General features: G+C 52.5%; 204 protein-coding genes, 3 tRNA genes, 1 other RNA gene, 1 riboswitch and 2 other annotated features (2 of these 211 cut by a window edge). Of the genes, 186 read left to right on the forward strand and 22 right to left on the reverse strand.

From position 1 onward, the window contains the following. From ACE41H_RS04975 to ACE41H_RS05020, 10 genes are all read left to right on the forward strand, one after another. Window positions 1-1,127, forward strand: partial view of a PA14 domain-containing protein gene (locus ACE41H_RS04975; RefSeq protein WP_375353709.1) — the 3' portion only. The gene continues 3,136 nt to the left of window position 1, outside the view; only the last 1,127 of its 4,263 coding nucleotides appear in the window; the start codon falls outside the window, past its left edge; the stop codon is at window positions 1,125-1,127. Then, window positions 1,127-2,920, forward strand: coding sequence for an S-layer homology domain-containing protein (locus ACE41H_RS04980; RefSeq protein ID WP_375353710.1), 1,794 nt, complete (start codon window positions 1,127-1,129; stop codon window positions 2,918-2,920). The genes ACE41H_RS04975 and ACE41H_RS04980 overlap by 1 nt, the downstream gene beginning before the upstream one ends. After that, on the forward strand, window positions 2,917-8,340 hold the full coding sequence (locus ACE41H_RS04985; RefSeq protein ID WP_375353712.1) for a GH92 family glycosyl hydrolase: 5,424 nt from the start codon (window positions 2,917-2,919) through the stop codon (window positions 8,338-8,340). The genes ACE41H_RS04980 and ACE41H_RS04985 overlap by 4 nt, the downstream gene beginning before the upstream one ends. Before the next feature lie 547 nt (window positions 8,341-8,887). Next, on the forward strand, window positions 8,888-9,259 hold the full coding sequence (locus ACE41H_RS04990) for a hypothetical protein (protein ID WP_375353713.1): 372 nt from the start codon (window positions 8,888-8,890) through the stop codon (window positions 9,257-9,259). Window positions 9,260-9,301: 42 nt separating this feature from the next. Further along, window positions 9,302-9,508 (forward strand): YfhD family protein, encoded by a 207-nt coding sequence (locus ACE41H_RS04995; RefSeq protein WP_375353714.1) that lies wholly within the window; start codon window positions 9,302-9,304, stop codon window positions 9,506-9,508. 380 nt (window positions 9,509-9,888) lie between these two features. Beyond that, on the forward strand, window positions 9,889-10,854 hold the full coding sequence (gene prmA, locus ACE41H_RS05000; protein WP_375353715.1) for a 50S ribosomal protein L11 methyltransferase: 966 nt from the start codon (window positions 9,889-9,891) through the stop codon (window positions 10,852-10,854). 2 nt (window positions 10,855-10,856) lie between these two features. Continuing rightward, window positions 10,857-11,537, forward strand: coding sequence for a site-2 protease family protein (locus ACE41H_RS05005; RefSeq protein ID WP_375353716.1), 681 nt, complete (start codon window positions 10,857-10,859; stop codon window positions 11,535-11,537). Between the two features lie 158 nt (window positions 11,538-11,695). Then, window positions 11,696-12,463, forward strand: coding sequence for a 16S rRNA (uracil(1498)-N(3))-methyltransferase (locus ACE41H_RS05010; protein ID WP_375353718.1), 768 nt, complete (start codon window positions 11,696-11,698; stop codon window positions 12,461-12,463). A gap of 1 nt (window position 12,464) precedes the next feature. Continuing rightward, complete coding sequence (gene mtaB / locus ACE41H_RS05015; RefSeq protein WP_375353719.1) at window positions 12,465-13,808, forward strand: tRNA (N(6)-L-threonylcarbamoyladenosine(37)-C(2))-methylthiotransferase MtaB; 1,344 nt, start codon at window positions 12,465-12,467, stop codon at window positions 13,806-13,808. Window positions 13,809-13,916: 108 nt separating this feature from the next. Continuing rightward, window positions 13,917-14,357, forward strand: coding sequence for an NUDIX hydrolase (locus ACE41H_RS05020; protein WP_375354026.1), 441 nt, complete (start codon window positions 13,917-13,919; stop codon window positions 14,355-14,357). Here ACE41H_RS05020 and ACE41H_RS05025 read toward each other — a convergent pair. Then, the gene (locus tag ACE41H_RS05025; protein WP_375353720.1) at window positions 14,344-15,339 is read right to left on the reverse strand and encodes a Na/Pi cotransporter family protein; all 996 of its coding nucleotides are present in this window, start codon (window positions 15,337-15,339) and stop codon (window positions 14,344-14,346) included. The two genes, ACE41H_RS05020 and ACE41H_RS05025, sit on opposite strands and share 14 nt — an antisense overlap. A gap of 158 nt (window positions 15,340-15,497) precedes the next feature. Here ACE41H_RS05025 and ACE41H_RS05030 point away from each other — a divergent pair, with 158 nt between their 5' ends. From ACE41H_RS05030 to rnpB, 30 genes are all read left to right on the forward strand, one after another. Further along, a complete protein-coding gene (locus tag ACE41H_RS05030; RefSeq protein WP_375353721.1) occupies window positions 15,498-16,871 on the forward strand; it encodes a class I SAM-dependent rRNA methyltransferase in 1,374 nt (457 codons plus the stop codon). Between the two features lie 200 nt (window positions 16,872-17,071). Further along, complete coding sequence (addB, locus tag ACE41H_RS05035; protein WP_375353722.1) at window positions 17,072-20,578, forward strand: helicase-exonuclease AddAB subunit AddB; 3,507 nt, start codon at window positions 17,072-17,074, stop codon at window positions 20,576-20,578. Window positions 20,579-20,580: 2 nt separating this feature from the next. Beyond that, entirely contained in the window at window positions 20,581-24,585 is a 4,005-nt protein-coding gene (gene addA, locus ACE41H_RS05040) for a helicase-exonuclease AddAB subunit AddA (protein WP_375353723.1), read from the forward strand. Window positions 24,586-24,703: 118 nt separating this feature from the next. Next, window positions 24,704-25,888: an exonuclease SbcCD subunit D gene (locus tag ACE41H_RS05045; RefSeq protein WP_375353724.1), complete on the forward strand. Its 1,185-nt coding sequence runs from the start codon at window positions 24,704-24,706 to the stop codon at window positions 25,886-25,888. Further along, window positions 25,885-29,307, forward strand: a complete 3,423-nt coding sequence (locus tag ACE41H_RS05050; RefSeq protein ID WP_375353725.1) for an AAA family ATPase — start codon at window positions 25,885-25,887, stop codon at window positions 29,305-29,307. The genes ACE41H_RS05045 and ACE41H_RS05050 overlap by 4 nt, the downstream gene beginning before the upstream one ends. 291 nt (window positions 29,308-29,598) lie before the next feature. Beyond that, window positions 29,599-30,216 carry a hypothetical protein gene (locus ACE41H_RS25280; RefSeq protein ID WP_445974741.1) on the forward strand — a complete coding sequence of 206 codons (618 nt, stop codon included), beginning with the start codon at window positions 29,599-29,601 and terminating at the stop codon, window positions 30,214-30,216. A gap of 116 nt (window positions 30,217-30,332) precedes the next feature. Next, entirely contained in the window at window positions 30,333-30,698 is a 366-nt protein-coding gene (locus ACE41H_RS05060; RefSeq protein WP_375353726.1) for a histidine triad nucleotide-binding protein, read from the forward strand. 109 nt (window positions 30,699-30,807) lie between these two features. Beyond that, complete coding sequence (gene rpsU / locus ACE41H_RS05065) at window positions 30,808-30,981, forward strand: 30S ribosomal protein S21 (protein WP_005547957.1); 174 nt, start codon at window positions 30,808-30,810, stop codon at window positions 30,979-30,981. 16 nt (window positions 30,982-30,997) lie between these two features. Then, the gene (locus ACE41H_RS05070) at window positions 30,998-31,441 is read left to right on the forward strand and encodes a GatB/YqeY domain-containing protein (RefSeq protein WP_375353727.1); all 444 of its coding nucleotides are present in this window, start codon (window positions 30,998-31,000) and stop codon (window positions 31,439-31,441) included. Window positions 31,442-31,605: 164 nt separating this feature from the next. Then, a complete protein-coding gene (locus ACE41H_RS05075) occupies window positions 31,606-32,967 on the forward strand; it encodes an NfeD family protein (RefSeq protein WP_375353729.1) in 1,362 nt (453 codons plus the stop codon). A 181-nt stretch (window positions 32,968-33,148) separates the two neighbouring features. After that, complete coding sequence (floA, locus tag ACE41H_RS05080; protein WP_375353730.1) at window positions 33,149-34,150, forward strand: flotillin-like protein FloA; 1,002 nt, start codon at window positions 33,149-33,151, stop codon at window positions 34,148-34,150. A gap of 35 nt (window positions 34,151-34,185) precedes the next feature. Then, window positions 34,186-34,731: a hypothetical protein gene (locus ACE41H_RS05085; protein ID WP_375353731.1), complete on the forward strand. Its 546-nt coding sequence runs from the start codon at window positions 34,186-34,188 to the stop codon at window positions 34,729-34,731. Between the two features lie 199 nt (window positions 34,732-34,930). Continuing rightward, the gene (gene yqfC, locus ACE41H_RS05090) at window positions 34,931-35,224 is read left to right on the forward strand and encodes a sporulation protein YqfC (protein ID WP_375353732.1); all 294 of its coding nucleotides are present in this window, start codon (window positions 34,931-34,933) and stop codon (window positions 35,222-35,224) included. Next, the gene (gene yqfD, locus ACE41H_RS05095; RefSeq protein WP_375353734.1) at window positions 35,221-36,414 is read left to right on the forward strand and encodes a sporulation protein YqfD; all 1,194 of its coding nucleotides are present in this window, start codon (window positions 35,221-35,223) and stop codon (window positions 36,412-36,414) included. The genes yqfC and yqfD overlap by 4 nt, the downstream gene beginning before the upstream one ends. A 6-nt stretch (window positions 36,415-36,420) precedes the next feature. After that, the gene (locus ACE41H_RS05100) at window positions 36,421-37,392 is read left to right on the forward strand and encodes a PhoH family protein (protein ID WP_375353735.1); all 972 of its coding nucleotides are present in this window, start codon (window positions 36,421-36,423) and stop codon (window positions 37,390-37,392) included. Window positions 37,393-37,407: 15 nt separating this feature from the next. Beyond that, window positions 37,408-39,657 (forward strand): HD family phosphohydrolase, encoded by a 2,250-nt coding sequence (locus ACE41H_RS05105; protein ID WP_375353736.1) that lies wholly within the window; start codon window positions 37,408-37,410, stop codon window positions 39,655-39,657. 36 nt (window positions 39,658-39,693) lie between these two features. Then, window positions 39,694-40,191, forward strand: coding sequence for an rRNA maturation RNase YbeY (gene ybeY / locus ACE41H_RS05110; protein WP_375353737.1), 498 nt, complete (start codon window positions 39,694-39,696; stop codon window positions 40,189-40,191). Continuing rightward, a complete protein-coding gene (locus tag ACE41H_RS05115) occupies window positions 40,191-40,568 on the forward strand; it encodes a diacylglycerol kinase family protein (protein WP_375353739.1) in 378 nt (125 codons plus the stop codon). Before ybeY ends, ACE41H_RS05115 begins: the two co-directional genes overlap by 1 nt. A 50-nt stretch (window positions 40,569-40,618) precedes the next feature. Continuing rightward, window positions 40,619-41,032 carry a cytidine deaminase gene (locus ACE41H_RS05120; RefSeq protein ID WP_375353740.1) on the forward strand — a complete coding sequence of 138 codons (414 nt, stop codon included), beginning with the start codon at window positions 40,619-40,621 and terminating at the stop codon, window positions 41,030-41,032. A gap of 60 nt (window positions 41,033-41,092) precedes the next feature. Then, a complete protein-coding gene (gene era / locus ACE41H_RS05125) occupies window positions 41,093-41,995 on the forward strand; it encodes a GTPase Era (protein WP_375353741.1) in 903 nt (300 codons plus the stop codon). A gap of 94 nt (window positions 41,996-42,089) precedes the next feature. After that, window positions 42,090-42,227, forward strand: a complete 138-nt coding sequence (locus ACE41H_RS05130; protein ID WP_375353742.1) for a YqzL family protein — start codon at window positions 42,090-42,092, stop codon at window positions 42,225-42,227. Between the two features lie 53 nt (window positions 42,228-42,280). Beyond that, on the forward strand, window positions 42,281-43,042 hold the full coding sequence (recO, locus tag ACE41H_RS05135) for a DNA repair protein RecO (RefSeq protein WP_375353743.1): 762 nt from the start codon (window positions 42,281-42,283) through the stop codon (window positions 43,040-43,042). A 476-nt stretch (window positions 43,043-43,518) separates the two neighbouring features. After that, window positions 43,519-44,406 carry a glycine--tRNA ligase subunit alpha gene (gene glyQ, locus ACE41H_RS05140; RefSeq protein ID WP_375353745.1) on the forward strand — a complete coding sequence of 296 codons (888 nt, stop codon included), beginning with the start codon at window positions 43,519-43,521 and terminating at the stop codon, window positions 44,404-44,406. Beyond that, complete coding sequence (glyS, locus tag ACE41H_RS05145; protein WP_375353746.1) at window positions 44,399-46,474, forward strand: glycine--tRNA ligase subunit beta; 2,076 nt, start codon at window positions 44,399-44,401, stop codon at window positions 46,472-46,474. The genes glyQ and glyS overlap by 8 nt, the downstream gene beginning before the upstream one ends. Window positions 46,475-46,651: 177 nt before the next feature. Further along, on the forward strand, window positions 46,652-47,122 hold the full coding sequence (locus tag ACE41H_RS05150) for a YaiI/YqxD family protein (protein WP_375353748.1): 471 nt from the start codon (window positions 46,652-46,654) through the stop codon (window positions 47,120-47,122). Window positions 47,123-47,162: 40 nt separating this feature from the next. Next, entirely contained in the window at window positions 47,163-48,983 is a 1,821-nt protein-coding gene (gene dnaG, locus ACE41H_RS05155) for a DNA primase (protein WP_375354028.1), read from the forward strand. 40 nt (window positions 48,984-49,023) lie between these two features. Beyond that, the gene (rpoD, locus tag ACE41H_RS05160) at window positions 49,024-50,160 is read left to right on the forward strand and encodes an RNA polymerase sigma factor RpoD (RefSeq protein WP_375353749.1); all 1,137 of its coding nucleotides are present in this window, start codon (window positions 49,024-49,026) and stop codon (window positions 50,158-50,160) included. A gap of 232 nt (window positions 50,161-50,392) precedes the next feature. After that, window positions 50,393-51,151: a tRNA (adenine(22)-N(1))-methyltransferase gene (locus tag ACE41H_RS05165; RefSeq protein WP_375353750.1), complete on the forward strand. Its 759-nt coding sequence runs from the start codon at window positions 50,393-50,395 to the stop codon at window positions 51,149-51,151. Then, the gene (locus ACE41H_RS05170) at window positions 51,127-52,242 is read left to right on the forward strand and encodes a Nif3-like dinuclear metal center hexameric protein (protein WP_375353751.1); all 1,116 of its coding nucleotides are present in this window, start codon (window positions 51,127-51,129) and stop codon (window positions 52,240-52,242) included. Before ACE41H_RS05165 ends, ACE41H_RS05170 begins: the two co-directional genes overlap by 25 nt. 88 nt (window positions 52,243-52,330) lie before the next feature. Further along, window positions 52,331-52,730, forward strand: an RNA gene (gene rnpB, locus ACE41H_RS05175) — RNase P RNA component class A. Window positions 52,731-52,834: 104 nt separating this feature from the next. Here the strand turns inward: rnpB and ACE41H_RS05180 are convergent. Continuing rightward, entirely contained in the window at window positions 52,835-54,043 is a 1,209-nt protein-coding gene (locus ACE41H_RS05180) for an aminotransferase-like domain-containing protein (protein WP_375353752.1), read from the reverse strand. A 222-nt stretch (window positions 54,044-54,265) separates the two neighbouring features. Next, complete coding sequence (locus ACE41H_RS05185; RefSeq protein WP_375353753.1) at window positions 54,266-56,170, reverse strand: S8 family peptidase; 1,905 nt, start codon at window positions 56,168-56,170, stop codon at window positions 54,266-54,268. 181 nt (window positions 56,171-56,351) lie between these two features. Between ACE41H_RS05185 and ACE41H_RS05190 the strand changes: the two genes are divergently transcribed. The 6 genes from ACE41H_RS05190 to thiI all read left to right on the forward strand — a co-directional run bounded on the left by ACE41H_RS05190 (window position 56,352) and on the right by thiI (window position 61,199). Next, window positions 56,352-56,858, forward strand: a complete 507-nt coding sequence (locus ACE41H_RS05190) for a YpuI family protein (protein ID WP_375353754.1) — start codon at window positions 56,352-56,354, stop codon at window positions 56,856-56,858. Between the two features lie 149 nt (window positions 56,859-57,007). After that, window positions 57,008-57,232: a DUF1540 domain-containing protein gene (locus ACE41H_RS05195; RefSeq protein ID WP_375354030.1), complete on the forward strand. Its 225-nt coding sequence runs from the start codon at window positions 57,008-57,010 to the stop codon at window positions 57,230-57,232. Between the two features lie 56 nt (window positions 57,233-57,288). After that, window positions 57,289-57,660, forward strand: coding sequence for a hypothetical protein (locus ACE41H_RS05200; protein WP_375353756.1), 372 nt, complete (start codon window positions 57,289-57,291; stop codon window positions 57,658-57,660). A 167-nt stretch (window positions 57,661-57,827) separates the two neighbouring features. Then, window positions 57,828-58,508 (forward strand): lytic transglycosylase domain-containing protein, encoded by a 681-nt coding sequence (locus tag ACE41H_RS05205; RefSeq protein WP_375353759.1) that lies wholly within the window; start codon window positions 57,828-57,830, stop codon window positions 58,506-58,508. A gap of 130 nt (window positions 58,509-58,638) precedes the next feature. Next, window positions 58,639-59,832, forward strand: a complete 1,194-nt coding sequence (locus tag ACE41H_RS05210; RefSeq protein ID WP_375354032.1) for a cysteine desulfurase family protein — start codon at window positions 58,639-58,641, stop codon at window positions 59,830-59,832. A 140-nt stretch (window positions 59,833-59,972) separates the two neighbouring features. Next, window positions 59,973-61,199 carry a tRNA uracil 4-sulfurtransferase ThiI gene (gene thiI / locus ACE41H_RS05215; RefSeq protein WP_375353760.1) on the forward strand — a complete coding sequence of 409 codons (1,227 nt, stop codon included), beginning with the start codon at window positions 59,973-59,975 and terminating at the stop codon, window positions 61,197-61,199. Between the two features lie 266 nt (window positions 61,200-61,465). Here thiI and ACE41H_RS05220 read toward each other — a convergent pair whose 3' ends face one another. Continuing rightward, a complete protein-coding gene (locus ACE41H_RS05220) occupies window positions 61,466-62,167 on the reverse strand; it encodes a TerC family protein (RefSeq protein ID WP_375353761.1) in 702 nt (233 codons plus the stop codon). Between the two features lie 168 nt (window positions 62,168-62,335). Here ACE41H_RS05220 and ACE41H_RS05225 point away from each other — a divergent pair, with 168 nt between their 5' ends. The 3 genes from ACE41H_RS05225 (at window position 62,336) to ACE41H_RS05235 (ending at window position 66,271) form a co-directional block, all read left to right on the forward strand. Beyond that, window positions 62,336-63,004, forward strand: coding sequence for a TerC family protein (locus ACE41H_RS05225; protein ID WP_375353762.1), 669 nt, complete (start codon window positions 62,336-62,338; stop codon window positions 63,002-63,004). A 145-nt stretch (window positions 63,005-63,149) separates the two neighbouring features. Beyond that, on the forward strand, window positions 63,150-64,991 hold the full coding sequence (typA, locus tag ACE41H_RS05230) for a translational GTPase TypA (protein WP_375353764.1): 1,842 nt from the start codon (window positions 63,150-63,152) through the stop codon (window positions 64,989-64,991). Window positions 64,992-65,188: 197 nt separating this feature from the next. Beyond that, window positions 65,189-66,271 carry an LCP family protein gene (locus tag ACE41H_RS05235; RefSeq protein WP_375353766.1) on the forward strand — a complete coding sequence of 361 codons (1,083 nt, stop codon included), beginning with the start codon at window positions 65,189-65,191 and terminating at the stop codon, window positions 66,269-66,271. Between the two features lie 215 nt (window positions 66,272-66,486). Here ACE41H_RS05235 and ACE41H_RS05240 read toward each other — a convergent pair whose 3' ends face one another. Then, window positions 66,487-67,062, reverse strand: coding sequence for a YhcN/YlaJ family sporulation lipoprotein (locus tag ACE41H_RS05240; protein WP_375353768.1), 576 nt, complete (start codon window positions 67,060-67,062; stop codon window positions 66,487-66,489). Between the two features lie 222 nt (window positions 67,063-67,284). Here ACE41H_RS05240 and ACE41H_RS05245 point away from each other — a divergent pair, with 222 nt between their 5' ends. Continuing rightward, window positions 67,285-68,616, forward strand: a complete 1,332-nt coding sequence (locus ACE41H_RS05245) for a PhoH family protein (protein WP_375353770.1) — start codon at window positions 67,285-67,287, stop codon at window positions 68,614-68,616. Between the two features lie 152 nt (window positions 68,617-68,768). Here ACE41H_RS05245 and ACE41H_RS05250 read toward each other — a convergent pair whose 3' ends face one another. Further along, window positions 68,769-69,848 (reverse strand): coiled-coil domain-containing protein, encoded by a 1,080-nt coding sequence (locus tag ACE41H_RS05250; protein ID WP_375353771.1) that lies wholly within the window; start codon window positions 69,846-69,848, stop codon window positions 68,769-68,771. A gap of 312 nt (window positions 69,849-70,160) precedes the next feature. Here ACE41H_RS05250 and ACE41H_RS05255 point away from each other — a divergent pair, with 312 nt between their 5' ends. The 36 genes from ACE41H_RS05255 to ACE41H_RS05430 all read left to right on the forward strand — a co-directional run bounded on the left by ACE41H_RS05255 (window position 70,161) and on the right by ACE41H_RS05430 (window position 110,473). Then, entirely contained in the window at window positions 70,161-70,811 is a 651-nt protein-coding gene (locus tag ACE41H_RS05255) for an RsfA family transcriptional regulator (RefSeq protein ID WP_375353772.1), read from the forward strand. A gap of 106 nt (window positions 70,812-70,917) precedes the next feature. Beyond that, entirely contained in the window at window positions 70,918-71,883 is a 966-nt protein-coding gene (locus tag ACE41H_RS05260; RefSeq protein WP_375353773.1) for a ketopantoate reductase family protein, read from the forward strand. Then, window positions 71,880-72,269, forward strand: a complete 390-nt coding sequence (locus ACE41H_RS05265; protein WP_375353774.1) for a DUF3397 domain-containing protein — start codon at window positions 71,880-71,882, stop codon at window positions 72,267-72,269. Before ACE41H_RS05260 ends, ACE41H_RS05265 begins: the two co-directional genes overlap by 4 nt. A 151-nt stretch (window positions 72,270-72,420) precedes the next feature. Next, window positions 72,421-74,118 (forward strand): peptide ABC transporter substrate-binding protein, encoded by a 1,698-nt coding sequence (locus tag ACE41H_RS05270; RefSeq protein WP_375353775.1) that lies wholly within the window; start codon window positions 72,421-72,423, stop codon window positions 74,116-74,118. 197 nt (window positions 74,119-74,315) lie between these two features. Further along, on the forward strand, window positions 74,316-75,248 hold the full coding sequence (locus tag ACE41H_RS05275) for an ABC transporter permease (RefSeq protein WP_375353776.1): 933 nt from the start codon (window positions 74,316-74,318) through the stop codon (window positions 75,246-75,248). Window positions 75,249-75,251: 3 nt separating this feature from the next. Continuing rightward, a complete protein-coding gene (locus tag ACE41H_RS05280) occupies window positions 75,252-76,193 on the forward strand; it encodes an ABC transporter permease (protein WP_375353777.1) in 942 nt (313 codons plus the stop codon). A 14-nt stretch (window positions 76,194-76,207) separates the two neighbouring features. Then, window positions 76,208-77,143 (forward strand): ABC transporter ATP-binding protein, encoded by a 936-nt coding sequence (locus ACE41H_RS05285; protein WP_375353778.1) that lies wholly within the window; start codon window positions 76,208-76,210, stop codon window positions 77,141-77,143. Between the two features lie 165 nt (window positions 77,144-77,308). Continuing rightward, a complete protein-coding gene (gene bshC, locus ACE41H_RS05290; RefSeq protein ID WP_375353779.1) occupies window positions 77,309-78,940 on the forward strand; it encodes a bacillithiol biosynthesis cysteine-adding enzyme BshC in 1,632 nt (543 codons plus the stop codon). Window positions 78,941-78,965: 25 nt separating this feature from the next. Then, on the forward strand, window positions 78,966-80,231 hold the full coding sequence (locus tag ACE41H_RS05295; RefSeq protein WP_375353780.1) for an adenosylhomocysteinase: 1,266 nt from the start codon (window positions 78,966-78,968) through the stop codon (window positions 80,229-80,231). A gap of 204 nt (window positions 80,232-80,435) precedes the next feature. Continuing rightward, the gene (mraZ, locus tag ACE41H_RS05300) at window positions 80,436-80,873 is read left to right on the forward strand and encodes a division/cell wall cluster transcriptional repressor MraZ (protein WP_375354033.1); all 438 of its coding nucleotides are present in this window, start codon (window positions 80,436-80,438) and stop codon (window positions 80,871-80,873) included. Window positions 80,874-80,890: 17 nt separating this feature from the next. After that, window positions 80,891-81,841: a 16S rRNA (cytosine(1402)-N(4))-methyltransferase RsmH gene (gene rsmH, locus ACE41H_RS05305; RefSeq protein ID WP_375353782.1), complete on the forward strand. Its 951-nt coding sequence runs from the start codon at window positions 80,891-80,893 to the stop codon at window positions 81,839-81,841. Between the two features lie 243 nt (window positions 81,842-82,084). Further along, window positions 82,085-82,492: a hypothetical protein gene (locus tag ACE41H_RS05310; protein ID WP_375353784.1), complete on the forward strand. Its 408-nt coding sequence runs from the start codon at window positions 82,085-82,087 to the stop codon at window positions 82,490-82,492. 51 nt (window positions 82,493-82,543) lie between these two features. Then, window positions 82,544-84,844 carry a penicillin-binding protein gene (locus ACE41H_RS05315; RefSeq protein WP_375353786.1) on the forward strand — a complete coding sequence of 767 codons (2,301 nt, stop codon included), beginning with the start codon at window positions 82,544-82,546 and terminating at the stop codon, window positions 84,842-84,844. 86 nt (window positions 84,845-84,930) lie between these two features. Then, complete coding sequence (locus tag ACE41H_RS05320; protein WP_375353789.1) at window positions 84,931-86,880, forward strand: stage V sporulation protein D; 1,950 nt, start codon at window positions 84,931-84,933, stop codon at window positions 86,878-86,880. A 69-nt stretch (window positions 86,881-86,949) separates the two neighbouring features. Then, window positions 86,950-88,437, forward strand: a complete 1,488-nt coding sequence (locus tag ACE41H_RS05325; RefSeq protein WP_375353791.1) for a UDP-N-acetylmuramoyl-L-alanyl-D-glutamate--2,6-diaminopimelate ligase — start codon at window positions 86,950-86,952, stop codon at window positions 88,435-88,437. Further along, window positions 88,437-89,840, forward strand: a complete 1,404-nt coding sequence (locus ACE41H_RS05330; protein WP_375354035.1) for a UDP-N-acetylmuramoyl-tripeptide--D-alanyl-D-alanine ligase — start codon at window positions 88,437-88,439, stop codon at window positions 89,838-89,840. The genes ACE41H_RS05325 and ACE41H_RS05330 overlap by 1 nt, the downstream gene beginning before the upstream one ends. Window positions 89,841-89,859: 19 nt before the next feature. Further along, window positions 89,860-90,825 (forward strand): phospho-N-acetylmuramoyl-pentapeptide-transferase, encoded by a 966-nt coding sequence (gene mraY / locus ACE41H_RS05335; protein WP_375353793.1) that lies wholly within the window; start codon window positions 89,860-89,862, stop codon window positions 90,823-90,825. Between the two features lie 3 nt (window positions 90,826-90,828). Next, complete coding sequence (murD, locus tag ACE41H_RS05340; protein ID WP_375353795.1) at window positions 90,829-92,253, forward strand: UDP-N-acetylmuramoyl-L-alanine--D-glutamate ligase; 1,425 nt, start codon at window positions 90,829-90,831, stop codon at window positions 92,251-92,253. A gap of 45 nt (window positions 92,254-92,298) precedes the next feature. After that, window positions 92,299-93,399 carry a stage V sporulation protein E gene (gene spoVE / locus ACE41H_RS05345; protein ID WP_375353797.1) on the forward strand — a complete coding sequence of 367 codons (1,101 nt, stop codon included), beginning with the start codon at window positions 92,299-92,301 and terminating at the stop codon, window positions 93,397-93,399. Window positions 93,400-93,404: 5 nt separating this feature from the next. Then, window positions 93,405-94,514, forward strand: a complete 1,110-nt coding sequence (murG, locus tag ACE41H_RS05350; protein WP_375353799.1) for an undecaprenyldiphospho-muramoylpentapeptide beta-N-acetylglucosaminyltransferase — start codon at window positions 93,405-93,407, stop codon at window positions 94,512-94,514. Window positions 94,515-94,647: 133 nt separating this feature from the next. Then, window positions 94,648-95,931, forward strand: coding sequence for a UDP-N-acetylglucosamine 1-carboxyvinyltransferase (murA, locus tag ACE41H_RS05355; protein ID WP_375353801.1), 1,284 nt, complete (start codon window positions 94,648-94,650; stop codon window positions 95,929-95,931). Between the two features lie 58 nt (window positions 95,932-95,989). Then, window positions 95,990-96,754, forward strand: a complete 765-nt coding sequence (locus ACE41H_RS05360; RefSeq protein ID WP_375353803.1) for a cell division protein FtsQ/DivIB — start codon at window positions 95,990-95,992, stop codon at window positions 96,752-96,754. 197 nt (window positions 96,755-96,951) lie between these two features. Then, entirely contained in the window at window positions 96,952-98,217 is a 1,266-nt protein-coding gene (ftsA, locus tag ACE41H_RS05365) for a cell division protein FtsA (RefSeq protein ID WP_375353805.1), read from the forward strand. Between the two features lie 68 nt (window positions 98,218-98,285). After that, window positions 98,286-99,398 carry a cell division protein FtsZ gene (gene ftsZ, locus ACE41H_RS05370; RefSeq protein WP_375353807.1) on the forward strand — a complete coding sequence of 371 codons (1,113 nt, stop codon included), beginning with the start codon at window positions 98,286-98,288 and terminating at the stop codon, window positions 99,396-99,398. A 171-nt stretch (window positions 99,399-99,569) separates the two neighbouring features. After that, window positions 99,570-100,505, forward strand: a complete 936-nt coding sequence (spoIIGA, locus tag ACE41H_RS05375; protein ID WP_375353808.1) for a sigma-E processing peptidase SpoIIGA — start codon at window positions 99,570-99,572, stop codon at window positions 100,503-100,505. A gap of 64 nt (window positions 100,506-100,569) precedes the next feature. Further along, window positions 100,570-101,292: an RNA polymerase sporulation sigma factor SigE gene (gene sigE, locus ACE41H_RS05380; RefSeq protein ID WP_375353809.1), complete on the forward strand. Its 723-nt coding sequence runs from the start codon at window positions 100,570-100,572 to the stop codon at window positions 101,290-101,292. A 99-nt stretch (window positions 101,293-101,391) separates the two neighbouring features. Beyond that, window positions 101,392-102,174 (forward strand): RNA polymerase sporulation sigma factor SigG, encoded by a 783-nt coding sequence (gene sigG / locus ACE41H_RS05385; RefSeq protein ID WP_375353810.1) that lies wholly within the window; start codon window positions 101,392-101,394, stop codon window positions 102,172-102,174. A gap of 127 nt (window positions 102,175-102,301) precedes the next feature. Continuing rightward, window positions 102,302-102,649: a YlmC/YmxH family sporulation protein gene (locus ACE41H_RS05390; protein ID WP_375353812.1), complete on the forward strand. Its 348-nt coding sequence runs from the start codon at window positions 102,302-102,304 to the stop codon at window positions 102,647-102,649. Window positions 102,650-102,680: 31 nt separating this feature from the next. After that, a complete protein-coding gene (pgeF, locus tag ACE41H_RS05395; RefSeq protein WP_375353813.1) occupies window positions 102,681-103,562 on the forward strand; it encodes a peptidoglycan editing factor PgeF in 882 nt (293 codons plus the stop codon). Between the two features lie 8 nt (window positions 103,563-103,570). Then, window positions 103,571-104,272, forward strand: a complete 702-nt coding sequence (locus tag ACE41H_RS05400; RefSeq protein WP_375353815.1) for a YggS family pyridoxal phosphate-dependent enzyme — start codon at window positions 103,571-103,573, stop codon at window positions 104,270-104,272. Beyond that, window positions 104,263-104,724, forward strand: coding sequence for a cell division protein SepF (locus ACE41H_RS05405; protein ID WP_375353816.1), 462 nt, complete (start codon window positions 104,263-104,265; stop codon window positions 104,722-104,724). The genes ACE41H_RS05400 and ACE41H_RS05405 overlap by 10 nt, the downstream gene beginning before the upstream one ends. Before the next feature lie 5 nt (window positions 104,725-104,729). Continuing rightward, entirely contained in the window at window positions 104,730-104,993 is a 264-nt protein-coding gene (locus ACE41H_RS05410; protein WP_375353818.1) for a YggT family protein, read from the forward strand. A 9-nt stretch (window positions 104,994-105,002) separates the two neighbouring features. After that, window positions 105,003-105,785, forward strand: coding sequence for a YlmH family RNA-binding protein (locus ACE41H_RS05415; RefSeq protein ID WP_375353819.1), 783 nt, complete (start codon window positions 105,003-105,005; stop codon window positions 105,783-105,785). Between the two features lie 122 nt (window positions 105,786-105,907). Then, the gene (locus tag ACE41H_RS05420) at window positions 105,908-106,423 is read left to right on the forward strand and encodes a DivIVA domain-containing protein (protein ID WP_375353820.1); all 516 of its coding nucleotides are present in this window, start codon (window positions 105,908-105,910) and stop codon (window positions 106,421-106,423) included. A gap of 84 nt (window positions 106,424-106,507) precedes the next feature. Then, window positions 106,508-106,783: a binding site (T-box leader), on the forward strand. 69 nt (window positions 106,784-106,852) lie between these two features. Next, complete coding sequence (ileS, locus tag ACE41H_RS05425; RefSeq protein ID WP_375353821.1) at window positions 106,853-109,942, forward strand: isoleucine--tRNA ligase; 3,090 nt, start codon at window positions 106,853-106,855, stop codon at window positions 109,940-109,942. A 234-nt stretch (window positions 109,943-110,176) separates the two neighbouring features. Further along, window positions 110,177-110,473, forward strand: a complete 297-nt coding sequence (locus tag ACE41H_RS05430; RefSeq protein ID WP_375354037.1) for a DUF5665 domain-containing protein — start codon at window positions 110,177-110,179, stop codon at window positions 110,471-110,473. A gap of 13 nt (window positions 110,474-110,486) precedes the next feature. Here ACE41H_RS05430 and ACE41H_RS05435 read toward each other — a convergent pair whose 3' ends face one another. After that, window positions 110,487-111,215 carry a TraR/DksA C4-type zinc finger protein gene (locus ACE41H_RS05435; protein ID WP_375353822.1) on the reverse strand — a complete coding sequence of 243 codons (729 nt, stop codon included), beginning with the start codon at window positions 111,213-111,215 and terminating at the stop codon, window positions 110,487-110,489. A gap of 195 nt (window positions 111,216-111,410) precedes the next feature. Here ACE41H_RS05435 and lspA point away from each other — a divergent pair, with 195 nt between their 5' ends. The 17 genes from lspA to ACE41H_RS05520 all read left to right on the forward strand — a co-directional run bounded on the left by lspA (window position 111,411) and on the right by ACE41H_RS05520 (window position 128,781). Continuing rightward, window positions 111,411-111,905 carry a signal peptidase II gene (gene lspA, locus ACE41H_RS05440; protein WP_375353823.1) on the forward strand — a complete coding sequence of 165 codons (495 nt, stop codon included), beginning with the start codon at window positions 111,411-111,413 and terminating at the stop codon, window positions 111,903-111,905. Continuing rightward, window positions 111,898-112,863, forward strand: coding sequence for an RluA family pseudouridine synthase (locus ACE41H_RS05445; protein WP_375353824.1), 966 nt, complete (start codon window positions 111,898-111,900; stop codon window positions 112,861-112,863). Before lspA ends, ACE41H_RS05445 begins: the two co-directional genes overlap by 8 nt. 469 nt (window positions 112,864-113,332) lie before the next feature. Beyond that, window positions 113,333-113,899 carry a bifunctional pyr operon transcriptional regulator/uracil phosphoribosyltransferase PyrR gene (gene pyrR, locus ACE41H_RS05450; RefSeq protein ID WP_375353825.1) on the forward strand — a complete coding sequence of 189 codons (567 nt, stop codon included), beginning with the start codon at window positions 113,333-113,335 and terminating at the stop codon, window positions 113,897-113,899. After that, a complete protein-coding gene (locus ACE41H_RS05455; protein WP_375353826.1) occupies window positions 113,896-114,813 on the forward strand; it encodes an aspartate carbamoyltransferase catalytic subunit in 918 nt (305 codons plus the stop codon). Before pyrR ends, ACE41H_RS05455 begins: the two co-directional genes overlap by 4 nt. Window positions 114,814-114,864: 51 nt before the next feature. After that, window positions 114,865-116,184 carry a dihydroorotase gene (gene pyrC / locus ACE41H_RS05460; protein WP_375353828.1) on the forward strand — a complete coding sequence of 440 codons (1,320 nt, stop codon included), beginning with the start codon at window positions 114,865-114,867 and terminating at the stop codon, window positions 116,182-116,184. Between the two features lie 39 nt (window positions 116,185-116,223). Next, the gene (gene carA, locus ACE41H_RS05465; RefSeq protein ID WP_375353829.1) at window positions 116,224-117,360 is read left to right on the forward strand and encodes a glutamine-hydrolyzing carbamoyl-phosphate synthase small subunit; all 1,137 of its coding nucleotides are present in this window, start codon (window positions 116,224-116,226) and stop codon (window positions 117,358-117,360) included. A 1-nt stretch (window position 117,361) separates the two neighbouring features. After that, window positions 117,362-120,580 (forward strand): carbamoyl-phosphate synthase large subunit, encoded by a 3,219-nt coding sequence (carB, locus tag ACE41H_RS05470; RefSeq protein ID WP_375353830.1) that lies wholly within the window; start codon window positions 117,362-117,364, stop codon window positions 120,578-120,580. A gap of 94 nt (window positions 120,581-120,674) precedes the next feature. Further along, window positions 120,675-121,409 (forward strand): orotidine-5'-phosphate decarboxylase, encoded by a 735-nt coding sequence (pyrF, locus tag ACE41H_RS05475; RefSeq protein WP_375354038.1) that lies wholly within the window; start codon window positions 120,675-120,677, stop codon window positions 121,407-121,409. After that, window positions 121,406-122,050: an orotate phosphoribosyltransferase gene (pyrE, locus tag ACE41H_RS05480; protein WP_375353832.1), complete on the forward strand. Its 645-nt coding sequence runs from the start codon at window positions 121,406-121,408 to the stop codon at window positions 122,048-122,050. The genes pyrF and pyrE overlap by 4 nt, the downstream gene beginning before the upstream one ends. A gap of 134 nt (window positions 122,051-122,184) precedes the next feature. Continuing rightward, window positions 122,185-122,349 carry a hypothetical protein gene (locus ACE41H_RS05485; protein ID WP_375353833.1) on the forward strand — a complete coding sequence of 55 codons (165 nt, stop codon included), beginning with the start codon at window positions 122,185-122,187 and terminating at the stop codon, window positions 122,347-122,349. Between the two features lie 223 nt (window positions 122,350-122,572). Further along, entirely contained in the window at window positions 122,573-123,361 is a 789-nt protein-coding gene (locus ACE41H_RS05490; RefSeq protein ID WP_375353834.1) for a class I SAM-dependent methyltransferase, read from the forward strand. 40 nt (window positions 123,362-123,401) lie between these two features. Continuing rightward, window positions 123,402-123,944, forward strand: a complete 543-nt coding sequence (locus tag ACE41H_RS05495; protein WP_375354040.1) for a dCTP deaminase — start codon at window positions 123,402-123,404, stop codon at window positions 123,942-123,944. 21 nt (window positions 123,945-123,965) lie between these two features. Continuing rightward, entirely contained in the window at window positions 123,966-124,487 is a 522-nt protein-coding gene (gene dcd, locus ACE41H_RS05500; protein WP_375353835.1) for a dCTP deaminase, read from the forward strand. Next, entirely contained in the window at window positions 124,484-125,497 is a 1,014-nt protein-coding gene (locus ACE41H_RS05505; RefSeq protein WP_375353837.1) for a hypothetical protein, read from the forward strand. The genes dcd and ACE41H_RS05505 overlap by 4 nt, the downstream gene beginning before the upstream one ends. Further along, window positions 125,494-126,285 (forward strand): metallophosphoesterase family protein, encoded by a 792-nt coding sequence (locus tag ACE41H_RS05510; protein ID WP_375353838.1) that lies wholly within the window; start codon window positions 125,494-125,496, stop codon window positions 126,283-126,285. The genes ACE41H_RS05505 and ACE41H_RS05510 overlap by 4 nt, the downstream gene beginning before the upstream one ends. Further along, window positions 126,282-127,490 (forward strand): ATP-grasp domain-containing protein, encoded by a 1,209-nt coding sequence (locus tag ACE41H_RS05515; protein ID WP_375353839.1) that lies wholly within the window; start codon window positions 126,282-126,284, stop codon window positions 127,488-127,490. The genes ACE41H_RS05510 and ACE41H_RS05515 overlap by 4 nt, the downstream gene beginning before the upstream one ends. Window positions 127,491-127,572: 82 nt before the next feature. After that, window positions 127,573-128,781, forward strand: coding sequence for an ATP-grasp domain-containing protein (locus tag ACE41H_RS05520; RefSeq protein WP_375353840.1), 1,209 nt, complete (start codon window positions 127,573-127,575; stop codon window positions 128,779-128,781). A gap of 55 nt (window positions 128,782-128,836) precedes the next feature. On the opposite strand, the gene ACE41H_RS05525 is transcribed toward ACE41H_RS05520, so the two are convergent. Continuing rightward, window positions 128,837-128,910, reverse strand: a tRNA-Ile gene (locus ACE41H_RS05525). Between the two features lie 186 nt (window positions 128,911-129,096). Here ACE41H_RS05525 and ACE41H_RS05530 point away from each other — a divergent pair. The 6 genes from ACE41H_RS05530 to ACE41H_RS05555 all read left to right on the forward strand — a co-directional run bounded on the left by ACE41H_RS05530 (window position 129,097) and on the right by ACE41H_RS05555 (window position 133,070). Then, window positions 129,097-129,420 carry a YnfA family protein gene (locus ACE41H_RS05530; RefSeq protein WP_375353842.1) on the forward strand — a complete coding sequence of 108 codons (324 nt, stop codon included), beginning with the start codon at window positions 129,097-129,099 and terminating at the stop codon, window positions 129,418-129,420. Between the two features lie 72 nt (window positions 129,421-129,492). Then, window positions 129,493-129,648 carry a hypothetical protein gene (locus ACE41H_RS05535; RefSeq protein WP_375353843.1) on the forward strand — a complete coding sequence of 52 codons (156 nt, stop codon included), beginning with the start codon at window positions 129,493-129,495 and terminating at the stop codon, window positions 129,646-129,648. A gap of 115 nt (window positions 129,649-129,763) precedes the next feature. Next, window positions 129,764-129,849, forward strand: a tRNA-Leu gene (locus ACE41H_RS05540). Between the two features lie 102 nt (window positions 129,850-129,951). Beyond that, on the forward strand, window positions 129,952-130,620 hold the full coding sequence (locus tag ACE41H_RS05545) for a uracil-DNA glycosylase (RefSeq protein WP_375353845.1): 669 nt from the start codon (window positions 129,952-129,954) through the stop codon (window positions 130,618-130,620). 17 nt (window positions 130,621-130,637) lie between these two features. Then, complete coding sequence (locus ACE41H_RS05550) at window positions 130,638-131,048, forward strand: hypothetical protein (RefSeq protein WP_375353846.1); 411 nt, start codon at window positions 130,638-130,640, stop codon at window positions 131,046-131,048. 138 nt (window positions 131,049-131,186) lie between these two features. Then, window positions 131,187-133,070, forward strand: coding sequence for an Ig-like domain-containing protein (locus tag ACE41H_RS05555; RefSeq protein WP_375353848.1), 1,884 nt, complete (start codon window positions 131,187-131,189; stop codon window positions 133,068-133,070). A gap of 318 nt (window positions 133,071-133,388) precedes the next feature. Here the strand turns inward: ACE41H_RS05555 and ACE41H_RS05560 are convergent, their stop codons facing one another. Beyond that, window positions 133,389-133,577, reverse strand: coding sequence for a hypothetical protein (locus ACE41H_RS05560; RefSeq protein WP_375353849.1), 189 nt, complete (start codon window positions 133,575-133,577; stop codon window positions 133,389-133,391). 208 nt (window positions 133,578-133,785) lie between these two features. On the opposite strand from ACE41H_RS05560, the gene ACE41H_RS05565 reads away from it, so the two are divergent. The 19 genes from ACE41H_RS05565 to ACE41H_RS05655 all read left to right on the forward strand — a co-directional run bounded on the left by ACE41H_RS05565 (window position 133,786) and on the right by ACE41H_RS05655 (window position 152,767). Continuing rightward, window positions 133,786-134,790, forward strand: a complete 1,005-nt coding sequence (locus tag ACE41H_RS05565; RefSeq protein ID WP_375353851.1) for a FecCD family ABC transporter permease — start codon at window positions 133,786-133,788, stop codon at window positions 134,788-134,790. Then, window positions 134,791-135,810, forward strand: coding sequence for a FecCD family ABC transporter permease (locus tag ACE41H_RS05570; protein WP_375353853.1), 1,020 nt, complete (start codon window positions 134,791-134,793; stop codon window positions 135,808-135,810). 21 nt (window positions 135,811-135,831) lie between these two features. Continuing rightward, the gene (locus ACE41H_RS05575; protein WP_375353854.1) at window positions 135,832-136,776 is read left to right on the forward strand and encodes an ABC transporter substrate-binding protein; all 945 of its coding nucleotides are present in this window, start codon (window positions 135,832-135,834) and stop codon (window positions 136,774-136,776) included. A 186-nt stretch (window positions 136,777-136,962) separates the two neighbouring features. After that, window positions 136,963-139,032: a bifunctional aldolase/short-chain dehydrogenase gene (locus ACE41H_RS05580; RefSeq protein ID WP_375353856.1), complete on the forward strand. Its 2,070-nt coding sequence runs from the start codon at window positions 136,963-136,965 to the stop codon at window positions 139,030-139,032. 111 nt (window positions 139,033-139,143) lie between these two features. Further along, entirely contained in the window at window positions 139,144-140,364 is a 1,221-nt protein-coding gene (rhaI, locus tag ACE41H_RS05585; protein ID WP_375353857.1) for an L-rhamnose isomerase, read from the forward strand. After that, window positions 140,361-141,833 (forward strand): rhamnulokinase, encoded by a 1,473-nt coding sequence (locus ACE41H_RS05590; RefSeq protein WP_375353858.1) that lies wholly within the window; start codon window positions 140,361-140,363, stop codon window positions 141,831-141,833. Before rhaI ends, ACE41H_RS05590 begins: the two co-directional genes overlap by 4 nt. Before the next feature lie 21 nt (window positions 141,834-141,854). Continuing rightward, a complete protein-coding gene (locus ACE41H_RS05595; RefSeq protein ID WP_375353859.1) occupies window positions 141,855-142,613 on the forward strand; it encodes a DeoR/GlpR family DNA-binding transcription regulator in 759 nt (252 codons plus the stop codon). Between the two features lie 85 nt (window positions 142,614-142,698). Continuing rightward, window positions 142,699-143,436, forward strand: coding sequence for a (Fe-S)-binding protein (locus tag ACE41H_RS05600; protein ID WP_375353861.1), 738 nt, complete (start codon window positions 142,699-142,701; stop codon window positions 143,434-143,436). Continuing rightward, complete coding sequence (locus tag ACE41H_RS05605; RefSeq protein ID WP_375353862.1) at window positions 143,423-144,937, forward strand: LutB/LldF family L-lactate oxidation iron-sulfur protein; 1,515 nt, start codon at window positions 143,423-143,425, stop codon at window positions 144,935-144,937. The genes ACE41H_RS05600 and ACE41H_RS05605 overlap by 14 nt, the downstream gene beginning before the upstream one ends. Beyond that, window positions 144,930-145,661 (forward strand): LutC/YkgG family protein, encoded by a 732-nt coding sequence (locus ACE41H_RS05610; protein ID WP_375353863.1) that lies wholly within the window; start codon window positions 144,930-144,932, stop codon window positions 145,659-145,661. Before ACE41H_RS05605 ends, ACE41H_RS05610 begins: the two co-directional genes overlap by 8 nt. Before the next feature lie 814 nt (window positions 145,662-146,475). Then, the gene (locus ACE41H_RS05615; protein WP_375353864.1) at window positions 146,476-146,898 is read left to right on the forward strand and encodes a hypothetical protein; all 423 of its coding nucleotides are present in this window, start codon (window positions 146,476-146,478) and stop codon (window positions 146,896-146,898) included. 29 nt (window positions 146,899-146,927) lie between these two features. Beyond that, window positions 146,928-147,114: riboswitch (cobalamin riboswitch) on the forward strand. 178 nt (window positions 147,115-147,292) lie between these two features. After that, entirely contained in the window at window positions 147,293-147,652 is a 360-nt protein-coding gene (locus tag ACE41H_RS05620; RefSeq protein ID WP_375353866.1) for a (2Fe-2S) ferredoxin domain-containing protein, read from the forward strand. A gap of 220 nt (window positions 147,653-147,872) precedes the next feature. Beyond that, the gene (locus ACE41H_RS05625; protein WP_375353867.1) at window positions 147,873-149,111 is read left to right on the forward strand and encodes an MFS transporter; all 1,239 of its coding nucleotides are present in this window, start codon (window positions 147,873-147,875) and stop codon (window positions 149,109-149,111) included. A gap of 228 nt (window positions 149,112-149,339) precedes the next feature. Further along, window positions 149,340-150,116, forward strand: a complete 777-nt coding sequence (locus tag ACE41H_RS05630) for a MeeY/MeeF family manganese export membrane protein (RefSeq protein WP_375353869.1) — start codon at window positions 149,340-149,342, stop codon at window positions 150,114-150,116. Between the two features lie 190 nt (window positions 150,117-150,306). Continuing rightward, entirely contained in the window at window positions 150,307-150,483 is a 177-nt protein-coding gene (locus tag ACE41H_RS05635; protein ID WP_375353871.1) for a pentapeptide repeat-containing protein, read from the forward strand. Between the two features lie 291 nt (window positions 150,484-150,774). After that, window positions 150,775-151,416, forward strand: a complete 642-nt coding sequence (locus ACE41H_RS05640; protein WP_375353872.1) for a cell wall hydrolase — start codon at window positions 150,775-150,777, stop codon at window positions 151,414-151,416. 168 nt (window positions 151,417-151,584) lie between these two features. Beyond that, a complete protein-coding gene (locus ACE41H_RS05645; protein WP_375354042.1) occupies window positions 151,585-152,133 on the forward strand; it encodes a GNAT family N-acetyltransferase in 549 nt (182 codons plus the stop codon). 109 nt (window positions 152,134-152,242) lie between these two features. Next, window positions 152,243-152,470: a hypothetical protein gene (locus ACE41H_RS05650; RefSeq protein ID WP_375353873.1), complete on the forward strand. Its 228-nt coding sequence runs from the start codon at window positions 152,243-152,245 to the stop codon at window positions 152,468-152,470. A 90-nt stretch (window positions 152,471-152,560) separates the two neighbouring features. After that, entirely contained in the window at window positions 152,561-152,767 is a 207-nt protein-coding gene (locus tag ACE41H_RS05655) for a hypothetical protein (protein WP_375353874.1), read from the forward strand. 82 nt (window positions 152,768-152,849) lie between these two features. Here ACE41H_RS05655 and ACE41H_RS05660 read toward each other — a convergent pair whose 3' ends face one another. Continuing rightward, window positions 152,850-153,278: a MarR family winged helix-turn-helix transcriptional regulator gene (locus tag ACE41H_RS05660; RefSeq protein WP_375353875.1), complete on the reverse strand. Its 429-nt coding sequence runs from the start codon at window positions 153,276-153,278 to the stop codon at window positions 152,850-152,852. Window positions 153,279-153,379: 101 nt separating this feature from the next. Then, complete coding sequence (locus ACE41H_RS05665; RefSeq protein WP_375353876.1) at window positions 153,380-154,972, reverse strand: PucR family transcriptional regulator; 1,593 nt, start codon at window positions 154,970-154,972, stop codon at window positions 153,380-153,382. Between the two features lie 288 nt (window positions 154,973-155,260). Between ACE41H_RS05665 and ACE41H_RS05670 the strand changes: the two genes are divergently transcribed. From ACE41H_RS05670 to ACE41H_RS05720, 11 genes are all read left to right on the forward strand, one after another. Further along, the gene (locus ACE41H_RS05670) at window positions 155,261-156,058 is read left to right on the forward strand and encodes an ABC transporter ATP-binding protein (protein ID WP_375353878.1); all 798 of its coding nucleotides are present in this window, start codon (window positions 155,261-155,263) and stop codon (window positions 156,056-156,058) included. Window positions 156,059-156,088: 30 nt separating this feature from the next. Beyond that, window positions 156,089-156,964: an ABC transporter permease gene (locus ACE41H_RS05675; RefSeq protein ID WP_375353879.1), complete on the forward strand. Its 876-nt coding sequence runs from the start codon at window positions 156,089-156,091 to the stop codon at window positions 156,962-156,964. Window positions 156,965-157,027: 63 nt separating this feature from the next. Further along, window positions 157,028-157,843 carry a cysteine hydrolase family protein gene (locus tag ACE41H_RS05680; RefSeq protein ID WP_375353880.1) on the forward strand — a complete coding sequence of 272 codons (816 nt, stop codon included), beginning with the start codon at window positions 157,028-157,030 and terminating at the stop codon, window positions 157,841-157,843. Window positions 157,844-157,952: 109 nt separating this feature from the next. Continuing rightward, a complete protein-coding gene (locus ACE41H_RS05685; protein ID WP_375353881.1) occupies window positions 157,953-158,795 on the forward strand; it encodes a creatininase family protein in 843 nt (280 codons plus the stop codon). Next, window positions 158,792-159,658, forward strand: a complete 867-nt coding sequence (locus tag ACE41H_RS05690; RefSeq protein ID WP_375353882.1) for a fumarylacetoacetate hydrolase family protein — start codon at window positions 158,792-158,794, stop codon at window positions 159,656-159,658. Before ACE41H_RS05685 ends, ACE41H_RS05690 begins: the two co-directional genes overlap by 4 nt. A 38-nt stretch (window positions 159,659-159,696) precedes the next feature. Continuing rightward, window positions 159,697-160,728, forward strand: coding sequence for an ABC transporter substrate-binding protein (locus ACE41H_RS05695; protein ID WP_375353884.1), 1,032 nt, complete (start codon window positions 159,697-159,699; stop codon window positions 160,726-160,728). Window positions 160,729-160,778: 50 nt separating this feature from the next. Continuing rightward, window positions 160,779-162,113: an FAD-binding oxidoreductase gene (locus ACE41H_RS05700; protein WP_375353885.1), complete on the forward strand. Its 1,335-nt coding sequence runs from the start codon at window positions 160,779-160,781 to the stop codon at window positions 162,111-162,113. Window positions 162,114-162,207: 94 nt separating this feature from the next. Next, window positions 162,208-163,908, forward strand: a complete 1,701-nt coding sequence (locus tag ACE41H_RS05705) for a CocE/NonD family hydrolase (RefSeq protein ID WP_375353886.1) — start codon at window positions 162,208-162,210, stop codon at window positions 163,906-163,908. Between the two features lie 113 nt (window positions 163,909-164,021). Beyond that, window positions 164,022-164,462: a cupin domain-containing protein gene (locus ACE41H_RS05710; RefSeq protein WP_375353887.1), complete on the forward strand. Its 441-nt coding sequence runs from the start codon at window positions 164,022-164,024 to the stop codon at window positions 164,460-164,462. Further along, window positions 164,459-165,793 carry an amidohydrolase family protein gene (locus tag ACE41H_RS05715; RefSeq protein WP_375353888.1) on the forward strand — a complete coding sequence of 445 codons (1,335 nt, stop codon included), beginning with the start codon at window positions 164,459-164,461 and terminating at the stop codon, window positions 165,791-165,793. Before ACE41H_RS05710 ends, ACE41H_RS05715 begins: the two co-directional genes overlap by 4 nt. A gap of 428 nt (window positions 165,794-166,221) precedes the next feature. Then, window positions 166,222-166,434: a hypothetical protein gene (locus tag ACE41H_RS05720; protein WP_375353889.1), complete on the forward strand. Its 213-nt coding sequence runs from the start codon at window positions 166,222-166,224 to the stop codon at window positions 166,432-166,434. A 547-nt stretch (window positions 166,435-166,981) separates the two neighbouring features. Here the strand turns inward: ACE41H_RS05720 and ACE41H_RS05725 are convergent. Beyond that, window positions 166,982-167,054: transfer RNA gene (locus tag ACE41H_RS05725), tRNA-Val, on the reverse strand. Window positions 167,055-167,316: 262 nt separating this feature from the next. On the opposite strand from ACE41H_RS05725, the gene ACE41H_RS05730 reads away from it, so the two are divergent. Further along, window positions 167,317-167,760 (forward strand): GNAT family N-acetyltransferase, encoded by a 444-nt coding sequence (locus ACE41H_RS05730; RefSeq protein WP_375353891.1) that lies wholly within the window; start codon window positions 167,317-167,319, stop codon window positions 167,758-167,760. 137 nt (window positions 167,761-167,897) lie between these two features. On the opposite strand, the gene ACE41H_RS05735 is transcribed toward ACE41H_RS05730, so the two are convergent. Further along, complete coding sequence (locus ACE41H_RS05735; RefSeq protein ID WP_375353892.1) at window positions 167,898-168,653, reverse strand: MBL fold metallo-hydrolase; 756 nt, start codon at window positions 168,651-168,653, stop codon at window positions 167,898-167,900. Between the two features lie 202 nt (window positions 168,654-168,855). Between ACE41H_RS05735 and ACE41H_RS05740 the strand changes: the two genes are divergently transcribed. Next, the gene (locus tag ACE41H_RS05740) at window positions 168,856-169,416 is read left to right on the forward strand and encodes a copper amine oxidase (RefSeq protein WP_375353893.1); all 561 of its coding nucleotides are present in this window, start codon (window positions 168,856-168,858) and stop codon (window positions 169,414-169,416) included. A gap of 93 nt (window positions 169,417-169,509) precedes the next feature. After that, a complete protein-coding gene (locus tag ACE41H_RS05745) occupies window positions 169,510-169,827 on the forward strand; it encodes a DUF1292 domain-containing protein (RefSeq protein WP_375353895.1) in 318 nt (105 codons plus the stop codon). A gap of 136 nt (window positions 169,828-169,963) precedes the next feature. On the opposite strand, the gene ACE41H_RS05750 is transcribed toward ACE41H_RS05745, so the two are convergent. Continuing rightward, window positions 169,964-171,439, reverse strand: a complete 1,476-nt coding sequence (locus tag ACE41H_RS05750; protein WP_375353896.1) for an aminotransferase class I/II-fold pyridoxal phosphate-dependent enzyme — start codon at window positions 171,437-171,439, stop codon at window positions 169,964-169,966. A gap of 196 nt (window positions 171,440-171,635) precedes the next feature. Between ACE41H_RS05750 and ACE41H_RS05755 the strand changes: the two genes are divergently transcribed. Beyond that, on the forward strand, window positions 171,636-172,925 hold the full coding sequence (locus ACE41H_RS05755) for an MFS transporter (protein ID WP_375353897.1): 1,290 nt from the start codon (window positions 171,636-171,638) through the stop codon (window positions 172,923-172,925). A 71-nt stretch (window positions 172,926-172,996) separates the two neighbouring features. On the opposite strand, the gene ACE41H_RS05760 is transcribed toward ACE41H_RS05755, so the two are convergent. Continuing rightward, window positions 172,997-173,629 carry a YktB family protein gene (locus ACE41H_RS05760; RefSeq protein ID WP_375353899.1) on the reverse strand — a complete coding sequence of 211 codons (633 nt, stop codon included), beginning with the start codon at window positions 173,627-173,629 and terminating at the stop codon, window positions 172,997-172,999. Window positions 173,630-173,872: 243 nt separating this feature from the next. Here ACE41H_RS05760 and ACE41H_RS05765 point away from each other — a divergent pair, with 243 nt between their 5' ends. From ACE41H_RS05765 to ACE41H_RS05775, 3 genes are all read left to right on the forward strand, one after another. Further along, window positions 173,873-174,472 carry a YkzI domain-containing protein gene (locus ACE41H_RS05765; RefSeq protein ID WP_375353900.1) on the forward strand — a complete coding sequence of 200 codons (600 nt, stop codon included), beginning with the start codon at window positions 173,873-173,875 and terminating at the stop codon, window positions 174,470-174,472. A 137-nt stretch (window positions 174,473-174,609) separates the two neighbouring features. Next, window positions 174,610-176,016, forward strand: a complete 1,407-nt coding sequence (gene gnd, locus ACE41H_RS05770; protein ID WP_375353902.1) for an NADP-dependent phosphogluconate dehydrogenase — start codon at window positions 174,610-174,612, stop codon at window positions 176,014-176,016. Between the two features lie 164 nt (window positions 176,017-176,180). Beyond that, window positions 176,181-176,699 (forward strand): shikimate kinase, encoded by a 519-nt coding sequence (locus ACE41H_RS05775; protein ID WP_375353904.1) that lies wholly within the window; start codon window positions 176,181-176,183, stop codon window positions 176,697-176,699. A 202-nt stretch (window positions 176,700-176,901) separates the two neighbouring features. Here ACE41H_RS05775 and ACE41H_RS05780 read toward each other — a convergent pair whose 3' ends face one another. Beyond that, complete coding sequence (locus tag ACE41H_RS05780; protein WP_375353905.1) at window positions 176,902-177,210, reverse strand: rhodanese-like domain-containing protein; 309 nt, start codon at window positions 177,208-177,210, stop codon at window positions 176,902-176,904. Window positions 177,211-177,373: 163 nt separating this feature from the next. Between ACE41H_RS05780 and aroA the strand changes: the two genes are divergently transcribed. The 9 genes from aroA to ACE41H_RS05825 all read left to right on the forward strand — a co-directional run bounded on the left by aroA (window position 177,374) and on the right by ACE41H_RS05825 (window position 186,351). Further along, window positions 177,374-178,666: a 3-phosphoshikimate 1-carboxyvinyltransferase gene (aroA, locus tag ACE41H_RS05785; protein ID WP_375353906.1), complete on the forward strand. Its 1,293-nt coding sequence runs from the start codon at window positions 177,374-177,376 to the stop codon at window positions 178,664-178,666. Between the two features lie 36 nt (window positions 178,667-178,702). Further along, window positions 178,703-179,134 carry a CoA-binding protein gene (locus ACE41H_RS05790; RefSeq protein WP_375353907.1) on the forward strand — a complete coding sequence of 144 codons (432 nt, stop codon included), beginning with the start codon at window positions 178,703-178,705 and terminating at the stop codon, window positions 179,132-179,134. 187 nt (window positions 179,135-179,321) lie between these two features. Continuing rightward, window positions 179,322-179,477, forward strand: coding sequence for a response regulator (locus tag ACE41H_RS05795; protein ID WP_375353909.1), 156 nt, complete (start codon window positions 179,322-179,324; stop codon window positions 179,475-179,477). Window positions 179,478-179,527: 50 nt separating this feature from the next. Next, a complete protein-coding gene (locus tag ACE41H_RS05800; protein WP_375353910.1) occupies window positions 179,528-181,411 on the forward strand; it encodes a glucose PTS transporter subunit IIA in 1,884 nt (627 codons plus the stop codon). Beyond that, window positions 181,408-183,141: a phosphoenolpyruvate--protein phosphotransferase gene (gene ptsP, locus ACE41H_RS05805; protein WP_375353911.1), complete on the forward strand. Its 1,734-nt coding sequence runs from the start codon at window positions 181,408-181,410 to the stop codon at window positions 183,139-183,141. Before ACE41H_RS05800 ends, ptsP begins: the two co-directional genes overlap by 4 nt. A 343-nt stretch (window positions 183,142-183,484) precedes the next feature. Further along, complete coding sequence (locus tag ACE41H_RS05810; RefSeq protein WP_375353913.1) at window positions 183,485-183,901, forward strand: hypothetical protein; 417 nt, start codon at window positions 183,485-183,487, stop codon at window positions 183,899-183,901. A gap of 200 nt (window positions 183,902-184,101) precedes the next feature. Continuing rightward, entirely contained in the window at window positions 184,102-184,449 is a 348-nt protein-coding gene (gene ytxJ, locus ACE41H_RS05815; RefSeq protein WP_375353914.1) for a bacillithiol system redox-active protein YtxJ, read from the forward strand. 98 nt (window positions 184,450-184,547) lie between these two features. Further along, window positions 184,548-185,555: a catabolite control protein A gene (gene ccpA / locus ACE41H_RS05820; protein WP_375353915.1), complete on the forward strand. Its 1,008-nt coding sequence runs from the start codon at window positions 184,548-184,550 to the stop codon at window positions 185,553-185,555. 94 nt (window positions 185,556-185,649) lie between these two features. Next, on the forward strand, window positions 185,650-186,351 hold the full coding sequence (locus ACE41H_RS05825; protein WP_375353916.1) for a 5'-methylthioadenosine/adenosylhomocysteine nucleosidase: 702 nt from the start codon (window positions 185,650-185,652) through the stop codon (window positions 186,349-186,351). Between the two features lies 1 nt (window position 186,352). On the opposite strand, the gene ACE41H_RS05830 is transcribed toward ACE41H_RS05825, so the two are convergent. Further along, window positions 186,353-186,985 carry a GNAT family N-acetyltransferase gene (locus tag ACE41H_RS05830; protein ID WP_375353917.1) on the reverse strand — a complete coding sequence of 211 codons (633 nt, stop codon included), beginning with the start codon at window positions 186,983-186,985 and terminating at the stop codon, window positions 186,353-186,355. A 217-nt stretch (window positions 186,986-187,202) separates the two neighbouring features. Between ACE41H_RS05830 and acsA the strand changes: the two genes are divergently transcribed. Next, window positions 187,203-188,918 carry an acetate--CoA ligase gene (acsA, locus tag ACE41H_RS05835; protein ID WP_375353918.1) on the forward strand — a complete coding sequence of 572 codons (1,716 nt, stop codon included), beginning with the start codon at window positions 187,203-187,205 and terminating at the stop codon, window positions 188,916-188,918. 348 nt (window positions 188,919-189,266) lie between these two features. Here the strand turns inward: acsA and ACE41H_RS05840 are convergent, their stop codons facing one another. Continuing rightward, window positions 189,267-192,305, reverse strand: coding sequence for a transglycosylase domain-containing protein (locus ACE41H_RS05840; protein WP_375353919.1), 3,039 nt, complete (start codon window positions 192,303-192,305; stop codon window positions 189,267-189,269). Window positions 192,306-192,448: 143 nt separating this feature from the next. Next, window positions 192,449-192,707 (forward strand) — a binding site (T-box leader). Between the two features lie 53 nt (window positions 192,708-192,760). Here ACE41H_RS05840 and tyrS point away from each other — a divergent pair. Beyond that, window positions 192,761-194,014: a tyrosine--tRNA ligase gene (gene tyrS, locus ACE41H_RS05845; protein WP_375353920.1), complete on the forward strand. Its 1,254-nt coding sequence runs from the start codon at window positions 192,761-192,763 to the stop codon at window positions 194,012-194,014. Between the two features lie 62 nt (window positions 194,015-194,076). Here the strand turns inward: tyrS and rpsD are convergent, their stop codons facing one another. After that, on the reverse strand, window positions 194,077-194,676 hold the full coding sequence (rpsD, locus tag ACE41H_RS05850; RefSeq protein ID WP_375353922.1) for a 30S ribosomal protein S4: 600 nt from the start codon (window positions 194,674-194,676) through the stop codon (window positions 194,077-194,079). 492 nt (window positions 194,677-195,168) lie between these two features. On the opposite strand from rpsD, the gene ACE41H_RS05855 reads away from it, so the two are divergent. The 5 genes from ACE41H_RS05855 to ACE41H_RS05875 all read left to right on the forward strand — a co-directional run bounded on the left by ACE41H_RS05855 (window position 195,169) and on the right by ACE41H_RS05875 (window position 200,079). Continuing rightward, window positions 195,169-197,136, forward strand: coding sequence for a sensor domain-containing diguanylate cyclase (locus ACE41H_RS05855; protein ID WP_375353923.1), 1,968 nt, complete (start codon window positions 195,169-195,171; stop codon window positions 197,134-197,136). A 145-nt stretch (window positions 197,137-197,281) separates the two neighbouring features. Continuing rightward, complete coding sequence (locus tag ACE41H_RS05860; RefSeq protein WP_375353925.1) at window positions 197,282-198,103, forward strand: hypothetical protein; 822 nt, start codon at window positions 197,282-197,284, stop codon at window positions 198,101-198,103. A gap of 74 nt (window positions 198,104-198,177) precedes the next feature. Continuing rightward, on the forward strand, window positions 198,178-199,293 hold the full coding sequence (locus ACE41H_RS05865) for an aminopeptidase (RefSeq protein ID WP_375353927.1): 1,116 nt from the start codon (window positions 198,178-198,180) through the stop codon (window positions 199,291-199,293). Between the two features lie 113 nt (window positions 199,294-199,406). Beyond that, the gene (locus tag ACE41H_RS05870; RefSeq protein ID WP_375353928.1) at window positions 199,407-199,649 is read left to right on the forward strand and encodes an HPr family phosphocarrier protein; all 243 of its coding nucleotides are present in this window, start codon (window positions 199,407-199,409) and stop codon (window positions 199,647-199,649) included. A gap of 139 nt (window positions 199,650-199,788) precedes the next feature. After that, window positions 199,789-200,079: an Fpa/YlaN family protein gene (locus ACE41H_RS05875; protein ID WP_375353929.1), complete on the forward strand. Its 291-nt coding sequence runs from the start codon at window positions 199,789-199,791 to the stop codon at window positions 200,077-200,079. Between the two features lie 144 nt (window positions 200,080-200,223). On the opposite strand, the gene cax is transcribed toward ACE41H_RS05875, so the two are convergent. Then, on the reverse strand, window positions 200,224-201,294 hold the full coding sequence (cax, locus tag ACE41H_RS05880) for a calcium/proton exchanger (protein WP_375353930.1): 1,071 nt from the start codon (window positions 201,292-201,294) through the stop codon (window positions 200,224-200,226). Between the two features lie 198 nt (window positions 201,295-201,492). Here cax and ACE41H_RS05885 point away from each other — a divergent pair, with 198 nt between their 5' ends. Then, a complete protein-coding gene (locus ACE41H_RS05885) occupies window positions 201,493-201,855 on the forward strand; it encodes an Asp23/Gls24 family envelope stress response protein (protein WP_375353932.1) in 363 nt (120 codons plus the stop codon). 63 nt (window positions 201,856-201,918) lie between these two features. Here ACE41H_RS05885 and ftsW read toward each other — a convergent pair whose 3' ends face one another. Then, on the reverse strand, window positions 201,919-203,178 hold the full coding sequence (gene ftsW / locus ACE41H_RS05890; protein WP_375353934.1) for a putative lipid II flippase FtsW: 1,260 nt from the start codon (window positions 203,176-203,178) through the stop codon (window positions 201,919-201,921). Window positions 203,179-203,488: 310 nt separating this feature from the next. Here ftsW and ACE41H_RS05895 point away from each other — a divergent pair, with 310 nt between their 5' ends. The 9 genes from ACE41H_RS05895 to ACE41H_RS05935 all read left to right on the forward strand — a co-directional run bounded on the left by ACE41H_RS05895 (window position 203,489) and on the right by ACE41H_RS05935 (window position 212,422). Next, window positions 203,489-204,676 carry an amidohydrolase gene (locus ACE41H_RS05895; RefSeq protein ID WP_375353935.1) on the forward strand — a complete coding sequence of 396 codons (1,188 nt, stop codon included), beginning with the start codon at window positions 203,489-203,491 and terminating at the stop codon, window positions 204,674-204,676. Between the two features lie 94 nt (window positions 204,677-204,770). After that, window positions 204,771-205,196 carry a CBS domain-containing protein gene (locus ACE41H_RS05900; protein WP_375353936.1) on the forward strand — a complete coding sequence of 142 codons (426 nt, stop codon included), beginning with the start codon at window positions 204,771-204,773 and terminating at the stop codon, window positions 205,194-205,196. 131 nt (window positions 205,197-205,327) lie between these two features. Beyond that, window positions 205,328-207,031, forward strand: a complete 1,704-nt coding sequence (locus ACE41H_RS05905; protein ID WP_375353937.1) for a DNA repair helicase XPB — start codon at window positions 205,328-205,330, stop codon at window positions 207,029-207,031. Beyond that, entirely contained in the window at window positions 207,028-208,920 is a 1,893-nt protein-coding gene (locus ACE41H_RS05910) for a helicase-associated domain-containing protein (RefSeq protein WP_375353938.1), read from the forward strand. Before ACE41H_RS05905 ends, ACE41H_RS05910 begins: the two co-directional genes overlap by 4 nt. 104 nt (window positions 208,921-209,024) lie before the next feature. Further along, window positions 209,025-209,462, forward strand: coding sequence for a YlbF/YmcA family competence regulator (locus ACE41H_RS05915; protein ID WP_375353939.1), 438 nt, complete (start codon window positions 209,025-209,027; stop codon window positions 209,460-209,462). 40 nt (window positions 209,463-209,502) lie between these two features. Continuing rightward, entirely contained in the window at window positions 209,503-209,763 is a 261-nt protein-coding gene (locus ACE41H_RS05920) for a YlbG family protein (RefSeq protein WP_375354044.1), read from the forward strand. 240 nt (window positions 209,764-210,003) lie between these two features. Beyond that, window positions 210,004-210,441, forward strand: coding sequence for a hypothetical protein (locus ACE41H_RS05925; RefSeq protein ID WP_375353940.1), 438 nt, complete (start codon window positions 210,004-210,006; stop codon window positions 210,439-210,441). A 172-nt stretch (window positions 210,442-210,613) separates the two neighbouring features. Continuing rightward, window positions 210,614-211,558, forward strand: coding sequence for a selenium metabolism-associated LysR family transcriptional regulator (locus tag ACE41H_RS05930; protein ID WP_375353942.1), 945 nt, complete (start codon window positions 210,614-210,616; stop codon window positions 211,556-211,558). 3 nt (window positions 211,559-211,561) lie between these two features. Continuing rightward, window positions 211,562-212,422, forward strand: coding sequence for a PHP domain-containing protein (locus tag ACE41H_RS05935; RefSeq protein WP_375353944.1), 861 nt, complete (start codon window positions 211,562-211,564; stop codon window positions 212,420-212,422). 91 nt (window positions 212,423-212,513) lie between these two features. Here ACE41H_RS05935 and ACE41H_RS05940 read toward each other — a convergent pair whose 3' ends face one another. After that, complete coding sequence (locus tag ACE41H_RS05940) at window positions 212,514-214,268, reverse strand: Rqc2 family fibronectin-binding protein (RefSeq protein ID WP_375353946.1); 1,755 nt, start codon at window positions 214,266-214,268, stop codon at window positions 212,514-212,516. 269 nt (window positions 214,269-214,537) lie between these two features. On the opposite strand from ACE41H_RS05940, the gene ACE41H_RS05945 reads away from it, so the two are divergent. The 14 genes from ACE41H_RS05945 to rlmN all read left to right on the forward strand — a co-directional run. After that, window positions 214,538-217,330 (forward strand): calcium-translocating P-type ATPase, SERCA-type, encoded by a 2,793-nt coding sequence (locus ACE41H_RS05945; protein WP_375353948.1) that lies wholly within the window; start codon window positions 214,538-214,540, stop codon window positions 217,328-217,330. Between the two features lie 138 nt (window positions 217,331-217,468). Further along, window positions 217,469-218,305 (forward strand): diaminopimelate epimerase, encoded by an 837-nt coding sequence (dapF, locus tag ACE41H_RS05950; RefSeq protein WP_375354046.1) that lies wholly within the window; start codon window positions 217,469-217,471, stop codon window positions 218,303-218,305. A gap of 234 nt (window positions 218,306-218,539) precedes the next feature. Then, a complete protein-coding gene (locus ACE41H_RS05955; protein ID WP_375353950.1) occupies window positions 218,540-219,553 on the forward strand; it encodes a hypothetical protein in 1,014 nt (337 codons plus the stop codon). A 94-nt stretch (window positions 219,554-219,647) separates the two neighbouring features. Further along, window positions 219,648-221,537, forward strand: a complete 1,890-nt coding sequence (locus ACE41H_RS05960; protein WP_375353952.1) for a bifunctional homocysteine S-methyltransferase/methylenetetrahydrofolate reductase — start codon at window positions 219,648-219,650, stop codon at window positions 221,535-221,537. Window positions 221,538-221,569: 32 nt separating this feature from the next. Then, the gene (locus ACE41H_RS05965) at window positions 221,570-222,457 is read left to right on the forward strand and encodes a YicC/YloC family endoribonuclease (RefSeq protein ID WP_375353954.1); all 888 of its coding nucleotides are present in this window, start codon (window positions 221,570-221,572) and stop codon (window positions 222,455-222,457) included. 53 nt (window positions 222,458-222,510) lie between these two features. After that, window positions 222,511-222,771 carry an extracellular matrix/biofilm regulator RemA gene (remA, locus tag ACE41H_RS05970; protein WP_020615370.1) on the forward strand — a complete coding sequence of 87 codons (261 nt, stop codon included), beginning with the start codon at window positions 222,511-222,513 and terminating at the stop codon, window positions 222,769-222,771. 14 nt (window positions 222,772-222,785) lie between these two features. Continuing rightward, window positions 222,786-223,355 (forward strand): guanylate kinase, encoded by a 570-nt coding sequence (gene gmk / locus ACE41H_RS05975; protein WP_375353957.1) that lies wholly within the window; start codon window positions 222,786-222,788, stop codon window positions 223,353-223,355. A 40-nt stretch (window positions 223,356-223,395) separates the two neighbouring features. Continuing rightward, window positions 223,396-223,596: a DNA-directed RNA polymerase subunit omega gene (gene rpoZ, locus ACE41H_RS05980; protein ID WP_375353959.1), complete on the forward strand. Its 201-nt coding sequence runs from the start codon at window positions 223,396-223,398 to the stop codon at window positions 223,594-223,596. Between the two features lie 102 nt (window positions 223,597-223,698). Then, window positions 223,699-224,916 (forward strand): bifunctional phosphopantothenoylcysteine decarboxylase/phosphopantothenate--cysteine ligase CoaBC, encoded by a 1,218-nt coding sequence (coaBC, locus tag ACE41H_RS05985; RefSeq protein ID WP_375353961.1) that lies wholly within the window; start codon window positions 223,699-223,701, stop codon window positions 224,914-224,916. A 22-nt stretch (window positions 224,917-224,938) separates the two neighbouring features. Beyond that, window positions 224,939-227,476, forward strand: coding sequence for a primosomal protein N' (gene priA, locus ACE41H_RS05990; RefSeq protein WP_375353963.1), 2,538 nt, complete (start codon window positions 224,939-224,941; stop codon window positions 227,474-227,476). Window positions 227,477-227,563: 87 nt separating this feature from the next. Further along, the gene (gene def / locus ACE41H_RS05995; RefSeq protein ID WP_375353965.1) at window positions 227,564-228,052 is read left to right on the forward strand and encodes a peptide deformylase; all 489 of its coding nucleotides are present in this window, start codon (window positions 227,564-227,566) and stop codon (window positions 228,050-228,052) included. A 15-nt stretch (window positions 228,053-228,067) separates the two neighbouring features. Then, complete coding sequence (fmt, locus tag ACE41H_RS06000; protein WP_375353967.1) at window positions 228,068-229,021, forward strand: methionyl-tRNA formyltransferase; 954 nt, start codon at window positions 228,068-228,070, stop codon at window positions 229,019-229,021. Beyond that, on the forward strand, window positions 229,018-230,400 hold the full coding sequence (gene rsmB / locus ACE41H_RS06005; protein WP_375353969.1) for a 16S rRNA (cytosine(967)-C(5))-methyltransferase RsmB: 1,383 nt from the start codon (window positions 229,018-229,020) through the stop codon (window positions 230,398-230,400). The genes fmt and rsmB overlap by 4 nt, the downstream gene beginning before the upstream one ends. 209 nt (window positions 230,401-230,609) lie before the next feature. Then, a protein-coding gene (gene rlmN / locus ACE41H_RS06010; protein WP_375353971.1) for a dual-specificity RNA methyltransferase RlmN crosses the window boundary here: on the forward strand, window positions 230,610-230,686 show its 5' portion. The gene runs 964 nt beyond the window's last position; the window shows 77 of its 1,041 coding nt (coding positions 1-77); its start codon is at window positions 230,610-230,612; its stop codon lies off the right edge, out of view.

Genomic DNA, 230,686 nt, shown 5'->3' on the forward strand with positions numbered 1-230,686 from the left:
ACAAGGCGATTACAGAGATCAAGAAGGATGCGAGCGGCAATCCGGTCAACCCGGACGGAACGATGTATATCGTCAATAACTCTGCAGGCACGAAGTACTATGATGTGAATCAAGGCTTGAACAAGTATTATGCGGCTGCATTCGAGCAACCGCGCAAGCCGGTATATACGGGCATCAAGATGACGGAGAACAGCTTCAAGCTTGAATCCTACCGGTCTGGAGAAGAGCAGCCGTTCGATACCTACACGATCGTGAGAAATGACAGCAAGCCCGAGACTGTTCAGGAATTAACGGCAAGTAAAACGGGCGATGGAAAAACGATTCTTACGTGGAAAAAGCCGAAGAACGGCAGCGCGGAGGATGCGGTCAGAGGTTTTAGAATTTACGAAGCGGGCGGCAAATTAGGCCGCAACTGGAGCATCTATGTGCCTGCGGTTGAGGGGCAGAACAGCTATCAATATGCTGTAGAAACCAAAGATTCAGGGCAGGACTATGTATTTGCGGTTACGGCGGTGGATAAGCGGGATAATTCCCTGGCCAGCACAGTAAGTACAGCCGGAAACGTACCGGCAGCCCCTACTCTTCCTGTCGTGGACGATGGATATAACACATTTGGCTGGACGAATGTGCCCGGATATTCCGAACCGTCAAATTACGAGTACAGTGTGGATGGCGGCACTACCTGGAAGGATGTTACGGCAAATCCGCAGCCTGTCGGGGATAGTGATTATGCTGCGGGAGCGGTTATGGTGCGGGTGAAAGCCGATGAAGCCAACGGAATGGCTGCCGGCCTGGCGCTCGTCTCAGACAAGCCGTTTTCAGCCAACAGCATTCATCGTACGTACTCGGTAACTGGCGCATTAACACGGGAAAAAGGAATGAAGGTCGAAATCGAGGTTGAAAAGCTGGCCGAATACAGCGGAGACGCCTACGTAGTCTTTGAGTTGTTGAACGGAGATACGCCTCTGCTCATCAATGCGATTCCTGTCAAACAAAGCAAGCTGCCAGTCTCGCAGTACTTCAATGTAAGCGGGGCGGATTACAGGGTGAAGGTATTCGTATTTGATGAATTCGACAGTGACCTTGACATCCCGGTACACCTGGCGGAACCGGTGGAGTTCCGGTAATGGATGAAAGAAAGAGAGGACAACATACGGTGAAGAAATTGTTAACAGTTGGTCTGGTCATGTCATGTCTGCTTTCACCGGCTTCTGGTTATGCGGCCGAGGCGGACAGCGCTCCGCCGGCAGGAGGTGTAGGAGCTGCAGACAATACCGCGGCTGCCTTCGCGCTGGAGCTGAGTGCGAATGAAGTGCGGCGCGGCGGTGCAATTGCGATATCCGGAACGGTTCCGGGGGGAAGCGATGATGTTGTGCTTAAAATCATAAGTCCAAATCAGACGGTGTTTTATGTTGATGTCATATCTGCCACCGGAGGCAGATATGGCGTGAACGTAGCGATTCCGACGAGCGAGGAGCTTGCTCCCTTCGGCACCTATACGGTGGTTGCCGGTAGCGGCGGAGTTCAGGCAAGCAAGACATTTTCAGTTGCCGGGGCTGGAAATAATCCTGGGAATGGCGGCGAAAATCCGGGGAATGGCGGTAATGATCCGGATAACGGCGGCGGTAACCCCGGCAACGGCGGCAATGATCCAGACAATGGCGGCGGCTCTGGTGGCGGATCAGGCTCCGGCGGCGGTGGCGGCACGGTTACCATCCCGCCAAAACAAACGGGCATTCCGGCCGGCGCAGGTCAAGCAGCCGGAGCGGTTATTCAACCGGAGAAGGGGCAGAACGGAAGTTATATTGTAGGCAGCGGAACATTGACGGAGGCAGCGGGTCAAGCGAAGGATGCCGTGACCATTCAGCTTCCGGCGGCGGCAGGTGAATCCGGCACGCCATTGGAATTCCCCGCAGGCTCCTTGAAGGATCTTCAGAGCAAGCAGCTGGATTTGATCATTACGTCCGGAAATCATACGGTCCGCTTCCCGGCCGGCTCCATTGGTGCATCTGCGGCGAAGGAGCAATCCATCCTGCGTATTGTGCTGAATACAGCCATGACAGAGGAAGCCGGTAAGGTGATTGAACAGACGCTGCAAGCGAACACGGATTACACACAGACCGGCATTGTGCTTTCTGTAGTTATCCAGCTCGTAACAGACGGCCAGGCAGTGGAAATTCATGAGCTGGACAAGCCTGCCGCGGTAACGATCCGGTTAACGGCAGAGCAGGCAGCCAAGCTTGGCGCGGCTCTGGCGGGCGTGTACTATGTGGACGGCAAGCAACTGGAGTATATCGGCGGCAAGCTTAACGGAGATCTGTTTACTTTCACGGTCAAGCATTTCTCGTATTATACGGTACTTGAATATAACAAAAAATTTGTTGATTTGGCAGGACACTGGGCGGAGCAGGCGGTAATGCAGCTTGCGGCCAAACATATCGTCAATGGTGTGGACGAACGGCATTATGAGCCGAACCGTGCCATTACGCGGGCCGAGTTCGTGACCTTGATCATGCGGTCGATTGAATTGACAGGCAAGGCATCCGGCAATGCCGAAAAAAATCCGTTCACGGATGTGGCCGCAGGACAGTATTATACCGGGCCAATCGCGGCTGCGGCAGAGCTTGGCATCGTAACAGGCTATGGCGGCAAATTCCGTCCTGCGGACCGGATTACGCGTGAAGAAGCGGTAGTTTCGCTTGTGCGGGCGGCGAAATATTTCAGCCTTGCAGGGAAGCAGCAGGGTGGGCCCTCCTTTGCCGATGCAGGCAAGATTTCTTCCTGGGCAACCGCGGCTGTGAAGGAAGCCTGGTCAACAGGATTGATCGAGGGAGACGGAAAGGCCTTTAAGCCGAAAAATTCGGTAACCCGGGCTGAAGTCGCCATGATGATCCAGCGGTTGCTGGCGGACAGTTTATGATAAAAGGGAAGCGGGGGAACCGGCACGCCATGGTGAAAAGGTTGGTAGCAAGAATAATGGCAGCATTGTTCGTATTGATGATGCTGGAATCCGTAACGGTGAATTTGATTTGGGCGGCATCTGCCGCCCCCTCTGCGGAGGGGAAGAACACCCGCAACGTCGCCTTGAACGCAAAGGTGACAGCTTCGGGACAATGCAATAGCAATGAGGGCGGCAAAAATGCCGTCGATGGCGACGCCACCACAAAATGGTGCGAAAACTCCAGCGGTGCAGGCAAATGGCTGAAACTGGATTTGGGCAAGGTGTATACGATTAACGAATGGGTTGTATACAATGCAGCCTTCAGTGAATCCGGCAACGTTCCTTTCTGGAATACGAAGGATTTCCGCCTGCAAAAAAGTGTGGACGGCAAGAAGTGGGAAACTGTCGATGCCGTAAGAAACAATGTGCAAACCGTTGTCGACCGCTATGTACCGGCATTTTCCAGCCGTTATGTCAGATTTTATGTGGAGCGCGGGGCACATGACAATAATACGGCGCGGCTGTATGAGCTCGAATTATACGGAGTGGACGAAGGGCAGGAACCTGATGATCCCGCGACCAACAAGCTGCCGGTGGATTATGTAGATCCGTTCATCAACACACTCGGCGACAACGGGCAGACGAATCCTGGACCTTCCACGCCGTTCGGTCTCGTTTCGCTGGGGCCTGACGGGGATGGCGGAGCTTTCAGCGGTTATTATTATCAGGATAAAAACTTAAAAGGCTTCTCACATCTGCGTTTCAGCGGCGTTGGCTGCAGCGGCGGGGGCGGCAATATTTTGATGATGCCGGAAACCCGTACCTTTACGAATAACAGCGGTGAATACAAGCAGAAATACGATAAAAACAGCGAACAGGCCTCTCCTGGTTACTATGGTGTGGAACTGACTTCCGGAGTCCATGCCGAGCTTACGACCTCGGACAATGTCGGTTTCCACCGCTACACGTTCCCGGCCAATGAGGCGGACGGCTCTGTGCTCGTTGATCTTTCCAACTCCTATGCGGGCATGCTTGACGCCAATCTGACCGTGGAAAACAATAACGAAATTTCGGGCATGATCCAGTCCAAAAACGTGTGCGGATACGGCAATTACAAGCTGTACTATTCCATTCAGTTTGACCATGATTTTGCATCATACACCTCGTGGAAAGGCACCGATAATGGAGCTGTACCTCAGCGCAGCGGCTCCAACACTGGAGTTTGGCTGGACTTCGATACACAGAACAATAAAGTGATTCAAGCCAAGGTTGGCATTTCACCAATCAGTGTGGAGCAGGCGAAGTCTGAGCGCGACCACGATATTGCGGACTGGGATTTTGATGCACAGCACCAGAAAGCGCGCGGAATGTGGAGCGACGTGCTTAACAAGATCGAAATTACGGATAACGATGAAAAGGAAAAGACTATTTTCTATACACAGCTTTATCATATGTTCCTGCATCCGAAAAACGTAACCAGCTCGAACGGCGAGTTCCGGGCGGGCAGGGATGAAAATACGATCCGCAATACGTCGGAGTTTGGCGACGGTTTTGAATACTACAGCGGCTGGTCGACCTGGGATGATTTCCGGAAGTACCCGCTGTACTCCATCTTAGAGCCGAAGAAATACGAGAACATGGTAAAATCGCTCGTTGATCTTTATAAAACGAGAGGCTCTTACACTCAATATGGCGACGGCTATTGGCCAAGCCCGACGGTAAGAAATGAGTTTAACGGTGCCGTCATTCTGGATGCTTATTCCAAAGGCTTTACAGATTTTGATGCGTATACGGCGCTGGAAGGCATGGCTGTGGATACCGATCATTATGTGTACAGTGACAATGATGTTTCCGGCAAGCTGGAAAGAGCCTACAGCGCATATTTTCCCATGAAGCTTGCGGAAATGCTCGGCGACAAGGACACCTATGCGAAATACAGGGACATTGCCTTGTCCTATAAAAAGCTGTGGAATCCGGATCAGGTGGACGAGAAGGGCGAAAAACGCGGTTTCTTCACGCCAAATGCCCGCAATGTGTCAGCCTCGGAAATTACGCAGGTTGATAAATATGCTTATCAAGGCAACCTGTGGCAGTACCGCTTTTTCGTATTGCAGGATATTGCCGGATTGGCCGATCTGATGGGCGGCATCCGTGAAATGGCGGGCGAACTGCTGCATTTCTTCGAAATTAACGAATATATGGCAGTCAATGAAACCGCCCCACTCGATGCTCCTTACCTGTTTAACTATTTGCGCATGCCTTATTTGACGCAATATTATGCAAGGGAGTATACAACAGAGGTTGTCACGCAGAACTACCATAACCACGGCCGCTATGCGTTTCCGATCAAGTCGCGGGTTTACCGCGATGATCCGGAAGGGTATTTGCCGACGATGGATGACGACGCCGGTGCGATGGCTTCCTGGTACGTGTACAGCGCCATGGGCATCTATCCGGGGAATCCGGGTGAAGCGATGTTCCTGATCGGCTCGCCGATCTTCTCGGAAGTGAAGCTGCATTTGGACAACGGCAATACCTTTACGATTAAAGCAAATAATGTTTCGAGCGACAACCGCTTTATCCAGAGCGCCGAACTGAACGGCGCGAACTTCGATCAAGCCTGGATTCGCTATGGGGATATCATGCAGGGCGGTACCCTCGAATTTTCCATGGGCTCCGTGCCGAATACGTCCTGGGGTGCTTCCAAGGCAGCGATGCCGCCGGCAACGGATTACTCGACAGAGGTCGATAACAACCTGATCCGTCAGGATCTGATTGCGGAAAAATCGGAATGGAAGTATTTGGACAAAGGCAAATATGCCGGCGAAGGCTGGACAACCCTGAATTTTGACGACAGCTCCTGGGCTGCGGGACGGGCCGTGCTCGGATATGACAACAAAGGGTTTGCGAATACGGTAGTCAGCTATGGCCCGGACGGGAATAACAAATATCCAACCACCTATTTCCGGAAAACGTTTGAGGTAAACGATCTGCAGGATATCACGAAATTGGAAGCCAGCCTGATCCGTGATGACGGAGCGGTTGTGTACCTGAACGGCCGTGAAATCATCCGCACCAATATGCCACAAGGAAATGTGGACTATGGCACCTATGCGAATGCAACGGTAGGTGATGAGCGGAATATGAACAGCTATGTCATTGATCCGTCTTACTTGGTTGAAGGCACCAACGTGCTTACAGCGGAGGTTCATCAGGTCAATGCCACAAGCTCGGATATCGCCTTCGAATTTAGTCTGGCAGCTGTCAAGCAGATGACAAAACCTGCCGCTCCGACCCATCCGGTCGTGGACGATGCGGCCAATACATTCGGCTGGATGAGTGTACCAGGCTATGACCAGCCAGCGGATTATGAATTCAGCACAGATGGAGGAGCGCATTGGCAAACTGCCACCTCCAATCCGCAAATCGTTGGTCCGGCGGAATATGAGGCAGGAGAGATTCAGGTAAGAGTCAAGAAGGACGAAAGCCAGGGCCGTACGACCGGCGAGGCGTTGAAATCGGACAAGGCTTATACGTCAGACATTTTGTGGGACGTCTTCGATCTGGAGGCGGACGTGAACCGTAAAGGCAATATGAAAGTAGATGTCAGCGGCACGTTGAAAGGTCAATATGTCGATTCGGCGGTAGCTGTGTTCCAGCTGATGAACGGCAGCGAGCAGGCTTGGGTATCCAACGCCGTGCCTGTCGAGACCGGAAGCTTCGATCTTTCACAGACTTTTAACGTCAATGCAAGCAATTATCAGTTGAATATTTATCTGGTGGATGAGTACAACGGCAACGTGTATGATTCGCTGTGGCTGGCCGATCCGCTCGTATCCCAGGCCGAGCCGGTGCCAGCTCCAACTCCTGATCCGGAACCGGAGCCAGATCCAGGGACACCAGGGGATGAGGAAATTGAGCCTCTTCCGCTTCCGGTGAAGGAAGAAGAACCTCCAATCGTCGAAATACCGGAGGACGGGGAGCAGCCAGGCAGCGGCGGCGTGTTTGAGTTCGAAGACCGCAGCGCATGGACTTCGGCGGTGAACACCTTTAACAACAATCCGCTGAAAACGGAATCCGGCAATGGCGGAACGGTGGTCGCCAATACCTTTACCGGCGCATGGCTCGGCTTTGAGGATGCTGATTTCGGCACTGAAGGAGTAAACCATATTGCTGTTGAGTATGATGCTCCTGCATCAAGAACGCCTGCAGACAGTGTTCTTGAAGTGAGATTGGGCGGAGTTGACGGCGAGCTTATTGGTACGGTCCAACTGCCGAACACCGGCAGCGGCTGGGGGACGTACAAGACAGCCGAGGCGAACCTGAACAAAACCTTAACCGGGACACAGGATGTGTATCTGGTTATGAAAGGCAGCACGGACAGCACCCGTCTGTACATGGGCAACTTTGACCGTTTTACATTGGATTATGTCAAAATCAGAAACGATTATACCCGTCTTGAGCTGGAAAAGTATGATCAATGGTCCACGAGTGCGAATCCCGCTAATAATGGGCCGCTGAAAACGGAAGCCGGCAAGAGCGGACAGCAGGTTGCAAATACTTTTGACGGAGCGTGGCTGGCCTATCTGAATATGGATTTTGGCAACACGGGAGTGAATCAGTTTTCGATTGAGTATGCTGGCAACACCGGCAATACTGCCGCCGACGCGGCGGTTGAGATTCGTCTCGGCGGTGTAGACGGCACCTTGGTCGGTAAAGTTGCCACTCCGCCAACCGCCAGCAGCTGGGGAACCTACGCTACGGTGACAGGCAGCCTTACACAGACCCTTACCGGAGTGCAGGATGTCTATCTCGTATTTAAGGGCACAACCGATTCGACGTACAAATACATTGGAAACTTTGATAACGCGAGCTTCTCCGCAGGCACAGCGCCTGAACAACCGCAAGAGCCGGAACAGCCTGAACAGCCTGAACAGCCTGAACAGCCGGAAGCGGATGTGACCGTACAGTTTGAAAATCGCAGCGCATGGACTTCGGCGGTCAACACGTTTAATAACAAACCGCTGAAAACGGAAAGCAACAATGGCGGCACGGTTGTGGGCAATACGTTTAATGGCGCATGGCTGACCTTTAACGATGTCGACTTTGGCACCAAGGGGAAAAATGATGTGGAGATCGTGTATGACGCGCCTTCGCAAAAAGCTCCGGCCGACGTGACAGCAGAAATCCGCCTGAACGATGAGAACGGCGAGCTTGTCGGTACGGTCAATCTGCCGAATACCGGCAGCGGCTGGGGAACATACAAGGCCACCAGCGCCAAGCTGGACCGGACGCTCAGCGGTGCGCAAACAGTTTGTGTCGTCTTCAAAGGTTCGACCACCTCAGGCCTGAGGTATGTCGGCAACCTGGACAGCATGACTTTCTCCGCGGCTGAATAAGTGGCGGGTCATATAATGATTTATCAAGGGACGTCCCAGTGGGTTTTATTAACCTGGGGCGTCCTTTTTTTGTTGTTGAGAGCTTACGGGCACGGATCTTGAGTAGCTGCGGCCCCTATTGGTGCAACATGTCCCTTTTAATCTTAGTTGAAAGGACCCTATTGTCCTTATTTAGATGAAACCGGGTGTTTTTAAAGGCTGGCCGGACTCAGGAGGCTTTATTAAAGCCGTGAGGGGGTGCCGCAGCAGAAAAATTGCCAAATAAGTGCATACAGGTCCGCTTAATGGTCAAAATCACTCGGAAATTGAAGAATAAGGGCGCTGGAGTCCGTCCATCGGTCTGTCCAAATAAATTCTAATTTTTTGCGTATGCTACACATTGGCGGGGGCGGATTTTTTTGACGATTTCAGACAGTATAAATTTTGGAGCTTCGGCATCCTGAGATCGCAAGAAAAATCTTCGCTAAACGCGGTCTGGCTTTTTTGAAAGTGCGTCGATTGACGTTTTTCTACGGGGCCTGCAAAACTGAGGAATGAGGGATGGCATGTGGGTGAGAAGAACATTTTAGCCTATTTTAAAAGTCCGGAGGAGGCGCAGGCTGCGGCAAAAAAGCTGGAGGCCCTGCGAGTGGTTGACATGTCTATCGATCGTTTCAGTAGATATCCGGGGGCCGATCCTGCGAATGATCTGCCAACCCTGGCGGGAAATTTCGGCAGTCTCTCCTCGCTGGTGCATGGCGGAGATTTTACGAACAGCTCCTCCGGTATCCTGGCAGCGGCCGACCCTTCAGCCAGCGGCATGAGCGACGGCGGACAAGGTGGACCGACAGGCAGGGATATCCTGCTGACAGCGGTCGTGGATGAGTCGGTTCATCATCAGGCGCTTTCTATAGTAGAACAGACCGGCGGCATGATATAACACACCATTCAAGCAGTAACGCATGGAAAGGAGATAAGTGTAATGCCAACGAACAAACGGTATGATAAAGTGTTTACGAAAACGGAGAAAATGAAGATTATGAGTTCAGCCAAAAATGAGGACGTGGAATTTTCGGCTGAACGGGCTGATCACGATGACGTGGAGGCGCTGCGCCGCAGCGAGGCCGCCGACCACCGCCAGGAGCGTGTGTTGACGGACCCGGTCAAGAACAAGGAGACAAAGCTTTGACATGAGATAGCTTTTCCGTTTCTTTTATTGATTAAAAAGGTCGAGAACAGCGGAGCTGCAGCTGTTCTCGACCTTTTGCCTGCCCAGGAATCGCAGAAGTTCCTTTTGACCGCGATTTCTTCTGATAGTAGGTGTGCGTACGCACGCAGCAGCGGAGAGGACGAAGCAATTCCGGAAAAGCGGAGCGGTCGCCTTTGGCCCGAAGGGTCAACAGCGATTGTAGGAATGCTTCGTTCTCGGAGCGTCTTCGGAGCGTCTCACACCATCAAAAGGTAGCACCAATGAGTCAATGAAACCTATGCGATTCCCTCTTTTGAACTCGTATACGCATGTATAGTACAATAAGCTCTATGTATGCAGACGAGGAGGAAGAAAGATAGATGTTATGGCATGAGCTTACAATTCATACTACGGAGGAAGCGGTAGAGATGATCTCCAACTTCCTGCACGAAGCCGGGGCAGGCGGTGTGTCCATCGAAGAGTCCGGAACCTTGAACAAGGAGCGGGATACATCCTATGGCCAATGGTATGAACGGCCCTTGAACGACATCCCCGAAGGCCGGGCGGTTATTAAGGGATATTTTAACGAGGAGACGGACCTCAACGAAATTCAGCGGGAGCTTGAGCCCCGGATCGAGCAGTTGAGAACGTTCGACATTGATCCAGGGAGCTACAGCTTTGAGCAGCGCACGGTCGACGAGGATGAATGGGCCGACGCCTGGAAGCAATATTTCAAGCCGCAGCGTGTATCAGAGCGTCTGACCATCAAGCCGACCTGGGAGGATTACGAGCCGGTGAGCGCAGCGGAGCAGATCATTGAGCTTGATCCGGGCATGGCGTTCGGGACGGGAACACATCCAACCACTTCCTTGTGCCTGCGAACACTTGAATCGGTCATCAAAGGCGGCGAGGAGGTCATTGACGTCGGCACGGGCTCGGGCATTCTGGCCATTGGCGCCGTCAAGCTGGGCGCGAAGCATGTGCTTGCACTTGACCTCGATCCGGTGGCTGTATCCAGCGCGCAGGCCAATACGAGCCTGAACGGGCTGGAGCAGCAAATTACAGTAAAGGAAAGCGATCTGCTATCCGTGCTGGACGGCAATGACCCTTCCCTCGGCGTGAAGCTGCCCGTTAAAATTGTAGTAGCCAATATTCTGGCCGAAATCATTCTGTTGTTCATTGAGGATGTGTACAATGCACTGGAGCCAGGCGGCATTTATATCGCATCAGGCATTTGGAAGAACAAGGAGCAGGTTGTGGAAGAAGCGCTGACGGCTGCAGGCTTCACCATTGAGGACAAACATCGTGATGAAGACTGGATCGCGTTTGTAGCGAGGAAGGGCTGACGATGGACTTTCTGAACAGTTTTTTCCGCTTTCGTCTTGAGGAGCTGCCGTTCGTTCTGCTGACTCTGATAATCGCGTTTACCGTGCATGAATTTGCGCACGCCTATTTTGCCAACAAATTCGGCGATCCCACGGCCAAGCTGCTCGGACGGGTGACGCTCAATCCGGCGGTTCATCTGGACGTGCTCGGCACACTGCTGCTCATCATTGCAGGCTTCGGCTGGGCGAAGCCGGTGCCGGTGAACCGTGACAATTTCAGCCGCCCCCGTCTGATGGGCATTGTCGTATCCGCCGCCGGTCCGTTAAGCAATCTGCTGCTTGCTTTTCTGTCGACCCTCATTTATTTTGCGGTTGTGCATTGGGGCATGTCCGGCCTGGATTCCAACCCGCGCGTATTTGATGCGGTCCGGATCTTTTTCAACTACATGATCTCCCTGAACTTGCTTTTATTTTTGTTCAATCTTATCCCGCTTCCTCCGCTGGACGGATACAGAATTTTGGAGGACATCGCTCCGACACCATTACGGCGCAAGCTGCAGCAGTTCGAGCAGTGGTCCATTTTTATATTCCTGCTGATCCTTGTGCTGCCGCCGGTGCAGGCGGTGACCATCACACCGCTGTATGGGCTGGTAAATTCCATTGCACAAGGGTTCGCGAGCTTTGCAATGTTAATTTTTCAATAATCGGGAGCCTGGGGGCTCCTTTTTTGTTGGGCTTGACCAGCTTTGTGGCATGATAAGGTATGGCCTTTCATCCGTAAAAGATGTAAGATATAATTTTGGATACGGGTTTTGGATACGTGTTACAAGAAAGCAAAGCAATTCAGGGAGGAACCGGAGCGATGCAGCGCTATTTTATTCCGCCTGAGCAGTTTCAGGAGACAAGCGTCATCATTACAGGCGAAGACGCCCGCCATATCGGCAAGGTGATGCGCGGACGTCCCGGCGACAAGGTCATCGTCAGCGACGGCTTTGCGCGCGAAGCGCTCGCGGAAATTGAACACATAGAACAGGACCGTGTCACCGCGGCGATTATTGAGATGCTTGAAATGACTTCGGAGCCGCGCGTTAAGGTCACCATTGCACAGAGTCTGCCCAAGGGTGACAAGATGGAAACGGTGATCCAGAAATGTACGGAGATCGGGGCACATGCTATTGTTCCTTTCCTGTCCGCCCGTACGGTGGTGCAGTATGATGCCAAAAAGGAAGGCAAAAGGCTCGACCGCTGGCGCAAAATCGCCAAGGAGGCCGCCGAGCAAAGCCACCGCAACCGCATCCCCGACATCGCCGCCCCTCTTTCCTGGAAAGAGCTGCTGGCGTCTTTTGCGGGGTATGATCTGGTATGCTATTGTTATGAAAAAGAGCATGGACGCCAGCTGCGCGACGTGATCGCTCCTTTTATGGAACAGAGCAGGCAGCATGGGGAACAGCCCCGGATTCTGCTTGTTGTTGGACCGGAGGGAGGCTTTACCGAGGAGGAGAGTCTGGCTGCCGAGAATGTGGGAGCCCGTTCTACCGGTCTGGGACGGCGTATTTTGCGCGCCGAGACGGCAGGTATGGCGGCGCTGACATGTATACTATATGAATCAGGAGAAATGGGAGGGAATTGACATGCCGTCCGTGGCATTTTATACGCTTGGCTGCAAAGTCAACTTTTATGATACAGAAGCGATCTGGCAGCATTTCAAAAAAGAGGGCTACGAGCAGGTTGACTTTGAAGAGCAGACAGCCGATGTTTACTTGATTAATACCTGCACCGTAACGAATACGGGAGACAAGAAGAGCCGCCAAATTATCCGGCGTGCGATCCGCCGCAATCCGGATGCGGTGATCGCCGTAACCGGCTGTTATGCGCAGACCTCACCTGCCGAGATTATGGACATCCCCGGCGTGGACCTGGTCATCGGCACACAGGACCGTGATAAAATTTTGCCATATGTACAACAGATTCAGGAGTCCCGCCAGCCGATCAACGCAGTGCGCAACATTATGAAAACACGCGTGTTTGAAGAGATGGACGTTCCCGATTTTGCGGACCGTACCCGCGCTTTTCTGAAAATTCAGGACGGCTGCAACAATTTCTGCACCTTCTGCATTATTCCATGGTCGCGCGGGCTGTCCCGCAGCCGTGAACCGCAAAGCATCATCAAGCAGGCGCGCCAGCTTGTGCAGGCAGGCTACAAGGAAATCGTGCTGACAGGCATTCATACCGGCGGCTACGGCGACGATATGGAGAATTACGGCTTGTCTGATCTGCTGTGGGATCTTGAAAAGGTGGACGGGCTGGAGCGCATCCGCATCAGCTCCATCGAAGCGAGCCAGATTGACGAGAAAATGCTGGATGTGCTGAACCGCTCCGGCAAGCTTGTACGCCATTTTCACATCCCGCTGCAGGCCGGGGACGATACCGTGCTGAAACGGATGCGCCGCAAATATACAACCGAAGAGTTTTATAACAAAATGCTGATGATCCGCAAGGCGATGCCGGATGTGGCGATAACGACGGACGTCATCGTCGGCTTTCCGGGCGAAACGGACGAAATGTTCCGCAACGGCTATGAGCTGATGAAGAAAATCGGTTTCTCGGAAATGCATGTCTTCCCTTATTCCAAACGCAGCGGCACACCGGCAGCCCGGATGGAGGATCAGGTGGACGAGGAAGTGAAAAATGCGCGTGTGCACGAGCTGATCGACCTTTCCGAGCAGATGCAGCTTGCCTATGCGCAGAAGTTCGTAGGCCAGGTGCTTGAAGTGATTCCGGAGGGACAGCCTAAGGGCTCCGAAGGAAAAGGTCTGCTGCACGGCTACAGCGACAACTATATCCAGATGGTGTTCGAAGGCTCCCCGGATATGAACGGCAAGGTCGTCCGCGTCAAAATGACCGCAGCGGGCGTCAACGAAAGCAGAGGTCAGCTCGTCCGTGTCATGGAGGCAGGTCTGCCAACCGCGCTGTAAGAACCGGTCATCAGGCATTCTGAATTACAGAAGAGACTGCAAGGATTTCGTCTTTCCGTCTTCCGGAGGATGAAATCCTTGTTCTACAAAGAGAAAGGGGAACTAGAGATGGCCGCCAGAAAAGAGATATCCGCAGGAGGCGTTGTATACCGCCGCCACGAGGATGGAGCGCTCGAAATCCAGCTTATTACAGACCGATACGGCAAAATATCGCTGGCTAAAGGCAAGATGGAGCCGGGCGAGACGGTCGAGCAGACCGCGCTGCGCGAGATTTTGGAGGAAACCGGAATTACGGGCCGCATTGCGGATAAAGTCGATATCATTGCTTATACCTACCCGCATGCGGAATACGGCGAAGTGGACAAAGAGGTCCATTATTATCTGGTTGAAGCCGTGGACGGTACACTGAAGGCCCAGGAGGAAGAAATCAAGGGCGTTGAGTGGTACGAGCCGCAGGCTGCCTGGCGCAGACAGAGAGAGGGCGGCTACGACAACAATGACGCCATTCTGCGCAAGGGGCTTGCCCTGCTCAACATCAGCGTGCAGTAGGCGGCACAGTCGGCAGGGAGCCCATTCGCTCCCAGAACGGCAAATAGCATAAAGGCAGAACGGCAAGGGAGCAGATCACATTGAACAAGGTTTGCGCATGGGCGATCTGTGCTCCCGCGCCGGAGGACATCCAGGCGGCCGCCTGTGCCAACTGGTCGATAAAAGGCATGAACAGGAGCGCGCCGGCAATGTTGAGCCCGGTGTGAGACCAGGCTACAAAGTGACCCGCACGACTTCCGCCAAGGGCGGCGATCAGAGCGGTGACACAGGTGCCGACATTGGAGCCGATCACGATGCCGATGCCGACCTCCACCGGGAGCGCACCTGCCGCCGCCAGGCTGATGGCGGTGCCGATGACGGCGGCGCTGCTGTGGATGATGGCCGTCAGGCAGGCGCCAGCGGTGAAGGCCCACCACATGCTGTCCCCGGAGCGTTCAAGGAACCAGCGGAACATGCCGGCATCGCTGACCCAGGGGCCGATGGCCTGCATGACCCGGATGCCGCCGAGCAGCAGGGCGAAGCCGGCGCAGGCAAGGCTGGCATATTGAAAGGCAAGCAGCTTAGACGGCGGTTTGGTACGGAAAGGGGCTTCCCGCTCCACGATGATGACGGACACGGCCCAGGCCAGCAGCGAAATTATAAGCAGGGGCATGGCCCATCGACCAAGCTGCAGGCTGAGCAGCTCGGTCGTGACGACAGTGCCGATGTTCGTGCCCAGGATAATGCCGAGCGTGCGTCCGTAGGTGAGCAGTCCGGCGTTGACAAGCCCGATGGTCAACACGGTGACGGCCGTGCTGCTTTGCAGCAGAGCGGTAAGGCCTGAGCTGAAGAGAAGCCCTTTCAAGGGAGAAGCTGTGGCGCGGTTCAGCCAGCTGGACAGCAGCGGCCCGCCCAATTGCCGGAGCGCGGCTTCCATCAGCTTCATTCCCCCAAGGAAAACGAGCAGACCGCCTGACAGAGGAAGTATAATATGAAAGAACACGGAGAAATCTCCTTTCCGATCCAATTCGTTGTTCTGATTGAAAAAAACGGCTATATCACGTATATGCGGCAGTGTGGACAACCATGACAGGTTAAATGAGTGAACATACCGGAAAGCGGCACAGGCGCCGCTTTCTGCAAATAGAGGAGTGTAATGCAATGGCATCAGTTATATTGGAGCGCGGCCGCAGGAAAAGGCTGGAGCAGGGGCATCCCTGGATTTTCAAAAATGAAATTGCATCCGTGGAAGGCGAGCCGTCTCCTGGAGAAGTGGTTGCAGTGCTGAATCACCAGGGACGTTTCCTGGCGTCCGGCTATTATAATCCCGCTTCACAAATTACCGTACGGGTGGTGTCCTATCAGCCGCTGGAGCGGATGGACAAGGCGTTTTTCGCGGATCGGTTCCGCGAATGCCTGAAGCACCGCCAGCGCTTTATTCCAGAGGGGGATGCTTACAGGCTGGTGTACGGGGAGGCGGATTTTCTGCCAGGTCTGATCGTGGACCGTTTTAAGGATGTGCTGGTGGTTCAACTGCTTACGCTGGGCATGGACTGCTGCCGGGAGGAGATCACCGAAGCGCTTGTCGAGGTGTTCGGGCCTGCCGGGATCTATGAACGCAGCGATGTGTCCATACGTGAGCTTGAAGGGCTGGAGCAGCGCAAAGGCCCGCTTTACGGTGAATGCCCGCGCCATGTAACCGTGACGGAGAACGGGCTGCTCATCAAGGTGGATATCGTGGAAGGGCAGAAGACAGGCTACTTCTTTGACCAGCGCGAGAACAGAGCTGCCATCGCTCCGCTCATGAAGGGATGGGGGGCAAGAAGCGGCATTACGCTGCAGATGGTCGAGGCCGACGGACAACAGGTGCAAAGACCTGTCAATAAAAGCGGCAAAGTCGTTGAATTCCCGTACTGGGACGGAGCGACAGTGCTGGAATGCTTCTCCCATACGGGAAGCTTCACCTTGAATGCCTGCAAATTCGGAGCCAAAAAGGTCACCTGCCTCGATATTTCAGAGCATGCCATTGAGAGTGCGCGGGAAAACGTGCGGTTGAACGGCTTTGAGGACCGGGTCGAATTTGTGGTCGAAGACGCGTTCAAGTACCTGCGGGAGCAGGTCAAGGGGACGGAGGAGCGTTACTTACGCGCGGAGGCGGGGCAGAAGAAGGTCGATACCTCCAAGCCGATTGTGGGCGGAGGCCGGACCTTTGACGTTGTTATTCTGGACCCGCCGGCGTTTGCGAAAACGAAAAGCGCCGTCAAGGGCGCGAGCCGAGGATATAAGGACATCAATCTGCACGGCATGAAGCTTGTCAATGAAGGCGGTTTTCTCGTCACTGCAAGCTGCTCCTACCATATGCGCCCGGACCTTTTTCTGGATACGATTCAGGAGGCGGCGGCGGACGCCGGCAAGATTCTGCGGCTTGTAGAATGGCGTACTGCAGGCAAAGACCATCCGCAAATTTTGGGGGTAGAGGAAGGCCATTACTTGAAATTTGCCGTCTTTGAGGTGCGGAGCCGCGCCCGGATGTAGTCATCAAGCACCCTTTGAAAGGCAGGCTACCGTCTGTTTACTCAAGGGGTTTTTTGCCTTGTTTTTTATCCAAACATACGTTCCTTTGGAAGCAGTTGTGCTATACTTATAGTTATTTAAACGAACTGCCGCATGCTGTTATGCGTCAAGCCTTACATCACCAGGCAGCATGCTGAAATAGAGTTGGAGGGTGAATGCTGATGTCACTCCGTTTTTTGATCGGCCGCTCGGGCAGCGGCAAAACGACACGGATTCGCGAGGAAATCATTGGGGAGCTAAAGGAACAGCCGCAGGGCAAGCCGCTTATCCTGCTTGTCCCGGAACAGGCAACCTTCCATACGGAGCATGATCTGCTGTCGTCGCGTGAGATCAAGGGAAGCGTGCGCGCCCAGGTGCTGGGCTTCCGCCGGCTCGCCTACAGAGTCATGCAGGAGACAGGAGGTGTAGCGCGAACCCCCGTGACGGAAGAAGGCAAAAAAATGCTGCTTTATAAAATCGTGCGCCGCAGGAAGGACGAACTGCAGGTGTTCCGTGATTCGGGCGACCAGCTCGGCTTTGTTGACCGTCTGAACGCCTTGTTTACTGAATTTAAAAGGTACGGGGAGAATCCTGCTTCCCTGCCGGAGCAGCTGGGGCGGATACAGGGAGAGTCAGGTTCACCGATCCTGGGCAGCAAGATTCAGGATATATTGACCCTCTACCGGGACTTCGAGCAGGAGCTGGCCCCCTTGTATCTGGATGGCGAGGATACGATGATGCGTCTGGCCGCACAGATTCCGCACTCTTCCTGGCTGGACGGTGCCAACGTCTGGCTGGACGGTTATCGTGGATTTACGCCGCAGGAATATAAAGTGATCGAGCAGCTGCTGCTGTCTTCCGTTTCCCTGACGGTGTCCCTGACGCTGGACCGGGCATATGCGCCTGACCGTCTGCCGCATGAGCTGGACCTGTTTCATCCGACGGCGTCGGTATATGTGAAGCTGCAGGGCATGGCACGGGAGCGGGGCATAGACGTCCGTGTTGAAGCGCTGCAGCCTCAGACTTTGCCGCGCTTCGCCTCCAGTCCCGAACTGGCTCATCTGGAAGCCGGATTTGACCGGCGCACAGTCTGGGCATCCACTGAGCCCCCGGCCGGCATCGAGCTGTATGCCGCCGCCGACCGCCGCGCCGAGCTGGGAGGGGCGATCCGCGAAATGAGGCGGCTGGCGCGCGAGGAAGGGATACGCTACCGCGACATGGCCGTGTTCGTCCGCAATCCTGCCGATTATGAGCATCTGCTGGAGCCACTTTTCGCAAAATATGAGGTTCCGCTCTTCATTGACCAGAAACGGGATATTTTGCATCATCCACTGGTTGAATTTGTGCGTGCTTCTCTCGATATCGTACGCAGACGCTGGCGCTATGAGGACGTGTTCAGGGCGGTAAAGACCGACCTGCTGCTCCCGCCGGACGGGAGTGTGACCCGTGACTTCATGGACGAACTGGAGAATTATGTGCTGGCCTGCGGTATTCAGGGCAGCCGTTGGACGGACGGCACTCCCTGGCAGGCCGTGCCAAACCTGTCGCTTGAAATGGATGAAACCGAGCGGGTTCAAGCCCGCGATGAAACGCTGGAACGGATGGAGCGGTGCCGGGCTGCTGTAGTTGTGCCGCTGCACGCTTTCGAAAAAAGGATGTCCAGGGCCAAAACCGCCAGAGAGCAATGTGAGGCGGTGTACCGCCTGCTGGAGGACGCGGATATAGGCAGCAAGCTGGACCGGATGATTAGTTATGCGCAAGAGCAGGGTGAACCGGAGCGTGCGCGGGAGCACAGCCAGATCTGGGACGCCGTGCTCGAGCTGCTGGATCAGATCCATGAGATGGTGGGCGAGGAGAAGCTGCCGTTCGAGCTGTTCGCAGGCATGCTGGAAACGGGGCTGGCCGAATACCGCTTGGCTCTTATTCCGCCCGCGCTGGATCAGGTGCTGGCAGGAAGCCCTGACCGTACCCGGGTCAGCGGCATTCAGTATGCTTTTCTGCTAGGCGTGAACGAAGGCGTCATGCCCGCCGTGCCGCAGGAGGAGGGCGTGCTCAGCGAGGAGGAGCGAAGCAGGTTGTCCGAGCAGGGAATCGCGCTTGCTCCGGATGTGACGCGCATGCTGCTGGATGAGCGTTTTCTCGCCTATACGGCGATGACCACGGCGGGACGCAAGCTGTGGGTCAGCTACCCGGTCGCCGATGAAGAGGGCAGGACACTGTTGCCGTCGGAATACATCAGATATTTGCGTCTGATGTTCAGAGGGCTGAAGGAAAAGCCGCTGCTGAGCCAGCCGCTGCCGGGAGCGGACTGGATGGCTCAGGCAGAATATGCGCAGCATGCACCTGAGGCGCTGTCCCAGTTGATCGTGCAGCTGCGGCAGTGGTTGCGCGGCGCGGACATAGCTGAACTGTGGTGGGAGGTCTACAACTGGTATGCAGGTGGCAGCGGAGAGAACCGTGTGAAGCTGGAAATCCTGCTGACCTCCCTGTTCTATGAAAACCGGGCTCAGCCGCTGCGGCAGGAGACGAGCCGGGTTCTGTACGGCAAGCGGTTGCGGACTAGCGTATCGCGGATGGAGCGTTTTGTGGCCTGTCCATTTTCGCATTTCGCGTCCCACGGGCTGAAGCTGAAGGAACGGCAGGTCTATAAGCTGAAGGCGCCGGACATCGGTCAGCTGTTTCACGCGGCCCTGGGGAATATGGCGGCTCGCCTGAAAGCAGACAACCGCAGCTGGGGCAGTCTCAGTTCGGAGGAATGCCGGCGTGAAGCGGAGGCGACGGTTGACCAGCTGGCACCGCGGCTGCAGGGCAAAATTTTGCTGAGCTCGAAGCGTTACGGTTATATTTTCCGCAAACTGAAGGATGTCGTCAGCCGGGCTTCCCTCATTCTGGGCGAGCATGCCCGCAGGGGAAGCTTTGAACCGCTCGGCCTCGAGCTGGATTTCGGTCCGGGCAAGGAGCTGCCTCCGCTGACGTTTGAACTGGAGAACGGCGTGGTTATGGAAGTGATCGGCCGCATTGACCGGGTCGATGTGGCGGAAGGTGAAGAGGGCCTGCTGCTGCGGGTCATTGACTATAAATCAAGCCATAAAGATCTAAAGCTGCACGAGGTCTATTATGGTCTTGCCCTGCAGATGCTGACTTATCTGGACGTGTTGTTGGAAGGAGCGGAGGAATGGCTGGGTGAACCCGCCTACCCGGCAGGTACCCTGTATTTCCACGTTCATAATCCGCTGCTGCAATCCGCCAACGGCATGAGCGCCGGGCAGGCCGGGCAGGAGCTGCTGAAACGGTTCAAGATGAAGGGCCTGCTGCTGGCCGACCGTGACGTCATATCCAAAATGGATGCGGAGCTGGACAAAGGCCATTCGGCCATTTTGCCCGTGGCGGTCAAGGCGGATGGCGGCTTTTACAGCAGCGCGGCGGTGGCGAGTCCGGAGCAGTGGAAATCGCTGCTGTCCGCCGTGCGCAGCAATATCCGGAATATCGGAACACGGATGACGGAAGGTGAGGTTGATATCGTTCCCTACCGTATCCAGCAGGAGACCGCCTGCGATTTTTGCTCCTACAGATCTGTATGCCAGTTCGACGATAGCCTGGAAGGGAGCAGGTACAAGCATTTGGCGAAGCCGGGAAAAGAACAGCTGTGGGACATGCTGAACAACAATCATGAAGGAGGGAGGACGTAGTGATGCACATACCAAAGCCGGAAGGCAGCTTCTGGAGCGACGAGCAGTGGCAGGCCATCGTGCAGTCCGGTGACGACATGCTGGTGGCTGCTGCGGCAGGCTCAGGCAAAACTGCGGTGCTGGTCGAACGGATTATCCGCAAAATCGCCGATCCCGAACTTGGCTTCAGTGTAGACCGGCTGCTGGTGGCAACCTTTACGAAGGCCGCCGCCTCCGAAATGCGCCACAGAATCCGCGAGGCGCTGGAACGCGCGCTGGAGGACAATCCAGGAAGCGACCATCTGCTGCGTCAGCTGTCGCTGCTCGGAAGGGCGTCCATCACGACGCTTCATTCGTTCTGCATGGAGGTCATCCGGCGCCACTATCAGTCCATTCCGCTCGATCCCGGCTTCCGGATCATGAATGAGCATGAAACGGAGCTGATGCGGCAGGAGCTGCTGGAAGAGCTGTTCGAGGAGAAATACGGCGCACACCCTGATGGCAGCGTATTCCGCATGATGGTGGACTGGTTCAGCGGAGAGCGGACCGATGACGCGGTGTACGGGCTGGTGCAGCGGTTGTATGATTTCTCCCGGAGCCACCCCTGGCCGGAGCATTGGCTGCGGGAGACGGCGGCTGCCTTCCGTGTAGGCAGTGTGGCCGATCTGGGGACGACTTCCTGGGCTTCCAGCATTACCACCGATGCGCGGCTTGAGCTGCGCGGCGTGCACAGTCTGCTGGAGCAGGCACACAGCCTGGCTATGCAGCCGGGAGGGCCTGCGCCTTATGCGCTCACACTTGCGGAGGAAATGCAAATGGTAGCGGAGCTTCAGCAGGCGCTCCAGCTTGAGCCTTGGGAACGGTTGTATGAACGGTTTCAAACCGCAGCCTTCGGCAAACTGAAGCCTGTCAAAAAGGATCAGACTGATCCGGAGCTGCAGGAACGCGTCAAATCGCTGCGGGACCGGGCCAAAAAAGCTCTGACCGACCTGAAATCATCCCTTTTCGGACGGCCGCCGGAGCAGTTTCTGGCCGAACTGAACGAGGCTGCCCCGCTGATGGAGGAGCTTGCGGAAACCGTCATTGCGTTCGGGGAGAGGTTCCGCAGGGAAAAGCAAGGAAAGGGTCTCGTCGATTTCGGAGATCTGGAGCATTATTGCCTGCACATCTTGCGGCATCCGGATTCAACGCCGGAAGAGCTGCTGCCTTCGGATGCGGCACTGGAGTATCAGGCCCGGTTCGACGAGGTGCTGCTGGATGAATACCAGGACACGAACACGGTCCAGGAGGACATCGTACGCCTGCTGGCACGCTCGCAGCCCGGGAACCGCTTTATGGTGGGGGACGTCAAGCAGAGTATTTACCGTTTCAGACTGGCTGAGCCTGGCCTGTTCCTGGATAAGTACCGCCGTTTCGGCGAGCAGGCCGAACCTGGATTGCTGATTGATCTGGCTCGCAATTTCCGCAGCCGCCGCGAGGTGGTGGATGCGGTCAATCTGCTGTTCCGTCAGATCATGAGCGCCGATGTGGCCGAGATTGATTACGATGAGCGGGCCGAGCTGGTGCACGGAGCGGACTTTCCGGAGACTTCTGCAGACAGTGTCAGCCCTTATCAGCCAGAGCTGATTCTGATTGATAAAGGAGCAGCGGGTTCATCTGTTCAGACGGATGAAATTGATGAGGAGACAGCCACCCCGGAAGAAGAGCTGGCCGAACTGGAAACGGCGCAGCTGGAGGCACGGCTGATCGCAAGCCGCATCAGGGAATTTGTCGGGGATACCGGAACGGCTTTGCAAGTGTATGACAAGGGGCTCAAAACGATGCGGCCTGCCGGCTACGGCGATATCGTCATTCTGCTGCGCTCGGCGGCGGTATGGGCTCCGCTGCTGGTGGAGGAGCTGCGGCTGGCCGGTATTCCGGCAGCAGGGGAGCAGACGAAGGGTTTCTTCAAGGCGACCGAGGTGGAGGTGATGCTGTCCCTGCTGCATGTTATCGATAACCCGCGGCAGGACATCCCGCTTGCGTCTGTACTTCGTTCGCCCATCGTCGGCCTGACGGAGGACGAACTGGCGCGGATCAGGGTGAAGCGCCCTAACGGCTCATTTTATGACGCGGTTATGGCGGCTGCGGACGGGAATGCCAAAGCGATGGCGGCGGCCACCGTGGAAGCGGCGGCTGCCGGAGAAGGCAGGCGCGAGGCAGCGGAGAGCCACGGGGCGGCTGAATCTGTGACGGAGGCGGCACAGGAACAGGGGAGCGACCCTGCCGAAACAAGAATGCTAGTGCTTCTGCAACGCTTCCTGAACCGGCTTGAAGTCTGGAGGCAGGAAGCGGTTCAGGGCAGTCTCAGCAGCCTGATCTGGCGGGTATATGAAGACACTGGCTATCTGGATTGGAACGGAGGTCTGCCTGGAGGTGTGCAACGCCAGAACAACCTGAAGGCACTGTATGATCGTGCGCTTCAATACGAAAAGACGACAGCAAACCGGGGACTGTTCCGTTTCCTGACGTTCATCTCCAGGCTGCGCGAAAACGGCAGGGATTTGGGGCCATCGGGTGTCTCCACGGAGCCGGAACAAGCCGTGCGCATCATGACCATTCACAAAAGCAAGGGGCTGGAGTTCCCGGTCGTCTTCATCGCAGGGGCGGCCAAAATGTTCAACAGGCAGGACCTGAACATGCCCTTCCTCATGCATAAAGAGCTTGGCTTTGGCCCCAGATTCGTTGACAGCGGCAACAGGGTTAGCTATCCAACCCTGCCGAATCTGGCCATCCGCAGACGCTCGCAGCTTGAATTACTCGCAGAGGAGATGCGCGTACTGTACGTTGCCCTCACCCGTCCGCGCGAGAAGATGATCATCACGGCCACCGTGCGGAATGCTGCTGCGCAGGCGGCTTCCTGGGCCGGCATCAAGGACCGCCCGGAGGAGGTGCTGCCCGATTATCTGCTTGCTGCGGGCAGGAGCTATCTCGACTGGATCGGCCCGGCGCTGCTGCGTCATCCGTCGGCCACCGTTCTTCGTGAGGCGGCGGGTCTGCCAGAGGAGGAGTATCAGCCTCTGAATGCGAGAGATGGACATTGGATCGTATCCTTGCACTCCAAGGCTGCGGCGGCTGCGGAAACGGAGCCGGGCCTCGGCCAGGAAGCAGAGCTTATGCCGGACAGAAACCAGCGCATTGAAGCGCTCAGACAGGCGGAGCCGATACAGACTGGGGCGGCGAATCAGGCCGGGGAGTTGGCAAAGGCCCTGTCCTGGACCTACCCGCATGCGCTTGCGGGCAGGACGGCCGCCAATACATCGGCAACGGAGCTAAAGCAGGGTTCGACTGGCGAGGAACATCCGGCGGCGGAGTGGATGAATGTCCTGAGCGCGGTAAGCGGAGAAACGTCCATAGCGCAGCCTGCATTCGAAAGATTGCGGCTGCGCCGTCCGAAATTTATGGAGGACAAGGGGCTAAGTCCGAGCGAGCGGGGTACGGTGTACCATATGCTGATGCTCCATCTGCCCCTTAAGGGCAGTGCCGATGCCGCTGTCATCGAGCAAACGAAGGAGCATCTTGTTCAATCTGAAATCTTGCTGCGCCAGCATGCCGACATGATTGATACAGGCGAGATTGAGCGCTTCTTTGCCACCGGACTCGGACAGCGGCTGCTCCGGTCCCCCGCCGTGCAGCGGGAGCTGCCGTTCAGCTACGGTCTTCCTGCCTCGCAGCTCGCAAGCAGGAAGGCGCTGGACATCCGGCAGGCGGGGATCGTCATGGACAATGACATGTTTCCGGCAGAGCTGGAGGAAGATACGGTGCTGGTCAAGGGAATTGTCGATTGTCTATTCGAAGACGAAAAGGGTCTTGTGCTGCTGGATTACAAAACAGACCGGATCTCGGAGTACCGGAATACGGCAGCCCTGGCCGAGACATACCGTTTTCAACTGGAGCTGTACTCGCGGGTGATGGAGGATATCCTTGGACGGAAAATTGGGGAAAGGTGGCTTTATTTCTTCGATTCGGGAGAAAGCGTGCAGGTGTAGATGAGGATGATCTATAGCAGAATTCAGGGCTTCGTCCGCCCTTAACGGGACGCAAAGCTTATGCTTCCGAAGTAGTTTTGTACGAAGAGATATCAAGGAAGTAACAGGAGGAAGAGAGATGAGGATTCTTCATACGGGCGACTGGCATCTGGGCAGGACGCTTGAAGGCCGCAGCAGGTTGAAGGAACAGGAAGCCTTTCTTGAGGAGCTCGTGCGCATGGCGGAGGAACAGCAGGCGGATCTGATTCTGATGGCAGGCGACGTCTATGATACGGTCAATCCGCCCGCGGCGGCGGAGCAGCTGTTTTATGAGGCCGCTGCGCGGCTGGCGGAAGGAGGCAGGCAGTTCGTTGCGATTGCAGGCAACCACGACCAGCCGGAACGGGTGTCTTCCGTCACCCCTCTCGTTCGCCAGCAAGGCATCAGGCTGCTGGGGCTGCCCAGTCCGGAGGCAGTGTGTATCACTGCGCCAAGAACAGGAGAAACGGCGGTGATCGCCGCTCTTCCCTACCCCTCGGAGGCGCGTCTTAATGAACTGCTCAGCGAGGACGGGGACGAAAGCGTGCTGCGGGAGGCGTACAGCCGCCGCGTGGCCAGGCTGATGACACAGCTGGCCGCTTCCTTTCGTCCGGATACGGTCAATCTGGCGATGAGCCATATCTATGTGCTCGGGGGACTGGAAACCGACTCCGAGCGGCCCATTCAGGTAGGTGGAGCCTACACGGTCGATCCGTCGGCGCTTGTTGTCGGGGCTCAATATACCGCCCTGGGACATCTGCATCGGCCCCAGTATGTGAAAGGGGAAGGGATTTTGCGCTACAGTGGTTCGCCGCTGGCCTACAGCTTCTCCGAAGCGGGACAGGCCAAGTCCGTGACGCTCGTTGAAGCGGTACCCGGACAGCCTGCACGCATTGAGGAACTGCATCTCAGCAGCGGACGCCCGCTGGTGCGCTGGCGTGCGAGAGGAGGGCTTGAGGAGGTGTACCGCTGGCTGGATGATGGGCTGGATGCGGACGCGTTCATAGACCTGGAAGTTTCGCTGACCGAAGCTATGTCGATCGGAGAAATTCAGCGGCTGCGCAAAAGCCGTGACGGGCTTGTACATATCAGGCCAGTGTATCCTGAAATGGCCGCCGCCGAGTTGGAGCAGCAGCGCTCCGAAATACCGCTGCACGAGCTGTTCCGCTCCTTTTACCAGCGCCAGACCGGCGGGGCCGAGCCGGACGACGGGCTTGTGCAGCTGTTCCTGGAGCTTGTGGAGGAAGATGGGGAGATTGACGGAACGGAGGAGCATGTGTCATGAAACCGATATTGCTGAAGGTAGCGGGGCTGCAAAGCTACAGGGAGCAGCAGGAAATCCGCTTCGAGGAGCTGACCGAAACGGGGCTGTTCGGCATTTTCGGGCCGACCGGGAGTGGGAAATCGACGCTGCTGGACGCCATTACGCTAGCGCTTTACGGCAAGGTGGAGCGTGCCGCAGGTGGAACGCAGGGCATTATGAATCATGCGGAGGACATGTTGTCTGTCGCTTTCACGTTTGAACTGATGTCGGCGCAAGGTCCCAAACGGTACCGCGTGGAACGCAGATTCAAGCGGACTTCGGGCGTGTCGGTCAGCAATTCGCTCAGCCGCTTTGTGGTAATTACGGATGAAGGCGAGCAGGTGATGGCGGACAAGCTGGCTGAGGTGACGCGCTGTGTTGAAGACGTCATCGGCCTGAAAATGGATGATTTCACGAGGGCCGTGGTGCTGCCCCAGGGGAAATTCGCCGAATTTCTTTCCCTGAAGGGAAGCGAGCGAAGGCAAATGCTGCAGCGGCTGTTCCATCTGGAGAAGTATGGCGACCAACTGGCGCAGAAGCTGAGCCGGAGAGTCAAGGACACAGATTCGTCTTTGAAATCGTTGGAGGCGGAGCAGCAGGGGTTGGGAGATGCCAGTGCAGACGCGCTGAAAGAGGCGGAGTTGCGCTTGCGGCTGGCAGTGGAATATGCGCAGTCCTCTCGCACTCAGCTTGAAGCGGTATCGCGTGAGGCGGAAGCCATGTCGAAAATCCGCGACCTCGAAATGGAGCGGCAGGGCAGAACGGAGGAGCTGCGGCAGCTGGCGGTCCGTGAGAGTGAGATGGCTGCACTAGAGCGGAAGCTGAAGCAGGCCGCTGCTGCCTGGGCACTGCTGCCGGTGCTGGAGGATTGGAAGCAGGCCTCCACAGAAGCGACAGCGCGCGAATCTGCGGCAGCCACCGCTGCCGGACTGGCCCGCGAGGCGGAAGAGAAGGCGGAGCAGGCCGTACTGGCGGACGAGCATGCAGGCCGGGAGCTGACCGCCGAGGAGCCGCGCCTGCTGCTGCGGATCGACCAGCTTGAACAGGCGCTGGAGCTGCAAAAGGAGACGGACGCGCTTCAGATGACGCGTGATCAGCTTGCCGCCCTTCTTGCCGGGGCCGAGACGGACCGCAAGCGCCATGAGCAGGAGCTGCATAAGGAGCGGGAGCTGCACAGCCGTGGGCTGAACCGGCAGAAAGAGCTGCAGGAGCAGCTTAAACAGTCCGAGGTGAAGACCGAGGAGCGGCGTCTGCTGCAGGAAGCAATGCAGCGGCTGCAGCAGTTGAAGGCGGCGGCGGAGCAACTGCGGGAGGCCGAAGAAGAAGTCGCTGCCCAGGAGCTGCGCATGCGCGGGGCGGCGGAGGAGCTGTCGCGGACGGACACGGAAGCCCGGCAGACGGAATCTGCCCGTGCCGGTGTGTATCAGGCGGCGATGCAGCAGGCTGGCGAGCTAGTGCGCCTGGAGGCGGACTGCGCCCGCGAGCTGATGGCGCTTGCGGCGGCGGAGGAGACGCTGCGCAGCGATATCCGCGCTGGCGAGCTGCGCCGGCTGGCGCAGAATCTGGCAGCGGAGCTGCATGACGGCGAGCCCTGCCCGGTCTGCGGCTCGCTGCATCATCCGGCGCCGGCGGCAGTGGTCGCGGACGGCGGCGACCATTCCGCCGCCGACGGCCTGCAGCGGCTGCGCGCCAGCCTGCAGGAGCTGCGCCTGGAGCTGCGCCAGCAGCTGCATGAGCGGAGCAGCCTCGTGGCGCAGCTGCAGCCTGCCGGCGGCGAAGCCGCGCTGCCGCAGGCCGAGAGCGCCGCAGGCGCGGAGGCGGCCGTGCAGGAGCCGCTGGCCGCTCCGCACGCGCCGCACGACCTCGCGGCCTGGGCCGCCCGCTGCGGCGCGCTCGAACGCGCCGCGGCGAAGCTGGCTGCGGCCGCCGGGCCGCTGCGCGAGCAGGCCACCGCCCTGCGGGAGGCGGAGGCCGCGCTGCAGCAGCGGCGCATCCGTGCGGCGGCGGAGCACGAAGCCGCCGCTACAGCGCTTGCGCAGACGCAGCGCAAGCGCAAAAGCACCGCTGCGCGCACGCAGGAGCTGCGCAGCGGCTGGGAACGTGAGCTGCCCGGCGTGGAGCCGGACAGCGCGGAGGAGCGGTATCGCGCCATGCAGGAGCGCGATATGCAGGCCGACGAGATTCGGTCCAAGCTGGAGACAAGCGTGACCTTCCTGGAAGAGAAGGTGCGCAGCGTACAGCTCATCGAGCAAGCCGTCGTTGAGGCGGACAAGCTCATCATCGCGCGCCAGGCCGAGCTGCAGGGCAAGGATGTGCTGCTGCGCGAGAAGACGGATCGCCTGCACGCCTGGATCGGCGGAGGCAGCGCACTGCAGTTGCTGAGCGAAGCGAGAAGCAGGCTGTCGCAGCTGAAGTCGCAGGCCGACGCCTGCAGCCGTCTGCGCAAGGAAGCCGAGGAGCGCAAGCATGAAACCGCCAAAGCGGCCGTCATGGCCCTTCAGGCTGCGGATTCCGCAGCGGAGCGCAAGACTGCCGCCGCAGCGCGCTGGCACTCCCAGCTTGACGCCTCGCCGTTTGCCGATGAAGCTGTGGTGCTGGAGAGCAGCATCCCGCCCGAGCAGGCGGCCCGGCTGGAAGCGGAAGTGAACAGCCACCGCGAACGGGAGAAGGAGGTTGCGGCTCATTTGCGCCACCTGGAGGAGCGGCTTGCGGGAACAAGCTGGTCTGTTGAGGAGTGGAACGACTGCCTGATCCGGCTGCGGGAAAGCCGTGAGCAGGATGAGGAGGCACTCAGGAATAAGGCCAAGGCGGAGCGGGACATGGAGGATTTACAGCAGCGCCATGTCCGCTGGATGGAGCTTGAGCAGCGGCGCGGACATCTGCAGCATGAAGCGGAGAAGCTGTCGAAGCTGCAGTCCAGTTTGCGGGGCAACGCCTTTGTCGAGTATGTGGCGGAGGAGCAGCTCATTCAGGTTAGCCAGGCGGCTTCACGCAGGCTGCGCTTCCTGACAAAGCAGCGCTATGCCCTCGAAGTGGACTCCGGCGGTGGTTTTATCATCAGCGACGATGCCAATGGAGGCATCAAGCGGCCAGTATCCACCTTGTCCGGCGGCGAAACCTTCCTAACCTCCTTATCGCTGGCCCTGGCCCTGTCTGCACAGATTCAGCTGCGCGGCCAATTTCCGCTCCAGTTCTTTTTTCTGGATGAAGGTTTCGGCACGCTGGACCCCGAGCTGCTGGATACGGTTATTACCTCCCTGGAAAAGCTTCATCATGATCAGCTGTCGGTCGGTGTCATCAGCCATGTGCCGGAGCTGCGGGCAAGATTGCCGCGCAAGCTGATCATACTGCCGGCCGAGCAGGCGGGAGGCGGCTCACGGGTCGTGCTCGAAACGCTGTGACGGGAGAGATGAAGCAGCGGAGCAGGTGATCGATATCACAGATACAGTTTCATAACGCTGTTATAATACAGCCAAGCCGACATATTATTGATCGTCATCCCTGCTGCGGCAGCGGGCCGGGAGTCATGCCCCGCGCCGCTGCCGCGTGCGGAGCTCGGGCAGAGCGACACGGGGATGGCCTTTTTTTGTTTTCCGGAAGACTGCAGAGGATAGTGGCAAAACGCCCAGATCTGAATAGGATATTGCAGAGTGGGATGTGAACTTTCCTGCAAGCTTAAGGAGGTACGGAATATGGAAAATATGGAAAATATCGCTGTGAACGAAAAGGAAAAGAGTGAAACAAAGGAGATCTGCATGAAGCATAAGCACCGTTATGTGTGCGTATGGGTGAAGGACGGAGCGATGTATGACGGAATAGTGGAGAATGTGGACGACGAAAATATTTATATGGCGGTTCCGGTCGGCGAAGCGAATAACAATATGCCGAATACTGCTAATGTGCAGTATCAATCCAACATGCCGTATCAAGCTAATGCGCCGTATCAATCCAACATGCCGTATCAAGCCAGTGCGCCGTATCAATCCAACATGCCGTATCAAGCCAATGCGCCGTATCAATCCAACATGCCATATCAAGCCAATATGCCGTATCAATCCAACATGCCGTATCAATCCAACATGCCTGCGAATGTTCAGCCGGAGTCTAATCAGCCTTACGATGACTGCGGATGCGGGGGGATGCGTACTCGCGCCTTTGGCTATCCTTTCTCGGGCTACCCCGGCGCGGTTCCGGGATACGGATACGGCTATGGCTATCCTGCGTATCCTTTCTACGGCAGACGCCGTTTCAACAGGCTCATCCTGCCGCTTGCCGCATTGACGGCCATCGGCCTGCTTCCTTATTATTGAGCTTTTACCTTATTAGCAGCCCGTACCCCGGCAAGGGGCGGGCCTGCTGTCATTTTGTCCTTTTTTTCGGTATGATTGAGTTCATAGTGGCCCATTCAAAAAGGAGGAATTACATAATGGATTGTCTGTTTTGCAAAATTGTGGGAGGTTCCATACCGTCAAACAAGTTGCTGGAGACGGAGGATATGCTCGTATTTCATGATATTCAGCCTGCGGCGCCGGTTCATGTGCTGATTATTCCGAAAAAGCATATCGCTTCCATGAACGATGTGACGGAAGAGGATCTTCCACTGATCGCTGAAATCCATCGTATTGCACAAGAAGCGGCGCAGCAGCTCGGCGTGTCCGAGTCGGGCTACCGTCTTATCAATAACTGCGGCCCGGACAGCGGTCAGGCGGTTCACCACTTGCATTATCATCTGCTGGGCGGCGCCAAGCTGGGCGCTTTGACAGGGATTTCTGATTCCCACGCAGCAGAGTAAGCCCCTTTTCTTTTCACAGGTTGACACCTGCTTTGGCTTTCACCTATAATGAAAGTTGATGAACCGTGTTATTGCTCTTGGACGGTCTGGTCGGAGGGAGGGAAAACTGGTGTCTGAAACTAAAGTTCGCAAAAACGAGACAATTGATGCTGCACTTCGTCGCTTTAAGCGTTCCATCGCTAAGGATGGCGTATTGGCTGAGGTGAAGAAACGCAAGCATTATGAAAAGCCAAGCGTAAAGCGCAAGAAAAAGTCCGAGGCTGCTCGTAAGAGAAAGTTCTAGGAGGATCTGAGCTATCATGAATTTGAGCGAACGATTGAACGAAGATATGAAGCAGGCGATGAAGAGTAAGGACAAGTTCAAACTCTCTACTATTCGAATGGTTCGTTCTACGATAAAAAACCTTGAAATAGAGTTGAAACGGGATTTGGATGACAACGAATTGCTTGATATTCTGAGTCGTGAGATCAAACAACGCAAGGATGCCCTCCAGGAATTTGAAAAAGCAGGCCGCGATGAACTTGCGGAAAGCAACAAAGCGGAAATTGAGATTCTCAGTCAGTACCTTCCCGTACAGCTTACCGAAGAAGAAATTAAAGTTATTGTACAGCAGACCATCCAGGAAACCGGTGCTTCTTCGAAAGCCGATATGGGAAAAGTGATGGCGGCCCTGATGCCCAAGGTAAAGGGCCGTGCGGACGGAAAACTCGTGAACCAAGCGGTTCAGCAATTTCTGCAATAAACAAAAAGAGCGGACACTCTCTGTTTAACAGGGAGTGTTTTTTCTTTTTGTTCAGACCTTTTAATCCCTGCTACTGTCAGGTTTTGAAACCTGTGTAAGGTTTATGACGTATGTAAAGTTGAATTCTGGTAAGATGTACATAATAGCCGGAAGGGGGGAGATCGATGGGTGTAAAAAAAACGGCGCCAGGCTTGAAGGTTATGCTTGCTTTCCTGCTGTTTGCCCTGGTCCTGCTGCCTGCGGGAGGAATCCGGGCGGTGGCGGCAGCCACAGGGGAAGGGATCGGGCCCGTATTCGTGATTCCGGTCGACCAGGAAATTGAGCGCGGCTTGCAGAATATTCTGGAACGGGGCTTCAAAGAAGCTGAGCAATCGAAGGCTGGCCTCATTATTCTGGAAATCAACACACCAGGGGGACGGGTGGATACGGCGGAGAAAATCGGAGAGTTGATTAAAAGCAGCGGCATTCCTACAGTAGCTTACATAAACGGAAATGCTGCGTCTGCAGGAGCGTATATTGCATTGAATGCCGACAAAATTGCCATGGCGCCAGGCAGTATGATCGGAGCGGCGGCGCTCGTGGACAGATTGGGCACGCCGGTGGAGGATCCGAAAAGCGTGGCTGCCTGGAAAAGCATTATGGCTTCAGCCGCCCAGGCAGGCGGAAGAAATACCTCCATTGCCGAGGGTATGGTGGATGTCAATTTGCAAGTGAACATGCCGGAAATCGGCAAGGCCAAGGAAAAAGGTCAGATTATTTCGCTTACGAGCGAAGAGGCGCTTAAAACGGGGTATGCCGACCGGATTGCTTCATCTCCGGAAGAGGTCGCGGACTGGATGGGATTCGCCGATCATGACATGTTCCAGGTCGACAAATCGCTGGCTGAACAGTTTGCCGAATTTTTAACTCATCCTTGGGTGCAGGTGCTGCTGCTGTTTGTCGGTATTGCAGGCATCGTGATTGAATTGCTGGTGCCGGGCTTCGGTGTGCCGGGCCTTCTGGGAATACTGGCATTTGGACTGTATTTTTTCGGAAATTATGTGGCAGGCTTTGCCGGATACGAGACATGGGTGCTGTTTGTTATCGGGCTGGTGCTGCTTGCGCTGGAGCTGTTTGTACCGAGCTTTGGCATTCTCGGGCTGCTCGGCTCAGTGAGCCTTGTTGCCGGGGTAGTCCGGGCCGCTTATGATACGGCGCATGCGCTGCTGTCGCTTGGCATTGCTTTTGCGGCTGCCGCCATCGTGGTCGCGATTGTCGCCGTTGCGTTCAAGGACCGCGGCATCTGGAACAAGTTTATTTTGAACGAGAGTCTGACGGAAGACAAAGGTTATTCTTCGGTGACGAACAAGGAGCGGCTGCTGGGCATGCAGGGCACCAGTCTCACACCGCTTCGCCCGGCCGGTACAGCGCTGATTGAAGGCGAAAGGATTGATGTTGTAACAGAGGGCGGATTTATAGAGAGCAACAAGCCTGTCAGTGTAATCAAGGTTGAAGGCGGACGTGTTGTAGTGAAAGAGCTTACTTAAAGTGCGAGTTCAAAAAGTCAGGTTTTCAGCACCGAAGCTTATGCTTCCGAAGCATCCGCTTAGGCCCGGCTGAATTCAAGACTTGATGTCGAGTCCGCTTCCTGAGTTCCTTCGTGATCAAAAGATGACTTTTTGAACTACCTCTTAAAGATACACCTAAATAAATTGGAGGGTGATAAGGATGGGTTCAGGTTTGGTTAGTGTTTTGCTGATTGCCGTCGTGGCAGTCATTGTGCTTAGCGTTTTTTTTAGCTTTTTTCCGGTCATGCTGTGGATTTCCGCACTTGCCTCGGGGGTGCGGATCGGGATCATTACCCTTGTTGCGATGCGTTTGCGCCGGGTAACACCAAGCAGAATCGTAAACCCGCTGATTAAAGCGACCAAGGCAGGGCTAGGTCTGACGATTAATCAGCTGGAAAGCCACTTTCTTGCCGGGGGTAATGTCGACCGTGTCGTGAATGCCCTGATTGCGGCCCAGCGTGCCAACATTCCGCTGGAATTTGAACGAGCCGCTGCCATCGATCTGGCGGGACGTGACGTGTTGCAGGCGGTGCAGATGAGCGTCAACCCGCGTGTCATTGAGACGCCCGTTGTTGCTGCGGTGGCCAAGGACGGTATTGAGGTCAAGGTTAAAGCGCGTGTTACCGTACGCGCGAACATCGACCGTCTGGTCGGGGGAGCCGGCGAAGAAACGATTATTGCCCGTGTAGGTGAAGGCATCGTTACCACGGTTGGTTCCAGTGCGACACATAAAGATGTGCTGGAAAATCCCGATTCGATTTCCCGGACGGTGCTGTCCAAGGGACTTGATGCCGGTACGGCGTTTGAAATTTTGTCCATAGATATCGCCGATGTGGATGTGGGCAAAAATATTGGCGCCTTCCTGCAGACGGAGCAGGCGGAAGCGGATAAGCGGATTGCACAGGCGAAGGCTGAAGAGCGCCGCGCCATGGCGGTCGCGCAGGAGCAGGAAATGAAGGCGCGTGTCGTTGAAATGCGCGCACGCGTGGTGGAATCCGAATCCCAGGTGCCGCTTGCCATGGCAGAGGCGCTGCGGAGCGGAAATCTGGGCGTCATGGACTATATCAACATGCAGAATATCGAAGCAGATACACAGATGAGAGAGTCGCTCGGCAAGCCGAATGACAGCACCGGACCGAACCATCCGAATGAGCGCGGTTAGACAGGCAGAGTCCGTAGGAAAGCGGTGATGCAGAAATGATTGAATGGATAGTGCAACACCTGTATCTGGTAGCCGTCATCGTTTTTGCCCTGCTGTCGTTTTTGGGCAAAGCAAGTCCGGGCAAAGAAAATAAAAGACGGGGTGGCGGCGGAATGCCGACGTTCGGTGGCCCTGCTGAAGGTTTTCCGAGCAGAGGCAAAAAGCGGAACGACGGGGACAAACCGCAGCCGCAATATACGGTTCCGGACAAAGACTTCAGCGAGCAAGGATATGATGAGATTGAGCCGGCCCGAGGACCGGCAAGAAACGCTGCCAGGGATGACCTTGATGAAGGGTTGTCCGTGGAATATGCCGACGCGGAGTCGACACTTGAAGGACGAATCCGTGCCATGGAAGAGGAAAGGCAGCGGGTGCTGCAGAGACTGGACCGTATTTCCGGTGGTGAGATGGCTGTATACGGGGAGGATGACCGGGGAACCGAGGGTCGTTCCCGTTTCCGGACGGCTGATATCCGCAGCGGAATGATCTGGTCGGAAATCTTGTCCCCTCCCAAAGCGAAACGCCGGAGAAAAGGCGTATAGCATTATTGTCAGGAAGATGGAGTGTCTCATGGGTTCAAATAATAGGTCAGCCAGAATTCCTGGCTGGCCTATTTTTTTAAGCTGGTCCATGCACGCAGCAGCTTCGTTCTCGGAGCGTCTCAGAAGATGCAGGGTACAGCTTCATATTTAACACGGATCAAGCATAAGTTGTTTAGTACAGGAAGGGGGACTTACCCGAATGACCCGGATCAGCCGCAAGCTGCGCAAATGGACCAGTGAAGCGCTGGACCTGCCACAGGATATTCTTTTGGATATGCCGCGCTTGACTTTGATTGGCAGCAGACAGTTGTATATCGAAAATCATCGGGGTGTCCTGAATTTTACTCCGGAAGAGCTGCTGCTTGCCCTCTCCCGCGGAAGACTCCGGATAGGGGGCAGCGGCCTTGTGATCAGGAGCATATTGCCTGAAGAAATCAGCGTGGAAGGCGAGATTATGTCGGTCCACATTGAAAGAACGGGGGAGGAGCTGTGAGACAACCGGCTTTATCCCGCCTGCGCGGTACGGTCGTTATGGAAGTGACAGGCGGTCAAGTAGAAAGCTTTGTAAATCTGCTGTCAGAGCGGAAGATCCCGGTGTGGGACGTCAGGCCGCTGGGCGGGAACCGGGCGGAAATGAAGCTCCTGCTTCCGGATGTATTCTCCCTGCGTCCGCTGCTGCGGCGGACAGGCTGCCGGATGCATGTTACCCGCAGGTCAGGATTTCCCTTTATGCTTGCGCGTCTTGGACGGCGGAAGTTTTTTGCCGCAGGTGTCCTGCTTTTTTTTCTAGGAATCTATATGATGTCCTCACTGGTATGGACGGTGCAGGTAAAGGGGAACGAGAGCCTGACAACGGAGGAAGTGCTGCAGGCCGCCCGCGAGGAAGGAATCTATCCTATGCAATGGAGCTTTCGGTTGCCGGGACAGGACAAGCTGGCCAAAAATATGTTGCGCAGGCTGCCGGATGCTTCGTGGATCGGATTGGAAAAGCAGGGGACCGTCATTACGATTCAGGTGGTTGAAGCATCAAGGGCGGCACCTAGGCCGCTGCTTAATCCGCGCCATCTGATCAGCAACGCAGATGCGGTCATTACCGAAATTTATGCCGAGCAGGGAAGACCTGTCGTACAAAAAAATAAAAGAGTCAAAAGAGGCGATATTCTCATTTCCGGCACGCTCGGGGATGAAGTGAATCAGGAGCAGGTTGTGGCCAAAGGGCAGGTTCGTGGACTCGTCTGGCATGAATATGAGATTTCCACCCCTTTAGTTCAGCGAAGCTCGGCCTACACCGGCGAGAGCAGGGAGCGGCTGTACCTTGTGCTGGGAAAGCGGGCCATCCAGCTCTGGGGATACGGCCAAGAATCCTATTCGACATCGGATACCGTGACCGAATACGATCCTTTGACCTGGCGCTCCTTGAAGCTTCCTGTCGGCTGGATGACGGAAAGGGTGATGGAGACCCGCGAACAGAAGCACGCAGTATCTGAACAGGCTGCCAAGGAAATAGGTTTGGAAAGGGCAAAGGCCCATATTTTGGCGAAATACGGGAAGGGAACAAAAATTTTAGGACAAAAAATTTTGCATGAGAACAAAGAGAATGGTAAAGTTTATATGAAAGTGCTGTTCGAGGTAGAGCAAGATATTGCGGAAGAGCTTCCGTTAGTTTATAACCGAGGAGATTGAGGCTATTTGGCTGAACAAAATCACAGCATACGAATTGCATTGCACAATGCGGGAGAGGGACAGGCTCTTTTCGGCCCGCAGGATTCCTTCTTGAAATTAATTGAAACGGAGATTCCGGCCAAGATCGATTCCCGGGCGGAGGAAGTCGCTATCTATGGCGCACCGCGCGAGGTTGAGGTTCTGGAGCAGTTGTTTGACGTGCTCTTGCAGCTGATCCGCAACGGCTTTGTTCTTAGTGAGCGGGATATCCATTATGCTATAGAGTTGGCGAAGGATCTGAGAGCGGATCAGCTGCTTGACCTGTTCAAGGGCGAGATTGCCACCACCTTCCGCGGCAAACCGATCCGGGTGAAAACGATTGGCCAGAAGCACTATGTGACAACGATCAAAAAGCGGGATGTCGTCTTTGGCATCGGTCCGGCGGGGACCGGCAAGACATATCTGGCCGTGGTGCTGGCTGTTGCCGCGCTTAAGGAAGGCTCTGTCAAGCGGATTATTCTTACCCGGCCTGCCGTGGAGGCGGGCGAGAATCTGGGCTTTCTCCCAGGTGATCTGCAGGAGAAGGTCGATCCCTATTTGCGGCCGCTCTATGACGCACTGTATGATGTTATGGGACCGGACCAGACAGCCAAGGCACTGGAGCGCGGACTGATTGAAATTGCTCCTCTTGCCTATATGAGGGGGCGTACGCTGGATGATGCGTTCATTATTTTGGACGAGGCCCAGAATACGACACCTGAGCAAATGAAAATGTTTTTGACACGCCTTGGCTTCGGCTCCAAAATGGTCATTACAGGCGATGTCACCCAGATTGACCTGCCCCGTGGCAAGAAATCGGGATTGATCGAAGCGAAAACCATTTTGAATTCCATTGAGGAGATCGGGTTCGTGCAGTTTGCGGATGAAGACGTCGTGCGCCATTCCCTGGTTCAAAAAATCATTGTAGCCTATGACCGTGCTGCCGAAAATCAAGTATAGAGAGGGATTGTCTCTATGGCTCCGAAAGAACTGTCGAAAGGCACCAGCAAAATGACCCAGTATAGAATGAACGGATGGAAGTATAGCGTGGCTACACGCTATCTTCTGTTTTTGTTTTTGGTGATTCTTTTCTATGTGAGTCTTGCTCCGGGTCTGCTGCCCGAGCGTTATGACATCCGGGTAAATACGCCGAGCGAGAAGAACATCGTGGCTCCGATGCAGCTGCCCAACAACAAGGCTACACTGCAGGCGCAGGAGCAGGCTGCCGAAAGAGTGCAGGACATTTATACCATTGTGCCGATGCGCAACGACAACCTGGTGACATCCATTTTGGACAGGATCGACCGCCTGAATCAGGATGACCAGATCTCGGATGATGACAAGGCGGCGATTTATAAAGAGGAGATCCCGCAGCGCGCAGCGGATTTTGTGAATAATTTCGTGAACAACAGCAAAAAGGCGGATGCCTATCCGGACAAGCTTCTGGATGAGGTGCTTGAAAAGACGAGAGAGCAAACCTACAGAATTCCCGAGGAAACCTTTATCAAAATTCCGCGTCTGTCTTCGGACAACATTGCGGAGATGAAGCTGGTGGCCCGCGAGATCGTCACCAGGCTCATGAATGACCAGATTACGGATGCAACGACGGCGAGAGCCAAGGTAGCCGAACTGGTGAGCACCAGCTCGCTCAGCGACCGCATCTCCCGTGAAGTCGTTCAGGAGCTGGCAAGGCTTGCTGTCACGGCGAACAAGTTCTACGATGATGAGGCGACGAAGGCAGCCAAGGTCGAGGCGCGTGAAAATACGCCCACCGTATATATCGACCAAGGGGAGATTCTTGTCCACAAAGGCGAGATCATTACTCAGGATATTTATACACTGCTTGATGAGAACAATTTGCTCAAGGACGAGATCAACTATTGGCCGCAGTTCGGACTGTTGATGCTTTCCTGTCTGCCGGCTCTCGGGCTGCTTGTATTCATCCGGCAGTCGGATTCCCGCCAATTCAAATATAATAATGCGCAGCTTCTTATGCTTGTACTCATTTTCATCATTACCATCGTCGTCCTGCTCCTCGCCAATACGTTGCAGACGAGTGAACGGTCTTATACCGGGTATTTCGCCCCGGTAGCGATCGGTGCGATGCTGGTTACGCTGCTGCTGGACAGATCGTTGGCGTTTATATGCACAATCATCATCAGTATACTGTCCAGCATCATTCTTAATGTACGGCAGGGACAAATTTTTGATTTTAATTACGGTTTTTTTACGTTTGTGGTGTCCCTTACCGCCATTTTCACCATTCACCGCGCCAGCCAGCGATCCACCCTGTTCAAGGGAGCGATTATGGTATGCATTTTCGGGGCGCTGTCTGTGCTCTCCCTTGTGTTAATTGGTCAGGGAAGCTGGAACCAGCTAACCACGCTCTATTCGGTCGTAGGAGCCGTTGTCGGCGGGATGCTTACGGCCATACTGGTCATCGGGCTGATGCCTTTCTTCGAGTCGACGTTTGGCATTTTATCGGCCCTCAAGCTGGTGGAGCTGTCCAATCCGAACCATCCGCTGCTGCGGAAGCTGTTGACGGAAACGCCTGGCACTTATCACCATAGCGTCATGGTCGGCAACCTGTCCGAGGCGGCCGCAGAAGCGATCGGAGCTAACGGATTATTGTGTCGTGTCGGTTCATACTATCATGATGTAGGGAAAACGAAACGCCCTTCGTATTTTATTGAAAATCAGAACGGAATGGACAATCCGCATGATTCGATCGATCCCAAGCTCAGCAAGTCGATCATCATTGCCCATGCCCGGGACGGTGTGGAAATGCAGAAGGAATACAAGCTGCCAAAGCCGATCAGGGATATCGCAGAACAGCATCACGGGACCTCTTTCCTCCACTTTTTCTATCACAAGGCTTTGAGGCAGGCGGAAGAGCGGGGAGTTGAGCCGGATTTCACGGAGGATGATTTCCGCTATCCAGGGCCCAAAGCCCAATCCAAGGAAGCGGCCGTGGTAGGCATTGCTGACAGTGTTGAGGCTGCGGTGCGGTCGCTGCGCAAGCCAACGGTGGATCAGATCGAAACGATGATCGGGAAAATTATGAAAAGCAAACTGGATGATCAACAGTTCAACGAATGCGATCTGACGATGCGCGAGTTGGACATCATCTCGCAGACGCTGAAAGAAACCGTGATGGGCATCTTCCATTCCCGGATCGAATATCCGGAAGAAAAACCGAAGGAAGCTAATGAAAAGCTGCAGTAACGGGAAAGATTGGCACGCAAAAAAGGAGCGTAAAGCATGAGTCTTCAAATGGTATGGAGCAATGAACAGGAAGTTTTGAATATCAGTGAATCGCTGATTTCCACCCTGGAGGCGATCCTGCGCAAAGCGGGGGAAGCTGAAGGAGTGCATGATGGCGAAGTGGCTCTGACCTTTGTCACGGATGAGCATATTCACGAGTTGAACAAGCAGTATCGCGGCATCGACCGCCCGACGGATGTGCTTTCCTTTGCCATGAATGAAGGGCTGGAGGATGAACCGGAGATTGTCTATGAGATCGGGGAAGGAGACGCTGAGCCGGATCTTCCCGAGATGCTTGGCGATATTATTATTTCCGTGGAGATGGCGAAAAGGCAAAGCGAGGAATATGGCCATTCGCTGGAAAGGGAGCTCGGTTTTCTGTTTGTTCACGGCTTTCTGCACCTTCTGGGTTATGATCATCAGGATGATGACAGCGAAGCGGAGATGATGGGCAAGCAGGAGGTTGTGCTCGCGGAAGTGGGGTTAACTCGCTGATGAAACCGGCCCATTCGTGGAGATCGACATTTCGTTATGCCCTGGAAGGGATCGGCTACACCCTTCGCACGCAGATTAATATGAGGGTGCATGTTGTCATCGCCCTGGGTGTTATCGCGGCGGGTATCGTGTTCCGTATCTCCCGGATGGAATGGCTGTTTATTCTGGCGGCTTGCGCTTTCGTCATAACAGCGGAGCTGTTCAACACCGCCGTTGAGGCTGTCGTGGACCTTGTCAGCCCCAAAGTTCATCCGCTAGCCAAGGCCGCTAAAGACGCCGCCGCCGGAGCTGTGCTGCTGGCTGCGGTTTTTGCTGTCATTACAGGAGGGGTTGTGTTTTATCAACCTGTGTTGACCATGCTGAGGCATTTGCTGTAAATTGCTTCACAGCGAGAATATTTATTTTAAACGGTGGGGAGTCGGTTGGAATGGATCCAATGTTGTTAATGCAGGAAGCGGTCAAAGCACGCTTGAAGGCTTATGTGCCTTATTCCGGTTTCAGTGTGGGCGCCGCGCTGCTGGATGCCGATGGCAAAGTCCACTACGGATGCAATATTGAAAATGCCGCCTACGGGCCGAGCAACTGTGCCGAACGAACGGCACTGTTCAGCGCGGTGGCCCAGGGGCAAAAGCCCGGGAGCTTCAAAGCGCTGGCTGTGGTGGGAGATACGGAGGGGCCTATTTCCCCGTGCGGTGTATGCAGGCAGGTTATAGCAGAGCTCTGTCCCCCTGACATGCCGGTTTATTTGGGCAATTTAAAAGGGGACATGCAGGAAACGACCCTTGCCGAGCTGCTGCCGGGAGCATTCGGGCCATCCGATCTGGGCAAAGAGCGGCCATAACCGGGCACTATATCGAAAATAAACAAGAACACACGGACGCTAGGCGTCGGAGGAACGAATATGAGTAAAGCTAAATTCAGATCAGGCTTTGTCGCGATCGTCGGCAGGCCGAATGTCGGCAAATCCACCTTGATGAACCATGTGATCGGCCAGAAAATCGCGATTATGTCGGATAAGCCGCAAACGACCCGTAATAAAATACATGGGGTGTACACAACGCCGGAAATGCAGATCGTGTTTCTGGATACGCCCGGCATTCATAAACGGCAATCCAAGCTGGGTGATTTTATGAACCAGACTGCTCTCAACACTCTGGGCGAAGTGGAAGCCGTACTGTTTCTGGTGGACGCATCAGAGGGCATGGGGGGAGGAGACCGCTTTATCGCCGAACAGCTTAACAAAGTGTCTACTCCTGTCATTCTGGTGATGAACAAAATAGACAAAATTGAGCCGGAAGCGCTGCTGCCGCTGATTGAAGAATACCGGAAGCTGTATGATTTTGCGGAAATCGTGCCGATCTCGGCCAAAATGGGCAACAATGTGAACCGCCTGCTGGAGCAGATCGACAAATATTTGCCCGAAGGTCCGCAGTATTATCCGGAAGACCAGGTAACGGATCATCCTGAGCAGTTTGTTATTGCCGAACTGGTCAGGGAGAAGATTTTGCACATGACCCGTGAGGAGATTCCTCACTCCATAGCCGTCATGATCGAAGATATGCGGGTGGAGAGCAACGGGATTGTTCATATCTCGGCTGTCATATATGTGGAACGGGATTCCCAGAAGGGGATTATTATCGGCAAGCAGGGCGCCATGCTCAAAGAGGTTGGCAAGCAGGCGCGTCAGGATATCCAGAAGCTGTTGGGGTCGAAAATTTTTCTGGAGCTTTGGGTCAAGGTGAAGAAGGACTGGCGCAATCAGGAACGTGTACTGCGCGACCTTGGCTTCCATCGCGACGCCTGATCATAGCCATTTATTGCTTGGCATAGTTTCCCGGTCATCGAGCATCCTATCTCGTAAATGCGAGCGTCATTTCCGAAGGAAAGGATGAATACGAATGCGAGATTTTTCGTGGAAGTATTTTATGATGACTGGAGATGTCGATGCGTATTTGCTTTACAAAGAAGTTGCTGCACGGGGAGAGCAGACGGTGGCAGGAACAGAACCGGATGAACAGGAGGAAGCCGCAGAATAGGCTTTCGGTATAATGGCTTTTGCAATATGCAAAAGCGCATGGGGGATGGGGAAATGCTTTATAAATTGGAAGGCATCGTCATCCGCAGTATGGACTACGGCGAGGGGAATAAAATCATAACATTGTGCACCGAACACGGCGGCAAGGTCGGAGTGCTCATACGCGGCGCGAAAAAGCCAAAGAGCCGCCATGGCGCACTGGCCCAGCCGTTTACATACGGCCAATATGTTTTTTTTCGCAATACCGGGCTGGGAACGCTGAACGCCGGTGAACTGATCGACTCCCATCATGGACTTCGGGAGGACATCTTCAAGGCGGCCTATGCATCCTATGCCTGCGAGCTGCTGGACAGGGTGCTGCAGGACGAGGATACGGGAGCCTTCTGGTTCAGGCAGATCAAGGCCTGCCTGGAAGCGCTGGCAAGCGGCAAGGACCCGCAGGTCATCATCAGCATCTATGAACTCAAGATTCTGCAGGCTGCAGGTTATGCCCCACAATTGGATATCTGTATTTCCTGCGGAAGAGAATGCGGCCAGCAAGAGACGGAGGAATGGATCAGCCCGAGTCTGGGGGGTGAGCTCTGCAGAGCCTGCAAGCATTTCGATCCTGCTGCCATCCTTGCAACTCCCCGTGCGATGAAGCTGCTGCGGCTGTTCGCCCGTCTGGATTTGACCCGGCTGGGTAATGTGAATGTCAGCGAAGCGACGCGGGATGAGATTAAAGGCATGATGCGGCGGTTTATGGATGCACAGCTCGGAATGCAGCTCAAATCCCGCAATTTTCTTGAACAGTTGGACAGGTATGATATTCAGTAATAGGAGCGTACTTGGGGTACGTGAGCACCGGAAGGACCGGCTGAATTCAAGATTCGATGTCGAGTCCACTTCCTGACTTCCTTCGTGATCAAAAGATGACTTTTTGAACAACCTCTAATAATTTTTGTGTTTGACTAATATGTTATTATTGTGTACTATGTATTGTAATTATCTCTTATAATGAGACATGCAAAGATCGGGAAAGTAACTGTTGATCTTCCCTTCAAGCGAGTCAGGGACGGTGGAAGCCTGGCGGGAACCATCAGTGAAACGGCCCCCGGGAGCATGAATGACACGGAAAGCGGATTGCAGGCTCCTTTATGGGGGCAGCAGTCAAGTAGGGTGGAACCGCGGGAGTCAGCTCTCGTCCCTACGTCTGTACAGGCGTAGAGGGACGGGGGCTTTTTCATGTGCGTCCGTGCCGTACCTCCCTGTACATGCTCCGCAACTATTTTATGGAAAAGAGGCATGTATTCATGAATTTTCAGCAGATGATTCTGACGCTTCAGCAGTTTTGGTCTGAACAAAACTGCATCATCGTGCAGCCTTATGACACGGAAAAAGGCGCCGGTACGATGAATCCGATGACCTACCTCCGTTCCATCGGGCCCGAACCGTGGAATGTCGCTTATGTGGAGCCTTCCCGCCGTCCTACTGACGGGCGCTATGGTGAGAATCCGAACCGGCTGTACCAGCATCATCAGTTTCAGGTTATTTTGAAGCCTTCACCGGACAATATCCAGGAGCTGTATCTCGAAAGTCTGCAGCGCCTTGGCATCAATCCGCTTGAGCATGACATCCGCTTTGTGGAAGACAACTGGGAAGCTCCGACGCTTGGCGCATGGGGACTCGGCTGGGAAGTATGGCTGGACGGCATGGAAATTACCCAGTTTACGTACTTCCAGCAGGTCGGCGGCATTGACGCCAGTCCGGTAGCGGTTGAGATCACTTACGGAATGGAACGGCTCGCATCCTATATTCAGGAGAAAGAGAACGTATTCGATCTGGAGTGGGTTGACGGGGTAACCTATGGTGACGTATTCCATCAGCCTGAATACGAGCATTCCAAATACACTTTCGAGGTGTCGGACGTGAAAATGCTGTTCACACTCTTCAATATGTATGAGGAAGAGGCGAACAAGGCGATGGCCCAGCATCTGGTGTTCCCGGCGTATGATTATGTGCTGAAATGCTCCCATGCCTTCAACCTTCTCGATGCGCGCGGTGCGATCAGTGTGACCGAGCGTACCGGATATATTATGCGCGTGCGCAACCTGGCCCGCCAGGTCGCGGCAACGTATTTAGAGGAGCGCGAGAAGCTCGGCTTCCCGCTGATGAAGAAGAGAGGTGCGGAGCATGTCTAAAGATTTGCTGTTTGAAATCGGCCTTGAAGAAGTGCCGGCCCGCTTTATCCCTGCTGCCATTGCCCAATTGAAGGAAAGAATGACCCAGTGGCTGGACAGCTCGCGGATAGCTCATGGCGCCGTTGAGGGATATGCGACGCCGCGCAGGTTGGCCGTTCTTGTCCGCGAGGTGGCGGAGAAGCAGGAGGATGTGCAGGAGGAAGTCAAAGGGCCTTCGCGCAAGATCGCACAGGATGAGCAGGGGAACTGGAGCAAGGCCGCGCTCGGTTTTGCCCGCAGCCAGGGTGTTGACCCGGAGCTGTTCACCTTTAAAGAACTGGGCGGAGTAGAATACATTTACGCAACCAAGAGCAGCATCGGTGTTCCAACGTCAGAGGTGCTGGCGGAAGGATTGACGGGCATTCTGCATGCCATGACGTTCCCGAAATTTATGCGCTGGGCATCTTATGATTTCAAATTTGTAAGACCGATTCGCTGGCTTGTGGCCATGTACGGAACCGATGTCATCGGCGTGGAAATCGCTGGCGTCAAGGCGGGTAATGTGACCCGCGGCCATCGTTTTCTCGGACAGGATGCGGTAATCGCCCAGCCTGCCGCTTATGTGGAGACGCTGCGCGGCGAGCAGGTCATCGCCGATATCGAAGAGCGTCAGCGCATGATCCTGGAGCAGATTGAAGCCCTTGCAGCGGAGAAAAACTGGAAAATCGCGGTAAAGGATGATCTGCTCGCGGAAGTGCTCTTCCTGGTTGAAACGCCGACGGTGCTGTTCGGCACGTTCGATCCTTCCTTCCTGAACATTCCGCAGGAAGTGCTGATTACGTCGATGCGCGAGCATCAGCGTTACTTCCCTGTGCTGGATGATAAAGGAGAACTGCTTCCTTATTTCGTGACTGTACGCAACGGCGGCAAAGACTCGCTGGATGTGATTGCGAAAGGGAACGAGAAGGTGCTGCGCGCACGTCTGTCGGATGCGAAGTTCTTTTATGAGGAAGATCAGAGGCTGGAAATCAAGGATGCGGTCTCCAAGCTGGAGAGTATTGTATTCCATGAAGAGCTGGGAACGGTCGGCGATAAGGTACGCCGGGTGCGTCGTATTGCCGATATGCTTGCCCAGCAATTGGGCGCTTCTGCTGATACGGGGGAATCTGTTAGCCGTGCCGCCGATATTTGTAAATTCGACCTCGTAACCCAAATGGTATATGAATTTCCCGAGCTGCAGGGGGTTATGGGTGAGGATTATGCCCGCAAGGCTGGAGAAAAAGAAGAGGTGGCGAAAGCGGTATTCGAGCATTACCAGCCGCGGTTTGCTGGTGATGACGTTCCTTCAACGCTGGCGGGTGCGATTGTCAGCATTGCAGATAAGCTGGATACCATCACCGGCTGCTTCTCGATCGGCATTATTCCGACCGGTTCCCAGGACCCTTACGCATTGCGCCGTCAGGCGGCTGGAATCGTACAGATTGTGCTGGAACGCGAGCTGTCCGTCGGATTGCCGGAGCTGTTCACAATTGCGCTGGACATTCATCAGAATTTCGGCAGCATGAAACGCTCGGCCGAGGAAGTGCGTAAAGATTTGCATGAGTTTTTCGGACTTAGAGTGAAAAAATTGCTGTCTGAAACGCTGCGTTATGATGTGGTCGACGCGGTGTTCAGCGCCGGTTATGATGATGTTGCTTCCGTCGTGGGGCGTGGTGCTGCATTAATGGATGCAGTACAGTCAGGCGAGGCTTTCAAGAATACGGTGGAATCCTTTAACCGGGTCGGCAATCTGGCAGCCAAGGCCGTGCATGCATCGGTTAATCCTGAAGTGTTTGCGGATGCCGGGGAGAAGAACCTGTATGCCGCCTGGCAGGGCGTGCATCAGCCTTACCTCGAGGCGCTCGGTCAGCGTAAGACTGCAGAAGCGCTGGCTCTCGCCGGTCAGCTGACCGCTGCCGTAACCTCATTCTTTGATTCCGTCATGGTGATGGCTGATGATGAAGGAGTCCGCAATAACCGGCTGGCGCTGCTGGCTGTCATTCATGGGGACCTTAAACGGTTTGCCGATTTCTCGAAGCTGGTCTGGTAGAGATAAGTATCTGCTGGCCCCAATGTAACCCGCTTAGGAAGATAGAGGGATAAATAAAATACGGAACGATGCTGCTTACGCATCGTTCCGTATTTATGGTTATAGAATTATAAATTTTCAGCGGAGCTGAACCATTCTATAGTTAGACGTTCTTCAGGGAAAGCGGCGGTGAGGGCTATGAAGCTAGGCGATCGGCGTATTGTCGTGGATGGAGATGCCTGTCCGGTCAAAACTGAAATCGCGGCAGCGGCAGCCCGGTTTCAGATGGAGGTTATACTGGTATCTTCCTTTGATCATCTTTTACAAGGCGGCTCAGGCATAACGGTTGTCACTGTCGACCGCAGTGATCAGAGCGCGGATCTGTATATTGCCAATCATGTCCGTCGTGGAGATGTGGTGGCAACGAATGATTACGGGTTGGCCGCGCTGGCGCTGGCCAAAGGCTGCAGCGTGATTTCTTTCCGGGGGACGCCGTACAGTGATGAATCGATTGATTTTATGCTTGACCGGCGCCATATTTCTGCCAAGGAGAGGCGGCGCGGGAGGTATGGCAAAGGCCCTAAAGCCTTCACAGAAGAGGACCGTATAATGTTTCAACATAAATTGACAAAACTTTTAACAGACTTGCAGGAGAATGAGTTGGAATAGCGAATATATTTACGTGCTTAAAGAGATGAAGGTGGTTGGAATGAGTGCCGGACATGGCAACATCCCGGAGCATATCATTGAATCGGTGCTGCAGCAGCATGATATCGTGGATACGGTAAGCAAGTACGTGCATTTGACCAAACAAGGGAAGTATATGAAAGGCCTTTGCCCTTTTCATTCTGAGAAAACTCCTTCTTTCACGGTGACGCCCGAGCGCCAGATCTTCTACTGCTACGGCTGCGGCAAGGGAGGAAATGCCATCAAATTTACGATGGAAATCGAAGGATTAACCTTTCCCGAGGCCGTCAGGTCGATGGCGGAAGAGAGTCACATTCCGCTCGGAGATTGGCAGAGCCGCGAATCAACCCACCAGCATCCCGAGGTGGAACGGCTGCTGCAGGCATACGAGGTAACTGCAAAGCTGTATCATTTTCTGCTTAAAAATACGGAGTATGGCAAAGCCGCAATGGAATACCTTCGGTCACGGGGATTTACCGACAAGATCATAGACCAGTTTCAAATCGGTTATGCTCCCAACCGTTGGGATACGCTTGTTCAATTTTTGGAGAAACGTTCCTTTGATTTTGCGGAAATGGAGAAGGGCGGACTGCTGTCGGCCCGTCATGAACAGGATGGCTATGTGGACCGTTTCCGTGATCGTGTCATATTCCCCATCTGGAACCGGAACGGCAAGGTGATTGCCTTCGCGGGCCGGATCATCGGGGAAGGGCAGCCGAAATATCTCAATTCGCCGGAGACCCGCTTGTTTAACAAAAGCCGCACGCTATACAATCTTCATCAGGCCAAGCCGGCCATCCGCAAGCTGAGGCAGGCGGTTCTTTTTGAAGGGTACGGTGATGTGATCGCGGCCTGGGAAGCCGGGGTTCAGAATGCGACGGCTGGAATGGGTACGGCATTAACCGAGCATCAGGCCATGATGCTGAAAGGGCTATGCGATGAAGTCATCATTTGTTACGATGGCGACTCTGCAGGACAAGCCGCCGCGCTGAAGAACTTCCCTATACTGGAGAATGCGGGGCTGCATGTGAAGGTCGGACTGTTGAATGAAGGGATGGATCCGGATGATTTCATTCGCCAGTACGGGAGTGACCGCTTTAAACGGCAAATCATTGACGGCGCCGTTTCAACGGTTAAATTTAAGCTTATATATCTGAGGAAAAACCATATACTGCTAGAAGAAGAAGGAAGGATCGCATATTCCCGTGAAGCGTTGAAGATTATTGCGCCCTTATCTTCTCCGACAGAGCGTGAGGTTTACCTTCGCGAGGTATCCTCGGAAGTCAAGGTGGATTACGAAACGCTGAAGCAGGAGTGTAACTTGCTCAGGCAGTCGCTGCAAAAAAAACAGCAGGCTGGGGATAATAACGAGAAAAGGTGGAATAATGGTAGGCATAAAAAGGGCCACATTCCGACACCAAATTTGCTCCCCGCCTACCATGCGGCTGAACGGAGGCTGCTGTCCTGGATGCTTCAGGATGCCGAGGCCGCCCGATACGTTGAGGACCACCTGGGGGATGCCTTTAATATTGAGGATTATGCGGCAATAGCTGCATATCTATATGCATATTATGCACAAGGCAAACCGCCGGACTCCAGCCGGTTTATAGCTTCCCTCCATGATGACCGTCTTGAAAAAACGGTCAGCTCCATCGTCATGATGGATATACCGGGAATGTGGTCGCCGGAGATTTTGGATGACTGTATCCGGGAAGTGAGGAAATACCCGCTGCAGCAGATGCTGGATCGGAAGAGGGAAGAAATGGTTGCGGCCGAACGTTCCGGTGATATTCTGGAGGCGGCCAAAATTGCAAGTGAGATTATAGCCCTAGAGAGACAATAAAAGGTAGGTCGGATGTTTCTAGGGAGGAGGGAGTCGAATTATGGCGAATGATCAGCATACTGAACTAGAAACGGAATTAACGCTGGATCAGGTGAAAGATCAGTTAATTGAAGTGGGCAAAAAGAGATCTTCTCTGAATTACAAAGACATCATGGAAAAACTGTCGCCATTTGACCAAGATCCCGAACAAATGGATGAGTTTTACGAGCAGCTTGGCGACATGGGGATTGAGGTTGTCAACGACAGCGATGAGGATCTTGCAACCATACGCCAAGGCGATGATCCGGATAGAAGTAATGACAGCGACGATTTCAATTTTGACGATGACTTGAGCTTGCCGCCGGGTATCAAAATCAATGATCCTGTCCGCATGTACCTGAAGGAGATCGGTCGTGTACCACTCCTGTCTGCGGACGATGAGGTGGAGCTGGCGAAGCGGATTGAGAAAGGCGACGAGGAAGCGAAGCGTCGTCTGGCGGAAGCCAACCTGCGTCTCGTGGTCAGCATTGCCAAACGTTATGTGGGCAGAGGTATGCTGTTTCTGGACTTGATTCAGGAAGGCAACATGGGCTTGATCAAAGCTGTTGAGAAATTTGACCACAGCAAAGGCTACAAATTCAGTACCTATGCGACCTGGTGGATTCGTCAGGCCATTACACGTGCGATTGCCGACCAGGCCAGAACGATCCGGATACCTGTTCATATGGTGGAAACGATCAATAAGCTGATACGTGTGTCACGCCAGCTGCTGCAGGAGCTCGGGCGTGAGCCATCGCCTGAAGAAGTGGCGGCTGAGATGGAGCTTAGTGTAGAAAAAGTGCGGGAAATTATGAAGATCGCCCAGGAGCCTGTTTCGCTTGAAACACCGATCGGGGAAGAGGACGACTCGCATCTTGGAGACTTCATTGAGGATCAGGAGGCGCTGGCGCCTGCGGATGCTGCCGCCTATGAATTGCTTAAGGAGCAGCTTGAGGATGTGCTGGATACGCTAACTGAACGGGAAGAGAACGTGCTTCGCCTTCGTTTCGGTCTTGATGACGGCCGTACCAGAACACTGGAGGAAGTCGGCAAAGTATTCGGCGTCACGCGCGAACGGATTCGGCAGATTGAAGCCAAGGCTCTGCGCAAGCTTCGTCATCCAAGCCGGAGCAAACGTCTCAAGGATTTTCTCGAATAGCGTTATAAGCGGACCTTCTGCGGCTTAAGTGCAGAGGGTCTTTTTGCATTTCACTGCTGGCAGGGCAAAGGAGAGTTACTTGTTTTCTTTTGTCATATTTTCCTTGATCTGTTTTATTGGGTTTTATTTTAGCTCTTTTGCATTCGTAATGCAAATCATGTTTGACGTTCCGGCGACAAGGAAATGCTATGTCTTTACCGTATAGAAAAAAATGGATTGTGTGGGTGGCTTCATGAAATTATCACAGCGTTTGCAGTATATATTGGAACAAATCCCGCCCGGCAGCGTGCTGGCCGATATCGGCTCAGATCATGCGCTTCTGCCGGTGGCGGCTGTAGAGAGCGGAAGAGCATCCAGGGCCGTCGCGGGCGAGGTTAATGAAGGCCCGCTGCGTGCGGCCAGGAAGCAGGTGGCGGATGCAGGCCTTGCGGACAGGATCGACGTGAGGCACGGTAACGGTCTGCAGGTACTGGAAGCTGGCGAGGCTGACGTCATTACGATAGCAGGCATGGGTGGCGCGCTTATAGCGACTATTCTGGATGAAGGGACGGACAAACTGCCCGGCGTTCGCCAGTTGGTGCTGCAACCGAATGTTGGAGAAGATATGCTGCGAAAATGGCTGCTTCACTCCGGTTGGGTCGTCACATGTGAGCATATTCTGGAGGAAGACGGAAAAATATACGAGATTCTGACTGCGCTCCCTGAATCGCAAAGTCCGCTGTCGCAGGAGGACCTGTATGCGCAGGTTCAGCTTGCAGGTGGCTGTACCCTTACATCCGCTCTGCATCTGCGCATGGGCCCCCACCTGGTAAAGGCGCCCAATAAGGTGTTTTTTAAAAAATGGCAGGGGGAGATTGCCAAGCTTCAATCGGTGCTGAAGCAGGTGGAACGGTCAGAGCTGGAATCCGCGCGGGAGAAAAGGGAAGAGCTGCAACGGCAGATCGAACAATTGGAGGAGGTGCTCGCATGTTTGCAAAAGGACAGACCGTAATTCAATATATGGAACAGCTGGCTCCCAAGCATTTGGCCGTGCCGGACGACCGAATCGGGCTTCAGCTCGGCAGCCTGCAGAAGGAGATCAAGCAGGTGCTGATTGCCCTGGATGTAAACGATGAAGTGGTGGAAGAGGCGATCAGCCTTGGGGCTGATTTGATCATCGCACACCATGCGATTATTTTCCGGCCGCTGAAAACCTTGAACACCGATCAGCCAGCTGGCAAGCTGTATGAGAAGCTGATTAAAAATGATATCGCTGTTTATATCAGTCATACGAACCTGGATACGGCCGAGGGGGGCATGAATGACTGGATGGCTGCAGCACTGGGGATTGAAAGCGCGGGTACGCTGGAGGATGTGCACACAGACCAATTGTTCAAGCTGGTTGTGTTTGTACCCAAAACCCATCATCAGCAGGTTCTGGACGCCGTTCTTGGAGCCGGGGCAGGCCATATCGGCAATTACAGCCACTGCAGCTTCAATATAGAAGGCATTGGCACTTTTGTCCCGCAGGAGGGAACCAATCCGTTTGTGGGACAGCAGGGCAAAATGGAGCGTGCGGAGGAGATCAGGCTGGAGACCGTAGTTCCGGCAGGTATACGAAGTAAGGTGATTCAAGCGATGCTGAAAACGCACCCGTATGAAGAGGTCGCCTATGACCTGTATCCTATGGATCTGAAAGGACGGACCTTCGGATTGGGCCGTGTCGGCAAATTGAAGCAGTCCTGCACGCTGCGCGAATTTGTAGACGTGGTCAAAAAAGGGCTGAAGGTGCCCCATGTTCGTGTTGTAGGAGACCTTGACCGGGAGGTTAAAAAAGCGGCCGTCCTTGGCGGCTCCGGCAGCCGTTATGTGAACAAGGCGCTGTATAAAGGCGCCGATGTCATCGTCACCGGAGATATTGACTATCATACAGCCCATGATGCGCTTATGGCCGGGATTGCGATCATTGATCCCGGCCATAACGCCGAGAAGATTATGAAGGAGCAAACCGCAGGCTGGCTTCGCGTCAAGCTGGAGGAAAGCCGTTACGAAACCAGGGTGCAGGCCTCGGAAGTGGATACGGAGCCGTTCCGTTTTATGTAATCAGACATTTCCAGACAAAGGGCGGGTTTCCAGATAAAATGATCTTGTGCCCTTTGCCCAAAACCTGTATACTATACAATGTTGTGCGAAAGTTTGACAGACAATCGCTGGCGGCGCAAGCCGCGAGAGGAAAGTCCGGGCTCCACAGGGCAGGATGCTGGATAACGTCCAGTCAGCGCGAGTTGAAGGATAGTGCCACAGAAATGGACCGCCGATGGCCGCTATGCGGCACAGGCAAGGATGGAACCGAGGTGTAAGAGACCCCGAGGAACGCTGGTGACTTCGTTCCTGGTAAACCCCATCTGGAGCAAGACCTAATGGGACACAGCTTCTTCGAGAAGCAGCCTTAGCCCGAGGCGTGTCCGGGTTGGTCGCTGGAGCTGTGCAGTAATGTACGGCCTAGATAGATGATTGTCACTTGTGGTGGGAGGGTAGTTCCCGTTTGGACCACGAAGAGTACAGAACCCGGCTTACGGAAAACTTTCCAAACTGCAACCTTTGAAATACCTTTTAACTGATGAACAACCTATATCAAACAAGGCCGTGACCCCGGAATTCCGGTTGGCACGGCCTTGTTTTTTGGTTTGCGGATTCACACAGATACAGCAGCGGCTGCATAGCTCCGAAAAGCGCGGTCCATACGTTCGATAGCCTCTGGCAGCAGATGAGGGTCCGTATGCGTGAAGTTAACCCGCATCCGGTTATAGCCTGAACCGTCGCTATAAAACACCTGACCCGGCACGAATGCCACCCCTTCGCGGACAGCATGCTGCAGCAGAACGTCGGCTTTGACATGCTCAGGCATCTGCACCCACAGGAACATGCCTCCCTGCGGCTCTATCCAGGAGACGCCTTCCCACTTGCGATCTTGCATTAGAGAGGTCATTTTAACCATGCGGGCATAATATTCGGCCGACACAGTCCGGATGTGGCCCTGCAGATCAAAGAAACCGAGCAGTTCATGAAGCGCACGCTGATCGATAAGGCTGGAGTGCAGGTCCGAGGCCTGCTTTGCTTTGGCAGCCATGCGGATAATCGACGCGTCGGCCATCACCCATCCGGAACGGACGCCAGGAGCTACGGTTTTGGAAAATGTGCTGGTGTAGATTACATTGCCGTTGTCTCCGTACTGCTGATCGATAGAGTACAAGGACGGAAAATTAACATCTGGATTGAATTTCACTTTTCCGTATGGATCGTCCTCAAAAATGAGCACCCCGTGCTTGCGGCACAGTTCGACCACAGCGTTACGGCGTTCCAGACTCCATACATTGCCCCCCGGATTGGAGAAGGTAGGGATCACATAGACAAATTTCGGATGGTGACGGAGCAGCTTGGCTTCCAAATCGTCAGGCAGCATCCCGTGTTCATCCGTCTCCACGGCGACAGGGACAGCCTGGTACGACTGAAATACCTGCAAGGCGGACAAGTACGTAGGCGCCTCTACAAGAATTACATCTTCCGGATCCAGGAAAATACGTGCAATCAGATCAATGGATTGCTGGGAGCCTGTCGTCATCAGCATTTCGTCGGGTTGTACCCGGCAGCCGTCAGCGGCCATTTGTTCGCAGAGACGCTCGCGCAGCGGAAGGAAGCCTTCGGTCAAGCCGTACTGCAATGCCGTCCCGCCTCCGCTTAACGCCCGGTCGTACGCCTCGCGGATCGCAGCGACAGGAAAAAACGCTTCGGCCGGGAGTCCGCCAGCCAGAGACAAGATATCCTTGCCCTGAGTTACTTTCAGAATGTCTCTTACTGCTGACGAACCCAAATGCCGGGTCATGGTTGAAAAACGCTGTGTCAACTTCATCATCTCCTGAACGGGTTATGAAACAAGTGTCATGTACTGTACTGATTTTCCGTATAGTATAAGGTATATATACGGCAGAAGACAAGCTTCAGGGAGGGATTGAAGCTGCTGTGCAGCCTCGTTGCCGAAAGCCGTACGGCTTCTCCGGATCGCAAACCCGTCCTGTAAAGCAGTGAAAAAGGCAGACCCGAATGCTTCGGATCTGCCTTTTGCCGGTCATGGATTGAATCTGCTCAGTATCGATTCCAGCCTGCTGCGCAGATGCTGTGGCCACAGCTGCAGCGGAGCGCCCTCGCCTTGTGCTGCGCTGAGCGCCTTGTAGGAGTCGATTTGCCCATACCCGAAATACTTGTCATGTCCTGCCGCACCCAAATCAATCACGTTATTGCGCAAAATATCCATAACCTCGGTATTTTGCAGCTCCGGATTTTGCGAGCGGATCAGCGCAGCCACTGCAGCCACGTGAGGGCTGGCCATGGAAGTTCCGGACAAGGCGGCGTATTGGCTGCCCGGAAAGGTGCTGGCGATGTTCGTTCCGGGCGCGGCCACATCGATGTAATCCCCGTAATTGGAATAGGAGGCCCGTTTCATGGATGAATCCGTAGCGGCAACGGCCAATACCTCAGGGTATGCCGCCGGATAGCCGGGCCGCTCCGTATTATCATTGCCTGCCGCCGATATAAGCACGATATCCTTGTTATAAGCGTATTTGATGGCTTCATGCAGAAATTGCGAGTCTGCATAGTTGCCCAGGCTCAAATTAATGACCTTGGCGCCGTGATCTGCGGCCCAAATGATGCCCTGTGCCACAGAATAGGTCGTGCCTGAGCCGGAATTGTCCAAAACCTTGACAGGCATTATTTTGTTATACCAGGTCATGCCTGCCACACCTTCATTGTTGTTGACCAGCGCGGATATGATGCCTGATACATGGGTGCCGTGACCGACATCATCATAGGGCTTGCTGGCAGGATCAATAATGTTGTAGCCCTTGACAAACTGTCCTTTCAGATCCGGATGATCCAAATCTGCGCCGGTATCCACGACAGCTACCGTGACGTCCTTGTTGCCTCTGGACAAATTCCAGCTGCGGTTCGCTTCAACTGCCGGTAAATTCCATTGGTACTGTGAGAAAAGGATGTCATTGGGAACGGATACGGCCTTGGTTTCCTTTGCTGTTTCATCATTGGTTAAATACATGTAATGAGGCTCAGCGTAGAGTGGATTCCATTTTTTATCAAAATACTGCTTCAATTGCTTGTAATTCATATTGCCGGAACGAAAGATATAGGTATCCCCAAGCTTTCGTCCCTCCTGTTTGCTGTGCAGGTCGCGGCGGATTTGTTCCAGCCGCTCCTTTCCCGGCTGGTTCCGGAAGCGGACGACGATTTCATTTTCATAAAAATGGCTGGCATTTTCGTTGTCATGCCCGGTTTTGACGGTGATGTCCTGCAGCGTGTTCGGGTAAACGGACTCAACCTTGAAGCGCCCTTCACGGGGATAAGGAATCATCCGGAGATTGCGCCGCTGGTGCTCCTCGACGGCGTTAAGAACCTGCTCGTTAAAGACGCCGATCACGGCATGTCTGCCATCAGCCGAAGGCTCGGCCAGGATGAAGTAGCGGTCCTTTCCGGCCAGAAGCGACGGGGATTCATACGATTTGCCCCGTTTTACCGCTTCTTTGGCGGCCTGAATACCCGAGCGGACAGGCTGAGCCTGCCCCGCCGCATCCCGGTCGAGCCCGGCTCCGGCAATCTGACGGGAGCGGCCGTTATGTCTGTCCAGCCAAATCAGCGCGTGCAGCTGATGGTGGCTTTTTTTCATGTCCTCCCCATAAGTGGAAATGCTGCCGTCGCTGCTGCTGTTTAGAACAGCCATCATGGCATGAAGATGGCCTTTTGCATCGTGTCTGAGCAGTTTCCTGGTCGTGTTGATATCCCCGGACAGCAGCGTCTTTTTCATTTCCATTTCCGTATCCTGCCTGTCCGGTGTTCGCACGGAAAGAGTCTGAGGAGCTTGAGGCTGCTTCTGTCTGCTGCCGTTCCAGGGTAGAAGCACGCCAACAACCAGCAGGGCGGCGGCAACCCCTAAGGTTGTTTTGATCCATCTGTGACGGGACATATCAGGTCCTCCTGTAAATCGAAATTTGGGTACGCTTAGCGTTGGAAACTTCGCAGTTTTTTATACCGTTTGTCCGTCGTTTATGGTAGGATTATTACTGAATTTAGGGTTGACGTTTAAACGGGATGATACCGGGTAAACCATTATTGAAGGAATTGATTAGAGGGGGAGAGCTGCATCTATGTCAGCAGTCAATGTACAAAAATTATGTGAGTCCACTCGGGAGAAGCTAACATTTGCCGTCGGGCGGATTGAATTGTTTCTAAATGAGCATGCCTTGCCGCAGCTGAGTGGGGAACAGGAGGAAGAGACGGTGCAGTATTACAGGGGATTTCTTTCGGATCTCCGCCACCTGCTCGTTTTCTCCGAAGTTTCTTATGAAAAGCTGGGCATCGCTTTACGGCGTGCCAATTTTGATGTCGATTTTGCCGAAAAGGCTCTGTATAATGTGTACCATGACTGTGTGAACAGCTTCTTCTATCCCAAGAACGAATCCTATGTAGAAGATGGTCGTTATGCTTATACAGGTCAGGATGCCATACGCTTCCGCAGAACCGTTCTTCCTGAAGTGCGGGCGGTTATTATGGACATTACCAGAACCTACGAGGAGCTTCGCGACGATCTTGCCTATTACGAAAGCGACTACCTGACCCAACGCCGGATGCAGAGCCGGCGCACTCACGCATAATAACAAATGTAAAGCCGTTGATGGTTATACCGGACTGAACCTGGTAAACTGTCGGCGGCTTTTTTTGTGCATGTTTGTTATCAACTCCCATGCGGTATGCGGCATACGGGCAGGCAGGAAGGGACATAATGAGCCTTGAGGTGATAAATATGAGCCATCAGGACAATCCATCAGTCCGGTGCAGTGTATCTAATTGTCATTATTGGGGACAAAACAACATCTGCAAGGCGGATGTCATCATGATTGACGTTGACCATCATGCAGGCAGAAAGCTGCAGGAGGAATACGCCGGGGAGATGTTCAGCACCAGCGAACACGAGTACGCGGAAAATTCTGCGGCTACCTGCTGCCACACCTTTAAACCGAAAAATTGAAAGTAGTCAGTCCATTCTGTTAGTCCTCACACAAAATGCGGAGGTGCAGCAATCTTATGGATGACAACAACCGAAAGGGTAAAATTTCGGATAACCCGCCGCCCAGAGCTCTTGTAGTGCGTGACCGTGTGGACTATCCGCGAAAGGATCACCGGGAGGAATACGCGGCCGAAGTTGCGCCCATTAGGCCGGCAGAAGACAGAAAAGAAGCGCAGGAAAGTGGCACAAAGGGCAAAACGGCAGGTTATGCAGGCATTGCATTGGGCATTCTGGCGTTGTTCATGTGGTCTATTGTGCTTGGTCCCATCGCAGCGATTCTTGGCTTCTATTCCTTGGCCAACGGCAAGAGAACCTTGGGCGGATGGGCGATTGGCCTTGGACTGGTGGCGACGATCAGTTATTTCGTATTTATTCCGTTCGTCCGATAGCTGCAGTGCAGAGGATTTCAAACGGAGCAGCTCCTCCCGAAAAGGGACGGGGCTCTTTTTTTCGACAAAACCTCTGGCAGACGCTAACAAAAAGTTGTATCATAGGCAATAATGCCGTCTGCTCAGGAATATCGTTTAATACCTGTTAAGAAAGTTGGGAATTATACATGCAAATAGATCCACGTGTGTCGAAGCAGGCTGTCGATATGCCATTGGTGAATAACGCAAATCCAAGCGAAGCCCGGGACAGCGGTTCCGACTTTGCCAGTTTGATCGCTCAGGTTGAACAGCAGCCCGGGGAGGTTGCACCGCAAAGTGCAGTGACAAGGGAGAACGGTCTGTTGTGGCTGCAGCTTGGCTCTGCCGCAGGATCACCTTCCTATACGGCTTCACTGGATAGTGCAGCATTTTCAGGAGAAACATTCAACCCTCCTACAGCATTCGATTCGCTGATCACGGCGGCCAGCAGAAAATACGGCGTGCCTGAATCCCTGATCAAGGCTGTCATCGATACCGAGTCCTCTTTTAACCCGTATGCCGTTTCATCGGCAGGGGCAAAAGGGCTGATGCAGTTGATGGATGCGACGGCCCAGGGACTTGGAGTCAGCGATGCTTTTGATCCCGCTGAGAATATTGACGCAGGTGTCCGCTATTTGTCCTATCAGCTGAAGCGCTTTGGCGGTCAGGAGAATATGGCGCTTGCAGCTTATAATGCAGGCCCGTCCAAGGTAGAGCGCCTTGGAATATCCAGTGACACGGAACTGATGTCCGTACTGAATCAGCTGCCGGTTGAGACACAGAATTATGTGGCCAAAATTCAAAACGCCCGTGCGAAATTTTCTGGCTAGAATGTTGCAGTGAATGAATATTTCTGAACCGGATGTGGGTCTGCCAAAGGATCAATACGGGGAAGCCGGCTTGGACGAGCGCTCCTCTATTGGTCTTTTTGTTTTGGGCGCAAGCAAAGGAGGCACTCAGTTGTTATATTTTGATCACGCGGCAACGACCCCTCCTCATGAGGAGGTTGTGAAAACGGTCGCGGAGTTGATGAGAAGGCACTATGGAAACCCGTCTTCCCTGCATAAATACGGCGAGGAAGCCGGCCAATTGCTAAAACGGGCCCGTGAAGTATGTGCCGCTGCGCTGGCGGTCAAGCCAGGGGAAATCATTTTTACGTCAGGAGCGACAGAAAGCAATAATCTGGCTGTGAAGGGTGCGGCACTGCAATACGCATCAAGAGGCCGGCATCTTGTTACAGCGGCCACTGAGCATCCCTCCGTATTCGAGAGCTGCCGGCAGCTGGAGCAGATGGGCTATGAACTGACTGTGCTGCCTGTGGATGAAGAAGGGCATGTCAATGCCGACCAGGTTGCAGCCGCCATTCGTAAAGACACGGTGCTGGTCAGCATTATGCATGTCAACAATGAAACGGGGCGCATTCAGCCGATTCATGAAATCGGACCACGTTTGAAGGCGGAATTTCCCAAGGTTCTTTTTCATGTAGACGGGGTACAGAGCTTCGGCAAACTGCCGGTCAAGCTTAAAGATTGGGGCATTGACCTGTTTAGCCTCTCCGGCCATAAAATCCGTGGAACGAAAGGTACAGGGCTGCTTTATGTAAGGGAAGGGGTAAAGCTCTCCCCGCTGTTGATTGGGGGAGGACAGGAGTTTGACCTGCGGGCGGGCACAGAGAACGTGCCCTTGATCGTAGGCTTGGCTAAGGCGGTACGAATGGCCGCGGAAGGACGTGAGCGGTTTGCGGCCGCTGCATCCGGATGGCGTGACATCATTATGGAGGCCGTGCGTCAAAATCCGGCGCTAGAGTTGAACAGCGGAACTGAAGCTCCGCATATCGTGAACTTTTCCCATCCGGCCATGAAGGCGGAGGTTATGCTGCATACGCTGGAGCTGCTTGGTGTGGCTGTATCGACCAAATCGGCATGTTCCTCCAGACTCGCTGAGCCAAGCCGGGTGCTGCTCGCCATGGGCAGAAGCGGAAATGCCGCTTCAGGCGGCATCCGCATCAGCTTCGGGGACAGCCATACGGCAGATGAAATCAGGCAGCTTGCCTTGGCCATACAGGAAATGACAACACGGCTGAAAACTGTTGAAGTGCGAGTTCAAAAAGTCGGCTTTTCAGCACCGAGAAGATTGAATGAAGCTAGGGACTGAGGAGCGGAGCGTACGTTTTGGGTACGTGAGCACCGGAAGGACCGGCTGAATTCAAGATTCGATGCCGAGTTGCTTCTTGATTCACTTCGTGATCAAAAGACGACTTTTTGAACAACCTCTTGAAAGGTGGGAATCGTAAATTGAATTATGATATGTTACTGCTGCGCTTCGGAGAATTTACCCTGAAGGGGAGAAACCGGGGGCGGTTTGAAAGAGCTGCAGTGTCCCGGGTAAGGGCGCTGCTTCAGAGTTTTCCAAGAGCAGAGATGAACCATGAGTTTGGGCGATTATATATTGCATTAAACGGGGAGCCGTATGAGCAAATGATTGCCACATTGCAGAGGGTGTTCGGCATCATCTCCATCAGCCCTGTAAAGGTTGCGCCGCTGGATATCGGGGAGATCGTTGCTGCGGCGACCGCTCTTATTCAGGAGCTTGCACCTGTTGAAGGGACGACCTTCAAGGTGAACGCGCGCCGTGTGTGGAAGGAATTCCCTCATTCCTCACAGGAGATGAATCACCTGATCGGTTCGCCTGTGCTGCAGGCTTTCCCGGCGCTCAAGGTTGACATGAGGCATCCGAAGCTGGAGCTGCGTGTGGAGGTGCGCCAGCAGGGGGTCTATATTTTCAGTGAAGTGATTCCGGCAGCGGGCGGATTTCCGTATGGCACGAATGGCAAGGCGATGCTGCTGCTGTCGGGAGGCATCGACAGTCCGGTCGCGGCATGGTCATCCATGCGCAGAGGCCTGGAGGTGGAATGTGTTCATTTTTACAGCTATCCCTACACCAGTGAGCTGGCCAAGGAAAAGGTCATCGATTTGGCTAAAGTGCTGGCCGGGTATGCGGGGCGGATCAAGCTTCACCTGGTCCCTTTTACGGAGATTCAGACCTCGTTTACCCGCACGGGCCAGGATAATATGATCATCACGCTCATGCGCAGATCCATGCTGCGGATTGCGACAAAGCTCGCTGAACGTGCAGGCGCGCTTGCGATCGTTACGGGGGATAGCCTCGGCCAGGTGGCGAGCCAGACGCTGTCAAGCATGAACGTCATCGGGCGTGCTACGGAGCTGCCGCTGCTGCGCCCGCTTGTGATGATGGATAAGAGCGAAATTATTGATATTGCGCAAAAAATAGGGACCTATGAGCTGTCCATTTTGCCTTATGAGGACTGCTGCACCCTGTTCGTGCCCAAGTCGCCGACGACCAATCCGAATTTGGGGGTTGTGGAGAGGGTGGAGGCATCCCTGCGGGAACTTCCGGCCATGATTGACCAGGCGGTGGAGGCGACAGAAACGCTTGTCCTGGAGGCTGGCGGTAAGGTATTGGGGCGCAAGGAGAGTACGGTGCGTGAGGAATGGTTTTAATGACCCGGGACTCTTCCTTTACGCATGTTGTTGGCGCTCTGAAGGCGCTCCGAGAACGAAGCATCCCTCCCAACCGCTGTTGACCCTTCGGGCCAAAGGCGGACGCTCCGCTTTTTCGGGATTGCTTCGTTCTCTCCGCTGCTTCGTGCTTATCCATCATGCAAAAAAGAGAAACCCGTGTCATTGAAAGACTGGGTTTAGAGTTTGAAAAAGCTTTCGGCGTATGGCCGAAAGCTTTTTTGTTCTGTGTGTGCATGATATCTTACTTAAGAGTAAGAGCGTTTCTGACTGCCCTTTTTTTGCGCGGCTCTGCGGTTGGCCAGATATCCGGCGATGAGGATACCGACGACAACCGCTACCATAAACAGGATACGCAGTGCGGGATGCTCTGTAAAATAAGGCTCGATTCTGGCTTCCTCCGTAATCATATGGGAAGCGGTATATCCGAGAACAGCAGACCCCACATATACGATCCACGGAAAGCGGTTGATCAGCTTGATAAAAAGGGTGCTTCCCCACACGACAATCGGCACGCTGATCAGCAATCCGATAACTACGAGCACCAGATGCTGCTGGGCTGCGCCCGCCACCGCAATCACATTATCCAGCCCCATGGCGGCATCGGCAATGACAATCGTGCGCACAGCCTGTCCGAGCGTGGCTCCGGCAGCAATCTCCGTGTGCTCCTCCTCCTGATCCACCAGCAGCTTGTAGGCGATCCAGATCAGCATCAGCCCTCCTGCGAGCAGCAGCCAAGGAATCTGCAGGAGCCACAGCACAACGATAGTTGCCACAATCCGGACCAGCACAGCTCCACCGGTTCCATACAGGATGGCTTTCTTTTGCGTCTGCGGCGGCAGCTTCCGCGCGGCCAGCCCGATGACAATTGCATTATCCCCGGCCAGCATAAGGTCGATGAACACAACGTTCAGCAGCAGCAGGAAAAACTCAAGGCTAAAATAATCCACGATGTATGTCACTCCTTTTACCTGTAACAACGTCTATCAATGTGCTTCAAAGAAGCCGGACCACGACTTAGCGGAAACAAATCAGTTCATTATAGTGCCCAAAAATCGGAGAGTCAAGCATACCCCGGCTTGTTCAAGCATACAGCTAGGATGGAGGTGTTTGTACATATGGAGCATATTTGGCTGCTGATGCAGATTTTGATGGTCAATCTTGTACTGAGCGGTGATAATGCGGTTGTAATAGCCCTTGCCAGTAAAAATCTGCCTTTGAAGCAGCGGCGCCAGGCCATATGGTGGGGATCGTTCGGGGCGGTCCTGCTGCGCTGTGTGTTAACGCTCGGGGCCGTTCTGCTCTTGGGAATTCCTTTTATACAAGGAGCTGGAGGGCTGTTGCTCTTATGGATCGCATTTAAGCTGCTTTTTGACAATGGGGAGGGGAATGGGAGCAAGGAGGCAACCACGGTAGGCAAGGCGGTGCAAATCATACTTGCGGCGGACCTTGTCATGAGCCTTGATAATGTACTGGCTATCGCTGCCCTGGCGGAAGGGGATCTGGCCGTTATGGTGATCGGTATCGTGCTAAGCATTCCTATCGTCGTATGGGGAAGCACATTGATCGCTGCCCTGCTGCAGCGCTTTCCTGTGCTTGTATTGGCCGGCTCCGCCATTCTGGCTTTTACGGCCGGTGAAATGATGATGAATGATCCGCTTTTGCACGGAATTCTGGACGTTTTTTCCTATAAAACGCATCCCCTGCTGCCTGCCGCTCTGTGTGGAGGGGTGATAGCGGCAGGGATCTGGCATATCAGCCGCCCCCGCTCCGGCCGGGAGTGGTGAACATTTAGCCCCAGACTCTTGATTTATGTGATATTTAAACTATAATATAAGGGATACGGTACAGCGTCGGAGTGTTTCCCGGCGCTTATTTTATGGCTTATTTAGAGAGAAACTATTTGACATACGGAAAGGATAAGAGCAAATCATGCATGCAAGAGAGAACATTCGCAATATTGCGATTATTGCCCACGTTGACCACGGCAAAACGACCCTGGTTGACAAACTGCTTCAGCAATCCGGGACATTTCGTGAAAATGAAGCGGTTCAGGAGCGCGCGATGGATTCCAACGATCTGGAACGCGAACGCGGGATTACCATTTTGGCTAAAAATACAGCCATCACGTACAAGGACTTTCTGATTAATATCGTGGATACACCGGGACATGCCGACTTCGGCGGTGAAGTGGAACGCATTATGAAAATGGTTGACGGTGTGCTGCTCGTTGTTGATGCCTATGAAGGTTGCATGCCGCAGACCAAATTCGTGCTGCGCAAAGCGCTGGAACAGAATCTCACACCGATCGTCGTGGTTAATAAAATTGACCGTCCGGCGGCCCGCCCGGCGGAGGTTATCGATGAAGTGCTGGATCTGTTCATTGAGCTTGGCGCCAATGACAACCAGCTCGACTTCCCGGTTGTCTATGCTTCCGCATTGAATGGTACATCCAGTATGGATCCCGACAAACAGGACAGCAACATGGAGGCATTGTACAACACGATTGTAGAGCACATTCCGGCACCAACCGAGAATGTCAACGAACCGCTGCAGTTCCTCGTTACGCTGATGGATTATAACGAATATCTGGGCAGAATAGCTGTAGGACGCGTGAACCGCGGGATTGTCCGTCAAGGTCAGCCGGTTGCAGTTATGACGCGTGACGGATCAACCAAAACGGCCCGTGTTGAGAAGCTGTTCGGGTTTCAGGGGCTGAAGCGGATAGAGACAGAAGAAGCAGGAGCGGGCGATATTGTGGCGATTGCCGGTATCAAGGATATCAATATCGGTGAAACGATTGCCGACCCGAACAAGCCGGAAGCCCTGCCTGTTCTCAAAATTGACGAGCCGACGCTGCAAATGACGTTCCTGGTGAACAACAGCCCGTTTGCGGGACGCGAAGGCAAGTGGGTCACCTCCCGCAAGCTGCGTGAACGTCTGCATAAAGAGCTTGAAACGGACGTCAGCCTTCGGGTCGAGGATACGGACAGCCCGGATGCCTTTATCGTATCAGGACGCGGTGAGCTGCATCTCGGTATTCTGATTGAAAACATGCGCCGGGAAGGATACGAGATGCAGGTGTCCAAGCCCGAGGTTATCGTGAAGGAGATTGACGGCCAGCGCATGGAGCCTATTGAACGCCTGCTGATCGACGTGCCTGAAGAGAGCATGGGCGCTGTTATGGAAAGCCTGGGCAGCCGCAAAGCGGAAATGGTCAATATGATCAATAACGGAACAGGCCAGGTCCGCCTGGAGTTCCTGATTCCCGCCCGCGGGCTGATCGGCTACAGCACGCACTTCCTGACCTTGACCCGTGGCTACGGGGTGATGAACCATGCGTTTGACAGCTATGGACCTGTGATTGGCGGACAGGTGGGTGGCCGCCACCAGGGCGTGCTGATTTCGACCGAAACCGGAAACTCCACCTTCTACGGAATGCTGGGCGTGGAAGACCGTGGCACGTTGTTTGTAGAGCCGGGAACAGAAATCTATGAAGGCATGATCGTTGGTGAGCATACCCGTGACAACGATATTGTTGTCAATATTTGCAAAGAAAAACAGCTGACCAACGTCCGTTCGGCTACCAAGGATGAAACGGTTAAGCTGAAAACCCCGGTGATCTTCTCTCTTGAGCAGGCACTGGAATATTTGAATGATGATGAATACTGTGAAATTACGCCGAAATCGATTCGCCTGCGCAAGAAAATTTTGAACAAGAGCGAACGCGAGCGTGCGGAGAAGCAACGCAAAATGGCTCAGGCTAATTCGTAATCGCTGAACACCAGACCGCCTGGCAGTAAGCGGCTGTTTCTTAGCTTGATACCAGGGGCGGCGGGTCCTTTCGGGGGCTGCGCCGCCCTGCTTATTGTTGTGGCAGGGGAATGTATGCCCTGCACTGACTTATTGATCGCCTGGTTTAATGGCAACCAGACTGTCTGCTAAATTTTATGTGAAAAAGGTGTGGAACCATGAGCAATCCCCAACAAGGGCTGCCTCCACGGAGCTCCTCCGGGAAAAAGCCTGTTAAAAAGCAAAAAGCGAAAAAGAAGAGAAGCTTCCTGAAATCATTTATGGTGTTTGTATTGTTTTTGCTGATTGTCGGCTTGGTTGCAGGAGGGTTGTACGCCTATTACATTGGCAGACAGGTTGAAGCGGTACTGGATACAGGGATCGACAAGGAGGTTCCGAAAACGGAGCTTGCCGAGGCCAAACCGTTGACAATGCTGCTGCTGGGAACAGATTACCGTCCTGAACACCAAACGTATCTGTCGGATGTGGTTATGATCGCAACCTTGAACCCGAACACCAAATCGGCTACGCTGGTTTCTTTGCCCAGGGATACGAAGATGGAGCTTGACGGCTATCATCCCCGCAAGCTGAATGAGTATTATCCGATTTTCAAATCCAGGGAGAAGTCAAGCGGTATTTCGGCTGAGGATGAAATGAAGACCATGATCAGCAAATATATGAATATCGATATTGATTATGTATCTGCAATAAATTTCCAGGGGTTTCGCGATATTGTGGACGAGCTGGGTGGAGTGAACGTTACTGTTGACAAAAATATGTGCTATAGGGACAGCGCGGATGGCACCAATATTAATCTGACGGCAGGAGACAAGCACCTGAGCGGGGACGAGGCGCTGGATTTTGTGCGCTACCGCAAATCCAACTGCAGTCCCAGAACTGCGCCTTCCGATGATTTTGACCGCAACAAAAGACAAAATCAGGTATTGCGCTCTCTGATCGACCAAATGCAATCATTTGGCGGCATTGCGAAGCTTGGCAATGTGATTAAAGCGGTGGATAACAATTTGACGACAGACATTGAATCCCAGCAGATGAAAAATATGCTCTCGACCTACTGGAACATCTCCAAGGATGAGGTGAAATACCGGCCGGTAGGAGGGACCTGGCGCAGCCCTTATGTCTATATAAATGAAGATGAGCTGGATGAGGCGAGACAGGCTTTGAGGGATGAAGAAGCCGGCGTTTCGGCTCCTTCCACGGAGAGCGGTACGGCATCGGCGGAACCAACCGAAAAACCGTAATCTTGGAAGGTGCAGTCTGCATATGATATAATTCAGTAGAACCAATCAAGCAAGACTCTAGGGTGTTGAAGGAGGCAGATGTATGTCCGAATCCGTAAGACATGTAACCGGGTCACTGTTTTCAATTTCGCAATACGCCGGGCCTCTGGCCCTGCGAGCTGTACCGAAACCGGACAGCCAAGTTTTTGCTGCCATAAAAAAAGCCTAGTGAATAATCACTGGGCTTTTTGTTTTGTTTGTCCGTTCTGCTGATGGCCATGTCCGGAGGGAGCTGGTGCCTGGGAAGCTTTTTTACCTGTTGATATTTGCGGAATAATGCGGCCCATGATGTCGGCGAGCTCATTGGCGAATCCCTGCACAGGGGACCCGCTGCGGATATCGTGAGCCATTTCGGCAAGCCGGTTATTGATATCTGCATCGGCTGTTACGAGGGTACGCAAGCCATGCGGATCTTTGTCCAAGGCTTCGGCGACCGAATATTTAATGGTCCCGACCCGCGAGCGGTCCAGCTTTCCGTCGACATTGATGCCAACAATCGCTGTTTTCCCGAGCACGACACAGTTGGCGTCTTTTACGCCTTGTACACGCCGGGCAAGATGAGCCAGATGATCTGCTTGTACCGTTGCATTGGTCTTCGGTGCAGCCACATTCAGCTGACGGGCAGTATGATTGGCGGCCTGCTTGGCGGTCGGTTGGCCGGTGGCAGCATTTCTTGCGCTTCGGTCACCGGAAACACCGCATCCGCTCAACAGAAGTATGGAAACAGCTGATGCCGCAATCCATTTGTTCATCTCAAATCATCCTTTCAGGAGGAATATGCCTGCATAAAAACTGTAGGGAACCATTACAGATGCTTTAATCTTATTGTGTCCTGCACGGTTCGTATTATGTGGACTGCAAAGAAATCAGCATATACGGAGCAAAAACCGCATCCCTTTTTCCGGCCGCAGGATGCAGCTGTGGCGAAGACACAACAATTGCACATCGATGATGCCGTTTTGGAGGGGATTGGAATGAAGAAAGTATTTGTTCTGGATACCAATGTGCTGCTGCATGATCCGAAATCGATATTTGCCTTCCATGAACATGATGTCGTAATTCCGGCTGTCGTGCTGGAGGAAATCGATTCGAAAAAAAGAAATGCGGATGAGATCGGCCGCAATGCCCGCAATGTGTCGCGTTTGCTTGACGGACTGCGCGAACATGGACATTTGCACAGCGGTGTTCCCCTTCCTCAAGGGGGGAGGCTTACAGTTGAACTGAACCATCGAAGTTTTCTCAAGCTGCAGGAGATGTTTGGGGAGATCACGAACGATAACCGGATTCTTGCGGTGGCTTTGAATTATCAGCTGGAAGAGCAGGAAATGGAGGATGCGGCCACAGTTGTTTTAGTCAGCAAGGATGTGCTTGTGCGGATCAAGGCGGATGTGCTTGGGCTGATGACGGAGGATTATTTATCTGACCGGACTGCGGAGCCGGATGAGCTGTATCATGGCTGTTCCACGCTAAAGGTTCACCCGTCCGTGATCGATGAGTTCTACTCTTTCCGTTATTTGGCTGTGAAGCCCCTTCATCTGCCTTATGAGCTGTATCCGAATGAATTCGTCATACTGAAAGATGAGATGGGGACTAATAAATCAGCGCTGCTGAAGGTAAATAAGGAAGGCAGCAGGCTGGAGCCGCTCTACATGAGCAATGATGCCGTGTGGGGGATCAGCGCCCGCAACGCCCAGCAAAGAATGGCGCTTGAACTGCTGCTGAATGACGATATACCGCTTGTAACGATTACCGGCAAGGCCGGAACGGGCAAAACCTTGCTCACGCTTGCCGCAGGATTAATGAAGGTGGAGGATGAACGGAAGTACAAAAAGCTGCTGATTGCCAGACCCGTGGTGCCTATGGGCAAGGACATCGGTTATCTTCCCGGTGAGAAGGAAGAAAAACTGCGCCCATGGATGCAGCCGGTTTATGACAACCTTGAGTATTTATTTGATGCAAAAAAAGCCGGGGATATCGATAAAATTTTAATGGGACTCGGGAGTATACAGGTCGAGGCACTGACCTACATCCGTGGCAGATCCATTCCCGGCCAATTTATTATCATCGATGAGGCGCAAAACTTGTCACGCCACGAAGTGAAAACTATCGTTTCCCGTGTAGGGGAAGGCAGCAAGATTGTACTGCTGGGCGATCCGGAGCAAATTGATCATCCGTATCTGGACGCCACAAGCAACGGATTAAGCTATGTGGTGGAGAGGTTCAAGCAGGAAAGCATCAGCGGTCATATAACGCTTGAAAAGGGAGAACGCTCCACGCTGGCCCAGTTGGCAGCGAATTTGCTATAGCAGGACCGGCAACAGGTTGTATTATTGCCCAAGAAATAATAGGAAAAGAGCGAGTGCCGACGGTAAAATATCCGTTCAGCACTCGCTCTTTCTCTTTTATTATGGCTCATTTTAGCCGACGGTTGCTTCGTTTCTGGAGTCTCAGAACAGCCCTACAAACTCAGCTCCAGTTGAACCTTAAGCTGCTGGGGGAGCGTTTCTACACCAGTAGCTTTGACGTACGGCAGCAGCATCTGCGGGTAAAAGCCGAGATCAAACTGCTTCTCCAGATTGCTGCGGGTCGTATCGGGCAGCTCCAGCCCATTAAATACAAGTCTGTCCACATGAAAGACGATAGCATTTTTCGGAGTATTTTCGAGTGTATAATGACCCTTGATCAATAAATCCATCGTTCCGCTTTTTCCCTGAACGGTAATGCCTTCTTTCTCAAAAGTGAAGCCAAATTGCTTGAACAGTTCGTCCCTCGACTGCAGGAAGCGGTTAAACTCTTCTTCTTGGATGGTGACGGTATACGTTTTGCCGTTGGTCACGATAGCCCCTTTCTGTCCCTTGATAAACTGGGGTAATCCTTCCATCGCTCCGGCCAGCGCTTTAAAGTGTCGTCTAACCTCGTACAACCCGATATTTTCCCAATAAGATGTCATTTCCTCGATCAGCCGCCTCATCGTTTCGGAATCGCCGCTTCCGTTGACCTGCTTGTTCACCCGTTCCTGAAGCGCTGTAACGCGGGTCCGCTGGGCGAGCAGCCTGTTTTTGATATCCTGCAGCTCCGACGCTGTTGCAGAGGTCTTCCGCTCAAGCTTGCTAATAGAGGCATATCTTTCCTGATAAGCGTTCAATATATCCTTATCATTGCTTATAATGATCTCATAATAATCGATAAGGGTCAGCGCTTGTCCGAGATTTTTCGCACCCAGCAGGATGCTGAGCAACTGATCTCTTTCCCCCATATAATATGAACGCACAACGGCGCCGGCCCGCTCCTGCTGCAACTGAATCTGCTGCCGCTGAATGCCGAGCTGTTTCTGCAGATCCTGCTGCCTGCGCTGCGTCTCTGCTTGCTGCAGTCCAATCCGTTCAATTTCCTGATCAATCTCGACGATGGAAAGGCTGTCTTCCAAAATTTTTCTGGTTTGTTCATCTATAGCAGCCGCTTTTACGGGAAGGCTTGTCCATAAGGACAGGCACAGAAGGGCTGCAGCTAGTTTTATGCCTATGTGCTGTCTTCTCAATACGAAAAACTCCTTTAGCGTCTTCATTGTTCCTCAAGCACAAACTCCAATTGCGCGTTTGTTCATGTATATGCTGCCGCCTATGTTTCTAGCCTTCCTCCATTGTAAAACAGGAGCGGGAGACTTAAAACTTAAAACTCTGGAACTCAGGTATGAGCCCATGAAATTTAGGGAATACATTTTAGTATCAATAGATTCTATGAACTCTACGAGAGGCATAGGAATGAAATGAGGAGCTTTTATACCTTATTCACTACCGGCTTTCCGGTTCATGAAGACGGTAATTTAGGATGTTGTTAGGAGGGCTTTGGCATGACAGCAGTAAGACAGGATGCATGGAGCGCGGAGGATGACCTCATCTTGGCGGAAGTCACGCTCCGCCACATCCGTGAAGGGGGGACACAGCTTGCAGCATTTGAGGAAGTAGGCCAAAAAATTTCCCGCACCGCCGCAGCATGCGGATTCCGCTGGAACAGCTGTGTCCGGAAAAGATATGAAGAAGCGATTAGTATCGCAAAAGCCCAGCGGCAAAAGCGGAGTTATATCCGAAAGCAAAATCCTGTAAGCATGTCCCAGGTTACGGCATTTACGGGGCTTGATCAAGAGGAAAGCGTGTATCAGGAAGATTCGGCAAGCGAGGATTCTTTGTCCATCGATGCAGTTATCCGTTTTCTGCGCCAATGGAAGGGCACGATACAGGAAACCCGCCGCCAGATGAAGATGCTTGAAAAAGAGCTTCGTGAAAAAGAAGAAGAACTGAATGAGTTCCGTCTGGAGAATGAGCGGTTATCCAAGGAAGTGAACGAGGTGCAAACCGATTACCGGGTCGTCAACGATGACTACAAGGCGCTGATTCAGATTATGGACCGGGCCCGTCGTTTGGCTGTCCTGAGTGAAGAGGACGAGGAACTGAAGTCCAGATTTAAAATGGATGCCAACGGAAATCTTGAGCGTATTGAATAAAACCGTTTCAAAAGCCGTCAGACTGCAATAGCAGATTGACGGCTTTTTGTCTTTTGACTATGGTATATAATAAATAGTAGCAAAAAAAGACAATGGGGGAACCATTATGCGGATTGATATCATCGGGGCCGGTGCGCTCGGACTCCTCTATGCTGGCAAATTGGCCGCCGCGGGTATAAAAATACGCTTATGGGTACGGAGGCCTGAGAGCGCGGACATACTTAGACGGAAGGGGATTACCGTGAAAGAGCAGAGCGGTGAGAGCCTGCATATGGAGTATCCTGGGTTTGATGTTCAACTGATGAAGAACTGGCCGCCCGCCTTTCAGACAGGCGACTGGGTGTTTCTGATGACCAAGCAGAATGGGGTTCGTGAAGCGGTCGAGTGCATGGCTAAGGGAGCGGGAAAAAATCTGCATATTGTGAGTATGCAAAACGGAATTGGGCATACTGACATTATCGCGAAATATCTTCCTTACGCGAGCATATATCCCGCTGTTACTACCGAAGGGGCCAGGCGAAGCGGTGAGGACGTTGTTGTGCATGCGGGGAAGGGATTGACGGAGCTTGGGGGAGCGCTTCGTGGCGGTTCGGTACAGCCTTTCTCGACGGCCGGCAGGGAGAAGCTGCTTGCGGACAAGCTTACAGAGGCGGGTTTTGAAACCCGACTCTCCGAGAACATTGAAAAAAGCATCTACCGGAAACTTTTGTTCAACGCCGTCATCAATCCGCTGACAGCGATCTGGCGGGTGCCGAACGGAGAACTGCTCTCCAGCCCTGAACGAATGGACATGCTAAGGCAGTTGTATGATGAAAGCATCCGTATCTTTGAAGCTTGCAGCATCGCCTGGCAGGCGGAATGGTGGGAAGAGCTGCTGCAGATCTGCAGAAATACAGCGTTTAACCGTTCTTCCATGCTTGCTGATGTGATGGCCGGCAGAAGGACCGAGATCGAAGCGATTAACGGTCAGTTCATCAGGCTTGCTCAAGAGGCTGGTATGGGTGCGCCGCTCCATAAGACGATCAGGGACATCATTAACGGAATGCCATATGTACAGGGGGAGAACGGATGAGCACAGTGCAAAATACGCTTGTTTTTTTAAGCGTACTGCCCATTTTCCCATTCCTGATTGTCTATGGAGTGGGGCTATGGATCACGAAGAACAAAAAAAGATCACTGCTGGCCGCTATTGACGTTACGACTCTTTTTCTCATTTTTTCCGTGGCTGCGTTATTCAATGTAGTCTTCGGAACAAAATTCGGCATTTACCTTATTTTGCTGGTGCTTCTGATCACTTTGGGCTTAATTGGCAGTGCGCAAAATAGGCTTAAAGGCGGGGTCAACTGGAGCAGATTGATTCGGGCTGTGTGGAGGATTACATTTATTGGGAGTTCGATTGCATATTTTTTATTTACTTTTATCGGTATTTTTAGCTACATCATCAATTACATGTCATAAAACCTCACGCAATCCTGCAAAAAATGGATAAAAACAATGCTTTTTTTTTAAAAAATCCTGAAATTAAAAGAATGTAATGTAGATTTTTTTGACCGCTGGTTGTATAATCTATAAACATATATACCACATTTAATTTAGGGGGATACGCTAGATGAAAAGGAAGAGCTCTTTGATCCTTTTGACTCTTGTGCTGGCGCTTGGCTCGCTGCTTGCAGCCTGCTCCAATAACAACAGTGCACAGAGCCCAGGAGGAACTACTACGAATGAACCGGCTGCTGCCGTAGATCAGGTGTTGAACATTAACCTGATGTCAGAACCGCCGACATTTGATCCGGCACAAGCGCAAGACAGCCAGACGAACACCGTGCTGAAAACGATGTATGAAGGCCTCACAAGAATGGGTGAAGACGGCAAAGAGCAGCCAGGCGTAGCAGAATCTTGGGAAATTTCCGAAGACGGGCTTACCTATACATTCAAGCTTCGCGATAACGCGAAATGGAGCAATGGTGATCCTGTAACTGCCAACGACTTTGTATTCGCATGGCAGCGCGTGCTTGATCCATCTACTGCTCCTGCACCTCCGTATGCTTACCAATTGTATTACATTAAAAATGCGGAAGCTTACAACCTGACTGGTACTGAAGGTTACAAAGGTACAGCGGTTAAAGACTTTGCAGATGTAGGCGTGAAGGCAGTTGACGACCATACGCTGGAAGTCAAGCTGGAAAATCCGACCCCGTACTTCCTGGGTCTGACTTCATTCTACACGTATTATCCGGTTCACAGCTCTGTGGAAGGCAATGATAAATGGGCAGTTAACAAGGATACGATGATCACAAACGGACCTTTTACTTTGACAGATTGGACCAAAGGCCAAACGATCGAAGTATCTAAAAACGAAAACTACTGGGACAAAGACAGCATCAAGCTGAGCAAAATTCATATGTCTCTTGTAAATAGTGGCGCAACTGAGCTGAGCTCCTACCAAAGCGGACAGCTGGATTTCGCTGGTCATCCAACAGGCGAGATTCCTACAGATCAGATTCCGGCTGTAAAACAGCAGCTGCCGGATGAGTTCCACGTTAAAGGTATCGCGAGCACGTATTATTACTTGTTTAACACAAAAGAGAAGCCATTCAACAACGTGAAAGTTCGTAAGGCGTTTGCCATGGCAATCCAGCGTCAACCGCTTGTTGACAATGTTACGCTGGGCGGACAGCTTCCTGCTTATGGATTCGTACCACCGGGCATTAAAGGAGCCACTGACGAATTCCGTAATGAAATTAAGGATTCCGCTTACTTTACTGAAGATTTGACCGAAGCGAAGAAGCTGCTCGCAGAAGGTATGGCTGAGGAAGGAGTTACATCGATTCCTCCGGTCACACTGATCTACAACTCCAGTGAAGCGCATCAGAAGATCGCTCTTGCTGTAGCGGATATGTGGAAGAAAAACCTTGGCGTTGACGTACAGACGCAAAATCAGGAGTGGGGCGTATTCCTTGATAACCGCAGACAATTGAACTACCAAATCGCTCGTGCGGGCTGGACTGCGGACTTCAACGATCCGATCAACTTCCTGGAAATGTGGACAGCAAATAGCGGTAATAACGATTCCGGTTATGCCAATCCTGCATATGATGCTTTGATCAAGCAAGCTAAAGAAACTACCGATCCTGCAGCACGTAATGAAATTTTCGCTAAAGCGGAAAAAATCCTTATTCAGGATGATATGGTAGTCGCACCAATCTACTATTACACTAACGTTTCCTTGACGAAACCAAACGTGAAGGGTATTCAAATTGATTTCAGCGGGGCCATTGACTTTACAAGAGCTTACAAGACCGAATAATCGCAGCTTTTGTTTCTGAAGTTTTATAGTTCCCTCGGGATATATATGTGGACTATCCATATATATCCCGATTTTTTTGTGTGCCTCGGAAGGTTACAGTTTCTTCTAACGATGAAAATAACTAGAATGGACAAGCCGATTCTAATTCCGATAAAATCGATTTATGTCGAAAATGTTATGGGGGGTGTAGACGGGTAATGGCGCGTTATTTGATTAATAAGTTTGTATTTATGTTACTTTCATTATTTATTCTGATCTCGGCGACCTTTTTCCTCATGAAAGCAATCCCTGGCAACCCCTTCATGAGTGAGAAAGCGACATCGCCGGAGATTCAGGCCCGTTTGATGGAACAATATGGACTTGATAAACCTGTCTTTACACAGTATTTGATTTACTTGGGTGATATTGCGACAGGTGATTTTGGTATTTCCATGAAAAAGCTGAACCAAGACGTCACCGAAATTATCAGCCAGACGTTTATGGTTTCCCTGAAGCTTGGAATTGTCGCGATTATCGTTTCCATTATTTTGGGGATACTGCTGGGCATGCTGGCAGCGATGTACCACAGAAAGCTGATTGACAATGTCGCGATGGTGCTCGCCGTACTAGGTATAGCCGTACCGAGCTTTGTGCTCGCTTCGCTGATCCAATATTTCTTTGGACTGAAGCTGGGTTGGTTTCATGTTATGGGCTTTAACGGTCCGCTGGATTATGTTCTTCCTGTTGCGGCACTTTCCGCCCAGCCGATTGCTTTTATCGCAAGGCTAACACGCTCAAGCATGCTTGAAGTCCTTCATGCCGATTATATCAAAACAGCGAAGGCCAAAGGTTTGAATTCCTTTACGATCATGTTCAAACACGTGATCCGTAATGCCATCCTGCCTGTTGTTACTTATGTTGGACCAATGACCGCGAATATCGTTACAGGCTCCATCGTCATCGAACGTATTTTTGGCATCGGCGGTATCGGTAAAGTACTGGTTGAAAGTATTACTACACGTGACTACACCATGATTATGGGGGTTACGATCTTCTATGGCATATTATTGATGTTGGCTCGTTTTATTACGGATGTCGCTTACGTATTTATTGATCCCCGTATTAAACTGACCGGCGGAAAGGAGGGCTAATCGTTGTCTGTTAAAGAAAGCGAACTGAATCTTCAGCTCAAGCCTGAAGATTTCCACAAAGTTGGAGTAGACCAGAAGCAATCTGAAGTCATTCAGCGTGAAAGTTTATCCGCATGGCGTGATGCTTGGCTGCGGCTCCAGCAGAACAAGCTGGCTATGACAAGTCTGTTCGTACTGGCACTGATCGTTCTTATGTCGATCATCGGCCCTCATTTGCTGCCGTATGATTTTTATACCAATAACTTGATGAACACGAACAAAGCGCCTTCAGCAGAGCATTGGTTTGGAACGGATGACCTTGGCCGCGATATGTGGGTGCGCACCTGGATGGGAGCGCGTATCTCCCTCATTATCGGTCTGGCTGCGGCCCTCATCGACCTGCTGATCGGGATGATTTATGGCGGGATTATGGGTTATTTCGGCGGCCGTGTTGATGAAATTATGAACAAGTTCTCCGAAATACTCTATTCCATTCCTTATCTGCTGGTTACAATTCTGTTGCTGGTTGTTATGGAGCCGAGCATCATTACGATCATCGTAGCGCTGTGTGTTACAGGCTGGATCAACATGGCCTGGATTGTGCGCGGAGAAATGATGCAGCTGAAGAACCGTGAGTTCGTGCTTGCTTCCCGTTCCATGGGTGCAGGCTCAGGGCGTTTGATTTTCCGTCACCTGCTGCCAAACGCGGTTGGACCTATTATCGTTACGCTGACACTGTCCGTACCGAATGCCATCTTTGCCGAGGCGTTTCTGAGCTTCCTCGGTCTTGGTGTACCTGCTCCGGAAGCATCGTTGGGTTCCATGATTGAATCCGCATTGACGGGCTGGAATTTGTATCCTTGGCGGATGCTGTTCCCTGCAGGATTACTTGCCCTGATCATGCTGGCGTTCAACCTGTTCGGTGACGGCCTGCGCGATGCGCTTGATCCGAAGCTGAAGAAATAGGAGGTGATATCATCATGAGCAACTTAATAGAAGTTGAAGGACTAAAGAAATATTTTAATGTAGGCAAGAACCGTGTTCTCAAGGCGGTGGATAACCTTAACTTTGGCATCCGTGAAGGCGAAACGCTCGGCATGGTAGGCGAATCCGGTTGCGGTAAATCTACAGCAGGCCGTACCATTTTGCGCCTGTACGAGCCTACGGGCGGAAGTGTGAAGTTTAACGGAACAGATATTTATAAGCTGTCACCCGGCAAGATGAAAGCGATGCGCCGTGATATGCAGATGATTTTCCAGGATCCCTATGCTTCCCTGAATCCTCGCTTTACCGTATCGGATATTATTGGCGAGGCACTGGATATCCACGGAATGGCCGGCAGCCGTGCCGAACGCAAAAAGCGGATTGAAGAGCTGCTGGATCTGGTAGGTCTGAATCCGGATCATGCAACACGTTATCCGCATGAATTTTCGGGAGGACAGCGCCAGCGGATCGGCATTGCCCGTGCCCTGGCTGTAAACCCTAAATTCATCATCTGTGACGAGCCGATTTCAGCGCTCGACGTGTCCATTCAGGCTCAGGTGGTCAACCTGCTGAAAGAGCTGCAGGAACGTCTTGGACTGACCTATTTGTTCATTGCGCATGACCTTTCCATGGTTAAGCATATCAGTGACCGCGTTGCAGTCATGTATATGGGCAGAATGGTCGAGCTGGCAGAGAGTGAGGAGCTTTATTCCAACCCGATTCACCCTTATACACAAATGCTGTTGTCCGCTATACCTATTCCGGATCCGGAAATTGAAGCGAACAAGCAACGGATTGTGATGCCGAATGAGCAGACTGGACCGATCCATTCCAATAACGGAGACGGCAATAAGAAGAGTGCTTTTAATCTGGAAGAGTCGGAGCTTGTCGAGGTTTCGAAAGGCCATTTTGTGGCCAAGCCTTATGCCTGATTTGAAAAAAATAAATTTCATGATACCGCCGGCGGATGTGTTCGGCGGTATCTTTTTCGTTTTAGGCATGGACAAACGTTTTTCTTTTGTTGATTTCTTTGACGAATTGAGGGCAGATTGGGTACAATCATAGAAGGTTTTAAGCACAGGATAGGAGGCTTACTCATGAATATTATTCCTGAGACCCTTCGCGCCGGCTCGGCTTTGGCGGAAGATTATGTAGAGGGTACCGGCAGGGTGCTTGAACTGTATGGATACCATTTCCGGCAAGCTGAAGATTACAAGACCCGTGCGAAGCGTCTTGATGAAATGGAGGCCCAGCGGATTGACCGCCAGGCGGTTGTTCGATGTCTCCGTATATATAACGAGCAGCATAACGGGCATGCTCAAGTGATGGAATCCCTGAACCGGTTGTCCCAACCGGACGCGCTGGTGATCGCAGGGGGGCAGCAGAGCGGATTGTTTACCGGCCAGCTGCTGGTCATTTATAAAGCGGCGACGATTATCAAGGCTGCCCAGGAAGCGGAGCAGCGGCTGGGGCGGCCGGTAGTGCCAGTGTTCTGGATCGCCGGCGAGGATCATGACTGGGATGAGGTGAATCAAGCCTATATTATGACCAGCACACCGGATCCGGTGAAGGTCAGACTGCGCTACCAGCCGGATCGCCGCAACTCTGTCAGCTATATCCCCTTAAGTCCTGTGCACAAGGAAGAAGTGTTGCTGGAGCTCGAACGGCTGCTGCCTGATGCGGAATTTAAAGCAGAGATTCTGCAGCAACTCAGAACCGCATTTATGGACACGGAGCATTTAAGCGACGCATTTGCGAAAATGCTCGGCCACTTTTTCGGCAGATATGGCCTGGTTCTACTGGACTCCGCCGATCCGGCGCTGCGTGAGCTGGAATTGCCTGTATTCCGCCGGATTATTGAAAGCAATGATGAGCTTGAGGCGGCTTATCAGGCGGCGGCACAGCGAATCGAGGCAGCGGGATACCAGCTGCAGGCCGAGGTGGCTGAAGGAGGCGCGAATCTTTTTTACATAAACAAAGGCGAGCGTCTGCTGCTCTATAAGCAAAATGGAATATACGGGGATCGCAGGGGGCAGGTCCGGTTTACCAAGCAAGAGCTGCTGGAAGAGCTGGAACGGCATCCCGAGCGGTTCAGCAACAATGTGCTTACCCGGCCCTTGATGCAGGATTCTTTACTGCCCGTATTGGCTACCGTATTGGGGAATGGCGAAATTTCATATTGGGCTATTACACGGCAGGCATTTGAGGTGCTAGAGCTGGAGATGCCTGTGTTGCTGCCGCGAATGTCCTTTACGCTGGTAGAACCAAATGTACGTAAGTATATGGAGGCATTCGGGCTCACCTTTCAGAATATATTGGAAGGCCTGGAGCCGCTGAAAGACAAATGGCTAAGCGCTCAGGATTCATTCCATATGGAGGAGGAATTTGTGGCTTTCAGACAGGAGTTGTTCCGCCTGTATGCACCTGTAATTGAACGGGCGGGGCAGATTGAAAAAGGTCTTGTCCGGCTCGGTGAGAAGAACCGTGACAGGATCGCGGAGCAGGTTGACTTCATGGAAAAAAGGGTCAGGGATGCGCTGGTCCGCAAGCATGAAACTGCACTGCGCCAATGGGACCAGATCGGAACTTCCCTGCTGCCTCTGGGACGTCCACAGGAAAGAGTGTACAGCATCTATCAATATACTTCCCGTTATGGAGACCGCCTCGTGCATGACATGATGAGTCTTCCACTGGACCGGGAGCATCTGCATCGGACTATTTACCTATAATATATAATTCATGGGAGGCTACAGGATGAGCTCTGCTGCATTGCAAAGAAGTATCATCACAGACATCAAACTGGCTGAAGAAGGCCACTTGAAAATCGATTGGGTTGAAGCGCATATGCCGGTGCTGAACCGAATCCGTGAACAGTTTGAGGCTGAGCGTCCATTTGCTGGACTCAAGGTAACGATCTGTCTGCATCTGGAAGCCAAAACGGCTTACCTGGCCAAAGTTGTGCAGGCGGGGGGCGCGGAAGTGACGATCACGGGCAGCAACCCGCTGTCGACACAGGACGATGTCTGTGCGGCCCTTGTTGAGGACGGTATTACCGTCTTTGCCAAATACAATCCTGACCCGGAAGAATTCAAGGCGCTGCAAATTAAGGCGCTTGAAACGAAGCCGGACCTGATCATTGATGACGGCGGCGACCTGGTAACCCTGCTCCAGTCGGAACGTCCTGATCTGGCTGCCACGATCCGCGGGGGAGCGGAGGAGACGACAACAGGTATCATCCGGCTGAAAGCGCTCGAGAAGGAAGGCAAGCTGAAATTCCCGATGGTGGCGGTGAATGACGCTTACTGCAAATATTTGTTCGATAACCGTTACGGTACCGGGCAGTCGGCATTCGACGGCATTATTCGTACGACAAATCTGGTCATTGCCGGCAAGACAGTTGTTGTCGTAGGCTACGGCTGGTGCGGCAAAGGGGTGGCGATGCGCGCCAAAGGCCTGGGCGCGAATGTGATCGTAACCGAGGTAGATGCTATCAAGGCGGTGGAGGCGCACATGGACGGCTTCCATGTCATGCCGATGGTGGAAGCGGCCAGGCTGGGCGACTTTTTCATCACGGTAACCGGTAATAAAGCCGTCATTCACGGCGAACATTTTGATGTGATGAAGGACGGAGCCGTGCTTAGCAATGCGGGGCATTTTGACGTTGAGGTCAGCAAGCCGGCGTTGGCGGAGCGTTCTGCCTCGGTTCGTACCGTCCGCCGCAATATCGAAGAATATCAGTTCAAGGACGGGCGCAAAATGTACCTGATCGCCGAAGGACGTCTCGTCAATCTTGCGGCAGCAGACGGCCATCCTGCGGAAATTATGGACACCACCTTTGCGCTGCAGGCGTTGGGGCTTCGTTATGTGAATGAACGCTATAACGAGCTGGCCAAATCCGTAGTGAACGTTCCTTACGAAATTGACGAGCAGGTGGCGCGCTTCAAACTGGAAAGCCTGGGCATCGCCATTGATGCCTTGACGGAAGAGCAGGTTAAATATTTGGATAGCTGGAATGCTTGATAGTTCCTTGTTCCTATAAACTTGAACCAGCGTAGGGCTCCCGGCCGAATGGCTTTGGGAGCTCTCTTTTTTTGTATATCTAAAATTTTAAATATCAAACGATATTCAAAAAGAGGGTTTTGATTTTTTAAAGCGAATCTATTATGCTTAGGTGGTGGAAAGTGGGGCAAAGTGGGAGATTGGGGCAAGGAGTTGAGGGCGGACATGTTCATGGGCGAGTTTCAACATAGCATGGACGATAAGGGAAGGGTTACGATTCCTTCCAAGTTCCGCGACGCTCTTGGTGCCTCATTCGTTGTTACCCGCGGCCTCGACCAGTGTCTCTTTGTTTACCCCATGGAAGAGTGGGCTGTGATGGAGCAGAAGCTTAAGGCATTGCCCATGATGAAAGCGGACGCCCGCGCTTTTTCAAGATTTTTTTTCTCCGGGGCGACCGAATGTGAATTGGATAAGCAGGGCAGGGTGAATTTGCCGGCTAATCTGCGCGACTATGCCAAACTGGATAAAGACTGTGTAGTGCTGGGCGTATCCAGCAGAGTGGAGATTTGGAGCAAGGATACTTGGGAACAATACTTTAACCAATCAGAAGAAGCATTTAACGACATTGCCGAAAAGCTGGTTGATTTCAATTTTGAATTGTAAGGTCTGGAGGGCTGAGCTTGTTTCACCATATCACCGTACTCAAAGAAGAAGCTACAGGTGCACTGAACATCAGGCAGGACGGGGTGTATGTGGACTGCACGCTTGGCGGCGCCGGCCACAGCTCTGTCATCGCATCACAGCTGGGGCCGCAGGGAAGGCTGATCGCCTTCGATCAGGATGATTGGGCGCTGGACAATGCGAAAGACAGGCTGTCCGAATATGACGGCAAAGTTACATTGGTGAAATCCAATTTTCGTGACTTGGAGGACAGATTGCCGGAGCTGGGGGTTCCTATGAGCAATGGGGTGCCACAGGTTGACGGCATTCTGTTCGATCTTGGGGTATCGTCCCCCCAATTCGATGAAGGAGACAGGGGCTTCAGCTACAACTACGACGCACCTCTCGATATGCGCATGGATCAGGACGGACCTTTGACAGCAAGGGATATCGTCAATGAGTGGCCAGAAGCTGAGATTGCGCGCATCCTCTATCAATACGGCGAAGAAAAATTTTCCCGCAGAATCGCCAAAATCATGGTCGAACGGCGGCAAGCCAAACCTATTGAAACAACAGGCGAGCTGGTTGAGATCATCAAGGAAGGAATCCCGGCAGCGGCGCGCAGGACGGGCGGCCATCCCGCCAAACGAAGCTTTCAGGCCTTGCGTATCGCGGTCAACGATGAGCTCGGAGCCCTGGAAGACGCGCTGCATCAGGCAGTCCGCTGTCTCGCCCCGGGAGGCCGGATATCGGTGATTACCTTTCATTCGCTGGAGGACCGGATATGCAAGCAAATTTTTGCGTCCTACCTGGAGAAATGCACCTGTCCGCCGGACTTTCCGATGTGTGTGTGCGGAGGCAAGGGCGTGCTTAAACTGGTTAAACGCAAGCCGATAATGGCAAGCGAAGAGGAGCTGGCTCTTAATCCACGCTCCCGTTCAGCCAAGCTGCGAGCAGCGGAGAAACTATAAGTGCGTGTTCAAAAAGTCAGTTTTTCAGCACCGAAGCGTATGCTTCCGAAGTGCGTTTTTTCAAAACGCTTGAGTTGGATGAAGATAGGGACTGAGGAGCGGAGCGTACTTAAGGTACGTGAGCACCGGAGGGCCCGGCTGAATTCAAGATTCGATGTCGAGTCCGCTCCCTGATTTACTTCGTGATCAAAAGATGACTTTTTGAACAACCTCTAAAATTTTGTAATGGGAAGGAGAGAGGATATGGCTTACACACGCGGCAGCCTTGCAGTTAAAGAAAAAGTCCAGCAACAGGTCCCGCAGCGGCGTTACCGTGAAACCACCAAAGTTGTAACCCGCCGCAAGGAACTGCCCATCCGGGAAAAGCTCCTCTATTTGGCGACCGTTCTCGTCCTTGTTGCCGTTATGGTGATGCTGGCGGGGCGTTACGCTCAAATCTATCAATTGGGCGCCTCCATTCACAGCAAGGAAATCGCAATTTCTGAACTGAAGACATCCAACGCGGAACTGAAGGTGCAGAAGGAGCGGCTGGAAAATCAGATCGTGACTGCTGCCAAAGAACAGGGTTACATAGAACCGACCAAGGAGCCCATTCGTGTCTACACGGGAACGAGCTCCGGCAATGCGGCTGCTGACGGATCGGGAAACTGATTGTCACAGGTATTAAAGTACCGGGCCTTGCGGTTGGGGGAGGTTTGAAACATGGTAAAAAAAATTAAATTGCGCACTCTGCTCATAGGGGGATGTATAACCCTCTTTTTTCTTGTGTTGGTGTTGCGGATTTTCCTGATTCAGGTCGTCAACGGTGCCTACTGGCAAAAGGATGTTGATGGCTTGATTCGCAAGAATCAGGTGCTTCCTGCGGCACGGGGCATGATCATCGACCGCAATGGCAATGTGCTTGCCGAGGATGCTCCAGCCTATACGGTTGTCGTAAATCCGAAGATGATTCAGGAGTACAAGCTGGAGGATGTGATGGTCGCAAGGCTGCACGAATTGCTCGGTATGTCAGAGGACAAGCTTCGCGAGAATATTAGAAGCAAAAATAAAAATGTATACCGGGAATACAGGGAGCTACGTCCTGAAGGCTATAAGATTGAGCCTGAGCTCGCCAAAAAAATCGATGCCTTCGATGACGAGCTGAAGGCAAAATACAAGACGACCGATGCGGTATTTACGATAAAGGAAACCAAGCGTTTTTATCCGGAAAATACAATGGCGGCCCATGTGCTCGGATATGTAAACAAGGATGGACAAGCCGTGCAGGGGCTTGAAGCTTATTACGACAAACAGCTGAAGGGTGAGGATGGCCAGCTGCTGTATCAGCGGGATCGTAAAGGCGTCAGCCTGCCTGGTGGTGAACAAACCTATAAGCCCCCTGAGAATGGTAAAAATATCAAGCTGACAATCGATGATACGATTCAGTATTATATCGAAGAAGCCATGAAGAAGGCGGTTAAGCAGTACAATCCGGTCAGCATGACCGTTATTGCCGCCGATCCGAAGACGATGGACATTCTCGGTATGGCGAGCATGCCGAATTTCAATCCGAATACGTACAATAAAGCCGATGCGAACAGCTTTGTCAACCATGCTGTCCAATCGATTTATGAGCCCGGCTCGACGTTTAAGATCGTAACCTTGGCGGGCGCAGTTGAAGAGAAGCTGTTCAACCCGAATGCTTATTTTGAATCTAAGAGGACCTATATCGGTGGATTTCCCATTAGCGATAACGGACACTCTTACGGTTCCATTACTTATCTGACCGGAGTGAAGCGTTCAAGTAACATAGCTTTCGTTAACCTGGGCTATCGTATGCTTGGCGGCGAGAAGCTGCGCTATTATATCGACAAGTTCGGCTTTGGCACGAAGACAGGGATCGATCTGCCGGCAGAGGTGCCTTCACCGATCCGTGAGCTCAAATATGCTTCGGAAATTGCGACAGCCGCTTATGGCCACGGTCTGGTTCAAGTTACACCTATGCAGCAGATTACCGCCATCTCGGCCATTGCCAACGGAGGCAAGCTGATGGAGCCGCATCTGGTGAAGGAGATCATTGATCCGGACACAGGGGAGACGCAGACCATTAAGCCCAAAGAGGTCCGTCAGGTCATTTCCGCCGAATCGGCCAAGGAGGTCGGAGGCTACCTGGAACAGGTTGTTGCCGACCAGGAGATCGGAACAGGTCGCTATGCATACATTGACGGCTACCGGGTCGCGGGCAAGACAGGTACGGCAAGGAAGGTTGTTAACGGAGAATATTCGAAGAACAAAGACATTGTAGCCTTTATTGGGTTTGCCCCGGTGAATGATCCTAAAATTGCCATGCTGGTCGTCATCGATGAACCGAGAGTAGCCAATGCCGGCGGCGGTTCTGTAGCCGGACCGGTGTTCAAGGAGATCATGTCCCAATCCCTGCAATACTTGGGGGTACCGAAGACGGGGGAGGCTGCGGACAACGGCAAAAAAACCGCGCCGGTGTCCAAAACAATCAGTGCCCCGGATTTGATAGGCAAAAGCAAGAAAGACGCGCAAAATGCATTGCTTGAGCGCGGCACAGCTTATGTCACCATTGGAAAAGGTCCCAAGATCGTGAGCACGTATCCGGCAGCCAACTCACCGATGATGCCAGGACAGCGCATGTATCTGATCACCGAGGATTCTGCCACAATGAATATTCCTGATTTAAAGGGATTATCGCTGCGTGACAGTCTGGAACTGCTGAACCTGCTGAAGGTTGGCGTCCAGATTGAGGGCGAAGGCTACGTTTACAGTCAGAAGGTACAGCAGGAAGGCGACAAGCGGGTCGTATATTTGAAGCTGCAGCCTGCGAAAGAGACCGTTAAGGGTGTTGTGCCTGACTCCGATGAGGAGGAGTCTGCCGAAACGGAGGATAAGAAAGACGGCACGGAACAGGGGGCAGGATCTACGGAGGAAGAGCAATCCCAGAACGGAGAAACCGCCGGTGATTCGGCCTCTTCTGAAGAAGAACCTGCCAACTGAGAGCTTGTTCTATCCCCTTCCGTATCTGAATAGTCATGAAAGAAAGACATGCATGACTCACAACAGATACGCAGGGAGGGAGCAGGTTGAAGCTTACCAATGTAACGCTGCGCAAACGGCTGTTATGGGCGCTTACAGGGCTGTTCGTGCTTTTCGCCGCGCTTGTGGTAAGGTTGGCTTATGTACAGCTTGGGCAGGGAGCGGAGCTTTCCGCCCGTGCGGAGGACTCCTGGCGGCGCAACATTACGTTTGCGGCCAAAAGGGGAGAAATTGTTGACAGGCAGGGGGTGGCCCTGACTTATAACGTGACGACACCGACCGTGATAGCCATCCCTGTCCAGATCAAGGAGCCTGAGCAGACGGCGCAAAAGCTGGCCTCCGTATTGGGAATGAGCGAAGCAGAGATATATAAGCTGATCACCAAAAGAACATCAAGCCAAATAATCAAGCCCGGCGGCCGAAAAATTACGATGGAGAAAGCGCAGCAAATTCGTGATTTGGAGCTTCCGGGTATCGTTGTTACTGAAGATAACCGGCGCTACTATCCTTTTGGTGATCTGGCCGCCCATATTCTTGGCTTTACCGGGATAGACAATCAGGGCCTTACAGGTGTAGAAAAGAGACATGATGAGCTTTTGAAAGGAATGGACGGCAGCATCGCTTACCTCTCCGATGCCGGCGGAAGGCTTATGCCGGGTTCTGCGGAAAAGTATATGGAGCCGAAGGACGGGCTGAATCTGCAGCTCACGATCGATAAATCGGTACAGTCCATTATGGAAAGAGAGCTGGATCAGGCGATGGCGAAGTTTCAGGCCAATTCCGCCCTGGCCATCGCCATGAATCCCAAAACCGGCGAAATTCTGGCCATGGCCAGCAGGCCCTCATTTGAGCCGGCGCTGTATCAGCAGTATGCACCCGAAATCTATAACCGCAATCTGCCGATCTGGATGACCTATGAGCCAGGGTCCACGTTCAAAATCATTACACTGGCGGCGGCCCTGGAAGAGAAGAAGGTGGATCTGAAAAATGAACGCTTTTTTGATCCCGGACATGTCGAGGTCGGGGGAGCGAGACTGCGGTGCTGGAAAAAAGGCGGCCATGGCAGCCAGACATTTCTTGAGGTCGTGGAGAACTCCTGCAACCCGGGGTTCGTCCTGCTTGGTCAGCGCCTGGGCAAGGATAAGCTGTTCGACTATATCCGCAATTTCGGTTTTGGCAGCAAAACAGGCATTGATTTAAGCGGGGAGGAAAATGGCATTCTGTTCAAGCCCTCCCAGGTCGGTCCGGTCGAATTGGCGACCACCGCGTTCGGACAGGGGGTATCGGTTACGCCCATTCAGCAGGTGACCGCCGTCTCGGCTGCGATCAACGGCGGATATTTATATAAGCCTTACGTCGCGAAGGCGTGGATTCAGCCGGAAACCGGGAAGGTGCTGGAGAAGAAAGAGCCGCAGCTTGTGCGCAGGGTCATTTCCGAGGAAACGTCGCGGCAGGTCCGCGAAGCGCTGGAGAGCGTGGTTGCCAAGGGCACAGGGCGTCCCGCTTTTATCGAGGGATACCGTGTCGGCGGCAAGACAGGAACGGCGCAAAAGGTGATCAACGGCCGCTACTCCTCAACAGAGCACATCGTATCATTTATAGGCTTCGCGCCTGCAGATGATCCGCAGATTGTCGTTTATACGGCCGTTGACAATCCACAGGGAATTCAGTTCGGTGGCGTGGTTGCCGCGCCCATTGTGCAGAACATTCTGGAGGATGCGCTGATCGCTATGAAGGTACCGCCGCGCGACAATCAGGTGCCCAAGAAGTACAAATACGGGGAGGCTCCGATAGAAACCGTGCCTGATTTGGTGGGCGCTTCCGTGCAGGATTTATATGAAGATCTGAATATGAACTTTACGCTGGTCAGATCCGGTTCAGGCAACACAGTCATCAGTCAGGCTCCCAAGCCTGGAGCGCGGCTGGAGCGCGGTTCGGCCATAAGAATTTATATGGGCGATGCCCCGAAGGAGGAAAAGCCCGAAAAGGGCCGCTGAATCCGGTTTCGGAACAGGGCTGAAAGTTCATAATGTTAACAGCAGACATGTCTGAAAAGGAGAATTTTTATGCAGCTTCAACAACTTGCAGCACTGCTTATTACTTCCCGAATCATCGGAGACGACAGCGTGCAATGCACGGGCATTCAGGCCGATTCCCGGAAAGTCCAGGCTGGGGATCTGTTCTTGTGCCTGCCCGGCTTTACTGTGGATGGACATGATTATGCGGCACAGGCGGTGAACGCGGGTGCCGCAGCGCTTGTTGTGGAACGGGAGCTTGAAGTGAACGTTCCCCAACTGCTCGTCAAGGATGCCCGCTTTGCGATGGCCGTGCTGTCGAATGCCCTTTTCGGAGCGCCAAGCCAAAGGCTGAATATGATTGGTGTAACAGGCACGAATGGAAAAACGACAACCACCCATCTGATCGAGCATATTCTGAATGAGTCAGGAGTCAAGACTGGATTGATCGGAACCATTCAGATGCGCTATGACGGAACTACCTTCCCCACATCCGGAACGACACCGGAGGCGGTTGAGCTGCAAAGAACGCTCGGCGATATGACCGGCCGCGGCGTGTCATGCTGCGTGATGGAGGTTTCGTCACACGCCTTGCAGCAGGGCAGGGTAAAAGGAACCGACTTTCGTACCGCTGTCTTCACGAACCTGACGCAGGACCATCTTGATTATCATGATACGATGGATGAATACCGGGCGGCTAAAGGCCTGCTCTTTGCCAGACTGGGCAACAGCTTCGGGACTGGCAGGGAGGATCATAAATATGCGGTGCTGAATGCGGACGACCCGGCATCCGCCTATTTCAGGTCACTGACTGCGGCGGAAGTCGTTACATACGGGATAGGGGAGGAGGCGGATGTACGCGCAACGGATATCTCCATAAGTGCTGGAGGAACTTCCTTCCATGTGCATACCTTCCGTGGATCGGCAGACATCAAGCTGCGCATGGTGGGAAAATTCAACGTTTACAACGCCCTGGCGGCCATCGCGGCTGCCTTGCTTGAGGGTGTGCCGCTGGAAGCGGTCAAGCGCAGTCTCGAATCTGTTACAGGAGTCAGCGGCCGCGTCGAGCCTGTAGATGCCGGTCAGCCGTTTGCTGTCATTGTCGATTATGCCCATACGCCTGACGGGCTTGAAAACGTGCTGCGTACGGCGAAAGAATTTGCGCAGGGCAGGGTGATTTGCGTGTTCGGCTGCGGCGGCGACAGGGACAAAACGAAGCGTCCCCTGATGGGTAAAATCGCCGCCAAATACAGCGACCGGATTCTGGTAACTTCAGACAATCCCCGGACTGAGGACCCTGAGCAAATTCTGCTGGATATCGAAAAAGGGCTGATTGAGGATGCGGTGGAACGGGAGCGGTACGAGCTGATTACCGACCGGCGTATCGCTATTGGTAAAGCTATTGAAATGGCAAGCCCTGACGATGTAGTATTGATTGCGGGCAAAGGTCATGAGACTTACCAGTTGATCGGAGAAACGGTGCTTGAATTTGATGACCGCATCGTTGCCAAAGAAGCGATAAGGGGCATAAACAAGTGATTAATAGAACGTTGGCGCAAATCGCCTCCATGAGCGGCGGAACGCTGGCCGGCTCTGACGGGGCTGCTACAAAAATAACCGGGGTCTTTACGGATTCAAGAAACCCGCTCAAGGGAGGGCTGTTCGTTCCTATTGCCGGAGAGCGCTTTGATGGCCACGCTTTTGTGGAGAGCTGCCTTGCTGAAGGAGCGGGTGCATTTTTCTGGCAGCAGGATCATGGAGCTCCTCCCGCCGGATCCGCCATTTTGGTGGAGGATACCCTGGAGGCGCTGCAGCAGCTGGCGGCAGCTTATCTGAAGGAATCCCGGGCTTCCGTTGTCGGCATTACAGGCAGCAACGGCAAAACAACGACAAAGGATATCGTGAATGCACTCTTGTCCACAACCTTCAAGGTGCATAAAACGCAGGGGAATTATAATAATCATATCGGGCTTCCGCTGACGGTGCTGTCCATGCCGGAGGATACACAGATCGTGATTCTGGAGATGGGCATGAGCGGAAGAGAAGAAATCCGCCGGCTGTCACGGATTGCACAGCCGGATGTGGCGGTGATCACCAACATCGGCGAGGCTCATTTGCTGCAGCTTGGCTCCAGGGAGGAGATCGCCCGTGCGAAGCTGGAAATCATCAGCGGTCTCAAGCCGGGCGGGCTGCTGATCTGCAACGGGGACGAACCGCTGCTGCCTGCTATACTGGCCGAACCGGAGACGGAGCGGCCGGAAACGATGAAGATCGTGACCTTCGGACTGCTGCAGGATAACGACGATTACCCGACAGGCATGACGACACATGACCAGGGCATCATTTTCACTTCGAGAATGGGCGGCCAGGAGGCGTTCAATCTGCCGCTGCTGGGCCGCCACAACGTAGTGAATTGCCTGGCGGCAATGGCAGTGGCACAGCATTTCGGCGTTGGCATCGAACAGATGCGTCAGGGGCTGGCCGGGCTGAAGCTTACCGGCATGCGCATCGAGGTAATCTCCTGCGGCAATGGGCTGACGCTGCTTAATGATACTTATAATGCCAGCCCTCTTTCCATGAAGGCGGCGATTGATACGCTTGCAGGTTATAGCAGGGAAAATCGTAAAGTCGCCGTACTGGGAGACATGCTGGAGCTGGGACCGCAGGAGGAGCAACTCCACCGGGAGATCGGCTTGTATGCCGCATCCGCCGGAGTGGAGATGCTGTTCACCTACGGACCGCTTGGCTCACATATTGCTGAGGGGGCACGGGAGAACATGGCGCATGACAGCGTACATGCTTATTCCGGCAAAGACGATCTGGCTGCAGCGCTGCGTGCAATGCTTCGTGCAGGGGATGTTGTGCTCTTCAAGGCTTCACGCGGCATGAAACTGGAAACTGTTGTGGATGCGCTGCGTGACCATCCGCTGCAGAACGGATAAGGAGGAAAGGGGGATTACCATGGATATTCAACTGCTGCTGCTTACGATCGGGGTATCATTCATACTGGCGGTGATCGCTGCTCCCTTGCTGATTCCGTTGCTGCGCCGGATGAAATTCGGCCAGCAGGTCAGAGACGACGGACCCCAGAGCCATCTGAAGAAAACGGGCACGCCCACCATGGGCGGTATCATCATTCTGCTGGCTTTTACACTGACGTTTTTAAAGTTCTCAGCCATTAAAAATACGGATTTCTATGTTCTGCTTGTGGCTACGCTTGGCTTCGGCCTGATCGGCTTCCTGGACGATTACATCAAAATCGTGTTCAAGCGCTCCCTTGGCCTGACACCGCGCCAGAAGCTGTTCGGACAGCTTTTCTTTGCAGGCATGATGTGCTGGCTGCTTATACAGAATGACCATAGCACAGCCATCGGTATTCCGGGGACCTCCTGGTCCTTCGATTGGACCGGTTGGTTTTATTATCCATTTATTGTTATTATGATGCTGGCTATCAGCAATGCGGTGAATTTCACGGACGGACTGGACGGGCTTTTGTCGGGCACGAGCGCCATTGCCTTTGGCGCCTACGCCATCATCGCCATCCAGGCGTCCCTGCCGGCGGCAGTGTGCGCCGCGGCCATGATCGGCGCGGTACTCGGCTTTCTCGTGTATAACGCCCATCCCGCCAAAGTGTTCATGGGCGACACCGGCTCGCTTGGCATCGGCGGGGCGATCGGAGCGATCGCCATTGTAACGAAGAGCGAGCTGCTGTTTCTCATCATCGGCGGCGTGTTTGTTATCGAAATGCTTTCGGTCGTCATTCAGGTCACGTCCTTCAAGACACGCGGCAAGCGTGTGTTTAAGATGAGCCCGATTCATCATCATTTTGAACTGTCAGGCTGGTCGGAATGGCGGGTAGTCATCACATTTTGGGCAGCAGGGCTGCTTCTCGCAGGACTTGGACTTTATCTGAGCAAGGGGTTGTAGAACATGAAGCATCCAGAAACTTACAAGGGTCATGAAGTCGTCGTTCTCGGGCTGGCCAAAAGCGGGGTCCAGGTGGCGAAGGTGCTGCACAGAGCGGGCGCTGTCGTAACGGCAAATGATCAAAAAGAGAGGGAACAATGTCCCGAAGCTTCCGAACTGGAGGCTTTGGGAATTTCCGTTTTATGCGGGGGCCATCCGGACGACCTGATCCATCCCGGCGTTAAGCTGCTGGTCAAAAACCCCGGGATTCCGTACAAGGCCCCGCCGGTGCAAAGAGCGCTGGAGCTTGGTATCGAGGTCGTAACGGAGGTGGAAGTCGCCTATCATATTTGTGAAGCGCCAATCATCGGAATTACCGGCTCCAACGGGAAAACGACAACGACGACCTGGGTCGGCAGGATGCTGGAGGCTGCGGGTATGAAGCCGATTGTGGCCGGCAATATCGGAACACCGCTCTGCGAGGCGGCTGCAGAGGCAGAGCGGGACAACTGGATGGTCGTGGAGCTGAGCAGCTTTCAGCTGAAGGGTACCCGGGATTTCCGTCCGGCAGTAGCCTGTCTGCTCAATATTGCGGAGACCCATCTGGATTATCATGGCGGCATGGAAGACTACATATCCTCCAAAGCAAAGCTGTTTGCAAACCAGCAGCCGGAGGATACCGTTGTCTTGAATTGGGACGATCCGGTATGCCGTGAGCTCGTTCCTTATATGAAGGGAAAGGTGCTGCCATTTTCCCTGACCGAACGTCTGCGGGAGGGCGTATATGTTGAGCCTCCTTATGTGCCGGACGTGGAGGATGACTCCCGGCGCGATATCGTGTTTCGTGATGGCAGCGGTGGGATCCATCCGATCCTGTCTGTTGCGGAGCTTGGCATTCCGGGTCGGTTTAATGTGGACAATGCGCTTGCTGCGTGCGCCATTGCGCTTGCGGCCGGAGCCCCGGTTTGGGCTCTTTCCGGACCGCTCTCCCAATTCAGGGGAGTGGAGCACCGCCTGGAATTTGTTGCCGAGCATGAAGGCGTAGCTTACTATAACAATTCCAAAGCGACCAATGCCAAGGCGACCCAGATGTCCCTATCCTCCTTTAAGCAGCCTGTCGTGCTGATTGCCGGCGGTTTGGACAGGGGCTCGGACTATCTGGAACTGGTTCCCTCGCTGCAGGGCCGCGTCAAAGCGGTTGTCTTGCTTGGACAAACCAGAGAGAAGCTGGCAGAAGCGGCCCGGCTGGCTGGCATAGAACAGATCAAGCTCGTCGATAATGGTGAGGATGCCGCCGCCACGCTGATCACAGCAGTCAACAAGTCCGCAGCGCTTGCCGAGTCCGGGGATGTTGTGCTTCTGTCCCCGGCCTGCGCGAGCTGGGACATGTTCAAATCCTATGAAGAGCGTGGACGCATTTTTAAAGAGGCGGTGCATAAATTGAAGTAGAGGGGTGGATAAGCCCCTACTTCGGTGCAAGGGGTGGCCTCCTCCATGAAACAGTCTCGTCCTCCGTCTCCGGATCTATGGCTTTTCGCCTGTATTATAGGCTTGCTCGCCATCGGTATCGTGATGGTGTACAGCGCCGGGGCCGTGCTCGCTTTCCGCGAATACGGGGATTCTTATTATTTTGTAAAAAGACAGCTGCTGTTTGCCGGTCTGGGGCTTGCGGCCATGTGGTTCACAGCATCGATAGACTATCGGGTTTGGCGAAAGTACGCTAAACCGCTGCTGCTGATCTGCTTTGTGCTGCTGGTTGCGGTGCTGATTCCGGGTATTGGCGTTGTCCGGGGTGGTGCCCGCAGCTGGCTGGGCATCGGCTCCTTCGGCATACAGCCCTCTGAATTTATGAAGCTGGGCATGATCCTCTTTCTTGCCAGCTGGCTCAGCCGTGCGGGCTATCCGATCAAATCGTTTGTGCACGGGCTATTGCCCCCGCTGGCGTTGACCGGATTAGCTTTCGGAATTATTATGCTGCAGCCGGATCTCGGGACTGGCACTGTAATGATGGGCGCGTCCATGATCATTATTTTTACCGCCGGAGCCAGCCTGAAGCATCTTGGATTTTTGGGGCTTGGCGGAGCAGCGGGCTTTGCGGCGCTGGTGGCAGCGGCTCCGTACCGGCTGAAACGCATTACCGCTTTTCTGGATCCCTGGTCGGATCCGTTAGGAGCGGGGTACCAGATTATACAGTCTTTATATGCCATTGGTCCCGGTGGATTGGCCGGCCTCGGGCTCGGCATGAGCCGGCAGAAATACAGCTATGTGCCCGAACCGCAAACCGACTTTATTTTTTCCATTTTGGCCGAAGAGCTTGGATTTATCGGCGGTCTTACCGTAATCCTGCTGTTTTTCATTCTCGTCTGGCGGGGGATGCGCACGGCGCTCACGGTCCCGGACACCTTTGGAAGTCTGCTGGCCGTCGGGATCGTAGGCATGGTAGCCGTTCAGGTTGTGATTAACATCGGTGTGGTGATCGGTCTGATGCCTGTGACGGGCATCACGCTGCCTTTGATCAGCTACGGGGGCTCTTCACTCACGCTGATGCTGACAGCCCTCGGCATTTTATTGAATATATCACGTTTTGCGAGGTGAACCCTATGCGCGTCGTATTAAGCGGGGGCGGGACAGGAGGACATATCTATCCGGCTGTGGCCGTCGCCCGGCAGTGTGAGGCGGAGGACCCGGACGCCGCATTTTTATATATCGGAGGCAAGAGGGGACTGGAGAGCAAGCTTGTCCCGCAGGAGAATCTTCCCTTCGAATCCATTGACATTACCGGCTTTCGGCGGAGTCTCTCTCTGGAAAACGTAAAGACGGTGATTCGTTTTCTGCAGGGAGTGCGCACTTCCAAAACGCTGCTTAAGCAATTTAAGCCCGATGTAGTGGTCGGAACGGGTGGATATGTATGCGGCCCTGTGGTTTATGCCGCTTCCAGGCTCGGAATCCCGACCATTATTCATGAACAAAACGCCATTCCCGGATTGACGAACTCCTTTCTGAGCCGCTACGCCGATACGGTTGCAGTCAGCTTTGAGGGCTCTGAGGCCGCCTTTCCCAAGGCGCGCAATATTCTTTACACAGGCAATCCGCGGGCGACTACGGTACGGAAGGCTGACCGCAGCCGGGGGTTTGCGAGCCTGGGACTTCCGGAGGATAGTACCATTGTCCTGGTGGTAGGAGGAAGCAGAGGGGCCAAAGCGATCAATCAGGCGATGATTGAAATGGCACCGCAACTTTCATCCCTGCCGGGCGTCCATTTTGTATATGTTACCGGGGAAGGTTACTTCGACAGCACGGTCGATGAGATACGAGCACAAGCTGGCTCGCTGCCGGATTGCCTTCATGTGCTTCCTTACGTGCACAATATGCCTGAAGTGCTTGCATGCACTTCCTTGATCGTGAACAGAGCAGGGGCGTCTTTCCTGGCGGAGATCACCTCTCTAGGTATCCCCTCCGTATTGATTCCTTCTCCGAATGTGACCAATAACCATCAGGAGGCCAATGCCAGAACGCTGGAGCAAGCGGGGGCGGCTGTCATGATTCTGGAGAAGAGCCTGAGCGGACAGACCCTCTTTAAGTCTATTGCGCATATTATGAAAGATGCTGGGGTAAGAGAAAGTATGTCGGCTGCTTCCTTGCGGCTCGGCAAGCCAGATTCGGCTGAGGTGTTCCTGCAGGAAATCAGAAGATTGGCGGGCAGCAGATAAAGAGGCAGCCTATGGGCGATTGTCACCTTCGGGGTCATTTTAACATAAGATACCGTATCTTTAGACCATCACCCGGGAAGCTGGTTGTTCAGGCATAACAACTGCATATCGGAGGAATCTCGGAGGTGATATATTGGACAAATTGGTGATTGAAGGCGGGAATCCCCTGTCCGGCACCATACCGATCCATGGAGCGAAAAACGCGGCCTTGCCCATACTGGCGGCAAGCCTGCTCGCGAATGGGGAAGTTCAGATTCGTAACGTGCCTTATCTGCTTGACATTCAGGTGATGCTCGGCATTCTGGAGAGGCTGGGCTGCAGTACACGACATGAGCGGGATACCGTGGTTGTCGATTCCTCTAAGCTGCTTTCAACGGATATACCGGAAGATCTGATGAAACAGATGCGCTCATCCATTTTTCTGATGGGTCCGCTGCTCGGACGCTGCGGTGAGGTGACGGTCTACGAGCCGGGCGGCTGCGCGATCGGGGAGCGGAAGGTCGATATGCACCTGAAGGGATTGAAAGCGCTGGGTGCCGAGATTGAAGAACAGGTTGAGAAAATGACCTGCAGGGCCCGCAAGCTGACCGGAACGGATATCCATCTGGATTATCCGAGCGTGGGGGCCACTGAAAATATTATGATGGCTGCAGTGCTGGCTAAAGGCAGGACGACGATCACCAACGCTGCCCGTGAGCCGGAAATTCAGGATTTGCAAAATTTTCTCAACACAATGGGGGCTTCCATTATAGGGGCGGGGACGGATACCATTACCATTACGGGTGTGGACCGCCTGTATCCGTGCAGCTATGAAATTATCCCTGACCGGATCGTGGCCGGCACGGTTATGATTGCCGCTGCTGCTACACGTGGTAACGTTACACTTTCCCGCTGCTGTTCGTCCCATTTGTCGTCATTGATTCATGTGCTGCGCCGTGCCGGTGTTCAAATCAGCGCTTCCAATGATATAATGAACGTAAGCTGTATGACCCGCCCCAAGGCGGTGGATCGGATCATTACATCGCCATATCCGTCCTTTCCTACGGATTTGCAGTCTCAGGTTATGGTGCTGCTGTCTTTGGCGGACGGATTCAGCGTCATGAAAGAGACTGTTTTTGAAAGCAGGTTCAAGCATGTCGATGAGCTGAACGTCATGGGAGCCGACATTTCCGTAGATATGAATGTGGCATTTATCCGAGGCGTTCCCCGCCTGTATGGCGCATCGGTTGAAGCTACGGACCTGCGGGCGGGGGCCGCGCTCGTTATAGCCGGACTGGCAGCCAAAGGACGGACAACGGTGGAGCAGGTCCATCATATCGACAGAGGCTATGATCGGATCGAGTGTCTTTTTCAGCACCTTGGCGCCCGGATGCACCGGCAGTCCCCGGTACCGGAACAGCTTGATTTTGCAAATTAAACGCCTGCAACGTCCCCTCTGACTTGAGGGGACGGGGGGCATTTATTGGAGAGAAATGATGCCACAAGCCAAAATTCCTGTTCTTCGGGAAACCAGACCCAAAATGAAGACTAGCCGTAAAATTGTATGGATCCTGGTTCTCCTGTTCATTGTTCTGCTTGCTGTGTTATTCTTTCGGTCTTCCCTGAGCCGGATTACGGAAATTGACTTCAAGGGCAGCTTATTCACTTCGAAGGAGGAGCTTCTGAAGCAAAGCGGCCTTCACGTCGGAGGTCAATTTTTCGGAGCCAGTCCGGAGGAAGTTGAGAAGCGGCTGAAAGAAATCAAGTCGATTGAATCGGTCAATATGGACAAGCAGTTTCCAGGTATTATTAGCATTAATATTAAAGAATATGATACAGTTGCCTATGAAGTAGGGGGGGATGGTAATCTGCTTGCCATTTTATCCAACGGGACAAGCGTGGGCGTTTCCAGCAGCGGCATTGCCGTGGAGAAGCCCATTCTAACAAACTGGAAGGCCGATGATCCGTACAAAGCGGAACTTTGTAGAATTTTGTCGAACATTCCTGGTGAGTGGACGGCCGACATTTCGGAGATCATTCCTGATCCGTCTCCATCCTTTCCGGGCCGGATCAAGATGTATACACGATCCCAATTCGAGGTGCTCACCTCGGTTACGCTGCTGTCCGAAAAAATCAGCTATCTCAATCAGGTCCTGGAGACTGAGGAGCCTGGGCTGATCAGCATGTTTGAAGCGGACACCTATGTGTCCTTCAAGCCCCAGGAAGAGAGCGGTTCAGCGGAAAATGACACTACTCAGTGAACTGGAAAAATGATAAAATACATTTTATGTACTATGCGTCGCGCTCCTTCTTTTTTCTTCAAATTTTTATTGACTATCCAGAAGTTGGAACATAAAAAATTTGTAGAAAAAAGAGGGATAAATATTAACGTGTTGAATTAGTTTAGTCAGTGCGTGTTTATGAACGAAATTTTGATGGGTTGGGAGGTGCCACAGAATTGAGCGGCAATGACATCATTGTTAGTTTGGACATCGGTACGTCCAAAGTTCGTGCCATTATCGGTGAGATGAATAATGGAACCTTTAATATTATTGGGGTTGGAACTGCCGACTCGGAAGGAATTCGAAAAGGTGCAATCGTAGATATCGATCAGACCGTACAGTCGATCCGGAACGCCGTGGATCATGCAGAGCGGATGGTCGGTATTCAAATATCCGAAGTGTACGTCGGAATTGCCGGTAATCATATCGGCTTGCAGACGAGCCACGGGGTTGTGGCCGTTTCGAATGAGGACCGCGAGATCGGCGAGGAAGATATTGAACGTGTGCTGAAGGCCGCCGAGGTTATCGCTGTACCGCCGGAAAGGGAAATTATTGATGTGGTCGCCAGGCAATATGTGGTCGACGGATTGGAAGGGATTCAGGATCCGCGCGGAATGATCGGAGTCCGGCTTGAGGTGGAAGCAACCATTGTTACCGGAGCCAAAACACCAATACATAACCTGCTCCGGTGTGTGGAAAAAAGCGGTCTGCGGATTAAGGACCTGGTGCTTCTTCCCCTCGGTGCCGGACAGCTTTCTTTATCCAAGGATGAGAAAACGATGGGTTCGGTGCTGGTGGACATCGGAGCGGGTTCAACGACGATAGCGGTATTTGAGGAAGGCAGCATCGCCGCCACCTCAACACTGCCCATCGGCGGTGAATATGTAACCAATGATATTGCCTATGGTCTGAGAACGCTGACGGATCAAGCGGAAAAAGTCAAGCTTAAATACGGGTGCGCATGGTATAATGATGCGGCAGCCGATGTTGTATTTAAGGTGACACGCATCGGCAGCAATGTGGACAAGGAGTTCAACCAGCAGGATTTGGCTGCCATTATTGAGCCGAGAGTGCAGGAAATATTCCAGCTTGTTCAGGCTGAGGTTAAGCGTCTTGGTTACACGGGTCTCCCCGGGGGTTATATACTTACGGGAGGTACCGTTGCAATGCCTGGAGTTCTTGAGGTGGCTCAGCATGAGCTTGCTGCATCGGTCCGGATCGCCGTGCCCGATTATATCGGCGTAAGGGATCCCGGCTACACCAGCGGGGTCGGCATTTTGCACAACGCTATCCGCAATTTTCGGCTGCGTGCCGCAAGCGGAAGCAGCAATAATGTGAAAAAGCCGGCTAACCGCACGAAAAGCAGCAGCCCCGCTCCGGAAAGTGAGCAGAAACCGGGATTGATCGAACGCCTGAAGAATATGTTCAGCGAGTTTATATAACGGTTGAAAGCTAATTATGCCTATCATGGACGGGCCATCCATGCACATTGAGGGGGAGTTGGAATAGTATGTTGGAATTTGATTTTGAAATGGAGAGTTTGGCTCAAATCAAAGTAATCGGGGTAGGCGGAGGCGGAAGCAACGCCGTGAACCGAATGATTGAAAACGGCGTTCAAGGTGTCGAATTCATTACGGTCAACACGGACGCCCAAGCTCTGCATCTTGCCAAATCGGAGCACAAGCTCCAAATTGGCGATAAACTGACCCGGGGCCTTGGTGCGGGCGCAAACCCCGACGTAGGCAAGAAAGCCGCCGAGGAATCCCGTGATCTGATCATGAACACCCTTAAAGGGGCGGACATGGTGTTTGTTACCGCCGGCATGGGTGGGGGCACAGGTACAGGAGCCGCTCCGGTCATCGCCGAAATCGCAAAAGAATGCGGCGCCCTTACGGTAGGTGTGGTTACACGTCCGTTTACATTCGAAGGGCGCAAACGTTCAAGCCACGCGGAGCAGGGCATTGAGGGACTGAAGGAAAAGGTTGATACGCTTATCGTCATCCCGAATGACCGCCTGCTTGAAATTGTGGACAAGAAAACACCGATGCTCGAAGCGTTCCGTGAAGCGGATAACGTATTACGCCAGGCTGTTCAGGGTATTTCTGACTTGATCGCCGTACCAGGCTTGATTAACCTCGACTTCGCGGATGTAAAAACCATCATGACGGAGCGTGGTTCCGCCCTGATGGGGATCGGGTATGCAACAGGCGAGAATCGTGCGGCGGAAGCAGCACGCAAGGCGATTATGAGCCCGTTGCTGGAGACTTCCATCGAAGGCGCTCGTGGTGTCATTATGAACATTACCGGTGGCTCCAATCTTTCCCTATATGAAGTCAACGAAGCGGCCGAAATCGTGACTTCAGCTTCCGATCCGGAAGTCAACATGATTTTTGGTGCCATTATCGACGAGGAAATGAAGGAAGAGATCAAAGTAACTGTAATTGCCACCGGCTTTGAAGGCAAGGCGGTAGCCCCTGCCCCTGCGCGCAAACCGGTTGTAAATAATACAGAATCTTCTGAGAATCGTTCCCCGAACCTGCGTCCTTTCAGTAACCAGACCAGTGGTGACCAGCTCGATATACCGACATTTTTACGCAACCGTTCCCGTAATAATAACGACTGATTATTTTTTTGGACGAGCTGCAAGACCGTATTTTCCTTATTGGAGAATGCGGTTTTTTGTTTTTATCGACAAAAAAAGTCCGGCTGCGCCTTCCAGCGTTAGACAGACTTTGTTCTGTCCCCCTTTTATACTGGTCATATCCTCCAGGAGCTTAGGCGGGGTGAATAAAAAATGGTTGTCTATATTGATTTGATTTTCCTGACCAACCTGCTGATTGATACGGTACTGCTGCTTGTTACGGCCTGGATGAGGAAGCTGCGCCCGGCCTGGTGGAGGCTGCTGCTGTCAGCCTTCCTTGGTGCGACGTATGTTGTCATGATGTTTATGCCCCAGCTATCCTTTATGTTTACTTTTTTGATTAAATTCGGATTATCTGTATGCATGCTGCTGATCGCCTTCGGATTTGTGGGCCTGCAAACCTTTCTGCGTACGATTGGTGCTTTTTATGTGGTCAATTTCGTAGCGGCGGGCGGTATATTGGGAGTTCACTACCTGCTGCAGAGGCGGGGGGAGCTGTTTAATGGCATATGGTTTACTGCTACAGGCGGGATGTCATTTAAAACGCAAATCGCCTTTTGGTTCATTTTCTGCGTATTTGGCGTTACCATGCTTGTTTTTTATGCCGTGCAGACTTCCAGGCAGCGCACAGAACGGATTTCAAGCTTTACGGGTGACGTGGAGGTTCGAATCGAAGGAGTGTGCGTCAAGTGTACAGGCCTGCTGGATACGGGCAATCAGCTGAATGATCCGCTGACACGCATGCCGGTTATGGTGATGGAGGCTTCGCTCTGGAGTGATCATTTACCCCGCGACTGGTCCAAATTTCTGGCGGACGGACAAGCGGACAACCTTGTTATGAATATGGAAGAGTCGTATGCATGGCGGGATCGTTTGCGTCTTGTTCCTTACCGGGGCATCAACAAAAGCACGGCCTTTATGCTCGCGGTTAAGCCGGACGAGGTCAAAGTGACGATGAAGGGACAGACGTTTATTCATCATCGTGTGCTGATCGGCCTGGATGGGGGAAGGTTATCCTCTGAGGGACGTTATCAGGCCGTGGTCCATCCCGAGCTGGCGGTATCTCAGGACACGGACGTTTCCGCCTGACAGTTAAGCCGTCAAAGACGGATACGAGCTGTTATCCGAAGATATTTAAACTAGGAGGAATACCATGCGCACAAGATGGAAACTTGCTTTTCAGGTACAGTATTACCGGTTTCTTTTTCTGCTGGGCCTCAAAGCTGAGGAAATCTATTATATTGGAGGCAGCGAAGCCCTTCCTCCGCCTCTGACCAGGGAAGAAGAAGAATATTTGCTGCAGAAGCTGTCATCAGGAGACGCTGCGATCCGGGCCATGCTGATCGAACGCAATCTGCGGCTGGTCGTTTACATCGCCAGAAAATTCGAGAACACCGGCATCAATATTGAGGATCTGGTCTCCATCGGAGCGATTGGTCTGATTAAAGCGGTGAATACCTTTGACCCGGAGAAAAAAATCAAGCTTGCCACGTACGCGTCCCGGTGCATCGAAAATGAAATCCTTATGTATCTGCGGCGCAATAATAAAACAAGAACAGAGGTGTCCTTCGACGAGCCGCTGAATATCGACTGGGACGGGAATGAGCTGTTGCTCTCCGACGTGCTTGGCACAGAGAATGATACGATCTACCGCAATATCGAAGAGCAGGTGGACCGCAAGCTGCTTCACAAGGCCCTGGATAAACTGACAGACCGTGAACGCCTCATTATGGAGCTGCGTTTTGGACTGCAGGATGGCGAGGAAAAAACGCAGAAGGATGTGGCTGACCTGCTTGGCATCTCACAATCCTACATATCTCGCCTTGAAAAAAGGATCATCAAACGCCTGCGGAAGGAATTCAATAAAATGGTCTGACCGTATCAGCGCGTCTTTCACCGGGAGAGGAACAGGAATAAAATATCCGGCCCAGGAGATAATGAACAGTAATGTTACTCCTTGGGAGGTTATGACAAGATGACCCGTAACAAAGTCGAAATTTGCGGTGTGGATACCGCCAAACTGCCGGTTTTGACCAATGCGGAGATGCGGGAATTATTCACTTCTCTGCAGCAAAACAATGAACGTTCTGCCAGGGAAAAACTGGTGAACGGCAACCTGCGGCTTGTACTGAGCGTGATCCAGCGTTTTAATAATCGGGGGGAATATGTTGACGATCTGTTTCAAGTCGGCTGCATCGGACTGATGAAAGCCATAGACAATTTCGACTTGTCCCAAAATGTTAAATTCTCCACATATGCGGTGCCGATGATCATCGGTGAAATTCGCAGGTATTTAAGAGATAACAACCCGATACGGGTGTCGCGTTCCCTGCGGGATATCGCGTATAAGGCGCTTCAGGTCAGAGATAATCTGACCACCGTCAATTCGCGGGAGCCTACGATTTTTGAAATTTCCGAAGTGCTTAATGTACCCAAAGAAGATGTGGTATTTGCACTTGACGCCATTCAGGACCCGGTCTCGCTCTTTGAGCCCATTTACCATGACGGCGGGGACCCGATCTACGTCATGGACCAGATCAGCGACGACAAAAACAAGGACGTATCCTGGATCGAGGAAATTGCGCTTCGTGAAGCGATGCAGCGGCTTGGGCAGCGTGAGAAGATGATATTGTCCATGCGTTTTTTTGAAGGAAAGACCCAGATGGAGGTTGCCGATGAAATCGGGATTTCACAGGCCCAGGTTTCGAGACTGGAGAAATCGGCAATTCAACAAATGCAGAAGCATGTGAAGTCTTAGCACCACAGGCGCAGGACTGATCCTTTTGTTAACGACCCGGCAGGGTCGTTTTTATTTGTGTCAAGAGGAGCAGGCAGGGAAAATTCCGCTTTGTAAATCATATGCTGTTAGTAAAGGATGTGATCATATGAATATGCCGGATGAGGGCGTGTACAGCATAAAAATATCGGATTTCCAAAGCAAGGATGTCATTAATATTATGGACGGCCGCAGGCTGGGCCAGATCTGCGATCTGGAGATTGACCCAAGACTGGGCCGCATAGAAGCGATTGTCATGCCAGGACCTGGCGGGTTCCTTGGGCTGTTCCGGCCGAGGAGAGAACTGGTCATTCCGTGGCATAACATTGTCAAAATCGGACCGGATGTCATTCTGGTGAGGCATGAGTACATAGAGGAATGGCAGATGGAGGGGCAGGCGTACAAAGCAGGCGGGAGATTCAAGGGGCTGTGGGCAGATAGAGACACGGTGCGCTGATTTTGGTACACTGGCTTGTAGAGGTGAGAACATGACTGAACCGTTTGTCTTGGAACCGATAGTTGTGGAAGGGCGGCCGGGCGCAGAGACTCCTGTGCCCCGGCTGCTGTTTATAGAAGCATGGCAGAAGCAATTCCCGGGATTGACTGCAGGTTTTACCAGCCGCCGCGGCGGCGTTGGGAAGCAACCTTACAGCAGCCTGAACTGCGCTCTGCATGTAGGAGAAAACCCGGATACGGTAATAACCAACCGTGAGCTGATTGCAAGCAGGCTGGGGTTTGACCCGGAAGCGTGGACCTGCGGAGAACAGGTCCATGGAAACCGGGTTGTTGCTGTGAAGGAAGAAGACCGCGGCCGGGGTTTTCTGAACCGGGAATCGGCCTTTCAGGATGCGGATGGATTGGTGACGGATGTACCGGGCATCCTCCTGACCTCCTTTTATGCGGATTGTGTTCCTCTTTATTTCATCGATCCGGTCCGGCATGCGGTTGGACTCGCCCATGCAGGCTGGAAGGGAACTGTTGCGGAAATCGCGGCGTATATGGTTGAAACGATGGTGGAAGAATACGGCTCAAAGAGAGAGGATTTGCGGGCGGCCATCGGCCCTTCGATCGGATTATGCTGCTACGAGGTAGACGGTGCCGTGATGGATAAAATCATGGCTTTGGAATCCGGCATGCCTGGGAGTGAAGTGTGGGAAGGCAGTGTATATACCCCGCTGGGCGGGGGAAAATGGATGCTTGACTTGAAACAATGCAACCGACAGATTATGATGAAAGCAGGAATATTGCCGACCCATATCGAATGTACAACGTTATGCACCAGCTGCAATAACGATTTGTTTTTTTCGCACCGCAAGGAAAATGGTTTGACGGGAAGAATGGCAAGCTGGATCGGACTGGAAAAGAGGTGAATCTTCCCGTGTCGTTGGGAGATCGGATTCGAAAGGTAAATGAGCGTGTGGAGGCTGCCTGTCAGCGCAGCGGAAGGGCTCGTGAAGATGTCAATATCATTGCTGTTACCAAATATGTATCCGTGAGTGCAATGTCTGCCGTATTGGACAGCGGCTTCCTGCATGTCGGTGAGAACCGCTGGCAACAGGCCGAAGAGAAGTGGAAGCAGCTTGGACACCGCGGAATATGGCATTATATCGGGAATTTGCAGACGAATAAAGTCAAGGACGTTGTCGGTAAGTTCCAGTATATACATTCTCTGGACCGCCTCTCTCTTGCCAATGAACTGGAGAAGAAGGCGGCAGACCTGGATTTGACGGTTAAAGCCTTTGTGCAGGTCAATATTTCAGGGGAAGAGAGCAAGCACGGCCTGGAGCCGGACCAGGCTGCGGCCTTTCTGAAGGACATTTCCGGCCTGAAGCATGTACACGTGATCGGGTTGATGACGATGGCTCCCCATGTCGATGATCCAGAGCTGACGCGCCCTGTTTTCCGGGGGCTGCGTGAGCTGCGGGATGAACTGGACGGACAAGCCTTTACTCCGGAACCGCTTAAGGAATTATCCATGGGCATGTCTAATGACTTTGAAGTGGCTGTGGAGGAAGGCGCAACCTGGCTGCGGCTCGGTTCCATTCTGGTGGGAAAAGAGGAGGATGAAGCATGGGTGTAATGAATAAATTTATGAACTTCCTCGGACTGCAGGAGGAGGAAGAGGTCGTGGAGCGGGAAAGATTGCCCGAAGAGGAAGAAGAAATTGAAACCCCCAGCTTTGACCGACGTAAAACCTCTAGAGGCAGCAATGCGGTCAACAATGTGGTCAGCATTCACTCCCAGAAAAATGTGAAGGTCGTGCTGTATGAGCCCCGTTCTTACGATGAGGCGCAGGAAATTGCCGATCATGTCCGTTCCCATCGTTCGGTTGTCGTGAACCTGCAGCGCATCCGCAAGGATCAGGCTCTCCGCATTATCGATTTTTTGAGCGGCACGGTTTATGCCGTAAATGGGGGCATTTCGAAGGTCGGCCACAATATTTTTCTCTGCACGCCGGATACGGTGGAGATTCAGGGCTCCATTAAGGAAATACTGGCCGACAATGAAACAGAACTAGACAGAATGAGGTGAGCTTTTTGACGGTTGATTCAATCATATTTTTAATTGCGCGAATTTATCAGTACATGATTATCGTATATGTTCTTCTCTCCTGGCTTCCCAACGCGCGGGAAAGCTTTATCGGGGAGATGCTGGGCAAGCTGGTGGAGCCATACCTGGCGCCGTTTCGCCGGTTCATCCCGCCGATTTTTGGCATGATTGACATTTCGCCTATCGTGGCGCTGATTGTGCTGAATATGGCTTCTTACGGTCTGGTCTCGCTGATCGGCTATTTCGTCTAGGAGGTTTACATGCGGACCGAAATTTACACCCATTTCCACCCGGACGAGAAGGACTTTGTTGACCGGGCCTGGGAGTGGGTAGAACGGGCAGGACAATTTCACGAACACAAACTGACCGATTTTCTGGACCCTCGTCAGGCTTACATACTGGGCACGCTGACTGCCCGCCGCAATGACGTACAGATCCGCCTTGACGGCGGGTACGAAGCGGCGGAACGCAAGCGTGCCCTTGTGGCGCCGGATTACAGTTACCTGGAGGATGAGGATATGGGCATGAAGGTGCTGTCCATATCCTCTGATGACACAAAAATCGGGGAACTGGAGCACGGTGATTATATGGGAGCTGTTCTGGCTCTCGGGATCAAACGGGGAAAGATAGGGGATATCCACGTATTGGATGACGGATGTCATATCGTTGCCGCAGCGGATATTGGCCCTTTCCTGACGATGCATCTGCAGCAGGTGCATCGGGTGCATGTGCGAAGCGAGCTGCTGCCGCTGGTCAAGCTGCAGCTGAAAGAAAATGCTTTTGAAACGATCGAGTTCACGGTAGCCTCCCTGCGGCTGGATGCCATCGTCAGCGACGTGTACAGGCTCAGCCGCAGCAAGGTGCTGGCCCCCATCAGGGCGGGCCGCTGCCGCGTAAACTGGAAAGCAGAGGAGAACCCGGCCGCGTCGCTGAAAGAAGGAGACGTCATATCCTTTCAGGGATTTGGGCGATTTAAGATATTAGAAACCGGCGGTTTGACGAAAAAAGGAAGACAACGCGTAATGATCGGCAAATTTGTATAATAATAAGGCAGGAATCCATTTCTTTTTGTCGAATTGGTTATGCTAATAACGATCCCCCCGTTTGGCTGATTGCCGGATATGAAGAACTGCGGAGAACACTAATCTTTCAGGAGGTGCGCGCCATGCCATTATCCCCATTGGATATACATAATAAGGAGTTTGCTCGCCGGCTTCGCGGTTACGACGAAGATCAGGTGAATGAATTCCTGGACCAGGTGATCAAGGATTACGAAGCTGTCATCCGCGAGAACAAGGAGCTTGGCAACCAACTGATCACTCTTCAGGAGAAGCTGGATCATTTCTCCAACATTGAAGAGACGCTGAGCAAAACGATCATCGTAGCCCAGGAGGCTGCCGATGAGGTGAAGAACAACGCCAAGAAAGAAGCCCAGTTGATCGTGAAGGAAGCGGAGAAGAACGCCGACCGCATCGTGAACGAGGCCTTGGCGAAATCCCGCAAAATTGCGTTGGAAGTGGAAGAGCTGAAGAAGCAGGCCTCCATCTACCGCGCGCGCTTTCGCACTTTGGTTGAGGCGCAGCTGGATCTCCTTAGCCAGGATGGCTGGGAAGCGCTGGAGAACCGGGAGCGCGAGCGCGAGGTTTTGGACCGTGAACGGGAAATGAAAGAAATTTACTGATGCCGCTGTCATGCGGCCATTGACTTTTGCTCATGAATCGGCTATATTTTTTCACTATAGTAGAGCTTTTTGTCACGTTTAAACGAAAATTCTATGATGGGACCCAGTAGGTTATGATTTTGCTCCCCAGAGAGTTGGCATTCAGGTGCAAGCCAATGTGCAGAGCATGACTGAATATCTTCCCGGAGAAGTGAGCTGAAGCGCCCCGGCGTGAGTAAGCGGTCACCGTATGCCGAACGTTATATCGGCTCCTCGCAGCATTCAGGCGGGGATATGAGCGCCGTTGGCTTGTGTGTTTACGAAGTGAATGCACATGAAACGGAATCAGGGTGGTAACGCGAGCAAAGCCTCGTCCCTAGTACAGGGGCGGGCTTTTTTTGTTGCCGGTTTTTCAGCACAAGGGTTCATAAACGAAAGGACGGAATGTAAATGCAAAGAGTGGATGTCAAGGAGAAGGCACGGGCCCGTGAGCTGCGGGTCCTGAACAAGTGGAAGGAAGACGACACGTTCCGTAAATCGATGACCTATCGCGAGGGCAGACCGAATTACGTGTTTTACGAGGGACCGCCTACTGCGAACGGCAAACCACATATCGGCCACGTGCTTGGCCGTGTCATCAAGGATTTCGTCGGCCGTTATCAAACGATGAAGGGCTACCGTGTTGTCCGCAAAGCAGGATGGGACACGCATGGTCTGCCGGTTGAGCTTGGCGTGCAGAAGCAGCTCGGCATTTCTCATAAGCATGAAATCGAAGAATACGGTGTTGAGGAGTTTATCAAGAAGTGTAAAGCGAGCGTATTCGAATATGAGCAGCAGTGGCGGGATTTGACGGAGGCGATCGGCTACTGGACCGACCTTGATCATCCGTACGTGACCCTGGAGAACAGCTACATCGAGAGCGTGTGGAATATTCTTGCGACTGTTCATGAGAAGGGATTGCTGTACCGCGGCCATCGTGTAAGCCCTTATTGCCCGAGCTGCCAGACGACTCTCAGTTCCCACGAAGTGGCTCAAGGATACAAGGACGTCAAGGACCTGAGCGCCACCGCCAAATTCAAGCTGCATGACAGCGGCGAATATGTGCTGGCATGGACGACCACCCCATGGACGCTGCCAGGCCACACGTCGCTGGCGGTGAATCCGGACATGGAGTATGCAAGAGTCAAGCAGGAGGACGGGATATATATTGTCGCCAAGAATCTGGTGGAGAAGGTTATGAACGGTGATCATGAAATCATCGGTACGGTCCGTGGCTCGGAGCTCGTCGGCAAAACCTACACGCCGCCGTTTAACTACATTGAGGTAGAGAAGGGCAATACGATTCTCGGTGCAGGTTTTGTAACGGACACTAGCGGTACGGGCATTGTTCATATGGCGCCCGCCCATGGCGAGGACGACTATAGAGTATGCCGGGAAAACGGCGTCGGTTTTATCAATGTAGTGAACCTGCAGGGGCGTTACACGGATCAGATCACAGATTTGGCGGGCCGTTTTGTAAAAGAATGCGATATCGATATCGTGAAAATGCTGTCTGATAAAGGTCTGCTCTACGGCAAAGAAAAATACGAGCACAGCTATCCATTTTGCTGGCGCTGCGATACACCGCTGCTCTACTATGCGATGGACAGCTGGTTTATCAAGACGACAGCGATCAAGGATCAGCTCATTGCCAACAATAACGAGGTGGACTGGTACCCGGGGCATGTGCGCGAGGGACGTTTTGGCAAATTCCTGGAGGATCTCGTGGACTGGAATATCAGCCGGGACCGTTACTGGGGCACACCGCTGAACATCTGGACTTGCGCGGAAACCGGGGAGCAGTTTGCACCGCACAGCATCGCCGAGCTTCGTGAACGCGCCATCGGCGACGTGCCGGAGGATATTGAGCTGCATAAACCGTATGTGGATCAAATCAGGGTCCGCAGCTCTTGCGGCCAATATGAAATGACCCGTACGCCGGAAGTGATCGACGTATGGTTCGACAGCGGATCGATGCCGTTTGCGCAGCATCATTATCCGTTTGAAAATCAGGACACATTTGCCCAGCAATTCCCGGCTGATATGATCTGTGAAGGCATTGACCAGACTCGCGGCTGGTTCTACAGCCTGCTCGCCGTATCGACATTGCTGACAGGCAAGGCGCCGTACAAGGCGGTTATGGCTACAGGGCATGTGCTGGACGAGCAAGGCCAAAAAATGTCCAAATCCAAGGGCAATGTCATCGATCCATGGGAGGTTATTGACGAATACGGTACGGACGCTTTCCGCTGGGCGCTGCTTTCGGACAGTGCTCCATGGAACAGCAAACGTTTCTCGAAGGGCATTGTCGGCGAGGCGAAATCCAAGCTGGTAGACACCCTGGTCAACACGCATGCGTTCTTGACGCTATATGCCACTATCGACGGCTTTGATCCGGCGGAGCATCCTTTCAAGCCTTCCAGCCACAAGCTGGACCGCTGGATTCTGTCCCGCCTGAACAGTTTGATCAAGGTGGTTGACAAAGGCTTGGCCGTGAACGATTTCCTGAACGCCTCCAAGGCGATCGAAGCCTTCGTGGATGAGCTTAGCAACTGGTACATCCGCCGCTCGCGCGACCGCTTCTGGGGTAGCGGCCTAACGGAAGATAAACTGGACGCCTACCGGACACTTACTCATGTCCTGCTGACAACCGCCAAGCTGCTGGCTCCATTTACGCCGATGGTGGCCGAGGATATCTACCTGAACTTGAGCAGCGGGGAAAGCGTACATCTAGAGGATTATCCGGCTGCCGATGAGTCGGTGATCGATATCAAGCTGGAGCAGGATATGGAAACAGCTCGCCGGGTCGTTGAGCTTGCTCGCAACGTGCGCAACGAGACTGCCATCAAAACGAGACAGCCGCTCTCGGAGCTGATCGTTTCCATGGACCGTGACTTTGATTTGGCTGGCTATGAGGAGATCATCAAGGACGAGATCAATGTAAAGCATATTCATACGGAAACGGATGACAGCGGTTTTGTCGACTTCACCTTGAAGCTGAATTTGAAGGTCGCGGGCAAGAAATACGGCAAAAATGTCGGTTTCCTGCAAAATCTGTTCAAAGGCATGTCTGCGGACGAGACGCGTGCTGTGGTGGAGAACGGTGTCCTGAACGTTGTGTCTCCGGAAGGCGAGGAGCTGCAGGTGACAGCCGAGGAGCTGCTGATCGAGAAAAAGGCGAAGGAAGGCTTTTCTTCTGCATCCGGCTACGGCCTGACCGTTGCCCTCAACACGGATGTCACACCGGAGCTGGAGCAGGAAGGCTGGGTGCGTGAAGTGGTGCGCGTTGTTCAGGATTACCGGAAAAAGCTGGATCTGCCCATCGAGAAACGAGTGGCTCTTACGCTGGATGTTGACGCTGAGCTTAAATTGGCTATCGAGCGGTTTGAAAGTGTGCTGCGTGACAACGTGCTGGTAACAGAGCTTGCCTTTGGCAGTACCGAGCCTATGGAGCGTGTGGAAGCCGGTGGAAAATCGATCGGGGTTCATATCGCAGAATAAGGCTGCTGGGTGAAGCGCATAATAGAATAGAGTGAACTTGGCAAAACGAGCCTGTGCTTCTGGAGACGGATACGATGTCCGCTCTGCGCACGGCTCGTTTATTGTTCCCTGCAGGTTACTATAAACAGGGAGGGAGTGCTTACGATGGCTGAAGGCAAGCGTCGTCGCGGCGTAAGAAACCGTTCAGGAGAGAACCATCATATCCGTGGCAATGGCAGGCCCGGAACTACCTTCATGCGGCCGGAAAAGAAAAGGCGCTTCGGAACCCCGCACTGGATTGCCGACAAAATGGAGCTGTCCCGGGTAGCCGAATATGCCATGCTGCTGAACAGACCCTGGCGGCTGATCTGGCTTAATTTGCTGGCAGGAACGTCCCGCGGGGTGGGCATTGCGGTCGGCTTTACTTTTTTTGCGGCGACGATTATCTACGTGCTTCAGGTGCTTGGCAAGCTGAATCTTCCCATCATCGGGGATTATATAGCCGATATTGTACGGATCGTACAGCATCAGCTTGAGCTGTCGACTTATTAAGAAGCTGTACGGCCTACTCTTCGGTGTTAACGTCCGGCTCGAGCAGCGGCTCACCCTCACCCTGCTTCATATATTTTTGGTACATGGGGCCTCGAACGACCGTGACGTTGTCACCGGTTATATCTGTGGCGATAAAGCTTTCGTATGATTCCACAAAGCCCTGATTGTCATCGCCGTCTTCAATTTCCACTTCATCATAGTTATGAACCTCACGGTTTTCGGACAGGGCGGGCGAGTTGGAATTGCCCCAGCTTGAAACGATCTGCCATGCATCCTCCCCGTCAAAGCCGTTGTATTCATGCTCATCCAGACTGGAGCGGCCAAACGGGGGATCGAGAAACTCTTCCTCTACAGGGCGGTTATTGGTTACTTCCTGCTCCGGATTGTATTCGGCGAGGTATTTCGTGTACGGAACGGCCAAAAGACGTTCATAAGGAATGGGCTTCCCGCTGGTAGCGCAAATGCCATAAGTACCTTCTTCCATGGCTTTGAGAGCCGAGACTATACGCTCAAGCATAAATTCATCATGCTCGACCAGCGCCAAATCCTTGCCTCTTTCATAGGTTTCCGTACCAACATCACCCGGGTGGTTATCGATCAGGGACAATTCGCCTGTCTGTGCACGCTGTCCGTCAGACAGGCCACGGTGTCCGTCACCTCCATGCAAACGGTGTTCAATATCCTGCTTGCGCTTTAACAGCTCGTTGCGCAGCGTATTCAGCTGCTGCTCGGTAAGTGGCATAAGGCATCTCCTTTCAGAAATCGGGCAATGGTCGCGGCTGTTCATAGGGTGTGCTGCAGGCTTGCTTTTTAGAGGAGGGAATTTCTATCAGGGCTGGCGCGCAGTGCCTCTCATGGACGATGTTCCGGCCCTTATGCTACAATAAATGGGTCTGAATGAAGATAGTAACGGAATTATGGGATCGGAGTGACAACGGTGATTTATTATGTAGTGGCATTTATTGTATTCTTACTGGATCAAGGGACAAAATATCTGATTGCAACGAGAATGGAACTGGGCGAGACGATTCCGGTCATCGGCAGCTTCTTTCAGATTACGTCACACCGAAACCAGGGGGCGGCATTTGGCATTCTGCAGGGACAGCGGGAGCTTTTCATCGTCATTACCGTGGTTGTGGTCATTGCGATCATCTGGTATTTGCGAAAGACAGTCCGCAACGGGCAGAAGCTGCTGCCGTTCGGTTTGAGCCTCGTGCTGGGCGGGGCCATCGGCAATTTCCTGGACCGGGCAATCGCCGGTGAAGTAGTGGATTTTGCGCGCTTCAACTTTGGCAGCTACACCTTTCCGATCTTTAATATAGCTGACTCCGCGATTGTGGTCGGGGTGGCGATCATCATACTGGATACTCTGCTGGAATCAAGACGGCAAAAGGAAAGCAGCGGCATGGAAGGAACGAACGGGAATGAATGAGGATTATCAAACTGATTTGTCAGATGAGCTGGAAGACCACGAAGGCGGCGAATTGCTCGAATGGACCGTGGATACGACTGCGGCCAAGACCCGTATTGACAAATATTTAGCAGACAGGATGACCGATGTGTCCAGATCCCAGATTCAGCTGTGGATTGGAGACGGGCGGGTGTTGGTGAATGGAGCGGCGGTGAAGGCCAATTACAAGCTGCTGGAAAATGACCGTATTGAGTTAAGCATACCTGAGCCGGAAAGTGTGGAAATTGTTCCTGAGGATATACCACTCAATGTGGTATATGAGGACGCGGACGTCATCGTGATCAATAAGCCACGCGGGTTGGTTGTTCATCCTGCTCCCGGACATGCCTCCGGGACTCTGGTCAATGCGCTGATGTACCACTGCCACGATCTGTCCGGCATCAATGGCGAGCTTCGGCCAGGCATCGTGCATCGTATTGACAAGGATACTTCCGGGCTGCTGATGGCGGCAAAAAATGACAAGGCCCATGCGTCACTCGCTGCCCAGTTGAAGGATCACAGTGTAACCCGCAGGTATATAGCGCTCGTGCACGGCAATTTGAGCCACGATCAGGGGACAGTGGATGCGCCGATCGGCCGCGCTGCAGGAGACCGCAAAATGTTTACCGTTACGGACCGCAACAGCAAGCATGCTGTCACTCATTTTCTCGTACTGGAGAGGTTTGGTGACTACACGCTGCTTGAGCTGAAGCTGGAAACCGGACGGACGCACCAGATTCGGGTTCACATGAAATTTATCGGGCATCCGCTTGTCGGGGATCCGATGTATGGCCGCAGCAAAGGCATCCGTATGGACGGACAGGCGTTGCATGCTGCAATATTGGGCTTTGTTCACCCGAAAACAAGGGACTACCTCGAATTCAGCGCACCGCTCCCGCAGGATATGGAGGACGTGCTTGCCTCCCTGCGCAGCAGGTAATATACAACCATTATTTATGTTATTTATATGTAAGAATTGAACCAGACCGCCTGTAAAGGCGGTTTTTTTTGTACTCGCAAACAGATGATAAAAATAAACATGGATAAATATACAGTTATATCGTATAATTATTAAAAATAGCTTCCGGTCCCCGGCAGGCAAAGGTGTTGACAGTGGAAATTCTTTCTGTCATAATTCGTGTAGATGCGATGAAATCTATCACACGAAATGTGATGATGAAGGAAATCTGAATAGCACCTTTAAATCAGTCCCGTGAGGCTGGCAAGGTAACGTGAATGGATCACTGAAGTGCTTCCGCTGTGGCGGCATGCCCTCAGTGTGTTCGAATGAGATCAGACGACAGCAGCAGACTGTCGATCGGGACTCCTTGCCAATCTGGGCAAGGAGTTTTTTTGTATCCGTCACGGGACCAGATCTGAAGGCAACATGACCCGAGGAGGCTGGAAGCATGAGCAGCAATGAAGTGCATGTACTGATGGATGAGCTGGCAATCCGCCGCGCATTGACCCGGATTGCGCATGAAATTCTGGAGAAAAACAAAGGCATTAACGGTTGTGTGCTGGTTGGGATCCGCACGCGCGGAGTGTTTCTGGCCAAGCGGCTGGCAGCCAAAATTGAGGAAATTGAAGGAACGCCGATTCCTTGGGGCGAGCTTGACGTAACCCCTTATCGCGATGACCGCAGCGGCTCCGCCAGCGCGGATGGCAGCAAGCAGCTGACCATGAACCCATCCGATGTATCGGTGCATGACAAGAAGGTCATTTTGTTCGACGATGTGCTTTATACGGGACGGACGATCCGTGCGGCCATGGATGCGCTGATGGATTGCGGCCGGCCGCAGATGATTCAGCTGGCTGTTTTGGCAGACCGCGGACACCGGGAGCTGCCAATCCGCCCCGACTATATAGGTAAAAATATCCCCACCTCGAAAACGGAAGAAATCGTGGTCGCCTTGAAAGAAACGGATGGCAAGGACGAAGTGACGATCATTCAGAACCGGGGGGATCAGGCATGATAACAGCAACAGTTAGCAAATTAAAGGACCGCAGCCTGCTTGGTCTTAAAGATTTAAGCCGCAGCGAAATCGGATCGATTCTCGATCGCGCGGCATACTGGGAATCTCAGCCGCAGAAGCTTGTACCTGTTCTGCAGTCCCGTTTCGCAGCCAACATGTTTTTCGAGAACAGCACCCGCACCCGCTTCTCCTTCGAAATGGCCCAGAAGCGACTTGGAGCACAGGTGCTTAACTTTGCCGCAGCCGCATCCAGCGTAGCAAAGGGAGAGTCCATCTACGATACGGTGAGAACGCTCGAATCGATGGGCATTGATGCTGGGGTGATCCGGCTCAAGCCGGCGGGTGTGCTGGAGCAGCTTGCGGAGAAAGTGAACGTTCCGCTGGTCAATGCGGGTGACGGCAACAATGAGCATCCGACACAGGCCTTGCTTGATCTGTACACGATGCGCAAATCGTTCGGAGAACTGAAGGGGCTGCGCGTATCCATCATCGGCGATGTGCTTCACAGCCGGGTAGCACGCTCCAATCTGTGGGCACTGCACAAGTTCGGAGCACAGGTGAGTTTTTGCGCCCCATCCAATATGCAGGCTCCTGAACTGGCGGAGCACGCCCCTTATGTAACAATGGAAGAAGCACTGAAGGCGGATGTCGTCATGATGCTGCGTGTACAGCTGGAGCGGCACGCTGAGGGCATGCTGAAGTCGGAAGAGCACTACCGGGAGCAGTATGGGCTTACAGAGGAGAGAGCTTCCAGGCTTGCTCCAGACACGATCATTATGCATCCTGCGCCGGTGAACCGGAATGTAGAGATTGATGATGCGGTCGTGGAGAGCGGTCAGTCACGGATCTTCCCGCAGATGGCTAACGGCGTTCCCATCCGCATGGCGGTTATGGAACGGGCGATGAAGCTGTAAGCAGGACGGTCGGATAGGAAGCAAACACCTGAAGCGGAGGAGAAAAACAAAATGGCCCAGTTGATTACAAATGCAAGCGTACTGAACGAACAGGGAAAACTTGAAAGTAAATCGATCCTTATTATAGATGGCAAGATTGCAGCAATTGTGGATGCGGATGCCGGCTTGAGCATTTTCGTGGAACCCGGAACACCGATGGATGAACAAAAAGTTGAAACGATTGACGCCCAGGGAAAACTGGTCATTCCTGGACTGATCGACATGCACGTTCACCTCAGAGAGCCGGGCTTCGAACACAAAGAGACAATCGAAACCGGCAGCAGATCGGCGGTCAAAGGCGGGTTTACGACGATTGCTTGTATGCCGAATACACGTCCGGTGACGGATAAACCGGAAACGGTGCAGCTTGTGCTGAACAAAGCGGCGGAGGCAGGGCTGGCGAAAGTACTTCCGTATGCGGCCATCACCAAAGGCGAGCTGGGACGGGAGCTGACGGACTTTGAGGCGCTGAAAGAAGCGGGAGCTATCGGCTTTACGGATGACGGCGTAGGCGTGCAGAGCGCACAGATGATGAAGGACGCCATGTATAAAGCGGCGGCTCTTGATATGCCGGTGATTGCCCACTGTGAAGACAACACTCTGGTTGAAGGAGCCCCGGTGGCGGAAGGCGAGTTTGCCAGGCGTCATGGCCTGAAGGGCATTCCGAACGAATCGGAGGCCATTCATGTCGGCAGGGACATCCTGTTGGCTGAAGCGACAGGTGTGCATTACCACGTATGTCATGTCAGCACGGAGCAATCCATCCGCCTGATCCGTCAGGCGAAAGAGATCGGAATTAACGTGACTGCCGAGGTGTGTCCTCATCACTTGCTGCTATCCGAGGAAGATATTCCGGGGCTGGATGCGAACTGGAAAATGAATCCTCCCCTGCGTTCGGCGCGGGATGTGCAGGCCTGTATTGAGGCGCTGCAGGATGGAACGATTGACATTATTGTCACAGACCATGCCCCGCACAGTGAGGAAGAAAAGGCGAAAGGCATGCAGCTGGCGCCGTTTGGCATCGTAGGCTTTGAAACGGCCTTTCCGCTGCTGTACACCCGGTTCGTGGCAACCGGAGTTTGGACACTGGAATTTCTGGTGCAGCGAATGACCACAGATCCGGCTAGAGTATTCGGTCTGAATACCGGGCGTCTGGAAGAAGGGGCGCCTGCCGATCTGACCATGATTGACCTCGAAAGCGAGCAGGTTGTTGATCCGCTGACCTTTGAATCCAAAGGCCGCAACACTCCTTTCACAGGCTGGAAGCTGAAGGGCTGGCCGGTGAAGACCTGGGTGGACGGGCGGCTGGTATGGAGCGCAAACATACAATAAATGATTTTATAAAGACAACATTTGAGGAGTGAGAACGGGATGCAGGCAAGATTACTGCTTCAAGACGGTACGCTGTTCACCGGCAAGGCATTCGGCGCGGATGGTGAAAAGACGGGAGAAGTCGTATTTAATACAGGGATTACAGGCTATCAAGAGGTGTTGACAGATCCGTCGTACTGCGGCCAGATTGTCACGATGACGTATCCGCTGATCGGCAACTACGGAATTACACGTGACGACTTTGAATCCGTGCGTCCTTACGTGCACGGCTTTGCGGTCCGCCGTTACGAGCCGGTGCCGAGCAACTGGCGCGCACAGTACAGCGTAGACGATCTGTTGAAGGAATACGGCATCGTCGGCATCAGCGATATCGATACCCGCATGCTCACCCGGATGATCCGCCATCATGGTACGATGAAGGGTATTCTTACAACCTCCTCCAAACCGGTTGAAGAACTGATGGAAATGATGAATGACACGACCATTGCCGAGCTGCGCAATCAGGTTCCGATGACCTCTACGCGTCATGTGTACAGCAGCCCGGGAAGCAAGGAGCGGATCGTGCTGATTGACTACGGCGCCAAGAGCGGCATTCTGCGCGAGCTGAACAAGCGTGATTGCGACGTGGTGATCGTGCCGCATGACACGACGGCGGACGAAATCCGCAGGCTCAATCCTGACGGAATCCAGCTTTCGAACGGTCCCGGGGACCCGAAAGACGTTCCGCATGCGGTGAAAACGATTGCCGAGCTGCTTGGCGAATATCCGATGTTCGGCATTTGTCTGGGGCATCAGCTGTTTGCACTGGCTGCCGGAGCTGACACCGAGAAGCTGAAGTTCGGCCATCGCGGCGGCAACCATCCGGTGAAGGAGCTGGAAAGCGGACGCTGCTTCATCACCTCGCAGAACCACGGCTACACGGTCAACGAAGAATCCGTGCGTGGTACGGATCTGGAAGTGACCCATATCAACAATAACGATAAGACCATCGAAGGTCTCAAACATAAGAAGTATCCTGCGTTCTCGGTGCAATACCATCCTGAAGCGGCGCCGGGTCCGCAAGACAACAGCTATCTGTTCGACCGCTTCCTTGAGATGATCCAGGAGCACAAACAAAACCATCCGAAGCAGCCGCGCCAGGTCCTTATCGCAGCTGCCGGGAAAGGAGTCCGCTAATATGCCGAAGCATAAAGACCTCAAGAAAATACTGGTGATCGGTTCCGGGCCCATCGTTATCGGTCAGGCGGCTGAATTTGATTATGCCGGAACCCAGGCATGTCAGGCACTCAAGGAAGAAGGCGTGGAAGTCGTCCTGATCAACAGCAACCCGGCAACCATCATGACCGACACCAATATGGCGGATAAGGTATACATTGAGCCGATTACGCTGGAATTTGTAACGCAAATCATCCGCCAGGAGCGTCCGGACGGCCTTCTTCCTACACTCGGAGGACAGACAGGTCTGAACATGGCGGTGGAGCTGGCAAGAGCAGGCGTTCTGGAAAGCGAAAATGTGAAGCTGCTCGGTACTCAGCTCAGCTCAATCGAAAAAGCGGAGGACCGCGATCTGTTCCGTGAGCTTATGCGCGAACTGGAGCAGCCTGTGCCCGAAAGCGCGATCGTGACCACCATGCAGGAAGCGCTGGATTTTGCAGGAGAAATCGGCTACCCGATCATTGTGCGCCCGGCCTATACGCTTGGTGGTACAGGCGGCGGCATCTGTGCGACGGAAGAGGAGCTGCGCGAAACGGTCGCTTCCGGCCTCCGTTACAGCCCGATCGGACAATGTCTGATTGAGAAAAGTATTGCTGGCATGAAGGAAGTCGAATACGAAGTTATGCGCGACGGCAACGACAACTGCATCGTGGTGTGCAACATGGAGAACTTTGATCCGGTTGGCGTTCACACCGGAGACAGTATCGTAGTGGCGCCGAGCCAGACGCTGTCTGACCGTGAATACCAGATGCTGCGTTCGGCATCACTGAAAATTATCCGCGCGCTCAACATTGAAGGCGGCTGCAACGTGCAGTTTGCGCTGGACCCTTACAGCTATCAATACTATGTTATCGAAGTCAATCCGCGCGTAAGCCGTTCGTCGGCGCTGGCTTCCAAGGCAACCGGTTACCCGATCGCCAAGATGGCTGCCAAAATCGCGCTGGGTTATACGCTGGACGAAATCATCAACCCGGTTACGGGGCAAACGTATGCCTGCTTTGAGCCAACGCTGGACTATATCGTAAGCAAAATTCCACGCTGGCCGTTCGACAAATTTACGTCAGCCAACCGCAAGCTGGGCACGCAAATGAAAGCCACCGGCGAGGTTATGGCGATCGGGCGGACGTTTGAGGAATCCATTCACAAAGCGGTAAGATCGCTTGAAATCGGCGTGCACCGCATCCATTTGAAAGATGCCGAGGCTCTCACAGACGAAGTGCTGCAAAGCCGTCTCGTAAAAGCGGATGATGAACGCATGTTCCTCATTGCTGAGGCCTTCCGCCGTGGTTACAGTCAACAGGAGATCCAGGATTTGACGAAGGTAGACTGGTGGTTCCTGGACAAAATTGAAGGTATCGTCGGCTTCGAGAGCCGTATGGCGGAAGATCCTGAATTGACTTATGAGACTCTGTACCAAGCGAAGCGTCTCGGTTTTACAGACAAGTCGATTGCAGAGGTTCGTGCGTCCGCTCAATTGGGCGGACACTGCACTGCGGAAGCGGAAGTGCGTGAATTCCGTTTGAGCCATAATCTGCGTCCTGTCTACAAAATGGTGGACACCTGCGCGGCAGAATTCGAGGCGACTACACCATATTATTACTCGACCTACGAAACCGAGAACGAGGTAACTGACACTCGCAAAGAGAAAGTGGTTGTTCTCGGCTCCGGGCCGATCCGGATCGGTCAGGGCATTGAGTTCGACTACTCGACGGTGCATGCGGTATGGGCGATTCAAAAAGCGGGCTATGAAGCGGTTATTATTAACAACAACCCTGAGACAGTATCCACAGACTTCAATACGTCTGACCGTCTCTACTTCGAGCCGCTTTTCTTCGAGGATGTCATGAACGTGATTGAGCAGGAAAAACCGATCGGCGTTATCGTGCAGTTTGGCGGTCAAACGGCGATTAACCTGGCAGCTCCGCTGAGCGCCGCAGGGGTGAAAATCCTCGGCACCGACCTGGCCAGCATTGACGAAGCGGAAGACCGCAAAAAGTTCGAAGCACTGCTGTCCCGTCTCCGCATCGCACAGCCGCAGGGCAGCACGGTGACTTCGGTCGATGAAGCGGTCGGAACCGCTCAAGGATTGGGTTATCCGGTGCTCGTGCGCCCTTCGTACGTACTTGGCGGACGTGCGATGGAAATTGTATACTCGGACGCCGAACTGCTCAACTACATGAAGGAAGCCGTTAAAATCAATCCGGAGCATCCGGTGCTGATCGACCGCTACATGCTTGGCAAAGAAGTTGAAGTGGACGCCATCTGTGACGGGGAAACGGTGCTCGTTCCGGGCATTATGGAGCATGTCGAGCGGGCAGGGGTCCACTCCGGCGATTCGATCGCGGTATATCCTCCACAGCATCTGGACGAAAGCCTGAAGCAAAAAATCGTGGATATCACCATCAGCATCGCCAAAGAGCTGAAAACGATCGGATTGGTCAATATTCAGTTTGTTATCCATAACGACGAAGTATACGTCATCGAAGTGAATCCGCGCTCTTCCCGGACGGTGCCGTTCCTGAGCAAGGTAACCAACATTCCGATGGCGAATATTGCCACCCAGGCCATTCTTGGCGCGAAGCTGAAGGACCTTGGTTATGAAGATGGGCTCTGGCCGGAAAGCGATCATGTGTCGGTCAAGGTGCCGGTATTCTCCTTTGCGAAGCTGCGCCGTGTGGAGCCGACGCTCGGACCTGAAATGAAATCCACCGGCGAAGTGATGGGCCGTGATGTAAAATATGCGAAGGCGCTCTATAAAGGCCTCGTCGGTGCAGGCATGAAAATCCCGTCCACAGGAGCGATTATCGCCACCGTATCCGACAAGGATAAAGCGGAAGCGGTAGAGCTGCTGCGCGGATTTTACAAGCTGGGTTACAAAATCATTGCCACTGGAGGTACAGCGGCGGCACTCGAGCAGGCCGGCATTCCAGTAACGATTGTGAACAAGCTGAGCGAAGGTACACCAAACATTCTGGATCTGATTCGCACAGGTGAAGCCAACTTTGTATTCAATACGCTGACCAAAGGCAAGACCCCTGAGCGGGATGGCTTTCGTATCCGCCGTGAAGCGGTAGAGAACGGAGTGGTGTGCATGACATCCCTGGATACGGTTCGCGCGCTGCTGGGCATGCTGGAGACGCTGAACTTCTCCTCGGAAGCCATGCCGGCATTGAGCCGCTAAGCTTCGGCAGCATCATCTAAAATTTTGGAAAGGACATCTGACAGCTCAAGGCTGAAGGATGTCCTTTATCACGGACGGGAGATGTGAGATAGTGATGACGTTACCGCAGAGTATGGCTGGACGCCTGATGGTTGCATTGGATTTTCCGGATGCGGATAAGGCGCGCAAGCTGGTGAAAGGCCTGCAGGGCATTGCCTGTTATATGAAGGTGGGTATGCAGCTTTTTTACGCGGCAGGCCCTGATTTTGTCCGCGAGCTTAAGGATAAGGGCTATTCCGTTTTCCTTGACCTGAAAATGCACGATATTCCAAATACGGTGCGCGGTGGAGCCGGCAGCATTACACGGCTTGGTGTCGATATGTTCAACGTGCATGCGGCAGGCGGCTCCGCCATGATGCATGCAGCCAGAGAAGGAGCACAGGAGGCTGTGGAAGCAAATTCATCCTTGTCACTGCCGCTCATCATTGCCGTGACCCAATTGACGAGCACGGATCAGCGCACGATGAATGAGGAAATCGGCATCGCGGGTTCTGTAGAGGACACGGTTGTAAGGTATGCGCGGCTTGCACAGGAAGCGGGGCTGCACGGTGTCGTCGCTTCTCCGCTTGAAGTGCAGGCCATCGGGGCCGCCTGCGGACCGGATTTCCGGACAGTCACGCCGGGAATTCGTCCGGCCGGCAGCTCTGTCGGGGATCAGGCGCGTATTTTGACGCCAGGACAAGCTATTGCAGGCGGCAGCAGCTACATTGTAGTAGGACGCCCGATTACGGGGGCAGCGGACCCGAGAACGGCTGCCGAGCAAATTATTGAGGAGATGATGAAGGCATGACGATATCATTGGCACAAATTCCTGAGCAAATCGCAGCACATCTGCTGCGCATCAAAGCGGTGGCCCTGCGGCCGCAGCAGCCTTTCACCTGGACATCGGGCATCAAATCGCCGATTTATTGCGACAATCGGCTGACCATGGGCTACCCGGAGGTGCGTGAGCTTATTGCGGACGCATTCGCTGCAGTGATCCGTGAACGTTATCCGGACGCGGAAGTCATTGCCGGGACAGCCACGGCCGGTATTCCGCATGCGGCATGGGTAGCGCAAAAGCTGAATCTTCCCATGGCTTACGTGCGCGACAAAGCGAAAGGACACGGTAAAGAGAACCAGATTGAAGGGCTGATCCGAGAAGGACAGAAGGTCATCGTCATTGAGGACCTGATCTCCACCGGAGGCAGCTCCATTAAGGCGGCGAAAGCCGTGGAGCAGGCAGGCGCAGCGACGCTGGCCGTGCTGGCCATTTTCAGCTACCAGCTCGACAAGGCAACCCAGGCCTTTGCCGAGGCGGGCGTCAAGCTGGAGAGCCTGTCCAACTATTCATCTCTTATGGACGTCGCCCTTCGCGAGGGAGCGATTCAGGAAAGCGAGCTTGAGTTGCTTCGTTCCTGGAGACAGGATCCCGCTTCCTTCGGCCAATAAAAGTATATACTACTGGTCATTATTCCAGCCCGGCCGCCGCCGGGCTGTTTCTGCTGCCTGCGGATACCCATGTACTAATTGCACAAGAAAGGGGCACACTAAAGCACGAAACTGACCTGGAAAGAGGGAGAGACATGAGGTGGGTGTATTTCGGAAAATTGTATACAACCAAGTTTCAGGCGGGATGCCTTGCCAAACGGCTTGAGGAGGACGGTTGGATTTATGGCTATCATGATCCAAGAGCAGTGGAAGTGTATCAGTCCAAAAAAGGGCGTTATGGTGTAAAATTTATCCTATGAATAATTGTCTATTTGACGGGGCTATGACCAAATTGCTTCGTCTTTTTTATTCACCAATTTAGAGGGTGACATTGAATATATTGGAAATATGAGTCTTTTGGCCTATATCAACAGGCGGATATGATACATTATATTGTAAATACGTCAAGATTTTTTACATAAAACAACGTTGAATTTACATTGTAAAGAAAAAATTATGCATCGATAGAAGGAGGCCATTTTTTTGTTAAAACAAAATCATATGTGGACGGAAGAAGAATTGAACGGCAATATTTCCTACAACAATGATACGGCAGATATTAGCGAAAAAAACAGTTGGCATAACCTTTTTGAATCTCCCCAGTGGATTTTAATGAACCCTGCTGAGGAAATCGTTGATTTTTATCATACATATCTGGACAGCCCCAGCAGACAGTTCAGAAACAGAACGAATCTGCAAGGAAACAAATTGCATGATCTGGGGTGTGGTGGTGGACGCCACCTTTATTATTTTGCCGAGTACGGGTTTGATTTGACAGGCAGTGATTTGTCCACAAATGCAATTAACTTCACGAAATTCGAGCTTGAACGCAGAAAAATGAACGCACGCTTGAATTTATGTCCAATGACCGATTTGCCCTATGAAAATGGCGAGTTTGACATTACGATTTCGAGAGCAGTCATTAATCATGGAACCTTGCAAGATATGAAAAAAGTTGTGTACGAGGTGGCACGAACGACGAGAAAGGGTGGACTCTTTTTTGTAACATTCTCTTCGGAACGTGCCTCAGACTGGAAAAAAGGCACAGAGGTGTTAGAGGATGTGACTTATATCCCGGCTGAAGGACCTGAAAAAGGATTGATTCATACTTTTCTCAGTGCCGCAAATGCTGCAGCCCTGTTGGAGCCTTTTTTTATCATTGATAAGCTGTACATCTCCGAGCATCCGCCATTAATGCCCAATGCTCCGGGTGCAACAGATCCGAATGAGTATTTTGGCTCGGAGTACGTCCTGATCGGTATTCGGAGATAACAACGAAGGATGTCGATCAAGCTGATCAAATTTATAAATGATGAAGGTGAGTCTATTGATTTTGACCGGCCCGGAGATTGAACGGCAAGTTCTAAATAATAGAATCCATATCAGGCCATTTATAAAGGAGCATATCAATCCAAACAGCTATAATTACAGACTTGGGCCCAAGCTGCTGGAGATTACGGATGATGTGATTGACCCGGCGCGTAAAGTAAGCTACAACGAGATTTCATTGAATGCGGACGGTTATGTATTAATGCCCAAAAGGCTTTATCTCGGTTCCACTGTGGAGGAAATCGGAAGTGATCATTATGTTACCCAACTAATTGGTCGTTCCTCTGTTGGCAGACTTGGACTTTTTCTGCAAATCACCGCTTCCTTGGGGCATATCGGTTCCAAGCACTGTTGGACGCTGGAATTGAAGTGCGTTCAGCCGGTTAAAGTGTATCCTGACATGAAAATCGGCCAGGTCAGTTTTTGGAATATAGAAGGTGAAAATTCTGAGAGCTACCTCGGTAAATATCAAAATTTTAACTCCCCCCATGTTAGTGAATTTTTTAATGAAATGGTTCAAAAATAGCCGACTAGGCAGGAGAGAGATATGATTTTAACAGGACAGAAGATTAAAGAAAATGTATTAAATCATAAAATTGTTATCGAGCCCTTTGATGAGAGCTCATTAAATCCAAACTCCATCAATTTTCGATTAGGCGATTATGTTAAAGTGTACAAAAACAATGTATTGGATCCCAAGGTGAAGCAAGAGGTCGAAATTCTCTCTATTCCTGACGACGGGCTGGTATTACATCCGGACAGGCTCTACCTGGGGTATACGTTGGAAAAAATGGGGAGCAATCACTTCGTACCGATTATAAGCGGCCGATCCTCTACGGGCAGATTAGGGCTTTTTGTTCATATCACAGCCGACTTGATCGATATTGGCTCCATCAATCACTGGACCTTGCAGCTTCATGCGACACAGCCTATTCGTATCTACAAAGGGATGTTGATTGGGCAGGTTACCTTTTGGAAGCCTCAGGGGGAGATCGTTCTGTATGACGGGAAATATCAAGGCAGCACGGAACCGGCCGAATCGCAAATCTGGAGGGACTTTAGTCTATGACATCATTCCTTATGGATAGCGGCAAATTTAGTGCGCAGCATATCAGAATGAATCATCAAAACATTATAGACCGTTTTAACAGCTATTATGAATCCAAGGGTTTCGTCAAGCATGCCCCTGTTTCAATCAATTCAAAAATCGATTCAAGTGTATACTTGATAGGGTCAACCATTAGTGTACTCAAGCCTTACCTTTTTGCCGGGGAGATTCCTGACAGAGGTTTTTATTTGGTCCAAAGGTGTATTCGTACACATAATTCCCGAATTCTTATGAAAGATGAGGAAATTCCGAAGTGGGCTTCCTATTTTCAAAGCATCGGCACATTGTCTCCAGTGAACAGATTAAACGACGTCTGCCGCGAGGTGTGGGAGTTTCTGCATAACGAACTTGAAATCGCGAGTCAGGATATGATGATACGGGCATCTGCCGTGGATGAGGATCTGCTACACTTTTGGCGGCAGCTTGAAGACCGTCCGGTTATTGAATTGGACGCTTTTCCACGAACTTATTACCGTCATCGTTACGGTCACGAGCAATGGACAGGGAGAAACATCAATTTTGCGCTGAGACAGCAAGACGGAGACCAGTTTGAGGATATAGGAAACCTTATCGTTATCGAACATATCCAGGGGCATGAAGCAGGCGGGGTCGAAACTGCTTTTGGGATCAGCACCTTGCTTGCACGAAAATTCAGCCTCCGTCATCCCATTGAAGCGTCCTTGATCAGCACAATTATTCCTTTTCATCTTGAAAATACGTGCAAACTATCCGATGCATTGGCTGTTGTACTTCATTTGGTGAGGGAAGGCATTAAACCGAATGCTTCTAACACGAGAGGCAGAATACTTCGTACGTATTTACGCGGACTGAGTTATTTAATGAAGCAGAATCATTACAGTCCGGCATGTATAAAAAATTATGCCCAGGCTTATGAACTGGAGGAATACGGTTCATTAACCGAGTCAGGGGAGCATTTATTTTTTTATCTGGTCAAAGGAGAACAAGCATGATTATTGGTATATTATCCGATATCCATGAAGATTTGATCCGGTTGAAAGAAGTCTTGACTATTTTCGAAAAGAAAAATGTGAATGATATTGTCTGCCTCGGCGATCTCGTCGGTTTTTCCGTGCCCTATTACCCTTATCTGGACTCACGAGACGCAAACGAAGTTGTTCGTATAATCAAAGAAAATTGCACTTTTTGTGTCATCGGCAATCACGATTTGTATGCTGTTCACAAAATTCCGCATCAGCGCTCTTTTTTTAACTATCCAGCAAATTGGTATGGAATGGACTTCCATATACGCAAGCAGCTGGCTTCAGGCAAGGTATACCTTTATGAAGACAACGAACTGTCTTCTTTACTAACGTCCCAAAATAAAGATTACCTAATGTCACTACCGGAATATGTCGTGATGGATTGCGGTGCTTACAATATTATGTTAACTCACTATGCCTTCCCGGATATCACCGGATCTTCCACGCATGAGGTTCTTTTTCCGTCCGACCTGCAAGAACATTGGGAATTTATGATCACCCATCAGTGTTTATACAGCTTTTCAGGAAATGATCATTTTGAAGGCATGCGTTTGTTTACAGAGAATCAGTGTAAGGACTATGGCTTTGAAGAGGTACAGCTGCCAGATCGTTTGTTATGGTTGCATGGGCCTACCGTATCGAAGGGCACGTTTAAAAATGGATGTATGATCTACGATACCGAACGCAGAGTCATTGAAGCCATACCGCTGTATTCTGAGACACATACGATTGCGGGCAACAGAGAGGTGCAAAGATGAAGCATATACTGTTTGTAGAAAGCCGTGAATACTTGCCTGGCATTGAATTCTGTAAACAACAGAACTGGAAAGTGACCTTGCTGACGACAACCCCGGAATTCTATCAGAAAGAAAAACTGGCAATGGTTGATGATGTGTTCATGGTTGAAACTTATGATGAGCAGAAGGTCGTGGAATTTGTGCGGCAATATCATGCACGCCAGCATTTGGATGCGGTTCTGTCATTCAGTGACCTCTATGTTATCCCGGCTACAGCCGCTGCAAAAGCAATCGGGGTGCCAACGATGGACCCTGAGGCAACCAAAAGGGCCAGAAATAAGTGGATTACACGGGAGTTATGCAAGCAGCACGGAATTGCTTCGCCATCGTTTTATAATGCGGCCAGCCTGCAGCAGGCTCTTGAGGCGGCTGAAGAAATAGGGTATCCGTGTATCATTAAACCGATCGACGGTGCCAGCAGCTTAGGGGTCAAATGTGTTTATAATCCGCAGGAGCTGGAAAGAGCATATGCTGACTACATGGAAAACAGGCACTTGGGGAAGGGTTTATACGGCAGTGAAAGGCTGCTTATTGAGGAATACATTGAAGGGGAGCTTTTCAGTGTGGAAACACTAACCTGTAATGGAGCAACCCATGTGCTTGGCATAACAGACCGGCAGCTTATCGGGTTTCCGGGTTTTATCGAGAGCGCGGGTGCTTTTCCGATTGTTGGTCAGCACCAGGATTCCTCCATCCCATTGGTGCTCCGTTGCCTGCAGGTGCTAGGAATTGATTTTGGCGCTGCTCATACTGAAATCGTACTGACGGCCAAAGGTCCCTTGATCATTGAAGTAAACCCGCGCATGGGTGGAGGACCTGTGCATGATCTTATTTACTACGCAACAGGAATTGATTTAGTAAAAGAAATTATCAAAATTCATATGGGAATGCCGCCTGAGCTTCAGCCGGTTCACTCCAAAGTGGCTGCTGCCAAGATACTTTATGCGACCGTCAACGGTACACTGCGTTCAATAAAGCAACACCAGCCGATCCTGGAACAGATGGATGTAAAGCATTTTAAGGTAAGCAAAATAGGTCAACAAGTTAAAGTACCGGAATCCAACTTTGATAGTATCGGGACATTGGTTGTCGTGGGCGATACGGAATCTGCTGCCAGAAGCCGACTGGAACTTATAGAACAGCAGCTTGAGTTTATAGTGGAATGAGGGGGATGAAGGAATTTCATCCTACGATCTATTTTTTGCTGCTGGGGGTGTCCATTTATTTTACTGGCAGGTATTAGAAAGGATGAGTTCTATCGCAATTCTAATATTACACAAATCCAAAAGAAGCTCTGACTATTACAAATGGTTGTCTACGGTGGATGAGGATATATGTCTGCTCTCAGCCCATCTTCATCCGGAAGAGAAAGCACATTATACGATTGCGAAGCAAGTATCCAATGATTTATCTTCCAGCATTTTGGACGAGGTTGAAGAATGCTTGGTTGATAACAATATTCGAAAAATTATTGCTTTGGCAGAGGAGGATATTCTGCGGGCAGCCCAATTAAGGGAACGGTTGGGCATCCAAGGGCAAAATGTTGAGAGTGCCTACGCATTCCGCAACAAAGTGCAGATGAAAACGCTGGTTTCAAACCAGGGAATAGCCTGCCCCCAATTTGCAGCAGTACGTTCCTTTACAGATGTCATAGATTTCACCCGGAAAGCAGGGTTTCCTTTTGTATTCAAGCCAGTTGACGGATTTGGAGGCATGAGAACGGTTGTGGTCCAAACCGAGCAGGATCTCCATAGTCTGAAGGCTGATTACGAAGATACGGATTTGACCGGGTATATGGTCGAAGCGTTTGTCGATGGGGAAATGTACAGTGTAAATGGGATCGCTTTGGAAGGAAGCATTGTCTTCTCTTCCGTGAATAAATATTCAAACAGCTGTCTCTTTTATCAGGAATCAGAGCCGGATTATCTTGTGATGACCGTTCCGGAGCAAGATCCCTGTTTCCTGCGCACTTTAGATTTTACCCAGCGTGTGCTTGACGCATTGCCGACACCGGAGGTGCTTGCTTTTCACTGTGAATTGTTTGTCAGTGGGGACGAAATTACGTTTTGTGAAATTGCCAGCAGACCACCCGGCGGCTGGATTTCCGAAAGCATTTATTATTCCCATGGGTTCGATATCAAGGAAGCTTTTGTGAAACTGGAATGTGGTGTAGAGACAGCAGTGAATTATCATAAGCCTGTAACGTTGTCTGCCGTGCTTTATGTTCCGAAATATCAGGGGAAGTTAGTGAAGCAGTTGGAAGCTTTTCCTTTTGAATGGGTGAAACAATATATCAGGGTTGCTGAAACAGGAGCGTGGTACGAAAGCGCGGCGCATTCTACAGATGTTATCGGAGCGATAGTATATGTAGGCGATACGGTTGAGCAGTTACAGGAAAGATCTGTTATCCTGAAGCAATTTTGCAATGAACAGGTACACTGGGAATTTTCAACCTAACAGCCTGATACCATAAAAAGAAGAACCTCCGCATATGCAGAGGTTCTTCTTTTTATGGGCCCTGAGGGACTCGAACCCCCGACCAATCGGTTATGAGCCGACCGCTCTAACCAACTGAGCTAAGGGCCCTAAATATGACTTTCCGACTACTAAGCTAAGTAAACAGCGACATTGATTAATATACAACATTGCCCGTTATTTCGTCAAGCGATTCTTTTTGGAAAATGTAAAACCCGTAAAAGAAGTCCCATGTTTTTTAACCGGTGTACATGTCCCCCTTTTTTGCGTTACACTTGTCTTCAAAGGAGGGGACATATGTTAAAAGCCGTCTTTATATTTCTGCTGGCCGGGATTGCTGAAATTGGCGGAGGATATCTGATCTGGCAGTGGCTGCGCGAAGGCCGGGCATGGTATTTAGGGCTGGCCGGAGGGATCGCTCTCGTTCTCTACGGCATCGTTGCCACGTTTCAGGTGTTTTCTTCTTTTGGAAGAGTATATGCGGCATATGGCGGAGTATTCATCGTGCTGTCTGTATGCTGGGCGTGGCTGGTTGATAAAAAGGCTCCGGATGCTTACGATCTGTGGGGGGCCGTGATATGCCTTATAGGAGTCGCCGTGATGCTTGTGCCAAGAACATAATTTTTCAAATGTGACTTTGGCTCTACATAATTACCCCTTAAATGTCGACATAGAATATAAGGAGGGGTTCTCATGAATTGGAACGAACTGAAGCTGTTGGCAAAGCTGAAGCAGGCGCGCCCTCGTGGAGAGGGTAGATTTGCGACCGGCATTCTTTGGGGAACACTCATCAGCGCAGTGCTCTGGATTTCGATTATCGGCTGGATTATGGCGATTTTCAAATTTTGAAGAATACGCAACAACAGATAAATTTAAAAAAAGTTCTTGCCATATCCTCTCAAATGTCGTATTATATATTGGTGACCATAAAAAGAACGTAAGCAAAATGTCGCAGTATTTTTAAGCCGGGGTGGCGGAATTGGCAGACGCACAGGACTTAAAATCCTGCGGTAGGTGACTACCGTACCGGTTCGAGCCCGGTCCTCGGCATAACACAGTAACAACAGAAATAGGCTGGCTCCGGATCCAAGGAGCCGGCCTATTTTCATCTATGGAGATCTTGGACATTTTTTCATCTGGGAGGGGAAACAAGTGTTTGGCAATGACTGGGATGAGGTGCTCAAGGAGGAGCGGGAGAAAAGTTATTTCAATGATTTAAGATACAAGCTTGCGAGGGAATATAAACAGTATGAGGTCTATCCGCCCAAGGAGGATCTGTTCTCGGCGCTCAAGCTGACTTCTTACAGCGGAACGAAAGCCGTTATTCTCGGGCAGGACCCTTACCACGGGCCTGGACAGGCCCACGGATTGAGTTTTTCTGTCCGGCCAGGAGTAAGAGTGCCGCCATCCTTGCAAAATATTTATAAAGAGCTGCACAGCGATCTCGGAGTGCCTGTTCCCAATCACGGTTACCTGGTGCATTGGGCAGAGGAAGGGGTGCTGATGCTGAACAATGTGCTAACAGTACGGCGTGGCCAGCCCCAGTCCCATCAGGGAATCGGGTGGGAGCGATTTACGGATGCGGTTATTGAGACGCTTAATCATCGGACGCAGCCTGCGGTTTTTATTCTGTGGGGAAGCCATGCGCAGAAGAAAGGCGCGTTTATCGACAAGAAAAAGCACCTGGTGATTGAATCCAGCCATCCTAGCCCTTTTGCCGCACATCGAGGCTTTTTTGGAAGCAGACCTTTTTCACGCACAAATGCGTTTTTGACAGAACACGGTATGCAGCCGATGGATTGGGCCATACCGAATCGCTGACAACCGGAGGTGACGGCATGCGACAATGGATTGGACGTCAGGTCATTGTACATTATGAGGATGAAGGAATAATACAGGTGAGCGGAACCGTGGAACGAATGAATTATGCGGACAAAAGCCTGATCCTTGGTCCCGGTATGCAGTCGATTCCTTTTAACAAGATCAATGTCATTCAACCTTTACATACAGACAGCAAAAAACGTTCACGCACAAAACTGCATTCCGTAGGCTATGTCATGTCAGACATGCTGCAGTTTGATAATGCCGTATATTTTCAATCCGCCGTCACGGTTTGGCAGGGAGAACGGCTTATTGCCTATAATTCGAGCATTCGGAGTCATGACCGGGATTTTGCCGTAATGGCTGACGGCCGCAAATTAAGCAAAAATGACTATTTATTTGTTGTACGCTCCTTACGCGGTTATTGATAACATGCACATTTACGAATTTTTATGGTAATTTGAACCTGATTTCTTAAAAAGTCTTCAGAAAATTATGGTTCTTTCCGATAATATAGTTTGGGATTTTTACCCTAATTAAACTAAAGGTGAAAAGGGGAGAAGTGCATGGAAGCTGCAGGCAGGAGATATGCTTATTTACTCGCTGCATTACTGTTGTTTCTGACCGTTTATCCGGCGGGTATTATCCGCGCGGCGGAAACGGGTTCGGCGACATTGGAGTGGAGCAGTCAGGCACCGGAGGAATGGATTGCGGGGGAAACGGTCCAGCTAAAGGTAGCGGCAGTCGACAGTTCGGCTAACAAGACGGATGTTACCGCTGAGGCCGAATGGACGACCAGCAATAATGGGGTTGCCAAAGTGGAGAATGGACTGGTTACACCGCTCTCCGAAGGAACGGCCAGAATCACCGTTTACTGGAACAGTAAGACTCTAGCGCAAAACGTAAAAGTCAAGGCCCGGTATACGAAGCTGACATTGGAGCCGTCCGGTCAAATCGATCTGCTGACTGGCGGTCAAGGGGAACAATTAAAGCTGACGGGCGTGCTTTCATCAGGCAAGACGGAGACCCCTTCGAAAGTAAGCTGGAGTTCATCTGATACATCGGTGGCAACGGTGGAGAACGGTCTGGTGAAGCCTGTAGCCAAAGGTGTGGCATACATAGCTGCTCGTGCAGAGGGGCTCAGCACCCGGATGACGGTGTACGTGCGTTCTTCGTCACAGGCGCTTTTATTAAGTGAAACCGGGAGCCTGTCCATGTTCCTGGGCGGAGCTTCGCAAAAGTTGAAGGCGACGGACGTATCGATTGCCGGAACGAAGACGGACGTAACGGATAAGGCAGTGTGGAGCAGTTCCGACCCGCTTGTATTGTCGGTAAATGAGGGGGTTATCACTGCCAAGGCAGCCGGCAAGTCAACGGTGAAGGTGTCCTACAACGGATACAGCAAAAGCGTTAAGGTAACCGTGCTTCCGACCATCAACCGTCTTGTGGCCAGCAAAACGAGCTTACCTGTCATCATGGGAAGCAAGACGTCCCTTCCAAGCGTCTCCGCTTATTTTGCGGACGGCTCCAAACGGAGTGTGACCTCTGACGTTACCTGGTCAGTCGGCAACACATCTGTAGCCAAGCTGGAGAACGGTAAGCTCGTCGCAGTTGCTCCGGGGACAACAAATCTGATCGCTTCCGTCGGCGGGGAGCAGGTGCAAATTCCTGTGACCGCACAATATAAAGTGGTGAAGCTTACGGTTTCACAAGCCAAATATACATTGACGGCAGGCCAGGAAACTTCTCTGCCGACCGTCAAGGCCCAGCTTGCGAACGGGACCTCCAAGGATATTAGCGATGAAGTATCGTGGGTTGCTTCCAACGCAAGAGTAACCGTTCAAAATGGCAAGATCAAAGCGGTCAGCAAGGGAACGGCAACGGTCAAGGCGATGTATATGGGAAAATACGTGAAGGCTTCCGTAAAGGTAGAGCCTGTCATTCAGAACCTTTCGCCCAGTACGGCCAATGTGGAGCTGAACCTGAAAAAAAGCAAAGGAATTAAGGTGACCGGCGTATTTACAGATGGTTCATCAGCCAACCTGAGCCAAAATATGAAGTGGACGACATCTAATGCAGCGGTAGCGACTATAAAAGGCTCCACAATCAAGGCTGTCGGCTTCGGAACCGCCACCTTGAATGGGACTTACCAGGATAAGAGCGTGCAGATTCAGGTTATCGTGTCCACCAAGCTGGAGAAGCTGGTGATCAGCAGTAAGAAAGTGAATCTCACTCCAGGAGCGAGCCAAGTGCTAACGCTGACGGCGAAATATGATAATGGAGCCAGCAAAAATGTAACCGATGCGGCCACATGGGTATCCAGCAAAACGGGTGCTGCTACGGTAAGCAACGGTGTTGTTAAAGCCGTTGCCAAAGGAAGCTCTACGGTCAAAGCTTCCTACGGCGGGAAGTATGTGACTGCTGCTGTAAAAGTAAGCACGGCTAAATAAAAATAATAGCTTCACTGAAAGTTCAGGTAAAAGTAAAAGCCCATGGCTTATGTGCCGGGGCTTTTAACTTTGTATATCAAGCATACATTCGGCCGAGCATTCCGTAATGATATGTGCTGCTTTATTCATTGTTATGGGCTAATGACATGTAAGGGAAGGATGCATGTTATAATAACGGAAAGCTTAGGAAAGGTTGCCTGGTGATATGAAGCTGTTTAAAGGTGTGTTCTGGGGAATATGCATTAGCCTGGTGCTTTGGTGCGCCCTTATCGGGCTGTTTCGGTGGCTTCTGCATTAACGGACATTCCCGGAACGCCTCTAGACAATCACTCTTGTGACTTTCTCGACATCTCTTACTGAAACGGTATGCACGCTTTTATCATCATACAGATTGAAGGCGGAGGAGTCCGGCAGAAGCTTGGGCCACCCCAACAGGATGCTTCCGTCAAGCAGTTTGACGATGACAGCTTGCGGTTGCTCCAAGGCTTTTTTAATTTCATCATTCATAAAATTTGAAACCTCCTTATACTCTATTTTTCGTCGGCTTGCTCCTAATAGTTTATAGGCATATGCCTAAAATATTAAAATTTTAAATTGCTGCCTGCTTTCATTTGCAAAAAAAGATTGTTAAGTTGATTAATATAGTGTAATATTTATATTCGTCAAATGATAATGATTATCAATATTAACGTAGGAGGGCTGGCTTAAACACATAATGATCCGGAGCAAAATGTACATAACCCTCTTATGGTTTTTACTCTCCTGCGCAGTATTGGCTGTAACCATACTGGCCGCCGTGTCATTCGGAGCCAAGGAAGCGGATTTGGCTGCGGTGTGGTCGGCTGTCTTTTTTTATGATCCGTCGGTAACTCTTCATACTGTTATTCATGATCTGCGGCTTCCGCGCGTCCTCGGGGCTGCAGTCACGGGTGCGGCCTTTGCCACTGCCGGTGCGCTGATGCAGGGAGTGACACGGAATCCGCTGGCAGACCCGGGGGTACTGGGCATAAACGCGGGCGCGGCCTGCGCTGTTGCGATCAGCTTTGCGCTGGTTCCCGGTATATCTTACTCCATGCTTATGGGCATTTCCTTTGCAGGCGCGGCGCTCAGCACGCTGTTTATTATGCTGCTCGCGTTATCAACGAAGGGCGGGCTTACGTCTCTGAGGCTGACGATTGCCGGCTCTGTCGTCGCCGCAATGCTGCATTCCTTGAGCACAGGTATTGCGATCTACTTTGATCTGAGCCAGGATTTGGCCTTCTGGTATGCAGGAGGAGTCGCCGGTGTCAGATGGGAGCATCTCCGCATACTTGTCCCGCTAGTTGCTGCAACTCTGCTGTTTTCCTTTGTGATCAGCAGGCAGGTCAACTTTTTGTCGCTGGGCGAGGAGACAGCTGCCAATTTGGGCGTCAAAACCGGCAGGGTGAGGTTCATGGCCTTGGCGGCCGTCGTTGTGCTGGCAGGGGCTTCGGTATCTGTCGTAGGCTCTATCAGCTTCATTGGGCTTGTCGTGCCTCATATGGTGCGCCGGTTTGTTGGTGTAGATTATCGGCTGCTGGTACCGATGTCAGGCTTATGGGGGGCGATTCTGCTCATCTGGGCCGATTTTGCGTCACGAATGGTCAATCCGCCGCGAGAATTTGCCATTGGCGCCATGGTCGCCGTTGTCGGCGTTCCTTTCTTCCTGTATCTGGCCCGGCAGGAAAGGAGGGAGCTGTAGATGAGGCGTGTGGAAAAAAGAAGAACCTTAAGGGCGGTGGCTGTGTGCCTCATCCTCCTGCTGGTTGCTTTGATGGTCATCATCATCAGCTTGAATACGGGTACGATCCGGATTGCTCCAATGGAAGTGTTTCATGTGCTGTTTGGCGGAGGGACAGAGACTGATCAGCTGGTTCTGTTCGAGTACAGGCTGCCGCGCATCCTCGTTACGATGCTGGCCGGGATCGGGTTAGGCACAGCTGGAGCAGTGCTGCAGGGCATCTCGCGCAACTCGCTGGCAGACCCGGGCATTCTGGGCCTAAATGCGGGAGCCGCATTCGGCCTGATTGTGTTTGTTTCCTTCTTCAGGACGATGGAGGGTCCAGCCGCTCTGCTCATTCCGATCTTCACTTTTGCGGCCGGCATGCTGACCGCCTTGGTAATCGTACTGCTGGCTTACGATCGATTCAAGGGGCTGATCCCGGTACGCATGCTCCTCGTAGGTATAGCCATCGAGGCCGGCATCAGCGCCGTCACCCTGTTCCTGTCGTTAAGACTGGACGAGGATACCTATTCCTTCACCGCTCGTTGGCTGGCAGGCAGCGTATGGGGAAGAGATTGGGTTCATGTATTAGCCCTGCTTCCCTGGGTCGCAATTCTGGTGCCGCTCTGTTATGCCCGGTCGCGAACGCTTGATCTGTTCACACTGGGAGATGAAACGGCATCAGGAATAGGCAGCCGCGTCAATCGGAGCCGTATCGTGCTGCTGATAATGGCAGTTGCCGTTTCCTGTGCCAGTGTGGCCATGACGGGGAGCATCGGCTTTATCGGGCTGATTGCCCCTCATATTGCCAGACGGCTCGCCGGACCGCGGAATGCCCATTTCCTGCCTGCTTCCGCCCTGACGGGGCTAGTTATTCTGGTTACCGCCGATACGGTAGGACGTTCCATCTTCACGCCGAACGCTGTTCCGGCTGGAGTGGTTGTAGCTGCCATCGGAGGACCCTATTTTTTATATTTGCTGCTTAGGATGAAATCTTGACACTGGAGGAATTGAACTCATATGAAAAAAATGCTGCTGACCTTGCTTAGTCTAACTTTGATCCTTATGCTTGCCGCTTGTGGCCAACCGGCGCAGTCCCAGAACACCAGCAACGGTAACGCTGCTGACTCAAGTGCCGCTGCTGAAGCGGAGACAGAAACCCATGCTGCAGACGCTGTTATTGCTTCCCTTTCGATCCATATTACTAACAATTTGCTCGCATTAGGCATTAAACCGGCAGGCTCTGTCGTGGGTGGGGATGTGAAGGACTTTCTGCCGCATGTTGCGGACAGGCTGGAGGGAACAGCCAAACTGGGAGTAGCTGCCGATCCTGATATGGAGTCCGTGCTGGCGCTGAAGCCTGACGTTATTTATGTGGATAAAGAATTCGGCGGAAAGGATCTGGCCGAGTATGAGAAGATTGCGCCAACCATCAGCATAGATATGGATTCGGGCACATGGCGGGATCATCTGAACCGGATTGCGAAGATTGTGGGCAAGGAAACGGAAGCGAAAGCTTTCATCGAGGAATATGACAAGAAAGCGCAAGAGGTAAGCCAGCTGCTCCACAACGAGCTTGGGTCAGACGCCAAGGTGATGGCGATCCGCATGACGGCGAAGGAGCTGCGCGTCATGGGCATGAAACGCCCGGTAGGCCCCATTATGTACGAGGATCTCAAATTAACTCCTCCTGATGGAGTAAAACAAATCACGGACGAGCCCTACCAGGTGATTTCGCAGGAAGTGCTGCCTGATTATGATGCGGACGCCATTTTTGTCATCATCAGCAAGGGTGAAGAAGCGAAGACCAAATTTGAGGAGCTTGAGAAAAACCCGGTGTGGAAAACGCTCAAGGCGGTCAAAAATAACCATGTTTATATCCTTGACGGACAAAAATGGCTTGATTATTCCTCGCTCGGACATCGTATGGCACTGGATGACGCGGAAAAGCTGTTCAAGAAATAAAAATAATATGAAGCAAAGCTGTTTTGCCGGTCCTGGCATTTTGCAGCTTTGCTTTTTTTTGTTGAAATAAGTTGTTTCATCTTTTGAATTATTTTGTTATTTTCTATTTTCAAAAGAAAACAAAGATGATATAGTCAATTCAAGTGCTTGATAACGATTACAAAACATATATTCGGAGGTATAATCATGGTACAGAGCTTATGGGACTCATCTAAAGCATCCGAAATTCCGGAGGGGCTGGAGCAGCTGGTTTACCGTTCCAACCTGATCGGCACGGACCGTCGGGTATGCAACTGGGGCGGCGGCAATACATCCAGCAAAACGATCATTCACGATTTCCGCGGCCGGGAAGTGGAAGTGATGTATGTCAAGGGAAGCGGTTCGGATTTAGCCACCATGAAAGCCGCCAATTTTACAGGTCTGCGCATGGAGGATATCCGTCCCTTGTTCGAGCGGGATAAAATGTCTGATGAGGAGATGGTTGCTTACCTGGCTAATTGCATGGTGGATGCCAAGCATCCGCGCGCTTCGATTGAGACGCTGTTGCACGCCTTTCTTCCATTCAAGCACGTGGATCATACGCACCCGGACGCGATTATCAGCATCTGCTGCGCGGATAATGGCCGCGAGATTGCTGCGGAAATTTTCGGAGACCGGTTTGTATGGGTGCCGTACGTCAGACCAGGCTTTACACTGTCCAAAATGATTGCCCAGGGCGTGCTGGATAACCCGAAGGCTGAGCTAGTGTTAATGGAGAAGCACGGGCTCGTAACCTGGGGAGATACCTCGGAAGTGAGCTACGCCAAGACAATTCAGATCATTATCGAAGCCGAGAGCTATATCGAAGGGCGTGTTGATGAAGAAAAGCTGTTTGGCGGCAGACAGCATGCGGTATTGTCAGCTGAGGATCGCAGACGCATTGCCGGGCAGATTTTGCCGTCCGTTCGCGGAGCAGTCAGCGACGAGAAGAAAATGATTCTTACCTTTGACGATGAAGAGGATGTGCTGCAATTTGTCTGCAGCCGTGACGCGGCAGAGCTTTCCCAGGTCGGTGCGGCCTGTCCGGATCATCTTGTACATACCAAGGTGGTGCCTCTGTATATCCACTGGACGCCGGACGCCGCAGATATAGAAGGACTAAAAAAGCTGCTGGCTGAAGGCATTGCGGCATATAAAGAACAGTATAAAGCTTATTTTGAACGCAACAAAAATGAAGGTGACGTCATGTTCGAAGCCGCTCCGCGCGTCATTCTCATACCGGGGCTCGGCATGATCAACACGGGCAAAAGCTGGGTCAACTCCAAAGTCAGCGGCGCTTTGTATCACAGAGCCATCGCGGTCATGCGCGGTGCAACTGCCCTGGGAAGCTTCGTCTCTTTAAGCGAGAATGAATCCTACAATGTGGAATATTGGCCGCTTGAGCTGTATAAGCTGTCCCTGGCTCCTGCTGAGGCGGAATTTTCCCGCAAAGTCGCTTTTATTACGGGCGGTGCCGGAGGCATCGGCAGCGAAACCGCGCGGCGGTTTGTCGAGGAAGGAGCTCATGTTGTGCTGGCCGACCTTAATCTGGACGGAGCCGAGAAGGTGGCGGCTGACATTAACGCCAAGTACGGGGAAATGAGAGCGATTGCCGTTAAAATGGACGTCACGGATGAGGAACAGGTGAAAGCCGCGTACGCAGCAGCTTCATTGACGTATGGCGGGGTGGATATTATCGTCAACAATGCGGGGTTGGCCACTTCAAGCCCATTTGATGAAACCTCATTAGAAGAATGGAATCTGAATATCAACGTGCTGGGCACCGGTTATTTCCTTGTGGCACGCGAGGCGTTCAAGCTGATGAAGGAGCAGGCGCTGGGTGGCAGCATGGTGTTCGTGGGCTCCAAAAACTCCGTCTATGCAGGCAAAAACGCTACGGCTTACAGCTCCGTCAAAGCGCTGGAGGCGCATCTGGCCCGCTGTATTGCGGCGGAAGGCGGGCAGTACGGAATCCGGGTCAATACGATTCTGCCCGATGCCATCCTGCAGGGCTCTGCAATCTGGAATTCCAATTGGCGCAATGAACGGGCGGCAGCCTATGGGATCGAGCCGGATCAGCTTGAAGAGTACTATCGGAAACGGACAACGCTGCTCGTTAATATTTACCCGCGTGATATCGCAGAGGGCATCGCCTTCTTTGCCTCATCCAAAGCGGAGAAAACAACTGGCTGTATGCTGACCATTGACGGCGGTGTGCCAGCGGCGTTTACCCGCTGAGCAGGCACAGGAGCAGCCGGAATTTCATCCATGCCGGCGGTTGACAGCGATCCAGTCGCGGAAACCGTCGGACAGCTGATTTAATATTACGAAGGTTCAGGAGGATTCAATATGAGCGACAAAGCTTACGCCTTGTTCGAAGAGCAGCAGCAGGCACGAGGTATCCGTCTTGAAGAAGTGAAAGCCCGGTTGAAGGAGCTTAAGATTGAGACCCCTTCCTGGGGGTACGGGGATTCCGGCACACGCTTTAAGGTTTTTCAAAAAACAGGGGTGCCGCGAAATCCCTTCGAGAAGCTGGAGGATGCTGCACAGGTGCACAAGGTCACCGGGTTATGCCCCTCGGTAGCCATCCATATCCCATGGGATAAGGTGGAGGACTACGGTAAGTTGCGCAGTCATGCGGAAAGTTTTGGGTTGCGCATTGGGGCAGTGAATCCGAACCTGTTTCAGGACGATGATTATATGCTGGGAAGCGTGACCAATAGCAATGAGGCAATTCGCCGCAAAGCGATCGGTCATTTGCTGGAGTGTGTGGATGTCGCCAAGGAGACGGGTTCGAAGGATTTAAGCTTATGGTTTGCGGATGGCACGAACTATCCGGGACAGGGGGATATCCGCCGCCGCAAACGGTGGATGCTGGAAGCGCTCAGCGAAATGTATAAAGCGCTTACACCTGAAATGCGTATGCTGATCGAATACAAGGCGTTTGAGCCTGCATTTTATCACACAGATATTGCGGACTGGGGCATGGCTTACAATTATGCCGTCAAGCTTGGGCCGCAAGCGGCGGTGCTGGTGGACACCGGGCATCATCTTCCCGGCGCGAACATCGAGCATATCGTCGCTTATCTGATTGATGAGCAGCGGCTGGGGGGATTCCATTTTAACAGTTACAAGTACGCGGATGATGATCTGATCGTGGGTTCGGTGAATCCTTATGAGCTGTTTCTGATCTTTTATCAGATCCTGAACGCGGCCAATGACGAGGATACGGCGATCCAGAGCTCGGTAGACGGTATTGCCTACATGATCGATCAATCCCATAATATCGAGCAGAAAATACCTGCCATGATCCGCTCTGTGCTGAATGTGCAGACCCAGTACGCCAAGGCGCTACTGATCAATCATGACGAGGTGGCCGATGCGGCTGGCCGGGGGGATGTGCTGGGCGCGGAGGATGCTGTGCGCAAAGCGTTTGAATTTGATGTAACCCCGCTGTTGCAGGCGGTGCGTGAGGAACAGGGACTGCCGGCTGATCCGATGAAAGCTTATCTCTCGGATAGCTATCCGAACGACATTCTGGGCAGAGGCAAAGGCGGTGCAAGCTGGTGAACATTCTGGCCTACGACCTGGGGGCGAGCAGCGGCAGGGCGCTGCTCGGCCGCCTGACCGGCTCAAGGATCGAGGTGGAGGAGGTTCACCGTTTTGCCAATGACCCGGTCAAAGTCGGAGAACGGCTGCAGTGGGATATTTTACGGCTTTATCATGAAATCAAGCAGGGGCTGCTGAAGACGAAGCATCTGGGAGTGCAGCCGCAGAGCCTTGCCATCGACTCGTGGGCGGTCGATTTTGGGCTGCTCGGCCGAGACGGGGAGCTGCTGGGCAATCCTTACCATTACCGGGACTGGCACACACATGGGGTCATGGAGAGCATGTTTCAGTCGGTCCCGAAGGAATATATTTTCGAAAGAACAGGTATCCAGTTTCTTACGTTTAATACGATTTACCAGCTGGCGGCCATGAAGCAGGCAGGATCTCCTCTAATGAGGGAAGCGGACCGTTTTCTCATGATTCCGGATCTGCTGCGTTACTTTTTGACCGGGGAAATGTTGAATGAGTTTACGAATGTCACCAGCACGCAGCTGTATAATCCGCTGTCAGGAGACTGGGACTGGGAGCTTATCAACCGTATCGGAATACCTGGCTCCTGGTTTGGGCGGGTGGCTGATCCCGGGACGGAGGCGGGAAGAATCCGCTCCTCTATCATGACAGATCTCGGTATTGAGGCCATTCCTGTACTCACTGCGGCCGAGCATGATACAGCTTCCGCCGTTGCCGCCGTGCCTGCGCTTGAGCGCTCATTTGCCTATCTCAGTTGTGGCACCTGGTCTCTGATGGGGACGGAGGTGGACCGCCCCGTAATTAACGAAGAAACGCTGCGCTTTAATTTTACCAATGAAGGCGGCGTAGGGCGCAGCTTCCGTTTATTGAAAAACATTATGGGCCTTTGGATCATCCAGGAACTAAAAAGAGAATGGGAGCGGGAAGGACTTGCTTACTCCTTTACCGAAATAGTCCAATTAGCAGAACAAGCCCCTGCTTTTGCCGCCTTCATTGATCCTGATGATGAATTGTTTTTGCACGCAGGTGATATGAGGTCACGCATCCGGCAATACTGCCGGTCAACAGGCCAAAGCCTGCCGGACGGACCGGGCGAGCTGGCCCGCTGCATATTTGAAAGCCTGGCTTTGAAATACCGCTATGTTTTGGAGCTGACGGAAAAGCTGTCCAATCAGCGCTTTAACGGTCTTCATATGGTGGGTGGCGGCATTCAGAATACGCTGCTCTGTCAATGGACGGCCGATTCCATCGGCAAACCGGTATGGGCCGGTCCGGCGGAAGGAAGCGCCGTCGGCAATTTGGCGGTGCAATGGATCGCACAGGGGGTCTTCTCGGATATTTGGGAGGCACGGAAGGTGATTCGTGAATCTTTCCCGGTGGTGACTTATGAGCCTTCCGGCAGGGAGGCGTGGGAAGAGGCATACGGCTGTTTTCGGCAGATTGCAGGGCTTGCAGATTAACGGTTTGGAGTGAAGTGTAACATGTTGGTCGCAGAACGATATGAAAAAATAGTGCAGCTGGTCAACGAAAGAGGAAGTATACGGGTATCGGAGCTGAGCGTGTTGTGCGAGGTAACGGAGGAGACGATCCGCAGGGACCTTGACCGGCTGGAGGAGGCTGGCAAGCTGCGGCGCTCGCATGGGGGCGCGGTCAGTGTGAAGGATGAGCAGCCGGAGCTTCCTTTTTCAGAGCGTGAGATTATGCATGCGGAAGAGAAGCGGCGCATTGCGGAGGAAGCGGTGAAGCTGATTCAGCCGAATGACCGCATCCTGCTTGATGCGAGCTCGACGGCGTGGTATATGGCATCCAGACTGCCCGATGTTCCCCTGACCGTACTGACGAATTCGATTCGGGTGGCGACTGAACTGAGCGGCAAGGAAAAAATTGATGTCTTATCCACCGGTGGCCTGCTCGCCAAGCGCTCCCTGTCTTATGTCGGTCCTCTGGCCGAGCGTTCCCTGGATGCTTATTATGTGGATAAACTGTTCCTGTCGTGCAAAGGAGTACATCTCACCCGTGGGGTAAGCGAATCCAACGAGCTGCAGGCCAGGGTGAAGCAGAAAATGGTGGGGATCGCGGATCAGGTCATTTTGCTGGCTGATGCAAGTAAATTCGGACAGCAGGCCTTCACCCATGTGATGGACATGAAGCAGGTCGACAGTATGATTACGGACCGGGGAATCGAGGACAAGGTGCTGGCCGGGCTGGCCGAGCTTTCCATTCCCGTGACGATAGTATAGCTATACAGTCTGAGCCAAGCCCGGAACGGTCCGGGTTTGGCTTTTTCTCCATTTCGGGACGTTTACACAAAAGAGGTGTGATCATATGAAGGTTTCGTTATTTATCACTTGTTTGAGTGATGCCATATACCCGCAGGTCGGGGAAGCGATGGTGCGGCTGCTGGCAAGGTACGGGATTCGGCTGGAGTTCCCCAGGGTGCAGACATGCTGCGGACAGCCCTCTTACAACAGCGGGTACTGGGAGGAGACGCGCACAGCCGCCAAAACATTGCTGGAAGCGTTTGATGACAGCGATTTCGTCGTCTCCCCTTCAGGGTCATGCACCTACATGATTCATCACTATCCGGAGCTGTTCAAGGATGAGCCATACTGGTTGGAGAAGGCGCAGCGTCTGGAAGAAAAAACGTATGAGTTTACGCAGTTTCTCGTGCAAGTCCTGGGGGTGACGGATATGGGGGCGGTTTTTCCTCATAAAGTGACTTATCATCCGTCCTGCCACGGCAGCCGCCTGCTTGGTGTCAGAGATGAGCCAATGCAGCTGCTGGGCAGCGTGCAGGGACTTGAATTGGTACCGCTTCCTTTTGCGGAGGACTGCTGCGGTTTCGGTGGCACATTCGCTGTGAAAATGCCCGATATTTCGGGGGCAATGGTCACGGAGAAGGCGGATCATATTCTGGAGACGGAAGCCTCCGTGCTGGTCGGACTGGATATGGCCTGTCTGATGAATATTGCCGGTAATTTACGCTACCGGAGCGAGCCTGTCCGGGTCATGCATCTGGCAGAACTGCTTTATGAAGGAGTGATACAGCATGAGCGCACGTAATTCGATGGCCGTTGACGTGAAGGATCGGGCCAGTCAGGCGCTGAAGGATGAATTTCTGCGCAATGCGGTGAAATTCACGACCGAACGGCTGCGTAACGGTAAAAAGATGGCTTCCGAGGAGCATGGCAACTGGGAGGAGTGGCGGGAACGGGGACGACAGATCCGGCTGCATACGATCGCCCATCTTGACTATTATCTGAACCTGTTTGTGGAAAATGCCCGCGCAAACGGGGTGCATATTCATTTTGCCGATACGGCGGCCGATGCGGTGAAGATATCCTTGGACATTGCGGCATATAACGAGGCCCGCAGCGCAGTCAAATCGAAATCGATGGTGTCGGAGGAGCTGCATCTGAACGAAGCCTTTGAACAGGCAGGCATCGAAACGATCGAGACGGATCTAGGAGAGTATATCATTCAGCTTGCGGGCGAAGCGCCCTCTCATATCGTCATTCCGGCCATTCATAAGAACAGATATCAGATCGCTGAGCTGTTGTCGAAGGAAGCAGGCGAGCAGCTGGAGGCAGACACGACCGTGCTGGCGGGATTTGTGCGCAGAAAGCTGCGGGAAAAATTTCTCGCGGCAGATATCGGCATGACCGGCTGCAACTTTGCGATTGCGGAGACGGGATCGATGGTGCTGTTTGAAAATGAAGGCAATGCGCGCATGGTGTCCACTGTGCCCCGGATACAAATCACCCTCATGGGCATGGAGCGCATCATCCCCTCCTGGGCCGATCTGGAAGTGATGGCGACGCTGCTGCCGCGTTCGGCAACAGGCCAGAAGCTGACGATGTACATGTCGGGCATTACAGGCCCGCGCCGGACCGGTGATGCGGATGGTCCGGAGGAGATGCATATCATCATTGTGGATAACGGACGCTCCAACCAGCTTGGCGATCCGGAATTCCAGGAGCTGCTGAACTGCATCCGCTGCGGAGCCTGCCTCAATGCCTGTCCGGTGTACCGTCATATCGGCGGCCATGCCTATGGCGGAACCTACAGCGGGCCGATCGGTGCCGTGCTGACTCCGGCGCTGAACGGCAATGTGGCCGAATGGAACGACATTGCCAGCGCATCCAGCCTGTGCGGCGCCTGTTATGAAGCCTGTCCCGTAAAAATCCCCTTGCACGATATGCTTGTCTATCTGCGGCGGCGCAAGGTTGAGAGCGGACACGGCAACAGGCTGGAAACGATCGGTATGAAGGGTTTTGCGGCCGTAGCAGCCAACTCGAAGCGGTTCAGCGCAGCGGTGCGAATGGGTCAATTTGGGCAAAAGCCCTTCGTCCGGGACGGCGGGGGGATTACCCTGAAGCTAGGTCCGTTAAAAGGCTGGAACAACTACAGGGTTGCACCGTCCCTTGCGAAGAGAAGCTTCCGTCAGCGGTGGGAGGAGTTGGACCGCGAGGTACAAAGCTCGCTTCCGCAGCCGGACCCGGCGCTGCAAAACCGGCTGGAGGCTGTTTTACGGCAGCGGGAAAGGGGTGAGCGGCATGAATAGCAAGCATCAGGCTTGGCTGGACCGGATGGAGGGCGAATCACGCGCAAGGCAGGAGCAGTTTATGAACGGTATTGCCGCCAGACTGAAGCGGCCGCGCCTGACGGAACCACCGCCCCATCCGCTGCGGGGTGCGCCGGAGTTCTGGCAGGCGTTCGAGTGGAGCGAGCAGGAGCGGATCGACCGCTTTGCCGCCAATTTCAGCAGTGTGGGCGGACATGTAGCCAGACTGGGGACGATGAAGGAGGCAGCCGCCTTTATTGCCGATAAAGCAGCCGAAATGGGTGCAAGAGCCATTCTCAGGCAGGACCAGCCGGAGCTGGCGGCGCTTGAGCTGGAATCGGCCATTCCCGGCGCGGACATCTCTGTCTGGAACGTGGATTCTGCGGATTCCTGGAAAGCCAAAGCGGCCGCCGCGGACTTCGGTGTTGTTATGGCGGATTATGCTGTGGCTTATACCGGTTCGGTGACTGTGCTTTCTGCGCCGCACAAAGGCCGCTCCGTAAGCCTTCTTCCCACTGTGCTCATCATTCTTGTTCCGGTAGAGCGGCTGAAGACTAGGCTAGGGGAGATCCTCATGGAATTCGACCGGGCGGGGCATGAGAAGCTTCCGGCAGGCATTCACTTTATCTCAGGCCCGAGCCGGTCATCGGACATCGAGAATGACCTGACAATCGGTGTTCATGGACCGGGGATTGTCTATGCTTTGATCATTGGGGGCTCGTGATCAATATAGCCGTAAATATAAGAAAAACGTCTAGCGATGTACTTTCACAGAAGACAGACCGCGTTTAGCGGAAGGTTTTATTGCGATATTAGGAAGCTTATTCCGAGAAGTTTAAGCCTTAAGCGGAACCCACTCTCGCTTAAGGCTTTTTGCAGTTTCGATTATTTCCCAGGAAAAGCAGCAGAGCTTCTTGGTTCCCGCCTGAAGTCTGGCCGTTTTGGTTTGGGCAGAGGGCCGAAGAAGATATACTTTCATATTTCTTCTGGCTCATCCATGAACCAAGAAATGTAGGAGCATTTCTGACAAACCAATATGGTTGCATTGCGGTTTGCCCAGTCAAATCCTAAGAATGTAGCTCCTCTTGAATTTAGTTGTCGATAGTCTTTCTCGAAGGTATTGTTCCTGCAACACGGACAAAGAATCTTAGTGTTATTAATGTGAAATTCCATAAGAGTCATCCTTTCAGTTTTATGAATTTACGTACTAACCGGCCCTGAGACAGTGGTGTTAGGGGAAGTATCTTAGATAACAGAAAATGCAAGAGACCTCCACGGCGATCCGTTTTAATCTCACCAGATTATACTACGGATCAGAGGGGGCGAAATGGGGGAACGACGAAAAAACACTTTACAGTTGTCCAAAATATAACGGTTTTGGAATGTGGACAGAGAAGTGTAGTTGCAGGCGAAGGACAAAGACGAGTTAATTAAATTAAGACTTTTTATAGTAACATAAATTCTAACTCACGACAGGATGTCGTATCCTCCGCTGAATTGTGATAAATTGGAATTAAAAGGGTGTGGGTCGAGGTATTATGAAAAAGTATATCAAGTATGTTTGGATGACAGTGCTGGTATGTTTTTTAGCAAGTGGCTATTTTTATACGACGCATATTAATACGGTCATATTGTTTCGTACGGGTATAGATAGTATGGGGAGTCGTTATACACTTCCCGATGAAGACGATCAATCAATAACGATCCAATATAAAACATCTGTTTTGAATAGTGGAAAAGTTCCCGTTTATATAAAAGAGGTGCGGCCGGTTATCCGTGAAGAAGTTAAAGCGAATTTTCTTTCCGGTAATCAAATGTTTGAAGTGAGAAAATGGATTAAACCAGGACAAAGCATGGATTTTAAGGGCAATTTGGTCTTTAGTGCCCAGAAGGTCAACGGGAAAGATATTACCGAGGTTCAGAGTTTTGTCGATTTCAAAACCATATTAGGGCCTATTTAAATGCTCGTCTTTCAGTCCTGGGTCCGTTATAATGGAAGAATCTCGCAGGTGCCCTGGCTAAGGCCGGGGTTAAAAGGGAATAGGGTGAAAATCCCTAGCGGTCGCGCCGCTGTGACTGGGGAGCCTCCTTCCATACATGTCACTCAGCATGCTGGGGAAGACGGAAGGCAGGCACCGATCCGGGAGCCAGAAGACCTGCCTGCAGATTCGCATCAGCCCTTCGCGGTTAAGGAACGGTGTACATAATATGGAGATCGGGACCCATGCGTGGTCTGCGGTCTGTTCTCTTATGTACTCTTGCTCTCAGCCTTTTGCGGTCTGAGGGCTTTTTGGGTCAACATGAAGCCGGACGGGGAGGCTTATGCGAGATCACAGTGCATGGGAGAGGATATGGATGGAGCAAGTGGCAACAAAACGAAGAGTGCTCGGCCAGGTTATGATCTGCAACGGCTGCTGCTGCGGTCGTACAGAGAAGGGAAAACCAGGCATCCCGCTCGACAGGCTGAAGAGCAGATGGAAGGAAGAGAAGCTGCTCAAGAGCATCCAGCTGACAGTCACCGGCTGTCTTGGACCTTGTGATATTGCTAACGTCGTATCGATTCAGACGCCGGACGGTCCGGTATGGTTCGGCGGCATTAAAGAGGAAGACCTTTATGACGAATTGCTGGAATGGGCCATCACCTCGCGGGATCAGAACAAGCTGCTGGAGCTGCCGGCCAATCTTCTGCCTTATCGGTTTGAGCGTTTTCAGTAAAATAACAAAATAACAGTCACAATAAGCTCACCGTTTCAGGTGGGCTTGTTGTTCGTTGGAAATAAAGGCTGGGTTTAGAAAGGACTGTTGAAGGTGATGAGAATGCCGTTTCCTTAAATTTATATAAATACTCCTTAATATTATATTTCATAAGGAAAGCTGTTCATTTAAAATTTCCTTATGTCCATACATAAGCAAACGAATAAGGAGAAAGCCAAAAGTGAAGAAACGTACAGGGAAATTCAACAAAGTTTATGCCATGCAGCTTGCTACAATCTTTATAGGGTTTGTCATATTCGGTTTTTCAGAAAATATAAAAGGACCCGCTATTCCACGGATTCAGTATGACTTTTTGCTAAACGAATCACAGTTGGGCACCTTATTGTCCCTTAATGCGCTTGGCTATTTAATCGCTTGCTCCTTTACTGCTTACCTGACAAAAATATGGGGAATAAAGCGGGTAACCGTTATATCTTTTGCAGCGATGGCGGTCTCGGGTATATTCATTTTCTTTTCTCAGTATTATGTTACGTTTTCTGCATCATATTTCCTGATGTACATTGGAAACGGGATGCTGGAGATTGGGTTAGCTATTTTAGGCGCCCGTATATTTGTGAGAAACACCGGCACAATGATGAACTTAGCCCACGGCTTTTATGGCCTTAGCTCGACAGTTGCACCTCTCATTGCGACAGGTCTGATGGAGGTTAAGATTAACGGTTCTGTACTTGACTGGCGCGGCATGTACCTCATCATGCTTTTATTATCCATCATACCGATTATATTTGCATTATGTAGTACTTTTCCAGGGGATGAGATTAAACATGAGGATCGCGTCCCTCTGAAAACATTGATGCAAGACCCGGTTTTATGGCTGATGGTTGTTATTTTATCATTTGGCGTAGTTTCCGAATTGGCTGTAGGAGGCTGGCTCGTTAACTTCCTTGAAAAAGCATACGGTTGGGATACAGTTTCAGCTTCGGGAATGTTATCTGCTTTTTTCTTATGTTTTTCGCTTGCACGGCTATTGCTCGGACCGTTAACAGACAAAATTGGTTTTACTTTGTCACTGATTGTATTTGCGGGACTATCTTCCCTTTGTACTTTCATAGCCATTTTGGGGGGAGAAAGCCTGGCCTTTTTCTTCGCTGCCGCCGGTATAGGTATTGCGATGATTTATCCCACCGTTATGGCTTTTATTGCTAGAAGATATCCAAATGGCAGTGATACCGCTATAACGTTTACGGTTACGCTTATGGGAATCGGCAGTGTAATTGGCAATTACTTGATCGGTGGAGTTATTGAACTGACTAAGGTTTTTTTCGGGGCAAATTCTCAGGTGGGACTGCTTCGCGGGCTTCAGGCTGGCTACGGATTTATAGGTTTATGTGCGGCCATTTGTGCGGTTGGGGGAGTCATTCTTTATACTTACTTATTAAAGCGGAATGAAATTATATAATCAATGAAGTGTTCAATGCAAATAATGAAGGAGCTGCGGTGGCATGCTCTTTTTGCATTTTTCGCCGTTTAATGAATGAAACGAGCCATAACTTGACAGCGTAAATAGGGAAGGGAATGACGGTACAACTAAAGCCGGATAAAAATCCTCTGTTATAACCGAAACTTAGGTTTAAAACAGGAAGTTTGCCGTAATGAACATACTCTTTATAAGAGAGGAGAAGTACTGTTGGAATCCATTTGGCTGGAGTATGCATGGGCATTACTGATTCTTATTGGATTGGAGGGTTTGCTATCGGCGGATAATGCCCTTGTTCTGGCGGTTATCGCGAAGCATTTACCGGAGGACCAGAAGAAGAAAGCCATTAATTACGGGATCATTATGGCCTTTGTTTTTCGTTTCGTCGCGCTGTTTGCGATATCGTTTATTGCGAATGTCTGGCAAATACAGGCGATCGGGGCTGCTTATCTGCTCTACCTTGGGTTAAAGCACATCATCAAAGCGCGTTTCGGCAAGAAAAACGAGAATATTCGCGAGGATGTAAAGAAAGATGCTGCAGGAAAAGGCTTTTGGCCAACCGTAGGAAAAATTGCTCTTGCGGATCTTGCCTTTGCGATTGATTCCATCCTTGCTGCAGTGGCTCTGGCACTGGGTCTCCCCGATTCACCGCTTGGGAATTTCGGCGGTATGGACGGCGGACAATTCATCGTTGTGTTGCTTGGTGGAATCGCCGGGCTCGTCCTGATTAAGTTTGCGGCCACATGGTTTGTAAAGCTGCTCGCTCAACGGCCGGCACTGGAGACCACAGCTTATGCAATCGTGGCATGGGTAGGCGTCAAGCTCGCTGTGATTACCCTGGCTCATGAAGATATTGGGGTGTTGGATCATCATTTCCCGCATAGCACAGGCTGGACCCTTGTCTTTTATGGTGTCCTGATTGCGATAGCACTTCTCGGATGGTTTGCGCCATCCAATAAAAAACAGTCACAGGCTGATCTGCCTTAGATGCAATACGGTGCATGCTGGCATTAAGCCGCAGCCTCAACGAAGGAGAACCGCTTGAAGCGGTTCTCCTTCTGCGATTTAACTCCCTTTTCCCAATGCTGAATAATTAGAGTTATGTTACGGATAAATAACAATGGGCCGTACAAATTCAGCTTGCTCGGAGAGATGATATGTACCAGACAAGCAGGATTTGCGTGGATTGCGTCTGGAGGAGGCGGATCTGTACGGCGCAAATCTCGAAAAGGCCGATCTGCGCGGCGCTATTATGGAGGGCGTCGATTTTCGCTTCATGGACGTTAAAGGCGCGCACATGGATATACATCAGGCAGTGGCCTTTTTGCGTTCATGTGGGGCCAAAGTGGATTAAAGTGTATCTTGTAACCAAAGACCTAGGATTGTATGTTCATAGAGCGGTAAGCGCCGGAAAATGCTGCCATGACAAGGCTTTTTATGTTAGGACCAGAGTCGGGTTATTCAGTTTCTTCAAATATGGTACACTTCTACGGAAATTAGCTTTGTCCGATGCTTTTATCTTAGTTTCAAGCGATTTCGCCGTACCGAGCGTGACGGCAGCTTCACTTATCGGATAAACGCCCTGAGTTGGACAAGCCGGGTTTTGTGTCCGGCCAGAAAATGAATGTGGAGGTTGTCTCGACCCATGAAGAAATTATCCGCTCTTATTTTATCCTGCGCTTGTGCTTTGGGACTCGTCTTCGCGCCTGCGACCGCCAGCGCACAAGCTATTTCGAAAGGAATGCAAAGCGAGCATGTGCTGCAGCTGCAGGAGCAGCTAGCGACGCTTGGTTATTTCAAGGCTGGCTTCACAGGTTATTTCGGCTCTATTACTGACTCGGCCGTCAAGCGCTTTCAGCGTGACTACGGGCTAGCCGCGGATGGTGTGGTAGGCCCGGCTACACGAGCCAAGCTGAACGCATTGTCTCCTGCGCGCCATACGACTCTGGAGCAGCTCGCGCGGATTATATATGCAGAAGCACGGGGAGAATCCTTTAAGGGACAGGTGGCTGTCGGCGCCGTCGTTCTGAACCGTGTCCAGTCGAACGAATTTCCGAGCTCCATTCCCGCAATTATTATGCAGCCAGGACAGTTCACAGCCGTGCAGGACGGTCAGTATTACCTGACCCCGAATAAAACGGCCTACGCGGCAGCACGCCAGGCGTTGAACGGGGTGGATCCGACCAACGGCTCGCTGTATTATTACAATCCGGCAATCGCCACTTCAAAGTGGAGTATGGCCCGTCCTGCTGTGCTGACACTAGGCAGACATACGTTTACGAACTGATACTTGTTCTGTAAGGCAGAACATTGAATAGACACGCTCAAAACCGCCGCAGCTTCGAATTGAAGCTGCGGCGGTTTTTCAATATGCTTAAATGCGGGGAGATTGATTTTACCCGCTTCTGCCTATACCATAGAGGAATCCGCACGAAGAAGGAGAGAGCTCATGGAATTGACACCTGACTTTTTTCAGGGCAAGCTGGTAAAACTAACCGGAATAAGAGAGGAAGACACCGACATGATCCTGCGCTGGGGAGAGGATGCCGATTACCTGCGCAACGTGGATACCGACATCGCTTTGCCGTTTCAGCGCAGCCGGATTGAGCAGGAGGGGGCACCAAATCCGAATGAAGTTTATTTCAGACTGAGAACGGTTGCAGATGACGAACTGATTGGCTTTGTGGCCATTCACAGCATTGAGTGGAACAACGGAGCCGGAAAGCTTGCGATTGGCTTAGGAGAGGCCAGAAACCGGAGCAAAGGGTACGGAACGGACGCGCTTCACCTGATCCTGCGTTATGCCTTCCATGAGTTGAATCTGAACCGGGTAGGGCTGAATGTGATCGAATACAATCCTGGAGCCATCCGCGCTTATGAGAAGGCCGGCTTTCGGCTGGAGGGAAGAGAGCGGGAAGCGGTAAGGCGTGACGGTCGCCGTTATGACCTCATCATCATGGGCATTTTGTATGAGGAATGGCTGGCTGCGCAGGAGAAGAATTAATGGTATTTAGTGGGCAAAAGTCGGGTTGTCTGGATGATCTGAGGAGCCCCGCCTTTGCGGTATGGGGAACTGTCACCGTATAATGGGCAGAGAAAAGGAGTGATCAGCAATGGCAACAGGTTACGCGTATATCGACATGAAATCCGTACTTCACGTGGTGAGCGAGGAGGCCACCGCAAGAAAGTACGGCCGCGGCAGAGTCGCGGAAGTAGACTTTGAATTCGGCGGAGGTTTCCCGATTGTGGATGGAGAGCCCCTGATTGTGTATTCGGACGGTGGGGAAAAGAATGGTCGCGAGGTTCCGCAGTATATTTTGGAGCTGATGGATCAGTTGTAAAAAATGGTTTTAATCACTAAGTAATAGGCCTACGCTTCCTTTGCACTTCTACATAGTATGGATTATATCTTTGAAGGGAGATGTGGAGGAATGACAACAACGGTTATTAACAACTATAACACAACAATAATGGCTCCTATGACAAACGGAGTAAACATGCCAATGCCAATGGCAGGAGAGCAACAGTCTGTTACAACGGTATCCCTTGATTTGTCTAATCCGCTAGCAATAAAAGGGACTATCCGCGTGGAGTCGCTTTCGGGCGATCCTGAAGTCTTGGTTCGCTTTGGAGGGTGAAGCTACTTAGAAACTATATAAAAAAATGCAAGCCTCGGGAACTGTCCGAGGCTTGTTTTTGGTTGAACTCTTATTAGAGTTACTACAAATTTTGATTGATTTTCGTTAACAACACTTTGAGGGTCAGCCGCTCTTCATCGGAAAGGGTATGAACGATTTCTTCCTCTACCTGTTGAAAAGACTGCTCGAAGGCTTCGATTAGCGCAATGCCTTTAGGCAGAACATAAATATTTTTTTGCCGTTCGTTATGGGCCGGAATTTTGCGTTCGATGTATCCCTTTCTTTCAAGGCCTTGAAGCATACTCGTAATGCTTGCCCCGCGTACATGGAAACGATCAGAAAGATCCTTTTGAATTAACCCCTTCTCCTGATGTTCATAAATATAGCCAATTAATTTTCCTTGCTGGGCATTTAACCCTAGTTCTTTGATGCTCTCATCGGCTCGTTTCTTTAACTTCAGACCAATGAGCTGCAATAAATCCAGATAGGGTGTATCTTGCTTGGTACTCATTAAGGTTCTCCCCTTGTTCTTGAACTATTAGATTTCTAACTGTCAGTAATGGAACTATATAAGGAATTAATAAGGATGTCAACAGACGTAAAATAATTAGACTATCGAGGCAGCAGATGCCGAAACATGAGCCCAAGCTTCAATTTCAGCAAATCATCGGTATTCTTCAAATCCAGATTCAGCAGCCCCGCAACTTTCTCCAGCCGATACAGAACCGTATTGCGGTGGATGAACAGCTCGCGCGCGGTTTCATTCACCTGGCCATTGTTGGCGAAATAAGCTTCAAGCGTGCGCATCATTTCGCCGGCGTACTCCTCGTCTCTATCCAGCAGTGGGCGGAATAAATAAGAGCAGTATCTGCTCATAACCTCCTGCGGAATATGACGGAAGAGATACGCGAATTCCAGATCGGTGAACAGGACGACCGGTTCGGCCAGGTCTAGCTCTGCGCTGATTCTCTCGGCCTCGGCACATTCCCGGAAGCCGTCGATCAACGAATCGATGCCCACCCTTATTTTGCTCATATAACATGCATTAGCCCTGTTCCCATAACCCCATGCGTTCATCAGATCCGCATACAAGCGTGCAGTCTGCTCATACTGCTTGCGCTCCCTGGCCTCCCCCTCCGGAATCTGCAAAAGGGAATACACACGATTCATCACATAAAAATGATGGGATTCAAGAGATGCCGTCTTCGGGTGTTCCTGCAGCCTGTCCTGAATTTCCCGCAGCCTGCGGCGCTGCCTGTCCTGGTCCCAAGCGCTTGTGTCTGCTGAAGATATCATGCATACATAAGGGCTATTCCAGAATCCGCTCCCCAGCACCTCCGCGAATTCAAGCACGGTCTGCCGGGAGGCATTACCTTTCAGGTAACGCTCTATCGTCATCCCGAGCCGTTTGCCTGCGGCAACGGCCTCCTGATTCCGGATGATCTCGAGATGATAGGAGAGGATGACGGCGGCTTGATGAAAAATCCCCTCCATATCATTCGCCTCTTGCAGATTCCCGGTCTGCACCAGCAGATAACCGTAGGATGTCCCGCTTTTCAGCAAGGGAGTCCGGTACAGCAGCTTGTTGGCTGCTTTATAAAACCGGTTGTCCAGATGCCAGGGCCAATCGCTCAGCAATTCTTTGTCAGGACAGCCAGTCACATTGTACAAAACTATTCCCTCGGCAGTCACCACGGCGACAGAGCGCCTCAAAATATTTGTGATTTCCTGGAAATAATCTGTATACTCATCCGCCTGCATGGCAAAATCAACAAGCTTCTTCTGTGTTTCCAGCAGTTCATTCAGTTTTCGTGTATCACGTTGAAACTCGGACTGGAAGAGGGCGGTGATCTGTTCGGAGAAGGTGAATTCAAAGGGCAGCTCGATCAGGGGAAAGCTCAGCCGGTCGGCTTCAAGCAGAACGATCTCAGGAATTTCCGACCAATAGCGGCCAAGCTTGATGCCAAGTCCCGAAGCCCCCCGTTCATTTAGCCTGTGCAGTAAAGTGACAAATTCCTCAGGTGAATCCCTGATGGCATAAGCCGTCGTCAGCAGCAACTCCCCTTCTTTCATCCAGTTAATGACGTCCGGCGCATCCATCAAATTAATGGAGCTGATCATGCGGGTCACTCCTTTTTTGCCAGCCGCCAGCTTGCCTTCCGATAACGGATAGATCGTTAAAGCATCTTCTACGGTTAAATGCATGTCAAATCGCTCCTTCTCAAAAATGATGCGTAAACCGCAGACCACTTGCGTACCTGAGACCTCTGTCACAGGGGTTTAGGAAATTATAAAGGTTTTCCGCAGCTTGCTGCAAATTATCCCTCTCTTTTTGTGTTATATAAAATAACATAAAATGCACGAATTCTGTTTTCGAAACAGCTTGACGTCCATGTTATTAGATCGAAAACTAAAAATGTGTCAGAAATATTTACACTTTATAATTTTGGTTTTATGATGGGACACAACTTCAAGGAAAAGAGGGGGATGGGGATGCAGCTTACTCAAAATCAAACGGCAGCCGCTGAGAAAGAGAGCCGTTCCATGCTGGTGATGCGTGATGTCGGCAAAATATATCCCAACGGTACGGTTGCGGTTCAGCATGCGGAACTGCAGGTGGGAGAAGGGGAATTTCTCTGCTTTGTCGGCCCCTCCGGCTGCGGCAAATCGACGATTTTTAATATGATTGCAGGTCTGACGGAACCGACCTCCGGCCATCTGTCCGTATTGGGCACGTCACCCAAAGAAGCGCGCAAGCAAAATGAGATCGCCTTTGTATTTCAGGAGCATACGCTGCTGCCTTGGGCGAAGCTGATTGATAATGTCACGATGCCTCTTACGCTGCGCGGTGTATCCAAGAAAGAGCGGATCGCGGAAGGCGAACGGGTGCTTGAACTGGTAGGTTTGAAGGATTATATGAAGGTGCTGCCTCGCGAGTTGTCAGGCGGTATGAAAATGCGGGTGTCGATTGCAAGAGCGCTGATCTCCAGGCCCAAGCTGCTGCTGATGGATGAGCCGTTTGGCGCGCTGGATGAAATCACCCGGCAGACGCTGCAGGATGAGTTACTGAACATTTGGGAGCAGGACAAAAAAATGTCGGTTCTGTTCATCACCCATAACGTTTTTGAAAGTGTCTTTTTATCGACAAAGGTGGTAGTCATGACACCCCGTCCGGGCAAAATTTCGGACATCATCGATATTCCGTTTGTTTACCCGCGGGACGATGAATTTCGGACCCGGCCGGAATTTGGCAATTATGTGCGCAGCGTGTCTGAGGTTCTGAAGCATTGATAGAGAGAAGTGAGAGGAGTGTAATGAGAAATGGAAAAAATGGCAGTCAGTCCGGCCGGTGAAACCGCGGCAGGTATCCGAACTTCCAGCAAGGAGGGACGCAGCGGTGCTTCGGCAGGCGAAAATCCGGTCATGGGCCTGCTGAAAAAGATTTTTCCGCCGCTAGTTGTCTTCGTCCTGTTCGTCGGCGGCTGGGAATTGATCGGGTGGTTGGCCGGCATGCCCCCGTATATTTTGCCGAAGCCATCCGATATTGCCGCCGCCGCGATGGAGAACAGCACAAACCTCATCACCTCGGTAAGCACCACCATTGTGGAGGCGTTGATCGGTTTTGCCCTCAGCACTGTGCTGGGCATTGCCATTGCCATCCTGCTGGCCTTATCCAAGACGGTGGAAAAAAGCGTATATCCATACGCGATTATTCTGCAGACCATTCCTGTCGTTGCGATCGCGCCGATCATTGTGATCTGGTTCGGGGCAGGCATCAACGCGATTGTTATCATTTCATTCCTGATCAGCTTTTTCCCGATTTTATCCAATACGCTGATCGGGCTGAACTCCACCGATCAGAATATGAAAAATCTGTTCTACCTGTACAATGCGAGCAAGCTGCAGACGATCTGGAAGCTGCGCTTTCCGGCAGCACTGCCGTACATTATGGCAGGCCTGAAAATTTCCTGCTCCAGTTCGGTGGTCGGAGCCATTGTGGGCGAGTACATCGCTGGCATCGGCGGCGGGCAAGGCGGCCTCGGCTACGGAATTACTGTTGCGGCGACCCGGCTGCAAACCCCGTATTTGTTCGCCTGCGGTCTGGCGGCATCCGTGCTCGGCATCGCTTTTTTCCTGATCATCAACATGATTTCAAACAAGCTGCTGCAGTCCTGGCATGAATCGGCAATGAAATGACATTACGATGGAGAGACGGTTGAACCGGCGAAGCAACAATCTACAGAAAAATGAGGGACTTATATGTTGAAACTGGGAAATCGAAGGAACTATTGGCGGGTATCCGAAACGCTGGCGGATCTGCGGCGAACGCAAAAGCCCGGCCATCCTGTAACCTTGCCCGCACAGCCGCAGAAGGTGATCTTTGATCTTGAGCATACAGCGGTCATCGTTGTTGATATGCAAAATGATTTCTGTGCCCCAGGCGGCTGGCTGGATTCCATCGGGGTGGATACAGCGCCGCTGCAGGGTCCGGTCAGCCGCTTGAATCGGCTGCTGCCCGAGCTGCGCAAGGCCCATGTGCCTGTCATCTGGGTGAATTGGGGCAACCGGGAAGACCGCATGAACGTGCCGCCCTCCGTGCTGCATGTGTACAACTCGGATGGCAGGGGAAGGGGCATTGGGGACGCACTGCCCGGGAACGGCTCGAAGGTGTTGGAGAAAGGAAGCTGGGGGGCGGCGATCGTGGATGGCCTGCAAACGGCTCCTGACGATATTTATGTGGATAAATACCGGATGAGCGGGTTTTGGGATACGCCGCTTGACAGCATTTTGCGCAATTTGAATGTTCAGACGGTGCTGTTTGCCGGGGTGAATTTGGACCAATGCGTGATGCATACGCTGCAGGATGCGGCCTGTCTTGGATACGACGGCATTCTGCTGGAGGATTGCTCGGCAACAAGCTCGCCCACGTTCTGCTCGGAGGCAACGCTTTACAACATTAAACAATGCTACGGCTTTGTCACGGATTCAGCCAGGCTGGTGGAGGAACTAACCGGCTCCGGCACCCGCAATATGGAGGCAACGCCAGAGGGATTGACACCAATTGATTCCCCTTGAGGGGTGAGTAGAAGGATCGAGATCAGCAAGTCAATGCAATGAAATCGATAATGCCGGGGTTCTATTCCCTGCGGTTACAGAACAATTAGCCACAAGAGAGGTGTGCAATATGTTTTTACGATATGAAGGTACGGCCTGGGAGGAGCGTTTTTTGCCCCGCCTGACAAGCAAGCAGATCAAGGAAATGCCGAAGGACAAGACGCTGGTCATTTTGCCCGTGGGCGCTGTGGAGCAGCACGGACCACATCTGCCGATATACACGGATACCTTGATCGGGGAAGCGACATTAACCCAGACGCTGGAACGCGTAAGCCTGGACAAAGAGATATGGCTGCTGCCTCCTGTCTCCTATGGCAAGAGTAATGAGCATATCGGGCTGCCAGGCACCATCTCCCTGTCAGCGAACACGCTGCTCGCCATCATGCTGGATATTGCAGAAAGTCTGCAGGCAAGCGGATTCCGCAAGCTGCTGCTGTTTAATACGCATGGCGGCAATGTGGATCTACTGAATACAGCCTCGCGTGAAATCCGGATCAGGACGGGTATGATGGTGTTTTATCTCAGCCCGGGCAGCCTCAAGGTGGCGGAGGACCTTATCTCTCCCGAGGAGCTGGAGTACGGGATTCACGGTGGCGATTATGAGACCTCTGTCGTGATGTCCATCAAACCGGACTGGGTACAAGATGAATTTTTGGCCAAAGAAGTTCCCGATATGTCCCCTTACCGGTTTCTGACACTGGAGGGCAAGATTCGTTTTGGCTGGAAAATGGCCGATATCTCCGCTACCGGCATTGCCGGTGATGCGACGCTGGCTACACCCGAGAAAGGCCGCATCATTCAAGACAGAATTGCTGCCATTCTGGCGGAAGCGCTTGAGGAGCTGTGTGACTTTGAAATTACGGATCTGCTCAAGGGCAAACCGGTGGAACAGGCAGCCGGAGGCCCTCTGTGAAGCTCGTCAGTTTGAGCATCGGCGGTAAAGAGCGAGCAGCGTTGGAGCATGAAGGCCAATATGTTCTGATAGAGGAGATCAATCGGGCGGAAGGAAGCGCCTGGGGTGTGACCGTGATGGAGATTTTACAGCAGGGGCAATTGGAGCAGCTTATCCATTGGTACAGGGAGCACGGGGATCACAAACTCCCGTCGATCATTTCCATTCAGACGAAGGAGGCCGTACCAGCCCCGCTTTTCCGCCAGCCCCGCAAAATCTGGGGCATCGGTATGAATTATATACAAAAGGCGATTGATCTTGCGGCAACCCCACCAGCGTCCGAGCCGGTTTGTTTTATGAAGCCGGACACGAGCCTGATCGGACCGGAAGAGCCTATCCGAATTCCTGTGCAAACTGAACATGTGACGTCGGAGGCTGAGCTTGCCATAATTATTGGTCAAACCTGCAAACATGTGCCGGCAGCGCGCGCGCAGGACGTCATCGCCGGCTTTGCGGCAACGCTGGACATGACTAGCCAGGATATTCACGCGCGGAATCCGAGATTTCTGCAGCGCTCTAAAGTATTTGACACATTCTTCAGCCTAGGTTCGGAGCTGGTCACACCTGATGAAATCAGCGATTTGCAGAGTCTGACCGTCGAAACCGTATTGAACGGAGAGGTGGCTTACAGCAATATTGTAGCCCGCATGATGTACCATCCATGGTTTATCGTTTCGTACTTTTCGCAAATGATGACCCTCTATCCGGGTGATGTCATTATGACAGGCACTCCGGGGTCTGTCCGGATTCAGCACGGAGATACGGCCGAGTGCAGAATCAGCGGTTTTGCGCCGCTGCGTAATCCGGTAGCGGATGATGAATAAACAGCTTCAGCATTTTTTTCTTGGGGAGTGGGAATGGGATGAAAAAAATCAGAAAATCCGCATCTGCTATTTTACTGTCTGTTGTACTTTCTTTATCAACATTATTGACTGCTTGCGGTAATCAGCCGTCTGAGCAGGAGGCCACGGCCGGCACGGCTGGCTCTGCGGGGGAAAGCGGGAAGCTGACGGCGGTCACCCAGGTGACGAACTGGTTTGCACAGGCGGAGCATGGCGGTCTGTATGCGGCCAAGGAGCAGGGCTACTACGAAGAGGCGGGACTGGATATGACCATCCAGCCAGGAGGACCGCAAGTATCTCCGACACAGATTGTAGCCTCTGGCAAGGCGCAATTCGGGCTTACGACGGCAGACCAACTGCTGGTTGCCCGTGAGCAGGGAATTCCGCTGGTTGCGATTGCGACGATTTTTCAAAAAAGCCCGCAAGGTCTGATGGTGCATGCTAACCAGCATATTTCATCCTTTGCCGATTTGAATAACCGTACCGTTTATGTCGGGACAGGGTCGGTATTCTGGGATTATGTGAAGGGAAAATACAATTTGGATCAGGTGCAGGATATGGCCTATACCGGTTCGCTCGCTCCTTTTGTAGCGGATGAAAAGGCTGCTATTCAGGGATATGTAACAAGTGAGCCATACGAAATGAAGCAGCAGAACGTGGATGTTAATTTCCTGCTGCTGGCAGATGCCGGTTATAATCCGTACTCCAATGTACTGTTTACAACAGAGCAGTATATTCAGGAGCATCCAGACATCGTGCGGGTTTACGTCGAGGCTTCCATGAAGGGCTGGGATTATTATAAGACCAACTATGATACCGTGAATGACGTCATTCTGAAGGAAAACCCGGATTTCACCAAAGAAAAGCTGAATTACGCCGCTGAAACGCTCATTCCATTTGTATATGAAGGCGATGCGGCGGAGCATGGTGTTGGTTATATGACGAAGGAGCGCTGGGCCGAGCTGGGACAGCAGTTGTTAGAGATTGGAGCCTTGAAGTCCGAGCCGGATATCAGCAAGGTGTTCACGGACGAGTTTCTGCCGAAGTCTTGAGAAGGTGACGATCAGCCGCTTAAATCTTGAAAACAGTGGGAGGGAACGGAATGAATGAACATTGGACAGCAATTGTAAAAGAACGGATCGACCCGGAGCTGCTGCAGTGGGAGGAGCCTGCGCTTGCCAAATACTCGATGGATTATCATCACTTCTCTCCGATCCTGACGAGACAGCTTCAGGGCAAGCTTGCGGAATGTATCGCCACCCCGCGCAGCGAGCAGGAATTGGACGCCCTGCTGTCAGTTGCCGCAGAAACAGGGGTTCCTGTCACGGTCAGGGGGAACGGAACCGGCAACTATGGCCAATGTGTCCCGGTCACGGGCGGAATTGTGCTGAACCTGGCCAAGTATAACAAGGTGCTCGAAACGGGAGAGGGCATGATGAGAGTGCAGGCCGGGGCAAGGCTCGGCAAAATGGAATCCACAGCCCGCAAGGCCGGTTATGAGCTGCGCACGATGCCTTCCACCTTTCAGTCGGCGACCATCGGCGGTTTCCTGTGCGGCGGCTTCGGCGGCATTGGCTCCATCAGCTGGGGCACGATCTGGGATGGTCTTGTAAGCTCTCTGAAAATCAAGACGGTCGAGGTGGAGCCGCGCACGATTGAGCTGCAGGGCGAAGAGATTCTGCCTTACCTTCACACCTACGGTACGATTGGCATTTTGTCCGAGGTGGAAATCAATCTGGCCCCGCGTGTGGAATGGATGCAGTGGGCGGTGACGTTTGACAGCTTTGCGCAGGCGTTTCGCTTCGGACAGACGGTTGCTGAAAATTCCTCCTTGGTGAAAAGGCTGATTTCCGTTCACGAATGGCCCATTTCCTCTTATTTTATTCCACTTGATCTCCCCGCCGGGCGGACTGTCGTACTGCTCGAAATCGATACGGACTGTGAAATGCAGCTGGAGCGTGCCATAGCAGACTATGGCGGACAGGCGGCGATGAAGATTTCTGCCGAGCAGTACCACAAAGGAGTTGGCGTATCCGATTTTACCTGGAATCACACTACCCTGTGGGCGAGAAAGGACGATCCGGGGCTAACCTATCTGCAGCTGAATTTTGACCAAATCCGTGCTCTGGAGCAAATAGAGGTCATGAAAGAAGAATATCCGGAAGTGATGAATCATATTGAATTTGCCCGTCAAAACGGGAAGCTGCTCATTTCCGGCCTGCCGCTCGTTCCCTTCTCGACGGAGGAGCACCTGAATCGGCTGATGGCCCGGTATGAGCAAAATGGGGTCAGGGTCAATAATCCGCATACATGGGATTTGAAGGATGGCGGGCGCTCGTATGCCCATGACCTTTTATGGGAGATCAAGCATCGCCACGATCCGGGAGGAATTTTGAATCAGGAGAAGCTGAAGCGTCCGGCAGCCAGCAGTGTCTGAAAAGACAAACTCATGAAATACGAAGCATGCAGCAGCAGATCAAGTTAAAAGGACTTTGACGTAAGTCCGGATTTACAGCAAAGGAGCGGATGATGTGAAATTTGCAGATGTGCTTATCCGTCGAAAGGTTCCCTGTACCATGCGCGATGGTGTCACGTTATATGCCGATATCTACATGCCTGACGAAACGGGAGAATATCCCGTGCTGCTGATGCGCCAGCCCTACGGACGGGCGATTGCCTCAACGGTTACGCACGCCCATCCTGTCTGGTATGCAAGTAAGGGATATATGGTTGTCATCCAGGATGTCAGAGGCCGGGGAGAATCAGAAGGGGAATTTGAGCCGTTTGTACAGGAAGCCGAAGACGGCTTTGATACCGTCGCCTGGGCAGCCGCTCTGCCGGGGTCATCCGGGAAGGTGGGCATGTACGGCTTCTCTTACCAGGGACTGACGCAGTGGGCGGCGGTATCACTTCACCCGCCTGCGCTTAAAGCAATTGCGCCCAGCATGTGCCCTGCCGACCTGTACCATGGGTTGTTTTACGCGCATGGCTCCTTCGCGCTTGGTAATCTGCCGTGGGCATTTCAATTGGCGCGGGATACAGCGCAGAGGGCGGGCGATTTTGCGGCGGCCGAGCAGTGCTCGCGCTATATGCGCAGCCCGGAGGATATGTTCTGGCAGATGCCGCTGAATGAAAAGCATCCGATTCTGGAGCGTTACTTTCCTGCATTTTATGACTGGATTGAACATACGGAGTACGATGAGTATTGGGAGCGCATGAACTGGATCGAGGATATAACCGCTCAGCCGGTGCCGGCCCTGCATATCGGCGGCTGGTACGACGGCTATCTGATGGGAACGCTGCAGACGTTTGAGGCACTGCAGGCTGGGGCCAGTCCAGACTGCTTCCATCGCCTTATCGTTGGCCCGTGGGCCCATATTCCATGGGGACGCAGGGCGGGCGGGATCGATCATGGCGAGCAGGCGGACGGCGATCATCATCTGGAGCAGCTCCGCTGGTTCGATTATTGGCTGAAAGGGAAAAGGGATGCTGAATTGTCCACAGAATCGCCTGTCCGTTATTTTGACCAATTAAGCCATGAATGGCATACGGCGGAACGGCTGCCTTCCGTCTTTGCAGAGGAGACGTCCCCGTCCGAGGTGTTCTATCTGTCCGGATCGCAGGTGCCAGCCAACGGCGCATCCGGCGGAGGAAGGCTCGAAAAGCGGCTCGAAGATGTGGAGGAAGCTGTCCCGGATGTGTTCGTGTATGATGCACGTCTGCCGATGCGGCTGGATTCTTATTTGCCATCTGACCGCAGCGCCATTCAGGAGCGGCACGAAATTCTGGTATATACGGGCGGACCGCTCGCCGAGGAGCTCCCGCTGTTTGGAACCCCTGAGCTGTATGTACAGTATCAGACGCTGGGCGGACCAACCGATCTGGTGGCTATTTTGACAACCGTCTCCGAAAATGGAACGGCTCGGCTGTTGAGTGTGGGCCGTACGGAAATTTGCAGCGAAGAAGCGGAGATAAGCGGCAATGAGGCGGAGATGGAGAATGGCTGGAGAATAGCTCGAATCCGGCTTCGCCCGCTGGCAGCCACCCTGCCAGCAGGCACATATATCCGGCTTGAATTGACCGGCAGCGCCTTCCCGCTGTTCGCGCGCCATCCGAACGGTGTCAAGGGTCAGGTGAATACGATGGGCACAAGTGGGCTGAATATCGCAACCACAGCCGTGCGCAGCTCGGAGCTGGCCCCGTCGTGTTTGACGCTTCCGGTAAGAAAGTGAAGAACAAGGCACCCTATAATCTCAGGAAAAACTTCCGCATAAATGGGATCTGTCTTCTGTGAATGTATGTCATTGTACATTTTTCTAATAAATGAAGGTGAGGTTGAAGGCATATGGTGAATATTCCGGGATTGGTAGCCGGTAACTTCGAGCATTGTCCTGTTTACAAAATTTCCGCCAAGGATACGAACAAATTCGTGCTGCTGTGTGACAGGGAGCAGGTGCCGTTTACGTCGTTTGTGGAAATTTTCGAAGTGGGGGGCAGAACCCCATCCAATGAGCACCGGGAAGCGTATGAATATTTTTATGTGCTCAAAGGGGAAGGATTGGCTAAAGTAGGCAGCGAATATGAAACGCCGATTCGTCAGGGCTCGTTCATTATCATCCCGCCGGGCAACCATCATGACATCATCAACACGGGTGACAGTCGCTTGTACTGTCTGACGACCATGGTGCCTGACGAAATGTTCTCGGATCTGATCAAAGCAGGGCCTGCCGCCGAGCTGGATGAGGAGGATTTGGCCGTGCTTAAGACGCTGGCCATTGCGCAATGAGCGCATCCGCTGGCCGCATGCATTTCATTAATGTACGCCTCCCGCTCAGGGAAGACAACCAATGGTATGAACTGAAGGCGGAGGGTGGCAAATGGATCAGCATCCGGCAGCAGGGCGGGTTCCTTGATGCTGCAGTCGCCGGTGTAACCCGGGCGCTGGTCCCGGCTCTGGCCGGCACCGATCTGAAAAAGTTGGACGAAGCGGAGTGCATTGATCTGCAGGGCGGGATTATGCTGCCTGGCCTGGTGGACTGCCATATGCATCTGGATAAAGCTTTTTCGCTTGAGCAGGTGTCCAACATTTCGGGTACGCTTCAAGAGGCTATTGAGAACTACAGCCAGGCAGTACCGGATTTCAGCAAGGAGCAGTTGGCAGTCCGCATGCTGGCGGCCGCCAGGCTAGCCTTGAGCTACGGAACAACGACGATAAGAAGCCACCTTGACTTCCCGGTCCATTTTGGCAAGGAGGTGGCCTTTCGGACGATTGCGGCGGCTTTGGAGGTACGGGAAAAGCTGAGCGGCCGCATGAAAATCCAATATTCGCTGATGGTTCCGTTCCGGGGTGATCAAAGAGTTGTCGATGAAGCTGTCGCTGAAGCGCTGCGCATGGGCATCGATGTACTTGGCGGCGCTCCCCATCTGGCGGCAGATCCCGAAGGTGAGATCAGCCGCATTTTCCGGCTGGCAGAGCAATACGGCGTACCGGTGGACCTGCATGCCGATGAAAGCGATGATCCGGGAAAAAGGACCGTGCTGAACATCGCAGAGCACACGATTCGCTACGGGTATCAGGGTCGGGTGACGGCAGGTCACCTCTGTTCGTTGTCCGCGATGGACGAGAAGGATGCGCAGGTTGTGATCACGAAGATGAAAGAAGCATGCTTGAATGCGGTAACGCTGCCTGCCGTGAACCTGTATTTGCAGGGAAGGGAGGACCGTGGGCTGGTCCGCAGGGGGACAACACGAATCCGCGAGCTGCTCGCTGCCGACATTCCGCTGGCGGCCGCCTCCGACAACATTCAGGACCCTTTTCACCCGTTCGGCCGTGCAGACTTGACGCAGATCGCGCAGATTACATCGTATGCCGCCCACATGGGGGGCGTGGAGGATTTGCGGCAGCTTCTGCGGATGATCACGGACATACCTGCCGGCATTGTGGGCAGTGAAGGTTACGGGATTCAGGAAGGCAACGCCTGTGACTTTGTGGTCACAGATGCGGCGGATGTAACGCAACTGCTGTCGGGCACAAGCATGAGCCGCTGGGTATACACCTGCGGAGGCTGGCAGTCGGGGCTGTATGCGGCGCACGCATATGCGATGGATAAGCAATAATAGTGAATGGTTGAGTAGCAATGGATGGTATCAAAATCAGGTGAGTCTACCACTTGGATCAGCATCGGAGATTATCACAAGGTATGCGATCCGGCAATTATATTGTTACCTTTCGATCTGCTTGTCTCAAAGAAAATAGTGACAAACTGTAGATTTAGCTAGATAATGATTCTTAGCTATATATTGGATTTCTGAATGAATATTCTCTATGGGGTGTTATAAGTGTTTGTGAACGAAAAGTATAAAGATATCCTTGAAATTATTGAGGGTAAACCATTAAGGAATTTCTTGAAAAGATATAACTTGTCTGGTGGAACAAGTAAAGCAGATAGACGGAGAAAAATTCTTGAATCGTTGGTTATGGATTCGGAATATGATGGTAACGGGATTCCTGTTGGTCCTTTACATTCGATGAATTAAGAAGATTAATGAATGAAAATCTTAACTTGCTCACTGAAATGAGAAAAAAATACGAAGATTTAAAATTTCAAGTTGAGACAGACGACTTGATTATAGATAGCGATGATTGGATTCAAAATAAAGATAAGGTCCATACTATTCTTAAGGTTCTTTCACATAAGGGTATCCTAACACCAGATGAACTAAAATTAAAACTAGAACTGGTCGAAACCTTATTGTAAATAACTCAAATATTAACCAACGATCCATGAGGACATAGACGTGCTTTTTTGATGGTATAACTAAGTAGATATTAGAAATCTCAATTGTTGCGTTCTTATTGATACATTCCATTTTAGGGTTGTCTTTTCGGACAGTCCTATTTTATGTATACATATACGGCCTGCGAGCCCAAGTATTTGCGCATTACCTCCTTGGAATCAGCTGCAGCAAATTCCACGACATCTGAAAATCGTGGTGATATCCCCTACGCAGGTGCTTTCCTGTGATCTTCTCTTTACCGTTCGGGACCATCGGAAGCAGTATATACAGATTGATTAGTTCAGTTCTTCTACTGTTATGGGTTGAACGGGCGTTGGAGTAACTTGCATACGAACGTTTGTTTCTATTATATGTTTGCCAAAACGCAAAATCAATATGTAAAGAAATAAGTCTATTTTAGTCTGTTGATGTGTTCGATTTGAAGTTTTGTCCCAGAGCCAATCTATATAGGTATATTGTATCCAAGATAAAAAGAAAAAACCCCTGCTACACAAGGGTTCCCGGCTATGATCTGTAGTGGGCTCGAACCACTGACCCCCACCCTGTCAAGATGGTGCTCTCCCAGCTGAGCTAACAGATCAAGTTATTTATCACGGTAAGGTTTATATTACTCGAAGGCTTCCCATGTGTCAACAGTCTATCTGAATAATTTTCATTTTTTCAAACAATTTTAATAGATACGAAGCATTTCTGTCACCCTGGCATGCGTTTCTTTAATCTGTTAACCGGTCGGTGTGTCTTCATATCTGAAGACACACCATTACCTTCCCAGCCGATTTTGTATTATAATTCAGCTTACGTGGTTTAATGCCATACATACATAGACAGTAGGAGGACAAATCATGGCGGCTGAGATTGTAACTGTAACGACCGAAGAGCAGCTCCAACTGGCGCTGGCTATTCGTACCAAGGTGTTCGTTGAGGAACAGAACGTGCCTGAGGAAGTGGAGATTGATCTGCACGATCGCCTCGCCGGAACAGCGCACCATTTTTTGATTCAGGACGAGGGTAAGATGGTTGCGACGGGAAGGGTAACCATTTATGACGACGAGACGGCCAAAATGCAGCGCATTGCTGTTCTGAAGAACTATCGCTCGAAAGGATACGGACGGGTGCTGCTGCTTGCCATGGAGGAGAGAGCGCGGGAGCTGGGGCTTCATTATTCGCTGCTGGATGCCCAGTGTCAGGCGGAGGTGTTCTACAAGAAGCTTGGCTATGAAACGATCTCCGACGAGCCTTTCGATGATGCGGGAATCCCGCATGTGCGGATGCGTAAAAAGCTGTAATTGAAAGAAATTTCTCTCTAACCAGATCATACGAAAGCCGCAGAAAATGCCCGTTTCTGCGGCTTTCCCATCACCATCTCCCGACCATCACACTACCAGCAAATTACACTACAATCCCAATTACACAATCACCCTGACTACACTTCCAGCTCTTTCTCCACATCATAAACGCGCTGCTGCTCCAGAATGCCCATCTCGCCCGTACGGCCCTGGAACGTCTCTATTTCATCGCTGTAATGCATAAGATGAATCATCCGCTGCAGCTCTGGCGGCAGGCTGAGCAGCTCGTCGAGGGTGGTATGTACTACTCCTTCGCCGAGCAGCTGCACCTCATGCAGAATCGCCCTGCAGCCACGTTCCTGCACCAGCTTCGTCAGCATCCCCGGATCGAAGGTCATATCCGCGCTGTAGAACAACCGCTCATTGATGTACAGGGAGTAGCTGTCCTTGCCGGGAATATGCTTGGTAGAGATCAGCTCTGCCTGGATTCCGGGCACAAGGTCGATAGCCTGTCCCGGCACGAGCGGTCTGATTTCGAAGATGTCCTCCATCCGTTCAAACATACCTTTTTGCAGCATCCCGCCTTTCAGGGTATTTTCCCAGAGTGGTTCGACGAGTGCCTCCGCCAAATACAGCACCGGCTTGCGTCCGTGGATAAGGTTCATGCGAAAGCCCATTTCTTCAAGCCCGCCTACATGATCGGCATGAATATGAGTGATAAGAATGGCATCCAGCTCTGTAATCGGCAACCCCATCTGATGGAGAGCGAGCGGGGCGGTGATTCCGCAGTCGATCAATAGCTTTGCTTCGCCGCTATCCAGCAGCGCATTGTTGTTGTAATACTTCTTGGCAAAGGCGCTGCCTGTACCAAGCATCTGCAGCTTTAATGTCATTCGGGCGCCTCCTTCTCATTCTGTTAATCGATTTCCCTGGCAATCCGGGTATTCGGGACTACCTGTTATATTAACATGGTTACAGGTACAGGCAAAACCATCCATGACAAAAGTGGCAATTTTGTGAGCGGAGCAGCGCAACTTGTAGAGTTTTGCAAAGTATAAATTTACAACAGAAGATGGATGGAGGGACATGAGGGACATGAAGTGGACAAAAGTTTTGGTTTTGGTTATGGCCTTTTCTACATTGGGAGGATCTGTCTTGTCCGCCGAAGCTAGTAGTCAGGAGCCAGTCAAATTAATTATAAACGGACAGGAAGTCAGAGAGGGCGGATATGTGATCGACGGCACGACTTATGTGCCGATCCGGGATTTCAACGGTCTCGTAAGCTACGACTCATCTACCGGCAAAGTCCAGTTTGAACAGCCTAACGTTCATATTTTCCTGTTCAAGGGAGATACTGTATTCGGGAATGTGAACAAGGGGAAACTGAAGTTTAACGTATTTTCCCAGATTGACAGCCTGACCACCGATATTGTAGCTGTCAAAATTGCGATTACGGACCCGGATGGCAACGTGAAGGATATTCAGGCCCAGGAGATTACCGGTAAGCAGAAGGATAACTTCTGGTTCCGTACGAATGACTTTACGTATGATTTTAACAAGGCTGGCAAATACAGAGTAGGCTTTTACATTAAAGAAACGCCGACCAGCAGCTTCAAGCTGATTTCCGAAAAGGTCATTACAGCACTGGATTCCTGAACAGCTTTCGGGAGCATGGTAAAATTGACCTTCCCACCCGGATCATGTTACGATACGGAAGGAAGAACAAACCAACTGAAGGTAGGTATATGGATGACTGATCACAAACATGAGCATGAGGGACATCAACACGACCACGACCATGATCATGACCACGAGCATGAAGAACTGATTCTTACCGTAACGGATGAGAACGGCAACGACGTGGAGGTTGTACTGGTTGAGACGTTTGATGTCGACGATCAGCTTTATGCTCTCTTGCTTGAACGAGGAAACCCTGAAGCGGATGGCATCATTCTTCGTGTTGAGGAAGAGAACGAAGAGATGGTGTTTTATAATATTGAAGACGAAGCAGAATGGAAGCGTGTTGAAGAAGTGTTCAACGAGCTGGTTCAGGAGTACAACGACTGATTCAGCACCAGGCCATACAAGCTGCAGGGGCCCCGTGAAGGGGCCTCTTTTCATAAGCCGCCGCGTGCTCTGTGACCAAAACTATCAGTAAATCAAAGAGCCAAGCCCGCAGGCTTGGCTCTTTGTAAATATAGGGTCAAAATATCGGATCAGCTTCGATGATGACTTTAACCTGATTAATATTACGGTCTTCCGGACCTTTAACGGGAAGGCCGACATCGACATGCTCTACAATATAGTCGATATTTTCCTGTGAAATCACTTCCCCTGGCAGCAGGATCGGAATGCCCGGCGGATACACATAAATAAATTCGGCAATAATGCGGCCAGCAGATTCTTTAAAAGGAATAACCTCAGTATCCGCGTAAAACGCATCACGCGGGATCAGGGACAGCTGTGGAATTTCCGGTATTTTCACGATCAGTTCATGGGCTTGCCCATCCTTGTAATATTGGGAGGACAGCTCTTTGAGCGCTTCCAGCAGCGTTTGGACGGATTCCTGTGTATCACCTGGAGTAATCAGGCAGAGAATGTTATACATATCACTAAGCTCGACTTCGATATTGTAATGCTCGCGCAGCCAGTTTTCCGTTTCGTATCCGGTGATGCCGAGATGGCGGATGTGGATGGTTACCTTTGTCGGATCGTAATCAAAGGTCGCTTCCCCGCCAAGAATGTCATCGCCGAAGGAGTATAAACCCGGGATGTTATTGATTTCACTGCGCGCGAACTGGGCCAGGTCGATCGCATGCTGCGCCATCTGACGTCCGTTCAGGGCCAGGTTGCGCCGTGACGTATCGAGGGAAGCAAGCAAAATATAAGACGTAGAAGTCGTTGTCAGCATACTGATGATCGTCTGCACACGCTGCGGATTCACATAACCGTTTTTCGTATTCAGATTCAGAACAGAGCTCTGCGTCATGGAGCCGCCCAGCTTGTGCACGCTCGTTGCTGCCATATCGGCTCCGGCCTGCATGGCTGACATTGGCAGATCAGGGTGAAAATGGATCAACACACCATGGGCCTCGTCCACGAGCACCGGCACATCAAAACTGTGGGCAAGATCGACAATTTCCTTAAGGTTGGCGCACACGCCGAAATAGGTCGGATTAATGACCAGGACACCCTTGGCATCCGGATGGCGTTCCAGGGCGCGACGGACGGAGCTTGTCGTAATGCCGTGATCAATGCCAAGATTTTCATCTCTGGCAGGAGAGACGAAGACCGGCTTTGCGCCTGAGAAAATAATCGCGGACATGATCGATTTATGAATATTGCGTGGCACGATAATTTTATCGCCAGGCGAGCAGACGGACAGGATCATCGTCATGATCGCACCGCTGGTGCCCTGCACGCTGAAGAGCGTATAATCCGCACCGAAAGCATCGGCCGCCAGAATCTGTGATTGCTCAATGACGCCGGTCGGCTGATGCAGATCATCCAGCGGCGCGATATTGATCAAATCTATGGAAAGGGCATTATCCCCGATAAACTCGCGGAATTCCCGATCTGTTCCCATACCTTTTTTATGACCGGGGATGTGAAATTGTACCGGATTGCTGTCTGCGTGTTTTTTTAAAGCGCTAAACAGCGGTGTCTGGCGGTGATCCATCAGCTTTGTCACAACCTTTCTTATGAACGCGTGCCTGATGCTTGCTTGCGGCACGTCGTCTTGTTATTGTCTTTTTGTATCGTAATTTGGAGTGTTACGCAGTTTATAAACAAAATTGAGTATAGCAAAATGAAGCGGGAATGCAAGCAAATGATTGATGCAGATTTCCTAACAACTGAAGCAGGATGTGAAGAAGATGGAGAATATCAGTAAACGCGCAACGGGGCGGCTGCTGTCGCCCTTGTTTATAGCTCTGTGGGTGCTCGTTTTTTTGGTAGAGTTTTTGAAGGGATCGCTGCTTGTTTCCATACTGCCTGTATATATGGGCGACTCATTGGGCCTTTCCGCCGGAGTGATCGGCCTTGCCTTCTCGCTGCAGTATCTTGGCGATAACCTGTTCCGTGTGCCGGCAGGATGGCTGGCCGAGCGGATGGGATACAGAGGAACAATGGCGGCGGCTCTCATTGTGACGATTGCGGCTGTGCTGATGATGAGCTTTTTTTCAAGCTCCTTCTGGCTGGTGTTGGCCTGTCTGCTCTTGGGAATCGGCACCTCACCGCTATGGCCTTGCGCCATGACCGGAACAACGGAGATTTCGGGGCCAAACAACAGCAATGGTGCAGCTATGGGGACGCTTGAAATCGCTGTACTGGGCGGAACGGGGCTTGGGCCTATCATTATGAATTTCGTCACGGCCAGAACAGGGCAAGAGTACAGCATTGTGTTTATGATATTGACCGGGTGTTCCATCCTGATGCTCCTGGTGGCGCTGCTGCTGCCTGGCCGGAAACCGGTGAAGGAAGCGGCCGTGCGCGGGAAAGCGGCGGACGAGGGGAGAGCGCCTTTGACGCTTGGCAGCAGGCTGCAGCAAATGTCGAACAACCTGAAAAGCACGCTGGATTTTATCAAAACCCATCTGAAGGTCAATCCGCTTCTTTATCCGGCGCTGTTTTTACAGTCCTTTGTTCTGGGGCTGCTCAGTCCGGTGCTCACCCTTTATGCCAGAACGGATCTGGGTATCTCGCCCAATATGTATAGCGCGCTGTTGATTGCAGGTGGCGGCATAACTATACTTGCGCTTATTCCGCTGGGCAAACTGGTGGACCGGTTCGGGCCCCGGTATTTTCTGCATGTCGGTTTTGGCCTTGCCGGTCTTACCTTGTTTACCTTTGCGGGTATTTCCACGATCCCGATGATATTTTTGGCCGTCTGTGTAATCGGCTTTAGCTATGCGCTGATCCTCCCGGCGTGGAATACGTTTCTCGCAGGCTTGGTTCCGGGAAGCGAACGTGGTACGGTATGGGGCTTTTTCCTTACACTTCAAGGCTCGGGGCTGGTTGTCGGACCGATTGTCTCCGGCACGCTGTGGGACCATGTCGGGCATACGGCCCCTTTCATCACGAGCGGCGTTGTGATGCTGCTGCTGTTCATTTGCCATCTGCTGCTTGAGCGCCGTCCATACCGGAGTAAGAGCACGGCCTCTTAACAGACACAGCAAAAGAAGCGTTCATTCCCATGGGGAAGAACGCTTCTTTTGCTGTGATATGTACGCCAGGATTATTCCGGATGGCTTGCCATCTTGTACAGAGGCAGCAGCTGCTCGAAAGTGGACCGGACCAGCTTCAGCAGCTGTTCTCCGTCCTGTACACGCGGGTCATTCCGTTCAAGCCGCATACCGCATACCACCTCGGATTTTTTGACAGTGGCGAGCTTTTGGATCAGGGTGCGGAACTGCTCCTTTGTCATTTCGGCATGAGCAATGCCTTGCGGCGCCATGTGATCCATGGACCAGTAATAATTGCCCGGCAAGTGGCCGCGGATTTCCTGGAGCTGCTTGTCCAGCTGCCTGGCGAACACTTCCTTGTTCGGACTTTCATATATAAGAGCGAACACAATGAAGAGGTGGGAAGCGAACATGCCTACCTCAAAATGAGGATACGCTTTATACCCCCGCTTGCTCGGCGCCCATGCAATCCAGGTGTCCTTAGGCGGATTCACTGTCCGGCGCGCATGCTTGGCGACATGCGGGAACATCTCTTCACCGCACAGATCTGTCATAAAAGGGGCCAATTGTTCCCCGATGGCTTCCAGCTTCGGCCGCACATTGCTTATCAGCACTTTCATTCTGGCCTCCAGGCCGGGCACTTCAAATACATCGAAATCCTGCTCATTGAAACCGGTGAACGTCATTCCTTCTCCTCCTGTCTTGCTCGGTCCCGATTATTTTTAACCGGAATTTCCCTGATTATAGCATACAGCCGGGGGCTTGGCCGTATCTTTAAAATGAGCCATGCCCGGGAAAGCAAATTTAGTCAAATAACCAAGTACCCTTACATATTATGAAGTATAAAATATAGTAAAGGGAAAGATCATACGGCGCAGCCGTTTCCTGCGCGCAGGCTTGATCCGGATCTCACAAAGGAGGGGAATGCCGTGAATAAGAGCTGCGAAGTGGAATACTGCAATTTGGAGCTCCGGTTTAGCCGCCGGCATATCCACAAGCTGATTAAAGACCTCATTCAGGAAGGCTACTCATTGTACTGGAGTGAGGATGAAGAATGTCTTGTCTTGTCGGTTCGCACGGGACGCAAGCTGGTAAAGCTCCGTTTTCAGCTGCTGCGTACCGGTCATTACAAATTAGCAGGGGATTATTTGATCAAAGATGAGAAGCTGGCGGAATGGCTGGAAAATCTCATCGGGATTACGCGTGGCCATGCCATCATCAAGCGTATCAAGGATCAGCACATTCTGGTGAAAAATATTTTGTTCGGCGAGGTGATCCGGCTTGTGGAAGTGAACGGGTTCAGGCAGCGAGTTCTGTTTCAGAAAGGGGTGCAACTGTCGACCGAGAAGCTTGAGGAGATGCTTGCTTCAAAAGAGGGAGAGTTGCGGCTTCAACTAGCCAAGATGGAAGTGGATGACGAATTGGAAGAGTTGTGGTCCGCGCTGCAGACCGGAAATAAAGAAAAGGCTGACATCTGCCGCAGCCGGCTGGGGGAATTGTCCAGACAGCTGCTGATGCTGGAGGGATGAACATCAGCTTACTGCACCTCATGCAAATGGGGTGTTTTGCTCTGCATAGGAGCAGGGGTTCACTTCTTTGCGCAAAAACGGTAAAATATAGTTGTACGTGATTTCACAAAATAATGTTGCAAAGGATGAGGAACCAGATGGCAAAACAGCAAATTGGTGTTATTGGTCTGGCTGTAATGGGCAAAAACCTGGCCCTGAACATTGAGAGCAGAGGCTTCAGTGTCTCGGTGTACAACCGCTCCCCCGAGAAAACGCATGATCTGTTAAAAGAAGCGGAAGGAAAGAACCTGACAGGAACCTTTTCCATTGAGGAATTCGTAGCTTCCCTGGAATCGCCCCGCCAAATTTTGATCATGGTTCAGGCCGGCAAAGCGACGGATGCAACCATTGAACAGCTTATTCCTCATCTGGATGAAGGCGACATCATAATTGACGGTGGCAACGCCTATTTCCCTGATACACAGCGTCGCAGCAAGCTGCTGGAGGAGAAGGGCCTCCGTTTCATCGGCACGGGCGTATCCGGCGGTGAAGAAGGAGCTTTGAAGGGGCCGGCCATTATGCCAGGCGGACAAGAAAGTGCTTATGAGCTGGTAAAACCGATTTTGACGGCCATTTCGGCGAAAGTAAACGGAGACCCATGCTGTACATATATCGGTCCTGACGGTGCAGGACATTACGTAAAAATGGTGCACAACGGCATTGAGTATGGCGACATGCAGCTGATCTGCGAGGCATACCATTTGCTGAAATCCGTGTTGAACGTGAACGCGGAAGAACTGCACGAAATTTTCACGGAATGGAATAAAGGGGAGCTTGATAGCTACCTGATCGAAATTACGGCCGACATCTTCTCGAAATATGATGAAGAAACTGGCAAACCGATGGTGGATGTCATTCTGGATTCTGCCGGTCAAAAGGGCACTGGCAAATGGACAAGCCAAAGCGCGCTGGATCTGGGTGTGCCGTTGTCCATGATTACGGAATCCGTATTCTCCCGCTTCCTGTCTGCCATGAAGGAAGAGCGTGTCGCTGCCAGCAAGGTGCTGAGCGGTCCGCAAGGAGCGGCCTTCGACGGCGATAAAAAAGAGTTTATCGAGAACGTGCGCAAAGCGCTGTTCGCCAGCAAAATCGTATCTTATGCCCAAGGCTTCGCCCAAATGCGCGCAGCTTCCGACGAGTACGGCTGGGATCTGAAATACGGAAATATCGCCATGATTTTCCGCGGCGGCTGCATTATTCGTTCGCAGTTCCTGCAGAACATCAAGGATGCCTACGACCGTGACTCTGGGCTGAAAAACCTGCTGCTTGATCCGTACTTCAAAAATATCGTGGAAACATACCAGGACGCATGGCGCAAAGTGATTTCCGCCGCTGTTGTGCACGGTATTCCGGTGCCTGGCTTCTCCAGCGCGCTGGCTTATTATGACAGCTACCGTACAGAGCGTCTCCCGGCAAACCTGCTGCAGGCGCAGCGCGATTATTTCGGCGCCCATACATTCCAGCGTGTGGATAAGGAAGGCGTCTTCCACCATCAGTGGTTCTAAGCTCCGAATGATGACCAAGACCCGATGCAGCCTGACAGGCAGTTGGCTGCACCGGGTCTTTTTTTGCTCGTATGCCTGGATTGTCTAAAGTTTCAGCCCTGTGTTATGATTATTACATATCTTTATTTTATATAATTTATGGAGCGACCAGAGGGGTGTCATACGTGGAAAATTCGGTTCAGAACCGGAACCTCATCCTGATTGGCATGATGGGGACGGGAAAGTCTACCGTCGGGACTCTTCTTGCCGCCAAGCTGGGGTATCGTATGGTGGATCTGGACGCCGAGCTGGAGCGCCGGGAGGGAAGAACCATACCCGATATCTTCGCCAATGAAGGCGAAGCGTACTTCAGAGATGCGGAGACCGCCGTACTGCACAAGGTGCTGGAAGACAGCGGTCAGGTCATTGCTACCGGAGGCGGCGCCGTACTGAAAGAGGGAAACTGCCGGGCAATGTTCCATAACGGCTATGTCGTGGCCTTGTCGGCCCGGGCGGAAAGCATCGTGGAGCGGGTCAGTTTATCTGCAGACAGGCCGCTGCTGGCGGGCGATGTGGAAGGTCGGGTGAGGAAGATCATGGAGGAGCGCAAGGATGCCTATTCATTTGCTCACGTCACGATCGATACGACGGGTGTGGATGCTGGCGAAGTGGCGGAATTGATTTTAGCGCATTACCGCGTCTAAGCTTTTAAAGACGAGCCTATAACGTTCGCCTTTGTCCCCGAGTTTCTTTCATTATAAAAATAAAATAATAAAATAATGAAAAAATCCGGGGACAACAGCGATTGGAGGAATGCTTCGTTCTCGGAGCGCCGCACAACAGACAGTGGGCCTCAATTAACGGACCTTAGGGACATCCTCCCGTCTTTCGGATAAGAGCAGCCGGTTACTCTTCTTCATGCCACCATTGCAGCATGCCACCGGTCATATTGATACAGTTGTCATAACCGTGCTGTTGCAGATATTCGCAGACCCGCTCGCTGCGGTAGCCGCTGCGGCAGATGAAGATGACTTCCTGATCCGGGTCGATTTCTTCCAGTCTCGCCGGAATCTGATTCATGGGAATATGCTTGGCACCCGGAATCATGCCGGCGGCCACTTCTTCATCCTCCCGGACGTCAATCAGATTCAGCAGCTCTCCCGCCTGAAGGCGCTGCCTGAGCTCGGCGGGTTCAATTTGAGGGATTGGGTTCATGGTTGAGTCCTCTTTTCCTTGGTTTTATTATAAATGTTGAATGCAATTGTGTGATTATAATCATAAGCGCACTATAAACAGTGTAGACAAGCGGAAGCCGTCCTGTCAACGGATACAGACTGTGGTCATTGCGCCAAATCAGATCGAAGGAGCTTATTGATATATGGATGTTATCGTAAAACCTGCATCTTCCCTGAAGGGACAATTCGGAGCCCTGTCCTCCAAAAACTACACCACCCGCTATTTGCTGGCTGCCGCGCTGGCTGATGGCACTAGCACGATTTATTATCCTGCTCATAGCGAAGACAGCGATGCGATGCGCCGTTGCATTAAGGATTTGGGTGCCGTGCTTGAAGAAGATGATGAGAAAATCGTTATCACAGGTTTCGGACGCCATCCGCGTCACGTGTCCGAGCTGAATGTGGGCAACGCGGGGGCGGTGCTTCGTTTTCTCATGGGTATTGCGTCCTTTCTGCCTGACGTGACCTTTGTCAATACATATCCGGAATCGCTTGGGAAGCGGCCGCATGACGATCTGATTGACGCGCTTGGACAGCTCGGTGTGGAAGTGGAGCATCAGCAGGGCCGGCTTCCGATCCAGATCAGGGGCGGGCAGCCGAAGGGCGGAAAGATCCAGGTGTCCGGTTCGGTCAGCTCGCAATATTTGAGCGCTTTGCTGTTCCTGACCCCGCTGCTGGAGGAGGACAGCGAGATCGAAGTGCTGAATGACCTGAAGTCCAAGGTCGTCATCGGCCAGACGCTGGAGGTGCTGGAGCAGGCCGGAATTACGATCCAGGCGAGCGATGACTACATGTCATTCAAGGTGCCGGGCCGGCAGTCCTACCAGGCGCAGAGCTATACAGTTCAAGGTGATTACCCGGGAAGCGCCGCCATCCTGGCGGCGGCGGCCGTAACACAGTCGGATGTGACGCTTGAACGGCTGATGGTAAACAGCAAGCAGGGAGAGCGGGCGATTGTGGATGTGCTGCAAATGATGGGTGTGCCCTTGACACATGAGCACGATACCGTGCACGTGCAGGGCAACGGCAAGCTGAAGGCGGTGGAGTTCGACGGTGATGCGGCAACGGATGCTGTACTGGCTATGGTGGCGGCGGCTGTTTTTGCCGAGGGAACCTCGCGCTTTTACAATGTGGAGAACCTGCGCTACAAGGAATGTGACCGCATCACGGATTACTTGGCCGAACTGGCGAAGGCAGGGGCGAAGGTGGAGGAACGGCAAGCGGAGATTATCGTTCACGGCCGTCCGGAGGGTGTGGAAGGCGGAGTGGAAATTAACGCACACTTCGACCACCGGGTCATCATGGCTTTGACAGTGGTCGGCCTGCGGGCGAAGCAGCCGCTCGTCATCCGTGATGCGCACCATGTGGCGAAGTCCTATCCGCAATATTTTGAGCATTTGACCGCGCTTGGCGCCAATGTGGAATGGGTAAAATAATATAGCGGCATAAGTGATTCAAGGAGGGAATTTTCCATGGCATTCGAAAATCCGTCACGAGAGGACATCAAGCGAATTTTGGAGCAGGTGGGCAATATCGCGGTAGTAGGCTTGTCGGATAAAACGGACCGCACCTCCTATATGATTGCAGGGGCTATGCAGAGCAAAGGCTACCGGATCATTCCGGTTAATCCGGCGGCAGCGGGCAAGAAGATCCTGGGTGAAACCTGTTATGCGTCATTGCAGGATGTACCAGAGCCGATCGATTTGGTCAACGTATTCCGCCGCAGCGAATACTGTGCGGATGTAGCCAGAGATGCGGCAGCGGTCAATGCCCGGACATTATGGCTGCAGCTTGGCATCGTGAGCGAGGAGGCCGCGGCCATCGCCCGCGAGCACGGGATGACCGTCATTATGGACCGCTGCATCAAGGTGGAGGAGGCCATAACCCGCCCGGTTCGACTATAATGTTATATTTTTAAATCAAGAGGGGCCATGTGCTCCTTTTTTCTTTCGGATTCTCTGTCTCAAGAAAGTAACGCCGTCATAGTTCTAGATCAATCCGATTTATGATTGAATTGTTATAATAGTTCCACAAAGCTGGATGACCATCGAATGAATGAGTTCCAAGTATCGTGGAAAGGGAGAGATAAGCATGCTCAAAGCTGTAGTGTTCGATGATGAATACATCGTGCTGCAGGGCCTGAAAACGATGATCGATTGGGGGCAGTACGGGATAGAAATGATTGGAACGGCGGACAATGGCCTATCGGCGCTCGGCATCAAAGCAGGAGTGGAATTCAGACTTTGACAAATACTTCCCTACACCTTACCATCAGTGGTAGAAAGGAGAGGATCGCCATGAATTGGCTCGGATCGCTTCAGCAGCTGGGGCGTGCCGTTATGCTTCCGACGATGGTACTGCCGGCGGCGGCTATTCTCCTGAGTTTGGCGAGCCTTCCCTGGGCAGGCTGGGGGCTGCCCGCCGTCGGTGAAGTGGCAGAAGCCGCAGGTCACGGCATTTTTAATTTTTTGCCTTATATCTTTGCTGTCGGCGTGGCTCTGGGCATGTCCAATCAGGCGGGGCAGGCCGGACTGGCCGCGTTGGCCGGAATGGCGATATATGATCAGGTAACAAAGCATTTCGGAAGCGGGACGGTGCATCCCGCCACACTGATAGGTATTATTCTGGGCGTGATATCCGGGTTTACGCATAACCGGTTTAAGAGCATCAAGCTGCCGGAGGTGCTGCAGTTTTTCGGCGGATCGCGGTTTGTATTGCTGTTTATCGGCCTTTTTTCGGCCGTATTCGCTTTTCTGATGCTGGGCATCGCTCCTGTGCTGCAGGGCGCTCTTGTACGGCTTGCCTCCATGGAAGGTATGATGGGCGGCTTCGGTTTATTTTTGTATGGCGTCTTATACAGGATTCTGGTTGCGTTTGGGCTGCATCATTTGCTTAACAACATATTCTGGTTTCAGCTTGGTACATACGAGACACCTGATGGAAATCTGGTGCAGGGGGACCTGCCGCGCTTCTTTGCCGGAGATCCGACTGCGGGATACTTCATGTCCGGTTTATTCCCGATCATGATGTTTGCCCTGCCTGCGATTGCGCTGGCCATCATACATGAGGCCAGGGAGGATTTGAAGCCGAAAATCCGAAAAACGTTTCTTACCGCCGCATTCGTCTGCTTTCTGACCGGTGTGTCGGAGCAGATTGAGTTTGCGTTCCTGTTCGCTGCTCCTTATCTGTTTATGCTTCATGCTGTTTTGTCCGGAATTGCAATGTGGGTCACCTATGCGCTGGACATCAGGCACGGGTTCTCTTATTCGGCTGGATTTATCGATTATGTGCTTAATTTTCATCTGTCCCATAACGCATGGCTGCTGCTTCCCGTCGGGGTTGTGTACGGGCTTGTCTATTATGTCCTGTTCCGCTGGGCTATCAGGACGTTCCGGATTCCGACGCCCGGCAGGGAAGAAGGCTCCATGCTGGACGACTGGGCCGGGGGCATACCATACAGGGCTCCATTAATTCTGGAGGCGCTCGGCGGCAAGGAAAATATCATTCAGCTTCAATCCTGCATCACCAGGCTTCGCCTTACGGTGCACAATGACCGTCTGATCGACACGGGTGCTATGAAAGCGTTGGGATCGGCCGGACTGATCAAGCTGGGCGGCGGCAACGTTCAAGTCGTATTTGGCACCTATTCGGAGCTGATCCGCGAGGAAATCGCCAAGCTGATGGAGCGGGATCTTCCACAGGTCATGTTCAACGCTCCCGTGCAGGGCAAAATGCTGCCGATCCAGGAGGTGCCTGATCAAATTTTCGCGGCCAAGCTGGTCGGGGACGGGGTTGCTTTTATTCCCGAAAAAGGCGAGCTGGTGTCGCCTGTGCACGGCACGGTTATGCATATTTATCCGACCATGCACGCCATCGGCATATCGACACCCGAGGGGATTGAGGTGCTGCTCCATATCGGGATTGATACGTCCCAGCTCAAGGGGCACTTTAACGCCCTGGTGGAGGCCGGGGATACGGTGGAGCCGGGGCAACTGCTGATCAAATTTGATTTGCAGGCGCTCCGCGAGCAGGCTGCTTCACTCGTGACACCGATGGTGATCACGAATCCGGACCGCGTGAAATCCTGGAGCTATGCGCCATTTAAGCATGTAAAAAAAGGTCAGGCATCGGTGATGTCCGTTGTACTGCACGATAGGAATGTTGGAGGGGTAGAATCATGATAGACGGCATTGGCGCCGCCGCGGGCGTTGCGATCGGCAAGGCTTTTGTCCTGCCGAGCTGGGAATGGGACCTGACCGAGCAGAAGATGGACCCGGTGGATCTGGCCAAGGAATTTGAAAGATTGTATGAAGGCATTCGTACTTCCAAAGATGAAATCAAGCTGATCAAAAATGAATTTCGCGAAATGGTCGGACCGGAGGAATCCAGTATTTTTGATGCGCATTTGGCTATTCTGGACGATCCGGCGTTCATGAATGAGGTTCACGGCATCATTGAACGGCAGTACAAAGCGGCCGAGGTGGCAGTGAAGGAAGCCATCGACCATTTTGTAGCTATGTTTGATCTGCTGGACGATGAATATATGAAGGAACGGGCCATGGATATCAAGGATGTGGGCAACCGTCTGCTGAAGCATCTGCTGGGTGCGCCCGAGGTTACGCTTCCGAAGGATACGCAGCCGTACATTCTGGTAGCCAAGGAGCTGTCGCCCTCCCAGCTGGCGCATCTGAATCCCGGCAATGTTCTGGGCATTGTGACGATGAGCGGTGGGAAAACCTCCCATTCGGCCATCATGGCGAGAGCGCTCGGCATTCCGCTGGTGTCCGGTCTGGAAAGCAGCAGCAATCTGCCCGTCCAAACCGGGGATATGATGATTGTCGACGGGGACAACGGGCGGGTGTTCGTCAATCCGGAGCAGCCTGTTCTGGAGCGGTATACCGAGCTGAGGAATGAACAGCAGCGCAAAAAGGAGCAGCTGCAGCTGCTGGCTTCCGTTGAGGCCATCACGAAGGACGGAGAGACGATCAGACTGTCAGCCAATATCAGCTCCGTCAAGGACATGGAGGCAGCCATCAAAAACGGCGCTCAGGGCGTCGGGCTGTTTCGGACAGAGTTCCTGTACATGGATCGGCCTGCTTTCCCCGGCGAAGAGGAGCAGTTTAACGTGTACCGGCTTGTCGCCGAGAAGGCTGGCGGGCATCCGGTCGTCATTCGTACCCTTGATATCGGAGCCGATAAGCAGCTCGATTATTTGCCGCTACAGGAGGAGGAGAATCCTTTCCTTGGCTACCGCGGCATCCGGATCAGCCTCGACCGCAAGGATTTGTTCAAAACCCAGCTGACCGCCATTCTGCGGGCAAGTGCCTTTGGGCAGGTTAAAATTCTGTTTCCGATGATTTCCTCCATCGAGGAACTGCTGCAGGTCAAGGCCGTTATGAAGGAAGCGATGGAGGAGCTGGACGGACGCGGCATAACCTACAACAAAAATACCGAAAAGGGGATCATGATCGAGATTCCCGCCGCCGTGCTCATTGCCGAGGAGCTGGCGCGTGAGGTAGACTTTTTCAGCATCGGCACGAATGATCTGGTGCAGTACGTGCTGGCGGTCGACCGCATGAACGAGCAGATTGCCCATATGTACAACCCCTATCATCCGGCGGTGCTCCGCATGCTGCGCATGACGGCCGAGGCTGCCAAAGGAGCGGGCATCAGTGTCAGCGTGTGCGGGGAAATGGCCGGAGATGAGCGTTCCATCCCACTCTGGCTGGAGCTCGGCATCCGGCAGTTGAGCATGTCGCCGCAGTCTTTGCTTCGTGTCAAGCACAGGCTGCTGAATACGACGGCTGCGGATGCGAGACGTACAGCTCAGGAATGCATGAAGCTGTCCAAAGCGGCCTTGATCGAGCAGAAGCTTGCGGCAGCGGCGTGCGGCGTGCCTTTGAATCCGTAGTAGCGTACTTGGTCATCAAAGAAGCAGCCTCCAACTGTCAGTTCAGAACGTAATGTCCAAAATAAACGAAAGGACCTCAATTTCCGCAACCAAGCGGGGTTTGAGGTCCTTTTTAATAGCAAGTCCATGTTCAGGCTGGCACGACTCTTAAGCGATGCGCTGATTCGACAGAAAAAGACATGTATTTTTCGATCTCCTATGGTAATTTGTTCAATTCCTTGTGTAGAGAAGGAATTGAGGTTAGTCGGGTCGAATTGAGTTTAGAGAAATACATATGCGTAAAACTGCAAATGATGTTTAATGGGGTGTTAAAATGCGCAAGCTTTGTGAATGCGGCGCAAGCATGAACCTGGAACTTAGGACCTTGGTTTACGGACAAAAGATGGAAATCAGGCATGTGCCCGTGTTGACCTGCCTTAGCTGTACTGAAAGTGAAGTACCGGCTCAGGTGGCGGATGATATCAAGAGGCTCATAAAAACAACGGATGAGGAACCTGCAGTAAAACAAATTTCATTTACGGAAATCCATGAATGGGCAGATGTCATTCGACAAGTGCTCATGAACTCGGAAGACCAGGAGCTTGAGGAGTGGGATCAGCCGCTGGAAGAGGCCAGGCAGGAGCGCATTAATTTGCTGCTTGATTTATACCGCTTTGCCAGTGATTCTGGGGATACCCGCTGGATGAATGAGGTGGAAAGCAGGCTTAAGCAACTGTCTATGGCGGCACCCGACCTGCTGTTATCAGACATAAAAAGATGAATATATGAAAATTTTCATGGACATCATTGGATTTTACATAAGCTTTTTGTTAAGATTAAAGAAAGTATAAGTTTTCAGCGGTGCTGAGGCTTTCTTTAATCGCAAGAAAAACCTCCGCAAAAGCGGTCTGTCTTCTGTGAAAGCACGTCGTTTCTTACCGTAGTCCTAAGACTCTTTGATGGGAAAGGAATGTATGTCCAATGGCAACCATGAAAAAATTGAGCACGATCGAACATTTGGATGGTGCGTTGATAGCTTCGGCCGGGAAGCCGCTGCTGCTGTTCAAGCACAGTACGCGCTGTCCAATCAGTGCAAGAGCGCACTATGAGATGGAAGCCTATCTCCAAGAGGCACCTGTGTCTAATGTTGAATACGGTATCATTTACGTGGTTGAGGATCGTCCTGTCTCTAACGAGGCTGCGGCAAGGCTGAATGTGAAGCATGAGTCGCCACAAGTTATTCTGGTCAAGGACGGAAAGGCCGTGTGGGATACCTCCCATGGCAGCATTACAAGTGTCAGATTGCAGGAGGAGCTAGGCCGTATCTGACCGCACTTTGATTGCATAATGCGGTTTTTTGTCGTATCATGTTTTTAATTGGTAGCTGGGTATGAAATGAAAATTTATCGGCAATGGAGAGAAGGAATGTGACGGTAACCATCTATGATGTTGCTCGCGAAGCCGGCGTTTCAATGGCGACGGTATCCCGTGTAGTCAACAATAACCCGAATGTAAAACCGCAAACCCGAAAGAAAGTATATGAGGCTATCGAGCGGCTGGGATACCGGCCGAATGCGGTTGCACGCGGACTGGCGAGCAAGAAAACCACGACGGTCGGCGTTGTGATTCCCGATATATCCAATTCCATATTTGCTGAAATCGCGCGTGGAATTGAAGATATCGCCAACATGTATCACTATAATATTATTTTGTGCAATGCCGATAAGCGCAAGGAGAAAGAGATCCGCGTCATCAACACCCTGCTGGAGAAGCAAGTGGATGGACTTCTCTTTATGGGTGGTACTGTAACAGATGAGCATATTCAAGCTTTCCAGACGGCGGCCGTGCCTATCGTATTGTGTGCGACAAGTGATGAGAAAGGCATGTATCCGTCCGTTGACATTGACCATGAAAGTGCCGCCTATGATGCAGTGAGCACCCTGGTGCGCCACGGACACCGCCAGATTGCCATGATCAGCGGCACGCTGCAGGATCCGGCTAACGGTTATGCCCGCTTCCAGGGGTATAAGAGAGCTCTCGAAGCAGCGGGGATCGAATATCAGGAAGACCTTGTTCGCATCGGCAACTATCGCTATGAATCCGGGGTCGAGGCCATGAAATACTTCCTCGGTCTGAAGAAGAAGCCAACCGCCATCTTTGCTGCAACAGATGAAATGGCCATTGGCGCGATTCACAGCATTCAGGATGAGGGGCTTAGGGTGCCTGATGATTTCTCCATTATCAGTGTGGACAATATTCGCATGGCATCCATGGTTCGTCCGCAGCTGACGACGGTAGCCCAACCGATGTATGATCTTGGGGCTGTCGCCATGCGTCTTTTGACGAAACTGATGAAGAAGGAAAATGTCGAGAATCCGCGGGTTATTCTGCCGCATGAAACGATTCTGCGCCTGTCCGTCAGTCATTTGGATTAAACATGACATACAACATTGAATGAGCTCCGTAAGGGGCTTTTTTCAATCATTTTTATTTTTGAAATTGGATTTTACAGGCAGGAGGGATGAACGAATGAGTCAGGTCATTGGTCTCATAGGCGCAATGGACGAAGAAATAGAACTGCTGCTGTCAGGCATGCAGACCGCACGCAAGACCGTTAAGGCGGGCATTACATATACGGAGGGTATGCTCCACGGTCATCGTGTCGTTGTATGCAAATCAGGTGTAGGCAAAGTGAACGCTGCGGTCACGACACAGATTCTGATTGACAGGTTCGGCGTAAACAGCGTTATTTTTACAGGTGTGGCCGGGGCGGTGAATCCGGAATTGAATATCGGCGATATCGTGATCTCTTCAACCTGTATGCAGCATGATATGGATGTGACGCCGCTCGGTTTTGCACGTGGAATCATTCCTTACCAGGACATCTCCGAGTTCGCGGCCGACAGCCGGCTGATTCAATTGGCCGAGATGGCCTGCAGGGCAAGAGGAGACCGTTATCTGACTGGCAAGGTGCTTTCCGGTGACCAGTTCGTGGCGAGCAGGGAGACCGTCACCACTCTGTATACGGAGATGGGCGGAGCCTGTACGGAAATGGAAGGAGCGGCGGTGGCGCAAGCCTGTCACATGAACGGTGCTCCGTTTGTTGTGCTCCGTTCCATGTCCGATAAAGCGGATGGCTCCGCACATGTGAATTTTGCCGAATTTACGGTGGAGGCCTCACATCGTTCACATCAAATTGTGGAATATATGCTGCAGCATTTTGACACATAATTCAATACATAAAACGGTTGCGGAAGCGGACCCGGTCAAATTGCTCTGCTGAGCTGAGAGGCACACGGTTTCCGATTCTCACCATCAGGCAGTTGGCCGGATGGGCGCAAATTTCAGGGTCATCGGTGGCAAACCAGACCATGTCCACCGTTTTCATCAGCTTCTCCATCATTTTGCGGTAATCCCAGACGCTCATTTGCGTGTTTTTTAAATCCCAATGCCAGTAATATTCTGTCGTAAATACGATATAATCATCCAGTTGTCCATCTTCAAACGCCGCCCGCAGCATCTGCTTGCCCAGTCCTGCGGAACGGTAATTATCGGCTACCTCTATTGCCCCAAGCTCAAGCAAATCCTTCATGCCGCCTTCCGACCAGCGTTCGCACTCATCCGGATAGTGAAAGGTGACATAACCGACAATGACACGTCCGTCTCTTGCAATGATCACACGCCCTTCAGGCAGAGAGGCGATGTCGATGAGAGCATGATGCTGCTCCCGCGGAACGCGGAAGGCATCCAACTGTTCGTGCATCAGCAGATCCCGCAGACAGGATTCGTCTACCGGACCTTCGACGGTTAATTTCCCTTGACGGGCAGCCATGTCATGAACCCTGTACAGCTTTGTATGCTCCATAGCAGGCTCCTTTCCCAACCATACTGGCACTCCCCCGTATCAACCTACTTATAACAAAAAAACAATGGCTTGAAAAGGATGACCGTCACAGTCTGCCTGTGATATACTGTCGATGACATAAAAAATTCATATTTTTGGCTGCGAATCTGGATTCTTCATTAAGCAAGTTCTGACTATGAGTTGTACTCACATTTGTACCAAGAGGAGGCTGAAAGTCATGAAGGGCGAGCAACTGGAAAGTGTCGTTTACGCATCAAACATGGGTTCATATGAACAGGCCTGCAAGCGTTTTCAATGGAGGGATGTCGAAAGTCACTTTACTTGGTCCCGAACTGGGAAGGTGAACATGGCTCACGAAGCGATAGACCGGCATGTCTATGAAGGCCGTGGCCATAAAACCGCGCTGCTCTACTGCGATGGACAGCGGGAGGAGTCCTACACTTTTATGCAGCTTTGTATGGAATCCAACAGGTTCGGCAATGTGCTGCGCAAGTACAATGTGGTTAAAGGAGAACGGGTGTTTGTTTTCATGCCGCGCTCGCCCGAGCTGATTATTGCCCTCTTGGGCATCCTAAAGGTCGGGGCTGTGGCAGGGCCGCTTTTTGAGGCGTTTATGGAAACGGCCGTCAAAGACCGGCTTGAGGACAGCGGCGCTGTCGCTATTGTGACGACTCCGGAGCTGCTCAGCCGCATCCCCAGAGATGAGCTGCCGGAGCTCAAGCATGTCTTCGTGGTAGGGGACAGCTCACAATTGACAGGTGGCGTCATCGACTTCAAAGCCGAAATAGAGCAGGCTTCCTATGAATTTGAGCCTGAGTGGCTGGACCGTGAGGACGGGCTGATTATTCACTATACGTCAGGTTCGACCGGGAAGCCCAAAGGAGTATATCATGTACAGAATGCGATGATTCAGCATTATTACACAGGCAAGGCGGTGCTTGATCTCAGGGAGGATGACATCTACTGGTGTACGGCAGACCCGGGATGGGTAACCGGAACCTCCTACGGGATCTTTGCCCCCTGGCTTAACGGAGCCACGAATGTGATCCGGGGCGGGCGGTTCAGTCCGGAGAACTGGTACAGAACGATTGAACGTTATCAGGTAACCGTCTGGTACAGCGCTCCTACCGCATTTCGCATGCTGATGGGAGCGAACGAGGAAATACTCGAAAAATACGATTTGAGCAGTCTGCGGCATGTGCTCTCGGTTGGTGAACCTCTCAATCCCGAAGTGGTGCGTTGGGGCTGGAAGGCTTACGGACAGCGTATACATGACACGTGGTGGATGACGGAGACCGGAGGGCAGCTGATCTGCAACTATCCGGAGATGGCTATTAAGCCCGGATCCATGGGTAAGCCGCTGCCTGGCATCGAAGCAGCTATCCTTGATGACGAAGGCAATGTCCTTCCGCCGAACCAGATGGGGAATTTGGCGATCCGGACGGGCTGGCCGTCCATGATGCGAAAGATTTGGAACAACCCGGCGAAGTATGATGAATACTTCCGCTTCAGCGGCTGGTACGTATCCGGAGATTCCGCTTATATGGATGAGGACGGTTACTTCTGGTTTCAGGGACGGATTGATGATGTCATCAATTCTTCCGGGGAGAGAATCGGACCGTTTGAGGTGGAGAGCAAGCTGGTCGAGCACCCGGCGGTTGCGGAAGCGGGAGTCATCGGCAAGCCTGACCCGATGCGTGGTGAAATTATCAAGGCGTTTATCGCTTTGCGTGAAGGATACGAGCCTTCCGAAGAGCTGAAGGAGGAAATCTACCGTTTTGTCAGGGGAGGTCTGTCGGCTCATGCCGCTCCACGAGAAATTGAATTCAAAGATAAACTGCCGAAAACGCGTTCAGGCAAAATCATGCGCCGTGTGCTGAAGGCCTGGGAGCTTGAGCTACCTACAGGAGATTTGTCGACTATTGAAGATTGATGACATTGGCTGAGGTACTTCTTTCGCAAGTTGTGAGAGGCTCCGAGAACAAAGCATTCCTACAATCGCTGTTGACCCTCCGGGCCAAAGGCGAACGCTGCCGCTTTTTCGGAATTGCTTCGTCCTCTCCGCTGCTCCGTGCATCCTCCCGACTTTAAAAGATAACAATCCGAAATCGCTAGTCTCCTGCGATTTTTGAGATGGTAAAAGGGTCAGGAACAGGGTCTAGATCCCCCTGTTCTTGACCTTTTGTCCTTCATGCCACAGAGTGAAATGTACGGATGGCTAAAGTAAATGGAAAGAGCGAGTATTGGTGGAAATTCAACCACCGATACTCGCTCTTTTAAATTAGTTTTGCTGATGAACGGGAGATGAAGGAGGGGACTCGCCCAGTGCGTTCACTGCGGTAATACGGAACCATCCCTTAGCTTTCTTTTTCCCGCCCTTGTTGTAGTCGAACTGTGTAAAACGGGGGGAGCCGACCAGATTAAAAGGCTCCTGTCCGTTCTCGCTGTAATATACGTTATAGCCGATAATACCTTGCTCAGGTCCATTGGCGGCCCACTGCAACTTGATTCCATTGCCGGCTGCTTCCGCCACAGGCTGCCCCGGAGCGGAAGGAGGAGCGCTCGGTTGTTCACCTTCACCGGCAGCAGGATCATCCAGGACCGGATCAGGATCCGGTACGGTGGCGGTGCTGGTGCTAGGCGCCGATTCACGCCCTGCAACATCGACTGCCGTGACATAAAACTCCCCTGGTGATTCCGTAAATACTTTGGAGCCGTCAGCCATAACGATTTTACCGGTGCGGCTGAAGCCGTCCCCGGTGGAGCGATACAGCCGGTAACCGACGACATCGTCATCCCCGCTAGGAGAGAAGGAGATGACCGCTTTTCCGTCCTCAAGGCTTACCTGGACATTCACAGGAGGTTCAGGATCTCTTCCGTTGTCCTTCCTTGGGTCCACCCGGGTCGGAAGCTCATCGTCAGCATCGGCCGGGAGATAATAGGACAGCGATTTATGCTCCTTCATCTTGGAAAATGCTTTCTGCAGCTCCTTGATCAGCTCGGAGATCGGTTTCTCACGTTTGATGACGGTCTGCTGGCTCAGGAATTCATCAGGTGTGCCATCACGCGGAATATAGTTGACTCCGTTGTACGTAATATATTTTGCTCTTGCGACCGCATCATCGCTTTGTGTCGGCACATACTTGGCATTGAAAATATCCGTAACGAACTTGTTCGTCAAGGAAGTCGGCAGCTTGCCGCTGTATGCTGAAACGGTGCGGGTCACGATGCCGTCCGGCTTCTCGAATTCATGGTCTTCGAAAAGCTGTGGATCCGAATCAACAACCTCGTTCATGATGGTCGCCCACAGCCGCCGTGCCCGCTCCTTCTGCTTACTCGTTTCGAGCTTGTGGATCGGCTGCTTGTATCCGACCCAAACGCCGAGTGTGACGTCCGGTGTAAACCCTTGAAACCATACGTCGGTGTAGGACTGGGTCGTTCCGGTTTTGCCCGCGATCGGGATGTCATTATGCTTGAAATTGCGGTTAACGAGCGCCCCTGTGCCGTCCCTCACGACAGTTTTCAGCATGTCTGTCATCAGATAGGCGGTTTGTGGCGAGAATGCCTTCACAGGCTTCGCTTCGTGTTTGTAGACAATGTTTCCTTTGGAATCGACAATTTTGCTGATCATATAAGCATCATTGAATACACCGCCATTGGCGATCGCGCCGTAGGCATTTGTCAATTCCTCTACGGTAACTCCATACTTCAGCCCGCCGAGCACACCGGTCTTGGCCTGGTAATCACTATCTTCAATAGTAGTAATACCGAGCTTTTTGACAAATCCCCAGGCTTTATCAATGCCTACCTTATCATTGAATATTTTGAGCGCAACCGTGTTGATTGATTTATTGAGCGCATGACGCGCCGTTACAAGTCCTTCGTAGCGGTTATTGGAGTTTTTCGGAATATGATATCCGTTCACTCCGTCTTTAAGAATAATAGGAGCATCGTCCAATACGCTGCCCGGTTGAACCAGCCCGGCTTCCAGTGCTGGCAAGTAGGCGGCGATCGGCTTCATGGCCGAACCCGGCTGGCGTACCATCTGTGTGGCATAGTTCATCTGCTCTTCATTAAAATCGCGGCCTTCAATCATGCCGAGAATTGCGCCTGTCTTATGGTTGATCAGCATGGCGGCCGTCTGTTCCATGCCTTTGGTCTGGCTGGTCGGCGAGAAATTGTTGGCATTTTCGGCGATGCTTCGCATCGTTTTATATACGGTTTTGTCAATGGTCGTATAAATTCTGTATCCACCGGTGCGCAGCTGTTGCAGCGCTTCTTCCTGATCGGTCTGATTTGTGCCCGCCGCTTCTCCCGTTTCCGTATCTGACTGCTGCTCCGTCCCTTTCTGGAGAGACATCAGGATCTGGGCAGCCTGCCGTTCGGTTTCCATCATAAGATATGGATAAGTATTGTAGGCCTTAACTGCTCTCTTTGCCAGCGATTTCTTGATATCGAACGCCAGGGCATCATCATATTGCGCCCGGACGATCTTGCCCTCCTCCAGCATGCGGGAGAGCACCAGCTTCTGCCGGTTCATGGCCTTATTAAAGGCCGACTCGTTAAATTCCCCTTTGCCGTTAAAGGCGGAGTAAGTACTCGGAAGCTGCGGGAGCCCAGCCAGATACGCCGCTTGGGCAATATTCAGCTTGCTCAGATCGGTAATGTTAAAAATACCCTTGGCTGCAGCCTTGATGCCAAACACGTTGTATCCGTTGGAGCCGTTGCCGAATGGAACCTTGTTTAGATAAGCGGTCATGATCTGTTCCTTGGTCATAAACCGTTCCAGGCGCATCGCCAGCAAAATTTCCTTGATCTTGCGGTCTTCGGTACGGTCAAGATTCAGAAATACGCGCCGTGCCAGCTGCTGAGTCAGCGTGCTTCCGCCGGTCTGGACAGATTCCTTCAGCACTTTTTGTTTGACTGCGCGCATGGTGCCCGATAAATCCACGCCCTTATGCTCATAAAAACGATTGTCCTCAATGGCGACAACCGCATCGATGACGATTTGCGGGATTTGCTCATAGGTGACAGGACGCCTATCCTCTTCGGTACGGAGTTGCCCGATCGGTGAGCCATCTTCAAAGTAGGCGAATCCGGTAATGGCATTTTCGCCCACCTTTTGCTCGATCGTCTCCCTGCTGCGTACAGGCTCATCCTTTACGATGGAGGCCACATACCCTGACACGGCTCCACCGGCGAACAATAGGCCCATGCAGCCCAACACCACGATCCATTTCAGAGTGACGCCGATCCTGCGAAAAATGGTTTTTGCCCGGGAGCCCTGTCGGTCAGGGGGGATTTTTTTCTCATCAACCATCAAGCTTTCCTCCTTTTAACAGGCACTATTATAGCATAAAATTGAAATTTTAACCCATAAGCTGAAAGCCAAACTTCCTGTATGTTGACTTGCGCAAAAAAATTATGTTATAAATAGTTCAAAGTAGCTTAAAGTACATATGGATAAAAGCTGGGAAAGACTAAAGTAGAAGGCGGCAAGGCGTGCGCAGAGAGACGGTGGGTGGTGCGAACCGTAGACGTTCCTCCTTTGAATTACCGTCTGGAGCTGTCCGGATGAACAGGGGAGCGAGGCAAGCGTTCCTGCAGTAGTCCGGTACCGGGCAGCGACCCGTTATTGCAATGAAGTGAAAGTGTATCGCCCTTCGCAGGCGTGCGCTTTAATTAGGGTGGTAACGCGAGCAGGCTCCTTCTCGTCCCTTGGGATGGGAAGGAGCCTTTTTGTGCATTTTTATAATACGGGAGGAATCAGCAAATATGAAATGGGAAGAGCTTACCCCTGCGCAGCAGGCGGAAACAGAGCGCCAACTCGCTATTTTGACGCGCGGGGTGGTGGAAATCGTTCCAGAGGATGAATTCAAGCAAAAAATCGCGAAAGCGGTCGTGAGCGGCGAGCCCTTGAAGGTCAAGCTTGGGCTTGATCCGTCGGCTCCGGATCTGCATATCGGACATACGGTTGTAATGCACAAGCTGCGGCAGTTTCAGGAGCTTGGCCACCAGGTACAGTTGATTATTGGGGATTTCACAGGCCGGATCGGGGACCCGACAGGCAAATCCGAGACGCGCAAGCAGCTGTCTGAAGAGGATGTGCAGCGCAATGCGGAGACGTACAAGCAGCAGCTGTTCAAAATTCTTGACCCGGAGAAGACGAAGGTCTACTACAATTCGGAATGGCTCGGGCCGATGACCTTTGCGGACGTGGTGAACCTTTCTGCCAAAGTGACCGTGGCCCGCATGATGGAAAGAGACGATTTCACGAAACGGTTCCAGGGCGGCCTGCCGATCAGCATTCACGAGTTTTTCTACCCGCTCATGCAGGGCATGGACTCCGTGGCGCTGAAGAGCGATGTGGAGCTGGGCGGTACGGATCAGAAGTTCAATCTGCTTATGGGACGTACGCTGCAGAAGGAATACGGTGTGGATACACAGGCTACCATGATGCTGCCGCTGCTGGAAGGTCTGGACGGCGTACAGAAAATGAGCAAAAGTCTTGGCAACTACATCGGAATTGATGAGGAACCGAATGAGATGTACGGGAAGGCCATGTCTGTGCCGGACGAGCTGATGCTCAAGTACTTTGAGCTGGCGACCGATGTGTCCGGCGAGGAGCTTAAGAAGATGAAGGAGGGACTGCAGGACGGCAGTGTGCATCCCCGTGATGCCAAAATGCTGCTGGCCCGTACGCTTGTCCGGATGTACCATGGGGAAGAGGCGGCAAACGCAGCCCAGGAGCATTTCGTTACGGTATTTCAGCAGCGCGCGCTTCCGGAAGACATCAAGGAGTTCAATCTGGGGACCGGCGAGCTTGAGAACGGAAGCATCCGTGTCATCAAGCTGCTGACACTGCTTGGCTTTGCTGCTTCTAACGGCGAGGCAAGACGGAGCATCCAGCAGGGAGCCGTCAAGATTAATGAAGAAAAATGGGCGGATCCGAATGCGGATTATACACCACAGGACGGGGATATCATTCAGGTTGGCAAACGCAAATTCGCGAAGCTCAAGCTGGTCTGATTTTCCTGGAGAAAAAAAGAACCCGGAAAATAAATTCCGGGTTCTTTGGCTTGCTTCCAATATTAACGGTTGTAGAATTCGACGATTTGCTTCTCGTCGATGTCCTGGGACAACTCAGCGCGCTCAGGCAGGCGGATGTACTTGCCTTCCACTGCAGCATCGTTGTACTCCAGGTAAGCTGGCAGATGGTTGCGGTTGTCAATAGCTTCTTTGACGGAAGACAAAGAGCGGCTTCTTTCACGCAGACCGATTACGTCGCCCAGGCTTACTTGATAGGAAGCGATGTCGACTTTTTTGCCGTTTACAGTCACATGACCATGGGATACCAGCTGGCGTGCGCCCGCACGGGAATTCGCAAATCCGAGACGGAATACCAGGTTGTCCAGACGGCTTTCCAGCAGGAACATAAAGTTCTCACCGGCAATGCCTTGCATGTGTTGTGCTTTGTTAAAGAGCGTGTGGAATTGCTTCTCTCCCAAACCGTACATGTGACGCAGTTTTTGCTTTTCAGCCAGCTGCATGCCGTAGTTGCTCATTTTTCTGCGTTGGTTAGGACCATGCTGTCCCGGAGGGAAAGGGCGTTTCAATTCTTTGCCGGTACCGCTCAGGGAGATGCCCAGACGGCGGCTCAATTTAAATTTAGGACCAGTGTAACGTGCCATTATAGAGTTAACTCCTTCATAATTAAATTTTGAGTGGGGCTTCTCTTTGCGCTCCATTTTGTTCGGCGCCGGATTCCATGCGCGCTAACTGACGGGAAAGTTCAGCCGCTGTCCTGTCAGCAACAAAAAAGATGAGGGTGACACAACTGTTACGCCCAAAATTTAAGACTGCTGCCCATAGGCAGATACAGTCTTCATCAACAATATATATTATATGAAATGGATAATTAAAGTCAATAGCGTACAAGAAAAACGTTCGAAAAAGCGCTTTCAAAGAAGCAAAACTAAGGATATCGATCATTTAGGACTTTGGAAAAATACGCGTCGTTTTTTGTCGATAGGTCTTTTTGACTATAAATTGTAGGTGCAAAGTCATAGATTACAAGGTAATATAAGTAGAAGCCAGTTTCATTTGCATCCAAAAAATATATAGCATGATCGGATAAATGCAATTTTCACAAGATCAGTAATGCAAAAAGGGCGGTGTCCTTCATGTCAAAGTTCCATATGACGGGTCATAACGACGGAGATGATGATAGCGTTAGCCGATCAAGTGTGTTCATGGCAGAGTATCCGGTAATACTGCCGGATCTGAATGATATGGACATAACCTCCTTCGATTTTCCGTACCTTGACGAGCTTTTGTCATATGCGCATGCCAGATGGCTTCAGCAATGCTCGGGCCTGGAATGGATAAGTGCACTGGATACGGCGGTGTTTACACCTATGGGAACAAGGGTCGAACCGGGACAGGCCGACGAGGAGTTGCAGCTTTTGATTAAACAGGTGTTGGAGTCAGGGAAATTACAGCTCTCTGCACCGGATTCCAGGTGCTGTGCTGCCGCCCTGCCGGTATTGAGCAGACATCATGGGGAAATATTCGCAGTACTTGTTTTTACATCTCGGGCCGGCGGTACACTGCCTGAGCCTGAACTGCTCGAAACAACTGCTCTTCATTTTCGCTCATGCTTCTACCAGCAGTTCGAATGTCAGCTTTTGCCGACTGCGCTGAAGAAAAGAAATTCATCGGACAGGGAAGCGAAGCTGCGCTCCACGATGTTCCAGATCGCAAGAAACATGCATGATAAAATCGATGTGGATGCCGTGCTTGACGAGGTGTTCTGCAGCATTGAAAATTTGTTTTCGAATGTCCGGCTTACCCTGTTTCTGTCCCACGATCACCGCAGCAGCAATCCCCGTGTAAAACAGCTCCTGCTCCGTCAGGGGGAAGATAATATATGTCTGCGGGCATTCATAAAGGGGGCGCTTGTTGCCAGCTGGAATTTGGACGAGGAGAACAGCGGCCAGGCAGCGGACAGGACGGTTATTGAGTTTGGCATACCTTTGCGGGGAAAGCAGGGGATCTATGGTGTTTTTCTCATGGAGCTGCCGGTCAACTATAAGTATCCGGAGCAGGAGGAACTGGATCTTATAACGATGCTGGCGGATACCGCTGGTACAGCGTTCGAAAATGCCAAATTGCTGGAGCAGTCCAATATGCTGAACCATGAGCTGAGGCTGATCAATGTGCTGGCACAACGGCTGAACCGGAGCCTTAGGCTGAACGATATTTTCACATTCGCTGTGCAGGAACTGATTAACGTATTCAGTGCCGAGCATTGCTGCATCGTTCAACTGAATGAGGAAAAAAACTGTTTTGAGGTGATGGGCTGCACCCTTGAACACGGCAAAGGGAGCATGTTTCCCGTTAATTACGGCTTTTCGAGCATTTTGTACACGACCGGGGAACCGATTATTTTGGCAGATTATATGGAGCGAGCCCCTACAATCTCGGTTTTTATGGAGGATACGCTGTCACGATCTCTCATGGGGGTTCCTCTGACGATCAATGGCAAAGTAAAAGGCGCGATTTTACTCACTCACCGTGAGCCCCATTATTTTTCCTATGAAAACTACAAGCTGCTGCAGATGTTCACGCCCCATATCGGCATTGCGATTATGAATGCTTCGCTGCACGCGCAGGTAAAGCAGCTGGCCAATACGGACATGGTGACCGGACTCCACAACCGCCGGTACCTGAATGCGAAAATTATGGACTATCAGAAGAAGGATGTCTGCGGTTCCCTGATTTTGCTGGATATTGACCACTTCAAGAAAATTAACGATACCTACGGTCACCTGAAGGGAGACTCGGTTTTGGAGCATGTAAGCCGCGTCATACGCGCTGCGGTGCGTGAAAGAGACATATGTGCGCGTTGGGGAGGGGAAGAAATTGCCGTTTATATGCCAGCGGCTGGAATTCAGCAGGCGGTTCAGTATGCGGAGCTGATCAGGACAAGGGTTTCCGCAGAAATAGAACCGGCCGTGACGGTATCCTGCGGCATTGCGGCCTGGAGTCGTGAGGATGAAGATATCAGTATTGAAAACCTGTTTAATAAAGCGGACATGGCCCTTTATCGTGCCAAAGCAAGGGGACGTAACCGGGTGGTGACGGAATAGAGATAGATATGGCGGTTTCACTTTGAAAACGAACAAAGAAAGATGACGCTTTCGGGCGCCATCTTTTTCATTTTCCGATGCATATTTTGGCGCGTATGGAGAGGATACTACGCTGACAGAAATGATAACGGAAGGAGCGTCATGTATGTTCAGAGCAGTGTCCGGAGCGGCTGCCTTCCTGATCTGCTTAACCGCCTTGTATATCACAGGCTGCACACCCATGGACAACGGCCGCACCCCTGAAGAATATTTCAGCCTGGCGGTGTCCAGCCTTGCCGGCAAAGAAGAATTTCAATTTCACGGCATGTCGGCGCTGCGCTTGGGCGTCAGCGGCGAATTTCACCAGCAGGTGCATTTTGAGGGCAAGCTTCGCAGCCATGACCAGCTTACTGTCAGCACAGTGGCCCCTGCAGGAGAAGGAATGGAAGCCGCGGCACAAGCGGGCAAATCGGGTCTAACCGAGAACTTTTACAGGCTCCGCGGAGCGTGGCGGGGAGGAACAGATGCCATGGCGGGGAGACCGGGGAGACTGAATCCGGTCAGCCGGCTGGAGGAGCTTGGCAAGCTGGAGAAGCAAATCACCCTGGAAAAGGCGGCACCGCGCGGCACGCGGATGTTCAGGATTGAGGTGTCTGACAGGGATGCGAAAAAGTGGATGTCCGCTGAACTGCAAAAAGAGATGGACGACGTGAACAGCAGATTCCGGCGGCTTGCCGCCAAACAGCCTGTACCGGAACACAGCAAGCTTAATACCGAGCTGGATGCTGCATGGAAAAAGGCGAATGACGAGCTTGTCCGTCGGCTGGAGGCCGCACAGGTGCGTACGGTATATCATTTGACAGTAGACCGCAGGACTCTTTTGCCGCAGCGGCTGTCTTCAGATACCCATATTCTGTATCAGGATCAGGTTGGCGGGGTGCAGGAGGAGTCGCTGGTGACGGATACTTTTTTTCGGGACTATAAGTAAAAGCCAGGTCGTGATACAATGGGTTCTGAATTTACCAGTGTTTAATAAACACGATGTAGAGGAGAGACCTGCATATGAGAGATCCGCGAATTGTAAAACTGGCGCAAAACCTGGTCGGTTATTCCGTTGATGTTCAGCCCGGCGAAAACGTGCTGGTGGAAATGATCGGTTCGGAGAGAGACCTGCTGAACGCCATTATTGAGGAAGTAGGACGGAAGGGCGGCAATGTTTTTGTACAGCTGACGGACCGTACGGTGCAGCGGGCGATGCTTATGAACGCTACCCGCAAGCAAATGGAAATCTGGGCGGATATCGATCTGAACCGTATGAAGCAGATGGATTGTTATATCGGCATCCGGGCAGGGGAGAACGTGAATGACCTGTCCGACGTGCCGGAAGAGAACATGAAGCTGTACAACTCTGTTTATTCCCATCCGGTACATAGCGAGCAAAGAGTGAAGCACACGAAATGGGTAGTGCTGCGTTACCCGAATGCCAGTATGGCCCAGCTGGCCAACACCAGTACAGAGGCGTTTGAAGATTTTTATTTCGACGTCTGCAACCTGGATTATGCCAAAATGGACCGGGCGCAGGATGCGCTGGCAGACTTGATGAAACGGACCGACAAGGTTCGCATCACCGGGCCTGGCACAGACCTCACATTCTCCATTAAAGGAATTGGCGCCGTCAAATGCTCCGGTCAATGCAATATCCCTGATGGTGAGGTGTATACAGCGCCTGTGCGCGATTCCATCAACGGAACAATCAGCTATAACACGGCGACACTGTACAACGGCGTTACTTTCGAAAATGTAACATTCCGTTTTGAGAACGGTAAAATTGTGGAGGCCACCAGCAACAATACGGAGCGGATCAACGAGATTCTGAACTCGGACGAGGGAGCGCGCCACATTGGCGAATTCGCTATCGGCTTTAACCCTTACATTCTGCATCCGATGAAGGATATTTTGTTTGACGAGAAAATAGCAGGCAGCCTGCACTTCACGCCCGGACAGGCATATGAGACGGCAGATAACGGAAACCGTTCCTCCATTCACTGGGATCTGGTTTTGATTCAGCGTCCGGATTACGGCGGCGGCGAAATTTATTTTGACGATGTGCTGATTCGCAAGGACGGGATTTTTATTGTGCCTGAGCTGGAGGCATTAAATCCGGAAAACTTGAAATAAACATAATATTGTTGCTGGGAAAGCGATTTCAATGTATCATGTAGGTGTAATTACTATATATATGAATAAGTGAAACTGCATGATCACTGAGTTGGAAAGCGGAGGGATTCCTTATGTCAAACAATGCGGCCGTTGTTGAAATTGCCCAGACAGCCGGCAAATTTACTTCATCCATCGTGCTCCATTCTGAAAACAAGTACATTGATGTGAAAAGTATTCTGGGCTTGTTTACTACGCTGGTGGACACCCACAGCTATGAGCTTCATGTGCATGGACCGGATGCCGACGCAGCGAAAATTGCGATGGCGGGCGTGTTCGCCAAGCATGGTCTGAAAATTACGATCGCGCAAGACTAGTTTAAAAGCCTGTAATAAAAAGCATTCCTGCCGTTCCGGCAGGAATGCTTTTTTTAGCAGGTTCTTGTATTAGCCAGCAATTTCGTCTAATATGAACTGTAGGACGCGTATGTGATTTCGAGACAGAGGGGGGAAAAATGTGACTTCATCTGATTTACAGGAACAGCTCAATTTGAAAGCAATTACTCTTCTTCAAGAAGATGCGGATAAAATACACAAGCTCATTGAAGTGCAGATGGAAAACCTGGCTACCCGTTACTGTCCTCTCTACGAGGAAGTGCTGGATACTCAAATGTACGGCTTTTCCAAAGAAGTCGATTTTGCCGTCCGTGCCGGACTACTCCCTGAAATGGTGGGCAAACAGCTGGTAAGCAAGCTGGAACGGAATCTTGCGATGCTCTACGAGGCTATGAACAAAAAGGAAGAGTAACTTCGGCGCGAGCAATTATAGAAGAGGCATGCGGTTATCTGGCTGCATGCTTTTTTAAAGATTATAACGATACACAAGAGAGAGAGCAGCATCCGGCGCGGATGCTGCTCTCTTCGCACAATCGCTAAGACCTCAAGCAATTACCTATACAAGGAAGAAAGACACGCCCAGCATGACGTATACCACGAGCAGCATCAAGCCCTCATACCAGTTGGTTGAGCCGTCCTGGGTGATCGATTTGGCGATAAACACCGAAACGGCTATGGCCACAAGCTCGATGGTTGAAAAGACGATATCCATCGTATCACCTGTAAAATAACTGACAAAAATCAGCACAGGCGCGACAAAAAGGGCGATCTGCAGGCTGCTGCCCACGGCAATTTCGACGGAAGCGCCGATTTTGTTTTTCATGGCCAGCAGAATGGCTGCGCTGTGTTCGGCTGCGTTGCCGATTATGGCAACCAGGAATGCGCCCACAAACAGCTCACTGAGACCGAATTGGGTCGTGAAGGTTTCCAAAGTACCGACCAGCCACTCACTGACAAAGGCGACCATCACGGTGGCCAATACCAGATATAGAATCGATCTGCCTTTGGACCAGGCGGGCTCATGCTCATGGGCGAGCTGCTGATCCTCATCTTCTGTGACATCGGCAAGGTAATCCTTATGAGTAATCATGGAGAACAGCAGCCATGCCAAATAGGCGAGAATAAGAATACCTGCCACAACCAGGCTGAGCGTATCGGCTTCCGTTTCTGTAATGGAGTGTGTGTTCAGAAATACAGCCGGTACGAACAGGGAAATGACCGCTACAATCATCAAAGATCCGCTCAATCCGGCCAGCGAAACATTATAATTTTGCACTTTATACTTCAAGCCGCCGGCAAAAAGGCTGGCTCCCAGTACAAGCAGCAGGTTGCCGATAATGGAGCCGGTCAAGCTTGCTTTAACCATGTCGTAGAGGCCTTCCTTGATCAGAAAGATCGCAATGATCAGTTCGGCCGCGTTGCCAAATGTCGCATTCAGAAATCCGCCCAGCCGCTGTCCCGCGTAATGGGCTACGCTTTCCGTGGCCCGCCCGAGAAAACCGGCTACAAAAATGACGGCAATGGCTGCAATGACAAACTGGAGAATCGGATTCCAGTGCGCATAATGCGCGATTGCGGCCAACAAAAAGGTGATAATCAATAGTGCGGGAGATAACCATTTTTTCATTACAACTGTCCACCTCAATCGATATATGTATTTTGTTGGATCAGGGATGACAAATTAAAGTATGCTTTATGAATATACCCAGAATGACATACTTTGTAAACGGATTTCATGGTTTCATGGAATTCCCCAATGTCCAGTTTGCATTTATGGGGGGGAACGATTTACAATACGGTAAAGGAAGCAAAGGGGGATATTGGTATGGCAGAACAGCTGGAATTGGAAATGGGCAATATTCGCATCTCCAATGAAGTCGTATCGAAAATTGCCGGCATGGCGGCCTTGGAAACACCTGGTATCGCAGCCATGTCAGGAGGCTTGTCCGAGGGCTGGGCCAAGAGGCTTAGCGGGAAAAATGTGCAAAAGGGCGTGACGGTGGAAGTCGGACAGCTGGAAGCCGCCATTGACCTGCGTATTATTGTTCTGTATGAAACACCGATACAGGAAGTGTCCCGGATGCTTCAGCAGAACGTAAGGGAAGCCGTCGAGAGCATGACTGGCCTGCGCGTTGTGGAGGTTAACGTCAAGGTTGAGGGCGTAGCCTTCAAGGACGACGAGCAGTAAAACTGTTTTATATGGCAAAAAGACTGGCGGATGAATGTTCCGCCAGTCTTTTTTTGCCTGTATCTAGTTTTGTCTGAAACGATTCATCCTCCGGTTCTCGAACCGGGTAGGAGCGCTGGTGCGGATGGCAACCTCCTTGGTGCGCTCCTGAATGACCTGTCTGGAATTTTCGCGTGAAATGCTCAGCATGATGCCCATGGACAGCATCATCACAAGCAAGGAGGAGCCGCCGTAGCTGATAAACGGCAAAGTTACCCCGGTCATCGGGATAGTCTGTGTAACCCCCCCGATATTAATAAATGCCTGAATGGAAATCAGTCCCATAATTCCCGTTCCCACCAGCGTTCCAAACGGGTCCTGGCACCTTAAGGCAATCACCATTCCTCTCCAGATAAAATACAGATAGAGGATGAGAAATATGGTTGTGCCGATAAAGCCGAGCTCCTCGCCGATGACAGAAAAGATGAAATCGTTAAAAGCGTTCGGCAGATAATGGAGCTTCATAATGCCTTGTCCAAAACCCGTGCCTGAAATTCCCCCATCGCCGATGGCGCGCAGGGATTGCAGCAGATTGTAACCGGAGCCCTGCGGGTCTGTGCGGGGATCAAGAAAGGCCTCAACACGTCCGACCCGGTAATCCTTTTTATCCATTCCTGTGTCAGCATCAGCGGATATGGAATCCAGCAGCGAGCCGACGCCGAATACGATCGATGCGGCCACCACCAGCAGCAGCAGCGAGCCGGTAATATGCTTCAGGCTGGCGCCGCCGGCATAAATGATCAACCCGCTGGTAGCTACGAGGATGAGGCAGGAGCCCAGGTCAGGCTGGAGCATGACAAGGCCCGCCACGAATCCGACAATTACGGTGACCGGCAGAAAACCTGTCTTGAGATCCCGGAATTTTTCTCCCTTTTTGGCGATCAGTGCGGAAAGATACAGAATGATTGTGATTTTGGCAAACTCTGTCGGTTGAATGCCAAACGCGCCTGCATTAAACCAGCTTCTCGCACCATTCAGTCTGCCTGCAAACAGGACCAGGATAAGCAGAATTACCGTAAAGATGAACATCGGTTTAAACAGCTTTTTATATTTCTCCATCCGGATATTCATCGCAACGAACATCACCAAAGTGCCGAGCACCGCGAAAGCGGCCTGCCGCTTGGTCAAATAAAACGGGTCATTGTTCATGCCGTCATTCATAAGTGCAACGCTGTAGCTTGAACTGTATATCATAACCACTCCGAATCCGACCAAAAGCAGCGTCAGAATGAGCAGCTGAAAATCCGGCGTGCCTCTCCGACGCTCCGGCTTCTTATCTTTCATATCCCGTTCCCCTTGATTTCGCCTATCAAGCTTAAGGCTTCAGGCGTTCATTTGGTATTGTCTGAAGATATTAGAAAGTACAAACTCCCTGGAATAATTCTCCTAATATCGCAAGGAAAACCACAACTAGACGCGGTCTGTCTTCTGTGAATGTACGTCGATAGACGTTTTTCTTATAGTTTCCATCATAGTATGTTTGCCTGCCTTCTGCAACCCAAACAAGGCTGTTATATACCGCAAAGCATACTGATCTGCTACAATGAAAAGATAGAATTGAATTTGCGGACCGGCACGGAAGGAGATGTAACGGATGAAAGAAGAAGTATGGATGAAGGAACTGCAGGAGCAGATGGTACAATGGCGGCGTCACCTTCACATGAACCCGGAAATTTCCTTTCAGGAAAGCCGTACGGCTGCGTTTGTAGCAGCCAAGCTTAAGCAATGGGATATTGAAGTCAGGGAAAATGTGGGGGGCCATGGCGTTATCGGAACGATCCGCGGCACCCAGCCGGGGCCTGTCGTCATGCTTCGTGCCGATATGGACGCCCTGCCGATTGAAGACGAGAAGGACTGCGAGTACCGTTCCACAGTTAAAGGGTCAATGCATGCTTGCGGGCATGACGGGCATACCTCGATGTTGCTTGGCACGGCCGCGTATTTCAGTCGCCACCGGGACAGCATTAAGGGGGAAATCCGCTTTCTATTTCAGCCAGCGGAGGAGCTGCTTCCCGGGGGAGCGGTTAGCGTGATCCGTGAAGGCGGGCTGGAAGGCGTCGACGTGATCTATGGCATCCATCTCTGGACGCCGCTGCCCTCGGGAACAGCGGCCAGCTGTGCAGGGGCGATGATGGCAGCTGCCGATGATTTTTATATCGAGCTGACGGGGAAAGGCGGTCATGGCGGTATGCCGCAAGCGACGATTGACAGCGTGGTGGCCGGATCTGCCCTCGTCATGCAGCTGCAGAGCGTAGTAAGCCGCTCCGTGGACCCTCTTCAGCCGGCCGTTCTGACCGTAGGCACGATTCATGGCGGCTCTGCACAGAACGTCATTGCGGAGACGTGCAAGCTTAGCGGAACGGTGCGCACGTTCGACGAGCATAGCCGCTCCGTCATGAAGGAAAGGCTGCATACCATTACGGAGCAGACAGCGGCTGCCTATGGAACAAGCGCTTCGATCGAGTACATTATGGGTTATCCTCCGGTGGTGAACGATGCGGAGGAGGCAGGGCGTTTCTTTAGGGAGGCAGCATCCGTGTTTGGCGCCTCCGGTGTGCAGGAGTCGCCCAAGCTGATGCCTGCCGAGGATTTTGCATATTATCTGCAGCAGGTGTCTGGCTGCTTCATGTTCGTCGGAGCGGGCAATCCGGAGAAAGGGGCTGCCTATCCGCATCATCATCCCAAGTTCGATTTCGACGAGGATGTCATGCTGGACGGAGTGAAGCTGTTCATCCGGATGAGTGAAGCATACGCCGAGCAGCATTCTGCGCGTAAGGCATAAAGCCCCATGGCGGGTGTTCCGTTAAAGCTGCCCGCTTCCAACGAATGAGTCATGAAAATTTGGGTATCCTACTGTTCGAAAGGAGGATGTTCCCATGAGAACCATTCAGGATGTCATGACCAAGGATTGTGTGACAGTGTCCCCGCAGGACCCGCTCCATGAGGCAGCCATGAAGATGAGACAGAATGATACCGGCTTTATTCCCGTGATTGAGCAGGGCTCCCGCAAGCTGGTGGGGGTGCTGACCGACCGGGATTTGACCGTGCGCGGGTACGCCAACAATCATTCTGGCACAACCCCGGTGGATCAGGTGATGAGCAAGGATATCCGCACCATTGCCCCGGGCAAAGATGTGCATGATGCTGCCCGCATTATGGCTGATGAGCTTATCCGCCGTCTTCCTGTCGTTGAAAATGGCAATCTGGTCGGCGTGGTGTCGATCGGGGATCTCGCGGTGCGCGACATCTTCGCCGATAACGCGGGGGAGGCGCTAAGCCGCATCTCGGAGCACGTTCACTAGTTCGCTTAAGTTACGAATGGCCGGACATGGAGTTCAATCCCGCGGGATTGGGCTTCTTGTCTTAAAAGGTGCTTTTTTGGGGGAGTATTTACATATCAAGCAAGTGGAGAATTCGAAAGAAGGGGACAGTCATGAAAGAGGATAAGCCTTGTATTGTGCAGCGCGACGGTTCGGTGCTTCTGGCCGCCGATTCCGCTGCGGCGGAGCATGCCCGCTTCGAGCTGCAGCACTTTGCCGAGCTTGTCAAAAGTCCGGCAGCCTTTCATACATACCGGATCACTCCGCTTTCCCTATGGCATGCCGCCTCGCTGGGCTGGACCGCCGAACAGATCGTGGAGACGCTCCAGCGCCTGTCCAAATGGGATGTTCCCGCAGCCGTTGCCAACAACATCCGGAAGGTTGCAGCCAGGTACGGAAAGCTGCGCCTGGAGCAAAACGGTGGGGAAGGGCTGAAACTGGTGTCTGAGGACGAAGGGCTGTTGAGGGAGCTTCTCGTTCTGGACGAGATCGGAAAATACGGACTGCAGAGCCTGGACAAGCACACTGTTCACGTTCCGGCCATCGGACGGGGGGGACTCAAGCAGGAGCTGACCCGTCTTGGCTATCCTGTCATTGACTTGGCCGGGTTCCACCAGGGGAGCGGACTGTCGTTCTCGCTAAGGGGACGCAAGGGCAGGCTTGAGCTCAGGGATTATCAGGCAGACGCGGTCCAGGCCTTCGAGGGAAATGATGGCATGGGCGGCAGCGGTGTGCTGGTGCTTCCCTGCGGTGCAGGGAAGACCGTGATCGGTATGGCAGTCATGGAGCGCCAGCAGTGCGAGGTGCTTATTTTGACATCCAATACGACGTCCGTGCGGCAATGGATTGAGGAGCTGAAGGACAAGACAGACATCCCGGAGAGCAGTATCGGCGAATATTCCGGCCAGAAAAAACAGGTTCGGCCCGTAACCGCCGCCACTTACCAGATCCTGACCCACCGGCGCTCCAAAGAGGGCGAGTTCGAGCATATGAAGCTGCTCAGTGAACGGAATTGGGGGCTGATCATTTATGACGAAGTGCATCTGCTTCCCGCCCCTGTATTCAGGGCGACGGCGGACATTCAGGCTACACGGCGGCTCGGACTCACCGCTACATTGGTGAGGGAGGACGGAGCGGAGCAGGACGTATTTTCCCTGATTGGTCCCAAACGTTATGAAATGCCCTGGAAGGTGTTGGAGCAGCAAGGTTGGATCGCCAAGGTGCAGTGTGTGGAAATGCGAATTCCCATGGCAAGCCCGCTTAAGGAAAAATACAGCCTCACCGAAGGGAAGCAGCGCTACAGGCTCGCCGCGGAGAACCCCGCCAAGCTGGAGGCTGTCCGGAGCCTGCTCAGCCAGCACGAGGGCAAGCCGGCGCTGGTCATCGGACAGTATTTGGATCAACTGCGTCATGTGGCGCGGGAATTGAAGGCGCCGCTTATTACGGGCAGCATGCCGCAAGGCGAAAGGGTCCGGTTGTTTGAAGCTTTCCGACGGGGAGAAATCAGCACCATTATTGTGTCCAAGGTGGCCAATTTTGCGGTGGATCTGCCGGATGCGGCTGTAGCGGTCGAAATATCGGGCAGCTTTGGCTCCCGGCAGGAGGAGGCTCAGCGGCTCGGGCGGATTCTGCGGCCCAAGGCAGGGGAGAACATGGCTTTTTTCTATACCCTTGTGACAGAGAACAGCAAGGAAACAGAATTTGCTGCCAAACGGCAAATGTTCCTCATTGAGCAGGGATATGAGTACCGCTTGATTGGACCGGAGCGGATACCGGAGCTTGCGGAAACGGATAAGCCTGTAAAGAGGGAGGCATGATGACGGAAATGGTGCGAAAGGAAGCAGAGGGCACGCTGATCGGACTGACGCCGGAGGAGAGGCTGCTGCTGAAACATTGCTTCATCCGTTATGCCGGACAGCCGATGGAGGAAGCAGCGCCTGTACGCCTGCTTGCAGGCAGGCTGAGCGGGGCCGAATGCCGAATCGCGGTGCTGGGGCTTCGACAGAAGGGCTGGCTGGATGCTGTCGTGAAAACATGGGGAGAGCGGCTGTTGTTCATCCCTGCGGTCAGGCTGCCGGGGCTGTACAGACTGCTGCTATCGAAAGAGAGGGGCACACCGGACGCGGGCGGGCAGCCGGAAACGCTGCTTGAGGCCGGGGAAGGCATGGAAGCCCGTCTGCTGCACGTGCTTGCCTGGATCGTCAGAAACGGTCTCCCGTTAACCTCCAAAGGCACGGTACATAAAAGAGCTTTGACAAGAATGAACGAACTATCGCCCTTCAAGGAGAGCTCCTTGCGGAGCTTGGGGCTGCAGTATGCCCACAGCGACATTTATTCGCTGCCAGCGGCGGTGCTGCTTGATCTGCTGCTCAGCCTTGGATTGCTGGTGAAGGACACATCCGCTTACACCGTTCATACGCCTGCTCTCTTCTCATGGATCAGGCTGCCGCAGACGCAAATGAGCCGCTGGATACTGCTGACGGTCATGGAGCGATACGGCCGGTCCAATCCTGCCGCACAGCATGTGCGCGGGCTCCTGTGCTCGGCCGGGACCCGGACAGAAGAGTGGTTGGCTGTGGACCCGCTGCTGGAATTACTGCGGCAGGCGGAGGCTGTCGTGGACCTTGATCTGAGGGAGGAGGCGGATCAGTGGATGACGGTGCTGGCGGAATTCGGTCTGGCGGATAAAGGCATGACGGACGCCGGCTCGCTGTTCATCCGCTGGAGGATTCCGGCCGCAGAGATGCTGAAGCCGGATTTCTCGCCTGCCGAACCGGAGCAGAACGGCTTTTATGTACAGCCGGATTTCGAAATTATTGTTCCGCCGGAATGCGGCTTTGAGATCCGCTGGCTGCTGGAATGCTGCGCCGGGCAGACGAGCGCGGGCCGGATGTCCATGTACCGGCTCAGCCGCGAGAGCATCACGGAGGCAGTGGAGTCGGGAATGGAACTGCAGGCGCTGGAGGGATTTTTGATGGCCTACTCTTTCAACGGTATTCCGGATAACGTTCTGCATGCCATCAGGCAGTGGGCAGGCGGGACCGCCCGTACCTCCTTCGCAGCTGTTACGCTGCTGCGCTGCCGCAGCCGGGAGGAGGCGGATATTGCGGCTGGCGATCCCCGGCTCAGCGGCCTGCTGGAGCGGCTGGGCGAGCATGATTTTATCATCCCGCCCGGTGAGGAGGAGCGTGTCCGCAAGGCGCTGGCCGCCATCGGTCTTACGCCGCGCAAAGGGACAGAGGGAAGCGGCAGCTCCGTTCCTTCTTTTCCTCTGCCTTCGCAGGAATCTCTGGGGACATCTGCCGAACCGGAGCATGCTGATTTTTATGCGGAAGGACGACCGGGGCTTGTATATAGTGGGAAAACGCTACATTTTTATGACAAGGACGCAGAGGTGCCTTCACCTGAATCTTTTTTTCCGGGCAGGTCGTCCGTTCCGTCCTCATGGACTTCCCAGCTCCGCTCCTATCATCCTTCTACAGCCAGACAGATCATGGAGCAGGCGGTCGAATGGCAGACAGCAGTCATGCTGCGCAGCGGCGATCAAGATATGGTGTGGCTGCCGGAGGCGGTCAGCGGTGGAGCCGAGTGGCAGGTAACCGGCTGGTTTCGTAGCCCCGAGGGAACAGACCGGCAGGCCAAAACCGTGCTGAAGCCGTCTGATTGGAGGGAAATGCGGCTGCTGCTGCCCATTCCGCTTGTTTAAACCGGAACCCGCTTTTATTAAAACCGCTTCTTTCCCAACGCATGATGTGATATGATGAATTCGTCTACCTTGCATAAAATTTAAAAGAAGCGAGATGAATATTCATGGACGTAGCCGAGTTGAACACGGTGAATATGGCCGAAGTGCTGATATACGCCTATGAATTAGGCGACATGATCAATGAGTCCGCCGAAGTGTCGGACTATCTATATTGGAAGCAGCGTGTGGCGGAAAACCCTGAAATTGCGGGGTGGATCCGCAAGCTGGAAGCCAAGAAGGAACTGTTCGAGGAAACGAAGCGTTTCGGACATTTTCATCCGAATTACCATGCAGCCAAGGAAGAGATAGAGGCTGTGGAGGCGCAGATGGAGCAGTTTGAAGAGGTGCGCCATTTCAAGCAGGCAGAGAAAGCGCTGGACGATCTGCTGCACGAAATGTCGGAAACGATTGCCTTCTCTGTTTCCGACAGCATTAAAGTGCCGAGCAATGATCCGTTGCCAAAAGGCGGATGCGGAAGCGGCGGCAAATGCTCCTGTGGCTGACCTGCCGAACCTGCTGCTTGATGGAAAAGGGGGAGAAAGCATGTTTGCCGAACGGACAGGTTATATCATCTGGGTATCAGATGTGAAGGCCGCGCGCAATCTGGAGAAGTACGGGAGCGTACACTATATTTCCAAGCGGCTTCAATATGTCGTCATGTACATGGACGCAACCCGTGCAGAGGATACGATTAAAAATATCCGCAGGCTTCCATACGTACGTAAAATTGAGCGTTCCTTCAGGAACGAAATCAAGACAGAGTACTCCAAAGCCCAGGATAAGACGAATTTTTACGGGATGTAGGGTTGCTATAATCTGTAAAAAAACAGCCTAATGGCTGTTTTTTTGCATTTGGCGTATGATCGTCTGCCATCCTGTGTCAGTTTTGCCCCAGCGGGGAAAGCAAGGTATACTAGGTCTATAAGTACATGCGGACAGGTTCTGAATAGCAGTTTCGGATTCATAGCTTGTAGCATTGGGACTATTGATGTAATGTATTGGATATATTTAGATAGTAAGACCTATCTATCGGGAGTGATACCCATGCGGGATAAAGCGATGCAGCGTTGGAGCACTTACGAGCCTTTTTATGTAGTTTTGGGTGACAAGAGAGTGGCCGACATCGTCATAACGAATCATGCCAAAATGCGTTATAGTGATCGTGTGGAGAACAAGGAAACCGGGACGGACCAGATTGCCTCATGGCTGTGGGAATGCCTTAAGCAGAACAGAATGACCTCTTACTACCGCAATGAACAGGATGTTTATCTTATCGATAAGGATATCGTCGTTGTAGCCGAATTCGGCGAGCTTCCCGGAGAAATGGATATCGCAGGCAGCCCGCTGCATAAAATGATTATCGTAACTTTTCTTGGACGCATGTCAGAGACGATCGAGCTCAGGGATTTGAAATCCTATTATTCATGGCTGCGGCACTCACGGCGCATGGCATTGATCAAGAACAGCCGCACTCGGAAATGAACCGTCATCCATCTTATATTGCAGAGCATGCAGACGACTGTACGCTCTTTTTTGTGTTTCGGGGAGAAAGGAATCGGTATAGGCGAAAGAGAATTTCGTCACTTTTGGGGGATGTTTTGTGGGTTGGTGGTGAATCGGTTAAAATGGGAATACAGGAAAGGAGCGGTATTGTTTGAACTTTCACCAGCTTCATATTTTTTATACCGTAGCGGAAAGAGGAAGCTTTTCAGCCGCCGCCCAGTCGCTTCATATGACCCAACCGGCCGTAACGATGCAGATTCAGTCTCTGGAGGATTATTTCGGCGCCAAGCTGCTGAACCGTTCGACCAAAAAGATCGAGCTGTCCGAAGCGGGGAAAGCGCTGCTTCCATACGCCAAAAGGAGCATTGACCTTTTCCGTGAAGCGGATCAGTCGATGTCCTCCTTCACCCACATGCTGGAGGGCAGGCTGCAACTGGGGGCGAGCCTTACGATCGGCGAATATGTGCTGCCGCGGCTGCTGGGCCCGTTCGGACGGGAATTTCCCCATATCCGGGTGATGATGAAGGTAATGAACACAGCCCAGATCATGGATGAAATTCTGAAGAACCAGCTGACCTTCGGATTGATTGAAGGGCCGGTGCAGCATGCCGATATAACGGTTGAGCCGGTTATGCAGGATGAACTGAAGCTCATGGTTCCTGCCGGACATCCGCTGGCAGAGCAGCAGATCGTTAAAATGGAAGATGCGCTTGCCTACCCCTTTGTGCTGAGGGAGCAGGGCTCCGGCACACGTCAGGTGATGGAGGATGAACTGATGCGCAAAAATTTTGATCTCTCCAGGCTTGATACTGTGATGGAGCTTGGGAGCACTGGAGCGGTGAAATCGGCGGTCGAGGAAGGGCTTGGCATTACGATGCTGTCTCCTTCTTCGGTCAAGCATGAGGTTGCCCTCGGTCTGCTCAAGGTTGTGGACATTGAAGATGTATCCTTCAAGCGCCAGTTTTATGCCATACATTTAAAATCTTCACTGCTTCCCATACCGGCCGTCACCTTTCTGACTTATCTGCGCCGCCAGCAGCCAGAGCCGATGAGTGCGGCACAGGATCAGGAACAGATACGGATAGGGGAGGCGTAGAAGATGGAAGCTCAAGGTTTATGCGATTTGCATACACATACTACCGCTTCGGACGGCATGTTGTCTCCGGCCGAAAACGTCAGGCTTGCCAGGCAAAAAGGGCTGGCCGCCGTAGCCATCACCGATCATGACACCGTGGCAGGCATCCCGGAAGCCCTTGAAGCCGCCCGGCAGTACGGGATCACGGTTGTCCCCGGGATTGAAATTAGCACCCGCATGAAGGGAAAGGATATTCATGTGCTCGGCTATTATATGGATTACCGGGAGTCTGTGTTTCTGGAGCGTCTCGAAGGGCTGCGACGGACAAGGGATGAACGCAACGGACTGATCATTGCCAGGCTGAACGAGCTTGGAATTCCAATCACGATAGAGGAGGTCGAGAACCGGCTGGGCAGGCCGCTGGAGCCGGACGAAACTCTGGGGAGGCCGCATATTGCCGACGTGCTGGTCGCCAAGGGTTTTGCCGCCGATTTTAGGGACGCTTTTGACAAATATTTGGCGGAAGGAGCAGCCGCCTACGTATCCGTTCCCCGCCTTTCCCCGGGCGAGGCCTGTCAGTGGATCCGGGAGGCAGGGGGAGTGCCGGTATTGGCCCATCCCGGCTTATATGGGGACGACGAGCTGGTGTGCTCCATAATCGAGCAGGATAAGCCGGCCGGACTGGAAGTAAGTCATTCCGATCATAATGCGGCTGCCGAAGCGAAATACCGATCCATGGCGGAGAGCTATGGACTCATCCCCACAGGCGGCTCCGATTTTCACGGTGTCCGGCAGGGCGTCGTGTTTCACGGAGAGCTGGGCGGACGTACTGTCAGCATCAGGGCGCTTGACTTGCTGCAGGCTGCGGCGCAGGAACGCGCCTGACGCGAAGCATGACAAAAACAGAGGATGAAGCCACGCACACTGCGTATTGGCCTCATCCTCTGTTTTTTTAAAATATGAGCAACACAGGCTGTCAGCTGCTTTTTACCTTGCCGGGAAGCCGCTTGACAAGCTCCTCATCCGGCGTGATGTACAGCGTCCGCTGATGGTCGTAGATGACAAAACCCGGCTTGGCGCCACTTGGTTTGCGGACATGGCGGATCAGGGTGCAGTCGACAGGAACGCTGCTCGACTGCTTGGCCTGGCTGAAGTAGGCGGCAAGCTGCGCCGCTTCCTCCAGCGTCGCATCACCGTAGCTGTCCGAGCGGATCACCACGTGGGAGCCCGGGATATCCTTGGTGTGAAGCCATGTGTCATTTGCTCCGGCCAGCCGGTTGGTGAGATATTCGTTCTGCAGGTTGTTTTTGCCCACATAAATCTCGATTCCTTCGGAGGAAATGTACTGGTGCAGCGACGGGCGGTCGTTCTTTTTCTTCTTTTTGGCTTTCTTGGCCCGGTCCCGCAAATACCCCTGCTGCACGAGCTCTTCCCGGATTTCTTCAATATCGCTCATGGACGCATGTGAGAGCTGCTGGAGCAAATTGTCGATATAGGCGATTTCCTCATGGGTTTTCAGCTTTTGCTCCTCAATCACGGCCAGACTGTTTTTGTATTTATTGTACTTTTTAAAATAGCGCTGGGCGTTGTCGGAGGGGGTGAGCAGCGGATCGAGCGGAATGGCGATCTCTTTTTGCTCTTCATCGTAAAAGTTGACAAGCACGGTCTCCTGATCCCCCTTGGATATGGCATGCAGTGAGGCAAACAGCAGTTCCCCGTAAATGCGGTACTGGTCCGCATCTTCCGCTTCCTCCAGATCCCGCTGCAGGTTATCAAGCTTTTTCACATTTTTGCTGCGCTCATTTTGCAGGAAGCGCAGCAGATCGCTTACCCTTTGCTTGACGCTGTCGCGTTCCGCCTTATCTCCGTAAAAATCCTCCATGCACTGGCTGATGGAGTCATACGTCTTTGCTTCACCCGCAATCAATCTCAAAGGGATGGCGGAGAAAACGTCCTTTCCCTTCCCATTCAGGCCGGATACAGGCTGGTAGCGATGCTCCCGGACATCACCTATGATATCTGCAAAAGCCTGCCACAAACGCTCAGTATCCTCCATCTGTTCACTGGAATTCACACCTCCAGCTTCTGCTGCCCGCAGCGCAATCTCTGCGGCAATCAGGGGGCTGACCCCCGTAAAGGTGTTCACGATCCACTGTGCCGTGTCTGCCTGCTCCATCTGGAATGCCTCCAGAAAGGCGGTTTTATCTGTCTCCAATGGGTCAAGCTTGTGCTGCTGTGGCGGTTCCGTATAGGAAAATCCCGGCATGACCACACGGTAGCTGCTGATCGCAGGCGTTACATGATGAATGCCGTCAAGAATTGTATTTGATGCCGGGTCTACCAGGATGATGTTGCTGTGCCGTCCCATTAACTCAATAATGATGCGTTTCTGGGACAGATCACCCAATTCGTCGCGTTGCCTTATATCGATATGAATAATGCGCTCCATGCCAACCTGCCGGATGTCTTCGATGATGCCGCCTTCGCAGTGCTTGCGCAGCAGCATGCAGAACATGGGGGCCTCCGCGGGATTGATGAAGGTCTGGGCCGTAAAGTGAACGCGCGGATAAGTGGGATTGGCCGACAGCAGCAATTTTCCGCTGCCTCCCTGAACCCGCAGGTTAAATACGATGTCCCTTTCATTGGGCTGGTGAATTTTATTTATACGTGCGCCGCGGCAGCTCTGCAGCTCATACACGATGGCGCGCGTAACGATTCCGTCTAATGCCATAATTGCAGTTCTCCTGTCTTAATGATAGATAGCAGTCATTGAATCGGATATATATATGATTTACCCGTCCTTATATGATACATAAGTTTGGACCAAAACATAAGACCAGCCTCTGTGATAATTACAGACCTGTCCGAATAGATTGAAGTTAGAGGCTGTCCGGCCGCTGTGAACAGACGAAGCGTACTCTACAGGAATGATATGCCGGACGGAACCGCACCAGCCGACGAACGAACGGATTATGAGAGACCGGGAGGGGAAACGGAAGAATGGAACAAAAGCATTGGCACCAATTGGGCGCAGAGCAGCTGCAGTCGGGCTTGAACGTGGATCCGAAACGCGGTTTGACGGAGGACGAGGCGGCGCTCCGCCGCAAGGAGGCGGGCTGGAACGAGCTTTCCGAGGGAAAGCGCATTTCGCCGATCACACTGCTGCTGAATCAATTTAAAGATTTCATGGTGCTTGTCCTCATGGGCGCGACACTTGTGTCCGGCCTGCTGGGAGAGTACCTTGACGCCATTACCATCATTGCGATTATACTGCTGAACGGATTGCTCGGATTTATCCAGGAATTTCGGGCGGAGCGCTCGCTGCGAGCGCTCAAGCAGCTGTCCGCCCCGTCCGCCAAGGTGATTCGGAACGGGAAAAGCATGCTGGTTCCCGCCAGAGAGCTCGTTCCGGGAGATATTGTACAGCTGGAAAGCGGAGACCGCATTCCTGCCGATCTCCGGATGCTGCAAACGAGCAGCTGTGATGTTGAAGAATCGGCCTTGACCGGTGAATCGGTGCCTGTAAGCAAGCACAGCCGGCCGATCCACTCTGCCGAAGTGCCTCTTGGTGACATGAAGAATATGGGCTTCATGGGCACGATGGTCACGCGGGGAACCGCCAAAGGTATGGTCATTCGGACGGGCATGGACACGGAAATGGGGAAAATTGCAGACCTCATCCAAAACACCGATGCCCAGGAAACGCCGCTTCAGCACAGGCTGGAGCAGCTTGGGAAAATTTTGATTTTGGTGGCGCTGGCATTGACTGTGCTCGTTGTAGTAGCAGGCATTCTACATGGACAGCCTGCGGTCGCCATGTTTCTTGCAGGGGTCAGCCTGGCGGTGGCGGCCATTCCGGAAGGGCTGCCTGCCATCGTTACGATTGCTCTTGCCCTCGGTGTCCAGCGCATGATCAAACGCAAGGCGATTGTGCGTAAGCTGCCTTCCGTGGAAACGCTGGGCTGCGCTTCGATCATCTGCTCTGACAAAACAGGGACGCTGACACAGAATAAAATGACGGTCACCCGGCTCTGGATCGGCGGACGCGAGCTGCAGGTTACGGGTGAAGGATATGAACCGTCAGGCAGCATTCTTGCGGGAAAACATCCCGCCGATCTGAAGAACGATGAGATGCTTCACAAGCTGCTGCAGGGTGCGGCACTGTGCAACAATGCCGAGATCGCGCTGGCGGAAGCCGACGGGACCCGGGGAAAGAAAAAGAAAGGGGAACAGGAGCTGCTGCCCACGTGGGAGCTCAAGGGAGATCCTACCGAAGGTGCGCTCGTCACGCTGGCAGCCAAAGGCGGAGTCACGCAGCAGGAGCTTGCGGAGAGCTATACGCGCGAGCAGGAGTTCCCTTTCGATTCTGAGCGGAAGCGGATGTCCGTGCTGGTTGCGAACAGCGGCGGCGAGCACTTCATCTTCAGCAAGGGCGCTCCGGACATGCTGCTGGAGCAGTGCACCCGCATCCTGTGGGAAGGCAAAGAAATTCCGCTGACTGGCACGCTGCGCCAGAAGGTGATGGCGGCGAATGAAGGACTGGCCTCCGCTGCGCTGCGTGTGCTCGGGATCGCGTACCGTGAGCTTCGTCCTCAAGAGCATGTCGGCAGCGAATCTGAAGTGGAGTCCCAGCTCGTGTTCATTGGTCTGACTGGCATGATCGATCCCCCGCGGCGTGAGGTCAGGGAAGCGATAATGAAATGCCGCCGCGCCGGCATCCGCACGGTCATGATCACAGGCGATCACGGCACAACCGCCGAAGCAATTGCCCAGCAGCTCGGCATTTTGCAACGCGGGTCGCAGGTGCTTACAGGCCAGCAGCTGAACAAGATGGACGAAAATGCGCTGGACAAAGCGGTGGACAACACGTCTGTCTTCGCGAGAGTTTCACCGGAGCACAAGCTGCGGATTGTAAAATCGCTGCAGCGCAAAGGGCATGTGGTCGCGATGACGGGTGATGGCGTCAATGACGCGCCTGCCGTCAAGGCGGCCGATATCGGTATCGCCATGGGCATAACCGGGACGGACGTTACGAAAGAAGCGGCCTCGCTGGTGCTGAATGATGACAATTTCTCGACAATTGTGGCGGCCATTGAGGAAGGGCGCAACATCTACGAGAATATCCGCAAGTTTATCCGCTATCTGCTCGCTTCCAATGTGGGCGAGATTTTGACGATGTTTTTCGCGATGATGGCCGGGCTGCCGCTGCCGCTGCTGCCCATTCAAATTTTGTGGGTCAATCTGGTTACCGACGGGCTGCCGGCCATGGCGCTCGGGGTAGACCAGCCTGAAAAGGATCTGATGGAGCACCGACCGCGCGGAGCCAGGGAAAATATTTTTGCCCGCCGGCTCGGCTGGAAAATTATTAGCCGTGGGCTGCTGATCGGCCTCTGCACGCTTGCCGCGTTCTGGCTGACGCTTCGAGTGGCTCCGGATAATGCGGCACAGCTGGCCAAAGCGCAGTCCGTTGCTTTTGCTACGCTGGTGTTGGCACAGCTCATTCATGTATTTGACTGCCGCAGCTCCAGATCGATTTTTCACCGCAACCCGCTGCAAAACGGCTATCTTGTGCTGGCCGTATTGTCCTCGGTAGTCCTGATGCTGGTTGTCATGTACTTCGAGCCGCTGCAGCCGATCTTTAAAACGGTGCCGCTTGGCATGCGTGAATGGGCCGTTGCCATTGTATGTGCGGGCATCCCTACATTCCTGATGGGTGCCGGCAGTGTATGGGGCGGGCGCCGCAACCGCCGCAGAAGAGCTTTCCTGCAGAGCAACCCGAATCTGTCCGCATAAGCTGGAACGATTGTGTGCAGCTCTTTTACCCCGGCTTGGCGGTGTGCTATTATGAGCTTAGGATCGGTAAGGCATGCTGGCGCTGTGCGCCGGCAGCCGCTAACCGGATTGAATGCAGCCGGCAGGGAGTGGGGAAGCTTGCAATTTACGAAAATGCACGGATTGGGCAATGATTTTATTATGATCTATGGAGAGCGGGAGCTGCCGAAGGAAGCGTCTGATTGGGCAGTGAAATGGTGCAGCCGCTTTTTTGGCATAGGTGCGGACGGACTGGTGTTCATTTTGCCCTCGGAGCAGGCTGATTTCAAAATGCGGATTATCAATTCAGATGGCTCGGAAGCGGAGCAATGCGGTAATGCGATTCGCTGTGTCGCTAAATATGTGTATGATCACGGATATACGGACAGGGAAACCTTGACCATTGAAACGGTGGGCGCCGGGGTTCAGCAGGTGGATCTGACGGTGGAGAACGGTCAGGTGAGCCTTGTGCGGGTCGATATGGGCGAGCCCGTACTGGACGGGCTGCTTATTCCTACGGTGCTGGATGCGAAGCCTGTACAGAACCGTCTGCTGGAGGCAGGCGGGTCGGCGTTCCGCTTTACGGCTGTATCCATGGGCAATCCGCATTGCGTGATTTACGTGGACGATGCGGCGAAATTTGATCTGAATACGTGGGGACCTGTTTTGGAGGTTCATCCCCTGTTTCCGAACAAGACGAATGTAGAATTTGCAACCGTGCTTGACCGCAGGCGGATTGAGATGCGCGTATGGGAGAGAGGCGCGGGTCCGACGCTGGCCTGCGGCACGGGCGCGTGCGCCACGCTCGTCTCGTCGGTACTGAACGGATATACCGGCCGGGAGGCGGTGGTCAGCCTGAAGGGCGGAGATCTGTGGATCGAGTGGGATGAACGGGACAACCGGGTCTACATGACAGGTCCGGCGGAGACCGTTTTTGCCGGAACCATTCAAGTGTAACAAGCTGATTGATGCAGGGATAAGGCTGGTGCTGTCCCATAAGTAATTTTCAAAAGCTAACAAGCAGCCTCGATTAAAAAAGAGCGAGTATTGGTGGTCGGAATGTCCACGAATGCTCGCTCTTCCTTTAATTTGCCGCAGGAATTTTGTCGCATTTCAGAAACTTCTGTCTGTTTTGCATGCAAAAAAACGCTATAATCATAGATAATGAGAGAGAAGGAGGCGGTAAGACGAATGCGGAAAAAAGGATGGTTAGTTGCAGTGACGGCGGTGATTTTGCTCATGGCTGCGATTCCTGCTCAGGCGGAATCGCCTTCAACCGAAGAAACAACGGTCAAAACCGTTTCATCTCTGACACCGACGGTAACCAGCCGTCTGGAGGAAGCGGTGAGAAAATTAGCCGGGAGCGAGGCCTTCACTTTTGATACAGTCATGGACATGGGGAAAACATGGATTGTTGAAGGTGAACTAAAAGATGTGGCGGCCGTATTTCAGACTGAATACAATAAGGTGAACAGCAGAGTGGAATCCACCACCTTAAGATACAAAATAGGGAGTATGGATCAGGTGCTTCCCTCCGAGTTGAAGAAAAAAGTGCTCAAGGCTATTGAATCCTTTGACAAGGACAAAAAGCTGGAATTTGAAGCATTTTGGCGTGTGCATTCGCCATATCAGAACAATGAGCCGAAGGACTACTGGGTATTCTGGGGAGCGGGGGACAGCTCTTCATCGCTGTATGTGGACATTGCAGACGAAAACCGCCTTTCCATTCATGCAGAATATCCGGTTGGAGACGTGAGCTCCAAGCTGGTGACACGGGCGGAGAATGCTCTCCGGAACACCTGGGGCAAATCGGTTGCCATCGCGCATGCCTCGCGGCATAAAGACGAAGCGGACGGGAGCTTCTACTGGCTGTTCGAGGATGCGAACGAAACGAGCAGCGTCAGGATTGGGGCCGTGACGGGCAGAGTGCTAAAGGTATCCACCCCGCAGACGGACTGGAAGAGCGACCGTGACTTTGCGGCTTCGTTCTCAGTGCCGAAATATGCGCCGGAGCAGGCCAAAAAAGCGGTGGCTGCCAAAGCGAAATGGCTGTTCAATATGAGCTTGTCCGGTTACAGCGTAAAGACTGAACAAAATACCTATACCTTCACCAGGAAGGGACAGGCGACACTTACCGCTAAAATTAACAAAAAAGGCGTCTTTTATGAGCTGAGTCTCGTCCCGTCCAATGGAAAGCTTCAATAACAATAACAATAACAAAGTTAATCTTTTGTTTTATGTTCCGGTGAGGTTTATGTTACATTAGTATGAAACAAAATTGACGGGGTGAAAGAAACGGATGAAAGCGGATTTGCGCACGGCATGGAAAAAGGAAGTACTGGTCGGGGACGGCGCCATGGGGACATTTTTGTATCAACTGGGTTTTCCGGTCGGAATTTCCTATGAGGAGCTGAACCTGACCTCCCCGGAGGTGATCGCAGATGTTCACCGCCGTTATTTGCAGGCCGGTGCCCGTGTGCTGGAATCTAATACGTATTCGGCTAATGCCTATAAACTCGGTAAATTTGGCCTTGAATCCAAGGTGGATGAAATCAACAGAGCCGGGGTCCGGATTGCGCGCCAGGCGGCCGGTCCTGATAACTATGTTGTGGGGGCTATGGGCTCGATTTATGGAGCGAAGCGCATTAACATTACGAGTCAGGAGCTGAAACGGAACTTTGACCAGCAGATTACCGCTTTGCTGGCCGAAGGTGTGGACGGAATGCTGCTGGAAACGTTTTATGAGCTGGAGGAAATGCGCACTGCCCTGCGGTGTATCCGGGCCTACAGCAATCTGCCGGTCATCTGCCAGTTCGCTGTAGATCAGGTTGGCATGACCCGTGACGGTTTCAGCATCAAGGAGGCGTTTGCCGTTCTGCTCGAAGAGGGGGCGGATGTGCTCGGCTTCAACTGCCATTCCGGGCCGCAAGGCATCATGAGCGTAGTGGAAGCGCTGCACGGACCTCTGGAAGTTCCGCTGTCCGTCTTCCCCAACGCGGGTCTGGCGGATTACGTGGACGGCCAGTATGTGTACGGAGCGGGGCCGGAGTATATGGCGGAGTGCGCCATTTCCTTCGCGGACCTGGGAGCCAGACTGATCGGAGGCTGCTGTGGCACTACTCCTGAGCATATTGCTGCCATTGCGGCTGCACTGCAGGGATATGTTCCGGCGGCGCTGCCTGACACAACTGCGGAGGGAACAATCCGTCCAACGGTATTGGTGAACGAAAACGGGGCAGAAGATCAAGCGGCAGGAGCCCCACCGCAGGAACCTACGATTGTTGATCTTGTAAAGCAGCGGCACACGGTCATTGTGGAGCTTGATCCGCCGCGTGATCTGGATATTACGAAGTTTATGGAAGGGGCTCACGCGCTGAAGGCCGCGGGGGCGGATGCGCTTACGATGGCGGATAATTCGCTGGCCGTGACGCGTATGAGTAATATGGCCTTGGGCTATCTGGTCCGCAGCGAAGTGGGGATGCGCCCGCTCATTCATATCGCCTGCCGAGACCGTAATTCCATTGGAACCCAGTCGCATATGATGGGATTTGATGCCCTCGGCATCAATCATGTGCTTGCGGTGACGGGAGATCCGGCGCGGTTCGGGGATCTGCCTGGCTCCAGCTCCGTTTATGATATGACCTCATTCGAGATCATTCGTATGATCAAACAGCTGAACGACGGGATTGCCTTCTCGGGCAAGCCACTGAAGCAAAAGGCCAAATTCGTGGTGGGCGCAGCCTTTAACCCGAATGTCAAGCATTTGAACAAGGCTGTGGAGAGGCTTGAGAAAAAAATTGCCGCAGGTGCGGACTACATTATGACTCAGCCGGTTTACGATGTCGAACTGATTGCGGAGATCAAACGCCAGACAGCTCATCTGGAGACACCGATCTTCATCGGCATCATGCCGCTGGCCAGCGGGCGCAATGCGGAATATCTTCATAACGAGGTTCCGGGCATTCAGCTTTCGGATGCGGTACGCGCCCGGATGGCAGGCCTGCAGGGGGCGGAAGGACGGGCGATGGGCGTCGCAATTGCCAAGGAACTGGTGGATGCCGCCATGGAACATTTTAACGGAATTTATCTCATGACACCGTTTATGTTTTATGAAATGACCGCCGAACTGACATCCTATATTTGGGAGAAATCAGGGCGCCGCCCATCCCACTTGTTTCGTTCAACATAATCCATTAAAATAGTGTAATGGATGTGATGCCGATGTCATTAAGTATGACCGGATACGGTCAAGCCGTTCTTCATCACGGTGGCTATAAAGTATGCTTTGAGGTGAAATCCGTAAATCACAGGTATTGCGAGGTGATGATGCGGATTCCGCGTGAATGGGCCCGTTTTGAAGACGGCTTGAGGAAAGAGGTACAGCGGCAGGTGAAGAGGGGCCGCGTAGATGTCTTCATTCAAAGGGAACGGGATGAGGGCCAGGACTCATACGTACAGTTAAACGAACCGGTAGTGCAAGCCTATCTGGAGACCGCCGAGCTGCTTGCTGACAAATACGGCCTCGACGGCAGGATTGGAGTCAGCGAGCTGCTTTCCCTCCCGAATGTGTGGGTTGACCGGGACAGTATCGACGAAGCAGAAGACCCGGAATGGGAGCAGCTTCTTCTTGACGGTCTGGGAGAGGCTGTCGCCGGAATGCTTGAGATGCGCCGCCGGGAAGGCCAGGTGCTGGCCGCAGACCTGAACAGCCGGATTGAGCGGCTGGAAGTGCTGCACAGCGAGCTTGCCGCTCTGGCTCCCACGGTTGTGGCCGACTACCGCAACCGGTTGAAGCAGAGGCTTGCAGAGCTGCAGGATGGCGCTTTTTTGCCGGATGAGCAGAGGCTGGGGATGGAGATAGCGCTTTTCGCAGACCGGTCCAATATTGATGAAGAACTGACCCGGCTGCGAAGTCATTTGGGCCAATGCAGGAATCTCTTGCTTTCGGACGAGCCCGCCGGCCGTAAACTTGATTTTTTGATCCAGGAACTGAACAGGGAAGTCAATACGATCGGCTCCAAAGCCAATCATCTTGAATTGGTGAACCGCGTAGTTGAAATGAAAGCGGAACTGGAGAAGATTCGCGAACAAGCCGCGAATATGGAATAGCTTCCCGCAGGCTTGGCGGCAACAGTCATTTGTATAGGAGGAAATACCTGAATATGGCAATCAAATTGATTAATATCGGCTTCGGCAATATTGTGTCGGCCAATAGAATTATCTCCATCGTCAGCCCGGAATCCGCTCCGATCAAACGGATCATTCAGGAAGCGCGTGACCGGCATATGCTGATTGATGCGACATATGGGCGCCGGACCAGGGCGGTCATTATAACAGACAGCGATCATGTGATCCTGTCGGCGGTGCAGCCGGAAACGGTGGCACACCGTCTATCCACCAAAGATGATGATCATGACGAATAACAATGGAGAGTAATATGGCTAAGGGATTATTAATCGTTTTATCCGGACCTTCGGGTGTCGGCAAAGGAACTGTAGGCAATGCGCTCCGCAAGCGCCTGCCGGAACTGACTTACTCGGTTTCGGCAACGACCCGCCAGCCCCGGCAGGGCGAGGAGAACGGAGTGAACTATTTTTTCAAGACGAGGGGGCAGTTTCTCGATATGATCGAGAAGGATGAGCTGCTCGAATACGCGGAATATGTAGGCAATTATTACGGGACTCCACGGGATTTTGTGGAGCAGACGATCGAGCAGGGGAACGATATTTTTCTGGAGATTGAAGTTCAGGGAGCACTCAAGGTAAGAGAGAAATTTCCGGAAGGGATTTTTATTTTCCTGCTGCCACCTTCGCTTGACGAACTGAAGGATCGGATTCGCGGACGCGGAACGGAGACCCAGGCTACCATTGATCACCGGATGTCTGTCGCGGTCGATGAGATGAATTTGATGCAGCATTACGATTATGCTGTAGTCAACGACGAGATTGATTTGGCGTGTAAAAGAATAGAATCGATCATCATCGCCGAACATTGTAAAATCCGCTGATTTTGGGTTATTCAATAATTTGTAGAAGAGGTGTCTGTTTATGCTGTATCCTTCCATAGATGAAATGATGAATAAAGTTGACAGTAAATATTCGCTCGTCGTTGCTGCTTCCCGCCGTGCCAGACTGCTGCGTGAAGGCGAGAAGAGCGATTTGAAGCAACCGAGATCGCATAAACAGGTCGGTGTGGCGCTGGAAGAGATCTACAATGATTTGTTGAAAGTAGAGCGCGTGGAAGACTGATAACTGCCAGGCGACGGATTTTTAACAAGAAAAAAAGGTGTTTAGCCGTTCTTTTTTGACAACCGCAAGGTTGTTATTTTTTTCTCTAAGGGGGAGTGTAGCATGCTGAAGGGAAAAAGAATCTTGCTTGGGGTTACCGGGGGGATTGCTGCCTATAAAGCAGCCGCGCTGACCAGCAAGCTTACCCAAAAGGGGGCGGACGTACATGTCATCATGACTGCCTCAGCCCAAAAATTTATTACTGATCTCACGCTGCAATCACTCTCGCGCAACCTGGTGTACACCGATACCTTTGATGAGCGGCAGCCTGAGGTCGTGTCTCATATCCATCTGGCCGATTCCGCGGATCTGGTTCTCATTGCGCCGGCTACGGCAAATACGATCGCCAAAATGGCGCATGGGCTGGCGGATGATATGCTGTCCACCACCCTGCTTGCCACCACGGCTCCTATTATGGTGGCTCCTGCAATGAACGTGCATATGTATGATCATCCTGCGGTTATAGAGAACATGCGGACACTGGTATCCCGCGATGTCATGATGATCGAGCCTGGCGAGGGATTGCTTGCCTGCGGGTATGTGGGCAAAGGACGGCTGGAAGAGCCGGAGACGATCGTGGAGATCGTTGAGCGTTACTTCAAGGAAAAGGACAAGCCGGCATCTTCTCAGTTGCTGCAGGGGCGCAAAGTGATAGTCACGGCAGGCGGTACGGTGGAGCGGCTTGACCCGGTACGCTATATTACGAATGATTCGTCAGGCAAAATGGGCTTTGCCATCGCCAGAGTCGCCAGACAAATGGGGGCGGATGTGAGGATTATTGCGGGAAACACAACCGCGGCACCTCCGGAAGGTATGGCGGTAGAACAGGTAGGTTCGGCGCAAGATATGTATGAAGCCGTCATGAGACATTGGGAAGATTGCAACATGCTCGTTATGGCGGCAGCAGTGGCCGATTACCGGCCGAAGGAGGCAGTCCCGACGAAGCTTAAGAAGCAGGGCGATACGCTGCAGCTTGAACTGGTCAAGACGGTGGATATTCTTGAGTCGCTTGGGCAGCGTAAAAAGCAGCAGTTTCTAGTCGGATTTGCAGCGGAAACGGAGCAGCTTGACCGATACGCGCGTGAAAAACTGGAGCGTAAAAACTGCGACCTGCTGGTGGCCAATGATGTTACTATGGAAGGAGCAGGATTCGGCACAGACACCAATGCGGTGCATATCTATGACCGGAATGGCCTTGTGGAGCAGCTTCCTGTGATGTCCAAGGACGAGGTGGCCCGCCGCCTGTTGGCCATCGCCGCGGCCCGGATGGATAAAGCGTGAGAGGATGGGGGCTGTGGTCGGTATGGATATAGCGAAAGTGATTGTGGATGTGCCGGCCAAGGAAACGGATCGGACCTTCGATTACGTGCTTCCCGACTCGATGCGATCGTGGATAGAGCCGGGAAGCCGGGTTGCCGTTCCCTTTGGTAAGCGCACAGTGCAAGGCTTCGTCACTTCGGTGCAGCCGCAGGCAGAGCCGTCCCGCTACAAGCTGCGGCCGATCCAGGAACTGCTGGATCTCGTTCCGCCGCTGTCTCCCGATCTGGTGGAGCTAGGGGCATGGATGAGCGAACGCTATGCGTGCAGCCGGATTATGGCGCTGCAGGCCATGATTCCGACGGCGCTCAAGGGCAAAGCGGAGCGTTATATCTCCCTGGCTGACCGGCTGATGGATAGCGAAGATCCGGTTTCCGCCGGTGCGCTTCTGACGGATGACGGCATGAGCGATCCGGCGGAGCGGAGGATTGTGACCTATATCCGCAGCAAACAGCAGATCGCGCTGCAGGCGTTAAGCCGGCAGTTCCCGCAGGAGGCGGCGGTCATCAAATCGCTGCTGCGGCGGGGAGTGCTGCAGGAAAGCCAGATGATCAAGGACAAGCTGCAGAAGAAAATGTTAAAAGCGGTGGATCTGGCGGTCTCTGCCGAGGAGGCTGAAGCCGCACTAGGCGATTTTCCCAACAAAGCACAGCGGCAGAAGGAAGTGCTTGCCTTTATGCTGGAGCGCAAGGAATTTCTGCCCCTCCCCCTGAAGGAGGTGCTTGCTTCCCTGCACGTGTCGGCAGCTGCCGTCAAAGCGCTTGAAAACAAAGGTTTCCTCCGGCTGGAGGATGTGGAGGTGTTCCGGGACCCTTACCGTGGCAGACACTTTAAGCCGACACAGCCGCTTAGGCTTACTGCCGAGCAGCAGCATGTTTTTGACCGGGTCAGCCGGCAGCTGGATGCACGCGAGCAGGGAGCTTTCCTGCTGCATGGCGTCACCGGCAGCGGCAAAACCGAAGTTTATCTGCAATGCATTAGCCGCTGTATTGAGCAGGGGAGACAGGCGATTGTGCTGGTTCCGGAAATTTCGTTAACCCCGCAGATGGTGGAGCGGTTCAAAGGCCGGTTCGGCGACCAGGTCGCAGTCATGCACAGCCGCCTGTCGGGCGGGGAGCGGTATGATGAATGGCGCAAAATACGCGAAGGACGTGTCAAGGTTGCCATTGGGGCCCGATCCGCCGTGTTTGCTCCTTTTGCCAATCTTGGACTGATTATTATGGACGAAGAGCATGAATCGTCTTACAAGCAGGAAGAAACACCAAAATACCATGCGCGTGATGTTGCGGTGCGGCGTTCACACCAGCATGGGGCGGTCGTCATACTCGGTTCGGCGACCCCTGCGCTGGAAACCTACCATGCAGCGCGCTCGCAGAGCAATGACGAGTTTGCCCCGCTGCTGCTAGAAATGCATACCCGCGCCCTCGGCAACACGCTGCCTGAGGTGCGCATTGTCGATTTACGTGAGGAACTGCGTGAGGGCAACCGCTCCATGTTTAGCCGGGCGCTGCATGAGGGAATCGCCAGCAGGCTGGAGCGCGGTGAACAGACGGTGCTGCTCCTGAATAGAAGAGGTTATTCCACCTTCGTTATGTGCCGCAGCTGCGGTTATGTGGCCGGTTGTCCGGAGTGCGACATTTCGCTTACGTACCACCAGCGTTCCAATAATCTGCGCTGCCACTACTGCGGCTATGCAGTTCCTGCGCCGGAGGTTTGTCCGGACTGTGGAAGCGAGCATATCCGTTATTTCGGAACAGGGACCCAGCGTGTGGAAGAAGAATTGGCCAAGCTGTTCCCCGGTATACGTGTCATCCGTATGGATGTGGACACGACAACCGAAAAAGGCTCTCATGAGAAGCTGCTGACACGGTTCCGGGAGAAAAAAGCCGACGTCCTGCTCGGCACGCAGATGGTGGCCAAGGGGCTTGATTTTCCGGACGTTACCCTGGTCGGTGTCATTACGGCGGATTCTTCGCTCAATCTGCCGGACTTCCGGGCCGCGGAGAAAACGTTTCAGCTGCTGACCCAGGTGGCGGGAAGGGCCGGCAGGCATCAGCTTCCCGGTGAAGTTTTCATCCAATCCTATACCCCGGATCATTATTCCGTCATTCATGCGAGCCGCCATGATTACTCATCATTTATCCGGGACGAGCTCAAGCACCGCCGCAGTCTGCATTATCCGCCGTACTGCCGCCTGATTTTGGTGACCCTTTCGCACGAGCAGCTGCCTGTCCTCGTCAGGCTGGCGGAGAATTTCAGGGCTTCCCTGGAGGGGAAAGCAAGAAAGCTGGGCTGGTTCGGGGATATGGACCGTTTTACGCCTGATGTGCTGGATATTCTGGGGCCGGTGGCTTCACCGGTGCCGAGAATCAAAAATAGATACAGGTTCCAATGTATGATAAAATGGCGTGGACAAATCGATGCTGTCGGACTGGTCCGGAATGTGGCGGATGAACTGGCGGATGCCGTGCAGCGCCAGAATCTGCAGATCAGCCTCGATGTCGATCCGCAAATGTTAATGTAACTTGCGGAAGCGGCATATATATCCGAGAGACGGCGTTATGAATATAATATCAGCATAGTACAGTTTCTAAAGGCAGGAGTGGTAGGAATGGCAATTCGTTTTATCGTTAAAGAACCTGATGAAGTGCTTCATAAAGTAGCAAAGGAAGTTACGAAAATTACGCCCAATGTGCAGAAGCTGCTGGACGATATGGCGGACACGATGTATGACGCGGAGGGTGTCGGTCTGGCCGCCCCGCAGGTCGGTATTCTGAAGCGGCTGATTGTGGTGGACGCCGGCGACGAGCATGGATTGATCAAGATGATTAATCCGGAAATTGTGGCAAAGGAAGGTGAACAGTTCGGGCCGGAGGGCTGCCTGAGCATTCCGGGGTTAAACGGGGATGTGCGCCGTGCCGAGAAGGTGACGGTCAAGGGGCTTGACCGTGAAGGCAAACTGCTGACCGTGACGGCTACCGGCCTTTTGTCCCGCGCTTTCCAGCATGAGATCGACCATCTGAATGGCGTCCTGTTTACGGATATTGCGGAAAAGGTGTATGACGCCACGGCAGATGAGGCGGGATCTAACAGCAAGTAAGGAGTGAGCAATCCAATGAAGGATGAAATTCGGATCGTCTTTATGGGCACGCCGGACTTCGCCGTGCCCTCTCTGGAGGCGCTGTTGGAGGACGGCTACAACGTTGTGGGCGTGGTAACCCAGCCGGATAAGCCGCAGGGACGTAAAAAAATAATGACACCGCCCCCCGTCAAGGAGGCGGCTGTTCAGCATGGCCTCCCGGTGATGCAGCCCCAGCGGCTGCGTCTGCCGGAGGCTGTAGCCGAACTGGCGCAATGGAAGCCAGACGTCATTGTTACGGCAGCTTACGGGCAGATTCTGCCCAAGGCCGTGTTGGACATGCCTCAATTTGGCTGTCTGAATGTGCACGGTTCCCTGCTCCCGCGCTACCGCGGGGGAGCGCCTATTCAGCGCTCCATCATCAACGGGGAGACCCTGACCGGCGTGACGCTGATGTACATGGCGGAAGGTCTTGATACAGGGGACATGATCGCCAAGGTGGAGGTTCCTATCGAACCTGAAGATACGTCCGGCACGGTGTTTGCCAAGCTTAGCTTGGCCGGAGCGCAGCTGCTGCGCGAGCAGCTTCCGCTTCTGCTGGCAGGCAAGGCCGGAAGAACTCCGCAGAACGACGATGAGGCTACATATGCGTCCAACCTGACGCGCGAGGACGAGAAAATTGACTGGCAGCATTCCTCCCAGGCCATCTATAACCGGATTCGCGGGCTCGTTCCATTCTCCGGCGCGTTTACGCTGTGGGACGGAAATGTGTTTAAAATCTGGGCGGCCAAGCGTCCTGAAGCCGGGCAGGGATCAGCAGGCGGCGAAACGCCGGGAACCGTGCTGAAGCTGACAGATGAAGGGATTGAAGTGCGTACCGGCGACGGTTCCCTCTGGCTGACCGAGGTTCAGCCTGCCGGCAAGAAGGTGATGGCGGCCGGACAGTTCGGACGCGGAGGACAAATGAAGCCTGGCACGGTGCTTGCATGAAGAACAGAGCAAAAACAGACGGAGCGCGCAAATGGACAGCCCGCGAAGTGGCGCTGAATATCCTGGCCGGAATCGAGCAGGAGGGGGCTTACAGCAATCTGGAGCTCAACAAAAGCCTGCAGCAGGCCAGGCTGTCGACGGCGGATGCGGGGCTCGTTACCGAACTGGTGTACGGGACAACCGCCCGCCGCAATACGCTTGATTATTTTCTGAACTTTTTTGTGCAGAAAGGCACAGCCAGGCTGCAGCCATGGGTGCGCAGCCTGCTGCGCATGAGCGTGTACCAGATCGTGTACCTGGACCGGATTCCGGATCACGCCGTCGTCAGTGAAGCGGTGAATCTGGCCAAGCGCCGGGGGCATCAGGGCATTTCCGGCATGGTGAACGGCGTGCTGCGCAGCATGCTGCGCGAGCCGGAGAAGCTGCGCCTGCCGCACAACCTGCCAGCGGCCGAGCGGATTGCGCTGGAGCACTCCCATCCGGAATGGCTCGTCAAGCGCTGGATCGCGCAGTATGGGGAGGAGACGGCGGAAGCGATCTGCCGGGCCAACAATGAGCCGCCTGCGGTCAGTGTGCGGGTGAACACCACGATGATCAGCCGTGAAAAGCTGCTGGAGGAGATGAAGGCCGCGGGACTCGACGCGGTTTCATCGGAGGTCAGCCCGTACGGGATTATCGTGCACAGCGGCGGCAATATGGCCCTGACCTCCTGGTACAGGGACGGCCTGCTCTCCGTTCAGGATGAGAGCTCCATGCTGGTCGCCGAGGCGGTTGCTCCGGCGCCGGACATGCTTGTGCTGGACTGCTGCGCAGCCCCAGGCGGCAAAACGGCGCATATGGGGGAGATTATGAAAGACCGGGGCCGCATTATCGCCAACGATCTTCATCCACACAAAAAAAATCTGATCCGGGAGCAGGCGGACAGGCTCGGTCTGGAATGCATCGAAGTGGTTACCGGCGATGCTTCCGCCCTGCCGGACTGTTATCCTGCGGCATCGTTTGACCGCATTTTGCTGGACGCCCCCTGCTCGGGCTTCGGGGTCATCCGCCGCAAGCCTGATTTGCGCTGGAGCAAATCGCCAGAGGATGTGGAAGCGATAGCTTCCCTGCAGGCGGGGTTGCTTGACCGCGTGTCGGGGCTGCTGAAGCCTGGCGGCCTGTTGGTCTACAGCACCTGTACGATTGAACCGGCCGAGAACGAAGGGCAGATCGAGCGTTTTTTGAAGGAGCATCCGGATTTTAGACGTGTGGAGGAGCAGGATGCTGTGTGGGGAGGCGCTGCCGCAGAATTGAGCGAGCGCGGAGCCCTGCAGATTTTACCCCAGCATTTTCACAGTGACGGCTTTTATATTGCAAGGCTGCAGCGATGCGATAACTAACGGCGATCCTGGATTGCAATGATCTACACTGAATACTTTGCCGCCGGGCTGCATGTCGGGCGGTTTTTCTCTTTTTTTTCGTCTATAAACCGGAGTGATCATGAAAATTTTTACCCCTTCTTTCATTTGTGCTAAAATAGGAGGAATGAAAAACAATATCCTTATGGCTAAGAACATAAAATTCAGGAAAGAACAGGTGCGAGATTAAAATGAAACCCTTTATATATGACTATACGCTGGAGGAGCTGCAGGCCTGGGCCACCGAGAACGGAGAGTCCGCTTTTCG

Source organism: Paenibacillus enshidis, from assembly GCF_042136365.1.
GTDB classification, from domain to species: Bacteria; Bacillota; Bacilli; order Paenibacillales; family Paenibacillaceae; genus Paenibacillus; species Paenibacillus enshidis.

What these genes read in the sequence shown, in the direction of transcription:
- ACE41H_RS05130 (WP_375353742.1), top strand. Translation starts at nt 42,090, where the DNA reads ATGCGAGATTTTTCGTGGAAGTATTTTATGATGACTGGAGATGTCGAT.
- ACE41H_RS05045 (WP_375353724.1), top strand. Translation starts at nt 24,704, where the DNA reads ATGAGGATTCTTCATACGGGCGACTGGCATCTGGGCAGGACGCTTGAA.
- aroA (WP_375353906.1), top strand. Translation starts at nt 177,374, where the DNA reads ATGGATGTTATCGTAAAACCTGCATCTTCCCTGAAGGGACAATTCGGA.
- ACE41H_RS04995 (WP_375353714.1), top strand. Translation starts at nt 9,302, where the DNA reads ATGCCAACGAACAAACGGTATGATAAAGTGTTTACGAAAACGGAGAAA.
- ACE41H_RS05070 (WP_375353727.1), top strand. Translation starts at nt 30,998, where the DNA reads ATGAATTTGAGCGAACGATTGAACGAAGATATGAAGCAGGCGATGAAG.
- prmA (WP_375353715.1), top strand. Translation starts at nt 9,889, where the DNA reads ATGTTATGGCATGAGCTTACAATTCATACTACGGAGGAAGCGGTAGAG.
- spoVE (WP_375353797.1), top strand. Translation starts at nt 92,299, where the DNA reads ATGAAACAGTCTCGTCCTCCGTCTCCGGATCTATGGCTTTTCGCCTGT.
- ACE41H_RS05620 (WP_375353866.1), top strand. Translation starts at nt 147,293, where the DNA reads ATGGAGCAAGTGGCAACAAAACGAAGAGTGCTCGGCCAGGTTATGATC.
- ACE41H_RS05580 (WP_375353856.1), top strand. Translation starts at nt 136,963, where the DNA reads ATGGTACAGAGCTTATGGGACTCATCTAAAGCATCCGAAATTCCGGAG.
- gmk (WP_375353957.1), top strand. Translation starts at nt 222,786, where the DNA reads ATGGCTAAGGGATTATTAATCGTTTTATCCGGACCTTCGGGTGTCGGC.
- ileS (WP_375353821.1), top strand. Translation starts at nt 106,853, where the DNA reads ATGCAAAGAGTGGATGTCAAGGAGAAGGCACGGGCCCGTGAGCTGCGG.
- ACE41H_RS25280 (WP_445974741.1), top strand. Translation starts at nt 29,599, where the DNA reads ATGGAAAATATGGAAAATATCGCTGTGAACGAAAAGGAAAAGAGTGAA.
- ACE41H_RS05905 (WP_375353937.1), top strand. Translation starts at nt 205,328, where the DNA reads ATGAAAGAGGATAAGCCTTGTATTGTGCAGCGCGACGGTTCGGTGCTT.
- pyrE (WP_375353832.1), top strand. Translation starts at nt 121,406, where the DNA reads ATGACGATATCATTGGCACAAATTCCTGAGCAAATCGCAGCACATCTG.
- ACE41H_RS05730 (WP_375353891.1), top strand. Translation starts at nt 167,317, where the DNA reads ATGGCGGCTGAGATTGTAACTGTAACGACCGAAGAGCAGCTCCAACTG.
- era (WP_375353741.1), top strand. Translation starts at nt 41,093, where the DNA reads ATGAGTAAAGCTAAATTCAGATCAGGCTTTGTCGCGATCGTCGGCAGG.
- mraY (WP_375353793.1), top strand. Translation starts at nt 89,860, where the DNA reads ATGGATATTCAACTGCTGCTGCTTACGATCGGGGTATCATTCATACTG.
- rpoZ (WP_375353959.1), top strand. Translation starts at nt 223,396, where the DNA reads ATGCTGTATCCTTCCATAGATGAAATGATGAATAAAGTTGACAGTAAA.
- priA (WP_375353963.1), top strand. Translation starts at nt 224,939, where the DNA reads ATGGATATAGCGAAAGTGATTGTGGATGTGCCGGCCAAGGAAACGGAT.
- murD (WP_375353795.1), top strand. Translation starts at nt 90,829, where the DNA reads ATGAAGCATCCAGAAACTTACAAGGGTCATGAAGTCGTCGTTCTCGGG.
- ACE41H_RS05720 (WP_375353889.1), top strand. Translation starts at nt 166,222, where the DNA reads ATGAATGAAAATCTTAACTTGCTCACTGAAATGAGAAAAAAATACGAA.
- floA (WP_375353730.1), top strand. Translation starts at nt 33,149, where the DNA reads ATGGGTTCAGGTTTGGTTAGTGTTTTGCTGATTGCCGTCGTGGCAGTC.
- ACE41H_RS05105 (WP_375353736.1), top strand. Translation starts at nt 37,408, where the DNA reads ATGGCTCCGAAAGAACTGTCGAAAGGCACCAGCAAAATGACCCAGTAT.
- ACE41H_RS05735 (WP_375353892.1), bottom strand. Translation starts at nt 168,653, where the DNA reads ATGACATTAAAGCTGCAGATGCTTGGTACAGGCAGCGCCTTTGCCAAG.
- mtaB (WP_375353719.1), top strand. Translation starts at nt 12,465, where the DNA reads ATGCCGTCCGTGGCATTTTATACGCTTGGCTGCAAAGTCAACTTTTAT.
- ACE41H_RS05715 (WP_375353888.1), top strand. Translation starts at nt 164,459, where the DNA reads ATGAGCGCATCCGCTGGCCGCATGCATTTCATTAATGTACGCCTCCCG.
- ACE41H_RS05285 (WP_375353778.1), top strand. Translation starts at nt 76,208, where the DNA reads ATGAGCAACTTAATAGAAGTTGAAGGACTAAAGAAATATTTTAATGTA.
- ACE41H_RS05390 (WP_375353812.1), top strand. Translation starts at nt 102,302, where the DNA reads ATGAATATGCCGGATGAGGGCGTGTACAGCATAAAAATATCGGATTTC.
- ACE41H_RS05800 (WP_375353910.1), top strand. Translation starts at nt 179,528, where the DNA reads ATGAATTGGCTCGGATCGCTTCAGCAGCTGGGGCGTGCCGTTATGCTT.
- ACE41H_RS05680 (WP_375353880.1), top strand. Translation starts at nt 157,028, where the DNA reads ATGTTGAAACTGGGAAATCGAAGGAACTATTGGCGGGTATCCGAAACG.
- yqfC (WP_375353732.1), top strand. Translation starts at nt 34,931, where the DNA reads ATGACCCGGATCAGCCGCAAGCTGCGCAAATGGACCAGTGAAGCGCTG.
- ACE41H_RS05120 (WP_375353740.1), top strand. Translation starts at nt 40,619, where the DNA reads ATGGATCCAATGTTGTTAATGCAGGAAGCGGTCAAAGCACGCTTGAAG.
- ACE41H_RS05610 (WP_375353863.1), top strand. Translation starts at nt 144,930, where the DNA reads ATGAATAGCAAGCATCAGGCTTGGCTGGACCGGATGGAGGGCGAATCA.
- ACE41H_RS05615 (WP_375353864.1), top strand. Translation starts at nt 146,476, where the DNA reads ATGAAAAAGTATATCAAGTATGTTTGGATGACAGTGCTGGTATGTTTT.
- ACE41H_RS05430 (WP_375354037.1), top strand. Translation starts at nt 110,177, where the DNA reads ATGCGGCCGGAAAAGAAAAGGCGCTTCGGAACCCCGCACTGGATTGCC.
- ACE41H_RS05810 (WP_375353913.1), top strand. Translation starts at nt 183,485, where the DNA reads ATGAACCTGGAACTTAGGACCTTGGTTTACGGACAAAAGATGGAAATC.
- ACE41H_RS05195 (WP_375354030.1), top strand. Translation starts at nt 57,008, where the DNA reads ATGAGCCATCAGGACAATCCATCAGTCCGGTGCAGTGTATCTAATTGT.
- ACE41H_RS05660 (WP_375353875.1), bottom strand. Translation starts at nt 153,278, where the DNA reads ATGAGTACCAAGCAAGATACACCCTATCTGGATTTATTGCAGCTCATT.
- ACE41H_RS05265 (WP_375353774.1), top strand. Translation starts at nt 71,880, where the DNA reads ATGAGCACAGTGCAAAATACGCTTGTTTTTTTAAGCGTACTGCCCATT.
- ACE41H_RS05170 (WP_375353751.1), top strand. Translation starts at nt 51,127, where the DNA reads ATGTTTGCAAAAGGACAGACCGTAATTCAATATATGGAACAGCTGGCT.
- ACE41H_RS05485 (WP_375353833.1), top strand. Translation starts at nt 122,185, where the DNA reads ATGAGGTGGGTGTATTTCGGAAAATTGTATACAACCAAGTTTCAGGCG.
- ACE41H_RS05310 (WP_375353784.1), top strand. Translation starts at nt 82,085, where the DNA reads ATGGCTTACACACGCGGCAGCCTTGCAGTTAAAGAAAAAGTCCAGCAA.
- ACE41H_RS05575 (WP_375353854.1), top strand. Translation starts at nt 135,832, where the DNA reads ATGAAAAAAATGCTGCTGACCTTGCTTAGTCTAACTTTGATCCTTATG.
- ACE41H_RS05550 (WP_375353846.1), top strand. Translation starts at nt 130,638, where the DNA reads ATGCGACAATGGATTGGACGTCAGGTCATTGTACATTATGAGGATGAA.
- def (WP_375353965.1), top strand. Translation starts at nt 227,564, where the DNA reads ATGGCAATTCGTTTTATCGTTAAAGAACCTGATGAAGTGCTTCATAAA.
- ACE41H_RS05235 (WP_375353766.1), top strand. Translation starts at nt 65,189, where the DNA reads ATGAGCAATCCCCAACAAGGGCTGCCTCCACGGAGCTCCTCCGGGAAA.
- ptsP (WP_375353911.1), top strand. Translation starts at nt 181,408, where the DNA reads ATGATAGACGGCATTGGCGCCGCCGCGGGCGTTGCGATCGGCAAGGCT.
- bshC (WP_375353779.1), top strand. Translation starts at nt 77,309, where the DNA reads ATGAATATTATTCCTGAGACCCTTCGCGCCGGCTCGGCTTTGGCGGAA.
- tyrS (WP_375353920.1), top strand. Translation starts at nt 192,761, where the DNA reads ATGAAATGGGAAGAGCTTACCCCTGCGCAGCAGGCGGAAACAGAGCGC.
- ACE41H_RS05945 (WP_375353948.1), top strand. Translation starts at nt 214,538, where the DNA reads ATGGAACAAAAGCATTGGCACCAATTGGGCGCAGAGCAGCTGCAGTCG.
- ACE41H_RS05255 (WP_375353772.1), top strand. Translation starts at nt 70,161, where the DNA reads ATGACAGCAGTAAGACAGGATGCATGGAGCGCGGAGGATGACCTCATC.
- coaBC (WP_375353961.1), top strand. Translation starts at nt 223,699, where the DNA reads ATGCTGAAGGGAAAAAGAATCTTGCTTGGGGTTACCGGGGGGATTGCT.
- ACE41H_RS05795 (WP_375353909.1), top strand. Translation starts at nt 179,322, where the DNA reads ATGCTCAAAGCTGTAGTGTTCGATGATGAATACATCGTGCTGCAGGGC.
- ACE41H_RS05750 (WP_375353896.1), bottom strand. Translation starts at nt 171,439, where the DNA reads ATGGATCACCGCCAGACACCGCTGTTTAGCGCTTTAAAAAAACACGCA.
- ACE41H_RS05780 (WP_375353905.1), bottom strand. Translation starts at nt 177,210, where the DNA reads ATGAACCCAATCCCTCAAATTGAACCCGCCGAGCTCAGGCAGCGCCTT.
- ACE41H_RS05225 (WP_375353762.1), top strand. Translation starts at nt 62,336, where the DNA reads ATGGAGCATATTTGGCTGCTGATGCAGATTTTGATGGTCAATCTTGTA.
- ACE41H_RS05940 (WP_375353946.1), bottom strand. Translation starts at nt 214,268, where the DNA reads ATGGCATTAGACGGAATCGTTACGCGCGCCATCGTGTATGAGCTGCAG.
- ACE41H_RS05640 (WP_375353872.1), top strand. Translation starts at nt 150,775, where the DNA reads ATGAAGAAATTATCCGCTCTTATTTTATCCTGCGCTTGTGCTTTGGGA.
- cax (WP_375353930.1), bottom strand. Translation starts at nt 201,294, where the DNA reads ATGAAAAAATGGTTATCTCCCGCACTATTGATTATCACCTTTTTGTTG.
- ACE41H_RS05565 (WP_375353851.1), top strand. Translation starts at nt 133,786, where the DNA reads ATGATCCGGAGCAAAATGTACATAACCCTCTTATGGTTTTTACTCTCC.
- ACE41H_RS05200 (WP_375353756.1), top strand. Translation starts at nt 57,289, where the DNA reads ATGGATGACAACAACCGAAAGGGTAAAATTTCGGATAACCCGCCGCCC.
- ACE41H_RS05605 (WP_375353862.1), top strand. Translation starts at nt 143,423, where the DNA reads ATGAGCGCACGTAATTCGATGGCCGTTGACGTGAAGGATCGGGCCAGT.
- ACE41H_RS05060 (WP_375353726.1), top strand. Translation starts at nt 30,333, where the DNA reads ATGGATTGTCTGTTTTGCAAAATTGTGGGAGGTTCCATACCGTCAAAC.
- ACE41H_RS05675 (WP_375353879.1), top strand. Translation starts at nt 156,089, where the DNA reads ATGGAAAAAATGGCAGTCAGTCCGGCCGGTGAAACCGCGGCAGGTATC.
- ACE41H_RS05010 (WP_375353718.1), top strand. Translation starts at nt 11,696, where the DNA reads ATGCAGCGCTATTTTATTCCGCCTGAGCAGTTTCAGGAGACAAGCGTC.
- ACE41H_RS05955 (WP_375353950.1), top strand. Translation starts at nt 218,540, where the DNA reads ATGCGGAAAAAAGGATGGTTAGTTGCAGTGACGGCGGTGATTTTGCTC.
- ACE41H_RS05325 (WP_375353791.1), top strand. Translation starts at nt 86,950, where the DNA reads ATGCAGCTTCAACAACTTGCAGCACTGCTTATTACTTCCCGAATCATC.
- ACE41H_RS05555 (WP_375353848.1), top strand. Translation starts at nt 131,187, where the DNA reads ATGGAAGCTGCAGGCAGGAGATATGCTTATTTACTCGCTGCATTACTG.
- ACE41H_RS05935 (WP_375353944.1), top strand. Translation starts at nt 211,562, where the DNA reads ATGGAAGCTCAAGGTTTATGCGATTTGCATACACATACTACCGCTTCG.
- ACE41H_RS05865 (WP_375353927.1), top strand. Translation starts at nt 198,178, where the DNA reads ATGAGAGATCCGCGAATTGTAAAACTGGCGCAAAACCTGGTCGGTTAT.
- ACE41H_RS05505 (WP_375353837.1), top strand. Translation starts at nt 124,484, where the DNA reads ATGACATCATTCCTTATGGATAGCGGCAAATTTAGTGCGCAGCATATC.
- ACE41H_RS05560 (WP_375353849.1), bottom strand. Translation starts at nt 133,577, where the DNA reads ATGAATGATGAAATTAAAAAAGCCTTGGAGCAACCGCAAGCTGTCATC.
- ACE41H_RS05510 (WP_375353838.1), top strand. Translation starts at nt 125,494, where the DNA reads ATGATTATTGGTATATTATCCGATATCCATGAAGATTTGATCCGGTTG.
- ACE41H_RS05710 (WP_375353887.1), top strand. Translation starts at nt 164,022, where the DNA reads ATGGTGAATATTCCGGGATTGGTAGCCGGTAACTTCGAGCATTGTCCT.
- typA (WP_375353764.1), top strand. Translation starts at nt 63,150, where the DNA reads ATGCATGCAAGAGAGAACATTCGCAATATTGCGATTATTGCCCACGTT.
- ACE41H_RS05885 (WP_375353932.1), top strand. Translation starts at nt 201,493, where the DNA reads ATGGCAGAACAGCTGGAATTGGAAATGGGCAATATTCGCATCTCCAAT.
- ACE41H_RS05205 (WP_375353759.1), top strand. Translation starts at nt 57,828, where the DNA reads ATGCAAATAGATCCACGTGTGTCGAAGCAGGCTGTCGATATGCCATTG.
- ACE41H_RS04980 (WP_375353710.1), top strand. Translation starts at nt 1,127, where the DNA reads ATGGATGAAAGAAAGAGAGGACAACATACGGTGAAGAAATTGTTAACA.
- ACE41H_RS05495 (WP_375354040.1), top strand. Translation starts at nt 123,402, where the DNA reads ATGAAGGTGAGTCTATTGATTTTGACCGGCCCGGAGATTGAACGGCAA.
- ACE41H_RS05075 (WP_375353729.1), top strand. Translation starts at nt 31,606, where the DNA reads ATGGGTGTAAAAAAAACGGCGCCAGGCTTGAAGGTTATGCTTGCTTTC.
- ACE41H_RS05530 (WP_375353842.1), top strand. Translation starts at nt 129,097, where the DNA reads ATGTTAAAAGCCGTCTTTATATTTCTGCTGGCCGGGATTGCTGAAATT.
- ACE41H_RS05915 (WP_375353939.1), top strand. Translation starts at nt 209,025, where the DNA reads ATGGACGTAGCCGAGTTGAACACGGTGAATATGGCCGAAGTGCTGATA.
- ACE41H_RS05755 (WP_375353897.1), top strand. Translation starts at nt 171,636, where the DNA reads ATGGAGAATATCAGTAAACGCGCAACGGGGCGGCTGCTGTCGCCCTTG.
- addA (WP_375353723.1), top strand. Translation starts at nt 20,581, where the DNA reads ATGCACATACCAAAGCCGGAAGGCAGCTTCTGGAGCGACGAGCAGTGG.
- ACE41H_RS05005 (WP_375353716.1), top strand. Translation starts at nt 10,857, where the DNA reads ATGGACTTTCTGAACAGTTTTTTCCGCTTTCGTCTTGAGGAGCTGCCG.
- pyrR (WP_375353825.1), top strand. Translation starts at nt 113,333, where the DNA reads ATGAGCAGCAATGAAGTGCATGTACTGATGGATGAGCTGGCAATCCGC.
- ACE41H_RS05740 (WP_375353893.1), top strand. Translation starts at nt 168,856, where the DNA reads ATGAAGTGGACAAAAGTTTTGGTTTTGGTTATGGCCTTTTCTACATTG.
- ACE41H_RS05870 (WP_375353928.1), top strand. Translation starts at nt 199,407, where the DNA reads ATGTCAAACAATGCGGCCGTTGTTGAAATTGCCCAGACAGCCGGCAAA.
- ACE41H_RS05445 (WP_375353824.1), top strand. Translation starts at nt 111,898, where the DNA reads ATGAATGAGGATTATCAAACTGATTTGTCAGATGAGCTGGAAGACCAC.
- pyrF (WP_375354038.1), top strand. Translation starts at nt 120,675, where the DNA reads ATGACGTTACCGCAGAGTATGGCTGGACGCCTGATGGTTGCATTGGAT.
- glyQ (WP_375353745.1), top strand. Translation starts at nt 43,519, where the DNA reads ATGAATTTTCAGCAGATGATTCTGACGCTTCAGCAGTTTTGGTCTGAA.
- ACE41H_RS05670 (WP_375353878.1), top strand. Translation starts at nt 155,261, where the DNA reads ATGCAGCTTACTCAAAATCAAACGGCAGCCGCTGAGAAAGAGAGCCGT.
- ACE41H_RS05570 (WP_375353853.1), top strand. Translation starts at nt 134,791, where the DNA reads ATGAGGCGTGTGGAAAAAAGAAGAACCTTAAGGGCGGTGGCTGTGTGC.
- ACE41H_RS05185 (WP_375353753.1), bottom strand. Translation starts at nt 56,170, where the DNA reads ATGTCCCGTCACAGATGGATCAAAACAACCTTAGGGGTTGCCGCCGCC.
- ACE41H_RS05435 (WP_375353822.1), bottom strand. Translation starts at nt 111,215, where the DNA reads ATGCCACTTACCGAGCAGCAGCTGAATACGCTGCGCAACGAGCTGTTA.
- pgeF (WP_375353813.1), top strand. Translation starts at nt 102,681, where the DNA reads ATGACTGAACCGTTTGTCTTGGAACCGATAGTTGTGGAAGGGCGGCCG.
- ACE41H_RS05860 (WP_375353925.1), top strand. Translation starts at nt 197,282, where the DNA reads ATGTTCAGAGCAGTGTCCGGAGCGGCTGCCTTCCTGATCTGCTTAACC.
- glyS (WP_375353746.1), top strand. Translation starts at nt 44,399, where the DNA reads ATGTCTAAAGATTTGCTGTTTGAAATCGGCCTTGAAGAAGTGCCGGCC.
- ACE41H_RS05455 (WP_375353826.1), top strand. Translation starts at nt 113,896, where the DNA reads ATGATAACAGCAACAGTTAGCAAATTAAAGGACCGCAGCCTGCTTGGT.
- ACE41H_RS05900 (WP_375353936.1), top strand. Translation starts at nt 204,771, where the DNA reads ATGAGAACCATTCAGGATGTCATGACCAAGGATTGTGTGACAGTGTCC.
- ACE41H_RS05910 (WP_375353938.1), top strand. Translation starts at nt 207,028, where the DNA reads ATGATGACGGAAATGGTGCGAAAGGAAGCAGAGGGCACGCTGATCGGA.
- dcd (WP_375353835.1), top strand. Translation starts at nt 123,966, where the DNA reads ATGATTTTAACAGGACAGAAGATTAAAGAAAATGTATTAAATCATAAA.
- ACE41H_RS05760 (WP_375353899.1), bottom strand. Translation starts at nt 173,629, where the DNA reads ATGACGTTCACCGGTTTCAATGAGCAGGATTTCGATGTATTTGAAGTG.
- ACE41H_RS05700 (WP_375353885.1), top strand. Translation starts at nt 160,779, where the DNA reads ATGAATGAACATTGGACAGCAATTGTAAAAGAACGGATCGACCCGGAG.
- sigG (WP_375353810.1), top strand. Translation starts at nt 101,392, where the DNA reads ATGACCCGTAACAAAGTCGAAATTTGCGGTGTGGATACCGCCAAACTG.
- mraZ (WP_375354033.1), top strand. Translation starts at nt 80,436, where the DNA reads ATGTTCATGGGCGAGTTTCAACATAGCATGGACGATAAGGGAAGGGTT.
- ACE41H_RS04985 (WP_375353712.1), top strand. Translation starts at nt 2,917, where the DNA reads ATGATAAAAGGGAAGCGGGGGAACCGGCACGCCATGGTGAAAAGGTTG.
- ACE41H_RS05030 (WP_375353721.1), top strand. Translation starts at nt 15,498, where the DNA reads ATGGCATCAGTTATATTGGAGCGCGGCCGCAGGAAAAGGCTGGAGCAG.
- carB (WP_375353830.1), top strand. Translation starts at nt 117,362, where the DNA reads ATGCCGAAGCATAAAGACCTCAAGAAAATACTGGTGATCGGTTCCGGG.
- ACE41H_RS05420 (WP_375353820.1), top strand. Translation starts at nt 105,908, where the DNA reads ATGCCATTATCCCCATTGGATATACATAATAAGGAGTTTGCTCGCCGG.
- ACE41H_RS05960 (WP_375353952.1), top strand. Translation starts at nt 219,648, where the DNA reads ATGAAAGCGGATTTGCGCACGGCATGGAAAAAGGAAGTACTGGTCGGG.
- ACE41H_RS05665 (WP_375353876.1), bottom strand. Translation starts at nt 154,972, where the DNA reads ATGCATTTAACCGTAGAAGATGCTTTAACGATCTATCCGTTATCGGAA.
- ybeY (WP_375353737.1), top strand. Translation starts at nt 39,694, where the DNA reads ATGAGTCTTCAAATGGTATGGAGCAATGAACAGGAAGTTTTGAATATC.
- ACE41H_RS05515 (WP_375353839.1), top strand. Translation starts at nt 126,282, where the DNA reads ATGAAGCATATACTGTTTGTAGAAAGCCGTGAATACTTGCCTGGCATT.
- ACE41H_RS05270 (WP_375353775.1), top strand. Translation starts at nt 72,421, where the DNA reads ATGAAAAGGAAGAGCTCTTTGATCCTTTTGACTCTTGTGCTGGCGCTT.
- ACE41H_RS05115 (WP_375353739.1), top strand. Translation starts at nt 40,191, where the DNA reads ATGAAACCGGCCCATTCGTGGAGATCGACATTTCGTTATGCCCTGGAA.
- ACE41H_RS05685 (WP_375353881.1), top strand. Translation starts at nt 157,953, where the DNA reads ATGTTTTTACGATATGAAGGTACGGCCTGGGAGGAGCGTTTTTTGCCC.
- ACE41H_RS05895 (WP_375353935.1), top strand. Translation starts at nt 203,489, where the DNA reads ATGAAAGAAGAAGTATGGATGAAGGAACTGCAGGAGCAGATGGTACAA.
- carA (WP_375353829.1), top strand. Translation starts at nt 116,224, where the DNA reads ATGCAGGCAAGATTACTGCTTCAAGACGGTACGCTGTTCACCGGCAAG.
- sigE (WP_375353809.1), top strand. Translation starts at nt 100,570, where the DNA reads ATGCGCACAAGATGGAAACTTGCTTTTCAGGTACAGTATTACCGGTTT.
- ACE41H_RS05020 (WP_375354026.1), top strand. Translation starts at nt 13,917, where the DNA reads ATGGCCGCCAGAAAAGAGATATCCGCAGGAGGCGTTGTATACCGCCGC.
- acsA (WP_375353918.1), top strand. Translation starts at nt 187,203, where the DNA reads ATGAAGGGCGAGCAACTGGAAAGTGTCGTTTACGCATCAAACATGGGT.
- ACE41H_RS05965 (WP_375353954.1), top strand. Translation starts at nt 221,570, where the DNA reads ATGTCATTAAGTATGACCGGATACGGTCAAGCCGTTCTTCATCACGGT.
- ACE41H_RS05855 (WP_375353923.1), top strand. Translation starts at nt 195,169, where the DNA reads ATGTCAAAGTTCCATATGACGGGTCATAACGACGGAGATGATGATAGC.
- ACE41H_RS05830 (WP_375353917.1), bottom strand. Translation starts at nt 186,985, where the DNA reads ATGGAGCATACAAAGCTGTACAGGGTTCATGACATGGCTGCCCGTCAA.
- ACE41H_RS05245 (WP_375353770.1), top strand. Translation starts at nt 67,285, where the DNA reads ATGAAGAAAGTATTTGTTCTGGATACCAATGTGCTGCTGCATGATCCG.
- ftsZ (WP_375353807.1), top strand. Translation starts at nt 98,286, where the DNA reads ATGTTGGAATTTGATTTTGAAATGGAGAGTTTGGCTCAAATCAAAGTA.
- ACE41H_RS05150 (WP_375353748.1), top strand. Translation starts at nt 46,652, where the DNA reads ATGAAGCTAGGCGATCGGCGTATTGTCGTGGATGGAGATGCCTGTCCG.
- rpsD (WP_375353922.1), bottom strand. Translation starts at nt 194,676, where the DNA reads ATGGCACGTTACACTGGTCCTAAATTTAAATTGAGCCGCCGTCTGGGC.
- ACE41H_RS05650 (WP_375353873.1), top strand. Translation starts at nt 152,243, where the DNA reads ATGGCAACAGGTTACGCGTATATCGACATGAAATCCGTACTTCACGTG.
- ACE41H_RS05840 (WP_375353919.1), bottom strand. Translation starts at nt 192,305, where the DNA reads ATGGTTGATGAGAAAAAAATCCCCCCTGACCGACAGGGCTCCCGGGCA.
- ACE41H_RS05165 (WP_375353750.1), top strand. Translation starts at nt 50,393, where the DNA reads ATGAAATTATCACAGCGTTTGCAGTATATATTGGAACAAATCCCGCCC.
- spoIIGA (WP_375353808.1), top strand. Translation starts at nt 99,570, where the DNA reads ATGGTTGTCTATATTGATTTGATTTTCCTGACCAACCTGCTGATTGAT.
- ACE41H_RS05415 (WP_375353819.1), top strand. Translation starts at nt 105,003, where the DNA reads ATGCGGACCGAAATTTACACCCATTTCCACCCGGACGAGAAGGACTTT.
- dnaG (WP_375354028.1), top strand. Translation starts at nt 47,163, where the DNA reads ATGAGTGCCGGACATGGCAACATCCCGGAGCATATCATTGAATCGGTG.
- murG (WP_375353799.1), top strand. Translation starts at nt 93,405, where the DNA reads ATGCGCGTCGTATTAAGCGGGGGCGGGACAGGAGGACATATCTATCCG.
- ACE41H_RS05925 (WP_375353940.1), top strand. Translation starts at nt 210,004, where the DNA reads ATGCGGGATAAAGCGATGCAGCGTTGGAGCACTTACGAGCCTTTTTAT.
- ACE41H_RS05535 (WP_375353843.1), top strand. Translation starts at nt 129,493, where the DNA reads ATGAATTGGAACGAACTGAAGCTGTTGGCAAAGCTGAAGCAGGCGCGC.
- ACE41H_RS05595 (WP_375353859.1), top strand. Translation starts at nt 141,855, where the DNA reads ATGTTGGTCGCAGAACGATATGAAAAAATAGTGCAGCTGGTCAACGAA.
- rsmB (WP_375353969.1), top strand. Translation starts at nt 229,018, where the DNA reads ATGAAGAACAGAGCAAAAACAGACGGAGCGCGCAAATGGACAGCCCGC.
- ACE41H_RS05600 (WP_375353861.1), top strand. Translation starts at nt 142,699, where the DNA reads ATGAAGGTTTCGTTATTTATCACTTGTTTGAGTGATGCCATATACCCG.
- gnd (WP_375353902.1), top strand. Translation starts at nt 174,610, where the DNA reads ATGGCAAAACAGCAAATTGGTGTTATTGGTCTGGCTGTAATGGGCAAA.
- recO (WP_375353743.1), top strand. Translation starts at nt 42,281, where the DNA reads ATGCTTTATAAATTGGAAGGCATCGTCATCCGCAGTATGGACTACGGC.
- ACE41H_RS05655 (WP_375353874.1), top strand. Translation starts at nt 152,561, where the DNA reads ATGACAACAACGGTTATTAACAACTATAACACAACAATAATGGCTCCT.
- ACE41H_RS05695 (WP_375353884.1), top strand. Translation starts at nt 159,697, where the DNA reads ATGAAAAAAATCAGAAAATCCGCATCTGCTATTTTACTGTCTGTTGTA.
- rpoD (WP_375353749.1), top strand. Translation starts at nt 49,024, where the DNA reads ATGGCGAATGATCAGCATACTGAACTAGAAACGGAATTAACGCTGGAT.
- ACE41H_RS05745 (WP_375353895.1), top strand. Translation starts at nt 169,510, where the DNA reads ATGACTGATCACAAACATGAGCATGAGGGACATCAACACGACCACGAC.
- ACE41H_RS05360 (WP_375353803.1), top strand. Translation starts at nt 95,990, where the DNA reads ATGCCACAAGCCAAAATTCCTGTTCTTCGGGAAACCAGACCCAAAATG.
- ACE41H_RS05050 (WP_375353725.1), top strand. Translation starts at nt 25,885, where the DNA reads ATGAAACCGATATTGCTGAAGGTAGCGGGGCTGCAAAGCTACAGGGAG.
- ACE41H_RS05275 (WP_375353776.1), top strand. Translation starts at nt 74,316, where the DNA reads ATGGCGCGTTATTTGATTAATAAGTTTGTATTTATGTTACTTTCATTA.
- ACE41H_RS05405 (WP_375353816.1), top strand. Translation starts at nt 104,263, where the DNA reads ATGGGTGTAATGAATAAATTTATGAACTTCCTCGGACTGCAGGAGGAG.
- ACE41H_RS05190 (WP_375353754.1), top strand. Translation starts at nt 56,352, where the DNA reads ATGTCAGCAGTCAATGTACAAAAATTATGTGAGTCCACTCGGGAGAAG.
- ACE41H_RS05825 (WP_375353916.1), top strand. Translation starts at nt 185,650, where the DNA reads ATGAGTCAGGTCATTGGTCTCATAGGCGCAATGGACGAAGAAATAGAA.
- rhaI (WP_375353857.1), top strand. Translation starts at nt 139,144, where the DNA reads ATGAGCGACAAAGCTTACGCCTTGTTCGAAGAGCAGCAGCAGGCACGA.
- ACE41H_RS05520 (WP_375353840.1), top strand. Translation starts at nt 127,573, where the DNA reads ATGAGTTCTATCGCAATTCTAATATTACACAAATCCAAAAGAAGCTCT.
- ACE41H_RS05085 (WP_375353731.1), top strand. Translation starts at nt 34,186, where the DNA reads ATGATTGAATGGATAGTGCAACACCTGTATCTGGTAGCCGTCATCGTT.
- addB (WP_375353722.1), top strand. Translation starts at nt 17,072, where the DNA reads ATGTCACTCCGTTTTTTGATCGGCCGCTCGGGCAGCGGCAAAACGACA.
- remA (WP_020615370.1), top strand. Translation starts at nt 222,511, where the DNA reads ATGGCAATCAAATTGATTAATATCGGCTTCGGCAATATTGTGTCGGCC.
- ftsW (WP_375353934.1), bottom strand. Translation starts at nt 203,178, where the DNA reads ATGAAAGATAAGAAGCCGGAGCGTCGGAGAGGCACGCCGGATTTTCAG.
- ytxJ (WP_375353914.1), top strand. Translation starts at nt 184,102, where the DNA reads ATGGCAACCATGAAAAAATTGAGCACGATCGAACATTTGGATGGTGCG.
- ACE41H_RS05240 (WP_375353768.1), bottom strand. Translation starts at nt 67,062, where the DNA reads ATGAACAAATGGATTGCGGCATCAGCTGTTTCCATACTTCTGTTGAGC.
- ACE41H_RS05920 (WP_375354044.1), top strand. Translation starts at nt 209,503, where the DNA reads ATGTTTGCCGAACGGACAGGTTATATCATCTGGGTATCAGATGTGAAG.
- ACE41H_RS05295 (WP_375353780.1), top strand. Translation starts at nt 78,966, where the DNA reads ATGAGCTCTGCTGCATTGCAAAGAAGTATCATCACAGACATCAAACTG.
- ACE41H_RS05260 (WP_375353773.1), top strand. Translation starts at nt 70,918, where the DNA reads ATGCGGATTGATATCATCGGGGCCGGTGCGCTCGGACTCCTCTATGCT.
- ACE41H_RS05790 (WP_375353907.1), top strand. Translation starts at nt 178,703, where the DNA reads ATGGCATTCGAAAATCCGTCACGAGAGGACATCAAGCGAATTTTGGAG.
- pyrC (WP_375353828.1), top strand. Translation starts at nt 114,865, where the DNA reads ATGGCCCAGTTGATTACAAATGCAAGCGTACTGAACGAACAGGGAAAA.
- ACE41H_RS05315 (WP_375353786.1), top strand. Translation starts at nt 82,544, where the DNA reads ATGGTAAAAAAAATTAAATTGCGCACTCTGCTCATAGGGGGATGTATA.
- fmt (WP_375353967.1), top strand. Translation starts at nt 228,068, where the DNA reads ATGAAGGATGAAATTCGGATCGTCTTTATGGGCACGCCGGACTTCGCC.